We start from the raw sequence: 230686 nt of genomic DNA, 5'->3' as shown, positions 1-230686 counted from the left end.
GGAATCGACTTCGGAGTTGAATAGCAGCGTACCGTGGCTGAACATTCGCCCTTTAGAGGCGAACTGCGCGTTGCCGGAGATTTTGCGCTCACCGACCTGCAAATCATTTCTTCCGCTCAGTTCTGCTTCAACACCAAGCTTACGAAGCGCTTCTACGACAGGCTCGGTAAACTTGCGGAAGTTATGAAAGGAGCGTCCGTCGTCCGAAGTGATAAAGCTGAAATTGAGATTGCCGAGATCATGGTAGACCGCGCCGCCGCCGGATAGACGACGCACGACATGAATGCCATGCTCCTCCACATAAGAGCCGTTTACCTCTTCGGCGGTGTTTTGATTTTTGCCGATGATAATGGATGGTTTATTAATGTAGAAGAGAAGATAATCTTCTCCGTCGCTGCCTAGGTTACGAAGCGCGTACTCTTCTAGCGCAAGATTCCACGAGGGATCATTGTTGTTGCCGTTATCGATAAATCGCATCGTATGTCCTCCAAGTTAGTTCGTCGTTCCCCACGCGGCTTTGCGAATTTCAGAAGGAGTGCTGCCTGTTTGTTCCTTCACGAGCCGCGAGAGATGAAACGCAGTCTTGAATCCGCATCTTGCCGCTATTTCTCCCATGGAAAGACCGGATTGAGAGAGCAATTCGGTTGCCTTGAGCACGCGGTAGTGCCACAGATAGCGGATCGGTGTAAGGTGATGATGAACGTGAAACAGACGGACCAGGTGCTCCGGCGATACGCCGGCAGCGCCGGCCAGATCAGGAAGCGAAATCTCCTCCGTATAGTGCTGCTGGATATAGGTCAATGCTGCAATGATGCTGGGATGGAGCTCCTGCTGCTGCTTGGTTTGCGCAATTCTGGCTGTAAACAGCCGAAAGGCGGAATATCCCAGACTTATCATGAGCTCGTCCTGCTTTAAATAATCATTTTGCAAAGAAAGCAGCATATCGGTCACCGAATTGAGCGCTTCCGGAATTGGCATGCTAAAGGGCAGACTGTCCAAATAATGGAGTTCAGCATCCGTAAGAGCCGAAACGGATAAGGTAACCCAGCGATGCCAAGACTCTTGCGATTCGGCAAAAGCAAAATATTCGTGATGCTGCGGTTTCAGCAAAACGACTTGTCCGGCTTTGACAGGATGGCGAGTATCATCAATAGTCAGATCGAGTTCGCCGGTATGGAGCAGTACAAGCTGTATATCTTGCTGCACCCGAGGTCCATACGTACCTTTTGGCGGGTAGACGATGGTGCCGGCGTAGGCGGAAGTGATTTTGTCGTAAGGGAGTCCTGAGCTCATGCCAATCGTTCCTCCTTCCTTATATTATAGCGCTCGAACTGCAAAACAGGAACATCGCGCTGCTCAAAAAAAGAACAGCCCGGCGTGGCCGCCAGGCTGTCTGCATGAATCTAATAAACTCTTCTCGCACCCGCAAAACGTGGCCCCCAATAGGTGTTGTCCAGCTGCTGCACGTAGATTCCCTTTGAGGATAATGCCGAAATGAACGAACCGTTGCCCATATAGAAGCCGACATGATCGACTTCCCCTGTCGATGGACTATTATGGAAGAAAACAAGATCTCCCGGCTGCAGCATCGGCTTGCTCACCGCGAAGCCTTGGCTGAACAGGTTCGAGGAGGTAGTCCGAGTTTGCGGAACGCCGAATTTCGTGAACATATAATAGATAAAACCGGAGCAGTCAAAGCCGCTTGCCGGACTCGTGCCACCCCAGGTATAAGGAATGCCGAGGTAGGAGGACGTATCCGCGATGAGTTTTTGCTTCAGGATCGCATGACTAGCCGCTTCGAGCGTCAATGGACCGGTTATGCCGTCTGCGCGAAGTCCATATTTACTTTGAAAGGCGACGACGGCATCGCGAGTAACGGTGCCATAATAGCCGGTTGCCGTAGGATAGTTGAAATAGCCAAGCTTCTTCAAATCAGTCTGCAACGCCGTAACAACGCTGCCGGAAGCACCGATCGAATAAGTGACAGCGCTTGCATGAGTTTCTCTGACAAAAGTCGTCGCTTGCACGGCGCCTGACAGAAGCATGAAGCTAATGGCCGCCAGTATGGTTTTCTTTCTCATGATTGTCCTCCATCTCTGTTTATGTATAGACCACCACTTCAGCATACCAGCATCTCATGCGAGCGATAACCTGTGTTTTGCTGGGAAAAAAGAAAAAGCCCGGCATCGACAGCCGGGCTTTTCTCGCATTAATAGAGCGGAAACTTCTTCTGTAAATCACTGCGTGAAGTCGTCGCATCCTCGCGGATATAGTGGCATACATAAGAACGGCGCCAGCGGTCGGTGCTCCGATTGCGAGTGGAGGAATGAATAAGCAGCTCGTGGAAGAAAAGAATATCGCCTTTCTCCATGATGACCGGGACCTGCTGCTTCAGATCAATTCCTTCCGTTTCATCCGTCCACGGCTCGTGCTCATCAAGATTCTTAACGGCGCCATGCGGCAGGAGGCCAAGGCGGTGCGACTTCGGAATGACCCAGAGACAGCCATTCTCCTCGTCGACGCTTTCTTCCATTGCGATCCAAGCCGCGATCATCGTCATCGGATCGTTCTTAATGTAATAGAAATCCTGATGTGCCGCTTGTCCCGGGGAACCCGGCTCTTTGTAGAAAAACATGCTTTGCACGCAAACGGCTTCACGGCCCATTAGCTGGGCAAGCGTGCCGCGCACGATCGGCAGCTTCATCATTTGACGCGCGAATCCGTCATGCAGGTGCGGGTTGAACAAGCGGACCGAATATTTCTTGCTCTCTTCGCAAGCGGCCCACTCCGGCATCGGCTTCTCGTCGCGCAAATCATAGATATGTCCGTTAAAGGCATCGATCAGGTCGGCTGAGCAGCCGTTCTTAATCAGCAAGAAGCCCTCATCATTAAATTGATCTATTTGGGCTTGTGTAATTGGCGTCGTTAAGCGTGGGACTACTTTGTGCATCGTTCTCATCCTCTCGCATCGGTTAGCTCAAGCTTACTGCGAAGGCGAGTCGACGACAATGGCTGACATTATCACAAATATATCTGGAATTGATATTAGATGTGGTAATCGACGACGACAACACTTTCAAGCAGACCGTCCAGCGATTTCACGAACGCTTGATGAACAGGATGCGGGCCGTAAGCGCGAAGGGCATCTTGGTTCTCGAAGGTTACGCGGAGTCCTAGGGAGTACCCGTGGATATTGCCGGTTTCCTCCGTAATGTTTTGTCCGGCAGTGAGATCAACGATACCTGGAATAGCGCCTTTAAATGCGAGCAGGCTGTTTACCAGCTCTTGTTCCTTCTCGGGTGTTACGGTGGCGTTCATTTTGAAAATAACGATATGCTCAAACATGGGATTCGCTCCTTTAATAGTTGAATGTAAGCAGGTGTTTCGTTGGTGATTGTCCAATACAAAATTATAGCAGAATCGTTCGCGATAATGGAGAGCGTCAGTCGAATATGCGAGCCCAAAATAAAAGGGCACCGGCAGCCCGGCACCCTTGCTTGTTAACCCATCATCATTTTGCTGCCGGACGCTGCGGCATCTTCTTCTTCGAAGGCTTTCGCATCGGTCATCCACGGCGTTACGCCGAGCAGCATTTTGCGCATATTCGATGTTGCACCGGCTTTGAGCTCCTCGGAAGGCTCGTAACCCGGCCATGTGCGCAGGCAGGATTGGGCGTAGTTATAGATGAGTGAGCGGCGAGTCACATCTGAGAAATTGTTCAGCGCCGAGTGATACGTGTAGCCGTTGAAGATAACCGCCGTACCGGCTTTGACATTCATTCTGACATGGCCCGGCAAATCCTCCTGCTTCTCCACTTTAGGCAAATCCTCATCCTTCATGTGGATGCTGCCGGGCAAGAACGCAAGGCAGCCGCCGTCGTAAGGCACATCGGAGAGGAAGTAGAACACCTTAACCATGAATGGGGCTTGCTTATCGCCAAAGAAGATCCTCGTAGTCGTGTCACGGTGCCAGTTGGTATGCGAGATTTTGCCCGGTGGTTTGAGTAGAGCGTCGTTATCGATCATAACGAATTGATTGCCGATCATATCTCGCAAAATGTTCATCATTCGTTTATGCTCCAAAAGCCCGGCGAAGGTTTCGCCATACTCAATAATGCCGCAAATCTGCTTCACATGGTTCAGCTGGCCGGTAGCCGGGTTGACGCGATTATTGACTTCGAATTCATGAAAAGCCCGATCCATGTCTTCGTTAATGGAATCGACCTCTTGGCTGCTCAGAAAATCCTCAATCACTAGAAAACCGTCACGTTCCCACATCAATTGCTGTTCACTCGTTAATCCGTATAGGCTCATTCTTAGACCCTCCTAGTCAGTAAACGCTTTAATTAACTTTAGTTTACGACATAGAGAGACGCTATTGAAGCTAGCGAATTGCCGAATACACTCAATAAATTGCTGTTTGCAAGAAAGGGGCTGACGCAATTAGAGGCGGCGTAAGCTTCGGCGGAAATCCCGCGGCGAATCATGCTGCACTTTCAGAAAAGCATGCAGAAAGGCGTTATAGCTCGCAAATCCGCTTTGCACACTGACCTCGCCGATCGAGAGCGATGTGCTGATGAGCAAACGCTTCGCATGGTGAACCTTCTTGAGCAAGACGTATTCCTTCGGCGTGACGCCGTATTGCTTCTTAAATTGACGGATAAAATGATACAGGCTGAGATTGGCGATTTGGGCCAGCTGCGAGACTTCTTCGACCTCCAGATAGTTCGCATCCATGAATGCCCGCGCGCGCTGCAGCGGCTCCGGTTCGGAGCCGTGGTTTGTCAGCCAAGAACCTCCTAAGTCGCGCTGCTTTCGGAAAATCTCCATAAGCAGCTGATAGATATGCGCAGACAGAGGCATTTCATAAGCCGGATGCTGCTCTCTCATTAGTTCTACAATCTGTTCGAGCAGACTGTGGATTTCATTGACAGCCGGGAGATTTTGCACGATGGAGTAGGAAGGTTCGCCGAACAGCTTCGGCCAGAAATGCTCCATGTCGATGCTGTCGAACACCAAATAGTACATTTCGAACGCGTTCTTCGCTTCCGTTTTATAGGCATGAGGCAGCCGCATGTCATGCACGACGCAGTCGCCTTCAACGATCTCGATCCACTGGTTCGCATGCTTGAACGCGCCTTTGCCTTTCGTAATGAACAGAATTTCATAGGCCGGATAATAGTCGCGTGTATAGAGAAAATCCGATCGGGGCGCATCATAGCCACCGATTAAACCAAAGAACAAGTGGCTTCGCGCAAACTCGCTTGGGGTGCCGACAATTTCGAACGAATTCATAATGCCACCGTTCCTTTCAGACGAGTCTTTGATAGGCTGCTTTCATTATAGCTCGATCATGTGGAATGCTGCATGCTAAACTGGAAGGGGGTTGATAGATATGGAGAAACAGGAAGCAGCCGCACTCGCGGCATGGATCGAGCGATCCAGTGCCCGGCCGGTCGGCGCCTATGATGTAACGCGAATCAGCACGGACGGATTGCCGCTTTCGAACTTTCATCAATGGTCCAATGGCAAACCGCTGGTGAATGCGTATCATATTGCCCGTACAATCGGCGGCGCGTTATATGTATTGTTTATCGACTGGCATCGGAATGACAACTATTATGTGGTCATATATGCAGGGGACAAATCGACGACGCATGCCGAGATTCAGAAACTCGTTTATGATCGTGAAGGGAAACCGTCTTATCTGCGCTGGACGTACAGTCCGATGAAACGCGATGGCGGCAATGCGGTGCGCAAAGCGTATTTCAAGCAGCAATGGGGCGAGCTCGCCGCAACAATTCCGGTTCTGGGAACGCTGCGGGAGAACGAGTCGGATGTTTTCTGCGATGCGCTTTTCGAATTGGTGGAGAAACGACTTCGAGCGGACAGGGCACCTGAACTTTTTGACGAAATATAGAACTGTTTATGAATTTGCCTGTAATGGAATAGGAATTCAGGGCAATAAACGGTATAATACCGATTAGGGATTTATTCTTACCGGCGTTCTTATGGTCGCCAGCACCCAATAAACAGCGAATAAGGAGTATGAAGATGTCAAAAACATTGATTTTCGGACACAAAAACCCGGACACCGACACAATCTGTTCGGCAATTGCTTACGCAGACTTGAAAACAAAGCTTGGCCAAGAGGTTGAAGCGGTTCGTCTTGGCGAAGTGAACGGCGAAACGCAATACGCGCTGAATCAATTTAAAGCGGCTGCGCCACGTTTGGTAGAAACCGTTTCGAACGAAACAAGCAACGTTATTCTTGTTGACCACAATGAGCGTCAGCAAAGCGCTAGCGACATCGATAAAGTGCGCGTCCTTGAAGTTATCGACCACCACCGTATCGCTAATTTCGAGACCGCTCATCCGCTCTACTACCGCTGCGAGCCTGTAGGCTGCACGGCGACCATCCTTAATAAAATGTACAAAGAAAACGGCATCGCGATTGAAAGCAACATTGCAGGTCTGATGCTTTCGGCAATCATCTCCGATTCCTTGCTGTTCAAGTCGCCGACTTGCACGCCGGAGGACGTTGCAGCCGCTCGCGAGCTGGCAGCAATCGCAGGCGTAACGCCTGAGACTTACGGCCTTGAAATGCTTAAAGCCGGCGCTGATCTCAGCGACAAAACAATCGCGCAATTGATTTCGCTCGATGCGAAAGAATTCTCGATGGGCAGCTACAAAGTGGAGATCGCGCAAGTTAACGCGGTTGACGTTAACGATGTTCTTTCCCGCCAAGCAGAAGTTGAAGCGGCACTGAATACGATCATCGCTGACAAAGGCCTTGATCTGTTTGTATTCGTCGTCACTGACATCTTGAACAACGATTCCGTTGCGCTGGCACTTGGTAAACAAGCGGCAGCAGTTGAGCAAGCCTACAGCGTGAAGCTTGACGACAACAAAGCGGTTCTGAAGGGCGTAGTTTCCCGTAAATCGCAAATCGTTCCTGTTCTGACTGAAACACTTAGCAACCTGTAGGATATAGAGGAACTAGGACATAGAAAAGAGGCCGATGAGCAATCATCGGCCTCTTTCTTTGTTCGTATCCGGCGGCTGAGAGTCGCGAAATGGAACGCTCAGCGTCCAAACTAACCCCATATCTCCCGTCCCGGCAGCTGAGAGTCGCCAAATGGAACTCTCTGGGCCAAAACCAGTCGAAAAAGAAGCTGAGAGTACGAAAATCGAACTCTCAGCGACCAAACTAACCCCATCACTCCCGTCCCGGCAGCTGAGAGTCGCGAAATGGGACGCTCAGGGCCAAAACCAACCGATAAAGGAGCTGAGAGTACGAAAATGGAACGCTCAGCAACCAAACTAACCCCATATCTACCATCCCGGTAGCTCAGAGTCGCGAAATCGAATGCTCAGCGACCAAACTCACCCCATCTCTCCCGTCCCGGTAGCTGAGAGTCGCCAAATGGAACTCTCAGCGCCAAAACCAACCGATAAAGAAGCTGAGAGTACAGAAATCGAACGCTCAGCGACCAAACTAAACCCCATCTCTCCTGTCCCGGCAGCTGAGAGTCGCGAAATGGAACTCTCAGCGCCAAAACCAGTCGAAAAAGAAGCTGAGAGTACGAAAATCGAACTCTCAGCGACCAAACTAACCCCATCACTCCCGTCCCGGCAGCTGAGAGTCGCCAAATGGAACTCTCTGGGCCAAAACCAACCGATAGAGAAGCTGAGAATATGAAAATGGAATTCTCAGCGACCAAACTAACCTCATATCTCCCATGCCGGCAGCTGAGAGTCCCCAATTGGAACGCTCAGCATCAGACTCAACAGAAAAAAGAGGCTGATGAGCAATCATCGGCTTCTTTTTTGATATAACGAATCGTACAGGGCTTATTCTCCTCAAAATACCATGGAAAATATTCTAACGAATCGCAGCGGTCTTATTTAGCGGTTTATTTGGATTTAAGAGCCGATTTACTACAAATAAGGTCTCTACGATTCGTTAGAATCTCGCAGACCCCAAAACCGGCCCAATAAGGTCTGTACGATTCGTTAGAATTTCGGACACCTCAGATTCGGCCAATAACGCCACAATAAAAGGCAGTTCAGGATGCTTGCATCCCAGACTGCCTTTTCTTGTTTCACATTCTATTCCTTAGCACTCATCCCAATGCTGATGATCTTGTACCCTTCAACCGGCACGGTTGCAGCGCCATCAGTCCCTAAGTCGACGGCTGCGTCCGCGTCTTCGAGCACAGTGCTCTCGTAGAGTCGCCCATGTGACTGTGAGCTGACCGTCAGCTCAGCCGGTTCACCGGAGAGGTTATACCAGCGAGCAATCAGATCGCCGCGCTCTTCGTTGATCTTCACGCTGGAGAGGGCGAGGCCCGATCCCGCCGCGCTCCAATCGAGCATGTTTTGCTGTGCGGGCAGCGGCCCTTCGTGTACGCCTGTTTGGCTGGCCTGCATCGGCACCTGGAAACCATATGCTTGCTGATAAGCGACGAACCGTGAATCTCCGCCTCCGTGAGGGAGGATCATCCATTCCGCATGATTGGAGCCAAGGCACTGCGCATCCGGCGTTAGGAATACGCCCCAATCACCGAGCTCGCCGGTTGAGCGCAAGATCGTCACCGCAATCGTTCCGCTTTCGTCACGCAGCACTTCATATTCGTTGAGACCTTTATTGGCAATGGTCAAACCGCGGCCGTTCTCATGCACGTCGACAAAAGCGCTCTGATGCTGGCAGTTGCTCGGATTAACCCATTCCTCAGCAGGAATCGTAGCTCGTTCAGCAACTTCAAAGATGGAATCGGCGTAGTGTTTCGCCGCTGTAACGCCGGAGGGGAACAGGACGCGCAGACGCTGATCCTTCGCAGGATTATGGAATGCAGCGTGGACGCGAACGCCTTCCTCGGAACGGCTGAGACTAACGCGAGTCACAATGGTGATCGGCACTCGCTTCGCAGAACGCTGTGCTTTCCGGTCAAGGAAATTGACCATCGTGGCGATTTCCTGCTCCAGCCGCTCATCAGCCTGCTCCGGAATATCGAACGTATGTGTAATTTCATACGTCGCCCGGTACGCTGTGTCTTCGACAAGCTCTACCTGTGCCGCAAGTCCTCTGGTTGTAATGGCGGTGTCGCCTTCCGGCTGCTTGAAAATATATTCGTTGCCGATATCGCCGACATTCTCATAAACGCCAAGCCCTGCATAGGTCTCACCGTTTCGTTTGTCCTTAATCGTCAGGCTGCCGTCACCAGCGACCGTAACGTGGAGGTAGGCATTCTCCATCGTGTTCTCCTCAGCGACCAACGACGATGGCTGCACCAAGGCCGCCGATTGTGCCGCCGGAATCCATGCGAAGCTGGAATACCCCATCGCAGGCAGCGCTCCGGTCTCGAACGTTACCGTAATGACGCGGGCAAAATACGGTTGTCTAAACTTATCATCCGGCAGATCATAGCCGAATCTTACGCCATGGTCCACGCTTGTGAAGTCCAGCTTCTCACCTAGGTGGTTCACGAGATAGCCCGCAGCTGTTGTATGTTCTGAGACATAGTTCGAATTGTTCGCCGGGCTCTCGCCTGGCTTGAAGTAGCGGCGGCCAAGCTCCAGTTCCACGGTTACGACACCACTCTGCGCATATCCGCTCGTGCTATATACGACGAATGGCGCGCTGTCCGAGCTAATCGAAGCGAAGCTCGCTGTATCGATTTGTGCGCTCAAATGAGCCAAGCTATCCGCAATAACGGCAGCCGCAACGCCTTTGCTCTTCTCGAAACGTGTTTTCATTTCATGGTACACTTCATCCACGCTGCAGCCGCAAATGCTGTCATGCGGGTGATTTTGCATCAAGGTCTTCCATGCATAATTAAGCAGACCGTGTGGATATTGGCGGCCGTTCACATGGGCAAAAGCAGCCAAAGGCTCGGCGATCTTCTCCAGCATGGTCTGATTTTCTTGGTTGAGCTGCTTAATATAGATACGCGACGAGGCTGTATTGACGAGGGAGTACCAGCCGTCAGTACGTTGACCGCGAAGCTCGCCTCTGATAGTGCTTAACGTCTCAGGCAAAGTAGACTGCACGGCTGCAACGTAATCATCGTAATTCGAGTGAATGAATTCATAGTCCGGGTACAGCTCGCGCGCCGTCCGCAGTGCAGCGGATAAATTCGCCTGAGCGGGCTGGTGATCGCAGCCGTTCATAAGAAGCAAATGCTGCGTAGAAGCATACTTCGACGCGTTCGCGATGGCATTGTCCCAGAACTTGCGCGCCGCAGCCGGCTCCTCAGGGATCTCCATCCCGTTGTTGTACCAATTAGCGAACAAGATGCCGAGCACCCGCGAGCCATCCGGTGATTCCCAGTGCAGCTCCGAGAATGGCGATTCGAGGTCCAATGCTTCCGACACGCTATTATTGAAGCCGGTAGCTTTCACGCCGCGGCCGAATACAGCTGTTGTGATGCCGGCTTGCTGTAAAATCTGAGCAGCCTGCCCCATGTTGCCGAAAGAGTCGGGGAAGTAGCCAAGCTTAGAGACAGGGCCATACGCTTTAGCGTCACGATGTCCGATCTGCATGTTGCGAATATTGGCTTCGCTGCTGGTCAGAAACTCATCCTGCAGAATGTACCAAGGGCCGGCAGAGAGCTTACCTTCTTGGACAAGCGCAATGAGCTTCTCGCGTTTCTCAGGATATACTTGCAAATAATCCTCGAGCACGATCGTCTGACCGTCGAGGTAGAAGCTGCGAAACTCCGGATCTTGATCCATAATTTCGAGCAAGCCATCCATCGTTTGAATGAGTTTGGCATGATGTGCCTCGTAAGGCATATACCACTCACGATCCCAGTGGGTGTGCGAAATGACATGTATAATTGCTTTTGGCGTCGACATAAAGAGGGCTGACCTCATTTCAATGGAATATTAAAATATACTTTAATCATAAATCGATCCCTAATTATTGTAAATCCGTATTTATTAAAATATATATAAAAAAATCCCACGACCGCTTAAGCGTCATGGGAAGGTAGGTTTACCGGTCGATTGCCGTACGATCAGCTTCGTACCAAGCACGAGCTTGGATCGGCTGCGTTCTTGTGCCGGAGCTAAGACGAGCTTCGCCGCATCGCGGCCGATACTGTAGAAATCCTGCTCCACAGTTGTGAGCGGCACTTCCAGATGCTCGGTGAAGGAATGGTTATCGAAGCCGGTAACAGACAGCTGCTCCGGCACCGCAATTCCTCGCTGGAGCGCAGCCTTAAGCAGCCCGGTCGCGGTAAAATCATTCACGGCTACAGCGGCTGTAGGCGTTGGCGTAATGGCAAGCAGATGGTCGAGCAGCACATCGTACGGATTGCCGGCAGCCTTGTTTACCTTTAGCTCCTCCAGGTTAATTAACCATTCGGGCTGAGGCGGAATGCCTGCTTCAATGAGTGCGTTGCAATATCCTTTGTAACGGTCGCTGACGGATACCGCTTCTTTCCACGATTGGCATACGAAGGCAAGCCGTTTATGACCAAGCTGGATGAGATGCGATGCAAGGCTGTAGCCTGCTTCAATATTGTTCGACACAACGAGCGGCGCATCCAGCCCTTCGATGTTTCGATCAATGAGCGTGAACGGGATGCCTTCGATGGCAAGATGACTGAAGACATCGATGTTCTTGTAGCTGGATACCGGATAAACGATGATGCCGCTGACGCGATCCTTGGCCAGCTTCTGAATGATACTCCGCTCGACGGCGTCATCATATTTGGAATTGTGGAACGTGACGTATAGGCCTTGCTCTGCGCACTCTTCCTCTACGCCGCGGAAGATCTCATATCCGATCGTTTCGCTAAACGGCATCACGAGCGAAATGACGGGGATGGGCAGTGTTGAAGCTTGTGGTGTCGAGCCTGCCGCGTCTCCTAAGTCGGTTAGATGGCCAGCCATCGGTTGCGGCGTTCTATCCGTTACGAAGGTCCCTTTTTTCTTAATTCGCTTAATCAAACCATCGGTTTCCAGCTGCCTCATCGCATGGGTAACGGTAATGGCGCTCACGCCGAACTGCTCCGCGATTTCCGGTCCTGTCGGCAGCTTATCGCCTGCGCGCAATTCCTCCGAAACAATCCGGTCCGTATAGTAGTCGATTAAGATTTGATAGCGGGGTCTATGATCTTTCACGCTGATCCTCCAAACCGATCCGTCTCATTAATATATATTTTATTAGTATAATGCAAGTTGGAGGGCCTGTACAATAGAGGTCATATGTAGCACAAGGCATGCAAGAAGGGATTGGAAGCCCATTCCAATTTAGGGCTGATGTGTTATGCTTGCAGGGTATGGGGAAAAATGTTCCATAGAGGTAGAAGAACACAATTCTGGAGGGCAATAATGGACGGCAAACCTTACGTAATTGCAATTGCCGCTGTATCCGGTGGCGGGAAGACGACGCTGACCGAGCAGCTGCTTGAACGTTTAACGCATGCACAGGCTTTATATTTTGACGATTATGACTTTGAGGATAGTCCGCAGGACATTTGTGATTGGGTAGAACGAGGGGCCGATTATAATGAATGGAATCTGACCTCGTTAAGGAACGATATTGAGCTCTATTTGCAGGATGCTGAGCTGGAGTATCTTGTGCTCGATTATCCGTTTGCCTATTTGAACAATGACATTCGTGAATTTATTGATTTGACGGTATTTATAGATACTCCTCTAGATGTTGCGGCTGCCCGAAGAATATTGCGCGATTATGCTTATCGGTCTATGGATGATTTGCGACATGAGTTAACCAACTATTTAACCCGCGGCAGGGATGCCTACTTGGAGATGCTGCGAAGCGTCAAACCAAATTCGGACATCGTCATCGACGGTACGCAGCAAACAACAGAGATGGTGGATCACATTCTACATGCCCTGCAATAAAAGATGGCTGCGCAGAGATGCGCAGCCATTGCTATTGGAATAACACCTATTTGCTAGGCTTCGTCAACGATCAGCTTGCCGACCATATCGCGATGGCCTGAACCGCACATCACGGAGCAGTGGAATTCGAAGGTGCCAGCATTCGCGGCATCGAATTCGCCGTCGCCGTTGCCTTTGATGTTTACGTTGTAATCAGCAATTGTAAAGCCGTGACCGCCATCGTCGCTGTGAAGAGTGATTTTGACATGATCGCCTTTCTTCACATGAATCTCCTTCTGATCATACTCGAAATCTTTGGCCTCAAGTTTAATCTCTACTGTCGATCCGCTTCCTGAATCTGCGGTTGTCGTGTTCGTGGATGCCTCGTTCGTACTCGTGTTTGCAGTTGCCCCATTTGTGTTTGTGCTGGCGCTGTTGCTGTTGGTGCTGTTGTTGTTCCCGCATGCGCTGGCTAGTGCTGCAATGAGTAGTAATGACGCTGCGAGTATAGCGAATTTGGCTTTCATGTTTCTATCACTCCTTTACCATTATGGAATCATTACCCATCGTAGCATAGAAAGATTAAAGGAATATGAAAGGATTGGTATTATTTTCATGGAGTTGTAAGACAGCTTAACAAGATCTACATATCCAGATTACATCCTCTTAACCTACTCTATATAAACTTTAGTAGAAAAGATTATTAGGAGGTAGGAAAATGGTTTCGCAAAAGAAAATCGCATTGAAAAGCACACTTGCTGCAACAGCGGCAGCGGCGCTTGTTGTAACAAGCATCTTGGCTACACCGTCGACTGACAAAGCGGAGGCAGCTTCCTCGCAAACGAAAAATGTCATTCTTTTCGTCGGAGACGGAATGGGTACAGCACAGCGCGACGCAATCCGGCTGGCTACTGTCGGAGAGAAGGGCAGCCTGGCGATGGATGCTATGCCGTTCTTGGGACTTATTCATACAAGCTCTACAATACCCGTAACAGACTCAGCAGCATCTGCTACCGCGTATGCTAGCGGAGTGAAAACGTACAATGGCGCTATCGGAATGGATGCCGATAAGAAGTCGGTCAAAACGATTATGGAATATGCAAAAGATGCAGGTAAATCGACGGGTGTTGTTACAACGAGCCAAGTGACAGATGCTACCGGTGCAGCGTTCGGTGCCCATGTTGAAGACCGCGCCAAGCAAAGCGATATCGCGCTGCAATATTTGACGAAGAGCAAGCTTGACGTCATCCTCGGCGGCGGCGAAGATTTCTGGTATCCGGCAGGCGAGCCGGGTAAATTCAAGGACGAGCCGGCTGAAGATCCGTCGGAGAAGAGCAAAGGCACGCAAGGCAATCTCGTGAATAAAGCGAAGCAACTGGGCTACAGCTTTGTTTCGAACAAAACGGATATGCAGAAAGCCAAAGGCGGCAAGCTTCTCGGCTTGTTCGCCAACGAAGAAATGTTCCAACAGCGTGCAGAGGGTGAAGGGGATATCTACAACCCTGTCGTATCGCTTCCGGACATGACGAAGAAGGCAATCGATACGCTGTCTGCCAACAAAAAAGGGTTCTTCCTGATGGTTGAAGAGGAAGGCACGGATGAGTTCGCTCACCAAAACAACGCAAAAATGACGATCAAAGCCGGTCAACAGCTGGATCGTTCCGTACAAATCGCGAAGGATTTTGCTAAGAAAAATCCGGATACGCTTGTACTCGTGCTTGCTGACCATGAAACTGGCGGCTTCTCCATCGAAGAAGTGGACGATAAAGACGAGACTGGTGATGGCATTTCCAAAGAAGACGGTCCTTTCGCCATCGCTAACTCCAAGCTTAACTTTGTTGTAGACTGGACGACTTCCGGTCATACGGCAGTAGATGTTCCGGTTACGGCAACAGGCAAAAACTCGCAGCTGTTCACTGGCAGCTTTGAGAACACGGAAATTTTCAATAAATTGATGCAGGCATTGGGCTTTAAAGCTGGCAGATAAGCGGATTTTTAAGAGAAAGAAGCTGGCTGCGGGAATCGCGGCCAGCTTCTTTTGTTTGGATTGACAGGCATGTTCAGGGTGATTCAGAATGGGAGTGTATCCTATAATGAACGGTCCTGGGAGGTAGGAAGCTAGTGCCTAAAATAACGGACTTTGTTTTGACCTCAGACAAGATTGAACAATTTTATCGGGAAGGTTACTTTTATGCTCCGGGATTCCTTGCGGCTCATGCGGTGGACGCCATCAATGCCGAGCATGTTGAGTTCGCCAATCAGCAGGGGGATGTCAAGTGGAGGAGTCAAGCCATTATCGATCTGGATAAAGAGAAGGACAGGTTTCCGCATACGACTGATTTTCTGACGGACCCGGACATCGTGAGCATCTTTGAAACCATACTCGGCGACAAAGTACGGATTTGGATGGGCATGTACGCTGTGGTAGCACCGCATGGCAGCGGGCTGGAGTGGCATCAAGATAATCAATATACCCATATCCTAGGGCATATGCTGAACGGGTTTATTGCGCTTGATCCGATCACGCAGGATAATGCGGGCTTGTGGCTTGCCCCCCGTTCGCATAGGCTGGGGCGACAGCCGAACTTGAATGCGGAGGGCGGCCATAAACGGGCGGCTGACCCGGAGAACGGCATCCCATGCAAGCCGATGGCGCCGGGGGATGCGGTGTTCTTTCATCGCGAAACGCTGCATCACAGCAAGCAAAATCATACGGATAAACCGCGACGCGCTTATGCTTTCCAAGTGGCGTCTGCTAGTTGCCGGTATGCAGAAACCGGCAAGCTGCTCGAGGATCGATTGGTATTGTCCGACTATCGCCGCCGTCAATAGCGGGGGATAAATGAAGCCGTCTCAACAGGTTGCTTGGCGCAACGGTTGAGGCGGCATGTGGAGGCAGTGCTTCGCCCCGATCCTGAGCCAGATTTATTGCATGGGATTGTTCAAATGTTGCAGTTGATGCATCCATTCATTCTCCCTAACACTTGGATTGGCCAAATGCTGCTTAGAATGCAACATTTAGCCGAGAATGGCCTCCTATGTAGCACAATGGAGCTTATTTGTTGCATTACGGGCACATTTTCGGAATGCGGTGCCAATTTCATCGCTGTCAGCAGCGGTCTAGTTAAGCCGATTATCGCGGAATCACGATCGATCGGCTTGCTTTTAGCAAAGCATCCATGGATAGGAGCGCCGCGAAGTAGATCAGCAGCGCGCAGGCGATGGAACCGACGGAACTCCAGAGAAGCGGCAAGCTTTGGACGACGGTTAGATAGTCAAAAGACCAGCGACCGCAAATTCCCATCAGCAGCATACAGATGCCAACCTTTAGGTAAGGTTGAATATTCATATAGATTCCGATTGAGCCCGATATCGAGAAGAAGTTTAGCAGGGTTTGCATGACGATTCCAATTCCGATGCCGAAGGTGACGCCGACAATGCCGAATTGGCTGCCAAACACGAATATCGCGATCGCTTTGAACGCTGTGGACACGACGTAGTTCCAAAGCGTAGCATTGGCGCGACCGAGTCCGAGCAGAATCGCATGCAGAGGAGCGTCGAAGTAATGGAGGAAAAACATCGGCGCTAAGATTTTGAGCAGCAATCCCGCATCAGGTGCGCCATACACAAGCTTCGTCAGCGGAGTTGCCCACTCGAACAAGATAACGGTAGCGGGTGCGCCGATCAGCAGTCCTAAATTAAGCGCTTGATTCATCCGTTCATGCATTAGGCGATCATTTTTATTCGCAGCCGCTTCCCCAATCGCCGGTATGAGCGCGGTGGACAAGGATTGCGTAATAAAGCTTGGCATGTAGAGCAGCGGGAAGGCGTAACCGGCCAACATCCCGAACTGCTTCGTGGCTAGTACTGTGCTTATGCCGGCAAGCGCGAGGCTGGTTGCAATGAGCAAGGGCTGGAATGCACTATATATCGATTGCACTACGCCTTGCCCGGTTGTTGGCAGGCCGATTTGCAGCAGCTCTGATAGCGTTTTTCTGCCGTGCTTGAGATGGCCGGTCCACGTCTCGCCCGGCAGTTTGGCTTCGCCGCGCAGCTTATAACTAATGACGAGGAATGAGAGGCTGAATGCTTCGCTTATGACTGAGGCGGCCATTGCGCCTGCAGCCGCGTAAGCTACTCCATATGGCAGCAGCAAGTGTACCATTGCGAGCACACAAGCAATCTGCACCGAATACTCGAGCACATCTGAAGCGGCGATGACCTTCATGCGCTGAATGCCACGGAAGTATCCTTTCAGCACAGCGGACACGGCAACGATCGGCGCGATCGGCGTAATGGCGAGCATCGCATAATAGGCGCGCTGGTCGCTCAGCAGAATGGATGCGATCCAGTGGGAGCCGAGCAGGGAAAGGGTCGTCAGCGCTAAGCTTAAGAAGCCGGTTACAGCCAGTGAAACATGCAGGATACGCCTGACCTTCACTTTCTCATCTCGCGCATAGGCTTCTGCAACCAGCTTCGATATCGCAACAGGTAAGCCGAGCTCTGTGATCGTAATGACAAGAGGCACGAGAGGGTGTGCCATCATTAATAAGCCAATTCCTTCCGCTCCCAGTGCGCGAGCGACATACATGCCGCTGATAAAGCCAAGAATTCGGTTTATGAAAGCAGCGACAGATAAGGCCATCGTCCCTCTCATGAACGATTCCTTCTTTTGTGCCATGTTTCGTTCCTCCTGCTCCTCGAATACTTAAATGTATTCATCATTCGGAAAAGCATGCGAACGAGCTGGTGGCTGTACTACTTTTCGGAACAACCGCGAACGCGAAAAGAAGCTGGCCGCGGTTATCGCGGCTAGCTTCTTTTGCTTCGTTATGCTGGCTCTAGTCTGTCAGCTGGCGTTTTAGCTGCCAGCCATCGGCAGGGGCATCCATGATGTACTGCTGCAGGCGGCCATCAGGGTTCTCAATGACCACCAACAGCCCATCTGACACCGGCAGTATGTTGTGAATCTCACCGCCCGGCACAAGCTGCTGGGCAACCGGCTCTAGGATAGGAATGAGCATATTCTCCAGCCAAATTCGCTCCTGATACCAACGAGGCACGGGAATTGAAGCGGGATAACCATTTACCGGTGCATGGAGGGCAAGGGCGAATTGCTGTTGTTCAAGCGGCAGCCCCGTTCCCGCTCCGATTGCGGCAACGAATCGAAGGCATAGCTCAATCGTATGCAGCACTTCGTCAACCTGCACACTGCCATTGGCATAACGAAATTCTACCGTCCCGATATCGAACCAAGAGGCTACATTGATGCCGCAGCGGTGAGACTGCGGGCGGCCAGAGTTGTGTACGGCATGGGCGGATGGATCTACCGCGAATCGCTCGCGCATCGCTGTCGTCACTGGAGGGCAGAAGAGCAGGCGATGCTCGCTCGTTTGCAGCAAGGCCTTCAGCGTTTCCTGATAGGTCAGTGCCGCATCAAGGAGTGGGAGCACCATTTGTTCTCCCCATGCTTCGATCCCGATATGCACATGAAGTCCGCAGCTCCAATTGGCCGTAGCCCCCTGTGCTTGAAGTCGGCTTAGCATGATGCGAATCTGATCCCGCTCCTCCCACACCATTGGAGGGGGCTTCAGTTCACTGCCGGACTCGATGCCGGTTTCATCTAATTGATGCTCATCCAAAGACATTACCCAGCCGGGCAACAGCGCAAGCTCTGCAGGTTTACCGCCTATAAACTCTATTTCAACGCCGAACTTAAGTTGTTTCCAATCTACTGTTTTGGGCCACATTGCGATCTTCCTCTCGTTTGTATGATGAGTCTTACTTGCTCATACTTCCGAAAGGGAAGAGGTGGACCTCGGGCTTACCGGGGGATTTTCAGTTTAGGCATCGCGAGCTCGCCTCCTGATGGATTTGGATATCGCTACAGTATTCGCGCTGGCGGCGATCCATTCCTTCTTACCTAGAAGAGCGTACACCGGGGCTGTCCCGAATCGCGTAATTGTCCAAGCTAGTTGGCGCATTCCACATAGATTAATAGATGAGAGGAGCTTATCCATCTCGATGTCAGGCTATTATTTTCTATGGAAAAGGAGTGAATGCGATGGCGGATTGCAATCAAAATCCAGTCGGTGAATGCTCAGAGGCGGAGGGTCGTGATACAACCGCGAACGGGACGGCTTCCCACGCTGAAGGGTATCAAACAACCGCAAACGGCGATGCTTCACATTCGGAAGGAAGCGGGACGACGGCAGGAGGAGGAGCTTCCCATGCGGAAGGCTATCAGACGCAAACGGTGGCGGATACAGCCCATGCGGAAGGAACGGCAACTTTTGCGAGCGGAGTAGCCTCCCACGCGGAAGGAAGTTCATCTGTTGCCAACGGTGCAGCTTCCCATGCAGAAGGTTATCTGAGTGTATCCAATGGACTTGCTTCGCATGCGGAAGGTATTTCATCCGTATCCAACGGTTCTGCATCCTATGCCGGAGGCAGGGAAACTATTTCTAATGGAGATGCATCCCATACGGAAGGCTTTCAAACGACAGCCAACTCGGATACCTCGCATGCGGAGGGCTATCAATCCACAACCAATGGAGATGCCTCCCATGCGGAAGGCTATCAGACCTTAACGGCTGCGGCTGCCGCTCATGCAGAAGGGTCTCAGACCATAGCCGGAGGCGGTGCAGCTCACGCGGAGGGCAGCAATACGCAGGCGCTTGCTTTGAACTCGCATGCGGAAGGGGAAGGAAATACGGCAAGCGGCCGGGCTTCCCACGTGGAAGGCGGAGGCGTGGATCTACTCGGCAATCCTTCGCCTAACCAAGCTATGGGCTTTTCGTCTCATGCTGAAGGGATAGGAACGGAGGCAAGTGGAGCCGGCTCGCATGCCGAAGGCGGAACGGTAGATGTTACGATAGCTCCCGGCCCTCGTGCGACAGCTGCCTTTGCCCATGCGGAGGGACAAACCACCGTCGCCAGCGGAACGGCCGCTCATTCGGAGGGTTTCCAAACTACCGCAAGCGGACCCAGTGCGCATGCGGAAGGCGCCAATACGAATGCCGGAGGGAGTTTCTCCCATGCAGAAGGCATAGGAACAAATGCGAGCGGAGTTTATGCGCATGCTGAAGGCGCGGATTCTATAGCCAGCGGTCAGGCTTCTCATGCCGAGGGAGAGAGTAACACAGCAAGCGGAAGAGCTTCCCATGCCGAAGGCGGCGCCGTGGATTCACTCGGTAATTTCGCGCCAAATGTCGCGTCCGGTGATAGCTCGCATGCAGAAGGCGTAGGTACGATGGCGACAGGATTCGCTGCCCATGCGGAAGGTGGAACGAATGATTTTACCGTTGCGCCCGGGCCAAGGGCAATGGCCGCTTTTTCACACGCAGAGGGTCAAACGACCATGGCCAGCGGAACGGCCGCGCATGCGGAAGGTTTTCAAACGACCTCGAGCGGTCCAGGCACACATGCGGAAGGGGCAAATACCAATGCGAGCGGGCCGTTCTCTCACGCAGAAGGAATCGGTACCAGCGCGAATGGTCCTTATTCTCATGCAGAAGGAGCCGATACACTTGCAGGTGGCCAAGCTTCACACGCGGAAGGGTCCTCCACGAAAGCGTTCGCTGCGGTATCTCATGCAGAAGGTAGTAATACGATTGTTGATATGTCTCATGTTGGCGCTCACATTATGGGGCAGAATGGAACAACCAGATTTCCGTTTTCTTGGCACTTGGCTAATGGACTCGTGGTGGGGCCAACCTTGAACTCGGCCGTTATTGAAGGGCTGACCGGCAATTTGTACCTTGATGGCACAGTCAGCTCACCGAACGCGGCCGATTATGCCGAGATGTTCGAAACGGCAGACGGGCTTGGTATCGATGTTGGATATTTTGTCACGCTTGATGATCAGGACTGTGATAAAATCCGCCGAGCAACGGACTCAGACCGTTACATCCTCGGCGTTGTCAGCGCTCGTCCGGCCGTCCTAGCGGATTCCAGCGATTTGCGTTGGCACAAGCTGTTCGTTACGGACGAATGGGACCGCATCCAGTACCATGAGGTGGATGTGCCCGAAATGCTTGATAGTGCGGGCAACGTACTGAGACCTGCCGGTATCAAGACAGAGCCCATGCTGAACCCGGATTGGAACGAGGCGTTTGACTATGTGCCGCGTTCGCAGCGTCCGGAGTGGGTGGCTGTCGGCGTGGTCGGCAAGCTGCTCGTTCGGGATGATGGCACTTGTATGCCAGGGGGCTACTGCAAGCCTAATGAAGAAGGGATAGCAACTTCAGCCGCTTCGGGTTATCGCGTCATGAAGCGGACCGGGCCGAATCAGGTGCGGATATTCGTGAAGTAAGGTTAAGGAGCTGCAGCTTGTAGAAAGTCCTGCTACTTTGATTGTGGCAGGGCTTTTTGTCGTTATGAGCCATGGCGAACCCAGCGTGCGAGGCGCTGAGAGTCGGGAAATCGAACTCTCAGCAACGCAAATCGCCAAAAAGAGAGCTGAGAGTTCGGAAACTGAACTCTCAGCTCTGAGAACATAACTAAACAGGCGTTACAGCGCTCTGAGAGTAGGCAAACCCACCTAAAGTGGCACCATATCGTCCATAAATCATGCCGTAAGCGGCTATTCCGCTAACAGTTCCGCAAACCCACCAAAGGTGGCACCATACCGCCCATAAATCTCGCCTTAAGCGGCTATTCCGCTTACAGTTCCGCAAACCCACCAAAGTTGGCACTATACCGCCCAACAATTCTCGCCGAAAGCGGCTATCCCCCCTCAGCCCCCTCCTCGCGAACTCCACCAACAAAAAAAACCCGATAAGAACCGGCAGCGCAATTGCGTGCGCGCCGGTTCTCTCCGGCTCAATCACTTAAGGCAAATTCACGCCGCGCGAAGCGACGTACAGGCGATACCAGTCTTCGCGCGAGAGGCGAAGGGTGGCGGCGTCTTTGCAGGCGCGGATGCGCTGCGGGTTGATGGTGCCGATGACCGGTTGGATGCCGGATGGGTGCGTCATCAGCCATGCGAGGACGATAGACTCGCGTGTCGTGTTATGCTTCTCGGCAAGCTGGGCCACGAGCGCGGCAGTTTGCACTACGCTTTCGCTTTGGCCTTCCAAGGAGCCGCCGGAGTAGCGGCCTTGCGCAAGCGGTCCCCACGATTGCAGCTGAATGTTCTCCAGGCGGCAATGCTCCATTGTGCCTTCCGGGAACACATTGTCGCGCCAAGCTTCTTGGTTCACGCTGACGGCGGTGTCGCAGAAACCGATTTTGTGCAGGCTCATTTCGAGCTGGTTTACGATGAACGGCTCGTCGCTATAAGCTTGCAGCAGACGAATTTGGCCGTGACTCATGTTGGATACGCCGAAGTGGCGTACTTTGCCGGATGCTTTCAGTGCATGGATCGCACTAGCTACATCTTCCGGCTCTACAAGCGGATCAGGACGGTGCAGCAGCAGAATATCGAGATACTCCGTGCCCAAGCGCTCCAAGATGCCATCCACACTGTCCAAAATATAATCCGCCGAGAAATCAAAACGATGCGGATTGCTCTCATCGCCGAAGCGAATGCCGCATTTGGATTGAATGATGATCTCCTCGCGAAGCGCCTTGCGCTCCTTCAGCAGCTGCGAGAAAACGCGCTCCGCTTTGCCGGAGGTATAAATGTCGGCATGGTCGAACATGTTGATACCGATCTCAAGCGCTGCATCGAGCGCTTCGTTGCCTTCGCGGTAATGCTCGGCGGTAATCGGGCTGTTGGCGTTCCAGTCGCCTCCAAGTCTCATGCATCCGAGAACGAGCTGGCTGGCGTTTATATTACGGCGTTGTAACGGAATAAGTTTCTGCGTCATAGGTTCCTCCAGAATTTCATATGGAATGGTCGAGCTCCTGTTTCATTATGATGCAGCTACTTGCAAAATAAAAGTAGTGAAAATATTGATACGTAATGATACAAGGTATATATAGTAATCAAAAGTATAGCGGTAATCTCGATAGATCTGCACCTAACATCCATAAGAATAGCCATACGCGCGCGCGGCGCAACTTGGTATAGTACCAGTAACGCGAGAAGGAGAGACTGTTCCGATGGCCCATATGACGAACCCGCTCACGCGGATGAACGTGAGACAGCAAATTATTTTACTCTTTATTATCATGGTCAGTCCGATTCTACTGCTGCAGTGGTATGGGAACACGAGGGCGGAGCTCATTCTGAAGCGCCATGTGACCAATGCCTACGTGGAGCTCAACAAACAGAATATGGCCCTCTTGAGCCGCGATATCGATACCGTCAATAAAATCACCACGACGATCATTCAAAACCCGCTCACCCAGCAGCTCGTCCCGGCACCGGGGGAGACCGTGTTCGAACGGGTGCAGGAGTATTCGAAGCTCGATAAGCTCATCGCAGGCTACTCGATCAGCGTGAATGGCGGCGAAGCGGTCTACTACAGCCTCTATGTCTACGACCCGGAGGACTACTACTATTTTGCGCCCAAAATCCCCATGACGCAGACAGGGGTGTACTTCTTCTCCAACCGCGACAAGCCGGAATGGTTCGACGAGGCCGTGAAGAAGAAAGGCGAAGGCTATATGAAGCTGATTCGCAACAACATCGGCTTCTCCACGCAGACAACGCTGGCTTACGTGCGTTCCGTTAACAACATCTCGAACGGACACGGCGTCATCGGCGTATTGGTAGCTACGAAGATGGATAAGAAGATTGGAGAGTCGTTTCAGAGTGTAACGCTGCCCGACGGCGAGATTTATTTTACCGATTCCGCGAATCGGGTGCTGACGGCGACCACGCCGGGCATGATTGGCACGACCTTGCAGCTTCCGCCCGAAGCGGCGGGAATCAAACTCGATGAAGCGGATGGCATGAGCAACATCATCACGCCGGAATTTATCTACGTCATTAACGACAATCATCTGCTGCAGCAGAAGCTGGTGTATAAGATCCCGGTCAATTCCCTGCTCCAGCAGCAAAATGAACTCAAACGCGTCATCCAGCTCATTTCAATCGTGTACACCATCTTCGGCATCATCGTCATCCTATATTTCTGGCGCTCGCTCATGACACCGCTTCAGCGACTGGCCTATTTTGTCCGCTCCTACGAGCCGGGCAGGCGGGTGCCGGAGACACCGGGCAAAGGGCGTAAAGACGAGGTCGGCGTACTCATCTCTTCCTTATATGACATGGCGCGGCGGCTGAATGTGCTAATTCATTACAAGTACCAGATGGAAATCAAGGAGAAGGAGTCCCAGCTCCAGCTGTTATATCAACAGATCAATCCGCATCTCCTGTACAACACGCTTGAGAGCATTTATTGGAAAAGCACGCTGGAAGGCAATTCCGAATCCGCGGAAATGATCAAGGAGCTGTCCAAACTGATGAAGATCAGCTTAAGCCGCGGTCGGGAGCTCATCTCGCTCGAAGACGAGATGGAGCATGCCAAGGCGTACATCAAGCTGCAGCAGAAACGCTATGAATATACCTTTAACGTCATCTGGAACATACCGGATGAGCTGCTGCACAACCTGATTCCGAAAATCACCTTGCAGCCGCTTATTGAAAATTCCATCATTCACGGCGTCCGCAACATGGGCGAAGACGGCGAAATTATTATAACGGGCGCGCTTCTGGACCATGACAAAATCATCATCCGCGTCGAGGATAACGGCTACAAGAAGGTCGATTTCGAAGCCATTCACAGACTGCTGAACGAAGAGAAGGGCGATCCGGCCATCGGATACGGCATCCGGAATTTGGATCAGCGGATCCGGCTTCATTTTGGCAAAAGCTTCGGGATTCGTTACGAGGAGCGGGAAGAACGGGGAACGCGCGTTGTCATTATACTGCCGCGCAGCCATGACGAAAGCGGCGATGCGGCCGCGGGTCCGACGATATAAGCAAGAGCCAGGAGGGAACCTCACGAGATGTATTCCATATTGGTTGTAGACGACGAACCGTTAATTTGTAAAGGACTGAGCAGTCTGCTCATGTCATCAGGTCTGGCCATATCCCAGCTGTACGTCGCGCATAACGGCTACGAAGCGATGGATTATTTGAGGCTGGAAGACATCGATTTGCTCGTGACCGATATTCAGATGGGCGAAATGAACGGCATCGAACTGATGCATCAAGCCAAAATGATCAAGCCCTGGGTGCAGACGATCATCATCTCCGCCCATGAGACGTTCCAATATGCACAGCTGGCGATCCGGCTCGGTGCGAAGGATTACCTCATTAAACCGCTGAACAGCGACCAGTTCCTCGATTCAGTGCGCAACGTGCTGCTCAACACGAACAAAACAAGCCCATCGCAGGATGAGCTGCTGGCAGGCTTTCGCGAGCAGTTCCACATGGAGCAGCCTTCGCCCCAAAGAATGGCACTGCTGAACAAACTGCTCACCGATACGACGGAGTCCGAGGCACTCGCAACCGCAGTGCTGTTGAAGTACGAACATGCCACCGTTCTCACGGGGCCGTATTTCTCCGTGCTGCGCGTGAAGCTAAGCCGCTCCTCGGAGCTGCTGCAATATGCGGCCCTCAATATTGCGATGGAGCTGCTCGATCAAGCATGGAATCCGGTCGCCTTCTATTCGCCGGAGGATGAGGTCAGCATCATTATTCAGTGGGATGATAAGCGGTTCGAGGATAGCGGCACATCGCGGATCAACCAGCTTGACATGCTGGGCCGCAGTTTGCAGTTCAACATTACGAAGTACCTTGGCATGAGCTGCGTCATCGGCATCAGCCAAGTGCTAAGAGGTGTTCAATTCTTAAACGAGCTCGGTGAACAGGCGGAGAAGGCGATCAGGTGGAATCGCGACCAGAAGGAGCTGAGCGTCTTCTATTATGGCGACTTCAACTGGAGCCGTTATGACGCGAAGCAGGATCCGACGGTTGAGGAGCTGGATGCGCAGAACAACATTATCGTCGAGAAAGCGAAGAACTATATCGATGAACACTATGCCCAGAAGGGGCTTACGTTACATGAGGTGGCGCAGAAGAACCATGTCAGCCCGAATTACCTCAGCTATCTGTTCAAGAAGAACACCGGCCATAATTTATGGGAATATGTCATCAAGCTGCGCATGGAAGAGAGCCGGAAGCTGATCCTCACGACGGATCTTCGCAGGTACGAGATCGCGGAGCGGGTGGGCTATGAATCGCCGGAGCATTTCAGTAAAATTTTCAAAAAATATTTCGGCGTAAGCCCAACGGAGCTGAAGAAGTAATATCGCCTATAATCCCCATAGAACTGCACATGTTCAGCCATCACCCGCTTCTCTAGAATGAAAGTAGGCAAGTAGAAACGGCGTGCTTCCAAGCGAAGCAGCCGTTTCTTCAAGGCTACAACATGAAAGAGGGGACCATATGGGAACGTCCGCGCGGTTTAAAAAACATATTTGGGGTTATTTGTTCGTCGTACCGGCAGCTGTCATCTTCATTCTGTTCTTATGGATGCCGATCGTGAAAGGATTTGTGTACAGCTTCTATCAGGTCGATTTCGTCAAAGGCAATACGTTTGTCGGCTTCGATAATTTCCGGACCGTGCTGCATGATCAAGATGTATGGACAGCGGTGAAGAACACGCTGTATTATATGATGCTCTGCCTATTGATCGGCTTCTGGGTACCGATCGTGTTCTCGATTGCGATTTCAGAGCTGAAGCGGTTCCAGGGTTTCGTGCGCGTTGCGGCGTATTTGCCGAACGTCATCCCGGTCGTGGTTTTGTACGGGCTATGGCGCTGGATGTACGATCCTGTCGGTCCGATCAACGCAACCATTACGCAAGCCGGCTTTGAGCCGATTTCCTTCATGACCGATACGAAATGGTCGATGATTTCACTCGTCTTTATGGAAACGTGGCAGCAATTCGGTGCTGCGATGCTGATTTATCTTGCAGCGGTGCTGAGTATTCCGCGTGATCTGTACGAGGCGGCGGAGATTGACGGCGCCGGCGTATGGAACCGAATTCGGCATATTACGCTGCCTTTTATTCGCAACCTGGTTGTACTGCTGCTTATTTTGCAGCTTATCGCCACCTCTCAAGGCTTCCAGTCGCAGTTCGCTATGCTAGACGGCGGACCGAACAATGCCACGCTGACCTATGCGCTGCTCATCGTCAAATACGCCTTCACAAGGCTTGATTACGGTGCGGCATCCGCGCTTGGCGTGCTCATGTTCCTCGTGCTCGGCGGACTTGCCGTCCTTCAGCACCGACTTTCCAGCAGAGAGGTGAACTAAGATGAAGAGCTATGACCGCGGTATACTATCCCGTTATGATTTGCAGAAAACATCCAATAAGCTGGTTTATGGCCTCATGCTGCTCGTCATCGCAGCGATGGTCTGCTCGATGCTTTATCCGATACTAGTTACGCTGCTGAACAGCTTCAAATCCAATGTGGAGGTCAACTCGTTCCCGCCGCATTTTATTCCTCAGACCTGGCAGGCGGAGACGTACTCCAAGGGATGGAACTATATTAAGCTGCCGCTTTTCTTCCGGAATACGATGATTATTTTTGGCGGCAATATGTTTGTTACGGTTCTAGTGCTCGGCTTGGCGTCCTTTAGCTTGTCGCGGCTCAATATCCCGTACAATCGGGCGATTAACTTCTTCTTCCTGGCGGCACTGTTCATCCCGCCAACGACGTACATCATCCCAAACTTCGTCAACCTGAAGGATTTGGGCTTGCTTAATACGTTCCAAGCGTTCTGGCTCCCGGCCGGGGCGAACGCTTTCTTCCTGCTGCTGCTCAAGAACTTCTTCGACGGCATCAGCCATGAGCTGTTCGAAGCGGGCCGCATCGACGGGGCATCGGATTTCAGATTGTTCGTATCGATTGCGATTCCGCTGTCGGTGCCGATCTTCTCGACACTTGCGATCTTCGTCTTCTCCACGGCATGGAACGACTGGTTCTGGCCATCGCTCGTGATGCATACCGACCAGAAACGCCCGCTCGCTACGGCGATCTATAATTACGTCATTAACGTGCGCAGGCTGGATACGAACGTGAAATTTGCGATGCTGACCATGGTCATGCTGCCGCCGATTGCCGTGTTCCTGATTTTCCAACGGTTTATCATTCGCGGGCTGCATATGGGCGGCGTCAAAGGATAGAAAGGGTTACATCGTAATCGTAGACCTGCACATGATCGACATAGGAATACACATTCTGCTTTCTCGGCGCCTCTATTATGATGAGCGTGTAAGGTAAATAAACGTGAGAAGGGGATATAACATGCGTAAGATGCGTAAGGTTTCATTCATTCTGGCGAGCATGTTTCTAATGACAGGCGTCCTGTCGGCATGCGGAAGCTCGAACGACAACAACACCAGCGAGAACAGCGGAAAGACGAACAATGCGGCCTCATCGAATACCAGCACGAATACAGCGGCTAACACGGGCGATAACACAGCTGCGGAAGAAACACCTGCTGCTAAAGTAACGATCAGCATCTACTACCCAACACCGGATTTGGTGGAGAAGAGAGCGCTTGAAGACGACAAAATCAAACGTTTCACAGAGAAATATCCAAACGTTGAGATCGTGAAGAGCGAATGGCAGTACAACCCGAACGAAATCGGGATCAAAATGGGTGCGAACGAAGCGCCTACACTGTTCAATACTTACGCTACAGAAGGCAAATTCCTTGCCGAGCGCGGCTGGGCAGCAGATATCACAGAGCTGTTCAACAACTATGAGTTCAAAGACCAAATGAACCCGATTCTGCAAAATCAATTCATTATCGGCGACAAAGTGTACGGTATTGCGCAGCAAGGTTATGTAACCGGCACAGTCGTGAATAAGAAAATGCTGACGGACAAAGGCGTTGCTGTTCCATCCTTCGACTGGACTTGGGACGACATGCTGAATACGGCGAAGGCGGTTGCCGAGCCGAAGAAAGGGATTTCCGGTATCGCTCCAATGGGTAAAGGCAATGAAGCAGGCTGGAACTGGACCAACTTCCTGTTCGAAGCAGGCGGCGAAATTCAAACGGTTGACGGCGGCAAAGTAACGGCAGCCTTCAACTCCGAAGCAGGTCTTAAAGCGCTTGAGTTCTACCACAAGCTGGCTTGGGAAGCCAGCGCAATTCCGAAGGACTTCGCACTTGGCTGGGGCGATGCGGTAGGTGCATTCGCGCAAGGCAGAACAGCTATGGTTATCGCAGGTCCGGACGGTCCGGTTGACCAAGGCTTGAACCAAGGCGGCATGAAGCCGGAAGACATCCTCGTGTACCCGATGCCCGCAGCGGAAAAAGGCGGCAAGCACACAGGCGTACTCGGCGGCGACTTCCTTGTTATCAATCCGAATGCTTCCAAAGAAGAGCAAGAAATGGCGTTCAACTACGCAACGTTCGACTACTTCTCCGATAAAGGCTTGGAGTCCGTGGAAGAAAGCATCAAACAACGCAAAACCGACAACAAATTCTTCATCCCGCCGGTTATCCAGTACTACAACGATAACTCCGAATACGGTCAGAAGGTAAAAGCGGTTTACGATAAATACGACAACGTGTACCAATACAGCCCGGAAATCATGAGCCTGCTTGACGGTAAACCGGAAGCGCAGTTCAACACGCAAGATTACTACGCGGCAATGACCAATGTCGTGCAAGAAATCTTCTCGAAGAAAGATGTCGACATGAAAGCAGAGCTGGATGCAGCAGCGAAAAACATGCAAGAAAAGTTCTACAACACAATCAAGGTTGAATAGGTCCCGTTCTATGGCGGCCTGGAAACCGGAATCTCGAACAAGAATCTTCCTCGCAGCAGCGCTACTTACGGTAGCGCTGCTGTCCCTTATCTCCCTCCGACAAGATCTGTTTACCTCACAACCCGTAAGCTTCAAGGAAACCGGCAGCCTGCTCGTGCTTGCCAATGACAGCTACGAAATCGGTTTTCAACGGGACGCCGGCGGAATCGCCTATATCAAGGACCGAAGCACAGGCAGCAAGGTGATGCAAGGCAACCGTAAAGGAGCGCTGTGGTGGGCATTTCTGAAAGATAATTCTTCCATTAACAGTTTAGGCGCTGCAAAATTCGACTATGAGTGGAAGAGCGGACATTCGGAGCTGCTGCTGCATTATGGCGGCAAGCTTGCAGTGGATGTGACCGCGAGCTTCGATAAGAGCAATCGCATCCAGCTTCAAGCTGAGGTAAAGAACGGTACGAATGACACGCTGCAGTCGTTTCGGTTTCCTTACGAGCTGAAATTCGCGGCGGATTCCGTGGTTGACGGACTGCTTCCGATGCTGCCGGGCGTGAAGCTGAAGCCTTCTTTCTTCACGGATAACAATGCCTATGAAGGGCAATATCCCGGTGTGATGTTCGCTTCCTATACAGCGCTGCGCACAGCGGGCGGCAATGTGGCACTGTATGATTTGAACTCGAATGCCAAGCCCGTCGTGACGACAGAACTTGGGTTCAAGAATCAAGCGGACGATGCAGGCAAGAGTGCATTCGTGCATCAATATAACGTGTGGACGGAAGCGGGAGCGAGCTGGCAAAGTCCAACGGTAGTGCTTGAAATCGGCGGAGATTATACCGATTCCATCGCGAGCTATCGGGCGCTAAACGGGATTGACCAGTATCAGTCGCTAGGCAGTAAACTAGGCAATGCGAAGGCGCACACCGCTGAACTTCCGCTCTTGAAGCTGGATATTTCGGCCTTGGGCAAAGAAAAGTGGAGTACGCTGACGAGCAGCTATGTGGATCAATTGCCTTACAACGGAATGCTTCATCTTGTTGGCTTCCAGAGTGGCGGCCATGATGAGAACTATCCGGATTTCTTGCCTGCCGATCCGAAGTGGGGCGGAGAGGATGCGCTTGAAGCTTTCATTACAGATGCGAAGGCGAAAGGCAATCAGGTTGTGCCGTATACGAACTTCTCTTGGTGGGGCGTACATTCTCCTACACTAGCGGAACTGCCGGAAGGCGTGAAGCTGGAAGACATCGTGGTGGAGCAGCAAAATGGTACCCTGCTTAAGGAAGACTACGGCGAGCATAGCGGCTATGTGATGAACCTCAATCATTCCTTCGTGACGAAGCGGATAGCAGAAGAACATCAGAAGCTGATCGATGCCGGCGTGGATGGTATTTTCGAAGATCAATGGGGAATTCGCAACGCACCGTTCGCGGCAGGCGAGCAGCAGCCTGAGGATACGGATGCTTGGTCCGCTTATTTTGAAGGCGTTCAGCATTATTTTGCCTCCTCCAAGCATCGGATGTATACCGAAGACGGCATTGATGTGCTCGCCGATAACAGCATCGGATTCATGGGAACGAACTACTTGTGGGATTTGCTTGGCTACAGGAAGAATACCGCTTCTTATACCGACTATTATCCGCTTGCCAGCATGCTGCTGCGCGATAAGGTGCTGCTCTATCAGCATGATCTTGCTGCGGAGACGATGACGGACAATAAGGATATGCTTCGCTGGAATGCGGCGATGGGTTACAACTTAAGCGGCGATTTATATACCGGTACGACGAATCCATGGATCAGTCTAATCGGTGTATTCCAGAAGTACGTGCTTGCCGATTATGCCGATGCTCTTGTACAGCGCTATGATGCGGTGGACGCGACTACGACGAGGACGGATTTCGGGACTCATATTGTGACGGCGAACTGGGATACCCAGAAGCCTTATGCGATGGATGAACAGACGACGCTCACAGCAGGTGGATTCGATATTGCTTCGGTTTCCGGAGAAGTACGGGCAGGAAGCTATGCGAGATACAACGGGTACGAGCTTGATCCGGGTGAGCATTATTTGGCCGAGGTTCGCGGCGGCGAGGAAATTCGCGTCTATCAGCCTATCGGTTCCGACACGACGCTGCGGATCAAGCCGATGAAAGGCTGGAAGCATGCCCATGCCGCAGCTTATGAGGCAGAAGGCAAGAAGATCGCCGATTTGCCCGTTTCTGAATCAGGCGAGTGGCTGATGGTGGACTTCATTGCCAGCATGGGCGGCAAAATGACAGCCTATGTCTCGCTCACGCCTTCGGATGACGTAAGTCCGATAAAGGATTCGCCGTTCAAGAAGGTAAGGGTACTGGAGAATCTTGCTCAGGGGCATGAGCTTCAGACGAGTACGAACACGAATGCGGAGCTGATCGCGAAGCTGGCCGGAGACGGCGATCCATTCACGTACTGGGAGAGTGTTTCGAATAAGTTCCCGCAGTCGCTGTCCGTTGATCTAGGAGAGAAGAAACAAGTTAAGCGAATTGTACTAAAACTGCCGCCGCTTGACGCATGGGCAGCACGTGATCAGACGATTGCCGTGCAAGGCAGTGAAGACGGCGAGCGCTATGTTGAAATTAAAGCGCTAAGCACGTACACCTTCGATCCCTCGAAAGAGAATACGGTTGAAATTGCGCTGGATGCAGCGAACATCCGTTATGTGAAGCTCATCGTAGAGGGCAACACAGGCTGGCCGGCGGCTCAAATTTCCGAATTTGAAGTGTATGGACCGTGATTTCGTCAGATATCGTCACAAAAACGCATGCTTTTACAGATGCGTTTCTTCTTTTTCCTGTTATAATAAGAGATAAGACGGATGACGGGTGGCAAAGGAGAATTGCCGTGAATGAAGCGCAATTAGTGATGTTATCGAGGCAAGGCGATGAAACGGCCTTTAACAAATTGGTCGAGCTCTACAAGGATAAACTATCCCGTATGGCACATCGAATACTTCGCAGCAAGACGGATACCGAGGATGTCGTTCAGGAAACGTTTCTGAAGGTGTATTTGAACCTGAACCGCTTTGATGAGAATAAACGATTCTCGACGTGGATTTTCCATATTGGGAAGAACATTTGCTTGGATCTTCTTCGCCGCCGCAAAACCCCTCCCCTGCCGCTGGACCAGCCTGTCTTAGCCCAGTCCGATCAAGCGCTCTCGCTCCATGATGTCATTCCGCATGCCTCGCTCTCTCCGGAAGGTGAAGTGATCGAACGCGAGCTTTCGTCGAAGATGGCGGAGCTTATCGATAAGCTGCCCGATAAATATAGAAGTGTCGTCTATCAGCGTTATGTGCTGGAGATGTCGATGGAGGATATCGGCCTCGCGAACAATATACCGGTTAATACAGTGAAGTCGCGCATCCACCGCGGGAAAGATTTTATGAAGAAACGCTGGGGCAAGACGTTACTCATCTATTCTCTGCTGTTGTTTAGCTTCTTCTAAACGATAAAGCGTGTTTGAATGGAACGACTCATTCACACGCTTTTTTTTGTGCCGTTTAGCCCGTTTCGGTGTGATCTTGAGCGATTTGTATAGGTAGTATCCAGTTCTGGGATACTATGGGGTGGTTTGGGCCTGAATTACGTAATATTTACATATCGGATTGCCGTATTTATGGATAGCCAATTCTGGTACATAGCGGTATAATATCCATACAGATTGCGCGAAAATTGTCGATTTTTGATGGGGTTTGAGCAATTTAGAGAGAGACTACACATAAGACTAGGAGAGAAACAGATGAAAAAAGGGATTCTGCTTGCTGTAGTACTTATTTTAATGTCTTCATTGTTCGTCGCATGCGGTAAGAAAGAGAACAACACGGCCGATAACTCGACTAACGCGGGCAACTCGGGCAATGCAAGTGAACAAGCTCCTACTAAGAAAGTCGCACTTGTTCTTCCAGAGAAAATCGGCGTTAACGCCTTCTTCGTACAAATGGACGAGGGCTTCAAGAAAGCGGGCAAAGAGTTTAATGTTGAAGTGAAAACGATCGAATCGACGGACCCTGCCGCATTCGAGCAGAACCTTCGTTCGACCGTTGCCGAGAACTACGATATGATTATTACCGCTACTTTCCAAGCGGAAGACGCACTGAAGAAAGTGGCTGCCGAGAATCCGGATAAGCCATTCGCAATCATCGATACAGTAGTAGACCTTCCCAATGTACGCAGCGTTGTATTCCGTGAGTACGAAGCATCGTACCTCTTGGGCGCAGCTGCAGGTCTTTCCACGAAAACAAATAAAGTCGGCATGGTCGTTGCAATCGACGCGCCGCTTCTGAAGAAATATACGGAAGGCTTTGCGCAAGGCTTGAAATACACGAACCCTAATGCAGAAATGCTTGTAAACTACGTAGGCGGATTTACTGATCCGGCGAAAGCGAAAGAGCTTGCCTTGCTTCAATTCTCCAAAGGCGCTGACTTCATCGCAGGCGCATCGGCTGTAGGCGACCTTGGCGTGTTCGAAGCTGCGAAAGAGAAAGGCTTCTACACTTCCGGCCAAGACATCGACAACACTGGCGTTGACCCAGAGCACGTTGTCCTTGCTCAGCTGAAAGGGACTGACACAGTTGCATATGAAACGGTTAAATCTTTTGCAGAAGGTAACTTTGCTTACGGCGCAGTCGATTACGGCTTGAAAGAAGATGGCGTTGGTCTTACTTATGTAACAAGAGACAGCCAATCTCCTCTGAATCCGTTTATCGGACAAGCAACCGTCGATAAAGTAAAAGCAATCAAAGATGATATCGTATCCGGCAAACTGGTTGTTAAGAACCCGCTGAACCCATAATGTTACCCTGCCGGCTGTATGAACATACAGCCGGTTTCTTCCTATTTAGACGGTATGAGAGGAGAAGAACGGCCGAATGTTGCTTAGCATGGAGAATATAACGAAGGCTTACGGTCCTGTTAAAGCCAATACCGAGATCCATTTTACGCTGAACAAAGGTGAAATTCATGCGCTAGTCGGCGAGAATGGCGCTGGCAAAACCACGCTTATGCGCATTCTGTACGGCATGGAGAAGCCGACCAGCGGCTCTATTAGGATTAACGGCGTCGAGCAATCTTTCACTACACCTTCGGATGCCATTCGCAGCGGAATCGGCATGGTGCATCAGCATTTCATGCTGTTTCCCTCTTTTACGGTAGCCGAGAATATCGTTATCGGCCGAGAGCCAAGCTCAGGTATCGGCTTTAACCGCAAGGCTGCGATTGCAGAGGTAGAAGAGCTGTCACGTTTGTATGGGATGCCGGTTGACCCGCGCAAGAAAACTTCGGCTTGTTCGCTTGGCGTGCAGCAGCGCGTTGAAATCTTGAAGGTGCTTCATCAAGGTGCGGACATTATTATTCTGGATGAACCGACAGGCGTACTGACGCCGCTTGAAGTGAAGGAACTTCTTATCTCGATTAAACGTCTCGCTGCGCAAGGGAAAAGCTTCATTATCATCAGCCACAAGCTGCAAGAGATCATGGATGTTGCGGACCGGATTACGGTGCTTCGCGATGGCCGCGTGACCGGCGTGGTGGATGCCAAGCATACCAGTGTTGATCAAATCTCAAGGCTGATGGTGGGCCGCGATTTGATGGAAATGACGCGTACAGCGCCTGATCTAGGCGAGGCAGTACTTGAAGTGAAGTCGCTTATACTGAATGGCGATAAAGGGAAGCCGCTTGTGAACGATGTGAACCTATCGGTCAAAGCCGGGGAAATCGTCGGCATTGCCGGGATTTCCGGCAATGGACAATCGGAGCTGATTGGCGCGATCGCGGGTCTTGTCGATATCGGCAGCGGCCAAGTCATGCTTGCAGGCAAGGAGATTACTGGAGCTCCGGTTCGGAAGATTCGGGACCTTGGGCTTGCGCATATTCCAGAGGACCGCTATCAATGGGGAGCCGCTAAGGATGCTACCATTGTAGAGAACGGCGTAATGGGACATGCCCGCAGAGAGCAGCGTTACGGCATTCTGCGTGGACGGAGCATTCGTTCCATGGTAGAAGGCTGGATTAAACAATTTGAGATCAAGACCGGTTCGCCGGATACGAAAGCGCAGTTTCTCTCCGGTGGCAATCTGCAGAAGCTGATCGTAGCCAGAGAGCTGGCACAAGGGACACCGTTTCTTATTGCGGCTGAGCCCACGCGCGGCGTCGATGTTGGGGCGATGGAGATCATCCATGGCGAGCTGATCAAGAAACGGAATGAGAAAGGCGCTATTCTGCTCGTTTCGTCGGAGCTGACGGAGATTTTGAAGCTGTCTGATCGTATCCTGGTCATGAATGAAGGCCGGATCGTGGGCGAGCTGCGTGCAGACGAAGCGACTGAAGAACGGATTAGTTTATTGATGGCAGGAGGTAAGCAGGCTTGAAAAGTAAACTCACCCAATTTGCAGGCTCGCTCTTCCAGCCGGTTATCGCTGTCATACTTGGCTTGCTGATTGGCGCAATTGCCATCTCGCTAGTTGGTGGATCCATTATGGAAACCTACTCCGAGATGTGGAAGGGTGCATTCGGCAGCTTCTACTTTGTCACGAATACGCTGTCCCGAGCAACGCCGATTATTTTAGTCGGACTAGGCGCGACGCTTGCCTTCCGAGCGGGATTCTTTAATCTCGGCGCAGAAGGACAAATGATCCTTGGCGGGCTGAGCGCGGCATTGACCGCCCTTTACGTTCCGGGTCCCGGTTGGTACAGGCTCATACTGGCACTGGTTGCCGGTATTCTGGCAGGCGGAGTTTGGTCTGCTTTTGCCGGTTGGATGGATGCGAAATTCCGCATGAATTTGCTTATTACGACGCTGCTGCTCAACTACATTGCTTCCTTGTTTGCCGGTTATTTGGTTGCTTATCCGCTGAAGGATACGTCCGGTTCGGCGGCAATGTCGCAAACGAAGATGATCGATCAAAGCGTCTGGCTTCCTAAATTGTTTCATGGCATGAGTCTGCATGCCGGATTTATTATTGCGATTGTAGGCGCATTGCTGCTGTATCTGTACATGAAATACACGGTGAGCGGCTATGAAACACGCATGCTTGGCAACAATCCTTTGTTCGCCGCTTACGGCGGCGTGCAGCGCGGCAAGCTGATGCTGTATAGCATGATCGCAAGCGGCGGCTTCGCCGGTTTGGCCGGTGCAGTAGAAGTACTCGGCACGCAGTACCGCTATTTGGATGGCTCGCTGTCCACGCCAGGTTATGCTTGGTCAGGGATTATGGCGACATTGCTCGCGGGTTCGCATCCGCTTGGCACGGCATTCGCTTCCTTGTTGCTGGCTGCCTTGCAAACCGGCGGCATGGGCGTAGAGCGTAATACGGAGGTGCCGCTTGAGATTGCGAGTGTCATCCAGGCTACGCTGATTCTTTTCGTCTCGGCAAAATTAAGCTACGGCTTCTTAAAACGCAGGAAAGCGAGGGCCCAAGGTGGAACAATTACTTGATGCTTCACTGTTTAACTCTGCCCTACGAATGGTGACACCCATTCTGCTTGCCGCACTCGGCGGCGCGATTTGTTCGCGCGTCGGACTGTTTAATGTAGGCTTGGAAGGGCTTGTACTGTTCGGCGCTTTCTTCGCAATCGTCGGCAATTACCTCATGGGCAATGTGTGGCTGGCTGTCGCTTTTGCGGTCGTTTGCGTCATGCTGTTCTCGATGATCTTTGCTTATCTGAGCATCCAGCTTAAGGCGAACGTTATAATAGTCGGGATATCGCTTAACTTCTTGGCGCTCGGCTTAACCTCGTTTAGTCTGCGAGCGATCTTCAATGTTAAAGGCGCATACTACGATAAGAACATGCAAGGTTTGCCGGGATGGGATATCCCTTTGATCAAGGATATTCCGTGGCTTGGCGAGGTTCTCTCCGGGCATTCACCGCTCGTGTATGCCGCATTCCTGCTCGTCTTCGTCTTTCAATATTTCTTGTTCCGAACCGTGTCCGGTTTCCGGCTGCTGGCTGTCGGCGAGAATCCGGTTGCCGCGCGCAGCATCGGTATCAAGTCCAAACGCATTCAATATGGTGCTGTACTGATCTGCGGCGTATTATGCGGATTGGCCGGCGCGCAGCTGTCGCTTGGACAAGTGACGATGTTCACGGAAAATATGACCGCAGGCCGGGGGTTTATCGCCCTCGTTGCGACGATGCTCGGCCAATCGAATCCGATTGGCGTTGGCGCATCCAGCCTATTGTTCGGATTCATGGATGCGATTAGTATTCGGCTGCAGGGTCTGGCGCTGCCGACCCATTTTACAATGATGCTGCCTTATGTGGTGACGCTTGTGATGATGTTCTTCTTCAAGGATAAGAGCTATCTTGCGGAAGCGCGCAAAGCGAACGAAAGCTCCCGTTAATGGAATTGAAATTGAATTGCTCAAGCTCAAGGAGGTAATCGAGGTGAACAATAAAGCAGAACGCTTGAAGAAAGCGAAACCGATCACGCAAGTAGTTGTGGATCCTTCGCTAGCGCATCGTCTGCCGCCGGGCCAAGCTTTAACAGAACGCTTCCCGATTCTGCATGAAGGGGAAGTGCCGAATTATTCGCTGCCGGACTGGAGGCTTCGCATCTTCGGCGAAGTGGAGAAGGAAATGGAATTCTCGCTGGAGCAGCTGCAAGCGATGAAACAATCCGAGGTGCTGTGCGATATTCACTGCGTGACGCGCTGGTCGAAGTTCGATACGACATGGGATGGCATTCTGTTCAAAGACCTGCTGCCCTTGCTCGGCGTGAAACCGGAAGCGCGCTACGTCATGATCCATGCGGATAATGACTATGAGACGAACCTGCCGATCGAAGATATGCTGAATGATAATGTGCTGCTCGCCTTCTTGTTCGACGGTGAGCCGCTGACGCCTAAGCACGGTTACCCGCTCCGTCTTGTTGTTCCTCATTTGTACTTCTGGAAGAGTGCAAAGTGGATCACGGGGATTGAGTTTATGAAAGAAGATCGTCCGGGCTTCTGGGAGCGTAACGGCTTCCATAACGTGGCTGATCCCTTCCGTGAGGAACGGTTCTCCGGGGAAGATTTAGGTCTCCCGGAAGATTTGTGGAAAGATGTGGACTTCGACTAATGACACTTATGCCTATCCTACAAATACACAGTGAGGATGCGGCGGATTACGCGATTGTATGCGGCGATCCGAAGCGTGCCGAGCTGATTTCGAAGAAGCTGGACAATGCCAGAGAGCTGGCGTTCAGCCGTGAATATCGGACGTTCACCGGTGAAATCGAAGGTGTACGTATCTTGGTTACCAGCCATGGCGTCGGCTCTGCCGGAGCAGCGGTCTGCTTCGAGGAGCTGATCCGCGCAGGCGTGAAGACGCTGATCCGCGTGGGCACGGCCGGTTCGTATTCGGCTGACCATCCTGCGGGCAGCCTCATCGTCAGTACCGCTGCGGTGCGTGCAGAGGGACTGACCCGCCAGCTCGTGCCGGACGGCTTCCCGGCCGTCGGCGACAGCGATGTTGTCGGCGCTCTGTATGCCGCGGCGCAGGAGAGCGAAGGCATTGTGAAGAAAGGCATCACCGTTTCACTGGATGCGTTCTTCACCGGGGTGGAAGAGATTCCGCACCGCAAGTATAAGCAAGCGGGCGCGCTAGCCGTGGAGATGGAGATCGCCGCGCTGTATGTTGTCGCGACCCTTCGCGGTGCGCGTGCCGGCGCTATCGTCGCGCTGGACGGCTACGCCGACAGCGACCTTGCCGAAGTGTACGACCCGCACACGAAAGTGGTAGCGGACGCCGTCGAGCGTGAGATCGCCGCATCGCTGCGCGCTGTTGTGATGCTGGCGGGAGAAGCTCGATAGTAAATGGAAAGCCGTCTCAAAGGTCGCTGTGCGACTTTTGGGACGGCTTTTTGGTTGCGCGCGTGTGGAAGGGGAAGCGGTAATCGCGGGGGCGTTGACTCTAACGAACCACAGAGGTCTTATATTAGCCAAATGACTCGTTTTAAAAATCTAACGAACCCTACAGGTCTTATTTGAGCTCAAATGTCGCTATTTTGCTTCAATTCCACCTAATAAGGCCTCCACAGTTCTTTAGAATTTAAAAGGGGCTATTTCCCCCTAAATAAGGCCCCCACGGTTCGTTAGAATTTTACAGTGGCCATTTTCGCGTAAATGTGGCCTTCAAGGACCATAAGTGTGGAACCACGGCATCAGATTCCAGTTACTGCGTGCAAAGGCTGGTTAGTTGGTTAGCTAAGCTCATCAAAGGTTGGTTAGCTAAGCTCGTCAAAGGTTGGTTAGCATGGGCGCGTCAAAGGTTGGTTAGCATGAATTTTGCATTGAGTTCGTCTGAGGTCGATTAGCATGAAATCTCCTAAGGTGAGTTAGCATCAGTTCATCTATAATGTGTTCCAGCAGGGTTAGGCAGGCGAGAAATGAATGTTTGTCCGCTTCTGCTCCTCTCTGTTATATTGAGTGAGGTGGTGCATCAAGACGTGAAGCAGAAGGAGCGTTCAGCGCATATATGAATCCCATTAGGCGGTTCTCACAACTATTCTCCGCATTTAGCGATATGCCGATGGAGCGCAAGCTGCTGCTTGTTTTCCTGGTGCTGATTACTTTGCCGCTTACGTTTATTGGGGCGGTTTCCTTCCGCAATTATTCGGATTCGATTGAGCAGAACACCATCGCCTATTCCACTACGATGCTGGGCAATATGATGGACCGCGTGGATGATTATATCGACGATATGAGCCGGATTTCTTCCATTCCCGCCTATCAGGATGATATTAAGCAAAACCTGATCAAGTCAGGCAAATACCATGAACAGCGCGCGCAATATTCCTCGGATGAGAACAGCGGCGCGCCGCCGATGGATTTTGATTTGCTGCTGGCGATTCAACGCGGCATTGAAGGGAATATTTCGTTTATCAATACGATCAAGCGCGGCGCTACGTCGGTCTATATTTTCGATCAATATGGAAACGGTTACTATTCGACGAAGTCCGGCGGCATCCGCATGAACATTAAGGAAAGCTATCAGTACTGGATGGAGCGCACAGCGGATTCCAAAGGGGAAGCGCTGCTGATCAGCACGCAGAAATATACGAGTAATTTGAAAAGCACCCGCTATGCGTTTACCGTGGTCCGCAAGATCATCGACAAATCCTTGCATGATATCGGCTTAATCGCGGTGGATGCCAACATCAACGTAATCGAGGACCAAATCGTCAAATTCGATGGGGTCACGCACGGCAAATCGTTCATATTCGATGCGCTCGGCAATGTGATTTACGATAGCGATAAGAAGCTGCTGGCCACGAACATTAGCGACATGCCGATGGTGAAGATGGCGCAAGGGGATAAGGGTAGTTTCTATTTGGAGGAAAATGGTGAACGGCATCTCTATATCTTCACCACTTCCCCGCATACGGATTGGAAAGTGATTACGTCCATCCCGGCGAAGGAGCTGACGCGCAACACGGCGGTCATTCGCAATGTGACGTGGATTCTCACGTTCTTAACAATTGGCATTGCGCTGCTTATCTCGATCTTCTTCTCATTCGCATTGACGAAGCCGCTGCGGAAGATGATGAAGCTGATGAGGAAGGTGCAGGAGGGCGACTTCAGCGTGCAATTCCAAGTCAAACACCGCGATGAAATCGGACAGCTTGGCCATCAATTCAACCGCATGATTCTGCGTATTGATGATCTCATTCGGGACATCTACTTGATGGAAACGAAGAAGAAGGAAGCGGAGCTGCATGCGCTGCAAAGCCAAATCAATCCGCATTTCATGTATAACACGCTAGAGTCGATTCGGATGGCTGCTGAGCTTAATGATGATACGGATGCAGCGGATATGCTGGCGATTCTCGGGAAGCTGCTGCGTTACAGCATCAGTGATCTTCATGAAGAAGTCATTCTTGGCAGCGAGATTAACCATATCCGGTACTATGTGGACATTCTGAATTACCGTTACCCAGGCCGTTTCGAGCTGCGGGTGAATGCGCCCGACGAGCTGCTGAACTACTCGCTGATTAAGCTGGTGCTTCAGCCGATTGTTGAGAATGCGATCTATCACGGCATGGACGATAACAAACCGAAGATGGTTATTGAGGCGTCAGCGTGGAAGACGGAGCAAGCTGTCTTCGTTCAGCTCACCGACGACGGAATCGGGATGGACGAGCAGACGCTGGAGCGTTTGAACGGTACTTTAAACGGAGTGCTGACGCATGAGGGCGGTTATTCGGATTCGCATCGAACCGGAATTGGACTGCGGAATGTGAATGAACGGATCAAATTGCATTACGGCGCAAACTACGGCATTCAGGTCACGAGTAAGCCCGGCATGGGGACACAAGTGATGCTGCAGCTGCCGATCGTGGGAGGAGAAATGGAATGAAGATGCCGGTTCTAACAGCCAAGCGTATCCTATACGCGTTGGCAGCTGCTGCGCTCTGCAGTTCTATGCTGACAAGCTGCGCATCCGATCAAACCGCAGACAAAACCCCGCCGCCCTCGCCGAGCCAGAATGAGGAGAACAGCGAGGTCCAGAAGCAAATTACGGTACTGACGAATCGGATTGACCTAGTGGAGAATGGTGTCTTCCAGAAGTACGCGGACAAATTTGAAGCGAAGCATCCCGGTGCACATGTCGAGTTCGAAGGTCTGACCAACTATGCCAGCGATATTATCGTCAGACTGTCGACGCGGAGCTTGGGCGATGTGCTGCTGCTGCCGAACAACCTGCCAAATGAGGATTTGATTAATTATTTTGAGCCGCTTAATGACAGTCTCTTCGAGCATACGCGGTTTGCCGATTTCAAATCCTATCGCGGAGAGCGGTACGGAATTGCGACAGGTGCATCAACGGACGGTATTGTGTACAATAAAACGGCTTTTCGGAGAGCCGGCATTACGAAGGTGCCTGCGACATTAGAGGAGTTCTATGCGGCATGCGCCAAGCTGAAGCGTGTGGGTATCGTACCGATCTACTTAAACTATGGCGCGCAGTGGCCGATGTCGTCATGGGGTGAGAATTTAGTCAGCTACATGACCGGGAATGCCAATTACTTGAACCAGATGACGGCGTCCGATCAGCCGTTCACCAAGGATAATCCATGGGGGCAGACGATTACGATTGTCAAAACATTAATTAATAAAGGCTACGTCGAGAAGGACCTGTTTACGAACAACTGGGAGATGTCCAAAGGCGAGGTGGCCAAAGGAAATGCGGGCATGTATTTCCTGGGCAATTGGGTCATCAATCAAGTGATTGCAGCAGGCGGGAGTTCCGAAGATCTTGGTTTCTTCCCATTCCCGTATGATAATACGACGAAGCGGTATGCGCCGCTCAGCCCGGATTGGTTTCTCGGGGTCAGCAAATTCAGCGAAAATAAAGAGCTTGCCGAAGCATGGGTGAACTTCTTCGTGAAGGAGTCTGGGTATGTCGACGACTCCGGGTTCCTGCCGGTGGATACGACAAAGACGTCCCAGCTGCCGCAAGTCCAGCAGTTTCTAACCTTTGATCCAACTTTCGTCGAACGGCAGCCGCCGAGCGATGATTTCTTGAATATTTCGGCGAAGGCGCAGATGGCGTTCTGGTCCGGTGATTACATTCAGGAGTGGATCGCAGCGCCGGATTTGAAGACATCCTTCCAGAGCTACAATGTGAGATGGGCGGAAGCGCGGAAGCTTGTTCTAGGTCTAGAGGCGTCTAGTAAGGAGCAATCGACGGAGCAATCGGCGAACAATGAAGCTGCTACAGAAGATGATAAGAAGTAGTAGCAGTAACAGTAGCGGTAGCAGATGTCTTGCCTATAAATAAATTGTAATATTTTTCCTTGTTAACTATAATAGGTGTAACTTAAAGGAATGGTGGGATTAGGGCGTTGTTGATGGCATAGGTTCCAAGGCAGCAGTTATCGCTTCATAGCGAACTGAATAACCATGAACGTTAGTGGCGGCAACCTCCTGCAGAGCGAGGTTAGCTTAGCTATGCGTTCGTTCGTGGTTGTCTGAATCGAACCTATTGATCATCATCGCTCCTTGTAGATCGTTCTAGCAAGACGTTAGTTGCGTCTGGTTAGGGCTGTCTTTATTCGAGAAGCCGTGAATGAGCAATATTCATTCACGGCTTTTTGTCGTTCCTGTTCTGCACTTTACGTTGCCTAGACTAGATTTCATAACCCGGGGGGATTTGCATGAACGATTGGTCCGACGAAGTACGAAGATTCAATTTAGACGGACGCTACTGTCTAGAGCAGGCGGATTCGAAGGATTGGGGAATCTATTATTCCGTTTATTATAATATGGAATATAATGGATTTTTTAAAGATTAAGGCTTGACGATGAACAACGGTCGAAGAAAGTTCTGGATTAAGAAAGGGGATATGAAGGTTGGCGGGGTCGTGATTGCGCCTAACGTTATTTTTGGCCTATTCTTCATGCCGCCGTTCACTAATGAGACGAAGGTGATCCAATTACTCAAGCAAGCACTGCTATCCTGGTCAGATCGATCGAAACCGATAACGGCATACGAAATTTTACCGAATCAAATCGACCTCTTTGCGAAAGCAGGCTTCTGGCCAGGTGAATTCAGATGCCGCTGGATGCAGCGTCCGACCGAGATCCTGACGACGGAATGGGACGAAACGCTGGAGGTATTGTCGCCTGAATTAAACAGGGACGCGGAAGCGATAAAAGAACTCTCCTATAGAACCTACAGGGATACGATAGACGGGGTGCGAAGAAAGCAGACATCACGCCAAGATTATGATTCATGGATGGCGTATTATCCCGGGCAAACGAATGAACGATTCCTTCAGGCTTCAAGCCTTGTCTATGATCGCGCAGCATCACAATTAATCGGCATTTGCTTGATTTCAGCGCAAGATGAGTTGCCGGCTGTATATAACATCGCAGTTGCTCCGTCGCATCAAGGCAAAGGGATTGCAACGAAAATGCTTCGGCGGGCACTAAGTGTATTAAAGCAGCATCATTATCCGATTCTTCGCCTGTATGTGATGCAAGGTAACGATGCGGAGTCCGTGTATCATAAGGTTGGTTTCATAGCAGGGCCTCTAGAGGTTCAAACTTGTCATATTCCTGCTCTTCCCAAAACGACCGAATCAAAACCATAACGAAGGAGGCTATACCATGCTCAATGTATTCGACGTTGCACAAACGCTGGTCAAACATATAAGCGAGCGTTACGCAGAGGATGTTGCTCTTATTGCCTATTACGGATCGTATGCGCAAGGGACGGCAACGAGCCGATCGGACTTGGATTTCTTCTTCATCCCTACTACCAGCAAAGGGTACGATGCCAGCATTCAGTTTGTGCTGCATGATATCAGCTTTGATTTCTGGCCAATTAGCTGGGAACGCGCGGAGCGAATGGCGAAATTCGAAGAGCAGAACACAACGATCATAGCCGATTGCGAAATCTTGTATGTTCGTTCCGAGGAGGACCGAACTCGATTTCTACAGCTGCGCAAGACGATCTCCGAGCTCCCTCAGCAGACACAGACGTTCATCGAGAAAGCAGAGTCTCAGCTGCGCGAAGTCTATGTGCATCTCTACAGAATGAGCCGGCTTCATAAGGACGACATTTCGGCATGCCGCACGGAGGCTCAAGGTGTGCTAAATAAGCTGGTCTATACGCTGGCTCTGTGCAATCGAACGTATATGACCTGGGGCTGGGGGAAGAATCGCGAGCAGCTGCTGCAATTCCCGCTGCGACCGGCTCGATTGGAGGAACAGATCGAAACGTTATTGAGGGCAAACTCATGCAGCGATATTCGGGAAACCTGCGAGCAGCTTACAGCGGCTATTGTTGCCATATGGACGGAGCAGAGAGATATCCTTGTAAGCGCCCCTTCCTATCCGGATCGGGCGAAAGGCTTCTATGAAGAGGTCAAAGGGATCTTCGATAAAATCCGAACGGCATGCGAGAAGAACGATTATATGACAGCCTCCTATTGGTCAATTGGCGTGCAGGATGAAGTCGCTCGGTTTCTCTACTACTTCGAGAAGGGGATCTGGCCCGATTCATTGGCGATTGGTTTAGCCTATCAATCCTACTATAACGAAGCGGGCTTCCCCGATTTACTGACGGTTCTAGACCCTCATACCCTAGTCCCGCTTCATGATGCTGTCATGCGTTTGGATCAGCTTCTCGAGCAATATCTCCTGTCCCAAGGGGTAGCGATTAATCGGTTCAACGATCTCGGCCAGTTTGAACATTTTCTGAATGAGCGCGTGTAGGGAACTCGCCGAGCCAAACGATAAGCATGCCACAATTGGCATGCTTTATTGCTTTACAGGAATGCATCGGGAGCATAGAATATAGCTTAAAGTTGTACCGGGGCTGCGCAATCAGCGCGGCATGCAGATGATTGCCTTCAAGCCGGTCAGCGGGGCGACGCATATCAGACTGACCGCTCTGAGCAATCACGGCGGCACCGAAACGTTCCAACTGATTAGTTTGCGGCTGGTGCATGTTTGATAAACCTTCCTTGTAGACCCTGCTAGCTTATTGCGGAAAACTCTAACGAACGAACCGTATGGGGCTTATTTGCCCCAAAATAGCTGCAATAAAATTTTAACGAATCGTGGAGGTCCTATTCGGCGGATATGGGCAAATTGGAGTCGATTTTCTCATGATAAGGCCTCTACGATTCGTTAGATTCTCGGGGACGATAAATTCGGCCATATAAGGCCTCTACAGTTCGTTAGCTTTTCGTGGAAAACTCTAACGAACAGTACGGGGCTTATTTGCTCCAAAATAGCGCCTAAAATATTTTAACGAACCGTGGAGGCTCTATTCGGCGGTTTACGGGTAAATTGGAGCCGGTTTTGCCATAATAAGGCCTCTACCGTTCGTTAGATTCTCGGAGGCGAGAAATCCGGACATATAAGGCCTCTGTGGTTCGTTAGCTTTTCGCGGCACATGGGATGTGAGTTGCGGAACGCTGAAATTGGAATGCGAATATGCAGCATCGTTGAGACACGCAAGATTCGATTTGCCAAGAATAAGATCGTGGCGCAGCCGGAAACGCTGCGTCATTTTTTTTTAGATGCTGCCCCTCAACGATCCTACTCCTTCAACGGTCCTGTCCTTTCAATCATCCTGATTTTTCAAAATAAAGGCTTGCCCATCCACAATTCATAGTTGACTTATCGGATTAATGTGTTTATTATAAAACCAACAACAAATAGTAAGAAGCCTACCGGACAACCGGAGGTTTCCCGACCGATACTCCTTCTTGGAGATTGGATTGGGAAACCTCCGGTTTTTCGTTTGGAATCCAAGAAAAAAGGGGTTTTGAAAGATGACAACTACCACTAAATCGTTTCGAGCCATCACGCTGCTAACGATCTCACTTCTAAGCTTCGTCCTAATCCTATCTGCTTGCGGCAACAACAATTCCAACGGGGCTGCGGAAGGGAACAAATCCACGACGGCGTCCACCGAGACCACAACGGATGCCCCTAAAGCCTCCAAAGAAATTCGGATCGGCTATCAGAAATACGGCACGGTTAATATTCTCAAAGCGAAAGGGACGCTCGAGAAACGATTTGAGTCCGAAGGCTATAAAGTGACGTGGACGGAGTTCCCGGGCGGACCGCAATTGCTTGAAGCACTCAACGTGGGCAGCATCGACATCGGCCATACCGGAGAAGCGCCGCCGATCTTCGCGCAGGCAGCTGACACGCCGCTCGTCTATCTATCGCATGAACCTGTGAGCCCGAAGAGCGAGGGCATTATCGTACCTAAGGATTCCAAGATTGCTACGCTTGCTGACCTGAAAGGGAAGAAAATCGCCCTGAACAAAGGCTCCAATGTTCACTATCTGCTTGTCAAAGCACTTGAGAAAGCTGGCGTCGACTACAAGGATATTACGACGGTCTTCTTGAAGCCCGGCGATGCTAGGGTTGCTTTCGAGAATGGAAGCGTAGATGCATGGGTCATCTGGGATCCGTTCCTGGCTGCTGCTCAGACGGCTACCGGAGCGAAGCTTCTGACTGATGGAGAGGGTCTTGTATCGAATATCGAATTCTATCTGGCTTCGCGCAAGTTCGCAGAAGCGAATAAACCGGCGATCGATTCGTTCATCGACGAGTTGAACAAGGTTGACGAGTGGTCCAAAGCCAACCAGAAGGAAGTGGCGGCACTCCTATCGCCGCAGCTCGGCATCGACATTCCATCGCTAGAGCTCGCATCTGGCCGAAGAGATTATGGCATATCGCCGATCGACGATACCATTATCGAAGCGCAGCAGAAGATTGCCGATACATTCTTCAACCTGCAGCTGATCCCGAAAGAAATTAATGTTAAGGATGCCACACTGAAATAATCGAACATTTGAATGTAGATGAAAGGGTGATTGAAATGGAAGTATTCTGGTTTATTCCGACACATGGAGATGGGCGTTATCTGGGTTCTGCTGAAGGAGCGCGCGCCGTTGATGCAACGTATATGAGGCAAATCGCGCAGGCAGCGGATCGACTTGGCTACGGCGGTGTGCTGCTGCCGACAGGGAGCTCATGCGAGGATGCATGGGTAGTGGCTTCTTCGCTCATTTCGGCTACGGAGAAACTTAAGTTTCTCGTCGCCTTGAGACCGGGCTTGATGTCACCGACCTTATCGGCCAGAATGGCTGCTACTTTCGATCGGCTTTCAGGAGGAAGACTGCTCGTCAATGTCGTCACTGGGGGAGACCCGGTAGAGCTGGCGGCAGACGGTTTGTTCCTCGGACATGATGAACGCTACGATCTGACATCGGAGTTTCTTGAAGTGTGGCGTAGGGAGCTTGCGGGAGAAACGGTCGATTACGAAGGAACCCACCTTAAGGTGGAAGGCGGCAAAGTGCTCTACCCTCCGGTTCAAAAGCCTTATCCACCGCTCTATTTCGGCGGATCATCACCGGCTGCGCAGGAAGTGGCAGCTGACCATATCGACGTCTATCTGACGTGGGGCGAGCCCCCGCAAGAAGTAGCTGAGAAGCTGGATCGCGTTCGCAAGTTGGCAGCAGAGCGTGGCCGCGAGGTTCGTTTTGGCATTCGCCTTCATGTCATCGTCCGTGAAACGTCTGAAGAAGCTTGGAAGGAAGCCGATCGCCTCATCAGCAAGGTTGATGAAGAAGCGATTGCCGCTGCCAAGAAGGTGTTTGCCCGTTATGATTCGGAAGGGCAGCAGCGGATGACGCGCCTTCATGGCGGAGATCGGAGCCATCTTGAAATTTATCCGAACCTGTGGGCAGGTGTTGGCCTTGTCCGAGGCGGAGCAGGAACAGCGCTCGTAGGCAATCCCGCTGAAGTGGCGGCACTGATGCAGGAGTATGCAAATCTCGGTATCGATACGTTCATTCTGTCGGGTTACCCGCATCTGGAAGAAGCATACCAGTTCGCTGATCTGGTATTCCCACTGCTGCCCTTGAACCGGGCGGCAACGGTGCAAGGCCCGTCTTCGACCAGTCCGTTCGGCGAGCTTATCGCGAACTCGATCAAGCCGTCGGAACGAGCGCCGGTTAGCTAGGAGGGGAAGCAAATGAAGAGTCCAGCAGATAACAAGTGGAAAACCAGAACGCTATCCGTAGGACTTGAATGGGTCATTCCGATCCTGGTCGTGGTGCTGTGGCAGTGGCTTGGCAGCGTGGGATGGATATCCTCCCGCATCTTGCCGACACCGGTATCCGTACTTGAAGCAGGCGCCAAGCTCGTGCGAAACGGAGATTTGTTCATCTATATCGGAGACAGCACGCGGCGTGCACTGATAGGTTTTGCAATTGGCGGCGGCATCGGATTTGTCCTGGCTATTCTGAACGGCTTGCTTCCATTGTCGGAAAAGCTTACGGATTCCAGTATCCAGATGATCCGTACGATCCCGCATTTATCTCTTATTCCGCTGATCATCGCTTGGTTTGGCATTGGCGAACAAGGTAAAATTTTTCTGGTCGCACTGGGAGTGGCTTTTCCGATTTATCTGAATACGCTCCACGGCATAAGGTCGATCGATCCCGGCTTAATCGAGATGGGGCGGACCTATGGTTTAAAAGGGTACTCCTTGTTCCGTACGATTATTTTTCCGGGCGCGCTTCCGTCTATCTTAGTGGGGCTGCGATTCGCGCTCGGCATTATGTGGATTACGCTGATCGTATCCGAAACGATCTCCTCGAACAGCGGCATTGGCTATATGGCCATGAATGCCCGCGAATTTTTCCAGATGGATGTCGTCGTGCTCAGCATCGTCATCTACGCTTTGCTAGGCAAGCTGTCGGATTGGATGGCTAAGCTTATGGAGAGGAGTTGGCTGAAATGGCATTCGCACTTCCGTCCAGGAAAATAAGCGAGGAACCCGAAGCGAAGACGCCGCTGATTGTACACGAGGCGACTCGCGGACTTCAGGTGAACGTCCGTGGCGCGAGCGTTCATTTCGGCGATCTCGCCGTTCTGAGAGAATTGGGCTTGTCCATTCCATCCGGTCAATTCTTAGCGGTTGTGGGCAGAAGCGGCTGTGGCAAGAGCACGCTGCTGCGGCTGCTCGGCGGCTTGGAAGTCGCATCGCAAGGTTCGGTCACGTTCGGCGGTACAGATACAGCCTCTCCCGGACTCCGATCGGATGTGCGCGTAATGTTCCAAGACGCAAGGCTGCTGCCTTGGAAATCTGTGCTCGATAACGTTCGGATTGGCGTGCCGGGCGGCGATCGCCGCAAAGCGATGGATGCGCTTGAGCTCGTTGGACTCGCAGACCGTGCGAAGGAGTGGCCGTCTGTGCTTTCAGGCGGTCAGAAGCAGCGCGTTTCGCTGGCTAGAGCGCTCGTCGGAGATCCGAGTCTGCTGCTGCTTGATGAACCGCTTGGCGCGCTCGATGCGCTCACTCGAATCGAGATGCAGCAGCTGATCGAGCGGCTGTGGAGGGAGAGACGGTTCACGGCCGTTCTCGTAACGCATGACGTCAGCGAGGCCGTCGCTCTCGCCGATCGAGTGGTGCTGGTGGAGAACGGCACCATTGCACAGGATGTCCCCATCGCATTGGCACGACCGCGCGAGAAGGACAGTGGGTTTACCCATTATGAGAACACCATATTAAATCGCGTACTAGCGAGGCGGCCGCCGGACGGCGATCGCAACGGATTCTCGATCTAGCCCTACAACCAACTGACCAATGATGGAGTGCAAACTCCCTTGGTCAGTTTTTTTATTGTCTGGAGGGGATGGCTGTCACGGGGATGCCTAGTCCTTTTATTCCCTGCGAGCATATCATGATCTCATTACTTGCTAAATGGAGATGAAGCGATGTCAGCCCCTATCAAGAGCAGAGCTAGCAACGCCCGAATAGATGTCCTGATCCCGGCAATCGAGAAGGATTTATCGACGCTGCCCTACGTGATTGATGCTGTGCGTAAACAGGTAAAGCATCCCATTGGCCGCTTCATGATCGTAGCTCCGAACCGAGAACGAATGCGGAATCTTTGCAAACGCAAGAGATGCACGTTCGTCAACGAGAATACGGTGCTCCCGATCACGAAACGAAACATCAACTATCGCTCCAAGAAGTGGGAACGCTCTGGATGGATGTTTCAGCAATTATTGAAAATGGGCGGGGACAGATTATGCACCTCGAAGTACTTCCTGGTTATCGACGCGGACACCATCTTAATCCGGCCTCACGTGTTCCGAACCGGTAAGAAGACGCTGTTCTATACCCGCAGTTGGAGTCAGCCTGAATATTTCCGAACCTACCGCAAGCTTATGGGAAAGCGTGCTGCTTCACCGACTTCCTTCGTTGCCCACTATATGCTGTTTGAGAAAGCGAAGCTGCGGCAATTGAAACGGACGATTGCGGCGAAACACGGGATGAGCTGGTACTCGGCAATACTCCGGAAGATGGACAAAACAAAACAGTTTGCCTTCTCCGAATTCGAAACCTACGGCAACTTCCTTTATGCTCAGAACCCGGGCGGGATTGCTCGCAGGAAGGCGCTGAACAAGAGTTTATCGACGAGTATTGCGCGAATGACACCCAAACAAATGAAGAGGCTGGCTAAGAGCTATCGCTCGCTCTCTTTTCATAAACGGAAAGGCTATTCGAGGAAAGCAGCCGGGAAGCGAAGATGACTCCTTATCAGGTTATTTGGAAAGGACCTGTAAAGAGAGCTTCGGGTCTAGGGGTTGCAAGCAGAGAGTATGTTCGAGCATTGAGACGGCAAGGGGTTTCTGTCTCCGTTGGGACAGCGAGGAAGGGATCGCGCAAACGCCCCAGAGTCCTCATCTATCATCACGCCCCGAATTCTCTTAACGTGAAGAAGGAAAGAAAGAATTACAACGTGATTATCATGAATACAGTCTGGGAGACGACTCGTATCCCTGTTCAATGGCGGGCGCCTCTTAATCAAGCCGATGCGGTGTGCGTCCCTTCGCTCCAGAACAAGCGGGCTTTAATTGCTAGTGGCGTGAAGGTGCCTATATTCATTGTTCCTCATGGCGTGAATGCTCGAATATTCAATCCGAGGAATAAGAAGCTGCCCCTGCCAAACGCAAAAGGGACATTTGTATTTGTTTCCGTATTCGGCTTTCAGCATCGTAAAAATCCAGAGGCGCTGTTGAGGGCTTATTGGGAGGAGTTCTCCTCCGCAGACAAAGTACTGCTAATCATCAAAACGAACGGTTATGCACGCTATGAGAACGAGAAATGGATCCGGGGCCGTATACAAACCTACAAAAAAAGGCTGGGCATCCGCAAGAAAACAGCGCCGGTTAAGCTCATAACGAGGCATCTGAGCCCGATGAAACTGAGAGGGATTTATACGCGCGGCGATGCTTTTGTGCTTCCTACCCGAGGAGAAGGTGTCGGTTTGCCGTTCTTAGAAGCATTAGCCAGCGGCATTCCCGTAATCGCAACCGGCTGGGGCGGACATATGGACTTCTTAACCAGAGGGAACTCATTTTTCATTATGTATAAACTGCGGCATCCGACCAGCAGCATGAATCGGAAGTCATCCATAGCCCGTTCGTTTCGCAAGCTGTTTGCGGGGAAGGGGCAGAGCTGGGCGGAAGTGGATATCGGCAGTTTGAGAAGACAGATGAGAGCAGCGTACCGTCATCCTGGACTATGTAAGAAGAAAGGGCGGCGTGCGCGGCAGGATGTGCTTAAGCAATCTTGGGATCGCGCAGGCCGTACGATGAAGAGAGTGGTTGAACAGGTTATCCGGAAGAAAAGAAAATGATCGCGGCTTCTACTAATTCGAGGGGGAGGAATAGACGTGCGGATTGTTCTGCTTGGCGGCGGTTCCGGTAAAAGACTCTGGCCGTTATCGAATGAGATTCGTTCGAAAATATTTCTAAAGCTTCTGCCCTCGAAGGATGGCGGCATGGAATCGATGATTCAGCGAATTTGCCGGCAATTGGAGGAAGCGGGTTTACTTCCTCAAACCTCGATTGTCGCGCATCAGAGCCAAGCGGAAATTATGAATAATCATATCGGTGATGAAGTCCCATTCATCGCTGAGCCTCATCGGAGGGGTACCTTCACGGCAGTTGCATTAGCCGCGAGTTATTTGCATGCCAAGCAGCAGGCTGCTCCGGATGAAACGATCTGCGTAATACCGGCGGATTTATTTGCCGAGTCGGATTTCTTCCACTTGCTGAGCCGGTTTCCTGAGATCCTCAAGCAGTCGGGTTCGGAGCTGGCTCTGCTTGGAACAACTCCGAATCATCCCTCCAGCCAATTCGGCTACATTGTGCCTGTGCCGCAGCAAGAGTCAACGCAGAAGGAATACTTGGAAGTCGCCCATTTCGTGGAGAAACCGGATGAAGAGATCGCGCTGCGCCTCATCAGCAGCCATGCCATGTGGAACTGCGGCGTGTTCGCTTTTCCATTGTCATTTATGCTTTCCAGTCTGCAGAGCAGAGGCTTGCCGATCGATTACGACGAGCTGCTAGGCTGCTACGAGCAACTGCCCGAAGCGAGCTTCGATGTCGAGATCGTGGAGAAAACGCAGCCAGTCGTCGCCCTTCAATACGGGAACATGTGGAAGGACTTAGGTGATTGGAGCGTGCTGCCGGACTATTTTGGAAGCAGTGTCCTTGGTCTGGGGGAGATCTCCAGCGATTGCGAGCATACGCATTTGGTCAACGAGCTTGCCTATCCGGTTCATGTGGTGGGTGTATCGAATATTATCGTAGCCGCCAGCGCAGATGGGATTCTCGTCGCCAATAAGGACAAATCCAACCAAATTAAGAAGCTGCGGAGCAGCCGGCAGCAGCCGATGTACGGGGAGAAAAGATGGGGAACGTATCGCGTATTGGATCAGTCGAAGAAGGACGGCAGTCTGCTGGAGACGTTAACGAAGAAAGTAGAGTTGCTGCCCGGGAAACATACAAGCTATCATTCGCATCAGAAGCGGCAAGAGATCTGGACGATTATTTCCGGTCACGGAGAGTTCATCTTGGAAGGCGTAAGTTCGCCTATTCAGACCGGAGATGTTCTGCAAATCGCTGCCGGGGCCAAACATGCCATCAAAGCAGCTACGGCGCTGGAGTATATTGAAATCCAGATCGGGACGGAGCTCGTTGAGACTGATATCCTACGGCTCGCCGTGACCTGGGAGGAGATCATTCAGTATTGCAAGATGGGATGAGTGAGAGGGACTGGTTGGCATGGTGGGCGACTAACTAGGAGGGGCACTGACTTAGAAACGAGATTGCTATGACTAAGTAAGGCTGCTCCGTTGCTGTGGTTATCCTCTAACGAACCGTAGGGGCCTTATTCGGGCGAAAATAGCAGCTTTTTAGATCTAACGAACGGTGGAGGTCTTATTCCGAGGAATTGGAGCGATAATGGGGAGTTTGCCGCCAAATAAGGCCCACAGGGTTCGTTAACATTTCAAAACCGGTTACTTTAGTGAAATAAGACCTGTACGGTTCGTTAGCATTAAGTCGCCGCTGTGGCATCGCCAATGACCACTATACTCATGAAGCAAAAGGGAGCCACAAGTGGCCCCCCATTCACATTAGCTAAATATAGCCGTCTTCGCACTATAGTAGTCCCGGACGGTAGCTTCGGCCTTCTTGCCGTACATACAGTAGTCTTTATTAGCCGCTGCGTCCTCCGGCTTGTACAGTTTAGCCGGCCAATCCCACAGCATGAAGCCCAGGGCCCAGTCCCGTTTATCGCAGTGGCTGAACATAGCTTCGTAATAGCGCGCTTGAACATCCTCGCTTGCTTCGCCCGGCAATCCCCAATCGTTCGGCAGATGCTGTGAGCCTTCCCGGCTTGGACAGCCTGCTTCCATGAACATAAACGGCTTGCCGTGCTGCTTCACGACAGCTTCGATCCGGTCAAGCTGTTCCTCCCAAGTGTCGATCGGATAGTAGCCGCTGGACGAAATAACATCCACCGCATCCCACCAGCTCACTTGATTCTCTTGGTATTTGTCGCAGTTGTAGGTTATGACGCCGGAGTAGACGCGTCTTACCTCCGCAATCAATGCGCGCCACTCCGCAGCCCGCCGGTCCGTTTGCACCATTTCGCATCCGACGCAGAGCATCTCGCAGCCGGTTTCTTCCGCGATCTGCGCGTAATGGAGCATGAAGCGGGTATACGAAGCGAACCACTCCGACCACTTCGGCTCGCATGGGACATCCACATCGAAGAAGTTAATATGTGCGCGCCAAGTGCCGTTCGCGCAATTGACGACCGGCTTCAGGCAGACTTGCAGACCAAGCGATTTGGCTTTCTCGATGGCCCAGCGAACTTCCTCATCCGTCACGGTAGGCGCATCCCCATACTTAATTTCCGTTGCCTGCGGATGTGCCTGCAGCGCCGCGAAAGTGATCGCCGTCCAGTTGACGGCCAGTCCTTCTTTCATCAGCTCGATCGAGCGTTCCGCCTGCTCAGTCTTCCATGTTCCTCTAATTCCGGTCCAGCCCCAAGTCATGCCGCCATAGTAGTTCGTCGACTTCTGCACGCCGTCTCAGCCCCCATCTCATTACGCAGGATGATCGTTCCTGCTTCATTGCTCCAGTAAAACAAATGCGGGGGAGTGCAGTCAATAGCCATTTATGGGCGCAAACCATAAAGTCAATTGAAGACTACAAATCACAATTGAAACCATTTTACCCCCTTCGCGATTGGCTTATAGTTACACATGTAAGCGATATCATAATCGAAACAGGGGGAACAACAAATGAAAAAAACGATCTCGTACACGATGATTTCACTTCTTCTCGTCACCTCACTGGCTGCTTGCGGCAGCAATAATGAAAGCGCAAACACGAACGCGAATGCGGCAGCGGACACGGCAAACGCAGACACTACGAATAACGCAGCGGCTACAAACGATGCAACCACGGACAATGCGGCAGCGACGAACGAAGGCGGAGATACGAAAGCGCTGAGCGGTAAAGTCGTGTTCCTAACGAACCGTACAGATATGGTCGACAAGGAGTACAACGATTACGAGAAACGGTTCGAAGCGAAATACCCTGGCGTAGACCTGCAATTCGAAGCCATTACCGACTATGAGAAAAACGAGAAAATCCGCATCGCTTCGGGTACTTACCCGGATGTAGTGCTGCTCGGCGGATTGATTCCAAACTCCGATTACCCGAAGTATTTTGCACCGCTGGATGATATCAAGTTCTCCGGCGACATCTACTTCAAAGACTTCAAATCCTTCGAAGGCAAATCATACGGGATTTCCTCCGGTAACAGCACGGTCGGGATTGTGTACAACAAGAAAGCTTTTGAGAAAGCAGGCGTTACGGCCGTTCCGAAAACCTACGATGAATTCCTGGCAGCCTGCCAAAAGCTGAAGGATGCCGGCATCGTGCCGCTCGCATCGAACTTCAAGGATAAATGGCCGCTTGGCGCTTGGTCCGGCGATGTACCGACCATTATCGGCGGAGCTGCGGATCACCAGAACAAACGTAAAGACACGGACACGCCGTTCACAATGGATAACGTATACGGCAAATCGTGGAGCATCATCCGCGAGCTGAAAGAGAAAGGGTTCCTGGAGAAAGACGTGAACTCCACGAACTGGGAGCAGTCCAAGAAGGATGTAGCCCAAGGCAACTTTGCCATGTACCTGCTTGGCAACTGGGTTATTAACCAAGTGATCGATGCCGGCGCGCCAGCGTCTGATGTAGGTTTCTTCCCATTCCCTGCCGACAACTCCGGTCAAGCAAAAGCGCCGCTTAACCCGGATTGGTTCTATGGCGTCAATAAAGACGGCAACGTGGAAGCAGCCAAAGCGTTCGTGCAATGGATGATCGAGGAGTCCGGCTACGATGAGTTCGCAGGCTTCATTCCGACTTTGAAGGACAAACAACCGAAGCTTGCGCAGCTGGCAGAATTCAACACGTACAACCCGACTTATTTTGAAGCTGTAGCCGGTGACGACGTAGCGACGCAAATTCTGAATAAAGCGCAAATCGATCAAGATGCCGTTCTTCAAGAGTTCGTTCTCTCCAAAAACCCGCAGGCTGTACTGGATAAAGTAAACGCAGAGTGGGCGAAAGCGAAGAAACAAATCGTGAAATAATCGATAAGCTAGGGCGATTTTACCAAGGTGGAACGGCTCTCTCCGGTTCGAGGGGAGGGCCTCCCTCCACAAGGTGAAATGCAGAAAGGAATGATCGCATCATGCTAAGCAACCTATCCTTTAAGAAACAGCGCATCATTATCATTACCTCCTTCACGATCATACCGCTGCTGCTGCTGCTGACCTTCTCCTATTATCCGACGCTGGAGCTGTTTCATCTTAGCTTCACGAGCTGGGACGGACTTAGCCCGGATAAAGAATGGATCGGCTGGGACAATTACAAGGAAGTTTTCACCGACCCCGATATCTTCGGCGTGTTTAAGCACAATTTTGCCTATTTCGCTGTTGGGATCGTGCAGAATATCGCAGCCATTTACTTTGCAATCGTCTTGAACGGCAAGCTGAAGGGACGATATTTCTTCAGACTGCTGCTCTTTTTACCATATATCCTAAACGGCGTGGCGGTGGCATACCTGTTTGGTTATGTGTTTGACACGACCCAAGGCTCGCTTAATACGCTGCTTGCTGCCATTGGCCTAAGTGGTGAAACCAGCTGGCTCGGCAGTGAATCCTTCGTCAACTACACGCTGGCTTCGATCGGCTTCTGGCGGTTTATGGGCTTTAACATGGTCATCTACTTGGCGGCGCTGCAGTCCATTCCATCGGATCTGTACGAAGCGGCGCAAATCGACGGAGCTAACTCTTGGAAGCAATTTCTCTTCATTACCTTGCCTAATATTTATAAAATCATCGAGCTAAACCTGTTCCTAACCGTCACCGGAGCACTTGAGGTGTTTGACCTTCCGTTTGTGCTAACGAACGGCGGACCGGCAGGCGCGAGCGAGACCTATGTATTCAAAATCATTGCAACGGCTTTCCAATTCAATAATTATGGCTTGGCATCGGCGATGAGCGTCGTGCTTCTATTAATAGTAGTGCTTGTCCTATCGATTCAGCGTCTGCTCTTCAGCAAAGGAGGGGACTAGATATGCGCACGCAGAATCCCTTTGCATCCACTGTGAAATATTTGACGCTGCTGTTCGCGGCTTTCATGATCGTATTCCCGCCTTACGTCATTATCGTAAATGCCTTCAAGACGAAGGAAGAGTTCCAAACGAAGTCGACGATGTCCTTGCCGGATTCGTTCTTCCATTTCGGCAATTTCGTGCATGCGTTCCAGCAGGCGAATATGACGAAGGCGTTTGGCAATACACTGGTTATTGTTGCGGTTACGCTAATTCTGAACATCGTGCTCGGCTCGGCGTTCTGTTACGCGGTTGGGCGGTTCACATTCAAGTTCAAAGGTTTCCTCGTCGGTCTGTTTCTGATGGCGACGGTCATTCCTTCGATTACGACGCAGGTCGTGAACTTCAAGACGATCCAATCGATGCATCTGACGAACAACCTGATGGGGCCGATGCTGATCTATATTGGCGCTGATATTTTGCAAATCTATATCTATCTGCAGTTCATTCGCAATGTGCCCTATGAGCTGGATGAGAGCGCGATGATCGAAGGCGCTTCGTTGTTCAAAATCTATACGACGATTATTTTCCCGCTGCTGGCACCTGCGACGGCGACGATCGTGATTCTGAAGACGATCAGCATTTATAACGATATTTACACGCCATTCTTATATATGCCGACGCCTGAGCTGGTGGTTGTATCGACCTCGCTGATGCGATTCTTCGGCGTAAACAGCGGAGATTGGCAGAGCATCTCGGCGGCTATCATCATCATCATGATTCCGACCTCGCTGCTTTACTTGTTCCTGCAGAAATATATTTTTGCCGGCGTGACGAGCGGTGCGGTAAAATAAGGCTACTTTCGCTTGGGCGGTGAGGAAAAGACATGAAAATCATGATCGTGGACGACGAGCAGTTCATCCGTCTTGGCCTCGAGAAAATCATTTCGAAGAGTGATGAAACGCATGATGTGATCGGCTCCTTCAGCAACGGTCAGGAGGCGTGGAATTTCCTGCTGGGGCATGAGAGCCAAGAGCCGGATGTGCTCATTACCGATATAAAGATGCCGATGATGGACGGGCTGAAGCTGAGCGAGCTTGTGCGGGAGAAATATAAGAACATCACCATCATTATTCTGAGCGGCTTCAGCGATTTTGAATATGCGCGGTCTGCCCTGCGGTTCGGGGTTAGAGACTACTTGCTGAAGCCGGTGGATAAGAGTGCGTTGTTCGACTTGCTCGGCAAAATCCGCGTGGAGAAGAGCGCTGTCAGCGAGGCTTCGGTGGAAGACGGTGCGCAGCTGGAAAGCGACCATTATATTATTGAGCAGATGAAGGATATTCTGGACCGGGAATATGATAAGAACTTTGAGCTGGAGCGGCTGGCTGACAGTGTTGGCATGAACGCGAGCTACATTAGCAGGCTGTTCAAGCACAAGACGTCGATGACGATTACGGACTACTTGATTCAGCTCCGCATTGAGAAGGCGAAGCAGTTTCTGGCCGATCATCCGCATTTGAAGAATTACGAGATCTCGCATCTGGTCGGCTATAGCGACCCGGTTTACTTCAACAAGCTGTTTAAGAAAATGGTCGGCGTGACGCCGAAGGATTATAAAGATAAACATCGCTGGCCTTAGGGAGGCGATGCCTGATTAGAGGGGGCTAGCCGGACGATTGGGTTCGGCTAGCCTTCTTTAGTCATGGGAGCGCAAGTCGTCGCGGAATTTGGCCGGTGTGACATGCATGAGCGAGTGGAAGGTGCGCGTGAAGTAATGGACGGAGCCGAAGCCGGTGCGTTCAGCGATTTCCTTGATCGTTAGCTCCGAGTATCGTAACAGCTCGGCCGCCCTGCGAACGCGCTGCTGGCGGACGTAATTGGTGTAGGATTCATTGACACCGGAAGAGAATAGACGGGACAAATGGCGCGGCGATAGATTGATCTGGGCTGCGACCTTGTCGAGCGACAGCTCATCATCGTTTAAGTTATCGGTGATGAAGAGCTTCGCCTGCTTCAGCAGTGCCGTTGAACTTCGGCGAGGCATCGCCGGCATACTGCTCGGCTGCATCAACGGCTTGCAGAACACGCCGGGGAAGGCAAGCAGAAGCGACGCTGCTAGCTGAGGGAGCACGGAATCCGGCAAAGAGGGCGAATCTCCGGGGCGTCTCAGCAGCGACCGCCACAGCTCGGCGGCAGGCATATCGTCGGTGTTTTGGACGACGCAGGTTTCCGTATCCGCCAGCGCTTGGAAAGCATCGCGTATCGCATCAGAGCTTCCTTTCTCGTCGAGCTCGAAGGCGACGAAGAGCAGGCTGTTCTCCGGCTCCCCTTGAATGAAGTGCGTGATGCCGGGGCGGGAGCAGAACATCGTCCCCTTTTGCAGAGGGTAGGTGATGCCGTCGTCGAGATAAGAGCCATTACCCCCGAGCACATAGCAAATTTCGAAGAAGGAATGCTTATGCAGAAAATTGGAAGTATGGCGCTCGTGCACACCCCAGTAATGAACGGTAAATACCGCTTCGGCGGTTTTAAGCCGCAAAGCGTATTGATTCAGCCAAGTGTCGCTTTCTTCCCACAGATACATGACAAACAGGCACCCCCTTGCAGGTTGATATTGAATGGCGTGAAAAGACAAAAAGCTGGCTTCAACGGCTAAAGACCGAAACCCCTTGATTCTACTACAATAAGGTCATAGGAAAACGAATTCATTCTTAGGAGGATTGTAGCATGATAACAGCTCAGGATGTAGAATTTTACAAAGAAAATGGTTACTTGCTTGTGAAAGGCGTATTCAATAAAGAGGAAATCGTTCAGATGCGCAAAGCGGTAGACGGTATTATCGATCGCGCAGCAAGAGCGAATATGGACCACAATGCACAATGGCAAGGGGACTTCCTGCCGGCAGAAGAATTGAAGAAACTCGTTCTGAAAGGGTTCCATGATGTGCATTACCATGATGCTTCCTTCCTTTGCGCTTTGTCGCACCCGAACATGACGGATGTGCTGTCGCAAATTATTGGACCAAACGTGCAACTGCACCATTCCAAAATGCTGGTGAAGCCGCCGGAAAACGGCGCCGCGTTCCCAATGCACCAGGATCACCCGTACTTCCCGCATGAGCAGCACACGATGCTGGCTGCAAGCGTTCATCTCGACGATGCAGACTTGGAAAACGGCTGCTTGCACGTTATGCCAGGTTCGCACAAATGGGGCGAGCTGCCGCATATGGGCAGACACTACCTGAATGCGAAGGAATATCCGGTATCCGATGGTGTGCCATGTGTGGCAAAAGCAGGCGATGTGCTGTTCTTCAACTACTTGACCATCCACGGCTCACCGGCAAACCGCAGCGAGCGTACTCGCCGCAACGTGCTGTTCCAATATCGCAGCGCAACCGACTTCCCATCCAAACAAGAGCATATCAACTGGGGCATGGGCCTCATGGTATGCGGCGAGAACCCGAATTTCAACAAAGCAAGACCGGAATATTCGGTTATTTCCATCTAAAAATGTGGCCGGACAGGGGCGATCCTGTCCGGCTTTTTGTTTTTGTTTTAGCTCGTTTGAACCTCGAGCGTTGTAACCCCGCGAGCCGGCGAACCGCGGCAACCTCGCGAACCGAGGTAACCCCGCGCACTCCATGAACTCCGCGCACTCTGCACACCCCGCGCACTCTGCACACCCCGCGCACTCTGCGCACCCCGCGCACTCTGCGCACCCCGCGCACTCTGCGCACCCCGCGCACTCTGCGCACCCCGCGCACCCCGCGCACCCCGCGCACCCCGCGCACTCTGCGCACCCCGCGCACTCTGCACACCCCGCGCACTCTGCGCACCCCGCGCACCCTGCGCACAGGCGCGAACGCTGCCGCCTCTGTGAACCGTTCACGCCCCGCGACCTCGCGCCTCCCGGCCGCTCAGCCAGCCCAGTCAACCTGTTAATCCACGAACCCACGAACCCTACTACCCGAATTGCATAAGCGGATATGCCGCTAAATTGCGAACAACCAGCATGATTTTTAGCTCGAAAGCGGATATGCCGCTTAAAGTAGCGCATATCCGCCAAATTCGCTCCAGCCTCGCGTGTTTTTCTGAGCAACAGCGGATATGCCGCTTATTTCGATCAAACTAACCCGTTTTTAAGCTCGAAAGCGGATATGCCGCTAACAGTCCCTCAATCCCGCCGGATTCGCTCGATTCCACTTTGTACGAGAGTCGGGAAACCCAACTCTCGGCGCAAACTAAACTAAGCCGTGCATGCCTGATGCTGAGAGTTCAAAAACCGAACTCTCAGCATCAAAAACGCTGAAACAGAAAGCCGAGAGTCTCAAAATAAGACTCTCAGCGATCAAACTAATCAAATTCCGTGCCGCCGGGGGCTGAAAGTTCGAATATTGAACTCTCAGCATCAAAAACGCTGAAACAGAAAGCCGAGAGTCTCAAAATAAGACTCTCAGCCCCCAAACTAACCGAATCCTGTCCGCGCCGGAGCGCGAGAGTCGGGAAACCCGACTCTCACTCTCATCTCCCACCAAGCGTGCACTCATCGTCGCCGCCACCCGTTCACCTCTCTTCATATGGACTTCATTTATGCGTGCTATTGTGAATAGCGGAGAACAAATAGAGAGGTGGAATCCTAACCTTATGGATCGTTCCAGTTTGAAATTAATGGCCGCAGCGATGCTGCTGACGGCGATGCTGACGGGATGCGGCGCGCAAAACGACGAGCAGCAGCCGACTAATAACGGACAAGCGGCTGTTGGCGGTTTTAGAGGCGCCGGTTTGAATCAGCCGGATCGGACAGCGGACTTTTTGGCTAAAGTGGTGAAGGTGTCCGGCGATGCGATTATTGTGCAGAAGTCAACGTTAAATCCGGCGGATATGCCGCGCGGAGGCGGATTCGGTGGCGGCGGTGGCGGGCGCCCGAATCGGGACGGACAGGGCAAAGCCGGCAACGGCGCCGCTCCAGAGGGCGATGCTCCCCAAGCTGGCAACGGCACCGCCCCGCAAGGCGACGCGCCATCAGCTGATGGCGCAGCTGCAAACGCCCCACAAGGTGGCGAAGGCGGCAAGCGCCAAGGTGGCAGATTCGGCGGAGGCGCAGGCTTCATGGATCAGATGAAGTTTGAAGATGCGCAGACAACGGTGGGGGTCGACGCCGACACGGAAATCGAAACGATTAGCCGCGGTCAGGACGGAATGAGCACGAAAACGCTCCAAACCACGGATTTGAAAGAAGGCGACATCCTCACCGTATGGTTGGCCTCCGACAACAAGACGGCGCAATATATTTCGCTCCGGTTCAATCCGGAATCCCTAGGAAAGGCAGGAAACGGGCAATGAGAAAATGGTGGCTGCTCGGAATCGGTGTGCTGCTAGTTGCGGCCGCGGTTGTGGTTTATATGAGAATGGGAGACAAGAAGGAGCCGCTGGCACAAGTACAATCTACAACCCAGGTGGTAAAAGGCACGATTGAGGTGCATGTGAGCGGAACAGGCAGCTTGGCCCCGCTCGACAAACAAACGGTTAAAGCGACCGAGCAAGGTACTGTTGAGAAGGTAAACGTGAAAGAAGGCGACATCGTCAAGAAAGGCGATGTATTGCTGACGATCGAAGGCGTGGACAACTCCGACAAAATCAAATCGGAAAAGCTCAACCTCGAAAGCAAGCTGCTAGACTTGGAGGATACACAGTCCAAGCTGAAAACAGCGACGGAGGAAGGCGACATTTCCAACATTAAACTAAGCTTGAAGAAACAACAGCTCGCGATCGAGCAATCCAGAACATCGATTGCCGACTTGGAAGAAAGCGAAGAAGGGAGCACGGTTACGGCGCCAATCGATGGCACAGTTACAACGTTATCGATTGGCGCAGGGGACTCCTTGAATCCGTCCACTGAAATTCTGACAATCGCAAACTATGCCTCATTGCAAATGGTCGTTGGCATCGACGAGCTCGATATTGCCAAGGTCAAAGAAGGCCAGCGTGCAACGATTTCCGTGGAAGCATTAGCTGATCAGACCTTCACAGGAAAAGTTGTCAAAATCGCGGACGAAGGTACAGCGAGCAACGGAGTAGCATCATTCGATGTTACAGTGGCCTTAGATAAAGCGCAAAATCTCAAGAGCGGTATGTCCGCGGAAGCGAGCATCGAGATCGAGAAGAAAGAAAATACGCTCATGCTTCCGATTGATGCGGTTCAATCGTTAGGCAAACGCTACATGGTTATGCTACCAGCGGGCACGCAAACGGCAGGTGCCAATGCTGCAGGAGGACAAAACACAACAGGCGGCAGCAAAACAGATGCAACGACCGATAAAGCGGGATTCGGCGATCAGCAATCGCAAGGTCAGGGACAATCCAGAGGCCAAGGTCAAGGCGGCGGCCAATTTACTCCTCCGGCAGGCGGCGGCGGTCAATTCGCAGGTCGTGCAGGTGGCAGAAACGGAGCAAGCAGCCGCTTCGGTAATGGCATTCCGACAATGATTCAGGTCGGCATTCATAATGAAGACTTCATAGAGATTCTGTCCGGACTTAAAGAAGGGGACAAGGTTGTCGTGCCGACTGTTGTAGCTTCAAACGGTACGACCGGGGCGCCGGCAGGCTTCGCAGGAGCTGCTCCTGGCGGCTTCGGCGGATTTGGCGGAGCAGGCGGCTTCGGCGGCGGTGGCGGCGGAGGATTCCAACGTACCGGTGCAACACAACGTACCGGAGGTACTCAAGGTGGAGGCGGTGGAGGCACCGGCGGCGGAGGAACACGCTAATGGAAGCCAAACGCGAACCACTCATTCATATCGAGAACCTATCCAAATTGTACAAAATGGGCGGGGAAACCGTCCACGCGCTCAGCGATATTTCGCTGAAGGTCGATTACGGTGATTTTATCGCCATTATCGGCCCGTCGGGTTCCGGCAAATCGACGCTGATGAATGTCATCGGCTGTCTGGATGCGCCGACCGAAGGCAAGTATTGGCTGGATGGCGAGGAGGTGAGCCGACTTCGGGAGAACCGGCTCGCTGAGATCCGCAACAGCAAGATCGGATTTATTTTTCAAGGCTTCAATTTGCTCAATAAGCTGTCGGCCCTTGAAAATGTTGAGCTTCCGCTCATCTACCGAGGTGTCCCTGCCAAGCAGCGCAAGGAACAGGCCATTGAAGCACTCACCAAGGTTGGGCTGGAAGAGCGCGTTAAACATAAGCCCAGCGAGCTGTCCGGCGGACAACAGCAGCGCGTAGCCATCGCAAGAGCTTTAGCGGGTAATCCGCCCATACTGCTCGCCGATGAGCCGACCGGAGCACTCGATACGCGCACCGGGGTTGAGGTTATGGGGCTAATGCAGGAATTGAACAAGCAAGGGCATACCATTGTCCTCATCACGCATGATACGGCGATTTCGCAGCAAGCGCGGCGGGTTGTACGCATTCAAGATGGTCAAATCAGTGAAGAAGGCGGTGAGAGACGTGAACGTCAGTCAAGCCTTCAAAATGGCGGCTAAAAGCATCCTTTCCAACAAAATGAGATCGCTGCTCACGATGCTGGGCATCATTATCGGGGTAGCGGCCGTCATTGCTTTGGTCGGTGTCGGCCAAGGGACAACGAAGCAGGTCACCGATCAGGTGCAGAGCTTGGGCACGAACCTGCTCACTGTCAATATTACGGGGCGCGGCTCCAAGACGACCGTGGACTATAAGGAAGCGGAAGAAATTACGGCGAAGGACGACATCGCTTTCGCCGCTCCAATCAATCAATCGAACGCGACCGTGAAGAACGGAAGCGAGAGTACGTCAGTCAGCGTAGTAGGGACGACGGAAGACTACCTGGATGTGAAGGAATATAATGTAGCGGCAGGGCGGTTCGTAGCGCAAATCGACCTCGATTACTATCAGAAGATTGCGGTGCTCGGTTCGACGACGGCGACGGATCTGTTCGGCACATCAAACGCGGTCGGGCAAACGTTTCTGATAAACGGGGTCAGGTACAAAGTGGTGGGCGTGCTGGCTTCTAAGGGAAGCTCGCTGACCGGCTCTAACGATGAAGTGGTGGTCATTCCGATCACGACGGCGGAGCGATTGTTTAAATCCAAAGGGGTCAAAACAATCAACGTCCAAGTGGCGGATGCCGACAAAATGGATGCCGTCGTAACAGAGCTTGAGACGGCGCTCACGAAGAAGTTCCGCGGCGATACGGACAGCTTCCGCGTCTTCAACCAGCAGGATCTGCTGGATTCCTTCAGCAGCATCTCGGATACGTTGTCGCTGGCACTTGGCGGCGTTGCGGCGATTTCCCTGCTCGTTGGCGGTATCGGCATCATGAACATTATGCTCGTATCCGTTACCGAACGGACGCGGGAGATCGGAATTCGTAAAGCGATTGGCGCGAAGAAGCGGGATATTCTAACCCAGTTTCTTATTGAGGCCATCGCCTTAAGCGGACTGGGCGGCTTGCTCGGCGTGGGCATCGGCGTTGGGGCCGCGCAGCTGTTATCCAAGGCGATGAGCATGACGGTCGTCCTGTCACTGCCGATTATCGGCTTGGCATTCGGATTCTCGGTTTTCATCGGTGTTGTGTTCGGCCTGTTCCCGGCGAACAAAGCATCCAATTTGAGGCCTATCGAGGCACTTCGTTTTGAATAGCACATCAGAGGAGTACGTAAGCGAGAGGGAGGCCTTCTCGTTTGCCCTCCTCTTTTTTATATCCCGGCTGTCCTATTTATTATATTTACGATAGGGATTCAACTCCGATAAAGTAGCCTTATGGATGTCTACTACTAGAAAGAGGTGCTCGCGTTGAAATCGAAATTCACTTATACACCGCCGGCGAACGGTTATCCGGAATGGAACAATAACCCAGAGATTTTTGAATTGAACCGAATGAAGGCGCATGCGACTTTAATGCCCTTCGATTCTATAGAAGAAGCGCTCAAAGGCGACCGCAACGCATCCCGCAGCAGCTTATCGCTAAACGGGAAGTGGAAATTCGCTTTTGCCGAAACACCGTCCAATCGAATTGCCAATTTCTACGAGGATCATTACGATGCAAGCAGCTGGGACGAAATCGCCGTACCGGGCCATTGGCAGCTGCAAGGTTACGATTACCCGCAATATACGAATATCCGTTATCCGTGGGAAGTATCGGAGCCGGACCTGAAGCCTCCTTTTGCACCGACAAAATACAATCCGGTTGGTTCCTATGTGCGCAGCTTTACAGTGCCTGACGAATGGCAGGGCCAGCCTGTATTTATCAGCTTCCAAGGGGTAGAATCCGCTTTCTACGTCTGGGTGAACGGCGAGTTGGTCGGTTACAGCGAGGATACATTTACGCCTGCCGAGTTTGATCTGACTCCATATCTGCGTGCGGGCGACAATAAGCTTGCCGTGGAAGTGTATCGCTGGTGCGATGCAAGCTGGCTGGAGGATCAGGATTTCTGGCGGATGAGCGGCATTTTCCGTGACGTGTATCTGTATACGGCGCCGAAAGCGCATATCTACGACTTCTTCGTCACGACGGAGCTTGACGATGCGTACCGCGATGCCGAGCTTAAATTGAAAGCAAGCATTATGAACTACTGGGAAGCCGATCTCGGGACGGTAACGGTTGAAGCACAGCTGTACGACAGCAAGCAGCAGCCGGTTCTGGCACAGCCTATAGTTGTAACGACAACGCTTGGCAGCAGCGAGGCGGAAGTTGAAATAGAAGCCTCCGTGCAAGTAGCCAATCCGCTAAAATGGAGCGCAGAACAGCCGAACCTCTATACGCTTGTCATTAGCTTGAGGGATGCCGAGCAGAAGCAGCTGGAGACGATCAGCACGCAAACGGGCTTCCGTAAGTTCGAAATCAAGAATGGGCTCATGCTCATCAACGGACAGCGCATTGTGTTTAAAGGAACCAACCGTCATGAATTCTCCTGTCATACCGGCCGTGCGCTCGGACTGGAGGATATGATTACAGACGTAAAATTGATGAAATCTCATAATATCAACTCCGTTCGGACTTCGCATTACCCGAACCACCCGCTCTGGTATGAACTGTGCAACCAATATGGTTTGTACGTCATCGACGAGACGAATCTGGAAACGCACGGCAGCTGGGCGTACGATCAATTGGAGCTGCTGCCGCATAACGTGCCGGCTAGTAACCCGGCATGGACAGCGAATGTGCTGGATCGGGCTAACTCCATGATGCAGCGGGATAAGAACCATCCGTCCATCATCATTTGGTCGCTCGGGAACGAATCTTTTGGCGGCGATAACTTTGTCAAAATGCATGATTTCCTTCGCGAAGCAGATCCGTCGCGTCTCGTTCATTATGAAGGCGTCACGATGTGGAGAGAATCGTCTGATGCGACGGATATCGAGAGCTTCATGTACGCGAAGCCGCATAAGCTGGCCGAGTATGCTCACGATCACCGTCCGAAGAAACCTTATATCCTGTGCGAATACAGTCATGCCATGGGCAACTCCTGCGGCGGATTGCATATTTACACGGAGCTGTTCGACAAGTATCCGGTGCTGCAGGGCGGATTTATTTGGGATTGGGTAGACCAAGCGATCTGGACAACCGGAGAAGACGGTGTCTCCTATATGGCCTATGGCGGCGACTTCGGAGAACAGCCGCATGACGGCAACTTCTGCGGAAACGGGTTGATTTTCGCGGATCGTTCCATCTCGCCGAAATTGCTGGAAGTAAAGAAATGCTACCAGAATATCGGGATTACCGAAGTGGACGGCAAACAAGGTCTGTACCGGATTCACAATAAGAACTTGTTTACGAATTTGGATGCTTATTTGCTGCAATGGTCGATTGCGCTTGATGGCGTGCTGTCGGCTGAGGGCAGCTTGACTGTTTCTGTGGCGCCGGGTGAAGCTCAAGAAATTACAATCCCGCTGCCGGCTCGCGAGGAACAAGCAGGTGAAGCGGTATTGACCATCAGCTTCGTCACGACAGAGGCTGCAGAATGGGCTCCTGCCGGACATGAAGTCGCGTTCGAACAATTCGTCCTTGCTGCTTCTACACCAGCGCATGTAGGCGCTGTGCGCGTGGAGAGCGGCGCTGCTGTTGAAGTGAACGAGCTCGCTGATTTGCTGGCTGTACAAGGGGCAGGATTCTCAGCCGGCTTCGATAAAACGACCGGCAGCCTCGTGTCCTACAAGGTTGGCGGAACGGAGCTGCTGAAGAGCGCGGTTGCGCCTAATTTCTGGCGCGCGTACACCGACAATGATCGCGGCAACAAACACCACGAACGCTGCGCAACCTGGCGGAGCGCTGGCGAAGAACGCATACTGCGCGCTCTCCGGTGGGAAGCGCTTGCTGACCGGGTAATCGTGCACGCGGACTACCTGCTGCCGACAACCGTGGAATCGGCTTGCTCCATTACGTACACGGTTATGGGCAATGGTGCGATCCAAGTGCTGCAGCAGCTGGCACCGGGAGAAGGATTGCCGGAAATTCCGGAAATCGGCATGATGCTCGTCATGGATGGCTCCTTCGAGAACCTGGAGTGGTATGGCAGAGGGCCGCATGAATCGTATTGGGATCGCCAAGGCAGTGCGAAGCTTGGGTTGTACCAAGGTAAACCGGCTGAGCAATTCGTTCCGTATCTGCGTCCGCAAGAGTGCGGAAACAAGATGGGCGTACGCCATGCCACTATTGGCAATGGTTCCGGAGCGGCGCTCCATATTATGTGTGTACCGTCATTTGAACTGAACGTGCTGCCGTATACACCGTTTGAGCTTGAGGCGCATGATCATGTTTATAAGCTGCCTGCCAGCGATAAAACGGTTGTACGGATCAACTATAAGCAAATGGGTGTAGGCGGGGATGACAGCTGGGGCGCGATGCCGCATCCGCAATATTTGCTGCAGGCGAACAAGACTTATGCGTTCACCTTCACGCTGCAAGGCAAATAAGTAAAAAAACGTCCCGTGCTGCATGGTGTATGAAGTTCATACACCAAGCGCACGGGACGCTTCTGTTATTAGTTATCGACGATGACCTTCTGACCTTCGTCGATCCCTTTCTTAATTTCGACTTCGGCACTTGTCTTGAGGCCGACGTCAACGTCAACTTCTTTAATGCGATCATTCTCGATGATCTTCACGTAATTGCGTCCAAACATGCTGTTTAAACTGCCGCGCGGAATAATGAGGACATTGCTTCGTTTCTCGATAAACAGCTTAATGTCAGCGAGCTTACCGATCTCGATCTGCGGCTTCGGTGCATCAAGCGAGATGATGAGCGCTCTGGCATTGCGCCGTTTAATGGCATCGACATCGCTCTTGGGTGCAGTAGCCGGCGTTTGGATAACGGTTCCCTTGTAGGTCTTCTTATCGACCGTAACGTCCACCTCAATGCCATTCTTCACGGCGGCGATCTTGGAAGCGTCGGTTGCCTCGTAGATGAAGTTTACTTTATTCGGGTTGGAGATGATCGCCATCGTTTGCAGCGCTTCAACGGTTTCACCGGGCTTAATCTCATTCAAATACGTAATTAATCCGTCAGCCGGAGAGACAAGGAGCGACTTCTGGTACTGCTTGCGCAGGGCATCCAGTTGAAGCTGTTCTTTCTCCAGGTCGATGTGAGCGAGACGTTCCACTTCTTTATCGCCGCTCTTTACGGCATCGGAGTAACTAAGCGTACGCTGTTCGACGGTTAGCTCCTGCAGTTTAATCCGGAGCGGCAAATCACCGGTATCGAGCTCGGCAATCGGTGCGCCGGCCTTCACGGTGTCCCCGGGCTGCACGTACAGCTTCTTCAAGCGCGCACCGGATTCCAGGAACGAGACGGATTGGTTGGTATCGGAGGAAGCGGTTGCAGTCGAGGATAAGTATAATTCCATATTGCCGCGTTTGACGGCTTCTGTTTCATGAATTTCTTCTTTCTTGCTTAGAATAGGAGGCTGAAGCGACTCTTCTTCAGCAGGCAGCAAGGAGCAGCTGCTAAGCATCAGAGCGGCTAACGATCCTATGAGTGACATGCGCAGCAACGAAATGGAAGTACGATGAATACGAAACTTCGGCACGAGATAATCTCCCCTCATAATGGGCACTTAATGGAAGGACAAGCGTCACTACTATAAAAAGAATAACGGCCCTGTATAGCGATGTCAACGATTACATTTCCAAATATTAGTTGGGAATTTTGCTTAAGAATGGATAATTGTCACTCCATAGCGATTATGCTAAGGTTTGCAGGTAGACTAAGATTCAACTTATCGCATCGTGATCAGGTTGTTTTTGAGAAAGGTGGTTGGCTAGTTTGGCTACAGCTTCATCACGGACAGCTGTTTTGCAAACCGGTACGCTGTATTTTATCTTGTTTGCAATCAGTGCCGTGCATTTATTGAATGATACGATGCAGGCTGTCGTATCCGCACTGTTTCCTGTCTTTGAAAAATCACTACATCTAAGCTATGGGCAAATGGGCTGGATTGCCTTTACGCTGAATATGACTTCATCCGTCATGCAGCCTGTCGTGGGCTATTTCTCGGACAAGCGGCCGATGCCATGGATGCTGCCGATCGGAATGGGACTTAGCCTGCTCGGGATGGCCGGTCTTGCTTATGCGCCGAATTTCCTTTCCGTAATAGGGGCGGTTGTGTTTATCGGCTTGGGCTCAGCGGTATTCCACCCGGAAGGCTCGCGTGTCGTCTATTTTGCTGCTGGTGGACGCCGAGGCTTGGCGCAATCCATCTATCAAGTTGGCGGCAACGCGGGGAGCTCGCTGGCTCCGCTGATGACGATTTTTATCTTCTTGCCGCTCGGACAGCCCGGTGCGATCTGGGGAACACTGCTGGCTGCTGCGGCTATTGCCATTCTATTACGTGTCGTCCCTTGGTACAAAGGGCAGCTGGATCAGCATGGGAAGCCGGTTAAGAAATCAGCTAGAGCGGCAACTCAGAATGGTGCGGCAGGGAAGAGCCGCGGCGTAATCATTTTCGCCATGACGATATTGATTCTGCTCGTATTCTCGCGATCGTGGTATGTCAGCGGCATCTCGAACTTCTATAACTTCTTTGCCGTAGAGAAGTACGGACTATCGGTTAAAGCAGCTCAAGTGCCGATCTTCATCTTTATGGCTGCCGGTGTGCTTGGCACCTTCTTCGGCGGCGTACTGGCGGATAAGATCGGCCGCAAGCGGATGATTATATTCTCGATCGGCGGTGCTTCACCGTTCGCGCTGCTTCTGCCGCATGTGTCTATCGGATGGGTGTATCCGGTGAGCTTCGTGCTTGGCTTCATCCTGCTGTCCGGTTTCTCTGTCAGCGTCGTTTACGCGCAGGAGCTCGTTCCGAACAACGTCGGCATGGCGTCAGGGCTCATTACAGGATTCGCATTCGGGATGGGAGCGCTCGGCGCCATCATCCTGGGGCATGCCGCTGAAGCTTGGGGGCTGATTCATGTGATGAACTATTCCAGCGTACTCCCGATGATCGGCTTGCTAGCGATCCTGCTGCCGCCCGATCGGCGCGAGGCTGCGTAGGTACCCGCAAGTTCGGCAGCTTTTCGCGCTAACGAACCTACGGGCCTTAATGCAAACCGCAACATTTTGCTGAAATAAGGCCCCTACGGTTCGTTAGCGTGCTGCCTGCAATCCATACATCCGCCCCTTGAAACGAAGTACCCGAATCGTATAAGCTAGAGAAGAGCTTCCGGTAATTATAGCAGCGGCGGCAGTCTCAAACTTAGATGAGGAGCGTGCATAACGCATGGCGAAGAGTACGGCGCGTAAGCAGCGGGAGAAGAAGCTGCAGCAAGGCGGAATGGACCCGAGAATGCAAAGAGGAAGTTGGAATGGTGTGAAACCGGTGACGAAGGTGAAGCCGGACAAACGGAAATATGCGTATCCGAAGAATGACGATGATCGAGGCTTTAAGCTTGCTGCAGCAGCTTAAAGATTGGATCATCGTCATTCTTTTTTATATCGGAACTTCACCTGCTGTCAGGACTGAGCCAACCGTTTCATCTTGTTGCCATACAAACGTTTATTGAAATTAACCAAACAAAATGATATATTATCTAGGTAATTATCAAACGAATGATGGAGTTGTTTGCTATGGACATTTCAGAATCCTTTTATAACGCATCGCTCTCCGAGCTGAAGCAAGGTTATGTATACCATGGGGAATCAGATAGCTATTACTGCTTAGTTTGCGGGGAACAATTTGAAGAGGGCATCATCTATTCCATTGATAATCGCCTGATGGAGGCACATAAGGCGGTTGCCAAGCATCTCGCCAGCTCACATGGATCCATGCTTCACTATCTTCTGGAACTAGATAAGAAGGCAACCGGTCTAACCGATTTACAGAAACAACTCATCAGCGCATTCGCATCGGGCTCGTCCGATGCAGATATTGTGAAGCAGACCGGCAGCGGCAGTGCGTCGACGATCCGAAATCACCGTTTTGCGCTGAAAGAGAAAGCGAAGCAGGCAAAGCTCTTCCTCGCTATCATGGAGCTGATGGACGGCGGTCTGGCGCAAGGCGCAAAGTTTGTTCCGGTGCACCGGACGGCACCTCTTGTAGATGAGCGTTTCGCGATCACGCATGATGAGTACAAAGCGCTGTTAAACAAATATCTACCGCAAGGGCTAGCCGGGCCGCTCACGGGTCTGCCGCGTAAGGAGAAACGGAAGGTAGCGCTGCTTAGACACATTGCAACGAGCTTCAAGAAAGGCCGCAAGTATAAGGAAGTTGAGGTCAATGAGCTGCTCAAGCGGTTCATGGAGGAAGATTATGTGACGTTAAGAAGGTACTTGGTCGATTATGGTTTTCTAGACCGCGAGAGTGACGGAAGCGTATATTGGCTTAACGTGTAAGCTGGCTTATAGCATGAATGGGAATGACTGAAGGAGGAATTTACAATGATGAACAGACGTAAGGAATTACAGAATGAATATGGGATGAAACAGCGCGCGATGGGCGTGTTTCAAATTATCAATGAACGGAATGGCAAACGATATATTGCCTCATCTCCGACGCTTGATTCCGCATGGACGCGCCAGAAGTTCTCGCTCGACATGAACGGACATATGAACTCTGCGCTTCAAGAGGAGTACAGAGCGCAGGCAGGCGCGGACTTCCGATACGAAGTATTAGAGCAGCTCAATCTTGGCGAAGAAGTACGCAATGATTACAAAGATACGCTCATTCCCGGCACGGAAATCGTGGATCGCAATGCTTTAATGAACTACCGTGACTCCCTCAAGCGACTGGAGAAGAAGTGGCTTGATGAATTACAGCCGTACGAACCGAACGGTTACAACCGTCCGCCCAAATAGAACCGAATAAGGAGTTATGAACGAAATGAATACGAACCAAGCAGCAGCTGCGGGTACAACAGCCCAAACTCCGTTGCTGCGGAACCGCTTTTTTCAAACGATACTCATGTCGAATATGATGCTGCAAATTGGAATATGGGTGCGGAATTTCGCCATCCTATTATATGTGACGGATCAAACCAATAACGATCCTATTGCGGTGTCTCTGATCTCCGTTGCGGAGTTTTCGCCGATTTTCCTATTCGCCTTTATTGGAGGCACCTTCGCGGACCGCTGGCTTCCGAAACGAACGATGATTTGGTGCGATCTCATGTCGGCTGCATCCGTTGTGCTGGTGCTGATCGCACTTGTATATGAATCATGGGCGGCCGTATATTTTGCCACGTTCTTATCCGCGACGTTGTCTCAATTCTCGGCACCTTCATCCATGAAGCTGTTCAAGCAGCATGTACCGCAAGAGCAGCTGCAAAGCGCGATGGGTATTTTCCAAACGCTTATGGCGGTGTTCTTAATTGCCGGACCCTCTGTAGGAACAATCGTTTTCCAAAACTACGGCATTCATGTCTCCATAGGTGTCATGGGAGCTGCCAGTTTCTTATCGGCGCTTATCCTGTTCCGACTCCCGCAAGATAAAGCATTGATGCGTGATCCGCAAGCGAAGCCAACCTCCGTCATGACGGAAATGGTGGAAGGACTACGCTATGTGTGGAGCAGCCGCGTACTTCGGACCATGTGCATCACATTTGCTCTGGCAGGTTTGTCGGGCGGGATTGCTCAAACGCTGGGACTGTTTGTCGTAACGGAACGACTCGGCCAACCGAAGGAATTTCTGCAATATGTACTCATGCTGAGCGGGATTGGCATGTTGATCGGCGGTGCATTTATTACGGTCATTTCGAAGAAAATGTCACCGGTAAAGATGCTGGCGCTCGCCTTAGGCGTAAGCGCGGCCGGTACAGTTGGCGTTGGTTTCTCTATGAGCGTACCTTTCACACTGACACTGCAATTAATCATGGGTATGATTTTCCCAATGGTTCATATCTCGATCAATACGATTATGCTAAAATGGTCGGCGCCTGAATTTATCGGACGCGTGAGCGGCACACTAGGTCCAATGTACATGGGAGCCATGGTGCTGATGATGGCATTGGCGGGACCGCTCAAGACGCTCCTTCCGCTGACCACGATTTACAGCATGTCCGGATTATTAATGTTAGCCGGAGTACTGTCGCTGGTACCGCTCTTTAAACAGAAGTCGCCTGAACCTGCTGCAACGAGTGTATCCGCTTAAAGAAAAATTTACCAAATATCTGTTGACACCGAAAGGGTCAGCAGGTATTATTTTGTATAAATCATAGTAAGTCGATAGGAAAATAATAGTTTAATCCACCGGATTACCGGAGAGAGACCAGCCATCGAGAGATGAGTGCGTCTCTTTTTTTTATCACTTTTTCCTGTCATCGCATCCAAAACAATTCCAAGGAGGCAATAACATGAGCCAAGTAGAACAAAACGAAATCATTGGTCAATCGTTCGAGGTACGTCCGGTAGCAGGTAGAATCGGTGCGGAAATTAGAGGGGTTACACTCTCTTCCGATCTGAATGGGGAAACGGTTAGCTTCATTAGAGAAGCGCTGCTGAAGCATAAGGTTATTTTCTTCCGCGGGCAGCATCAGCTGGATGATGCGGGGCAGGAAGCTTTTGCCCAATTGCTTGGCGATCCTGTTGCTCACCCGACGGTGCCGATCAAGCAGGGAACCGATTATGTATTGGAGCTCAACTCCAACCACGGCGGACGTGCCGATTCGTGGCATACGGACGTTACTTTCGTGGACGCTTATCCGCAAGCCTCCATACTACGGGCAGTCGTTGTTCCGGAGTACGGTGGCGATACGGTCTGGGCGAATACGGCAGCAGCTTATAGCAATTTGCCTGAAGAGCTGCAGAAGCTGGTCGATGGTTTATGGGCGGTGCACTCCAATGAATATGACTATGCCGCGTATCGGAGCAGACCTATAGATGAAGAGGCGGAGACGAGATACCGCGAAGTATTCGTGTCCACTTTATATGAAACGGAGCATCCGCTTGTACGCGTACATCCGGAAACAGGGGAGCGGACGCTGGTTTTGGGACATTTTGTGAAGCGTATCCTGGGGCTGTCTTCAACTGACTCCGCTCAATTGTTCTCCTTGCTGCAAAATCATGTTACTAAACTCGAGAACACCGTTCGCTGGCGCTGGGCAGAAGGGGATGTCGTCATCTGGGATAATCGGGCGACGCAGCATTATGCGGTCAACGACTATGGCGATCAGCACCGTGTTGTGCGGCGCGTCACGGTCGATGGCGATGTGCCTGTAAGCATTGATGGTCGGAAAAGTGTTACCCGCAAGAAGGTGGGTCCGGCGGAACAAGCGGGAGAGTCTGCGTAAGACCGATAGCGATTAGCGTCCTGGAAGTATAGAGCCTGGAAGCCTCGGGTGGCGAGAAGCTGGAAACAGCTCTTGCTGCCGGGGCTTCTTTCGATTTGCAGAAAATATACTCTACTTGCCGCTCATACGTGTGTATAATGTGGTGGTACTTTATACCAATTGCGAACGAAATCATCGTTTTATATTTTCCGGATTGAATAGGGAACCATTCCGGCACTCTATCGTCTACTTGATGAGGTGAACGACTTGCAGTTTGATTACTTGAAGCATGTAACAGGCGGCTTAGACCGGCATGCGGTGCTGAATGAGCTTATGGCGGCGTACGGCAAAGACGTTTGGAATTTCGCTTTCTTCTACACACGATCCAGAGAGCTGGCCGATGATATTTCCCAAGATGTATTCGTAAAGGTGTTTCAACAGCTCTATGAATTCCGCGGGCAATCGTCGATCAAAACATGGCTGCTGGCCATTACACGCAACACGGCGCGCGACGTGCTGCGGTCGGCATGGATCAGACGTGTGACCTTCTTCGGAGGGATCGTCCGTCCACAAGAGAAAACTTCGCCATCGGCGGAGCGGGAAAGCTTCGATAAGCTGATGACCGAGGAAATATGGGCGGTTGTCTTGAAGCTGCCGCAGAAGCTGAGGGAAGTGCTGCTGATGAGCAGCCATTATGGACTTTCGATGCAAGAAATGGCGGACATGCTCCACGTATCAGTCGGTACGGTGAAGTCCAGACTCCATCGTGCTCGAGCTGCGGTTAATCGCAGTCTTACCCAAGAAGCGAAGTGGACTGGGGAGGAAGAATGGACATGAAGGAACCGTTAAACAGCTGGGAGCATAAGCTTGCAGGGAAACCTCCCGTAAAGAATGGGTTCACCTCAGAACTTGAGCATAAAGTGAGGGAGCGCATTCATATGCAAAATGAGAAAAGAAGGACACCCTATCGCGCGGTTGCAGCTATAATGAGCCTCGTACTCCTACTCGGCTGCGGCTGGTGGTTCCGCGATGATGTGAAGCAGCTGCTGAAACCGGATACGACCGAGAATATTCCGGCCGCACTTCTTGGTGATCCGCTGGGAGACCGGGAATATACGCTTAAGATCCATCAGTTTGCGCAGGATGGCAGCATCGAATATCAGATCAAGCGGCCGTTCATTATTCGTCACCCATCCGTGAAGCTGAATATGGTCGATGCTCCCAGAGATTTATATAATGATCCCGATCTGTTTCAAGCTTGGATGGATAAGGAGCAGCCGGACATGCTGCAGCTTCCTTTGAAGCTGTTTAAGGAGCTGGCGGCAGACGGAAAGCTTAAGTCATTGGATACGATTGTGAAGGAACGGAAATTTGAGCTTGGCGCCCTCTATGCGCCATTAATTGAACTGCTGCGGCAGCTTGGCGGAAGCGGGGAGTTGTATGGACTGCCGGCAGATTTTAATACCACGGCGCTCTATATTAATGAGGATGCTTTTGCCAAGCAAGGAATTCCACTGCCTGAAGGAGAGGTTTCGCCGGAGGAGGTTCTCCAGCTGGCCAAACGGTTCCAAGGTACGGGGATTAGCGGACTCGGAGCTTTCGACCGTGACAATAAATTTGCGCTGACCGAATTCTTCGGACAAGTATCAGGACTGCAGACCTTTGGTAAGAGCAGTGATGGGAAGACCGAGGCCACTGTCAATTCCGACGCATGGAAGCAGGTTTGGCAGTCGGTCGCGGCTGGATTTCAGGAAGGCTGGATCACGCAGCAGAAGCCTTTAGTTTACGGCAAGAACGGCATCACGATGAAGGATATGGGCAAGAATGATGCGTTTGCTCAAGGCAAAATAGCGATGATGATTGCACCGAGCTACTTCTATTCGAACTTGGAGAATTTCAAGTATGAGGGAGTCATGAAAGTGAATTGGTCGGCAGTTCCGCTTCGCGTGGACTCATCCGCCACTAACCAATTGTCATTTTTGGGCACGAATACCGTGTATGCGATCAATGCTGCTTCAACCCAAGAGGATGCGGTCTGGGAGCTGATTTCGTTTATTATAGGCGGCTCTTGGCGTAGCGGACTTGAGAATGCGCAGCTATTCAGCACTTTATTGGCAGATAAGTCGGTCATGGATGAGAAGGAAAGCAAGCACTGGAAAGCATTCTATGAGAATAAGGTTGATCCGGCAAAAGCAGCTGAAGGTTATAGAATGGCTTACGATAATCGAGCGAAGGGGGAGCTGGATGCTGCCTTGTATACGCTTGGCGGTGAACAGATGGAGGCCGTTGTGATAGGAACGAAGTCCGTTGCTGCAGCGCTTGATGAATTGCAAAGCACGCTCGAAGCGAGGCTGGCCGGAAAGGGTGATCAGGCACATGAGTAGTCCAATACGTCGGTCTTCATTCGTCTGCCTCATCTGCTTACTGGCGGTTAGTTTCATGCTAAGCGGCTGTATGGCGGATGAAAGGATGTCCGGTAATGAGAAAGAAGTCATTCGTATTGCGCTGCCTACCAAGAGCAGCTATTCCTTTACGATTGGGGATTTTGTCGCCGCTGCTTTCCCGAATTTCCAGGTTGAGCTCATCGAGATGGAGCCGAATTATAAACCGATAACGGCGAAGCAATACGAGAAGAAGCTGAAGGAAGAGAAACCGGACCTTGTGCTGCTTGGCTACTCAGGCCAGTATCCCGGATTGGCGGCACAGGGCTTACTGGAGGATTTATCGGTACGGCTGCAAGCGAGCGGCATGAAAGCAGAAGATTTCTATCCAGGGATGATCGATAAAATCAAGCGTGAGGGGGGCGGGAATTTATTCGCGTTAGCCGCTTCCTTCCAAGCCTCGGTTCTCTATTACAATGCTGACTTGTTTCACAAATACATGGTGGATTTGCCCCGGAACGGCATGACGATCATGGATGTGATGCAGCTGGCCAGCCAATTTGCGAGAGCAGGCAGCCGCAAGGACGGAATTGTCGGCTATCACCAGCCGTTCAGCAGTATGCCGAATAGCTTACTCCTCAGTCTGTCTAGCTCGGAAGGGCTCCAGTCTTACAGTTACAAAACGGGTAAAGTGACGATAGACACGCCTGCATGGCGGCATTTATTCGCAACCGTCGTGAATCTCTATAAGAATGGCACCTTCATGATGCAGGATGTCAAAGGGGATATGGTCGATGGTACGCTGATGTTCGATGAGGATGCCGCGAATGAAGCAGATTTGTTTAAGAAAGGCAAGTCTGCGATGACAATCGATAGCTATAACAGTATCAAAGGCATGAAGTTCGAAACGGGTATGGTTACGCCGCCGGTGAGCTCCATCGAAACGAGCAGATCCGTCCATTTAGGCGTTTATGATTATATGGCGATACCGGCAGGCGCCCGGAATGCCGATGCTGCATGGCAAATCATCGAATTTATGCTTAGTGATTATGTGGCCAAGGCCAAATCAGGTATTCAGGACCAGTACAGCATGCCAACGCGCAGGTCCTATATGAAATACGATCATGATCCCGTGCTGGCAGAGCTGTATGAGACGCTTCCGAGCATCGATCAAAGCTATTCGCTCGAAGGTTATGATCCCAAGTTTATGGGGCTGTTCCAGCAGCTTGAGGATCGAGAAGTGAAAGCAGCCGTGAATGGCGAGAAGAGCGTAGACGAATGTATTGGGGCTGTGCAGAAGGAAGGCCAGGCGCTGTTGGATGCGGCGAAGCCGAAATCATAGTTTGGAGCTCTTAGCGATACTGGTAAGTTTAGTCAAGACAAATTCAGCCTGCTCAATTAAGGGTCTCATTTACGAAATGCATATGTTCAACTCCTGAGCAAATATGGTATTATATTGGCAAAGAAACGTAACAGGCAAAGAGAGTCGGCGGCAACCGACTCCCGGCGCGATTAACCGCTTTTAAGGGCGGAAGGCTGAATCAAGATATGAGATTAGAGTAGACCGCATACCTTCGCGAGAGGGCGGTCTATTTTTTTTTGAGGTAAGATAGCAGCGCGAGAATAAACATGCCGAACGTAAACATCAGCGTGATCGCGTCTTGTATCTCCATGGCATCACCTCCCTTCCGGGAGAATAGCCGACCGCCCTTGCAAGCCATTCATCGCTTCTTTATTATAAGCGAACACATGTTCGTTCGTCTATGCTTATTTTGGTACAAGTTGGGAGTAGGATAGTCCTAGGCTAGGAGGTTAGGTAGTAGTAGCAGGGATGACATACTAACAAATAAGCCGACTGGAGAGAAGATAACGTTGCAAGGCGCGCCATCGTTCGTACTCCTTCAAAGAAGCGTTGTCAATGAGCTTCTGGTGTTCAACTTCATGGCATCGGATGACCTTCTCGGCCAGTTGCAGGAAAGCACGGGAGGTGGAGCGGACGTCGTCATCGACGCTGTTGGACTGGATTCCAAGAAGACACTATTGGAAAAAATCGACAACGCAAGCAAGATTATTTTGAAACCATAAGGATTTTCTGATTTTAATCAGGTGGACCCAAGTCCGCCGATATAAGGATTCGGATAAAATATTACATCGAGGATAAACTTTGTATAGCAGTAAAATCTAAGTCAAAGGTGTGATGGTAAATGAAAAAAACACTATCTACATTTGTAATTATTGGTTGCTTTGCTTTGATGTTTGGAATGGGTGCAGTAAGTGCGACAGGAACAACAACAAATGGAAACGGAATGTCATCAACTGGGGTTCGAGCCAATAATACCGACAATTACAATACGACATCCTTAAATAATGGAGGAAATTACAGAGCCACAGCATTATCTGATAACGATAATGATTTTGACTGGGGATGGTTAGGGCTTCTTGGATTAATTGGCTTAGCAGGAATGAGAAGCCGCAATCGTGAACGCGATGGAGCACGTTAAGCATTAAACTAGCATTCCCTAATGCAGTGAAATTGGCCGCTCTTTATTGAGCGGCTTTTTATATGCAATAAGAAAGGAATATGACTTAGGCATTAATTAGTGATTTTTTCCTGTATAGTCTTCATCTTTAACCGCTTCGACTGTCAAAGTTTGAAGTATAGGGTTTATGGAGATATTAGGTGGTAATCTGTTTATAATTGGGTGGTTAACCTTGCAGTATATATATGAGGACATGGCTAAGCATGAATTGAACACGGAGCTTGAAGTCACCTTGAGCGTCATCCGGTCCCTGCTTGGCAACAGTACCGATCTTGTCATTCGCAATTTTAAAATCATGACGAAGCTGCAGCCGCATTCGGCCGCAATCGTATACGTCGACGGGCTTGCCAACCCGAAGGACCTGCTGGAGTCGCTGCTTGCCGACAGCGGAGAGACGCAGGCGTTTCACCAGCTCTCAGACGTGACCGAACCCTTGGAACTGATCCGATTGTATATGCTCAAGATCGGCGATATCAAGTCTGCGTTCAAATTTGAAGCACTCTGTCACGGAGTTTTATCTGGCGAAACCGCGGTGCTCGTGGAAGGTTATTCAGAAGGAATCATTGCCAGTACGAATGAGTGGAGAGACAGGGGCGTGACCGAGCCTAGCTCCCAGTCGGTCGTCAGGGGTCCGCGGGAAGGGTTCTCCGAAACTCTTCGTACGAATACCGCTTTGATCCGGCGCAAAATCAAAGATCCCCGATTGTGGCTGGAGACGAGACAAGTCGGCTCCGTGACGCATACGGACGTTGCCATCATGTACATAAAAGGGATCGTGGACGACAAGATCGTGGAAGAAGTCCGCTTCCGGTTGGATCGGATAGACATTGATGCGATTCTGGAGAGCGGCTACATCGAAGAGTTGATTCAAGATGAGACATATACGCCGTTTCCGACGATCTACAATACAGAGCGTCCAGATACGGTCGCTGGCGGCCTGTTAGAGGGGCGGGTGGCCATTATCGTCGACGGAACGCCTTTCGTACTGCTCGTGCCTGCCTTATTCACGCATTTCATGCAAACGGCTGAAGATTATTATCAACGCGCGGACATCGGCACGCTGCTTCGGATGCTTCGGTACGTTTGCACGTTCATAGCATTGTTCGGACCGGCAGCATACATCGCGATCACAACCTTTCATCAAGAAATGATTCCGACTCCGCTCCTAATCAGCATCGTAGCGCAGCGGGAAGGGATCCCGTTCCCTGCGTTCGTCGAAGCCATTCTGATGGAAGTGACTTTCGAAATTCTCAGGGAAGCCGGCGTTCGCATGCCACGAACGGTAGGGCAGGCCGTATCGATCGTCGGGGCGCTCGTCATCGGCCAAGCAGCGGTGGAAGCGGGCTTGGTCGGCCCGGCGATGGTCATCGTCGTGTCCATCACGGCGATCTCGAATTTCGTCATTCCTTCTTACAATATGGGCATTTCGATCCGGATGTCTCGCTTTGTATTGATGATGCTCGCCGCTTCCTTCGGGTTGTACGGCATCCTGATAGGCGTCATTATCATGGTACTGCACCTTTGCAGCCTGCGTTCGTTCGGCGTACCCTATCTGGCGCCGTTCGCGCCGTTAATCTTGGAGGATCAGAAGGACAATATTTTCCGATTGCCACAATGGACGTTCATTACGCGTCAGCACATGATTAGTCCGAATAACCGGAAACGGCAAAAGAAGCGTCCTCCGCAAAAACCTGCGCCATAGCGGCACCTTCACAGATTCTGAAAGGCGATGATTCAAGCCATGATACCGCGCAAATTGCTGTTGTCTGTGCTTCTGCTCCTGATGTCTGCGGCGTTGACCGGATGCTGGAATCGAAAAGAGCTCAACGAGATCTCCATTGCAACGGCCTTTGGATTCGATAAGTACCGCGAAAATTACAACGTATCGGTTCAGTTAATCAACGCTACGGAAATCGCCGCTTCGAAGGGCGGGGGTGGACGGGTTCCCGTGATTACGGTGCAGTTGTCCAAAGGGCATACGATCTTTGAATCGATTCGCGCTATGACCACGACGACGCCGCGAAAGATTTATTCGTCCCACTTGCGCATTCTCGTCATCGGGGAGAAGCTAGCCAGGGACGGCATCGCGAAAGTGCTGGACGCACTCTCCCGTGACCATGAATTACGGACGGATTTTTACATCGTCGTAGCAAAGGGAGGTCCCGCGAACGACGTGCTGAAAATTTTGACGCCGCTGGAAAAAATTCCGACCGATAAACTGTTCTCCTCGCTCGAGGCTTCCGAGCGAAGCTGGGGAGTGACATCCACAGTCGACCTGCACGAGCTGATCTATGAATTAGTTGACCCAGGCAAGGATCCCGTCCTGCCCGGCGTCCGCATCATTGGCGACATTAAGCAAGGAGAATCCAAATCCAACTTGGATAACGTGAGTCCGCAAACATTACTGAAATACGAGAATCTCGCCGTGTTCCGCAAGGATAAGCTCGTGGGATGGCTGAGCGATAAACAAAGCAAAGGATATAACTACATTCGAGGAAACATCCAAAGCACGATCGTCCGGCTTCCGTGTCCGAATGGCGACGATCTGGCGATTGAATTGATTCATGCGACTCACAAGATCAAAGGGAAAATTGTGAACGGACATCCGGAAATCCAAGTGACCGTCAGGGCGGAAGGCAATATAGGAGAGGTGGAGTGCAGCATGGATTTGGGCACGAACGAGGCGATCGCGTTGCTCGAGAAGGAATTAAGCGATGAAATCAAGGCGAGCATGGCATCGTCCGTCACGCGGGCTAAAGCTTATAAAGCGGACATTTTCGGTTTCGGATCCGCGATTCATCGGGCCGATTACAGAGCATGGCACCGTCTGGAGAACCACTGGGAAGACGAGTTCGTCCATCTGCCTGTGCATCTGACGGTAGACGCGAAAATCCGCCGCACCGGTTCTGTTGTGCAGTCCTTCCTTAAGAGAATGGAGGGGGAATGAGTTGTTATGGATCATCTTGATCATCCTCACGAGCGTCGCGGTCTACGAGTACCCGCGGCTCAAACGCGCCGGACAATTCAAGGAGCTATGGCTTTTTACGTTCTTGCTGTTGTTCGGCATGCTGCTCAGCGTTGCCGAAAACCTACATATGCCCATCCCAAACCCGCTTGATTGGATCACAGCGCTGTACAAGCCGATGAGCAGGGCCATTCTGTCCACCCTTGAATAACACCGGAAAGAAGGTCTCGGTGAAATGATCGAGAAAGGCAAAATCAACCCGCGACAATTTTCGATCCTTACGCTATTGTTCTGTTTAGGCAGCACCATTCTAATTGTGCCATCCGCGCTGACTTCCGTCGCCAAGCAGGATGGATGGATCGCCGCCATTGCCGGGGTTGTCGGCGGCATGGCGGTCATTGTGCTCTACAGCATATTGGGTTCGAGATACCCTGACCAATCTTTAATGCAATATACCGAAACCATTCTAGGCAAATGGCTGGGCAAGATCGCCTGCGCGCTCTTACTAACCTATTTTTTTATCCTGTCGGCATTGGTGCTTCGGAACGTGGGCGACTTCATTACGACTATCGTCATGCCCGAGACGCCGATTCAAGTCGTGCATGCCCTGTTCCTGCTTGCCACCGTCATGGGCGTGAGCTTGGGCTTGGAGGTCATTGCGCGTTCGTCGGAAATTTTCCTGCCGTGGATTGTCTTGATGATCGTCGTGTTGATCGTGTTCCTGATTCCTCAAGTCCAATTCGACCGCATACAGCCGTTGTTTGAAACCGGAGCCAAAGGGATTATCCACGGAAGCTTGTCGGTCCTGAGCATTCCCTACTTGGAACTCGTCGTCTTCCTAATGGTCTATCCGTACGTCAATAAACCGAAGAAAACCCGCTCAGCCTTTATGAGGGGAGGACTCCTCGGCGGCTTGATCATCATCATCGTGACGACCCTATGCGTGTTCGTCCTCGGGTGGGACTTCACGGCCCGCCATACCTTTCCCAGCTATACATTGGCTAAAAAAATTCAAGTCGGGGAGTTTCTCCAGCGCATCGAGGTATTGGTGGCGATCATTTGGTTTCTTACAATCTTCTTCAAGTTGGCCGTCTGCTTCTATGCCTCGATGCTCGGCATGGCCCAACTGTTCCGATTACGAACCTACCGTCCCCTTCTCGTGCCTTGCGGCATCGTGCTCGGCGTGTTGTCGATCATCGTCTATCCGAATATTGTGTATTTCCGCGTGTTCGCTGCTGAAATCTGGCCGTTCTACGCGCTTACGTTCGGCTTGTTCATGCCAATCCTGCTACTGATTGTTTCCGTATTGAAGCCAAAGCCGTGCGCAGATGCCACTTCCGCCGAGGGTAGGAGAAAGCTCATTAAAAGGGGCTAACTTGCATTTCCTAAAAAAGCCCCCAACCATCTACAATTTGAAAGATGAAAATGTGAAAATATTGCTTGACTCACTGTGTTTGCTGTAATTAGTTTTGTCATGAAATGGTTTAAAAAATTTAGAAATAAAGGTAAGTAAAAAGCAATTGCCAGAAAAGGCAATTGCTCAAAATGTCGAGAAACCCAACGTTTTTCTAACGCTGGGTTTCTCTTTTGGTTTTTGGGCAGAGGAACACATGTAACATGCCAAGCCTCGCCTCATATAATGGATCATTACTGAGAATCAATGTGCACACAAATAATGAGCATATTGTATCGGTCGCTCATAAACAGCAAATTGATTGCGCATTCCATTATACAGATCTTTTTGTGGCTTTCCATTAAGTTCAATTATCCAAATATGATCATCTTTGTCCAATACAAAATCAACGCTAAACTCGCCCAAATGGTAGGTTTTATCTTCATCCAAAATTTCTGCGGATCTTAAACTACAGTTATAAACCGATTGAATGATAGCATCAACTTTATCAGGAGGATATAAATGATTGAGAACTTCTATAGATAAACAAGCTCTTTCACAGATGCTGGTATTATAACTGACTTTATATGCAATCCGGCTCACGACATTCGTTACTGACCATAAGCCTCTATCATTTTTTTGTACAAGCGCTCTGATATCGAAATGTTGATTGTTGAATCGTTTTATGTTGACTCCTTCTTGAATCATATAAGGAGTGGAGCCGATAAGTTCTTGAATGTGATCCTCAAATTGTTTGACGTCATTAAAAATGATATCAGGTGTGAAATAGTGGAGGCTAATGTGGATTTCCCCGGAATCCATCAACTCCACACGATATACACCTTTCCCCTTATGCCCGTAGATAGGTTTTAAGTATATGACACTATGAACATGAAGCAAATGAACTGCGTTCTCTTTGTCAAAGGGAACAGTTTCTGGCAAATAATCTACAAGCCATCTACTTAAATTCGTATAAATCTCCTGTTTATTGAATTGATTAATATGATTAAAGCACTTATCTTTTCCGATTATTGCTCCCAAACGATCAAGCAGCTCTGGATGTGTATCGTAACAGCGGTTGTATACGACTTTGGGGAACGGAAATTTACTAAGCACCCATTTTCGGTTTAAGCGGTGAAGTCCGACTATGCTTTTTTTCTCCCAATCTATGGAATTGGGGGTAAAACAGAATAATTTCAAATTGGTCCTATTATGCCGAAGATATTGATGTAGAACATTTTTTCTTTGAATACGGTTAGCAACAAGAAGACCCACAAAACCGTGATTTTTGATCATCATTTGCCTCCACAATCATTCTTAAAGAGAGTCATATTATTAGCATATGAAAGTGGAAATAGAAAGGTATGGACAACAATACATTCGAAAAGGGAATATTTCCATATATAGTTGCACTAGGTCTCACTATTCGGAATAAGATTAACTCGGGAATGAAATTACTGTGGCACAAGGCATGTTGCCCAATGGTGATCTCAAGCCCTAAAACTTAATAAAGGGGTGTAACAAACAATGGGTAGATTACCGGGTCCTCCTGGACCTGCTGGACCACAAGGACCACAAGGACCACAAGGTCCGCAAGGTCCGCAAGGTCCACAAGGTATATGTCCACCATGTCCTCCTCATATTGCTAGTTTTGCATTTCTTTGCAGCACAGAAGAACAGAACGTAGGTGAAGCTCCGACCCCAGGTGGGCAAGGAGAAGCTGTAACCTTCAACAATTCATTAATTAATGGAACTGCAATTACCTTTGCTCCCACGACTAATATAGTGATCAATGAAACTGGCATTTACAATATTAGTTGGGAAGTATTTCCAACTCCTGGAAATAGCGCTTTTGGATTGTTTTTCGACCCTGCCGGAGCAGCACCGGCTGCATTAGTTCCTTGCAGTAATTACGGTTCAGGAGCAGGAAATAATCCTTATCAAGGCCAAGTCGTTACTCAATTAACGGCTGGCGGGATTTTGACTTTAAACCGCATCGATAATATGGGGAATCTAGTACTACAAAATGCGATTGGTGGAGGTACCCCTACTGTAAGTGCATCTATAGTGATCGAAAAATTAGCATAAACGCAGGAAATCATTAAACCGACGAGACACGATAGCACAATGACAACAGGCTGCCGGCACGAACGGCGGCCTATTATGCAATTTGGAAGAAACGGCAGCCAGCATCATGTTTCCGTTTTCTCAACTCACGAGTAGATCATCCTGGTGAGTGTCGGTTTGCTATTCTCTATGATCCAGTCAGCAGCGATTATCGGCAAGTGCATTACCGGTATGTCCACAATAGTAATGTGTATGCGGTGTCAAACCATCGACCGTAGTGCAACCTTCGAAACAATGATAATGACCGCCGCCGGACAGCGGCAGGGCAGGGCCTGTCGTACCTTTAATCGTGTGCTTATGTCCGCTGTTTACGGAAGTTACCGTGCAGTAATAGTGGCAGTGCTGTACGCCGGAAGGTGCAGGTTCCGTTGTGCCGGCATACTGATGATGATGACCTACTTCCACTGAAGTGACTCCTGAGAAATCATGGACATGTATCGGACTGCCATCCCAGCTGGTCAAGTAGCGAATGATAGAGAGAGAGAGGACTCTTCAAGGCAACTGCGGGATTTCGATATCATTAGAGATTCATCAGTAAAATGAAAAAGCCCCGATAAGGGGCTTTTTCAGGTTCCTAGGGGAAAAATTAGTCTTCGTCTTCGTAATCATGGTCTTCATGATCGTGACTTTCATGTTGACCGTGATCGCCATCATGGTCAACATCCCGGTCTCCGCGAGCGAATTGCTTTTGATGCTTCTTCGCTTGCTGCTCTTTATGAGCTTTTTGCCAAGCTTCTTGCAGCGCTTTTTTCTTAGCGATTAGCGCTTTTTTCAGCTCTTTTTGCGTTAGCTGATCCTTATTTGCGATTTGTTCCTTCTGCTCATCTTGCTTCTTTTGCACGTTTTGAACTTTGGCATTGTCTTCGTCATCATCTTTTTCTTGTTCGTATTTCAAAATATCAGGTCGATTCGTCAATTTGATTTCGAATTTGATTTTCACCTTGGCCGGTTCGACAGCAAAATGCTTGAACAGCGCATCCGATACTTGCTGCTTACTCATGTTTTCTTGCAACTTGACGGCATCCAGAAGCTGTTGGATAAATAGTGCCGCTTCGCTGCCTGTCAGATGGTTTTCTTGATCCTGGCCGCGGTTTATTTCTACCTTGGACTCAACCTTCGCTTGTTCCCGTTCGAACACAATTTCAATCTTTAGTCCATTGCCGATGATTTTAATTTCCAAGTCTTTCAGCTGATCGATCTTGATCGGTCCTTTGCTCACACTCGGTTGAGTAGTCGAGGACTTAGGCGTTGCTGTAGCCTTTGGAGGGACAACGTATGTGTCGCTTGCTGCAGTCGGTTTGTCCTCTGTTGTTGCGGACGAATCATGATCCGCGTATGCGACGAATCCATAAGAAAGTATGATTGAGCATAGTGCGCCGATTAGCATATAGGCTATTTTCTTCTTCAAAAATAGTCCTCCTTCAAGTTTGCAAATTTTGTGGTTCTTGGCAGCCAGTATATGAATTCGTCATGTAAGTTTGATTTTGGTCCGTACAGGGTTTAATGAGGGCAGACATAATAAACCAATCTAAAGGAGGTAATTTTATGCAAAGTTTGAAGAAATCGATCCAAGAAGCCCAAATTAATATTAAGGACTTGATCGGAATGAAAAGGCTAATGACGCTCATAGCCATAATTTTAGAAACTTCTCGACGATCGGAATTCGCATGGACTATACCGTTTCCACTGCTGGGGTCGTGAAGGTAACAGGGGTACGACATTACATATCCTGGGGGCTGTTTCCAGTGAACGTGTCGGAAGAATCCTGCATGTATCACCTTTTCTGAAGCTCAACCTTAAGCCGGTTGGGCTTCTTTGTTGTTAGCTGCGAAATCCCACCATCCCACAAATTAGAAAGCGACAGCCGCAAAAGGTGTACCCTGTGGCGAGGAACCCAGAAGCAACAGCAAGGAAGACACCGATAATTGATAAAGGGAAAAAAGTTCTTTATTCTAGACGATGTCCATCGACGCAATAGCCGACGGTTCTGCAATGTCCACCGGATGCTCTTTTTCTTTGATCTTCATCTCTTCGCTCTTTGGCGTAACGCCTAGTCGCATGAGAAGTCGGTAAATAAACACGCCGGCTTCTTTTTTAATATAATCACGCAGATGTTTATGTCTGATTTCCGTAAAGCTATTAAAAGTAAACGAAAGGCATTGAAATACAATATATACCATCAATGGAGTGTGATACCTTATACGCATCGGGCTCGTCATCGAAAGTAAGGAAGGAGGGATATTCGCAGGTTTCCGGCCCGGATCTACAGTTCATCAACTTGGAACAAGAGCGCTTTGTCCGACACACTTGGGACCACCATTTTCATAAGGGGGAACAATGATGAAACGAAGGCTATTGGCAGTTATGATCATTGTAATCATGATGTTCACGAGCATCCCGATTCCGGCTTTTGCGGGCACCGCGGCGGGGATTGATGTGTCCGTGACTGCGGATAAATCATCCGTAAAACCGGGCGAGAAGGTAACCTATACGGTCACCGCCTCCAATAACGGCAGCAAGGGGACATACAACAATATCAGCATTGTCGCGGGGGAGAACAACTGGGACATCAAACAGATCAAAAAAGGCAATTCTCAAACCTTTACATTTAGTGCTACCTATAATGAGCCGAAAGAATACACGGTTATAAGCAAAGCGCAGGACAAAAAAGGCGGCCTGATCGCCCAGTCTGCCCCTCTGACCATTAAGGTGGCGAACGCTGTCACCGACGACACCGACGACGGATGGATCACCATAGGCGACACGGAGGTCGTCGGCGTGGAAAGATCCTGGCTCGGCGCAAAAGGTCAGGATACGACCCCCGGCAACCCGTATCTGCTGTTCCGTGGATACGATGCATACAAGGACTTCACGACGTTTGAGCAGATCAGCGCAGCGAGTCCGTCCGGCTATTGGCCCATACTTAGCCAAGAGGACAAGCTGATCCCGAACGGCAATACCGACAAAGTCTGGAGATCGGGAGCCGGAGGAGCATGGGATACGAACAGAGTCCTCGAGATCGAGCTTAAACAGCGGCATGATCTTGAGGAGATATGGTTCTTTGACGGCGGAGCGTACCGCCCCTCGGCTTATTGGAACTTTACGGATCCGGCTAACCCTGTTCCCGACGTCCCGAACGATCCTGAAGGCGTGGGCAGCAAGTGGGAGGTCATCGGCGGGTCTATCAATGTGTACGGCTATCTGGAAGATGCGCAGAGGTATGAGCTGCTGTTCTCCTACGATATGAACAACGATGACAGCTGGGTGCAGGTAGACCTCAGCGATCTCAGCCATTTCGCCAACCATACCAGCCTCTCCTACGATGAAATCAAGAGAGTTTCGAAAATCAAAATCGAGAAGGTGAGCGAGGATAAATACCACTGGTGGGAAGGCGCCGAGGTATACAGAAACTTCGATACCGACGTAAACCTTTCGAGCTTCGTCATGGTCGGCAAGCCCATCACCCGCAGCAAGGTGGCGGCGGTGCAGCGGTCTTGGCTGGGCAACGACGGCAAGGCCGAGGGCGACGGATCGCCTTACCTGCTGTTCGACGGATACGAGAACTACAAGGACTTCACGACGTTTGAGCAGATCAGCGCAGCGAGCCCGTCCGGCTACCGGCCCGTATTAAGCGACGAAGAGAAAGCGCTTCCGACTAACGACAGCGTATGGAGAACGGGCGAGGGCGGCAGCAACACGCTGGAGATCGCGCTCAATCAGAAGCATACGCTTCAGGAGATCTGGTTCTTTGACGGCGCGAAGTACGGCCGCACATCAGATGCCATAGCGGACCAGCCCAGCGAGTGGCAGGTCGCCGGCGGTTCCGTCAAGGTGTCCGCCTATGTGGATGGCCATTATGTGGAGCTGTTCACCTACGCGATGAACAACGACGACAGCTGGGTGCGAATGGACCTCGCCAGCCCCGCGAGCTTCGGCGGCGGCTACAACTACGATGAGATTAAGAACGCTTCGAAACTCAAAATCGAAAAGCTGAGCGGCGGTACGTACAAATATGTTAATTTCGCGGACGATACCATTACGGTCGACCGAGACGTCAACCTTTCCGAGTTTGTGATTCTCGGACTGCCGCTTGAACCGCTGATCGCGGATACCGGCAAAAGGGATATCGTCCCAATAGATTGGAATAAAGAGCCTCAGGCGGTGCCCGAATCCAACATTGACTTCGGTACGTTTGTCGGCACCAACAGCTTCTTTAATGACCCCGACCTCGGTGGCAACGTCGTCCCGGTCAGCGGAACGACGAGAGAATACCACACTTGGTCCTGGACGGAATATATGGCCGGAAACGACTTGGGCGCCGGCGACAACGATCCGCGCATGATCGACGATCCGGAAAAGCCGCTGGTGGCGTTCGTCAATACCTGGGGCGCTTTTGACGCTTTCTACAGAAGTATGAAGGCCGCAGGCGCGCTGGTATATCTGTGCCTGCAGAACCTGCATGTCGGAGACGCCGAAAGAACGGATCCCGCGTACGACATGCCCAATTACCAGGGCGATGGGGACAGAGAGAACCCCGATTCCTATCTGGGCCACGCCATGAGCTTATGGCAGCACGCGGCTAGATACGGAAGCGCCAAGAGCAAGGAGGAAGGCGGCACCATCGATCCGGATCTGGTACACGTCGCCCCCGGCACCTCCAAGGAAATCGGGTTGAACCTGATCGAGACTTATGAAAACGGCAACGAATTGAACCTCAAAGGCGTGAGCGGCTATGAGTTCGCGGCCATGACCAGCGCGGACTACGACGGCCACATGAACTCCATGAAGTCGTGGATACACGATACGGACATCGATGTGAAGTCCCGGAGCGGGAATTACATCTACACCGAAGAAGCGACCGGCAAGCCTTACTCCGGCGTGGGCATCAAGAACGCCGACCCCAATGCCAAGCTGTCCATAGCGGGCGTGGGCGGCCTCGACCTTAAGTTCTTGGAAGAGATGACAGAGTGGTTCCTAACGTACAGAACCGAGGACGATTACCTTGATATCAACTATTTCTTCGAGGGGAGTTCGTACTACAGGAAACACGATACCGAGAAGAACAAACCCTACACGAGAGAGGAAGCCTTGTTGGGAGAGGAACATCCCGAGGACCAGTCAAACTTCCTGTACAGGTTCGAGCAGTTTCCGGTAGACGTACTGAACGTGCACCATTACACCCCCGACTCCAAAGACGTGGCGAACGGAAGGGCGATCGGCGGCGTGGCGCCTGAAGAAGACCAGTGGACCAACCAAACCTGGAACCAGGACGTTCCCCTTGAGTACGGCATGAAGTGGGTCATGAATCTTCGCGCGCTGTATTATCCGGGCGCCGAAGTGTGGATTTCCGAGCTGGGCTGGGATAGCGCCCAAGGCACGGCGACTACCGCCAAAGCGAATCAGGATTATTACCCCGGCGTCAACGCCGAGCTCGAATTGAATCCGGCTCTTTATCCAAGCTTCACCGGAAAGGACAATCCGGCAACCCTGCAAAACGTAGTCGGCGGTTTTGAGATTCAAGGCCGCTGGATGGTCAGGGAATTCCTGCTCCTCGCGTCCTGGGGCGTGGATCGTGCCCAGCAGTTCATGCTGCGCGGTTCCGGAACGGGTACCGCCGGTAAATTCAATACCAGCGGGTATCTGGATACCCAAGACGTGCTGGGCGAGGGTCCGAACGCCAAGAAACCCGCATGGTACTATGTCGCGGCCATGCGCAACTGGCTGGGCGATATGCGCTTTGAGAAGGAAGTGGAGACCCCCACTTATACCAAAAAAGTAGAACCATGGGATACATCGGGCAACGCCTTCACCAATAACAATACCACGCCCGAAAACGCGCTGAACGTCCTTCAGTTCGGCTTCGAAGACGAGAACGCCGGGAAAGACGAGCAAGACAAGAATAACGGCAAGGGCTACGCGCTCTGGCTGGGAACCTCCAAGGGCGATGTTGACGGCAACTATGTCGATTATCAGCTTGATCTTTCCGCAATACCTCAAGCGGATATCGAGGACGTAACGCTGGTTGAGCTGGTACGCAATAGTGAGACCGGTTCCTCGACATCCATAAAGTCTCAACTATCTGACGGAAAGGTCACCATAAGAGTCACTGAAAAACCGGTATTCGTCATGGTGAACACGGGTGATAATCCGGAGCCTGCGGCGCACAATGTTACGATCGGCCAGATGGAGAACGGAAACGTCACATCTGATAAAGCTCAGGCGAGAGAGGGCGAGCTGGTCACCCTTACTGTTGCTCCGGAACCCGAATACAAAATGCAGCTTGGCTCGCTCAAGATCAACGGCAGCGCCGCCGGACTGACCAGTCTCGGCGATAACAAGTACCTGTTCGCCATGCCAGGCGAGGACGCCGCCGTGACGGTTTCGTTCGTCGAGATAGAGGCCGACGACGAATACGCCGTCCTATATGACGAGAACTTCGACGCCAGAAACAGCGTCGGCGGCGGAGCATGGGCCGGCGACAGAGCAGCGATTGTCGACCGTCTACAGGGTAATGAGGGCGACAAGGCGGTTGAAATTACGCAGGGTGCCGGCAATAACCTGTATCAATTGCCCGGGATCTCCTTTGAGTCCGGCGTCGACTATACCCTTGAATATGACTTTAGGGGCGACAGCGGCATCGACGGAACCAGTTTTTATTTTAACGACAGCCAAAGGCTATTCGACGGCGACGCCCCGGTGGACGGCTTGATGAATGTGCGTTCGGCCAGCACCTGGAGCGCGAAGACATATACCCAAAACCAGTGGCACCATTTCAAATTGCAGTTTAGGCACGACGGCGTGAAATGGTCGTTTACCCTCTACATCGACAACGTCCTTATGGCTAACGGCCCCGTCGCTAACGCTACCGCTACCGGGAGCCAGACGGTGAAGCTGAAGAACGGCTACCTTAGCGATGAAGGCGGCAAAGCGTATTATGACAACTTCTTCCTCTATCGGGGTCAGCAGGAGGTCGTGAAGACGCCGCACGGCATCACGGTACCCGGCGCGATCGCCGGAGGTTCGGTCACCGCGGATAAGGCAACGGCTACCGAAGGCGAAACGTTCGGCCTGACCATAGCCCCGGACGACGGCTATACGTTGTCCGGGCTTAAGATCAACGGCGTGGAGCAGACGATCGCCGGCGGCAGCCACGTTATCCTCATGCCCGACGAGGACGTCGTCGTAACGGCTGCGTTTGAGGAGCTTGAGGTTCCATATGCGGTCCTGTATGAAGAAAACTACGACTCGCGCAGCGCTCCCGGCGAGGTTAGCGGATGGGCCGGCACCGGCAGCGCGATTGTCGCCTCTCCGGGCGGAATGGGCGGCAAGGCGCTAGAGATTACTCAAACTGACGGCAATAGCTTGTATCAATTCCCTGTAATCGCGTTCCAGTCGGGGGTCGACTACACCTTGGAATATGACTTTATGGGCAGCGGCACGAGCACCGGAAACGCGCTCTATAACGGATGGAGCGAGAGATTTTATGACAGCGACGGCGGCAGCGATTCGAGCAAGCTGCATCTGCGCATGTGGCAGAGCTGGGTCACAAAGCCGTATACGAAAGACGCATGGCATCATTTCAAAGCAGAGTTAAAGCACAACGGCGCGAAGTGGAGCGTAAGACTCTTCCTGGATGGCGTGCTCGTAGACGCAAACGATGTAAACGGCGCGGTTTCTCTCAACCAGCAGCTGATGTTGAAGGTCGGCGGGGCCGGCGGCAAAAACTACTTTGACAACGTCGAGCTCTACCAAGGCGAAAAGTCGGGGGTCGAGCACGCGGTCACAGTACCCGGTGGGATCACCGGAGGCTCGGTCACCGCGGACAAGGCAACCGCGGCCGAAGGCGACAACGTCACGCTGACTATAGCCCCGGAGGAAGGCTACAGACTTCAAACACTCACAGCCACGCTCGACGGTTATGGCAGGGAAGTCGCGTTAACGCCTGCCGGCAGCAACAAATTCACATTTATCATGCCAGCCGGAGATGTCACCTTAACGGCTGCGTTTGAGAATGCCTACACGGTCCTGCTTGAGGAAAATTTTGACTCGAGCAGCGCTCCCGGCGAGGTTATCGGATGGGCCGGCACCGGCAGCGCGATTGTCGCCGCTCCGGGCGGAGTAGGCGGCAAGGCGCTTGAGATCACTCAGACTGACGGCAATAGTATGTATCAATTCCCCGCGATTACGCTAGAGCCGAACGTCAGCTACACCCTGGAATATGACTTTATGGGCAGCGGCGTAACCACGGGAAACGCTCTCTATCTCGGGTGGAGCGCGAGATTTTATGACAGCGACGGCCCGGCGCAGGGCAGTGATTTGAATCTGCGTCCGTGGAACACTTGGGGCAATGCGTACTATACCAAAGACGCGTGGCATCATTTCAAAGTGGAGTTTACCCACAACGGCACGAAATGGAACTTTACGCTCTATCTGGACAATGTCTCTGTGGCTACCGGTCCTTGCGATGCGAATGTTACCGGAAGTGTACAGCTGATGTTAAAGCCCGGCGCGACTGCCGCAGGCGGCAAAGGGTACTTTGACAACATCGTCTTCTACCAGGGCGGAAATCCGGCTTCGTAGTCAAACATCAGCGTGCTTGCCAAGGTTAAGATTCACCTGAAAAAATAATTCGGGCTTGCGATCATCGGGGGGGGGGGTTCTTCCGCGATACGCAAGCCCTTGTTAGGTTTCAAAGCCCGCCCCTACGAACGAAGGTCTAGCCATCCTGTACCGGTCAAAAGGTTATGAAAAGACTGCGATTCAATAAATATTACTATAAGGTTCGGCAGTTCAGTGATTTTATAATAAATACATGCGGCAAAGCCGGAGAAATGAGGCCAATCATTCGCAGTCAGGGAAGGAAGGCTGGAACGCCATGTTATTGAAACAATATGAACAATTAACTGCGGCGGATCAAGCGCTGCTTGGCGCGGAGCCCATTCGTCCGTTCCCGCCGGCTGCCGATCGGGCAGCTTGGGAGAAGCTCGCTCCCGACTTGAAGGACAAATGGACTTCGTTCGCCGCGGATAACCGGGACTTCGATTGGCCGGCGCTGCGCATGGATCGTTATATGGATTCGAAACGCACCGGCGACATTCACGGGTATCTCGACCCGCATTGGGAGCGGCGAAGCATGTTGGGAGGCTTCGTGCTCGCGGAATGTATCGAGGGCCGGGGCGACTATCTCGACCGGATCGTGAACGTCGGATCGTGCTCAAGCTAACGGCTCCGATTGCGGAAGGAAAATTCAAGCTGCGCTTCTCGCTGGAAGGCAGCGGAGCTTCGGGAGGGGTGGAAGCATGACGGAGTATAAGTTGCATCACGGCTTGGAACGGGAGTTGGGCTGGGTAGAAGAGGCTTGGAGCCGGGCGGAAGCAAAAATAGGCCGGAGCGCTCCGACGATTGGAGCCGCCTTTCCGAACGGAACGAAAAACGGACGGTACGTCAGGGGACCGGCGCACGACTGGGTCGCCGGCTTCTGGCCGGGGCTGCTGTGGCTTGCGTACCGCGAGAACGGCGATGAGGAGCTGCGACGCGTCGCAGAAGCGTGCGAGCGGCAGCTTGCGGAGACGCTGCAGACCTACGACTTGCTGCATCACGACGTCGGCTTCATGTTCAGCTTGAGCAGCGTTGCCCAGTATAAACTGGCTGAAGCGTCAGGGCGCGGGGGAGATGCGGACGCGAAGCGGCATGCGCTCATCGCGGCCAACCTCCTTGCCGGACGGTACAATCCGCAGGGCGAGTTCATCCGCGCCTGGCCGAATTGGGACGAAGAAGACCATACCGGCTGGGCGATCATCGACTGTCTGATGAATTTGCCGCTGCTGCATTGGGCCGGACGGGAGATCAAGGATCCGCGCTACAAGCACATCGCGATCCGGCACGCCGATTCCGTCCTGCGCGATTTTCTTCGTCCAGACGACTCGGTCTGCCATATTGTCCGCTACGATCCGGACACCGGAGCGCCGGTCGAGTCGCTGGCCGGGCAAGGCTATGCGGCGGATTCCGCTTGGGCGCGCGGAGCTTCTTGGGCGCTGTACGGCTTCGCGCTCAGCTATCGGTACACGGGCGAGAACCGCTATCGCGAAGCCGCGCTGCGGGTTGCTCGGTTCTTCGTCTCGCGGTTGCCGGAAGACGCCGTTCCGTACTGGGACTTCTTCCTGCCGGAAGAGGGCCGGGAGCCGATGCCGAGAGATTCGTCCGCGGCGGCGATCGCGGCGTCCGGTTTGCTGGAGTTGGCGGAGCTGCTGAATGTGGACGGAGGAGCGGGATTCGAAGACGCCAATTGGTGCCGGACATCGGCCGAGCGGATCGTCCAGTCGCTGTGCGACCGCTATGCGGAATGGGGCGACGAGCATGAAGGCCTGCTGAGACATGCAACCGGTTACTACTCGCGTGGTGTATATGTCGATGAATCACTGATCTATGGCGATTATTTCTTCGTAGAAGCGCTCGCGAAGCTGCGGGGACGCAAGGAGCTATTCTGGTAAGCGACGATACCGGTGATTGTATAACGAGGAAAGCGAGAGGATGAGAGAGATGGGACTGAGAGATCCGATACTGCGCAATCGCATGATCGAAGTGACTGCGGGAGGTTCGCAAAGCGACTATCCGGGCTTTACGTCGATGGCCATTCAGCTGGCGGTAGATAAAGCGACCAGCCGCGGCGGGGGCATTGTGCGGTTGGATCAAGGCGTTTATGACGTGTACGGACCGATTCGCCTGACGGATCGGGTCACGCTGGCCGGCGCCGGACCGGAGACGGTTCTGCGTAAGACGGACGGCTTCAAGAGCCCGTTCATCGTCGACGCCGACTACGGGGAGTTGCGCGTGGAGGTGGAGGATGCCAGCGGCTTCCGCGCCGGGATGGGGCTGCAACTATTCGACGAGTCGCAAAAATGGGGCTGGGATGAAAGCACGGCGATCATTACAGCGGTGGATGGCAAGGTGCTGCGCTTCGACCGGCATCTTGAGCGCGATTACCGCGCGGACGACGGCGGCATGGCAACGAACGCCTGCTCAATCATCGAGGCGGTGGATGTCGAGCAGGTTCGCGTGCGCGACCTTGCAATCGATGGCAACAAGGCGGCTAACGAGCCGATCGGAGGCTGCCGAGCAGGCGGGATCTATCTGAAGAAGGCGCGCGACTGCATGATCGAGCGCGTCTTCGTGCGCGACTTCAATGGCGATGGCATTAGCTGGCAGATTACCGAGCATATCTCGGTGCTGCACTGCGACGTACGCGGCTGCACAGGATCGGGGCTGCACCCCGGCGCAGGTTCGCATTCCTCGCGCGTCAAGGATAATACTTGCATCGGCAACGGCACAGCGGGGCTGTTCATCTGCTGGCGCGTCCAGTTAGGCGAGTTCGAGCGCAACGTGCTGGAACATAACGCCGTGTCGGGCATCTCCATCGGACATAAGGACTCCGATAACCGGTTCGCCGACAATGTCATTCGCGGCAATGGGAATAGCGGCGTCTATTTTCGCCCGGAGAACGCGTCCAACGGGGCGAACCGCAACAAGTGGCTCCGCAACGTGATCGAGGACAACGACGGATTCGGATTCTTCGTGAATGCCGGGTCCATCGACAATGAACTGAAGGATAATCTTATCCGCGATACGGGAGCGGGCCGGCAGACGGGGGACATCTGGCTGGCGGATGGCGCAGATCGCTTCCCGGCGCATCGAGAGTAGTTTTAAGAGACCGCGCGAAGGAGTCATTGGAACATGACAAATAGAAGAATCGAATCTACCATCTCGTATGTGGAGCGGATGCTTGAAGGCACCGATTACCGCAGCATTGCATCCTTGGAGGAAAATTGGCGCTTCCATGCGGGAGACGCTTCCGGCGCGCAAGCGGCCGGCTATGACGACTCGGCTTGGCGGATCGTGCAGCTTCCGCACGACGATTCGGCGGAATCGGATTTCGACGCCGCTTATCCGGCGAACGGGTACGTTCGCTCGGGCATCTTGTGGTACCGATTGCCGTTCGCTTCTCCGCATCGGCATGCCGGCGGGAAACGTTACCTGATGTTCGACGGAGCCGCGATGAACGCCGAGGTGTGGGTGAACGGCCGCTGCCTCGGGACGCATCCCTACGCATTTACGCCATTCTGGCATGATCTTACGCCTCATCTTCGCCCCGCCGGGGAGGAGAATGTCCTTGCGGTCAAAGTGGATGCTTCTCTGCAGCCGTTCGGCAGATCCTATCAAGGAAACGGGCTGTTCCGCCGCGTGCAGTTGATCGTCACCGCCCACTTGCACATTGACGTATGGGGCGTGGTCGCAAGAACGGAGTCCATCGACTCGGAGGGCGCCTCAATTTCAGTCGCAACGAACATCTCCGTAGGGCGTTATCCCGAGACGAAATGGAACGCTTTCGTCTGGCAAGGGAAGGGAATGGCGGACAATAACGAAATCAGCAAAAGCTGCCGACTGCGAACGACGATCCTCGATCCGGAAGGCCGCGAGGTCGCCGTAGCCGAGGCGGAGACGATCGTGCCGCAGTTCGGCAAACATCGGTTCGAGCAGCGGCTGCGCGTCCTGGAACCCGATCTTTGGAGTCCGGGCCAGCCGAACCTGTACCGGGTCCGCTCCGTGCTGTTCGTCGAGGATGAGCCGGCGGACGACGTGCTGACCCCGCTCGGCATTCGCACGTTATCGTTTAGCGCCGAGGGCTTCGAACTGAACGGAATCGAGACGATAATCAAAGGCGTCTGCTTGCACCAGGACGCAGCGATATTCGGCGGTGCGGTTCAGACGCGTACTTGGGCGAGCAGGCTGGCCATGCTGAAGGAAGCCGGGTGCAACGCGGTCCGCACATCGCATCATCCTTTCCCGACGGAATTTTATCATGCGTGCGATTTCCTCGGCATGATGGTCATGGACGAAGCGTTCGACGAATGGCGGTTAGGCTGGGACCGCGGCTATTCGGACTCGCCGTACGGCAAGAATACCTACGGGTATTCGCTCTATTTCGACCAATGGTACGAGACCGACCTTCGGGCGATGGTTCAGCGAGACCGCAACCATCCGAGCGTCATCATGTGGAGCGTGGGCAACGAGATTCCGGATCTCTACTTCGACGAGGGAATCCCCCTCTTGCGCAGAATGGTCGAGATTTGCAAGAAGGAGGACGACAGCCGGCCCGTAACCGTATGCGCGGAAGGCAATCACCTGCTGAGCTTGCGAGAAGGCATCATGGATTTGGTGGACGTGCCGGGATATAACTATGTAGCCAGCCGGGAAGGCGACGCGTACTACGAACGCATTCACGCCGAGCGTCCGGACCTTGCGCTGCTCGGTTCGGAGACTGAATTCGAGCCGGAGCACTGGAAGCGCATTATGCAGCATCGCTACGTCATCGGACAGTTCCTGTGGGTCGGCATCGATTATTTGGGAGAAGGCGCCGATGTGCTCGGCGAAGACTCCGCTTTGGGCAATACGTTCGATATTTCCGCACTCGCAGGAGGCCGCCGCGGCTGGGCGTTCGGGCTTATCGATTCGGTCGGCACGGCGCGAGGGGAGTATCACTACCGCCGTAGCATCTGGAGCGAAGAGCCGTTCGTTCGGCTTGCCGTCAAGCAGCCCGTTCCCGCTGCCAGTGAAGCGTTAGCCTACATGAATGCGCAGTTTCATTGGAACTGGAACGAAGGCGCGCGCAAGACGGTATACGTCTTCACCAACTGCGACGAGGCGGAACTGTTCCTGAACGGACGCTCGCTCGGGGTATTGGCGAAGGATACGGAAGGTTACCGCGCGATGGAGCTGGACGTCGATTATGTTCCCGGAACGCTCGTTGCAGTCGGCCTGAGCGAAGGGCAGCGCGTATGCGAGGACCAACTGGTCACCGCAGGAAGCGCGGTACGGCTGGAACTGAGCTGCGACGCTGAACGCTTGACCGCGGACGGAAGGGACTTCGCGGAGCTGCGCATCCTTGTCGTCGACAAGGATGGCCAACTTGTACCTGACGCCGCACATTCGATCTCCGTCACGGTACAAGGCAGCGGCAGCCTGCTCGGCGTTTACTCGGCGGACGCGACGAGCAGCGAGAGCTACCGTTCCGCGAGCTGCCATGCCTACCGCGGAATCGCCGCTGCTATCGTGCGGGCGGGACGGGATCCGGGAGCGATTGCCATTGTGGCATCGGCTCCGGGGCTGGCTGCCGCGAGCTGGACGTTGCCTTGCGTCAAGCCGGATTAAGCTGCCGCCATTCAATATAAAAAGATACGAACGCGATATGAAATGGGAGGATAAGGTGAAACAATTACCGGACGTTCAAGTCGCTGCGGAGCAGATGTTGTTTTGTTGGAAAACCGATCAGGACCAGGCCGTACTCGAACGGGACGGTCGCATCGTGTGGCAGGGAAGTCTGCTTCCTTCTTTTGAGTTGGCGGATGCAAACGGACTGACTTCATATACGGATGCGATTGCCTCGAATGTGTCAGCGCTTTCGGATTCTCGCTATGAGATCGCGCTTGAATTCGGCGAGTTTGGCAGAGGCTCCCTTCAGGTGATTACCGAGGCATGGGGAATCCGATTTGCCGGTCTGGAAGTGGTATGGCATCAGCCGGCCTCTATCGTAGCGCTCTATTTCGGAACTAAACGAATGACGGACATGCAGCGCAGGGCCGCGCCATCGCTGACCAAGCCTTTCTGGCCGAACTGGAAGGCGGAAGGGTACTGCTTGCCGTGCGCAGGCACGAATCCGACGCGCAGCTTTTGGCGTTTTTTCGATATGGGCGATGCCCTGCTGCCTCTTGGCAGCTTTGGCGATGCGATGGGGACGTCTTATGCGGCTGCTTACCCGAGGCCGCTGTATGCCGCGGCGATGGGAGGCGGTAACGGATGGATGTCGCTGGGACCCGGAGAGATTCCGGATGCGGCGCTATCGATGCAGTTAAAGTCCGCCACCGCTTGTATGCAGTATTTATACAGGGAGGATTTGTGGGAAGCGCCTGACCTGCTCCATCGAAGATGGGGCGAGCCGCTCAGACTTGCCTGGGGGGCGAACGGATTCGAGGCCTACGACCGGCTGTATCAGTCCTTTCCGGTCAACGGTCCTAAATCGTCCACTCATGCGAAATCGTTTGTTTGTACATGGGGCGATTTTAAGGAAGGGCAGTTTAATCTGAGGGCCATTACAGAACGGATTTCCCGATCGGCTCCCGCCGATATGATCGTACTCGACGAATACTGGGAGACTTGCGACAGCAGCGGAATTCCGGACTATAACCGGTTTCCGGAGTTTGACCGAGATATTGCGCACATGCAGGCAGCGGGCTTCGAAATTGCAGTATGGCAGTCTATCGGCTGGATTGACCAGCCTGAGGCGTTCGGTCTGACCGATAGGGATCTGCTCTGCGGAGCGGACGGGAAGCCGAGGCTCTGGCGCTGGTCGGGCGATCCGATATACGGCCAGTCCTATCATTACTGCTTGGATCCCAGCTCGGAGCGGACCAGGTCTTTTCTAACGGAACGGACCCGGTCCATCGTCAGCCGGTTGAATCCCGCAGCGCTGAAGCTGGATTTCGGCTATGGCTTGCCCGGGCCGGACGTAAGCGTGCCGCGTTCTCCGGAATTCCGGGGAGAACGGCTTTGCTCGGAACTGCTCAAGATCATTACGGGCGCGGCAAAGGAAGCAAAGCCGGATATCACGATTATTTATTATGGGCTGCATCCCTTGCTTCACGATTATTTCGACGTGATCAATATCGATGATCTGGGCGACGCCGGAGACAGCGCGGAGTACGAGGCTCTTGGGCACAATCAGCGCTGCATGTGGTCGGCACTCGCGGCGCGCCGCGGCATGTTGATCAATACGTCGACAGGCTATTATTGGGACACGTTGGAGCGGATTTTGCTCAACACGGCCGTTGTCGGCACCAACGGCTTGACGCTCGGAGCTACCGATCGTACCGGCAAGGCGATGACCGCCTCGCAGCGGCTCCGCTGGCTTGCGCTCGACAAGTGGCGCAGGCGCGGAAGCGGATGGACGCCATTATGGCTGGACGCCGATTTCGGAGATGTGAGCCGCGAGCCGGTCATCCGATCATGGGGACGGGTGGAATCGCATACGGGCCGAGACAGGGTAACCGCCCTCGCATTACGACATCCGTCAAGCGACGAGAAGGCTTTTCAGCAAGTGTCGGGTATCCGATTCACGGGAGAGTGGGCGCTTATCGCTCAAGACGATAAGGATATATTACATTGCTCCCAGCTGGCCTGTATCCCGTTTGCGTCCGGCACTCTTACCATTGAGGGAGCTTTCGAAGCCGTCGAATTCCGTCATACCGATGAGGGCGAATCGACAAAGGTTTCGACTTCCGTTCATAGCGGAAAAGTAACTTTATGCATAAGCGATAATGATCTGAATGAGATCGTCGGCGTTCTGTTAGTAAGAAAATAAATGAACATGACGAAGGGGCTGACCATGCGGCAGCCCCTTCGTCATGTTCATTAAGGAAGCTTCGAATGCTTGGAAATGGAGATATATGGAGAAAAATGGGTGTATTCCTGTCGAAAGCGCTTTATAATTAGGTGATGGGACTGACTTACGATAATACGATTGCTCGACTTCGGAGAGGAGAAACGGCTCGAAATGAAAATTTTTCGGAAACGACAGTGGAGATTGACGATTTTTCCGAAGCTGATCATTGCATTCCTGCTTGTGGTCGCTCCGATCTACGGCATCGGTCTCGGGATGAACCAGCTGGGCGAGAAGAGCGTCCGCGAGGAACTGTCGAAATCGCTCAAGTCGAAGGTCGATTTCTACCTCAACTCGCTCGAGGTCGAAAATGAGCTGATGAAAGGGCTGCTGCAGCAATACGCGATTGACAAAGATATCCAACACGCCACATTTATCAGCAATACGATGACGATCGGAGTATGGACGGAAACGGTGCAGCGCATCCAGGAAAAGCTGCAGCTGATCAAGAACTCAAGCCTCTACATCAAGAACGTAAGCGCTCACATTCTGACGCTGAAGCGAACGATATCGAGCGACGAAACGATCAGCGACACGATTAATCCCGAATATGAGGCTGTCGCTACCGTATCCAAACTCCGGGGCGTCGGCAATTATTTCTGGAAAGACCGGCTGTTCATGGCGATCGCCTATCCCGGCTCCGATCTGCCGAATATGAAGGAAACATTCGCGCTCTCGATCGAGATCAACCAGGAGATGATGAAGCAGTCGCTGCAGAACTTCTCCGACTACAAGAATGCGGGAGCGATGCTGGTCAATCCACAGAACGGCTGGATCTTGGGCAACCAAGCAGACGAAGGACTTAAGAAAGAACTTTCGGATTACTTGAAAAACCGTCCCGAGAACAGCGTCGACGAAGACTATAAGCAAATCTCGGCGGGAAACAGCTCTTATTTTGTCGCCTATAAACGCTCGCCTACGTTCGGTTACTATCTGATCGCCTACGTGCCGGCGGACGAAATGCTCGGACCGATCGACAAATACCGCATGCTGCTATGGCTGCTGTCGTTCGTCTCGCTCGTCTTTATCGTCGCTTACTCTTACTGGCTGTATCAGCTCATTCGCAAGCCTCTGCATCGGATGATCACCGGATTCCGCAAGGTGGAGGCGGGGATGATGGAGCCGATGCCGCTGCCGAAGACGCGCGATGAGTTCCTCTACTTGTTCCAACGGTTCAACATGATGACGGACAATCTGAAGGTGCTGATTCATGAAGTGTACGAGCAGAAGCTGCGCGCCCAGACATCGGAGCTGAAGCAATTGCAGTCGCAGATCAATCCGCACTTCTTGTACAACACTTATTTTATTTTATACCGCTTGGCGAAGATGAACGATAATGACAGCGTCATCCAGTTCAGCCAGCACCTCGGCGAATACTTTCAGTATATTACTCGCAACGGCTCCGATGATGTGCCGCTCGATGCGGAAATTAAACACTCTCGCACCTATGTGGAAATTCAGAATATCCGCTTCGCCAAGAGCCGCATTACCGTCGAATTCGGCGAACTGCCCGCAGGTTGCGGCGACATGCGGGTTCCGCGGCTCATCCTGCAGCCGTTCATCGAGAATGCGTACCAATACGGGCTTGAAACCAAACGCAGGGACGGCAGAATCGCCGTGACGATGATCGAGCAGGATGGCAAATTGCTCATGTCGGTCGAGGATAACGGCGAGAAGCTGACGAACGCCGACCTACAGTCGATCGAAGCGAATCTAGTGAATCAGAAGGCGGATATGGAGTACACCGGCATGCTGAACGTTCACCGCCGCTTGAAAATCCGGTTCGGCGGCGAGTACGGCGTTTCCGTCGCCCGCGGCGAAATGGGCGGCATGAAAGCGACGCTGAGGCTGCCGATGCCCCAGTCCTTGGGCAAAGCCGCGGAACCATCAGATACCAATGACGCGAGAGGAGAGTGACAGCATGTACCGTCTGTTGATCGTTGACGATGAGCCGATCATCGTCGAAGGTTTAAGCGAGCTATTCCTGCAGTCCGAGTATCCATTGGAGGTCTATCAGGCGTTCGATGGCATGGAAGCGTACGCGATCGCGAGGAAGCTGCGCATCGACATTCTGCTGACGGATATCGAGATGCCGGAGATGAACGGCATCGAGCTGCAGAAGGAGGTGCTGCGTCTCTGGCCGCGCTGCAAGTCGATTTTCCTGACCGGCTACAACGAGTTCGACTATATCCAGTCGTCGATCCGCGGGGGAGCGATCGATTACGTCCTGAAGACGGAAGGAGACGATTCGATCATCTCCTCGGTCGAGAAGGCCATTCGCGTCATTGCCGAGGAAGTGACCTACGAAGGGCTGATCGAGAGCGCTCGTTCGTCGCTTAAGCTGGCGCTGCCGGCGCTGCGCAAGGAGTATTTGACCGGTTTGCTGGAAGGGGAAGCCTCATCGTTCGCCGTCCGAAAAGAGCGATTCGCGCAGTTCGAAGTGCCGCTCGACCCCGACTTGCCGGTCGTCATGGCCGTTGTCCGGATCGACCGATGGCGCGAGGATGCGACGGGAGGCGATAAAGTGCTGTTCGCCTATTCGATCAATAACATCTTCGAAGAGTTTTTCGCGCAGGAATTCGAATTGACGCACTTCAGAGGCGATCACGAACGGCTGATCTGGCTGCTGCAGCCGAAGGCGGAGTCGGGGTATCGTCAAGCGATCGCCGGTAAACCGCAGCTGCACGCAAGCTCCGTCGCGGATTCCAATCCGGAAGCCGCCCTACACGCTTACTTGCTTGGGATGCTCGAATCCGTGCAAACCGCCTGCAGCCATTACTTGAAGCTCGCGTGCTCATTCGTCGTCTCCAGCGAGCCGTTCGAATGGGACGCGCTCGCCTCCAAATACGAGCGGCTGTCGCAGTTGTTCGGCCGCGGGCTTGGACTCGGCAGCCAGATGCTGCTGTCGGACGACCGGGCGAAGTCAAGCGGAGATGAGGAAGCGCGAAGCAAGGTCAAGCGCATCCGGCTGCTTGACCAGTACTTGATGCAGAAGGAACGGGCGAAATTCGAGCAGCTGTTCGACGGGATTTCGGAAGCCGTAGGCGAGTCGGCGACGCTGGAGGCGGGCTTGCCGCTCGAGGTTTTCTACGAGCTGGCCGCGATCTTCATCCCGCATCTGAATCGGTTCGAGGCGCTGGGCGCAGTTGACGGACAGGCTATCTCGGGCAAGCTGTTCTCGATCCGAGAGCATCGTTCGTGGAGGGAAGCTTCCGACTTTTTCCGCGAGCTGGCGGATTTGTTGTTCGAACGCATGGATGGCGGAAACGAGCAAGAGACGAGCGAAGTCGTTGAGCAGATTCATCGGTACGTGGAGAAGAACATCGATGGGGATCTGTCGCTGAACCGTCTTGCCGAGCACGTCTTCTTGACGCCTTTTTACCTCTCAAGATTGTATAAACAGAAGACGGGCCATAACATCAGCGACTACACCACGAGGACGAGAATCGATAAAGCGAAGCGGCTGCTCGGCGAGAGCACGCTTAAGATTCATGAGGTCGGCATGCGGATCGGGTATGATTCAGCGTCCTATTTTACCCGTTTATTCAAAAAAGCAACGTTGCTGACCCCTCAGGAATACCGCGATTCGCTGAAGTAGATATAAAAGGATAAGGAATGTAATCGGTTTATTATATTCGAGGCGCCATGCTGACTGCATAATAAAAGCGTACCACATTTTGATGCAGGCTATAGGGGAGGAAAGCAGCTGATGTCGACAAAAATGAAAGCAAAAGTAAAAGGCTCGGCAATACTTTCATTACTGCTTATCATGGTTACGGTTACAGCATGCAGCGACAACAACAAAAACAACACAGCTTCCAATGCCAGTAATTCGCCAAACGCAAGTGCAAACGCAAGTGCAAGCGACAATGCAAGCGACAATGCAAGCAAAAACGCAAACGCAAGCCAGGCAGCAACCACTCCGGACGGCCCGACCGGCAAATACGATCCGCCGATCGAAGTCACGACGGTACGCTCGGTCAATTCGGCCGCAGAGATGCCGCCCGGCGATTCGCTCGACTCCAACATTTGGATCAAGACATTCCAAGAAGACCTTGGCATTAATTTGAAGAACCTCTGGAAAGTAAACGATGCGCAGTATCAGAACAAGGTTGCCGTAACGATGGCATCCGGCGATATGCCGGACTTCATGGAAGTCGACGCTCAGCAGTTCCAGATCCTCGTGGAAGCCGGCACGATCGCCGATTTGACCGATGCCTATAACACGTACGCTTCCGATCTGACGAAGGGCTCGATGGAAGTAAACAACGGACTGCGGCTCAAAGCGGCGACGATGGACGGCAAACTCATGGGTATTCCGGCAGACGGCGGAGATATCACCGATACCCAACTCATTTATATTCGCAAAGACTGGCTGGAAAATCTGGGGCTTCAGCCGCCGAAGACGATGGAGGATGTCGTCAATATCGCCTTGGCGTTCACGAAGAACGATCCGGACAAGAACGGCAAGAACGATACGTACGGATTAAGCCTCGATTTAAACCTGTTCAACGGCTGGTCCGGTCTTGACGGCTTCTTCAACGGCTACCACGCGTATCCGTTTAATCCGACCAAGGGCTCGGCTACGAGTCTGAACTTTATCAAAGGCGCGGACGGCAAGGCACAGTGGGCCGACACCCAGCCGGAAGTGAAGACGGCTCTCGGCAAGCTGGCCGACCTGTTCAAGCAAGGCGCAATCTATCCGGAATTCAGCGTCATCGACGGCATGAAGTCCGCAGAGCTCGTCACATCCGGCAAAGTCGGCCTGACGTTCGGCGCCTTCTGGGTGCCGACGTGGCCGATCAACAATATGTACAAAGACGTTCCCGGCGCGGATTGGGGCATCTATCCGCTCGTATCGTCCGACGATAAGCCGGCTCTCTCGCAAAGCATGACCGGATTGCCATCGCGCTTCTTTGTCGTAAGCAAGAAGGCCGAGCATCCGGAAGCTCCTATCTTGATGTTGAACACGTATATTGAAAAGCTCTACGGACATTTCGACAAAAATTATCACACGGTTACGGTAGACGGCAAGGACTTCGGCGTCTTCGGTCTTTCGCCGGTCCGCGGAGGCATGCCGGGCAACAATCCGAAGGCGGCTGCCGCGGTTCAAGCCGCTAAGGAATCCGGCGACACGTCCGCGCTGAACGACGAGCAGAAGCAATATTACGATCAGGTGGCTAAATTCGAAGCCGGCGACAAAAGCATGTGGGCTGCGAACAAACTGTGGGCCGCTGACGGGGTATTCAACCTCTTAGGCCAGTACAGCGACAATAACCAGGTCTTCCAATCGGTGTATGTAGGCAATCCGACGACGACGATGATCGCCAAAGGTCCTTCGCTTCGCGACGAAGAAGTCAAGATGATCACCTCAATCATCATGGGCTCCAAGCCGCTCGACTACTTCGACGAGTGGGCGGCAAACTGGCTGAAATCCGGCGGTCAGGAGATTCTCGACGAAGTCAACGCAAGCGGTCAGATTCGATAAGACGTATGAGAGGGGGTAGGGGCTAACCGCTAGCCGCTATCCTTTCTTTGTATCATGGCAGGAGGGGAATCGATTGAGCCGCAGAAATTGGGGATTGGAATGGCCGCTGCATCTGATGCTGGTTCCGGGTCTGATTATTGCGCTGATATTCAGCTATGGCCCGATGGTCGGCCTCGTCATCGCATTCGAGAATTTTATTCCGGTTAAAGGGATCTTTCGCTCCCAATGGGTCGGACTCGAACATTTCAAGTATATCTACCATTTGTCCGAAACTAGGGAAGTTCTATGGAATACGGTATTCATCGCATTCATGAAAATCGTCGGCGGCTTGGTCGCGCCGCTCTTCACCGCGCTTCTACTGAATGAGATCAGGATCAAGTACTTCAAGCGCACCGTCCAAACGATCGTCTACATGCCGCACTTCCTGTCTTGGGTCATTATGGCCGGCATCTTGCTGGATGTGCTCTCTCCGACATCCGGGATCGTGAATCAGTTCCTCTCGTGGCTGGGGTTCGATAAAGTGTTCTTCCTCGGTAACGATAAATGGTTCCCTTACGTGCTGGCGGGAACCGATGTATTGAAGGAATTCGGTTTCGGAACGATTGTCTACCTGGCTGCCATTACCGCAGTAAATCCGTCGCTGTACGAAGCCGCCGTCCTGGATGGGGCTAACCGCTTCCAACAAACGCTTTACGTAACGATTCCCGCGATCATACCGATCACGATTTTGCTTACAACGCTCGCGCTCGGCAACGTTCTGAACGCCGGCTTCGACCAAGTCTTCAACCTGTACAGCCCATCCGTCTATTCAACCGGCGACATTCTCGACACTTACGTTTACCGGATCGGACTGGCCAGTGCCCAATATGGAGTGGCGACCGCCATCGGACTGTTCAAGTCGGTAATCTCGCTCATCCTCATTTCGTTGTCTTATCTCGCGGCCTACCGTTTCGCAAATTATCGTATCTTCTGATAAGTCGCAAGGAGGATTGTTATGATTCAACCCTACTCATGGAGTCGCAAGCTGTTCGTAGGTTTCAACTATACTTTGCTTGCGGTCTTGTCTCTTATATGTCTTCTGCCTTTGGTTAACGTCTTCTCCGTTTCCTTAAGCTCCGCCGCCGCGATCGAAGCGGGCAAAGTTACCTTATGGCCGGTCGATTTCACTATGAAGGCGTACGAGTTTGTTGCGAAGAAGCATGAGTTCTTGATCTCGATGGGCATATCGGCAAAGCGCGTGGCGCTTGGCGTCTCCATTAACATGCTGTTAACGATGCTTACGGCCTATCCGCTGTCCAAGGAAGCGGCGAATTTGAAGTTCCGGACAGGATATGCCTGGTTCTTCGTCTTCACGATGCTGTTCTCCGGCGGATTAATTCCGTCTTATATGGTTGTCCGTAATTTGCATATGCTGGACAGTATCTGGGCGCTTGTGCTCCCTGGGGCGCTTCCGGTATTCAATGTCATTCTGATGCTCAACTTCTTCAGAGGCTTGCCGAAGGAGCTGTCGGAGTCGGCGTTCATGGACGGCGCCGGACATTGGCAGACGCTCTGGCGCATTATCGTGCCGCTCTCGCTGCCGTCGATTGCAACGGTAACGCTGTTCGCGATCGTCATGCACTGGAATGAATGGTTCAATGGGCTCATCTATATGAACGATCCGATCCACTATCCGCTTGCCAGCTACTTACAGACCATTGTCGTCCGGATGGATATGTCTTCCATATCCGACCCTTCTATGATTCTATTGTTATCGCAGTTGAACGATCGCTCGGTGCGCGCGGCCCAAATTTTCCTCGGCATGGTGCCCGTGCTGTGCGTCTATCCGTTCCTTCAGCGGTACTTCATGAGCGGCATGACGCTTGGAAGCGTCAAGGAGTAAGGTGTTGCAAGGTAAGCCGTCCTTTTCTTCGGAGTAGGGCGGTTTTCTTTGATGCTTATTCGAGATGGGGAGGAGATCGAACGATGTTAAATGAACGTTACGGCTCGTCGCGACTTGAGGAGCTTGGCTTCGGCGACGGCCCTTACGCGCCGTTCCCGAAGGCGGAAGACCGCAAAGCCTGGGGATCGATTTCATATGAGAAAAGAGAGAGTTGGCTGCGGCATGCGGACCGATATGCGGATTATGGGTGGCCGGCACTTAAGGTGTCGGACTATCGCGCCTATTGGACGAGCGGCGACTTGTCGCGCCTCAGTCTCGCCTATTTCGAACGGAGAAGCGTGCTCGGCATTCTGGTCATCGCCGAATGCATGGAAGGCGAAGGCCAATACGTTGATCAAATTTTAAACGGGATTTTCGCCATCTGCGAGGAGACGACCTGGGTGCCCCCGGGCCATCGCAGCCACTGGAAGGAATTCGATAAGCAAGAGAGCATCCCTAGCAATACGGAATACGGAGTCGAGCTGTCATCTGTGGAAACGGCGCGGCTTCTCCTATGGACCCGCTATTTGCTGGGAAATAAGTTCGAAGCGATCAGTCCGCGAATTAACGAGCGTATCGTTCGGGAGACGAAACAGCGGGTGCTGACGCCTTACCTTGAGCACGACGATTACTGGTGGCAAGGCTTCACTCCCGGCGAGCGGATCAACAACTGGAATCCGTGGTGCAACGGCCCGGTGCTGGCGGGATTCCTGCTCATCGAGGAAGATCCGGAGGTCAGAAGCGCGGGAATCGCCAAGGTGATGAGAAGCCTCGACGCGTTCATCGCGACTTATCCGGCAGACGGCTGCTGCGACGAAGGACCGTCTTATTGGAGCGCGGCGGCGGGCGGCCTTTATGAATGCCTGGAGATGCTGTCGCTGGCGTCACAAGGACGTTTCGACATTTTCGGGGAGCAGATCGTGAAGGATATTGGCGCTTATATGCCCAAAGTGCACATTCATGGCGATTATTACGCGGCTTTCGCCGATTGCGATGCAAAGGCGAGCCCGGCAGGCGGGGGCATATATCGCTACGGTGTTAGCGCGGGGGATGAGTCGCTCGTCCGTCTCGGCGCCAGCTTGCCGCCAAGCGGCGATCCGAGCACGCGAATTTGGTTTAACCTATACGGCTATGCGCGGGATTTGTTCGTCGAGAAGGAGAGGCTTGCGCAAGAATGGAAGGCGCCTTATATACGGGACGTCTGGTTCGGCGTTACCCAAGTGATGACCGCAAGGGAGCAGGAAGGTACCGAGCAAGGCTTATACGTCGCGGCCAAAGGCGGCAACAACGAGGAGGCGCATAACCATAACGACGTCGGCAGCTTCCTCGTGTTCGCCGACGGCTATCCGCTGCTCGTAGATCTAGGCACCGAGGAATACAAGGCGCAGACGTTCAGCGCGCTGCGCTATGAACTATGGTATTTGCAATCGCAGTATCATAACCTGCCGACGGTGCGCGGGGTGCTTCAGCGAAGCGGCGGGCGGTACAAGGCCCGCTATGCGGAATATTCGCAGCAAGGCGGCCGCTCCGAGCTTCGAATGGACATCGCGGGCGCGTATCCGGAAGAAGCAGGCATTGCGGCTTGGGAGCGTACGGTTCGGCTGGATCGGGACGGCGCCCCCTCTGTGACAGTAGGTGACGTATTTACCATGAAGGACGGCGCTCCGGCGGAAATGTTCCACTCGTTGGTTACACCTTGCGAGCCTATAATCGGGGGCGAGAGCAGCGGCGAGATTCTGCTGGCTTACGCGCCCGGCAAGCAGGCGGTCATCCGCTACGACGCCGAGCATCTTCGCGCGCGTATCGAGAAGATCGATTGGATGGAAAGCCGTTTGAGAAGAAACTGGGGCGACCGCATGTATCGCATCGTGCTGGAGGAACGGCAGCCGGTCGCTGCCGGAGAAAGAACGATCGCCGTTACGCTCGATCGCGGCTGATCCGACCGTTCCCGGGATTCAGGATGGAAAATTACGGACACGGAAGATTGGTGCATTACAAATTATCTATCTGGAACCACATGTGAGTGTAACAACTCTATGTGGTTTTTCTCTTGCCAGACCGGCGATCTCATAAGCTATTAGCTGCTGATCCGTGCCGAAGCGGACACGCTCGAAGCGATGAAAGCTTTCGTCGCCGGTGGAGGAAAAAGCATCGTCGTTGGAGAATCTTCGTTAAGTGCGGATGAGAACGCCAAGGCGGACGGGCGGCATTGCAAAGCCTTTCTCGAGAAGCCTTACATACTGAGCGTAGATATGAAGCGATAGATAATACGCTAGGCAAGCTCGAATAAGAACCGCGGAACAGAGCCGCAATATACGCTGCTCTGTTCCTTTTTGACGTATGATAGGGATAGGAGGCGGCGCTGAAATGAAGATCAACCATAAACTAATGCTCGCGTATCTGGCAACGATTCTTCTCCCGATTCTGCTATTAACCAACTACTATTTCAACCGCACGTCCGATCTCGTCATCCAGCAAATCTCCGATTCCTATCAGAAAGTCATCTCGCAAGCAAACAGCGGCATCTATTATAATTTCCGATTCTACGAGAGTATCATCGACAACTTATCCGTCTCTCCGGCCATTCAGTTCGCGATGACGAACCAAAGCGCCAACCGGGAGAAAGGCATCTATGCGATGAACCAGCAAATTAAGGAAGCGGTCCGCTCCATTACAATCTATCAGTCGCGGCAGATGGAGCGTTGAGAAGCCATAGGCAAGAGAAGAATTGTTCAACAGCCAAAGTTCGGCAGACGATATTCCCTTCTAACTCCTTGTTTTCAAATTGCCCGTGTTCCGAATCGTGACTTTAACGCGAATGTCCATCTTAAGGCGAGGCAAAAATTCGCTTCGCCAGGACTCAAGCTGCTTACGGGACAAATCGGCCCGGAAATGCTGTCCGAGTCCGAAAATATCGGCATCGACCTGCTGCGTCTTCTTGAATAATTGAGCGAAACGTTCCGTCACGAGCTTCTGCAATTCGGATTTAATAAGCTCGGACGATGGATCGTTTCGGGTATCCAGAAGAATGACTTTCAGATAAACCGTGCTCGTCATGCGCGGCTGATTTTGAACAAACGAATGGCGGATTCGAATGCGGCTGCTGACGATCTGGACCGTCGCCCTTCCCATCACTTCGATTTTTCCTTGGGTGTTCACCCCATTAAACAAATTGTAGAGCAGGGTCTCCTCGACGGTCAGCCTTCCGGCCATTTTGCCGTTCTTCAGAATCGCCGAGCCTTTGCTTTGAAAGATCGTCGAATCGCCGGATGCAATGACAGGAAGGACGACATCGTGGGTCAAAGAATGGATGCTTCTAAAAATCTTCCAGGTTTGTGCGTAGGCAATATCGGGGCTCCATCCGGCATTCTTCTGGAAATAGTCGTAGATTGACGTACCGTTGCTCTTCGAGTTGGTCTCGAGATGGTTAAAGAAATCGTCGAGTGGTTCGTTGCATACAACGAAAACGGTCTTGGGCACGATATGCCTCGAACGGATAATGCTGGCGATGCCGTCCTTCATGCCGTGCGCCGCGAACGCTTTGTCGACGACGATGACCTTAAGATGGAGCAAATCGACTTGAGTCTCCATGTTCATGCTGATACGGTCAATGACTTGGTTAATGGAATCGCCTTGATCGGTGATGATTTGAATCTGTTCTTTGTTTTGTTCACTAACTCGGGGAATTTCAAGGTAAATCTTATATTTACCTTGATCGTATGAGATGCCCATGGCGATTGGTAAGGAACGGTGATTGATATCCTTGTTGTCCCAGCAGCCGCCTGCAATTAAAAGCAGGCATCCCAACACGATCCGCTCCAAGATCCTTTTCACGGCAGTTTACGCTCCATTCGCTTGACATGGTGGCGGCCCGTCAAGAAGACAATAATCGGCGTGGCTACCGATACATATCCCCAGAGTGCAGCATTCCATATAAAATACCGCTCGATAACCTTCCAGTCGGGGATGCACAGGCATAATGCTAGGACCAGGGCGACGATAACGGGCAGCAAGATGCCCATCCTGATTTCTATGATGGCGGTCCTTATGATATAGACCATTTGCCAGAGAATAAGGGCAGCCAAGAGCATGACGAAGGACAGCAGGCTGAGGATCAGAAACATCGTGATGCGGTCGAACATCAACCAGTCGATTTCGATCGTATCGATCGTAAAGATGAACGGAAACTCAAGTTGTAACGCCGATTCTTCCCCCATTGTCAGAATCGGCACATAGACGGACAACAGGTATAAGGGCAGCAGAATCAGGCTGGCGAGATAAATGGCTTTGGGCTTCAATAAAGCAAAAGAAGGCACAAAGCCCAGAAACAAAAAGCAGCCCGCGAAGGAAAAGAGGCTCTTGTAGTAGGAAGAGCGGCCGAGAAAGGCAAAGACATCCGAATCGCGTGGCCAAAGCGGTAATGCATAATGTGGATCAATATTCTGGAAAGCGGCGGCGAGCACGAAGAAGATGGGCAGCCCGAATAGGATGCTTAGTAACAAGCCTGTTCTCAGAAGCCCATTCAATCCGCCTTGTAGGACCATGTATGCCGGTATGACTAACATCAAGGACATCAGGATCCATAACGGCGTATTAGACAAGAAAACGATCGAGATGACCTCAGCATAGGAGCGGACCATGAGGATGATGATTAACGATAGGCTAAGTAAAAGTGGGAGCAGCGTCACCAAGGCCAAGAGCTTGTTCTTCTTCATCAAGAAAGTCACGATGTTCTCATTACCGAAATAGCTAATTCCTTTCAAATAGACGAATAGAACGGCAATATGCAGCAAGTAGCCGATCAGGATTGGCAGCCAATGAGTTGACCGGGTGCTGGCAATGACGTTGGATGGATAATTGAAGAACATCAACCCCATATGCGTGATGATGTACACGACGGGAACTTGCCAGTGTTTGCTCATTTCATTCCCCTTCCGGTTTTTGCAATTGCAGGTATGGAATGCCGAGCGTTTTTTTTCCGGCAAGGTATGCACAGATCACCACGAGTCCCGACATAAGGCCCATGACTCCGAAGACGGCCGATAAGAATAAGAGGAGGTACTTGGACAGTCGTAGGGAATGCGAATTTTGGAATCCGACGACTGTAGCACTCGCTATCGTGACAGCGGCTAATACGATGATGAGCAGGTTGCTTACTAGCTTCGCGGACACGGCGGCTTGTCCCAAGATGATGCCGCCTACCATCGTGACGGTTGGGCCAGTGCTGGAGGGAAGACGGATGATCGCTTCAAGCAGAAGTTCCAGGACGAGCAGCAGCAGCAACGTCTCGACAATCGCCGGATACGGCACGTCTAGCCGGCTCTTCGCAATGGAATGCGCTAGCTCGAATCGCAGTACGTCGGGATTGACGGAAACCAGCGCCACATATAGGCCGGGGAAGATGAGCGTAATCAGAATTCCGGCCAAGCGTAAGATCCTTAGCAAGACCATATATACATACGGGTAGTTCCTATCATCCTCTGTCATGAAGGCATCCGAGGCTAGTCCGGGCAACACGATAGCGAACGGGAAGCGATCGAGGAAGATGACCGCTTTGCCATTCTTCAAGGCGCTTGCCGCGTTCTGCGGCAATTCGGTCAAATTATAATGGGTGACGAGAGTGAAAACGTTCATTCCGAGTGCCTTCGAAAGCTCCTGCAAATTGGAAACGTCCTGGTTAAGATGCGAGTTAAGAGCGTTCTTAATGTTCGCGAGCAATACAGGACTGATGCTTCCGCTCAAATAAGTCAAAACCACCCGATGCATGACGGTCGTCCCGAATGTAAACGAAGCGGTTTGAAGATCGCTCGTGTTCAATTGCTTGCGCAATAGACCGATATTAGTTTGAATATCCTCGTTGAACGCACTGCTCGAACCGCTCACGCTGTTCTCGGAAAAGGGCGATTCGATGCCACGGCTCAGTGTCTGCGGTACCGGGAAAATGCTGACGCAAGTTCCGGAGGCTTCGTGAACCGCGACCAACATACCACTTTGAACCTCGGCGATGACTTCATCGATCTGCGTCTCCGATAATGCGTGCCCCAGTCCTACGAGCTTTACTTGCACGGAATGCTCGGTGATATCGTCAGCAATAAGCTGCAGCCGGAGCATGGAGATCGTGTGAGGAAAATCGATGAGGGATCTTAGTCCGAGAATAACAATAGGGTCAGTACCGACGAGGAGCCGACGCGAGATATAGTCATGGTCGCGGGAAAATTCGAGCTGCAGCTTGTTCACGATGGTCATATCGGATTCCCCGTTTCAGATTGCTGGTATCTTCTTATGCTTATTTCCATTAGATAATATCCCAAATTTTACCTAAACTATTCGACACCGCCGTGCTTTGAATTTTTTATAAGTAAAATAAAATGAAATCATTTAAGCCATAAATGATCCTATGAAGGCCCATTCCGTATTGGAATGGGCCCTCTTTTGTATAATAGGCTCACTAATTAAGTTATTATGACTAATAATAAATGATTAATGTTGACTATTGCATTATATATGAGTCATATATATAATTGTGACATACAATAGAAAAAAGGTGGCTGGGCAGGTGAAAATTGGTTTGAGCGGTACCGGACGCATTGGCCGGTTGTGTTTACGCAAAGCTTTAGCACGCAATGGGGGCATTTGGGGAATTGGACTTATCAATACGTTGGCCACTATTGAAACGTTAGCTCATTTGCTTCAGTACGATTCCGTTCATGGTAAATGGGACGCTGAAATCCAGGTTGAAGATCAATTCTTGATTATTAATGGTTATCGAATCCCCGTTGTCTCTCACTCGGAACCGGACCTCATTCCTTGGCAGCAATATGGTGTGGATTTCGTCATTGATGCAACCGGAAAGTTTACGGATCGTCATGCGATGGAGAGGCATTTATCGGCAGGGGCTAAGAGGGTGCTTATTACATCGCCCGGCAAAGATATAGATTTCACCATCGTGATGGGCGTCAATGATGATAACTACGATCCGATCCATCATCGACTCCTTTCCGCAGCCTCCTGTACGACCAATTGTCTGGCTCCTGTCCTTCATATTTTAGACAAAGCCTTCGGCGTGAAGAGTGGATGGATGACAACGGTGCATGCATTCACAAGCGATCAGAACCCTCTCGACAACGGACACAAGGATTTGCGGCGCGCGCGCGCTTGCACCAACTCGATTATTCCAACATCAACGGGAATCAGCAAAGCATTGACGGATGTTCTTCCTGCTCTCGCTCCTCATATGAAAGGAATTTCTGTACGGGTTCCGACTCAAGATGTTTCATTGCTCGATCTTCAGGTTCGACTAAGTAGATCGGTTACGGAAGAGGAAGTGAAAGAAGCGATTAGAATCGCGATAGCGGGGGGACTGGGTGCTTATGTCGATTATAACGAACTGCCGCTCGTATCTGCCGACTACATCGGTAATGAGAAGTCGGCCATTATTGACGGACTCAGCATGATGACGCAGGAGGACCAGGTGAAATTATTGGCCTGGTACGACAACGAATGGGCCTATGCAAGCCGTGTGATCGATGTGGTCTGTATGGTCGCGGGGAAAGAAAGCAACTATGACGAGGAGGGGGAAGCATGGATAACCAGCGTAATATAACGCCTAAGAACGAGCTGGGGATTATTTTATGCAAAATTTGCAACGAGGTAATAGCTACGCTGCCGACCAACGGCTATAGAAAATTCTATTCGGTTTGTGGCAAGGAGCCATGCACCTTAAATAAACAAGGAGAGCAGCCACTAATGCCGACATCGAAAATGGTGTATGGATTCTCAGAAGGAAATGCGAAAATGAAAGCTTTGCTCGGCGGAAAAGGCGCGAATCTGGCGGAGATGACACGTTCCGGCTTACCGGTTCCACAGGGCTTTACGATTACCACCGAAGCCAGCCATGCTTTCTTTCAATCGGGAAACCGAATGACGGACGATCTCCTAGCGCAAATTCAATCTGCACTTACTGGACTTGAAGCCGATACCGGTCAAAAATTTGGCGATCCCGTCCATGCACTACTCGTTTCGGTTCGATCAGGCTCCGTTACCTCGATGCCGGGTATGATGGATACCATTCTGAATTTGGGATTGAACGACGAAACCGTGCAAGGCTTGGCTGTTTTAACCGGAAATGAACGATTTGCCTACGACTGCTACCGGCGATTAATCCAAATGTTTGGCAGCGTCGTGCTCGGAATGGAGTCCTATCACTTTGAGAGTCTCCTCCATCGATGGAAGAGAAATGCCGGTGTCGAGCTGGATCAAGATGTGACGCCGGAAGGTTGGCGCAGTCTAGCAGATGAATACAAGTCGTGCATAAAGAGGAAGACAGGCCGAGAGTTCCCCCAGCAAGTACACGAGCAATTGAAATTGGCCGTGGAAGCTGTTTTCAAATCGTGGAACAACAACAGGGCGCAAATATATCGCAAAATCAACCAGATCCCCGACGATCAAGGGACGGCCGTCAATGTGCAGAGCATGGTTTTCGGCAATAAAGGCGATGACTGCGGAACCGGTGTAGTGTTCACGCGCAATCCTTCGACCGGGGACAACGAGCTGTTCGGCGAATACCTCGTCAATGCACAGGGAGAAGACGTGGTTGCCGGCGTCAGAACGCCTTATCCCATCGAAACATTGAAGGTCGCGATGCCGGAAATCTATGAACAGCTGGCTCAGGTTTGTATGCAATTGGAACAGCACTACAAGGACATGCAGGATATTGAATTCACCGTTGAGAACGGGAAACTGTATGTGCTGCAAACGAGAAATGGCAAGCGGAATGCTCAGGCGGCAATGAAGCTGGCAGTTGATTTTGTGAAGGAAGGCTTAATTAGCCGCGAGGAGGCGCTGCAAAGAATCGAAGTTTCTCACCTCGATCAGCTGCTTCACAGGGGAATCGATGAAAGCAAGGTGCTAGATAAATTGGCGACAGGATTGCCGGCTTCGCCCGGTGCCGCGATCGGCGTCGTGGCATTCGATGCGGATACAGCAGCCGAATGGAGCCGCTCTGGTCAGCAAGTGATCTTGATTCGACCGGAGACAACGCCGGAAGACATTCATGGGGTATTGGCGTCGGAAGGCGTCCTCACCAGCCGCGGAGGGATGACCAGTCATGCCGCGGTTGTAGCACGAGGGATGGGCAAGCCGTGCGTATGCGGTTGCGAAGGCGTGCGAATTGACTTGGAGGCACGGCGAATGTTTGCTGGCGATCGCATTGTCGAAGAGGGAGAATGGATCACCTTAGATGGTGCAAGCGGCAGAGTAATCTTAGGCGCTATTCCGCTTCGAGAAGCAGCTGCGACGTCAGAGCTGCTTCAAATTCTCGAGTGGGCGGATGAAATCCGCAAATTACGCGTCTATGCCAATGCCGATAATCCGGAAGATGCCCAGACGGCTCGCGGCTTTGGCGCTGAGGGCATCGGCTTGTGCCGGACGGAGCATATGTTCTTTGCTCCTTCTCGTCTGACGGCCATGCAAAGGATGATATTGGCGGATACAACGGATGAACGTAAAGCAGCTCTGGCTATGCTGCTGCCGATGCAGCAATCCGATTTCGAGGGTATCTTTCAAGCCATGGACGGACTTTCCGTCACGATACGGCTTCTTGATCCGCCGCTGCACGAGTTTCTTCCCAAAGTGAGCGAGCTGCAGCGCAAGCTGGATGACTCCGTTTCATTAGAAGAACAGACATTGTTGGCGCAAATGATCCGTAAAGTGCATTCGCTTCATGAATCCAATCCGATGCTTGGCCAAAGGGGATGTCGATTAGGCATTATTTATCCGGAAATCTATGACATGCAAATCGAAGCTATATTCAATGCGGCATTTGCCTGCATGGACAGAGGGGTGTCTGTCATTCCTGAAATCATGATTCCGCTTGTAGGTCACGCTTCCGAATTAGAACGATTGCGCAAACGGGTAGATCAGGTTGCGGAACGGGTCATGCAAGCTGGAGCTTGCAACTACAAGGTAGGTACGATGATCGAAGTGCCTCGTGCCGCTCTGACCGCCCGCCAGATCGCCGCTCACGCAGACTTTTTCTCGTTCGGCACCAACGATTTGACGCAGATGACCTTCGGCTACAGCCGCGATGACGCGGAAGGGAAATTTCTGACGCATTATTTGGATCAGAAGGTCCTGCAGCATAACCCGTTCCAGTCGCTGGATACAGAAGGAGTCGGCCAATTGATTGAAATGGCGGTTACTGCGGGACGTTCCTTGAAACCTATGCTCAAAACGGGTATATGCGGTGAACATGGCGGCGAAAAAGCGTCGATCGCATTTTGTCATGAAATCGGACTGGATTACGTCAGTTGTTCGCCATTCCGGATTCCGATGGCCAGAATAGCGGCGGCCCAAGCAGAGATCGAGCAAAAGGAGCGGACGGAACGATTATCAGCGGTGTGATCTGCGTACCAGATCGGTTACAATAGGGAGAATAGAATGTTTACGCGGGAGGGAACTACCATCGAATTGTCACCTCGTCAATTGGAAATTATGGAGTTGATTCAGAAACGAGCTCCGATTACCGGAGAGCAAATCGCCGAATATCTCGGAGTTACCCGTCCCTCCATTAGATCCGATCTGGTGCTGCTCAGTATGCTGGGGGTTATCGACGCCAAGCCTAAAGTCGGTTATTTTATAGGAAGTACGTTATTAAAGACGGAGTCAGGGATGTCCGACATCACGCATCGGCCGGTCAAAGAAGTAATGGGTATTCCAATCGTTCTTCGTGGAAACGCAACCGTGAATGATGCCGTTGTAACGCTGTTTCTCGAGAATGTCGGCAGTCTCACTATCGTTGATAGCTCCGGTGCGCTGGAGGGAATTGTGTCGCGCAAAGATCTATTGAAGGTGACAGTGGGCAATCCACAAGCATCGAATGTTCTGCTCGGTATGGTTATGACCCGCTATCCGAACATCGTCACGGTGTCGCCGGAGGATTCTGTCCGCGAAGCCATGCGCAAAATGATCATGCACGAAGTGGACGGCCTGCCTGTCGTATTGCCGATCCAATCTTCTGAAGGACCGCCCAAAGTTGAGGTGGTTGGTAGAATTACGAAGACGACCGTGATGAAATTGCTATACGACGTCATTGCGGACCAAACTTAAGGGGCGGATTCAAATTGAATCAACTAGGCAATAAGATCTTCGTCGTCTCGGATTCTATCGGGGATACTGCGGACGGTGTTGTACGCGCGATGCTCAGCCAATTTGATGCCGAGAATGTAACCATCAAACGCTTTGCCCATATTAAATCAGAAGATGAGATTCACCCTATCATGGAAGAGGCTGCACGAATCGGCAGCTTCGTCGTATATACACTCGTTCTTCCCGAATTGAGAGAGATGATCCGGCTTGAGTCGCTGCGCCTGAAGGTATTTGCCGTGGACATCATGGGACCGGTTATGGAGGCGTTTGTCCATACGTTTCATTCGGCACCCAAAGAGAAACCCGGACTTCTTCATCAATTGGATAAAGCGTATTTCAAGAGAGTGGAAGCGATCGAGTACACCGTGAAATGCGATGACGGTCAGGCTTCGACAATCTGGGAGCAGGCAGATATTATACTGCTTGGCGTATCTAGAACGTCTAAGACGCCGCTGAGTATTTTCCTCGCACATAAAGGCTACAAAGTGGCGAACTACCCGATCGTACCGGAATTGAAGCCTCCGGATTTGCTGTTTGAATTGAAGAATTGTAAATTCATCGGGTTAACCATGAAACCGGAGAGTCTGGTAAAGATTCGCGAGGAACGGCTGAAAGCATTGGGGCTGCCTGAAGGTGCAGCGTACACTTCGCTTAAACGAGTGAACGATGAACTGGAATATGCGGAAGCTACATTCCGTAGATTGGGGTGCACCGTTCTGGACGTGACGGAGCGGGCAATTGAAGAGACAGCCGGGAAGATTGCGGATGAGATTTTGGCATTTTAATACAAATAAACTTAGGCGCTGTTGCGAATGCAACGGCGCTTTTTTATTGGGCATAGTCCCAATTCGATAGTTCTTGAGACTTGAACAAACAGGCATCAATCGCATCCACCACATTTTAATTGCTTCGTCTTCCGCCCGGAGACATAAATTCAGTGGAATAGGTTGGGGGAATTCGTTTGTCTTTCTAACCTAATTTGTTCGTTTTATAGGGAGTTCCACTAATGGAGCCGTTACGGTGAGGCATAATTGGGGGGATTTTTATTCGACATAACGCGGCACTTTTCTACAAGACGTCTACTGTATACTAACGGTGAAGTCTATTTCATATAACTAGGGGGTAATAGAATTGCCCAAAACAGGATGGAAATTGCTTTCCGGTATCTCCGCCAGTGCCATTGTGGCGAGCACTTTATTTAACGTCGGTACTCCTGCGGATAAACAGGTAGCGAATGCAGCAATTCAGGAATGGACAACGACTGATTTAGGAGTGGCCAATGACGAAAGACTGATTGAGATGCTAAAAAAGCAAGGGAAAATCGGAAAGGATGCAAGTCCTGCGGAAGCCGAGAAAGCGTTGACGGCTTTTTTGAAAGCGAAAAATCATGCAGCGAAACCAAAAGGATTCGACTCCGATGTTCTGGAAGTGCTGAAAGACAAATCGAATTCAAACGCTAATGGATTGGTGAACGGCAAGGGTAATAAATTAGGGCAAGCCAACAAATCGACGGTCGACTCCGTTGAACCAGAAGTCTATAACGGCGGTGTCCGTACGGATAAAGTACTCGTTCTAGCGATCGATTTCCCGAATTACCCGAAAAGTTCCATTACGAAAGAAGAAACGGATATGTTTTATGAAGATTACACGCACGAACATTTCCAAACGATGATTTTCGGACCAAATGGCTATACAGGGCCAAATGGTGAACATATGATTTCCATGAAGCAATATTATGAAGCCCAATCGGGCGGAAGCTATACCGTAGAAGGAACGGTAGCGGGCTGGTACACAGCCGACAATCCGGCTGCCTACTACGGAGCGAACAATCCAATGCCAAACGGCGACGACGTTAACGCCAGAGGCCTGGTGATGGAAGCGTTGAAAAAAGCCGCTAAAGATCCTTCCATCAACTTAGCCGATTACGATGCATGGGATCGTGACGATTACAACGGAAACGGCATCTACGATGAGCCGGACGGCATCATTGACCACTTAATGGTCATTCACTCCGGAGTAGGTGAAGAAGCGGGAGGCGGAAGCTTAAGCTTGGATGCGATTTGGTCACACCGCTCGAAACTTGCTGCGGGTCCAGTCGGGGTTCCCGGCGGAAAATCCAACAGCAATCGCTTTGGAGGATTGTTAGGTGCTTGGGATTACACGATTGAACCGGAAGACGGAGCTGCCGGCGTTTTCGCTCATGAATTCGGTCACGATTTAGGCCTTCCGGATGAATATGACACGCAATACACCGGTGCTGGCGAGCCAGTCGCGTATTGGTCCATCATGTCTGCAGGAAGCTGGGCAGGAGCCGTTCCAGGTACGGAACCATCCGGATTTAGCCCGTATGATAAAGAAATATTACAGAATTTACATGGTGGAAACTGGCTTAGCGGAACCACTATTCACGCGAATGATGTAACGAGCGCGGGAACCACGGTTCTATTGGATGAAGCCTCCACTAAAGGAACCAACCCTGACGCGGTACGCGTGAACTTACCGGATAAAGAAAATCACGTGAACGTTCCAACAAGCGGAACCTATGAATATTACAGTGGTTCAGGAAATGATATGGAACATTCGATGACGGCGACGGTTAACCTGGCAAACGCAGCGCATCCGGCTTTAACGTTCCAAGCTTGGTACGACATTGAAGAAGACTGGGATTATGCATCTGTTCAAGTGAAAGAAGAAGGGTCTAACGTTTGGACTTCTGTTCCGGGGAACATTACGAAAGACAGTAACCCGAACAACCAAAATCCAGGTCATGGAATTACGGGTACGTCAAACGGATGGATACCGGCTGTATTTGATTTAAGTGCTTATGCAGGAAAACAAGTGAGCATTAAGTTTAACTATTGGACAGACCCTTATGTCGCTCAACGCGGATTCTACGTGGACGATATCCAACTCACATCTGACGGCCAAACGATTCTATCGGATAATGCCGAAGGAAATGCAGCGTTTACGTTCCAAGGATTCGCCAAAGACAAAGGAACTTACTTCTCTACAAATTACTATCTGTTAGAATGGAGATCCCATAACGGGGTGGATGCCGCTTTGGGACACATCCGTCGCGGCGCAAGCCTTATGAGTTATGACCCGGGTCTAGTGGTTTGGTATGTAGATGAAACCTTTGACAATAACTGGACGGGTGCCCACCCCGGTGACGGTTTCCTAGGTGTTGTCGATGCGGATCAGCGTGCAATGAACTGGAGCGATAAAGCAGTTGCTTCTTCTCGCTACCAAGTCCATGACGCTGCATTTGGATTAAATAAAACAAATGCCATGTTCTTAGATTACAAAAACCTTCTAGGCATTACGATGAAAGACAATTTTACTGCTCGCAACCCATTGTTTGATGACCATGCGGACTTCTCAAACCCCGGTCTGATCGATGCGGGACGCAACATTCCAACGTACGGATTAAAGTTCCGTGTGGTGGGTGAAAGTGCGGATGGCACAGTCGGTAAAGTCTTGATTTTTAAATAATGTAGAAACAGCAATAAAGAAGGGTGCCGATCCCGTTAGGATAGGCACCCTTCTTGTCATTTGCGCTCTATTTATTTCTAGTAAACGTTTGACCTGCCATCTCAAGCGTATCGCCGTTTACGGTGAACTCGACCGTACTTACGGACCTGTCCGCGACGATACGGATATGGGACGAGTCAAGGATCAAGTAGTTGCCTACCGGTTGGCCCGCACGATAGAAGACGCCGTCCGCGGTTAGTTCCATCACGGTTCCTTTGCGTGATTCGGTCCAGGAGCCGACTAGCTTAGAAACGATTTCCGCACTTGCGGATGCTGCAGGGGAGAGGACCAAATCATATCCTCTTGCTGTCAGATGTTCGGCGATTTCCTTGTAGCTGGCGTGATCCGCAGTGCCTGCTCCGAACGGATTCTCCTTTGCGCCTCGCAGGATATATACGTATTCGCCTTTGGTTCCCATTACCGAGTCTTTTCCATCGTGGTTATCCGCCGCATTCCATTTTGCTTGATCAACAACCTCTACGGTAGCGATAACCCGTGCTTCAGGGGATGCTGCATCCTGCGGCAAGTAAAGCAAGTCGATCGCGCTTAGAACATTCGCCGACAATGCTCCGGACTTGATTCCGTCCGCGATCGATTCCGCCGGCCAAACGGTCGGGCGGAGCTTGCCTCCAAACGAGGATGGAATTTGCAAAGAGTAGCCGTATTTGTCCAAAATCAATTGCTCATCCATACGGTATTCGAGAAACTTGCTGTTGTGGGTGAAATATGCCGTCTGTGACGATCCTTCCCAATATACGTCGTAACCGAGCTGTCCGGCTACGCTGCGAACGGGCAAATACGTGCGGTTGTTATAAACAAGCGGCGTCAATGCCGAGCCGTCCTCGTCTTTTAATTCGACTTGGCTGCCGCCGACATTGATGTTTACGGACGGATTTAAGAATGCCTTTACTTGGGTCAATTGCCCGGATGCGTATACGCCGGCAGCGAGCCCTAACGTCATGGTTGCGGTTAATCCTGCAGCGATAATGGTTTTTTTCTTCATGATAATGACCTCCGTAAGCTTATTGTGATCTGCACGTAGCTATGACGGGTAACCTCACGAAAAAGTTTGGAACATTTCCCCGATACGGTTTTATTTTACGTATTCTTGATTGATCAGAACGTCAGTTAATAGCTCACTTGGAATGACGAACTCTACGATGCCCATCGATCCGGGGGCGACAGCGTACTTATCGAAGGAAATGACCAGTTTGTTGTCCGCGTTAATATAAAAGTTTTGATCTTTGTCGATGGATCTGAAATTCAAGTCCGACTCTTGCTGGCCATTTCCGGTAACCCAAAAAAACGAGTTTTTGTCTTGTTTCATTCTCGCCAGCATTTGTTCCTGAATGTTGTTGCTGATGAGAGCGATATACCGCTCGTCTTTAAAGAGACTCGGCAGCGTGATGAGCACATGGTTCACTTTGTCTACCGTATCGTATTGGAACGTGGTGGAAGAAGAACCTACGGTATTGGCGACATAGCGTCCAACGGACAACAGGCGATCCGTATCGGTTTTGACAACATAACCGCTTTCCACGCCAGCTTCACCACCGCCACTTTGTTTCAAATCATCCATTTCCGCCATGAATTCATCGTACAGCCGTTTGCTCTCGGCAGCATATTTGTTGTTTAACTGTTGTTCTAACTTCGCGTCACCAAGATCGGCAATGACCGGCACTTGAATATGGGCTTTATAAGTGGGTTCTTCTACCTTGTATTCTCGGATGGTAAGCACTTTAGCAAGGGGGCCGATGACCGGCCATTTCGAAGATGCGTGTGCAAACGATGGACTCGTGTTTAAAGCCGAAATAAACAGTGTCGCAATTGCAGCCGCAGCTGCGATCCATCGAATACGTATCGTCTTCTTACGGACATGCTTGCGAATCACATCATCTACAAGAACGTCCAGACCCTCGGGGATAGGAATTTCGCGATATTGTCGCTTCAGTTCGTTCAACTTGTTATCCATTTCCATCCACCTTACTAAAGTTTTCATCGTTCATGAACAAGCGCAGTTTTTTTAGCGCTTCGTACAATCGCGTCTTGATCGTATTGACGTTTTCGTTTAAGACACCGGCGATTTCTTCTATTTTCATGTCTTCGAAATAACGGAGCACGACTACGCTTCGATAAAGGGGAGGGAGCAAACTCAACGCATTTTCCAAATCGAAATCCCGATAGGTATCTTGTGTACTTAATCCGTAGGTTTCGAGCTTCTCCTCGTCGAGCGTGACAGCGTTTTTCTTTTTCCTCAAGAAGTCCAGCGCGGCGTTGATAACAATCCGGTAAAACCAACTTTTCGCCAGGGACGCATCTTTGAGCGACTTAGAGGCGGCTAACGCTTTCTGGATGGCATCTTGAATAATGTCCAGCGCATCATCGGGATTTCTGACGTATGTATAGGCCAATCGATAGGCATTGTCTTTGTGTTGTAAGATGCATTGCAGCACTTCCTTCGAAGAAGGGGAAGCAACCATGACGAATAAACTCTCCTTTGTGCTAAGGGACGTAAGTCTATGACGTTTCAGGCCTGCAAAAAGTTTGCTGCAGAATTATTTACCACTTAAAAAAATAAGGAGCAGTATGCCGAGGCAACTGCTCCTTATTTAGTCAGCTATTATGAAGCGGTATGGCGATCTCGATATTGGCCGGGCGTAATGCCTTCTAACTTGCGGAAGGAACGGATAAAGTTCTGCGGATTGTTGTACCGCAGCTTGGTAGCTATGTCTTTCACGGGTATATCGCTCTCTCTCAGCCACTTTTTGGCCATGCTGAACCGGTAGGTTGCTAAATACTCGCTAAAGGAGCTGTTCGTTTCCTTGCGGAAAACGCTGCTTAAATAATTGGAATTGTAATTAAGCTTCGCAGCGCATTCCTCCAGCGATAGATCGGTGTCGTAATGATGATGAATCAGATCGATGATCTTCTCCGAAATGTTGGAGTATTGAGCGTCCTGCCGGTCTCTGAAAATACGCACCATGGGGAAGATGATGCGCGTCCAGAACCAATCTTCGATTTCCGGCACTGTATTCAATTCGAATAACTCCTCAAATAACGAACTCCGGCCGGAGCCAATCTGATTCATGCTAATTCCGGACTCCTGCTTCACGACCAGCAAACTATTCAAGAGGCGCACCAACGGGAAATGATACTCCTGCGGCGACATCTTCACGGAGAAGACGGGAGACAGGAACGCTTGAAGGATTTCCTTCGCTTTTTCTTTCTCGGCTAACTTGATGGCATCGATGAGGTCGTTCTCCAATTGGTTCGGGTAGCTCCTGATAAAGTAATGCTTTCCCGCATTTACGTGCTCATATTGGATAACGATGCCTGCACCCAGCTTTAGCCGGTATTTCAGTGCATCCAAGCCTTCTTGATAGGCGGCAGGAAGGAGTCCGATGTCATGGAATGGAAGACTGATGCCGATGCTGACCGTCAGATGTAGGAAACTTTGAATCTGCTGCTGCAATTGCTCGGTCAATATAAATAGGGCGGTTTTAAAGTCCTCGATTTCTGCAGCCGCGCTGCCGAACAGCGTGACAACGGTGTGATCAATCGTTAACGAAACAAGCCGATTCTCGGGCGGTATGAGTTCTTCGATCATATTCTGGACGGCAAAGAGCAGCAGCTCGATGTCTTGTTTGCCGTATCTGGTTTCGTCCAGCGAATCGATTTGGAGAGTAACGACAGCCATCGAATGCCATTCTTCAAGCTGTGCACTGAATCCGAATCGCTCCAATTGCTCCGTGAGATCGCCTCGCTTCACATTCCCCTGGAAAGCTTTAGCCAAGAAGAACGTGCGTACCTGCTTGAGATGCTGGTGAAGCTCGCTCTCGAGCTTTGTTTTGGATTGAGCCAATTGCCGAATTTGTTCGCCTATCGCCTGGAATTCGTTCGTCCGATTCTGACGGATATCGAGTTTGCGCACGTCTATTTGCTTAAGAAGCCTTTCGATAGGCGAATACATGCGCCGCGATCCTAGCCATGCAAGCAGCATCGTAATGAGTAACATAATCACGCAAACCGCAACGGTGTACAAACCGATCTTCTTGGATTCTTTCGTCAGGCTCGCGATGGAAGTGATAGACATGTAGATCCAGCCGTTAGTCGGCGATTTGTAATACGTAACGGAAAACGATTGATGATTCATATCCGATAAGAACTGACCGATCTGCTCGTTAAGCTTGCTTTCTTGATCGAATCCGATGGCCGACAAGGGCTTTCCGATTAAATCGCGGTCAGGGTGAACAAGGATGCGGTACTGATCGTCGATAATCAACGTCATATCCGACTGATCCGGAGCATGCTCAAGCAGCGACTGCAAACTGCAGGTTGGAATGTTTGCCATGATAAGTCCATAAGGATTAGGCTCGGTTACAGGCAGCTTCTTAATCAGGCTAACGCTGTACGTGCACATCGCGCTACCGGCACTTTCCTCGCTGTAAAAGAAGTGGGACGGATTCATGACCCAAGCCGTATCGGATTTGGCTTCAATCAGCCCATCGAGCTGATCATGGAAGGCATATTGATCGAATCGATATAAGCCGGAATTTTTAATCATCCAATTATGGCGCTTGTTAATGAGGACGACATCCTCTAGTTTGGTATCGAAAGACTGCATGTGCAATAGCTCATCCCGCAGATTGCCATAAAGATTGAAATCGCTTACAGTTAAGGAGCTGTTCATTGCGTTTTTAAGCACGGCAGAGTTTATGACCTGGTTAAGCGTATGGTTGACAGTCGTAAGAATTTGCTCTACATTGGCATTGATTTGCTCAAGCAGCTGAATTTTTCCTTTGTTGACATCCTTTTGTATTTCATTGGACGAAGTTACATACGAGAAGATACCGATGAACAAAACAGGCAACGTGCTGAGCAAAAAACAGAAAAAGGTTAATTTGGTCAGAAAACTGAATGAGCGCATCAAGAGCCATCACCTTATCAATGTTATACCACCATTGTAGGCTACTCCTCAGTACTTGGACAATAATCATTGAAGCCTATAGTAATCATTATTGCAGATTCGGGGGGAATTGATTTGTTGCGTTGTCATTTATCCGGCCTTACCAGCAGAACCATCAAAACGATTATTCTTCTGATTACAGCGCTTACGCTTGCTTCATGCTCCAATCCATTACATTCGGATTCGATCGAAGCAGCCGATTCCAGACCTGTCATTACCATTATGGTGCCCCTTCATTTTCCGCAGGGACCAGAGGCGTCTCTTGTTCAGAAAATAGAAGATATGACCGGAACGAAGCTCGTTATCGATTGGGTTCGCGACGAGATTTATTCCGATAAGATGAATGCTGCCCTAACGATGAATTCGCTGAAGAAAGCGACGTTCGTCAAGTATACCGATTATTACCTGTTAAAAAGCGCGATTCGTTCCGGCATGTTTTGGGAAATCGGCCCATATTTAGATGCGTTTCCGAACTTAAGGCGGCTGAATGGCGATATTCTTGATCAGACCGCTGTTGACGGTAAAATATTCGGTTTGTACACGGAGCGCCCATCCTCGCGGCAAGGCGTCATTATTCGGGAGGATTGGCTCGAAAATGTGAAGCTTGCCCCGCCTCGAACGCTCGACCAGCTCTATGACGTATTGAAGCAGTTTACCTATGGGGATCCCGACCGCAACGGCAAGAACGATACGATCGGATTAACCGACCGAAACGATCTCGTTTTCGGTGCATTCAAGACGCTCAGCTCTTATTTCGGAACACCGAACAATTGGGTTGCAGCCGATCACCGTATGGTGCCCGAATTCGAGACGGCGCCTTATATGGACACGATGAACTTCATGAAGAAGCTGTACGACGAGAAGCTCATAAATCAGGACTTTGCCGTTACGAGCAAAGATATTCAGCGGAATTTGCTTATACATGGAACGGCCGGCGTCTATATCGGGAGCATGACGGATGTACAGCGGCTGTCCAATGAAGCGAAGCAGTTCAACAAAGACGCAAGGTTTACGGTCATCAACCGGATCGAAGGCCCGCAAGGGTACAAGGTGTGGTCCATCCCGAATTTCAACGGGCTGTTCCTTTTCTCGAAGAGCGCGATCAAATCGGAGGATGAACTCAAGCAGGTGCTCGCATTCTTCGACCGATCCATGGAAGCCGACGTTGCGAATCTTATGAAATTCGGCGTTGAAGGCAGGCATTATAAGCTGCAGGGCAAGAAGGTCCAGCTGCCTTCCGCGAGCGAGCAGCTGCGTATCGATGAAGTCGGGCCGATGTATGTGCTCATGACCGCCGATTTGAGCAATCCGAACCTTCTGCAAGTCACACAGGAAGACCCGCTGCTGGCGCTTGCCGAGAAGCTCAGCAGCGATAATGAGAAGTTTATCGTCAAGGATCCGACCGTGAATTTGGAATCCGCGACGTTCGATGAGCGGAGCGAGGAGCTGAACCGAATCATCACGGATGCGACGTATCACTATATTTTAGGGCAAATCGATCAAACGGGATTTGATCAGGAAGTCGACAGATGGAAGCGAAGCGGCGGCAACGCAATGATGGAGGAGTTCACGAAGTCTTATTTTGAATAGAAGAGATAGAAATCCGCCCCGTGATTGTGAGGCGGATTTTTTGTTGTCATGGAAAGACGCGATAATCATTTCTTCAGAAGACGGCTCAAAGCATCGAAATGTGGTGACGTGATTGTATTCGTAATGAACCGACCGCATGTATGTTTGACGTGCAGCTCCTAATAACAAATCGATGCGGAGGTCAAGCAAGATGAAGAGAAGGGCATTTGTTCAGATTGGCACGGTTTTGGTACTCAGCACGATGCTATCGGCATGCGGTGGTAATAACGGTGGGAACGCCGTGATTGATTCGAATAGCGGCACCGATACGAAAGTAAATGAAGCAGCAGGCACCAACGAACCTGCGACAAGCGAAACAACGGAGCCTGAGAGCGAGGAGCCTACGGAGATTACGATCATGCTTCCGCTAAACGTTGCGCAAACGCCGCCTGACACCATTAAGAACGAAATCGAGAAGCTCACGAACACGAAGCTGACCTATCAATTTTTTCCGGCGGACACTTACGAAGATAAGTTGAACGCAACCATGGCTACCGGTGCGCTTCCTCAAGTTACTTATTTGAAAAATCAAGCTACGTTTATGCAGATGAAAGGGGCGATTCGCGACGGTCAGTTTTGGGAGATCGGACCCTTGCTTAGCGAATTCCCGAATTTGAGCAAGCTGAAGCCCTTGATTCTGAACAATACGAAGGTCGACGGCAAGCTGTTCTCGCTTTATATCGGCAGACCGCTTGCCCGCCAAGGCCTTATTTACCGCAAGGATTGGGCGGATAAGCTTCAATTGAAAACGCCCGAGACCGTCGACGACGTCATTGCGATGGCTAAAGCGTTCACCGAGAAAGACCCGGACGGAGACGGGAAACCGAACACGATCGGACTTGCGGATCGGAACGATCTGATCTACGGCGCTTTCAAGACGGTCGCCTCTTGGTTCGCTACGCCGAATAATTGGGGCGAGAAGGACGGGAAGCTGCAGCCTGAATTCATGTTTCCGCAATATGCGGCGGCCATGGATTTCATGAAAACCATCCGCGATGCCGGTGCCATGAACAAGGACTTCGCGGCAACCAGCAAGACGGACCAGGTCAGCCTATTTACGAGCGGCAAAGCAGGGATGTACATCGGCGCGATGTCGGACGTTGATACGCTGAACAAAGATTTAATCAAGAACGCTCCATCGGCTGCCATCGACACGCTGGCACTGATCAAAGGGCCAAACGGCGAGCTCGCCACATGGGCAATTCCGGGATATAACAACGTGGTCCTGTTCCCGAAATCCGCTATTAAAGACGAGGAAGAATTGAAGAAAGTGCTGGCCTTCTACGACAAATTGATGACGCCTGAAGTCGCCAACATACTGTTCTGGGGAATCGAAGGCAAGCACTATACCGTCGAAGACGGCAAGGCGAAGGTGACGGAGGATTCGGATCTGATCGAGCGGGAAGTGAAGGGCTTCAAGGACAGTCTCATCGGCGAGTCGGAAACAAACGGCACATACGAGGGCTTTTACGCGCTCCCGGGCAGAATCCATGCGGAACAATTCACGAAGGAAAACGAGAAAATCGCCATCTTGGATCCGGCTGCAGCGCTTGACTCCCAAACCTATACCGAGCAAGGCGTGGAGCTCCAGACCCTGATTACGGATGCGACTTACCAGTATATTTACGGAAAAATCGATAAAGGCGGCTTCGACAAAGCGATCGGGGAATGGAAGAAACGCGGCGGAGACCAAATTATCGAGGAATATAACGCAGTCTATCAAAAATAAGCCGGGATCAGCCGGAAAAGTAGTCAGCTAGCTGAAGAGGCTGTCGGATCGCTAATGACAGCCTCTTCGATCCATGCAGGTGGAAGGGAGAAGAACGATGCGGGAATTGACCGTTCGTCCGGTGCCAATGCGGACGCCAAATGCCGGGAGCGAGCTCGGAAGGCGGCTGCGTCGCAATATATGGCTGTATGTCATGATAGTGCCGGGTTTGTTCTATTTCTTGATTTTCAAGTATGCGCCGATGTTCGGTCTTATTATTGCGTTTCAGAACTTTAAACCGTTTAAAGGGATCGCGGGAAGCGAATGGGTCGGATTCGAGCATTTCAACCGTTTATTCACCGAACCAGACTTTCTGAACATTTTGACCAACACGCTTATTTTGTTCGGACTCAATCTCTTGTTCTACTTTCCGGTCCCGATCCTGCTGGCTTTAATGCTCAATGAAGTACGGAGCAGCGGCTTTAAGAGGCTGTTTCAATCGCTCATCTATCTGCCGCACTTTATGTCATGGGTCATTATTGTATCCATCAGCTATGTCATGCTGACAATGGATGGCGGCATCGTGAATGCGATCTTTGGCGCGCTCGGGTTAGAGAAGGTGAATTTCCTGCTAAGCTCCGAATGGTTTCGTCCGACTTACATGATTCAGGTGATCTGGCGCGAGGCGGGCTGGGGAACGATCATTTATTTGGCTGCCATAGCGGCGATCGACCCGCAGCAGTACGAAGCCGCAAGAATGGACGGTGCCGGCCGGTTGCGCCAAATCTGGCATATTACGCTCCCGGCTGTCCGCAGCGTCATCATTGTCTTATTCATCCTGAAGGTGGGGGATGTGCTGGAGCTTGGATTTGAACATGTGTATTTGCTGCTCAATTCCATGAATCGCGAAGTGGCGGAAATTATTGATACCTATGTATATACGGCAGGATTGAAGCAAGGGAAATTCAGTTACAGCACAGCGGTCGGACTGTTTAAATCGATCGTCGGGCTGATCATGGTCATCGGCGCGAACAAGCTTTCCAAGCGCTTCGGTGAAGATGGCATCTACTAAGAACAACCGGGAGGAATCCGCATGATCCAGGATCGAACGTTCGGAAGCCGGCTGTTCGGCAGCGTCAATTTCATCCTGCTTATGATAATATCGCTCGCTACCGTTCTTCCGTTCCTCCATGTCGTGGCGGGCTCGTTAACGACTAGTGCGGAGATGGCGGCTAAAAAATTCATTATTTTCCCAAGCGACATTAGCTTCGAAGCCTATCGCTTCGTCTTCTCGACGGGCACGATTTTCCGTTCGATCACGGTTTCCATGTTGGTCACGCTGTTCGGCACTGCTTTTAGCATGTTCATTACTTCCTTAATGGCGTATGGTTTGTCTCGCAAGGATTTGGACGGCCGCAGGGCAATCATGTTCCTGGTCGTCTTCACCATGCTGTTTCAAGGCGGACTGATCCCGACATTTCTTGTTGTAAAGGAGCTGCATTTAATCGATACGTACGCTGCTCTCGTCCTGCCGCTGACCGTCAGCGCGTTTAATATGATCATTCTCCGCAATTTCTTCCAGAACATCCCGGAGGGATTAGAAGAATCGGCCAAAATGGACGGCTGCAGCGATTTCGGCATTTTGTTCAGGATCGTGCTTCCGCTGTCGATGCCGGCTATCGCGACCATCTCGCTTTTCTATGCGGTGACCTACTGGAATACCTACCTCAATGCGATTCTGTATTTGAATGACAGCAGCATGTGGCCAATCCAAGTTCTGCTTCGCCAGATTGTCGTATTGGCGAGCGGTCTGGATTTCAGCTCGAGTCTTGACGGTGCCGTTCCTCCCCCGGACCAAGCTGTCAAAATGGCCGTTATCGTTGTGGCTACGCTGCCGATTCTGGCCGTATATCCGTTCCTGCAGAAGCACTTTGCCAAAGGTGCGCTTCTCGGTTCTATGAAGGGCTGAGTGCAGAGAGGGATCACACTACAAGCAAATGGAGGAGCTGCGATGAAAATAGAGATAAGCTTAAGAACGCCGATCGAATGGGCGCGCTACGCCTGCGATTCGATTATGGGCATCTATAGGCCAGAGGAGCTGCCACCCGCACGCCGATGGCACTATCATCAAGGGGTGTTTTTATGCGGGATGGAGATGCTCGCGGAACGAGTGAACGAGCCGATATACGAGGCGTATATCCAAGGCTACGTTGACGGATTAGTAGACGATTACGGGAATTTATATGCTGCGCGTGATGAATTGGATGCCATTCAGGCTGGCTTGCTGCTGTTTCGGCTGCAGGAACGGACAGGCAAGCCTAAGTATCGGCTGGCGGCTGACCGGTTAAGAGGCTTGTTTGACACATTCAACAAGACGAGGGAGGGCGGCTTCTGGCATAAGGATAAATATCCTTATCAGATGTGGCTCGACGGATTGTATATGGGCGGCGTATTTGCGTTGAAGTACGCCGGCACGTACCGAGATGACAGGCTGAAAGAGACGGCGCTGCTGCAGGAACGGCTCATGCGCAAGGCGATGAAGGACGAACGCACCGGGCTTCTCTACCATGCTTGGGATGAAAGCCGAGAGATGCCGTGGGCGGATAAGCAGACGGGCTGTTCGCCTGAATTTTGGGGAAGATCGCTCGGCTGGTATGGACTGGCCTTGACCGAATTGATCTCGAACCTGGCTAAAGATGAGGAAGCATACGCACAATTGAAGGAAGTTCAGCGAGATTTCCTTCATTCATTGATTGGTTATCAGGATAAGTCGAGCGGCTTGTGGTATCAGGTGGTGGATAAAGGCCATAACGAAGATAATTGGCTTGAAACCTCTTGTACGAGCTTATTCGTGTACGCCATTGCAAAGGCCATTAAGCAAGGCGTCATCGGCGACGAATACTTGGATGCAGCGATGAGCGGGTATCGTGGGCTAATCGGCCGCATGGAGCAGGACGAACAAGGCAGGATTGTCATGCCCGATATCTGCATCGGGACATCTGCCGGCGATTACGAGAACTATGTGACTCGCCCTACAAGCAGAAATGACCTGCACGGAGTCGGCGCTTTCGTTATGGCATGTACTGCGATGAGCGATTTATTGGACAGCAACCGATGAAGGAGCGGATGTAGATCATGTCGATCTTCGATATTACCCGGTTTGGCGCGATCGGTGACGGAATCTATGACAATAGCGAAGCCATTTCCGCAGCGGTTGAAGCTTGCTCGGATCTAGGAGGAACGGTTTATATACCCGCGGGCCGATATTTGACCGGAAGAATCGTGCTGAAGAGCCAGATAACGTTGGAACTTGCGGCAGGCGCCTTGCTGTTATTCCGGTCGGAGTTCGAGCGCTATCCACCCGTCCCGACGAGGTGGTCGGGATATGAGTGCTTCGCGTTTTCGCCGTTGCTATACGGAAGAGGCTTGAAGCAGATCACGATTAAGGGACAGGGAGTCATCGACGGTCAGGGGGGTTCATGGTGGCAGGCAAATCGCGTACTGCGGCAGGGCGGCCAAATCGCGAGCGACGTCACGCAGAAGCTGGCGGTACTTAATGAGTCGCTGCTCCGTTCGTACACAAGTAATATCGTCGAGTGGGAGTCCCAGTTTCTCCGTCCGCCTCTGCTGCAATTCATAGATTGCGAGGATGTCCGTATTGAAGGGGTCACGCTGCAGAACTCTCCATTTTGGAACGTGCATTTGGTCTATTGCCGCAACGTGTCGGTGCATGGGGTTACAATCCGCAATCCGCATGACGCTCCGAACGGCGACGGCTTGGATATCGATTCTTGTTCCTATGTACGGATTTCAGATTGTCATTTCGACGTCGGGGATGACTGTCTATGCATTAAATCGGGTATTGATGAAGACGGGAGAAGAGTCGCCAGGCCTTCGGAAAATATTACGGTGGCCAATTGCACGATGAAACGAGGTCATGGCGGCATCGTGATGGGCAGCGAAATGGCAGGCGGCATTCGTAACGTGGTCATAACCGGCTGTATATTTATCGGAACGGACCGCGGAATCCGAATGAAGACGAACCGCGCCAGAGGCGGATATATCCGTAATATATTGGTCAGCAACCTCTATATGGAGGATGTACTGTGTCCACTAACGATCAATGCCTTCTACCGCCACGGTGTCGACAAGTCCGACGTGTTGATCGGCAGTGCCGAGGCCAGGCCAGTAACGGAAGCCACGCCTGTCATCGAACATATCCGGATAAGCGGCTTAACGGCCAAGCGCTGCCGTGCTTCGGCCGGTTTCCTGTATGGCCTGCCGGAGATGCCGATTCGAGACGTGCAGCTCAATCAGGTACATATTGAAATGACTGCGGATCAAGGTGAAGTCGGGGATGAGCCCGATATGGTATTCAATGCATTCGTCGCGGCAGGCGAAGGGATGCTGTGCAAGCATGTCAAGGAGCTGGAATTGAATGGCGTGCGGATCGAAACAAGACAGGGTCCAGCGCTGCGGATCGAGGACAGCCGCGATATTGAAGTGAAGGATTTTAAGATGAAGCAGGTACACCCGGACACGCCCGATATCGTGGTTGTACGTTCGACTAATGTAACCCGAACGCCGGAAATCTGCCACTAACAACGCATAAAAGGAACTGCAAGGTCCTGATGGGATGTTACAGTTCCTAAGGTTTATTAGCCTAGGTCCAAGGAGATGATGGTATCAAAGGAACGTAAGGATAGGTGTGATTCAACATGGAAGTTCTGTTATATTTGGTGCTGATTATATTGTCAACGAAAGTTGCTGGCGATTTGTCGGTTCGTATTGGACAACCTGCCGTGCTTGGCAAGCTGATTGCGGGTATTATTTTGGGACCCGCTATTCTCGGATGGATCCATCCGGATGCATTTATATCGCATTTTTCGGAAATCGGCGTACTGTTACTCATGTTTATCGCGGGATTAGAAACGGATTTGGACAAATTGCGGGAAAATTGGAAGGCGTCGTTCGCTGTGGCGGTTGGCGGGATCATACTTCCTTTTATCGGTGGATATGCCTTATCTATTGCTCTCGGACTTTCGAATACGCAGTCGCTATTCATTGGATTACTGCTCTGTGCTACCTCGGTTAGCATATCAGTCCAAACGTTAAAAGAGATGAATCGATTAGACTCCAGAGAGGGCACTACTATTCTGGGAGCTGCCGTTGTGGATGATGTCATTGTAGTCGTTCTGCTTGCTGTCATGATGAGTGTTCTTGGCCCGGCAGGGGATGTATCCATCGCCGTTCTCATCCTTAAGAAGGTATTATTTTTAATCGCGATCATCGTTGCAGGATGGTTTCTCGTTCCCTTTGTCATGAAAATCATCGCACCTCTTCACATTAGCGAAGCTGTCATGAGCGCGGCTCTCATTATTTGCTTTGCATTTTCTTATTTTGCAGAAACGATGGGCGTTGCGGGGATTATTGGCGCATTCGCAGGTGGAATCGCCGTTTCGCAAACCGCATACAAGCACGATGTCGAAACCAAAGTCGAGCCGATCGCCTATACACTCTTTGTCCCCGTATTTTTTGTCAGCATCGGACTAAACATTACCTTTACAGGCTTGGGTAACCACATTTGGTTTATCCTGCTCATGACGGTTATCGCGGTTGCGACGAAAATGCTGGGCGGGGGGCTTGGAGCGAGACTAACCGGCTTTGATCAAACTTCATCGCTAGCCATCGGTTCCGGTATGGTCTCTAGAGGAGAAGTGGCTTTAATTATAGGGGTGGCTGGTTTAGAATCAGGGCTATTGTTAGAGAAGTATTTTACTTCGATCGTTATGGTGATCATCTTGACCACGTTGATAACGCCGCCAATGTTGAAGCTGTTCTTTTCGAAAATCAACGATCGACTTACCTAACAAGTCCTGGAATATGATTACCGAGAAAGGTGGGATGCCATGTCTTACGACTGGATTTGGAAAGCCATACTCATTATCGTCATGGGCTCGCTTCTTCTTCGATTTACAGGTCGAACGTCAATCGGGAAATTAACGGTTGTCGACGTGCTGCTAATGCTGATTCTTGGTCCGTTATTTATTCGACCAGTTGAGAACGAGAATATATGGAGGACCTTGGGCACTGCGGTCATTCTCATCTTGACTGTACGAATGATTAGAGCTTTGATCACACGGTATACTCCTTTTCGCACTTTATGGCTCGGCAAATCAATACCAATTATAGTGGGTGGGAATTTGGATCTAGGCGCAATGGAATCACTGAGACTTACTAACGAAGGGCTTGATGCGCAGCTGCGTGCCTCTGGGGTCTACGATCGCGAGGATGTTGAATATGCCACGATGGAGGCCGGAGGTCAGCTGACCGTGAAGCTAAAGCCGCATAAAGCTCCGGCGACGAAGCAGGATATTGAACAACTAAAGCAGCTCATTGAGTCTCGGCTGTTGCAATGAGACAGGATTCAAAAAGCCGAAGCCCTAAATAAGGGCTTCGGCTTTTTCTGTTTCGCGGAGAACCTGGTTTACAGATTCATGTTCTACGCTTTCTTATTCTTGTATAGGAGTGTTTGCTATTGATCAGTTTCTTCAAATTAGACCGGAAAAACACATCGCGCAGTTCTCTCGGCCTCAGCGGAATTAAAGGACTAAAATACGGCACGGTTATGCTCTTCAACATTACAATATGGATGAACGTTACAGTGGTAATCACAATGACACCTCGTAACCCGGTTAGATAGGCAGTAAATAAATAAATCCAATTTAATGTGAGAATGGTTGAGGATAACCCGCGACTTGTAAAGAAGATGCCGATGACATACGAGAAAGCCAGAATAGACAAGCAAAATGGGCTGAAAAGCTTTATTTTCAACAGATTCTCGCCTATAAATACGGTAGATATGAAGGCAAAGAACACAATCAGATTCGTATTTACCTTAAACATGCCGTCGACCAGAATTTTGAATATAACATATAGGATGATCACTCCGGCAAATGTCGGCAATAACAGATCATCGGGATAAAGCAGCTTGTGTACCTTTTTAGAGAGCAAATCACTGCGTTCTAATAATAGATACAACGCTGACGCATGAGTTCCTACTAAGCACGAGATCAACTTAATGATTCTGTTTAGATACCTCCCGTAATTACCGTAGTATTCCTCCGGCGATTGAAAGAAACTGACAAATAATGTGGGACATAAAATCGCATGCGGCGTGTTATCGACAAACACAACGACTTTTCCTTCTAAAATGGAACTGGCAGCGATGTCCGGTGCTTCGGTGACCGACGTCAAAGGGAATATGGTCCAACTATTCTTCGCGAGCACTTCCTCCACAATGGCAGACTGCAAGATATACTTCACGTCCAATTCGTCTATCCGCTTTCTTACTTCATGAAGAATACCGGTATCTACACTATTTCTCATATACACGATCGAGATCGATGTTGGCGTTAAGGTGCCTTTTTGCATCGTTTCAACCGTCAAATTAGGTGTTTTGAGAAGGCCGCGCAGGATGCTTATATTTGAATTTGCCTTCTCCGTAAAGCCAACCATTAATCCTAAAGGATTGCGTTCCGTTAAGGCTTCGCCAACGGGACGTTCTTTCCACAATGTCACATCTACGCTAAGCATCGTGCCGGTTTGTTGATAAAGAATAACAGCTTTGCCTTGTACGATCGCTTGTGCGGCTTGTTCCGGGCTGCTGATCTCCATTAAATCAGCTGTATTAAGTTGTGCATCAATATGGTGTACAAGCGGTGTAATTACATGTTTCTCCAGTCTGTCCGCATAAACCAGTCCATCTATATAGAAAACGGTTACCTGTACTTCACCGCTTTCTTCAATATTACGGATTCGAAAATCGGAACTATGGCCCAATGCTTCAGTGATTGCCGTCATATTGCTGTGCACCAAAATACCCCACTTCAAGCAGAATCGGTTAGATTTCCATATTTTGAGCATAGTTATCCCGTTATATGCAAGAAGCCTCCAATCCTCTGGCATCTTGACATGACGGCCGGGCAACGGTTGCGGCAGCCCGCTATAAGGGGCTGCCGTTTTTCATGCCGACGACATGCGGGATTATGGATCGGCATGTCCGGCCAAGGCCGGCAATGAAGCCGAAGGCCGGGCCATGGGTATGGCTGGCCAGCGGTCCGGTAAAATAGAGTCCGGGTATGCTGCTTTCAAAGTGCTCGCTTAAAAGGGGGAAGCCATCGAAAGGCTTAGGTTCCCGGAGAATGTCTCTGGAAAGCTCGGGTGCCAGGAAAGGCACGCTATCCAAATGAATACGGTAGCCGGTTGCGCTGATCACATGGTCTACCACGCGGGTCTCGCCATTCGAGAGCGCGAGCTGTACTTTGCCGTCTTCCCGGGCATCCGCGCGGACGATGTCAACGCCGCCAGTCGCTTTCACTTTGCCTTCCACGTAAGGCTTCAGGAATAAGGCAACACTGCCGCGCCTCGGCGTATTCCAGCGCTCCTGCTTCTCTTCGGGAGGCTGGCGGTAAAACCGCTCGGCCGATTCGATCAGACGAAGTCCGGAAGCGGCATTGTCCTCCCCGGAGAAGCGAACCTCTTCTCCGCGAAACAGCAGCTCCGCGTCGGAGCCGGCCAAATGAAGCAGCGCCGCCGCTTCCCAGGCGCTCTGGCCGCTTCCGACGACGGCAACCGAGAGGCCGCGGAAACGATCGAATGAGGTTTGGCCGAATGTATGCGTCAGCAGCGACGGAGGCAGCGAACGCAGCACTTTCGGGATATAGCTGAAATGCTGCAGCCCGGTGGCGACGACGATGCGAGCGGCTGATAGGTGAGAGCCCGTTCGGGTGACGATGTCAAAAGCATGCGAAGAACGCTTGATTTCGGCTGCCAGGTCAGACGTAAATGAAATGCCGGCCTGACGGGCGAACCAGAAGGCGTAATCGACGAATGCGGGGCGCGGAAACGGCGAAATAAGAGGCGTGCCGGTTTCTTCGCAGAATCGCTCAATCGTCCATCTGTCATCGCTGTCCGAGAGGCTGATGTAAAGCGGATTGGTGCGGATGAACATCGTCTGCGGCATCTGCTCCTTCCAGAAATGCATCGGCTGTCCGAGCAGCGCATAGGAGAGCCCGGCGGCCTTGGCATGCGCAGCCAGCGATATACCGTAAGGGCCTGCTCCGATAATGGCGAGATCGACCATGGGAAACCCCTCCTTGAGATTAATAAAATACGTTGTGAGAGCGGCGCTGCGTGTTGACAGCATAGAGGTTTGATGCTAAATTCAATATTACCAGTAGGAATAGTAGGGTTATGTAATCCACCGGAAAACCGGAGAATGCGCTATGTGCATCTCCGGTTTTTTTTATTTCAAGAGGAGGGAATAAGTTGAACGACATTATTAAGCATTTGCAGGCTCATCGCTCGATTCGCAAATTTAAGCCGGATCCGGTGACGGAGGAGCAGTTGGCCTCGATTCTGGCTTCCGCGCAAGCGGCATCCACGTCATCCAATATCCAAGCGTACAGCGTTGTCGGCGTGCGCAATAAGGAGACGAAACGGCAATTCGCCGAGCTTGCGGGCGGCCAGAAGCATATCGAGGAGGCGCCGCTGTTCCTTGTATGGTGCGCGGACTTGAACCGGCTGCAAACAGCGGTCCGACTGCACGAAGACGATGAAGACAAAGAGCTGGCGCAGAACGTGGAAACGTTTCTGCTGGCGACGATCGACGCCACGCTTGCGGCGCAAAACGCGACGATTGCGGCGGAATCGGTCGGACTGGGCATGGTCTACATCGGCGGCATTCGCAATGACCCGAAACGGGCGGCGGAGCTGTTGAAGCTTCCTCATCTCGTTTATCCCGTATTCGGCATGTGCCTTGGCGTGCCTGACCAGGAGCCCGACATTCGTCCTAGGCTTCCGGTGGCCGCGATTTACCACGATGAAATTTACGACGACGAAGCGTTCGCAACCAGCATTAAAGACTATGACGAGACAACGAAGTCTTATTATGCCTCCCGTGCCGGCGGCAGCAAGGATACGTATTGGTCCAAAGAGATGGCATCGCGCTTCCGCAAAGACCGGCTGCGCCATCACTTGCAAGGTTTTATAGAAGGTCAAGGCTACCGCTTCAAGTAAGCGAAGCTTTTGCCGCTAAGACAAGGACAGCGCCCATACGCAATGGGCGCTGTTTGTCGTCAGCTTGCGGTTTCGCTCAGATCCGCCTGAAGCCGCTCGGCGAGTTTGCGGTGGAATACAGGAAGCAGCTTCGTCCCGGATATCGTCGCTTCTTCAAGATTCGGATAGCCCGAGAAGATGAAGGAAGTGATGCCGATATCCACGTATTCGAGCAGCCTGTCGGCGACTTGTTCGGGCGTGCCGACAAATGCCATGGCGCCGCCCCCGCGAATGGCGGACAAGCCGGCCCAGAAGTTAGGCCCAATGACATAATCGTTGGCCTTAGCGAGTGCGCGGACGTGGTTCTGACGCTGCTGGCCTTCCGATTGCGAGCCGCCAAACTGAATTTCGTTCGCGTCGAGAGTCGCGTTGTCGACCTTGCTGATGATCAGCTTCGCCGCTGCCCATGCCTCCTCCTCGGTATCACGGATGACGACCTGTGCCCGTAGGCCGTACCGGATCGTACGGTTGATGCCTTCGCGCTCAATCAGTTGCTCGCGATGGTGCTCTACTTCCGCTATCTGTTCTCTAATCCAATCGAGAGGTTCTGCCCACATGAGATAGACGTCTGCGATTTCGGCAGCTGTTTTCTTCGCTGCCGGCGAGCTTCCGCCGAAATAGAAGGGCGGATGCGGACGCTGCACCGGCGGGGGATAGCTCTTGCCGCCCTCAATGGAGAAGTGTTTGCCATTGAAATCGAACGTCGGCGCGGCACCTTCCGGATTACCTGCCGCAAGGCTGCCGCCGGCAAGGAACTGGCGTCCCTCCGCGCCGTGCGAGCGAACCCACAGCTCGCGAACGATCTTGACATATTCCAGCGTACGTTCATAACGCGCTTCCTTGTCGTCTGCCAGCGGGTCGCCCATTGCCCTCATGTCCTCCGGCGAACTGCCGGTTACAATGTTGATGAGCGCACGGCCGCCGGTCACCTCATCAAGCGTTGCGCCGATGCGTGCAGCTAACGCCGGCGCGATTAATCCGGGGCGCATCGCAACTAGCGGTTTGAAGACGCGCGTATGGGCGGCGAGCGTCGCGCCCATAATCCAGGCGTCGCTGCAGGTGCCGCCGGTCGGGATCAGGGCGAACGTGTAGCCGGCGTTTTCTACCGCCTGAGCGACGCGAATCATATAAGGCGTATCGACGACGCGTTCTGATTTGACGCCAATGTAAGGGCCGTCGCCCCTTGTCGGCATATACCAGCCGAATTCAACTTCAGGTACATGGTTGACTGCCATCCGCTGAAACCTCCGTTCTTATTTAAGTTTGAATAGGTTACTTCGCCGCCTTGCTCAGCGCCGCCCAAATCTGCTTATGCGCGTTATCCGGACGGGCAAGGCCGAGATTTTCGCGAAGCGTGGCGCCTTCGTATGCGGTGCGGAACAACCCGCGGTTCTGCAGCTCCGGCACTACCTTGTCAACGAACGTTTCGAAGCCGGAAGGGAAGAGGGGAGGCAGGATGTTGAAGCCGTCGGCCCCGCCTTCCGCTAGCCATTTCTCGATAAAATCGGCGACCTGGATGACCGAACCGGTGAACGAAACATGGCCATGCCCGGCATAACTGCGGCTCAGGAACTGCCTTATGGTCATATTGTCGCGGCGCGCGGCGTCAATGACAACTTCGTGGCGGCTCGTAATCCCGTTGTTCGAGAAGCCATATGGCTTCGATTTATCGACCGGAACCGGCGCGTCAAGCGGATATTCGGACAGGTCGACCGTAAAATAATTAGACAACCGCTTCAGTGATTTGGCGGAGTCGACCAAGTTGAACAGCTCATCTTCAAGGTCGCGGGCCTCGGCTTCCGTATCCGCTACGATTGGGCTGAGCCCCGGCATAATGAGCAGCTGGTCCGGCGTTCTCCCGTACTTGGCCAGCCGGGATTTTACGTCCGTATAGAACTCCTGCGCGGCTCCAAGCGTCTGTTGGGCCGTGAAAATGACTTCTCCCGTACGGGCGGCCAGCTCCTTGCCGCTTTCGGACGATCCGGCCTGGACAAGAACAGGATAGCCCTGCGGCGGACGGGGAATGTTCAGAGGGCCTTTGACGTTGAAATATTTGCCTTTGAAATTAATATCATGCACCTTATCTTGGTGAAGCGTCACATCGCTTGCCCGGTCGTAGACGAGCGCGTCCTCTTCCCAGCTGTCCCACAGCTGCTTCGTCACTTCGACAAATTCCGTGCCGATATCGTAGCGCGTCTCCGGTTCGGGATGGCCGGGCTTGCCGAAATTATCGGCATCCGACTGCGAATGTCCGGTAACGATATTCCATGCCGCGCGGCCCTTGCTGATATGGTCAAGCGAAGCGAATTTGCGGGCGACATGATAGGGATCGTTATAGGTCGTGCTGACAGTGGCGATAAATCCGACATGCTTGGTCAGCGCCGCAAGCGCCGATAACAGCGTAAACGGCTCCAGTCTTCTGCCTAGGCCGGAGTAGTTGTCCGCCGTGAATAAGGAATCGAATAGTCCGCGCTCGGCAATTTTCGCCAGACCGGCATAATAATCCAAACCCAGATCTGCATTAGGATCGCTGGATGGATGCTTCCAAGCTCCGGCATGATGGCCGGCTCCACGAATAAATACGTTGAAATGCGCTTGCTTCTTTGACTTTTCCTTGTTTGCTCCCATACCTCTCACCTCTGTTAGTAGGGCCCATCGCATAGAAACGGACAAAAAAAACCGGACCCACGCTGAATAGCCATGGATCCGGTTGACCGGTCTCTAACGCTGGGTAATCCCATCGTTTTACTCGAAATATTATAGGATCATGTGCCAATCGTCAATGTCTATTTTTCAAAAAAAGTTCAGCCGATGAGGTTGACAATATCTAGGAGGCGTTGTTATAGTAAGACCCAAGTTGAACCAAAACATACAAATTTCATCGGATTTATTGGTTATAGCGATTTGGACCAAATAATCGACCGTACACTCGGAGATGTCTGATCAGGTTTCTTTATGAAACCGACCGGATATCTCCTTTTTTCATTTGGATACGGGCAAGAGGATAGGGGGATATCAATGGCGGGCTTGCAGATCAATCATCTTTACAAACGCTACGGTAAAGATAAACATCCGGTCGTAAAGGACTTCCACATGACGATCCGGGATAAGGAATTTATCGTATTCGTCGGTCCGTCCGGCTGCGGCAAGTCAACGACGCTGCGCATGATTGCCGGCCTGGAAGACATTTCGGAGGGCGAGATCATCATCGACGGTCAGGTGGTCAACCATCTGCCGCCGAAGGATCGCGACATCTCGATGGTGTTCCAGAATTACGCGCTGTATCCAAACTTAAGCGTATTTGAAAATATCGCGTTCGGCCTTCGGATGCGAAAGCTGCCCAAACACGAAATCGATCTCGCGGTGAAGAAGGCTTCCCGCATTCTGGAGATCGAGCCGTATCTGAACCGCAAACCGCGGCAGCTGTCAGGGGGACAGCGCCAGCGCGTCGCCCTCGGCCGGGCGATTGTCCGCAACCCCAAGTTATTTCTTATGGATGAGCCTCTATCCAATCTGGATGCCAAGCTGCGGGTTTCCATGAGGATGGAAATCATTAAGCTCCATAAGGAGCTGGGCAGTACGTTCATCTACGTGACCCATGACCAGGTGGAGGCAATGACGATGGCCGACCGGGTCGTCGTCATGCGAGATGGCATCATCCACCAGATCGACACGCCCGAGCACATTTATTCGTATCCGGCCAATACGTTCGTCGCCGGATTCATCGGATCGCCCCAAATCAATTTCATTCGGGGCAAAATCGAAGAGAATGCGCTTGGCGTGCTCGAATTCCATACCTCGCGGTTCAAGCTCCCGATTCACGGCGACAACGCGGCCGCGCTCCGGAAGCATAAGCAAATCGACAAGCAAGTCATTCTCGGCATTAGGCCAGAAAACATCAGCCTTGAAGCGCTGTTCTCGGAGGCCGTTATCACGGGCTCCTATCAATTCGCCGAGCTGATGGGCGCTGACCGCTATCTCTACCTTGATATCGGCCAAGACAATTTGCTCATCGCGCGCGTCAGTCCGTCGGTACATTTCGAATCGAACGAAACGGTTAGATTAGGGCTCGATACGTTGAAGATGCTGTTCTTTCACCAGGAAACCGGCGAGCGGTTTTCGTCCTAAACCACGCCGGAAGGAGAGAGCGTTTTGAAAATACGTTTATGGAGAAAGGCAAGTGGTGCCGTGCTGGCGGCCGGCTTGCTGGTATTCTCCGTGCAGGCTGCGCTGCAGCATTACAGCAGTCCGAACGGCCAGCATACGGCTGCGGCGGCGGCTAATGCGGACGATGTCTTGAATACGCCGCCGCCTGCCGGCCCCGGAGAGGGAGAGCTCGCTTATGCCCAGGCTTTGAGCTTGTGGAACAGCAAAGGAATCCAAAGCGCAAAGACCGCTGTCGCGGTTGACGCGGGGAGTCCGCAGGCGGTTTCGAATGCCGGAAAACTCTCGACCGGCGAATACGGCGGCAAGGCCGGGGTACTGCGCTGGGATTCTCCGGACAAAGAATGGGCCGAGTTCAAGGCGGTCGTCCCGGAGGCGGGGCTGTACGAGATCCGACTTTCCTACAAGCCGATTACCGGTGACGGCAGAACCGCTCCGATTCTGTGGGAAGTGAATATCGACGGCAAACGGCCATTCGCGGAAGCGTCATCCGTTGCGCTATACCGCACCTGGCAGGATGTCCGGCCCATCTTGAAGAACGGAGACGGCGATCAAATCCGTCCGAGATCGAAGGACATTTCCGATTGGAGCACCAAGCCGCTGGTCGATTCGGCAGGCGCTTTCGCCGGACCGCTGCAATGGTATTTTCCGAAGGGAACCCATACGATCCGGTTCTCGGGCTACGAGCCGATTGCGCTGGAACGCATCGAGCTGGCGCCAAGCGAAACGCCGCGCAGTTATGCGGAAATTTCCGCCGGCTATCCAGGGGGCGACGCTAAAGGCGCGGGGCCGATTACGATTCAAGCCGAGGATTTTGACTATAAGAACGATACGGCCATCAAGCTATTCTCGGACCGCAATCCGCGCACCGTCCCCAGAGCCAAAGGCCGGATCACATACAATACGGTCGGCGGGGCAAGGTGGGTCGACCAGAACCAGGAAATCACGTGGGATTTCGAGGTGGCCGAGGGCGGACGGTACAAATTCGCGTTCCGCACGCTGCAGAACGTCGTTTCGCAGAAAACGTCGTTTCGGACCGTTCGCATCGACGGCAAAGTTCCGTTCCGGGAGCTCCAAGCCTTCGCCTTTCCCTATTCACCGAGCTGGCAGGGACAGGTGCTCGAAAACGCTGCAGGCAGCCCCTATGAAGTCTTCCTTGATAAAGGGAAGCATACGATTTCGCTGGCCGTCACTCATGCCCCCGTCGAACCGATCATTGCCGAAGTCAAATCGGTGACGCAAGAGCTCGATGCGGTCGATTGGGAATTGCGGGCATTGACGGGAGCGGTCGTGGACCGCAATCGGACCTGGATCATGGAACGGGATTATCCGGAAATGCCGGATAAGCTTCAGCAAATCGCGGATCGGTTGGAGCTGCTGTCGCAAACGAGCGTTCGAATCAACGGAAACAAAGATTCCGTAAGCCAGGGGATGGCTACCGCGGCCAAGGATATCCGTTCGCTGCTTAAGAAGCCGGAGGAGATTCCGTATAACGTCGAGGAAATCGCGTCGATCCGGGAGAAGCTGAACCTGTTCATCGAGACGCTGCTGAAGCAGACGCTCCAGCTCGACGAAATCTACGTAGCCCCGATGGGGGCCGACTTTCCCGGCATGAAGGCGTCTCTGTGGAGCAGGCTGTGGGGCGGCATTCAAAATTTCAGCTACTCATTCGACAGCAGGGACAGCATTACGAAGCTCGACGAGAAGAAGCTGAATATCTGGGTCCAGCGCGGGCGCGACTACGTCGATCAGCTGCAGCAGCTTGCCGACGAATCGTTCACGCCGGAGACCGGAATCGAAGTGAAGGTTAATTTGCTCGCGAATCCGGAGCTGCTGCTTATGTCCAATGCCGCCGACGTGCAGCCCGATCTGGCGCTCGGATTAACCCAAGATTTGCCGGTCGATCTCGCCATTCGGGGAAGTCTTGCGAACCTGTCCGAATTCCCGGGGTTCGACAAGCTTTACGAGCAGTTCAGTCCCGGTTCCTGGCTTCCTCTTAACTATAACGGCGGGCATTACGGCACGCCGGAAACGCAATCGTTCCAAGTGTTGTTCTACCGGGAGGATATTCTAAAGAAGCTGGGCATCCCGGTTCCGCAGACCTGGGAGGACGTCTACGATATTCTGCCGACGCTGCAGCAGAATTATATGAACTTTTATATCAATCCAACGCAATTCTCGCAATATTTCTACCAGAACGGCATCGATTTCTACGAACCGGACGGATTGAAGACCGCATTGGACAATCCGGACGCGTTCAAGGCCTTCAAGCAATGGACGGATCTGTTCAACACGTATGCGATAGAGAAGGAAGTGCCGAGCTTCTATCAGCATTTCCGCGACGGCACGATGCCGATCGGCATATCGGATTACAACATGTACGTGCAGCTGGCCGCGGCCGCGCCTGAGCTGAACGACCGCTGGAAAATAGCCGAAATACCCGGCGTTCAACAACCGGACGGCACGATCTCCCGCTGGGCCGGGGGCGGGCAGCGCACCGACGTTATTTTCAAGCGGTCAACGAAGAAGGAGCAGTCATGGAAGTTTCTGCAGTGGTGGTTGTCCGCCGACGTTCAGCAGCAATACGGAGCCGACCTTGAAGCCATTAACGGCGTCGCGTTCCGCTGGAATACGTCAAACGTTCAGGCGTTCAGCCGCCTGCCTTGGAAACGGGAGGACGCCGAAGTGATCCTCGAGCAATGGCGATGGTACAAGGATATTCCGAACGTCCCCGGAGGCTACTACCTGGAGCGGGAAGCGAACAACGCCTGGAACCGGTCGGTTATCGGCAAGATGAACTACCGGGCTTCGCTGGAGCAAGCCGTACGCGACATTAACCGGGAGCTCCGCAGGAAGCAGGAGGAATTCGGCTTCATCGATGCCGACGGCAAACGGCTTAAGCCGTTCAAGCTGCCGAATGTCGACAAACCATGGGAAGGGATCGACCGCTATGTTAAGTAGATTATTATCCTATCGGACGGCGTACCGGGTAACGGCAAGCCGTGAGAGGGAGACGAACGTCATCCTGAGCAAGCTATGGTCCTACCGGACGTCGTATCTGTTCATCGCCCCATTCATGCTGATATTCGGCACCTTTATCGTCGTGCCGGTTGTCATTGCGATCGGATTGAGCTTTACCTATTACAACGCGGTCGAGCCGCCTCGTTTTATTGGATGGAGCAATTTTCAATATCTAATCTCGCAGGATCTGCTGTTTTTGAAATACGCGCTTCCGAATACGTTCAAATTCGCGATCATCGTGGGACCGGGCGGTTATATCGCGGGCTTTATCGTGGCTTGGCTCATCTCGCTCTTGGGCAAAAGCGTCCGAAAGTGGATCGCCTTGGCAGTCTACACGCCCTCGCTCACGATCGGCGTCGCGATGACGGTTATTTGGCTGCCGCTGCTTTCCGGGGACCGGATCGGCTACCTTAACAGCTTTCTGCTCGGGCAGGGTTTGATCGACGTGCCGAAGCTTTGGGTGACGGACCCCGCGCTGCTCATGAATTCGATGATCGCGGTGTCGTTATGGTCGAGCATGGGCGTCGGTTTTCTGGCGATGCTGGCCGGCATTTTGAACATCGACCCCATTCTGTACGAGGCGGGGCGGATCGACGGCATCCGAAGCAGGCTGCAGGAAATCTGGTATATCACGATTCCTTCGATGAAACCCCAGATGCTGTTCGGCGCCGTCATGGCGATCGTCACGACCTTTAAGACGGGAGCGATCGGCGTGGAATTATCGGGCAAAAACCCGACGCCGGAATACGCCGGGCATCTAATCGTCAACCATATTCAGGATTTCGGCTTTATCCGTTTCGAGATGGGCTATGCGGCGGCGATTTCGGTCTTTCTCCTGCTGCTGATGTACGCATCGAATAAGCTCGCTTGGGGTTTGTTCGGAAGCAAGGAGGAGTAATCATGCTGAAATCATTCTCCATATCGAGAATCGCTCTTCATCTGGCCATGGCCGCCTTCGCGGCGTTCATGTTGATTCCAATCATTTATATCTTCAACCATGCGTTCAAACCGTATCACGAGCTGTTCGTCTATCCGCCGAATTTCTTCGTCAAGGAGCCGACGGTTCAGAACTTCATCGAGCTGATGTGGGTCACGTCGAATTCGATCATTCCGTTATCCCGCTACTTGTTCAACAGTTTTCTAATTACGGCCGTGACCATCGTGGCGGTGACGGTCGTCAGCTCCTTATGCGCCTATGCGCTCGCCAAACACGAATTTCCAGGCAAAAGATTGGTGTTTTCGTCCATCGTGCTCATGCTCATGTTCGCGCCTGAGGTCGTCCAAATTCCGCGCTACTTGGTGGTCAGCCAGCTGGGACTGATGAATACGTATCTCGGGCACGTGCTGCCGATGGTGGCGCTGCCGGTCGCCGTCTTCCTGCTCAAACAGTTTATGGACCAGATTCCGTCGGCCCTTCTGGAAGCCGCGCGAATCGACGGGTCGACGGAGTTCGGCTTGTTCCTTAAAATCGTCATCCCGGTCTGCATGCCGGCCGTCGCTACGGTCGCCATCCTGTCGTTTCAGAATTCATGGAGCAACCTGGAGACCTCGGCGTTCTATATGCAGGACGACGATATGAAGACGTTCCCGTTCTTCCTGTCCACGCTGACGAACAATCTGGCGAACAATGTCGCCCGGCAGGGAGCGGCGGCAGTCGCGGCATTAATTATTCTGGTGCCGAACTTGGTGTTTTTCGTCATCCTGCAGCGGAAGGTCATCGATACGATGGCGCATTCGGGAATCAAATGAGGAGGGAGGGCGCATCATTGAGCAGGCGATGGCGGTTTCGTATAACAACGACAACGATGATCATGCTTGTCGCATTTCTGGCGGTGCCGCTGTTCCCGTCCGTGACAAGCGCATATTCCCCGTACCAAACGTTCTATAAGGACGGGTACGGGCAGCTCGTGCAAATTCAAAACGCCTACCAGCCGGAGGGGATGCTTGGTCCGGATATCGGCGGAGATAAGGCGGATTCCCGGAAAGCGACCGTCCAAACGGCGGCGGCGGGCGAAGCGCCGATCGGCACGCTCAATCAGCCGCAGGATCTGTTCGTTGACGGCAGGGATCATATCTATATCGCCGATACGGGAAACAACCGGATCGTGCATCTGGATGAACAGGGACGATTGGTCCGTTTCATCGAGGTCAAAGAAAGTCCACTCAGCAGCCCGAACGGTCTGTTCGTGGATCAGAAGGGCGATATTTACGTGGCGGATACCGGTAATCAGCGGGTCGTCAGGCTGGATGAGACAGGAAAGCTGCTGCGCGAGTACAAACGGCCGGATTCGCCTTACTTGCCGGATTCATTCAAGTACGAGCCGACGAAGCTGGTCGTCGACAAACGCGGCTTCCTCTATATTACGACGCTAGGCGCGTTCCAGGGTTTGCTGCAGCTCGATCCGGAAGGCCGTTATCAGAGCTTCTTCGGCTCCAACAAAGTGAAGTTCTCGCTGTTCGATTCGTTTAAACGGGCTTTCTACACGCGGGAAATGTACCGGAGGGAGCTAAGCAAGCTGCCTGGAGCTATCGTGAACGCGGCGATCGATCCAAACGGTTTCATCTATACGGTGACCAAGGAAATCGACAACGAGCAAGTGAAGAAATTCAATATCGCCGGATTGGATCAGCTGGAAGGGGGCGGCGAATTTACGCCTGCTTCAGGCACGAAGTCGTTCGGCGAGAATGCCTGGTGGGCGCCCCGGAAAGCCCAGCCGCAGCTGCAGGATATCAGCGTCGATGCGGACGGGAACTTTACGGTCATTGATTCGCTCTATAACGCCGTCAGCCAGTACGACGCCGACGGAAACCTGCTCTTCTTCTGGGGCAGCGACAATATCGAGGGAACGACGAAGCTCGGGCTCGTCAAGACGCCGGCATCGATCGCGACGACTTCGACAGGGGATTTACTGGTGCTGGACAGCGTCAACAGTCTCATTCAGCGGCTGCGGCTGACCGAGTACGGCTCTCTCGTCCATCAAGCGAACAGGCTTACCCAGGACGGGCGATACGAGGAAAGCGAGCCGCTGTGGGCGGAGGTTTACCGTCAGAATGCCTACTATACCCCCGCGTTGATCGGGCTCGCGAAGGCGGCATATAAGAAGGAGCAATTCGTGCTGGCGGAAGACCTGTTCCTGAAAGCAGGCGTGAACAAAGGCTACTCGGACTCCTTTTGGCAGAACCGCCTCTTCTGGTTCCAGGAGCATTTCGGGTTTCTGATGAATGTCGTTGCGGCGGCGGGGATTCTCGGCTTCGCAGCCGTAAGGCTGTCGCGAAAATATGGCTGGGCCGCGACGAGCTCCGGGATGCTTCGCCCGCAGAGCAGGTTGTATGCGCAGCTTCGGCATGTGCGGACTCTTGTCAGGCATCCGATTGAAGGGTACCATGCGATCCGATACCAGAACGGCGCAGGGCTTGTGAGTAGCTTGATCATGCTTGCGCTCTCAATCATCGCTGCCGGCGTCATCAGTTCGCAAACGAGCTTCATCTTTAATCCGGATATTTACCTAGGCGTTAAGCTGGGGCCGATCTTGGTGCAGTTTGCCGCGATTTGGGTCGGGTGGGTGGTAGCGAATTACTTGGTCAGCTCCCTGATGCGCGGGGAAGGGCGGCTGCGAGATGTGTTCTATGGGAGTTCCTATGCGTTATTTCCGATTATTTCGATCGGTATACCCCTAACAATAATCTCTCATGGATTCACGCTAAGCGAGGCATCGATCTTCGGGTTTCTCGAGCTGGCGATGTATGCGTGGACCTTCTTGCAATTTTTCTGGATGGTGCAAGGAATTCACAACTATAGCGTCGGGGAAGCCATCCTGAACATCGTGTTCACCTTGCTGGCGCTGGCCATCATCGCGACGCTGATCTTTATCTTCTTCAGTTTGAGCGGGGAATTGATCAACTTTATTTATTCCATCTATCAGGAGGTGATCATCCGATGACCGGCAGCAGGCTAAGGCTTTTCTTTCTTATAACGGGCATCGCGATCGTTGCCATCCTGGCAGTGCTTGCTCTTCAATTCCACACGCGGGAAGGCGCCGCTTCTGAAGGAAAGGCAGCAGCAGCCGAGAGCGGCAATACCGCTGCAGCAGTCTCCTTTAAGCCCAAGGCGGGCACCTCCCCATTTAAATCGGAGCTTCCGGCTGATGACAGGTTCCAGCAGATTGCCGAGAACGTCAGCCTGACGCTGTCGGCCGACAAGGTAACAGGGCACTTCCGGGTCGTGAGCAAGCAAACCGGCAAGGTTTGGTACTCTTATCCCGATCCTGCCCAGTGGCCGAACGAGACGATCGGCGGAGCATGGAAGAACAATTTGCTCTCGCCCGTCATCGTGGAATACATGGATTTGTCCAACTACAAATCGGCGTCCAGAACGGTCGGTTTAGTCGACGAAGGCGGTTACGTTGAGGATTTCAGGACGACGGAGAGCGGCTTTGCCGTCACGTTTGTACTGTCTAAAAGCACGATTAAAATTCCGGTCGAGGTGACGCTGAAGGAGGATAGCGTCGAGGCAACCATCCTCGATGAGCAAATCGTGGAAGCCGGTAAGTTCAGCCTCCTGAACGCTAAGCTTTACCCGTTGTTCGGAGGGGCATTTTCCCAAGGACAGGACGGCTATATTTTCGTGCCGGACGGCTCCGGCGCGCTGATCAAGTTCAAGACCGGCCGCGTCCTCCCGCAGCTCACGTTCAATCAACCGGTTTACGGATACGACGGTTCCTTCTATTTCGATCAGCCGGACCGCCAGCGGCTGTCGATCCCGGTATTCGGCCTGAAGTCCGGCGAACAAGCATTCGCGGCCGTCATAACCGAAGGCGCCGAATATGCCAACGTGTTCGCGGCTCCTTCCGGCTCGATTGGTCTGTCGAACTGGGTGACGGCAGAATGGCAGTACCGCAAGCGATTCTTCCAAAGCGTCAGCAAGAGCACGGACGCGGGCTTCTTCACGTACAGCGAGCAGCGGTTCGACGCGCCTCGGCGGACCGTCCGCTATTACTTGCTGCCGCCGGAGCAAAGCGATTACGTGGGCATGGCGGCCAAATATCGCGATTTCTTGACGGCGGGCGGCACGCTTCATCCGGTGGAGCCGAAGAAGGATATCCCGCTGTATGTGGACATCGTCGGAGGCGACATCGAGCAGGGGCTGCTCTTCGATTCCTATTTGACCGCCACGACGACGGATGAAGCGAAGGAGCTGGTTGCAAGCATTTATGACCGGGGAATTCATGATTTGGTCGTGCAATATAACGGCTGGCAGCAGGACGGCTACAGCACGCATGGCGGTTACTTTCCCGTGGAGTCTAAGCTCGGCGGGAACAAAGGCATGAAAGCTTTTATCGATTATGCCCATACGCTGGACATCCCCGTTTATTTAACGGCCAATTATACGATCAACAATAACGGGGACGACGGCTTCTGGTATAGAAGGGATGGACAGCGCGACCTCTCGGGCAACACGTTGTCCGCAAGAGAAGATACCTGGCTCGTGAGTCCGCGGTTTTACAGCAAGGTCATCGCCTCGGACCTAAGCGAGTACAAGAAGCTGGGCGCAGACGGAATCGTGTTCGACGGCAGCGGCATCGGGTATCAGCTGAATACCGATTTCAACAGCCGCTATGCGGCAAGCCGCGCAGGCGGGATTGGCATTCAGCGCGATATTTTCAAGCAGGCGCAGGAAACGCTCGGTTCCGTCACGGCCGTTAATGCCAACGCCTACGTATGGGAGGGGCTGAACCACATTCCCCGGCTTGCGGATAGTTACTCCTTCGACGTGTTTGTCGATGAGGTGGTTCCTTTTACGCAGATCGTACTCCACGGTGCTGTAACCTACACGTCCGAGTGGGGGAACGTGAGACAGGAATCGCGGACGGAGTTTCTGCGCAGCATCGAATACGGGGCATATCCGACGTACGTCTTCGCTGCGGCTCCGTCCGACAAGCTGCGGCATGCTTATTCGATCTGGTATTACAGCTTGAATTACCGGGATTGGCTGGACAGTCTGTCGGAGGAATACGCGAAGGCGAACGAAGCGCTGCGCGATGTGCAGGATAAACGAATCATCGGTCATCGTTCCATTTCGGAGGACGTGAAGGAAACGACTTATGAAGGCGGGCAGCGCGTGATTGTCAATTATGGTACGAGCGCGTACGCGCAAGGCAACCTTCATGTGCCCGCGCAGGATTTCACCGTAATCAAGGGAGGGGCGGACCAATGATGATTCGAAAAGCCAGACTGCACGCATCGACGATCCGTAAAATCGAAGGCTCGATTTTCATCGCCCCCTGGATATTCGGGTTTCTTGCATTCGTCGCGTTTCCGCTCGGTTACTCCTTGTACATGAGCTTCCACCAGGTTCGGATTACCGTCGACTCGGTCGTCTACACCTTTCTCGGCTTCCAGAATTACAAAGAAATTCTGGTTTCGAACGGGAGCCTGCTTTACGAGGATCTCATCCCGTTCCTGCGCGAGTCGATCATGATGATTCCGATCATTCTCGTCTTCTCGCTGCTGATCGCGATTCTGCTCAACTTGAAATTTCCGGGCCGCACGCTGTTTCGCGTTATTTTCTTTCTTCCCGTTATATTCTCATCCGGACAAATCGTCCAAGAATTTATCAATCAAGGGGAGGGCTCGCTGAGTGTCCTGCAGTCCCTGCATATCGAAGAGTACCTGAGAGAATACGTTCCCGCGTCATGGGCGGATCCGATCCAGACTGTCATGAGCTCATTCGTGCTGGTGCTTTGGTACTCGGGCGTCCAGATCCTGATCTTCCTTGCGGGGCGCCAGACGCTGCCGCCGTCGATGTACGAGGCTTCCCGGATTGACGGCTCCGGGCCATGGAACACGTTCTGGAAAATCACGCTGCCGGGACTCGTTCCCTACATCTTCCTGAATTTGATGTATACGGTCGTCGATTTGTTCACTTTCCCGTCCAACCCGATCATCAGCAAGGTGAATACGGCCAACTATGGCAGCTCCAGCGCGCTGGCCTGGATTTATTTCGCCATTATCTTGTTGTTCGTCGGCTTGACGCTGCTGCTCTACAGCAGGGTGGATAAGGCGCTCTCGGGCAGCACGCGTCAATAAAAAGGAGGCGATTCGCCAATGGCCAAAATCATGATCGAACGAGCAAGGCGCGCGCCATCCGCGGCAATTGACCGGATCGCGGCATTCGTGCGGTTCCGGCTGATTGGAGGCGAGATCGATAAAGGCCTTCTATTCAAGACCGTCATGTACGTCATCTTGATCAACGTTGCCTTCATCTATATCAAGCCGATTCTGTACATGGTCACGACCATGGTGAAGGATGCCCGGAACATTCTCGACCCGACGGTCATCTGGGTGCCGAAGAGCATCTTCCTTGGGCATATCCGGGAAGCGATGCGATTGCTTGACTATACGAAAAGCCTGGCGATCAGCGTATCGCTGGCAGGCGCGGTTTCGGTGCTTCAGGTCTTCTCCTGCGCGGTGGCCGGCTATGCTTTTGCCCGGCTGGACTTTCCGTTCAAGCGCTTCTGGATGGCGATGCTGCTGTTCACGTTCATCATGCCGCCGCAAGTGGTCATTCTGCCGACGATCATGATGTTCAAGAGCTTCGGCTGGCTGGATACCGTGCTGCCCATGGTCATCCCCGCCATTTTCGGGCATGGCTTGAAGGGAGCGCTGTTCGTCATTATTTATCGTTCCTTCTATTCCACGCTGCCGAAGGAGCTGGACGAAGCGGCAAGGATGGACGGGGCCAGCGCGTTCAGGCTGTTCTTCCGCGTCATGTTCCCGCTGTCTAAATCCGCGATTGTCGTTGTCGTCTTGTTCTCCTTCGTCTGGAATTGGAATGATTTCTATTTGCCGTCGATCTTCATGTTCACGGCCGAGAACGTACCGCTATCCATTACGCTGGCGAGAATGGCCGCGGAGATGGCGCGGGCTGCGGGAGCGGGTGAGATGTCGGTATACGAGGAGTCGATCAAAATGGCGGCTTCGTTCCTGATTGTTTTTCCGCTGCTCATCGTCTACTTCTTCGCGCAGCGCTGGTTTATCGAAGGCGTGGAACGAACGGGTCTGGTCGAATAAGTGGCTCAGGATTGGGATGGACCAAGTTTGTAAGGAGGTGATCGGCATGTGTCATCAACAACGCTGTTATAGAAGACCCATTAGGTCGGCAATGTCAGTGCGATGAAAGGCTAATCTAGCAACTACTAAACGTATAGGCGGTGTCATGAGATGAAGAAAAAGCTTACGATGGTCAATTTACTGCTGGCGGCTACCCTGTTGGCCGCATGCAGCAGCGGTGGAGGCAAGAACGATGCTACGTCTGCCGGAGCGAATGAGCCGGCCGGTAACGCAGCCTCGGCCGAGGGCAGCACAGAGGGCGGAAACCAGAAAGACGAATCCGCGGATTATAAGAAGCTTGGCGACGAACCGCTGACGCTCACGTTCTACAACACCAGCGGCACGTTCCCCGACGTCGAATTCAATACGCTGATCGCCGAACCGATCAAGAAGAAATACCCGAACGTGACGATCGAGCGGATCACGCCGGCTGCGGAAACGACCAACGAGGAAGTATTATCGACGTATACCCCGGACATCATCTATTCGTCTTCCTCCTCCCATCAACAAATTATTCGCACAGGCGCGTATGAAGATCTTCGGGATCTCATCAAGCGACATCATTTTGATACCTCGCGCATTAAGCCGATCCTGTGGAACTATATCACGGAAATTACGGCCGGCAAAGGGGATCAGATCTACGCGATTCCGTTTAACGCCAATCAGCACGTCTTGTACTACAACAAGGATATCTTCGATAAATTCGGCGTTCCTTATCCGACCGAAAAGCAGCTGACGTGGGATGAAGTGCTGGAGCTAGGCAAGAAGCTGACGCGTACGGAAGGCGGAAAGCGGTATGTCGGCCTGTCCGTCGATAACCTGACCGGTCTGGCGAAGAGTCTCGGTCTGCCGTATTTGAATAAGGAAACGGGCCAGGCGGCGCTCGATACGCCGGAATGGCGCCGGGTTTTCGAACTGCAGAAGAAAATCTTCGAGATCCCCGGCTACGTCGGGGCCGATAAAACATGGAATTACGGGCGCGACCAGTTTATGAAGGACCAGAACGTAGCGATCCGCGTCACTTGGCTCGCCAACATGGTAGGACCGCTTGAAGAACTGCGGCAGCAAGGGGTCGAGTTCAACTGGGATATCGCGCCTGCGCCGAACTTTGCGGACCAGCTCGGCAAGACGAGGGAAGCCCAAATTCACTCGCTGTCGGTAAACAGCAAGAGCGAACATAAGGACGAGGCGTTCCAAGTCATTGAGGAGATTTTGTCGGATGAAGGGCAGCGGATCCTCGCGCGCAACGGCCGAGTACCTGCCATTATCAATGATGACCTGAACAAGGAGTACGGACTTGATATTCCGGTGCTGCAGGGCAAATCGGTACAGAACGTGTTTATCGGCGAACCGCTGCAAGAGCACTACGTTCACCCTTACGAGCTGGATATCGGCAAGCGCCTGACCGAGGCGGCCGAAGATTTGGCGATCGGCGGCCTGGATGTCAACTCCACGATCCGCAAAACCGAGGAAGCCATCAATAAGGATGTCGAGACGCTCAAGACGACGGTCGGCACGCCATAAGAGACGACGGGAGTCCGGGGCCGATAAAGCCCCGGCTTTTGTAATGCTGTTCCAAAGAACGATACGGGAAGTGAATGCTTGTTGAAAAAGCCGAAACTATTAAGCGATTATATGAAGTCCAAATGGGTTCTCTATGTCATTGCCGTCTGCGCCATCGGTACGGCTAACGTGATTTTGGCGCGATTGCCGCGCACGATCGGCAGCTTTACGGATGAGCTCCACAAGGGCACGCTGGCCCAGGCCGATATTGCGCCATACAGCCTGCTGGTTGTGGCGATCGCGCTCGGATACGGCGTTCTTGGCGGAAGCGGACAGTTTCTGATCATGTATCTGGGGCGGTTGTTCGAGCGGTTGACCAGGGGCAAGCTGTTCATTCAGTTCACGAGGCTCAGCTTGAACAATTATTCGAAGTACGGGGTTGGAAAGCTGTTGAACTATATGATCAACGACGTAACCGCGGTCAGGGAATCGATATCGATGGGGATCAATCATATTACGAACTCCTCGATTCTGCTCATTTCCGTTATCGCATCCATGATGCTCAGCTCGATTCCGGCCTATGCGATTCTGGCCAGCTTGATCCCGCTGCTCTTTATCCCGTGGTTCGTCGCCTGGCTGGGCCCGATTATCCGCAAGCGCTCCGTTCAAGTGCAGGAATCGCTCGGTAAAATGACGGAAACCGCAGCCGAGCAATTCAGCGGAATTCGGGTCACGAAGAAATTCGCGGCGGAAGCCATCATGACGGACCGCTTCGACGCGACGGTCGCCCAAATCCGCGACAACCAGCTTCGACTGGTGCGCGTTTCATCGCTCTTGCAGGCAGTCATTCCGTTTCTCGGCGCCTTGTCGATGATCGCCTCGATCGCCCTCGCCGGATATTTGACGGCCAACCGGACGATCTCGCTCGGCGATTTTGTTACCTTGGTGCTGTATATCGGCATGTTGATCAATCCGCTTCAGCGGGTCGGCGACGTCATCAATGCGATGCAGCGCGCACGGGCTTCCCTTGAACGATTGAACGATCTTCTCGGCGTCGAACCGGACGTTCCCGATACCGGGGCATTTAAGCTGGGGGACCCGCAGCATGCGGCCATCGACATCCGCAAGCTGACGTTCGTGTATCCGGACGGATCCTCGCCGGTCTTGTCGGAGATCGACCTTACGGTACTGCCGGGCGCAACGGTAGGCATCATCGGCAAGACGGGAAGCGGCAAAACAACGTTAATGAAGCTGCTTCTCCGCATCTACGATCCGCCGGCCGGCACGATTTTCGCGGATGGTCTGGATATTCGGAGCGTGACCTTGGAGAGCCTCAGAAGCAGCATTGGCTACGTCCCGCAGGACGGTTTCCTGTTCAGCACATCGATTCGCGAAAATATTGGCTTCAGTAATCGCGGTGCGGCGCTGGATGAGATTGAGAAGGCGGCATTGCAGGCTCATATCCATCAAGAGGTTCATGAGTTTCCCGATGGGTTTGAGACGAGGCTCGGCGAACGGGGATTATCGTTGTCCGGCGGCCAAAGACAGCGGGCGAGCCTTGCTCGCGGCTTGTTCACGCAGGCGCCGATCATGATCTTGGACGACAGCGTAAGCGCGATCGATTCGCTGACCGAGAAAGCGATCATCGACTCGCTGCGCGCCGAGCGGCAGGGTAAGACGACAATCATCGTTTCCCATCGGATCAGCGCGCTCAAGCATGCGGACCTGATTATTGTCATGGACGAAGGACGGATCGTCGAGCGGGGGACGCATGAGCAGCTCGTCGCGGCGGATGGCCTCTATGCAAGTCTTTACGCCATTCAGGAGGAGGGGGATGCGGATGTCGAAAGCCATCGTTAACAATTGGCAGCAGGATCAGCGTACGGGCATCCAGCAGGATACCGATGCCGCGCTCGATTACGGCTCGGCCGTCAAAGCGCTGTATGCGTACGCCAAGCCGCACCGCTGGTCATTTGTCGTGCTCTTGCTCTTTATTCTGTTGTCGATCTCGGCCGATCTGCTGCAGCCTTATCTGATCAAGATTGCCATCGATGACGTGCTGACCGCGGACCATGCGAATTACCGGTCGCTGCTGCTTCTATGCGGCATCTACTTCCTGCTGGCGGTTGCCGGCTTCGTGTTTACCTACCTGCAGAACAATCTGCTGCAGCGGATCGGGCAGAGCGTCGTGGCCGGCATCCGCAGCGGGCTGTTCAAGCACTTGGTGAAGCTGTCCGTATCCTACTTCGACCGCGTATCGACGGGCAGCCTCATTGCGCACGTATCAAGCGATACGGAAGGGCTGAACCGGTTCTTCAATCAAGTGTTGGCCAGCCTGCTGCGGGACGGCTTGACCCTGATCTTTATCGTCGTGCTGATGTTCAGGCTGGATGTTCGGTTGACGCTGTTTAGCTTGCTAATCATTCCCGTGATCACGCTGATCGCGTACAGCTTTCGCGCCTATATGCGGGCGACGTACCAGCTCGTTCGGACCGCCTTGTCGCGGATGATCGCTTTCGCCGCGGAGAACTTGTCCGGGATGAATCTCATTCAGGTCTTTCATCAGGAGAAGGAGCAGCAGCGCCAGTTTACGGAACGCAACGACGCCTTCTACCGCACTAATTTGCGCGAAATTCGAACGATGGTGGTGTTCAACCGGATTTTCGACATCCTCGGCAACTTGTCCGTGGCGTTCGTCGTGTGGCTTGGGGGACGCGCGGTGTTGGGCGGCCAGATCGAGTTCGGCGTGCTCTTCGCGTTCATCACGTATATCCGGCAGTTTTTCCAGCCGATCAATTCCATTACGCAGCAGTGGAATACGGTCCAATCGACCATCGTGTCGGTGAATCGGATTTGGAGCGTGTTCAAGGCGGCGCCCGATGTCCGCGATCCGGAGGAAGCCACGAAGGTCAAGAGGGCGGCGATTGCGGGCAAAGTGGAATTCGATGGCGTTACATTCGGCTATAAGGAAGGCAGGCAGGTGCTGCATAAAGTGGATCTGAACATCCAACCGGGCGAAATGCTGGGCATCGTAGGCGCAACCGGAGCAGGCAAAAGTTCCTTGATCAGCTTATTGTGCCGTTTCTACGACGTGAAGGAAGGCAGCATCCGAATCGACGGCTTCGATATCCGCAAGCTGAAGCAGAAGAAGCTGCAGCGGATTGTCGGGCTTGTGCAGCAAGAGCCGTTTCTCTACTCGGGAAGCGTGCTCGACAATATCCGGCTGTTCGACGAATCGATCCCGAGGGAGACGGTGATCCGCGCGTGCGAGCGAGTCGGCGTCGACCAGCTGGTGCAGCGGATGAAGGACGGTTACGAAACCCGGCTGTCCGAGAACGGAACCGGGCTCTCATCCGGGGAGAAGCAGCTGATTTCGTTTGCCCGCATCATTGTCTTTCAGCCGAACATCTTGATTCTTGACGAGGCAACCGCCAACCTGGACTCGCACACGGAGCAGCTGCTTCAGGCCGCGCTTCGGGTCGTGTCGGAGGGCAGGACTACGCTGGTCATAGCGCACCGGCTGTCCACGATCCGCCGATCCGACCGGATCATCGTTCTGGATCAAGGCCAAATCGTGGAGGAAGGCAATCATGAGCGGTTGTTGGAACAGAACGGCTATTATTCCAGGCTGTATTTGAACGCGCGAGGTGTATTGGTATGAAGAGCGTTTATCGGATAGGCGTGATGGAGGGGGATGGAATCGGGCCGGAAATCGTGACGGCTGCGCTGAAGGTCATTGCGGCGGCGGAGTGGAAAAGCGGGGTTGCGGTATTGGAAATGGTGCCGCTGCCGATGGGGCTGCAGGCGATTCGGGAGTATGGCGATCCTTTGCCGCAACTGACGAAGGAGGCGTTGCTTGACTGCTGCGGCTGGATCATGGGGCCGCATGATTCCGTTTCGTATCCGGCAGAGCATCGTTCTGAGCGGAATCCAAGCGGCGAGCTGCGTCACGCCTTTGACCTGTTCGCCAATATCCGTCCGAACCGGACGCTGCCTGGCATCGCCAGCGTGGCAAAGAGCGCAGATCTTGTCATTTACCGCGAGAATACCGAAGGCTTCTATGCCGACCGGAATATGGCCTCAGGAACGGGGGAGTGGCAGGTGACGCCGGATGTGGTTATCACGTCCGGTGTGTTTACGCGGCGGGCGGCCGAACGAATTGCCCACGCAGCCTTCCGGGCTGCAAGGCTTCGCAGGAAGAGGGTTTCGATCATTCATAAGGCGAACGTAATCAAGCTTGGTTACGGCTTGTTTCTCGGTGTTTGCCGGGAAGTCGCCCTGCAGTATCCGGACGTGGAGGTGGACGATTACCATATCGATGCCGCCTGCGCCCGTCTGGTCCGTCGCGCCGCCGATTTCGACGTCATTCTGACGACGAACATGTTCGGCGACATCTTATCCGACCTTGCGGCAGAGCTAGTCGGCAGTCTTGGCATTGCGGGAGCTTTGAATGCGGGGGAACACTACGCGATGGCTCAAGCGGCGCATGGCTCTGCTCCGGATATTGCCGGACGGGATATCGCCAATCCGATCGGGATGATCATATCCTCGGCAATGCTGCTGGATTGGCTGGCCTCACGCCATGATGATGACCAGCTGGGTAGGGTCGCGGAAAGAGTTGTGCGCGGCGTTGAAGCGGCGGTACAGGCAGGCGTCAGTACGGCCGATTTAAACGGAACAGCTTCCACAAGGGGATTCGCGGAAGCTGTCATCACGTTCATTCGAGAGCAGGAGTACTAGAGGATTTCGACCGGGAACAGCTCGGTGGACAAGTAACGTTCGCCGGTATCGGGAAGCAGCACGACAATGGTTTTACCGGCATTCTCCTGTCGGTTCGCGATCTGACTTGCCGCGAAGACGGCAGCGCCGGACGAGATGCCGACGACCAGCCCTTCGCTCCTGGCCAGCGAACGCGCGGTTTCGAGCGCATCTTCATTCGTGACGGTCACAATTTCGTCCGCGATGTGCCTGTGGAAATTGTCCGGTACGAAACCCGGCCCGATCCCTTGGATTTTATGGGTGCCTTTCTCCCCGCCGGAGAGAACGGGAGAGCCGGCGGGTTCAACCGCAATAATTTGGACCGACGGTTTGCGTTGTTTAAGAACGTCGCCGACGCCGGATATCGTGCCGCCGGTACCCACGCCGCCAACGAATATATCGACCGTGCCGTCCGTATCCCGCCAAATTTCTTCGGCCGTCGTTGTACGGTGAATGGCGGGATTGGCCGGATTGCGGAACTGCTGCGGAATAAACGAGTTTGGTATGGCTGCCGCGAGTTCCTCTGCTCTCTTGATCGCGCCGGCCATGCCCGCGGCACCAGGTGTTAATACAAGCTCGGCCCCAAGGGCAAGCAGCATTTTTCTTCGCTCGATGCTGAACGTCTCGGGAAGCGTAATGATCAATTTGTACCCGAGCGCTGCCGCGGCGAACGCAAGCGCGATTCCGGTGTTGCCGCTTGTCGGTTCAATGATGACGGAGTCTTTATTGATGACGCCGCGTTCTTCCGCATCCTTGATCATCGCGTACCCGATCCGGTCCTTGACGCTTCCGGCGGGATTGAAATATTCCAGCTTGGCGATCAGAACGGCGCCGAGTTTGCGGCCGGCATTGAAATTTCGCAGCTCCAGCAGGGGCGTGTTGCCGATCAGTTGGGTGAGGTTGGTGGCGATCTTGGTCATTTGCGGACACTCCTTTTATATCGGATTAGGAAGGAAGCGAAGCTGCGGCGCCGGAGCGGATCCGATTCGCCGGACGTGATAGGCCGTAGTGCTCTCGCAGTGTTGAACCCTCGTATGCGGTCCGGAAGATGCCGCGGTTTTGCAGCTCGGGCACGACCTTGTCGACGAAGATGTCGAGTCCGTGCGGGTAAATGGGGGGCATCAAGTTAAAGCCGTCAGCCGCATCCTGTTCGATCCATTGCTGAATGACGTCCGCAATCTCGATTGGCGTACCGGTGTATAGGAGGTGGCCGCGCGCGCCGGCCAGCCGGTTCACGACCTGGCGGAGCGTTAGGCTGGCGTCGCTGTGAAGCATATCCAGGATGAGTTGATGCCGACTCTTGCTGCCGTTGACGGAATCGATCCCTTTCGGGTCGACCAGCTGAGGGACCGGCTCGTCAAGCGGAAGTCCGGTCAAGTCGATGCCGAATCGTTCGGATAGCCGGGCTACCGCTTCATGGATATCGTGAAAAGCGTTCAGTTCATCCTCGAGCTCCTGTGCCTCGGCTTTCGTATCGCCAATGATCGGGCTAAAGCCCGGCAGGATGATCAGCTCGCTATTCGATCTTCCGTACTTTGCCAGCCGACCTTTGACATCGGCGTAGAACGCCTTTCCTTCGCCAAGCGTAGGCTGCGCCGTAAAGATCACCTCCGCGGTGCGCGCGGCCAATTCGCGTCCTGCCTCGGAGGACCCGGCCTGCACGAGCACTGGATAGCCTTGGGGCGGCCTTGGAATGTTGAGCGGTCCCTTAACCTGATAGACGCTGCCCGAGTAATTGATTTCATGCAGCTTCTGCTCGTCGAACTGGATACCGGTTTCCTTATCGAAGACGAGCGCGTCTTCTTCCCAGCTGTCCCAGAGCTGTTTCGTCACCTCGACGAATTCTTCGGCCCATTTGTACCTTTCCGAATGCTCCAGATGAGACTCTTTGCCGAAGTTGTAGGCCGTCGCATCCGTATGGCCTGTCACGATGTTCCATCCCGAACGCCCGCCGCTGATATGGTCGAGAGAAGCGAACTTGCGCGCAACGTGGTACGGCTCATTGTACGTCGTGCCTACCGTGCCGATTAATCCAAGGCGTTCAGTGACGACGGAGAGGGCGGAGAGGAGGGTGAAGGGTTCCAGCCGCCTTCCGGTTCCGACATAGCCGTCCGCCATAAAGACCGAATCAAGCAACCCGCGTTCCGCGGTCTGCGCCAGACTTTTGTAATAAGCGAAGTCGAAGGTGAGCTCCGGCGTCGTTTTGGGGTGGCGCCAGGCGGCGGCATGATGTCCGGCCTGCCGAAGAAAAACGTTCAGATGCACTTGTTTGTTGGATTTGCCCATCGTTATCCTCCTTATAACTGCATGATTTTTGTTTCGGAAAAACAAAAGGAGACACAAAGGTAACCTTGTGTCTCCAGGGGGCTGGTCAACTATATACACTAATCCTAGCGGAATAATCAGCTATATCGTATCACCAACATGGAAGCGCGTCAACGCTGCGAAAAAATGTTCTTCCACAAGTTGACATGCGTGGAAGTCGGTGCTATATTTTTAAGCACAGTATATTCATAGGATTACTCGTAATTAATCGACCGGACAACCGGAGAGACGCCAGACTATGCGACTCTCCGGTTTTTTCTCGTAAACCGACGGTACGGTTAATGCAGCTGCAATGATTGGATACTTATCCAAAATCTAATTTTAAGGAGTGTGTAGGTATGAGCATTGCATTGAAGAAGTTCGGGAGAACGGGTTTAAAAGTATCGGAGGTTGCGCTCGGTACGATGGCTTTCGGGCGTTGGATCGACGAGTCGAAGTCGGCGGAGGTGCTGGACACGGCGCTGGATGCCGGAATCAACTTTATCGATACGGCCGATGTCTACGGTAAGGGCACTGATCTGAGCAACCCGCAGGAGAGCGGTCAATCCGAAGCGATTCTCGGCAATTTGCTAGGCTCCCGACGGAACCGGATTATTCTGGCTACCAAGGTACATGGCCGCGTCGGCAGCGAGCCCAACGACCAAGGGCAGAGCAGGTATCATATCATTCGTGCGGTTGAAAACAGCTTGCGCCGCCTGAAAACCGATTATATCGATCTGTATCAAGTACATCGCTTCGACCGCGAAACGCCGCTCGAGGAGACGCTGCGGGCGCTTGATGACCTGGTCCGTCAAGGCAAGGTTCGTTACATCGGTGCTTCCAACTATGCCGCTTGGCAGTTGGCGAAAGCACATGGCATCTCGGGACAGCTGGGTTTGCACCGCTATGAGAGCATTCAGCCGGAGTACAGCCTTATTGCACGGGGAATCGAGCAGGAATTGCTGCCGTTCGCAGCCTCCGAACAAGTAGGGGTAGTCGTGTACAGCCCGCTGGGCCGCGGTTTGTTGACCGGCAAGTACGAGTTCAATCAAGCGCCGCCGGCCGGATCGCGCGGGGCTGCGGGCGAGGCGAGAATTAAGCCGCTGCTCGAAAACGAACGAAACTTCCATATCGTTGAAGCCTTGAAGCCGATTGCGGCTAGGAAAGGGTGGACGCTGGCTCAGCTTGCGCTGACTTGGGTCGTCAGCCAGCCGCATGTCACGTCCGCCATTCTCGGGGCATCCAATCCGCAAAATATCACCGAATCGGTCGCAAAGGTAGCGGAGAAGCTGACTTCCGATGAGCTTGCGGAAATCGACGCCATCACGCAGGGAGATTTCAACGTTTATAATGCGCTCCGTGAAACGGCTGCAGCCAAAGCTTAACAGCAAAATTGATCATAAGGAGGGATTGCGATGGCTAAACTGGTAGCGGACGAGATCTGGCTAAACCGGATTCTGGAGCAGGTAAACGGATTGGAATACGGGTCGGTTCAAATCACTGTGCATAACGGAACGATCGTCCAGATCGAACGGACTGACCGTCAACGGTTCGAGAACAGTTCCTCCGGCAGTAAGAAGCAAGCTTCTTCTCACCGGGCGGGATAAAATAGCAATCAATTAATAGGTCAACCGGAATATACCGGTTGGCCTATTAATTTTCTTTACGCCCCTCGATAATTTTAACGAACCGTACGGGTCTTATTTGATCAAAAAGCAGCGATTTGAAATTCTAACGAACCCTACAGGCGCTATTCGGCTAAAAGCACGTGCATTTCTGCCTATTTCTACTGAATAAGGTCTCTGTGGTTCGTTAGAATAATTGAGGAGCCGTATTCTCTCAAATAAGGCCTCTACGGTTCGTTAGAGGTTGGTCACATCCTCGTATATTTATGACCAGCCTGTCTGCAAAATCTCCCTGATCGCATTCCCTTCAGCGTGGATTAGTTGAGATAAGGGGGTTGCAGTAGCGGGGTATGCCCTAAACGTTAAAGGCTATTAAAGGATAGAGATCTAAGATCTCTATCCTTTTTTTATTTGCGCGTTTGTTTACTTAATTGGACTATATTGATATTTTTGTTTCCTTAATCAGCGTATTTTACAAAATATCCATATTCAATTTTCATAATGAACCATCTCTGTAATCCACTCCATTAGTGGGTTCTACGTCGCTATAGGGATTGCATAACCAGTTGTTTCCTTTCATTCCGCAACAATTACTTCATGTCTCGCGAACATCGCTTTAACAGACCGCAAGTAACATAAAGGTTGCTTTAATCCGTTGAGGACAAGATGTCGAGAGACATTAGGATCAATAAAGCGCGGTAATACGATAAGACAAACCAGGAAGGGAAGTTTATTCAACATCATGTGGAAGAAATGGCTTAACACGGGAATTGCTGCAACACTGCTATTCGGTATCCTGCCATACGGCAAATCGTTTGCCGCATTGGAAGGAAACGCCGGTACATCGACCGAAGCGCCGCCTTTTACGTACGAGAACGGGACGACCGGCAAGGACGTAAATGCCGGTGATAAGTATTACTACGTCCAGAACGACGAAGCTATCGCGGTCATCTCCAACAAAGTCGGGAATAACAATGCACAAGGCTCTTTCAAGAAAGGCTGGCCCGTCGATTTTGTTTCCAAGGATCCGAAAGCCAACATGAAAGAAACGCTCGACTGGGCGGAGCTCGTTCTCAGTCCGACGATGAACAACAAGTATGCCCAAACGGGCTTGCAGCTGGATTTAAGCAATATCTCGGTTGACGGCGACTCTATCGTAGCGTCGGGACAGTGGGATAGTAATGCGAAAATCAAAAGTGCAGTGAAATACGAAATGCTCCCGAACGCACCGGTAATGAAAATGACGCTGACGCTGAACAACACGGACACGAAGGATTTCGCGGGTTATTTCCTTTATTCGCTTGATCCCGACGTGCCGGGTGCACAGGTTTCCTATGCGCCGGGGATTGGCTGGTATCCGGGCCTGCGGACCTCCGGTTGGAGCGAAAACTATATTTATGACGGTACAGATACCTCCTCGGGCGAGCCGGCCCATGCTATCGCATGGCTGGACAACCAGCCGACAGGGATTCACGGCAACGATATCTATTTCGGTGCCTGGTTTGACGCCAGTGTGAAAGCGGGTGAGAGCAAGCAGATCACGTGGTATCACATGACGGAAATTCCATCCGAGCGCGGCAACGCATACGATAATTTCTCCACGTACGCTAAAGAGCTATCCGTGCTTGATCCCGCCGTGCCCGACTACAGCAAGGTCAGCGGCACGATGACGGACACGACGACGGGCAACGCCATTAAAGGCGTGACGCTTGTCGCTAAGAACATCAACGCACAAGTGGCTGGTACCGTGACAACGGATTCCGCGGGTAAGTATGAATTATATCTACCGGCTAATACGTATACGCTGACGGCCTCAAGACCGGGCTACGAAGCGAAGTCCAGCTCTGTAGAAATCACGTCCGATTCAACGATACAATATCCGATGGACTATGCGATGAAGCCAATATCCGTCAGCGCGGGAACCGGTGTTCACCTTCTCGGGCCGATGTCTGAAGGTTCGATGGATGACATCGTCCTGCAGAACTCGAAGGTTGCCATGGCGATTGCGAAGACGACCGTCGACTCGCAGTTGAAAAACTCGGTCGGCCGTCCATTGGATTTTACTGTGCAGGGCATGGAGGATGATCTGGACTGGATAAACCTGCCGTACCTGCGGAAGGGCGCCATGCCAACTACTAACCCGTGGGACGTCGAGACGGTCACGTCGACGAGCGTGGACGTGGGCAGCGTCACGCCGGATGAAGCGTCCGTCAAGGTGAAGGGCACGTACTCCGAGGTGCCGGGCATTGAGGTGGAAACGACCTATTCCGTCAAAGCGGGCAAACAATGGATCGATGCCGAGACCGTGTTCAAGAACACGACCGGTACGGACCTGACGGCTTTTGCCGGTGATGCGCTCGATCATGATGGACCGGGCACGATCTCGTATGTGCCGGGCGTTGGTCAATTGCCTACGCTGGACACCTATACGCCGTCCTCTCCTTGGTTTGCTCAATACGGCACGTCCGGACAGGAATACGGTATTATTTATGACAGCAGCTTCAGTGGCTTCACAGTCTTCGGTAACAACACCTACGTCATAAGCGAGAAGCAAATCACGGTTCCGGCCGGCGGTGAGTTCCGCATGCTGCGCCATCTCGTAGCGGTAGGCACGGAAGGGCTCGTGGACAAGAGCACAGCGATGAACAACGTCTACGACGATCTGATCAGCGAGCAAACGGGCATTCGCATGGACCTTGCGACAGATAAGAACAATTTGGAGACGGGCGATACGTTCACAGCGACGCTGACGGTGACAAACGAATCGGAGCAGCCGGTGTCCGGCCTTGCCGGTAACCTGAAGCTGCCGGCGAACCTAACGACTACGGACGTGCTGGCGCAGCCGATACCGGACATCCCGGCGCATGGCGCTCAGTCCATAGCGTGGAACCTGAGCGCAAGCAGCGGTGGGCACGGCAACCTGGAGGTCGACATCGACAAGGACGGCGCGGCGTATACCGTCAAGACCGAGCAGGTCTTCGTGAATGGTCCCGGCTGGTATGCCGGTGACAACCACACGCACAGCCGATACAGCGACGGCAGCGGTTCAATCAATGACAACGCAACGGTCGCACGCAACAAAGGATTGGACTTCCTGACGGCAACGGATCATAACTCCATTAAGCAGAAGGACGATGTTCTGAAGGAAAACCGTCCCGACTTCGTTGAGCTGCTCGGCGAAGAAGTGACAACAGGCACCGGGCACTCGCTCGCGTACGATATCTCGAGCCTCATTAACTGGGCGCAGCCTGCGCAAAGCTATATCGACGAGACGCGCGCCAACAACGACGGCCAAGGGATGCATTTCATCGCGCATCCATACTATCCCGGTTTGGAATGGGAAGACTGGAGCGTCAAAAATTACAACGGCATCGAGGTCTGGAACGGCTTCTATCCGCCGAAGCATACGGTTAACGCCCAGGCGTTCGCCAAGTGGGATGAATTGAACAAGCAAGGCAGGCATATCATCGGGCTCGCCAACTCCGATGCCCATAACCCGGGCAAGGTCGGCGATCCGCATATCAAAGCGTACATGGACAAGCTGTCCAAAGAAGACGTCTACAAAGCGATTCGTTCCGGCATGCTGTATGGAACGAACGGAGACATCGACCTTGCCATCACCGTTAACGGCAAACCGATCGGTTCCGACGTCACGGTTGACCCTGCCGGAGGCGAGGCGGCGGTTACGCTTAGCGGATCCGCACCGGGCGGGTTGACTGGCGCACGTCTGATCAAGAACGGAACGGTAGTGCAAGAGTTCAAGTCACTGACCGGTACGAGCTGGACACAAACGGTGCAGGATAACGCTGTGCCCGGTGACTTCTACCGGATGGAACTCGAAGGCACCGGCGGCAAATTCGCGTTCTCGAATCCGATCTGGGTGACGGATGGCGTGAACGTACCGCAAAGCATGAGCTTTGAGCAGCCGAATCCGAAGCTGCTTGAGAGCCAAACGGCGGTTCTCGGCGTAACCGGCACATACATTGATAAAACGACTCGCGCGTTAACCGCTACGGGCAAGCTGGTATTCGCCAGCAACGACCCGGAAATCGTCGCGGTCGACAATAACGGCAACCTGACAGGCGTGAAGCCGGGACAAGCGGTCGTGACCGTTTCCTTCGGCAACCTGGAAATCCATACGACGGTCACCGTCGAGGCGAATCAAGCGCCGGTTGGCCAAGCAGGCTCGTATACGACGACAGTTGGTCATCCTGTAGATGGCGTGCTTGCCGCTACTGACGCGAACGGCGACCAGTTGGCGTACCAGATCGCGACCCAAGGCACACAAGGCGTTGCAACTGTTACGAACCCGGCGACAGGGGCATTCACGTATGTAACTAACGAAGGCGCGCAGCCGGGAACAGACAGCTTCACGTTCACTGCAAGCGATGGCAAACTGACGTCGGCTGAGACGACAGTAACGATTACAATCAACGAAGAATCGCCGACGAACACCGCGCCAGTGGCGGCGGACGGCAGCTTCGAGACGGATCAGGACGTCGCGCTGACGGACAAGTCTTTGTCCGCTGCCGATCCTGACGCAGGTGACACCTTGACCTACACAATTGTCACGAATGGGGAAAAAGGCTTAGCAACCATCGTCGATCCGGCAACGGGCAGTTTCACGTATTCGCCGCAAGCCGGGGTATCGGGAACTGACCACTTCACGTTTAAGGTTAACGACGGCCACATCGATTCCAACACAGCCACGGTGACCGTCACGATCAAGCCGGGTAATCATTTGCCGGTAGCGGAGGATGTCGCGGTCAATACGACGACAGGTGTCGCCATCGACGTGACGCTCAAGGGCACGGACGCGGACAGCGATCCGTTGACGTTCGCGATCGTTGATAACGGAACGAAAGGCAATGCCGTCATCGCAGATCCAACGGTGGCCAAAGCGGTCTATACGCCGTCGGCGGATGTTCAGACGGAGACAACGGATACGTTCACGTATCAAGTCAGTGACGGCAAGGGCATGTCCACGAAGGCGACCGTCACGGTTTCCATCAAGCCGCCGGGGCCGGGACACCCAAGCGATCCGCCTCCATCACAACCATCAACTCCGCAGACGCCGAGCGAGCCGGAGAAACCGGCCGATCCGCCTGTGAAACCGCCAGTGACGGACGATCCGGCACCTTCGAAGCCTGTTGACCAAATCTTCGGCGACGTAAAGGAAAGCTGGGCGAAGGGCTTCATTCAGCAAGCCGTCGATGGCGGGCTCATTAACGGATTCCCGGACGGCTCGTTTAAGCCAAACCAAGCGATTACGCGGGTTGAATTCCTGGCCGTCCTCGTCAGGGCGATGGGCTATGGAGATGCCGGCGCGGCACTGCCGTTCAAGGATTTGGCGAACGCGCCGGATTGGATGACAGACACCGTTGGCAAGGCGATCAAGGCTGGCGTCGTGACCGGCTACAACGACAATACGTTCCGTCCGAACCAGCCGTTAAGCCGGGCTGAGATGATTACCCTGCTCGCGAGAGCTATGGGACTGGTTGCCGACGGCACGCCGTCGACGTTCTCCGATGCAGCTTCCATCCCAACCTGGGCGCGTAGCCTGGCGGAGCAGTTGAAACAGCAAGGTATCATCGAAGGGCGCGGAGAAGGTAATTTCGTGCCGGATGCAATCTCGACGCGAGCTGAGGCCGTCAAGGTGATCATGTCCGCCCTGCAAGTGATCAAATAAAAACATTCTTCGGTTCGGGAATACGGGCAACGTCCGTATTCCCGGCTGTTTATTAGCCTGAAGGAGTTCATTATAGTGGGAAATTTTCTGCAATACCTTACTATGGGCATCGAACATATTTTATCGGGGTACGATCACCTGCTATTCCTCTGCGGGCTCATTATCGCGAGAATGTCGAAGCTCGATATCTTGAAAGTGTTGACCGCCTTCACGGTGGGGCACTGCGTGACGCTCGCATTATCCGCGCTGGAGATCGTTAGCCTGCCGCCGACTATCATCGAGCCCCTCATCGCGCTGTCGATTGTGTACATCACCGTTGAAAACCTGTTTCTCAAAAAACTAAACCACCGCTGGATCGTAACGCTTTTCTTCGGATTGGTTCACGGGTTCGGCTTTGCGGATATTTTGCGCGGAACGCTGTCAGACGACTTCGTAGTGCCGCTCTTCTCGTTCAATCTCGGCGTCGAGGCTGGTCAAATTATCGTTTTGGCTGCCGTGCTGCCGCTAATTTGGGCATTCAAGCAGACGAAGCTGGACGAGCGCATTCTTGTGTTTGGGGGGTCCGCGGTGGTGGCATGCTTCGGATTGTTCTGGTTTATCGAGCGCATGTCGCAGCAACTTCTTTAACTGGCGGGGAGAGTATATGAACATTAAGAGGATTATCGCAGGCTTACTGCTTGGGGCGGGCTTGCTTGCCGCGTGGCCAATTGCAGCATCGGCGCATTTCGAGCCGGTCGGTTATTCGGACGTTGTTGTCGTAGGCGATACAGTTGAATACGCGTTGTACATGGATCCCTATCAGCTGATGGAATTCGTCGATTTGGATCTCAATACGGACGGTTACGTGGATGAAGCGGAAGTCAAAACCCAGGCGGAAGCCTTGCGGGCATTCATGGGCTCGGGACTGCAGCTGTCGAGCGGCGGTACCACAGAGAAACCTGTCATCGGTGAGATTCGAATGACGGAGAAGGGCAAGCTTCCGATGGTGCGGCTTGATATGCAGTTCAAATTCGAGGCGCCGGTCGAGGATCTTGATATCGAGTATGCTTTCTTTCAAAAGGAAGGTTTTGTCCATCACCTTAACATGGCTCATATTCAGTTAGCAGATGAAGCGAAGGACGTCGTTTTTACGAAGGCCGCTTCATCGTTTATCTGGGAAAGCGGCGGAGCCACTACACATCGTTGGTCGGCTGTGCCGACGCAAACGATAATCAAATTGGGTGGACTGATCGGCCTATCGCTGCTCTTGGCGCTTTGCGCAGCGCTGTGGAATCGTCGGAGGACACTGAAGAAAGCGTAAAGGTGTAAAAAAGGCATGAGTCCGGTACTATACGGTGCTTATGCCTTTTTGTTTTGCCTTCATTCTACTGTTGATTGTAATACGTAATAGGGGTTCCAATTCAGTAATAATAACGTTAATGGCGTCACAGTTTTTTGTATCGTGGTCCAAAACCGTCATCTATAATACAAACTATCAAGCGAGTGGAGGAGGTTGTGCGAAAACAGCGGATAGAGCAATCCCATGCAACTTTGTTTTCCATGGATTGAAAGCGGTTGCAACCGGATTAATGATGGGGAGAGGGTAATTAACATGTTCAAGATCAAGAAGGGTAAAAAGTCTGCTTTTGTTATTTCAATGGTCATCATAGCTATGATGGTTATGGGGATTCCGGCGCAAGCAGATCCGGCTGTATCCGGTCAGGTTTACAAATTAGTAAACCCGAATAGCGGCAAGGTACTGGGCATCCGGGCTTCGACTTCTCGACTACCTTCCATACGTACACGCTGATTTGGAATGAAGGCAACATTCAGAAGTGGGTCGATAATACATTGGTGAAGGGAACGAACTTTACTTGGTATGGTCCGGATCCGGAAGTGCTGATTAACTTGGCTGTAGGTGGATCCCCGAACTCGGCGCCATCGGCAGGCGCAACACCGTTCCCATCGAAATTTACGCTCGATTATTTCCGTGTTTATGTAAAATAACATTTTCCCAAAGCCGTTGCTTTGCTGCCTTGAGCAGCGGGGCAGCGGCTTTTATTGTTTCCTGCGCATCGTTTACGAAAGTAGCGATAAAAACAGTAATCATGTCATGGCAATTCGTATATTGCGGCTATTCCCTTCCTTTATGATTAGAAAATCCGAGGGAGTGACTCTAGGGCGAGCTCTCTTGCAAAGGAGAGGAGGATAGCCCGAGGTTACGTCTACTGTACGGGAAATAGGATCAAAAGGAGAGAACATGGCATGATAGGGTTAAAAAAGGCAATTGCGTTATTTTGTATATTTACTATGGCAGTGTCCCTAATAAGTATAAGTCCAAAGGCAACCAGTGCAGCGTCGCTCGATTCTTACTATGTGGATTCGATAAACGGAAACGATAGTAATAGCGGAAGGAGTCCAGGCGAGGCGTGGAAAACGCTCAATAAGGTGAACGCCACGGATTTCGTGCCGGGAGATCGGATTTTGTTCAAAGCGGGAGGCATTTGGAACGGCCAGCTTACGATCGATGATTCCGGTTACGGCGAGAACCGCATTACATACGACAAATACGGCGAAGGTCCGAAGCCTATCATTGCAGGCGGAGGCGTTCCGAAAGCCATCTTCTTGAACAACGTTGAATATATCACGGTCAAAAACCTGGAAATTACGAACGATGCGCCCGAAAACGATCATCGCTACGGCATTTTCGTGTCTAATGATACAGGTAGGACATTAAGAAGCTTGCACTTCGAGAGCTTGGATATTCATAACGTGAAAGGCCATTATGAGGGCAGCTTGCGTTTCTGGTCCGCCGCCATCGGATTCAACGCTTATAAGAGCAATTCCTCTTACGACGACTTTCTTATCGCGGATAACCGGATCTACGACAATGAGAGCCATGGCATTCAGAGCGATGGGGACGAAGCCGTAAAAGACGTTACTTTTTTTACGAACGTCGTGATTCGAAACAATTATTTCGAGAGAAACGGAAACGGAGACATCGTCGTCGGTCTTTGCGACTCTCCTTTGATTGAATACAATACGTCCTACGATCAAGGCGGCGGTTTTGAAGGCTTTGGCTACACCGTTGCCATGTGGGAATGGTTAAGCAAGAATGCGGTCTTCCAAAATAATGAGGTCGCCTACACGAATCATGACCCGCTGCAAGATAATGACGACGGGGATTCGCAGGCTTTCGACGCCGACATCGCGACGGTTGACAGAGTTACTTTCCAATACAACTACAGCCATGACAACGCGGGCGGTTTCCTGCTGGTAATGGGCAATGCCCAGGAGAAATATAAAGGCGCGACCGTGAGATACAACGTGAGTTTCAACGACCATAAAATCAACGTCAACGAGAATACGACCCTATCGATCAATCACCCGGGTTCGGAGGGGTCTTACGTTTACAATAACGTGTTTTACAACAACATCGCAGATGAAGGCCTCCATATCAAGTCGCTCGCGACCGAAACGGGTAAAATTTATTACCAGAACAATATTTTTTATGCGAATGCGGCTTCTACCTATCCTTCCCATTCAGATTCCAATAACGTGTTTGACTATAACGGCTACTATGGAACCGGAAATGTCGCGCCGGCAGAAGACGCGCATGCCGTTACAACGGATCCGAAATTCGCGGGACCTATACCGACGGTTCCTACGGACGGCATGGGAGGTGCCGATGTATTCAAGTTGAGCTCGGACTCCCCGTATATTAACGCAGGAACAGTCATTGCGGATAATGGCGGCAGAGATTTCTGGGGACATGCGCTTTACAATAACGCACCCGATATCGGAGCGCATGAGTATGGAAGCCCTAAAGCAGCAACGGTGCCTCCAACTCCAAAACCGTTAGAGATTCCGGATGCGGTAGATCCGGTTATTCACGCCGGCAGATGGTCCGTGAAAGCCGTTTCTACGGACACGGCTTCCAATCAAGAAATGACGCAGACGATTGCAGGCGTCGAACCGAATAAAGATTACGAGGCTAAAGTTTGGGTGAAAGGCACGGGAGGCTATACGTTAGCGGTCGGAGACGGAAATACCGTTTTCAATCACACCTCTATTGAAGCTTCCGACGAGTGGACTCTAATCCAGTTGCCCGTGAATAGCGGAAATGCCACTTCGCTGGTTTTTGCGCTAACCGAGACGGGCGGAACATCTGGGACGGCCTACTTCGACGATGCTTATATGGGAGCCGCAAACGGCGGGAATTTGCTCGATAACGGCAGCTTTGAATATGGAGCTCGGCCTTGGACATCAGGCAATGTATTCTCGTTGTATCATACAATTACACCGACAAATCCTGAGGATCCGACACCGGAACCGGAGCCTGAGCTGCCGACATCGGCGGAACAAGTGAATGATGATTTCGACAGCAACGATTTGAACGCAAGATGGAAGTGGATTTCAGAAGATCCGTTAAAATGGAGTCTGTCCTCGAATCCGGGAAAAATGAATATCACGAGCAGCGGCGGAGATGTCGATTCTACTAAAAACGTATTGCTCCAATGGGCGCCTAAAGGCGATTTTACGATCGAAACCAAAGTATCCGCAATCCCGACGGCGGATTGGGAACAGACAGGTTTATTGGTCTACATGGATGGAGCTAACCACATCAAGCTTAACCGGGTACATGACGGCGAACTGAAATTCCAGTTCGGGTATAAGCAAGACGGCGTATGGAACAGCAGTACGTACACGAATATAAACGATGCGGAGGATGAGAATCCCGACTATTACCTGAAGCTGGAGAAAAGCGGCGCTACCTATACAGGGTACTACTCGCAAGACGGTACTGATTATACCGAAATAGGCAGCTATACCGTTTATTTCCCCGGCGATAAACGGATCGGGCTGTATAACTGCAATGGAACGAACGTCATTGCCGATTTCGATTATTTCCGTATGACAAGCTTGGATACCGATGCGGTCGAACCGACAGAGCCGCCGACAACGACACCGCCGGTACCTAACGAAGCGCACAGCGGCGATTACGCGATCAAAGTCGACAATAGCTCGGCCGACAGTGCTTGGAAGTCTATGGGCTACAGCGATATCGCGGTTACGCCGAATACCGATGTGGAATTCAAGGCATGGGTGAAAGGAAGCGGGAACGTAAAAGTTGTCGTCGCCAATGCGGATTGGTCTACGTTCAGCGAAACGGACTTAACCGCAACTGACGAATGGAACGAAGTGGGTACCGGCGTGTTCAATACGGGGACGAATAACGTAATGCATGTCATGCTCAAAACAACGGATGTCTCCACTACGATGTTTATCGACGATGTGTTCTTTGGCACACTCGGCGGGGAAAACGGCATCTCGAATGCTGACTTTGAAGACGGCTCGGATCCTTGGTGGAACGTAAATGCTCCTTTCTCTTTGGTGCAGAAAACGGAAGAACCAACGCCGCCTCCGACCGTATCCGTGCACAGTGGAACCAAGGCGATCAAAGTCGACAATAACTCGGCCGACAGTGCTTGGAAGTCTATGGGCTACAGCGATATCGCGGTTACGCCAAATACCGATGTGGAATTCAAGGCATGGGTGAAAGGAAGCGGAACCGTAAAAGCCGTCATCGCCAATGCGGATTGGTCTACGTTCAGCGAAACGGACTTAACCGCAAGCGGCGAATGGAACGAAGTTGGTACCGGCGTGTTCAATACGGGGACGAATAACGTTCTGCATGTCATGCTCAAAACGACGGATGCCTCCAGTACGATGTTTATTGACGATGTGTTCTTAGGAACATCCGGCGGGGAAAACGGCATCTCGAATGCTGACTTCGAAGACGGCTCGGGCCCTTGGTGGGGCGTGAACGCTCCATTCACCCTTGTTGAATTTATCGATCCGAATGTAAATTTGCTTCCTGAATTCTATCAGATGAGGGATAAAACGATTAGTGAAGGCAACCCTCTTGTGTTTACGATTCATGCAACAGATAAGAATGGAGATCCATTGACCTACAGTGCGGACAATCTGCCTGCAGGCGCAGCATTCAACGCTTTATCCCGTATATTCAGCTGGACGCCTACGGATTCGCAAGCAGGCCAATACAATGTTACGTTTCACGTCAACGATGGAACCAGCACGGTTTCTGAAGTTGTCCAAATCAATGTAATCGATGCATTACAAACACCAACAGCGCCGACAGCAGCGCCAATAGCGCCGAACCCGCAAACCGGAACCGTGAAAATAGAAGCGATCCCTGACGTTAACGGAAAAGCGGTTATCGACGTGAAGACGAATGAACTCGATGCAGCCATACTTCATGCGAAAGACTCTATAGTAGAAATTATGATACTGGGAACGGAATCAGCCAAAGAGGTAACCGTTAATCTTGCCGGCAGTTCGATTAAAACCGCCCGCGACAATAACATCGAGCGGTTCAATCTTAAGACTGGACTTGCCGAGATCTCGATTCCAACGGATCTATTGAAAAATGGAAACGAGACTACCGGAAATGTTCAACTTTCCGTAAAGAACGTCGATTCCTCGACGCTATCGGATGAAGTGAAAGCGGCCATTGGAAGCCATCCGATTTACGACTTCAACCTCAGCGTTGACGGGAAGAAAATCAGCCAGTTCGGGGATGAAACCGTGACGGTTAAGTTGAACTACAAGTTGAAACCCGAAGAAGACCCGGATCAAATCATCATTTATTACATGAATGATGATGGCAAACTGGAAATCGTGAAAAACGGCAAATACGATCATGCAACCGGTCAAATCACATTCAGCACTGCGCATTTCAGCAAATATGCGGTTGCCTATAAAGGAGTAAGCTTTAACGATATTGCGAACGTATCGTGGGCACAAGACAGCATAGAAGCATTGGCAGCAAGAGGCATTGTCAAAGGAGTAGGGGGAGACAGCTTCAAGCCCGATAGCCGGTTGACAAGAGCAGCGTTTATTACGATGCTGATGAACGCCTTTGATTTAGTGAACAGTGATGCCAAGACTTCGCTGAGCGATGTGAAGAGCGGCTCATGGTATTACAGTGCAGTCGCATCGGCACAACAGCTCGGTATCGTTAAAGGCAAATCGGACGGCACGTTTGGCATCCAAGACCAGATTTCGAGGCAGGACATGGCGGTTATGATCTATAACACCGGGTTATTGGTGAAGGCTTACTTAAATGGAAACGGAGAAGTTGCTTCATTTAAAGATCAATCCGAAATTGCGGCTTACGCAGTCAATGCTGTAGTGGCCATTCATCAAGCCGGTATCATCGACGGTGTAGGGAATGGAAAGTTTACGCCTCAAGGTGGGGCAACAAGAGCGCAAGCGGCCGTTATCATTTGGAAATTGCGTACTGCCGCTAAGTAACATCGCGACAGTATCCACAAAGTATTTCATTCAAGAGATGACCCTTTACCCAAAGGGTCATCTCTTGATCTCATGAAAGGAAGTATGAGGTATGGATAAGAAAAGGAATGAAAAGCGATTTCGTTTCACATTGAAACATTTGGGGTTATGGATCGCAGCAATTACGGCTATTTGTACGGTTCTTATCCTAGTAGGCACTAGCAATGATACAAATGGGGACTCTAGTGTTGTAGCAACGGTAGACGACGAACCTATAACTGTACAAGAGTTAATGCCAAAGCTCATCAAGCATCGCTCGGAAGTATTCGACTATTTCAAGAAGGCGCACAATGTCGAACCTGGAAAAGGATTCTGGACGAGCAGTTTTGATGGTGAAATACCTGCGGATTATCTAAAAAAGCTTGCCTTGGATGAGGCAATACAAATTAAAGTTCAACAAATCCAGGGAAAAGAAAAGGAACTGGTTCAAGATATCAGCTATTCTCAATTTCTAATCGATCTTAAGAATGAAAATGCCAGACGGAAAACGGCTATCGCAAACAAGAAAGTCATCTACGGTCCCGAACAGTATACCGAAGATGTTTATTTCTCGATCTTGTTCACGGATATGATTCAAAAGTTAAAGAAAAAACTAGATGAACAGCTAGTCGTTTCCGAGGAAGAGATCAAGCAATATTACGATACCGCCATAAAGGAAAACAAGTACAAGAAAATAGAGAAGGTAAAGGTAGAGAAAGCTTCTTTTGCTTTTACAGCTAAAGACGATAAGAGCAAGAACGCCGCAAAGGAAATGGCCGAAGAAGTACGGGGGAAAATCGTTAAAGGAGATCATATGAAAGACTTAGCCGATAAGTATAGCGCAAATTCGGTTATTAAAGTCGATTTCGGCGAACAGCTATTTGATTCTACTACAAGCCGTGAAGATTATATGCCCGCAACCCATGAATTTACCGAGAATGCCGTCGGCTTATCCGTAGGGCAAGTGAGTAAGGTTTTCGAGTACAATAAAGCTTACTATGTGGTGAAATGCATCGAAAAGACTGAGGAAGGATTCAATGAACGGGAAGAAGTTAACGAATCCATTACGCAGCTATTGAAAGAACGAAAGTACGCCTCTTATGTCGACGATTTAGTAAAGAAAGCAACGGTACATATAGATCAGGAAGTCTATAGAAAGCTTGAAATGTTTTAGGCGGCAGAACCAAGTATCGACATTTTCTTAGGAATCGGGTTACAATTTTCATTGCCATATGCAGCACGGCTTATTTGAACGGATTGAGGTCGATTGATAGACGCAGAGAGAGGTTAGCTGATGAACCAGAAGAAAACATTGCGTTTCAAATTCATCCTCGGTTTTTTTATCGTAACGACCCCTTTGATCTTCTTCTTGTTCTATAATAACTTTTACGCCATGAATGTCGTCCGGGCCGAGGTATCTCAGTCCTATTACAATTTCCTCGAAACGCAGGTCTCCTCTCTCGATCAAACGTTGGAGGAAACGAACAATTATATTCTACGTCTGGGAAGCAGTGATTTCTCTTACACCAATTTGATACCGCTTACTTTATACCCGAAGGAAAACGGCGATTATTTTATGGCTAAGCAGTGGTTATTGCGCAAGTTCGATGACGATCTCAGCGTCTATAAAGGAATCGAAACCTTCTTCGTCTATTCGAAAAAAAATAACGATATGATCAGCGTAAAAAAGAGCTATGAAGATTCAGAGAAATTCGACGGCGTCCTGTATTCCTTCTTCGATGAACACAAGGACGGCATGGATACCCAGAACTGGACAGTCACCGAATGGAAGAACAAATATTACTTGGTTCGCGTCATTCCGATTAGCCCGAATGAAATTAATCGGGAGCTTTATGTGGGTGCTTTAATCGATATTGATAAATTAATTCAACCGCTCAGACAATCCAATTTCGGCAACAGCGGGAAAGAACTGCTGCTGATGTCGAACGCAGGCACCTCTCTTATTGAAACGACCCTATCTACCGATAACGTGAATGAAATCGTAAAGAAGCTGGAACACAACGAGATGAAGTACGTTTCCTTTACGAAGTCATCGAGCGGAAGCAAGTATATGCTTGTCGGCCTTCCTTTTCAATATGCACCGATTAGTCTCGCCGTCTTTATTCCGGAGAAGGTCGTGCTGCAGAAACTGTTATATTTTCAACGCTTGCTCTTCTTGCTTCCCATTGGCTTAATTATCATTCTTGTATTCTACTTGTTATTTGTAAAGAACGTACTGCTGCGGCCCATGAACATTCTGATTAAAGGGATGCAGAGCATCGGCCGGGGGAATTTGGATGTGAGGCTCGGCGACCATTCAACCAAGGAGTTTTCATTCCTGGTAGAGACGTTTAACAAAATGGCTTCTCAAATTCAGAGCTTGAAAATTAACGTTTACGAGGAAATGCTGCGAGCGCAGAAGGCAGAATTCAATCATTTGCAAGCGCAGATTAACCCGCATTTCTATTTGAACTCTTTAAATATCATATTTAGCCTCTCGGTGCTGGAGGAGAATCTGCTGGTTCAGAAGATGACGGAGCATTTAGGCGATTATTTCCGCTTCATTACCCGTTCCCATCGGGAGACGATCACGCTGGCTGAAGAGATTGGGCATATCGAGAATTATTTGGAGATCCAGAAGCTTAGATTCCCGGAGAAATTAACGTTTCAGGTTAAGGTCCCTGACATGTATAAAACGTACAGTATATCTCCCTTAATCATCCAACCCTTCGTTGAGAATGCGATTATACACGGCATGGATAAAGGCAAATCGGTCTTTCAAATTGCAATCTCGGTAAGGCAATCCGAAGCGTCCATTGATTGCTACGAAGTGTGTATCAGCGACAGCGGTAAAGGGTTTGCGCCTGATAAATTGCAGCTGTTCCAAGCCGGCCAATACGCAGAAGGCCAAGGCTCAGGCGATAAGCATCTGGGGATTTGGAATGTGCATCATCGCTTGCGGATGAAGTATGGCGAGGCATTCAACATTTTGTTCGAGAATGGAGCCCAGAAAGGGGCAGTCGTACGCTTAATCATTCCAAAACAGTCACCATACGAAGAGCAGGGGGATCTCTAACATGTATAAGTTACTTATCGTAGATGATGAAGTCTATGCGATTAAAGCTTTGTTAAAAGGGATCGATTGGAACGGTTTAGGTTATAGCGAGGTTTATAGCGCATGCGATGCTGATGAAGCGATGGAAATTATCCGAACCGTGGGCATCGATGTTCTGCTGTGCGATATTGAAATGCCCGACAGCAATGGACTCGATCTGGTCGGGTGGGTCAGAGAGCATAACACGTCGATCGTGCCTGTTTTTTTGACAGGCCATGCCGACTTCTCTTACGCCCAACAGGCTATTCGCCTGGGCAGCTATGAATATTTACTGAAGCCTGTTAACTATGATCAATTAAGAACCGTAATGGTAAAGGTGCAGGAGCGGGTAGAGGATTTGAGGAAGGTCGAGCAATTCGATGAACAATTTCAAACCTATGAGAAGCTTTGGGAGAAGCAGAAGCCCTTATTGACCGAACGGTTCTGGCAAGATATATTAGCCCAGCGCCTCATACCGACCGCGGATAATTTAAAGCAGCAGCTTCCTGCTTATCATTTCACGTTTGATCCCCATACATTGATTTTGCCCATTCTGCTCAGCGTAGAGATGTGGAGCAAGGAATTCAATCTGCGCGATGAGGAAATCATGGAGTACGCACTGCGTAATGCGGCAGCTGAGATGTTTCTCCAATCACGTGCGGGAGACGTCATCCAAGACCGTAACGGCCTTCATTTCATACTCATTTACTTGACGGGGGATGCAGAGGCAGAGAAGGAGGATTGGCATGCCAAATGCCAGGCATACATCGACGTCTGTTCGCAACTATTCTATTGCAGCTTATCCTGTTATATCGGCCAGCCGGTTGGAATAGGTGCTCTATCCGATAGCTGCCAGGCGTTACTGGAGCTGGAGGCTCGTAATATTGTAAATACGAAGGTTGTCCAATCCCAATCGGAACGTATAGGCAGTATGGCAGCAAATCCGATTAAAGCACCTGTCCATATCGAATGTGCGGACTGGGTGGTGCTATTCGAGTTAGGGAAGAAAGATGAACTTATGAAGCGACTGGAGGCAGTCCTTGCCGAACTCCGGGAAGATCAATCCAGCGCAGCTGAAACGATCGATGCGCTCTACCACTCGATCTTACATATGGTGTATCAAGTGTCGCACAAGCATGGACGATCCGTGAAAGAGATGATGGGTACAGGAAAATGGTTTGGAGATGCTTCGGCAACCCGTTCCGTTGCTCACTTTAAACAGTGGGCTGCGCGCGTTATTACTGCAGGAATCGATTATATGCAGTTGATGCGGATGGACAGCTCCGCCATCATCGAGAAAATAAGGCTGTATGTGCAAGCGAATTTGAAGGATGTCATGAGGGAAGGGATTGCCTCTCATGTGCATTTAAATTCGGCTTATTTATCAAGGCTGTTTAAGAAAGAAACAGGACAAACCTTGATGGAATACATCATTACGGTCCGGATGAACCAAGCCAAGATTATGCTCATTGAAACGGATTTGAAAATAAGTGAAATATGCGAATCTATGGGATACGAAAACTTCTCCCATTTCAGCAAGATTTTCAAGAAGCAGGTCGGCGTGCATCCCCAAGAATTTCGCAAGCGATATCAACTACTAGATAAATAACAGTTAGATAGACCCTCGATGAGCTATTCCTTGTTCATCCGAGGGTTTTTTATTGCTGTCATAATAACGGCAATGATGTCATTCCACTTCGTAGATAGCCTATACATGAAACTCTATAATAAAGATAACAGAAGGGGATAACGCGAAAGAAGGTGCTGGATATGGGTAATAAACCCATTAATAATCATTACAAAACATCCTTTATTAAAAAAGTACATCAAAATCGATATTTATTACTCATGTTATTTCCAGGAATACTTTACTTAATCATCAATAATTACATTCCGATGTTTGGATCGGTTGTCGCTTTCAAAAGCATCAATTATGCATTAGGTTACTGGAAAAGCCCTTGGGTCGGATTCGAGAATTTCAAATTTCTGTTTAACTCGAGCGATGCCTGGGTCATTACGCGAAACACGATCTTGTACAATCTTGTGTTTATCGTCCTTACATTGGTCAGCGCCGTTACATTTGCCATTCTGCTGAATGAGCTGCGAAATCGGTTCTTCTCCAATTTGTATCAGAGCATTATGTTCCTCCCTTACTTTCTATCCGCGGTTGTCGTAGGGTATCTTGGCTACTCGATGCTGAGCCAGGAATTTGGTTTCATTAATACGATCATCTTGGCTCCACTCGGTATCGAGCCGATTTCGTGGTATAGCGAGCCGAAGTACTGGCCGTTCATCTTACCGATCGTCTACATCTGGAAGAACGTAGGCTACTCCATCGTGATTTACTTAGCAGCTATTATCAGTATCGACAAAGAGTACTATGAGGCGGCTATAACCGATGGCGCAACCAAGTGGCAGTTGATCAGGAATATTACGCTGCCTTCCATCAAGCCGATGATGATTATTCTAACTTTGCTGGCGGTCGGTCATATTTTAAATGCGGATTTCGGTTTATTCTATCAGCTGCCGCTTGATGCGGGGGCCTTGTACTCCACGACCAATGTCATTGATACGTATGTGTATCGGGCTTTGATCCGTCTGGGGGATACAGGAATGTCGTCGGCAGCGGGGCTGTATCAGTCCGTAGTCGGATTCATCCTAGTCGTCGGCGTGAATTTCCTAGTACGTAAAATAGACAAAGAGAATGCACTCTTTTAGAACAGGAGGAGGAGAAGGTTGGAAACCACAACTTCAGTGAACTATTCTTTGCAAGAGGAGCCATCGGCAATCAAAAGGAACCAGCGAGACATACTGGCTGTCTCACCAAAGTCCAACGTCATTCTGAATGTCATTTTTATTCTGTACGGTTGTCTGTGTCTCCTTCCTATATTGTTAGTCGTAGGCGTTTCCTTCTCGGATGAGAAATCGATTGCGCTCCATGGCTACAAATTAATTCCGGAGAAATTCAGCTTGTCCGCCTACAAGTATTTGTGGTTCGATATTCACAGCATTATAGCGGCTTACGGGATTTCAATCGTTGTTACGGTTGCAGGTACGATTGCCGGCATCATCATGACTGCCTTGTTTGCTTATCCGCTATCGAGGAAAGATTTTCATTTTCGCGGCTTCTTCTCCTTCTTTATCTTCTTCACGATGATATTCAGCGGCGGTCTGGTTCCATGGTACTTGGTATACACGAATGTCCTTCATCTGAAGGATACGATCTTCGCCTTGATCATCCCTGGTCTATTAATGAACGCCTTCTATGTCATTATTATGAGAACGTTCTTTCAGACCACCATACATCCCTCCATTATTGAATCTGCAACGATGGAAGGAGCGGGCGAAGGCAGAATTCTGGTTCAGATTGTCGTCCCGTTATCGCTTCCGGTCTTTGCGACAATAGGATTATTTTACTCGCTGGGCTATTGGAATGGCTGGTATAACAGTCTGATCTTCATCAATAATGACAACATCATCAATCTTCAGTACATGATGTATAAAGTGTTAATGAACCTGCAATTTTTACTGGCAAACGCCCAAGCGGGCTCAGGTCCAAGTTCTACGGAAATTGCTAACTTACCGAGTGAATCTGTTCGTATGGCCATGTGTATTGTCGGCACGGGTCCAATGGTGTTCGCCTACCCCTTCTTCCAAAAGTACTTTGTAAAAGGATTGACCGTAGGAGCTGTCAAAGGCTAAAACTAGCAATGCTAGTTAGCATAGATAAATATACTCAGGAGGGTTTGTATGAAAAAAATGAAAAAAGCAGCTCCGCTCGTTGTAGCCACTATTGTTTCAGCTTCTCTATTGTTGTCAGGCTGCGGAAAAAATAACGAACAGAATGCAAGCAACGAGCAGCCGGCAAACGATACAAAGCAAGAAACGACGACCAATGAAACTTCGACGACCAATGAAACCCCGGCGGCGCCGGAACTGGCGCCATACAAGCTGAAGATGGTTGTGCCAGGCGGAGCGGTGCCGAAAGATTTGGCATTGGTCAATGAGGAAATCAGCAAGTATCTCAAAGATAAAATCAATGCAACGTTTGAGCTGGATGTCATTGACTGGGGCAGCTGGCAGGACAAAGTAAACTTGAAATTCGCCTCAAGCGAGCAGTTTGACTTGCTTCAGACGATGAACTGGGATAACTTCGGCACGAAGATTCAACAAGGCAATATTATCGATTTGACTGATCTTATTGATAAAGATGCCCCCGATCTGAAAACAGTGATCAACCCTGCGCTGCTCGAAGGTTCGAAAGTGAATGGCCGCTCTTATGGGATACCTATCAACAAAGAGCTTGCCAGCCAAGCAGGTGTCATGCTCCGCAAGGATTTGGTAGATAAATATAAAATCGATATTACGCAAATTAAAAAGGTCGAAGACTTGGAACCGATCTATCAAATGATCAAAGAGAAAGAGTCCGGTGTTGTTCCGCTCTATTTGAATAAAGATACAAGCGTGGATTGGATTTACAATCCGATGAATTTCGAAGATTTAGGAGACAGCAGCCCCGGATCGGTAGTACGCGGAGCAAACGATTATAAAGTCGTGTCCAGCATCGAAACGCCTCAAGTGAAAGCAGAATTGGATCTGGCGCGAAAATGGTTTTTGGCCGGCTATGTGAACAAGGATGCGGCAACGGCAGCAGATATCTCGGGAGCGCTCAAAGCGGGTAAAGCCTTCTCCTACGTACAGCAGCTGAAGCCGGGTAAAGATGCGGAAGATAGTTTGGCTAACGGCGTTCAATTTGTGCAGGTGGAGTTAACAAAACCAATTGTTAGAACAGCTGATACAACGGGTTCGATGACATCGATCTCCAGAACCTCGAAAGACCCGGATCGTGCGATGATGTTCCTGAATCTCCTCTATACCGACAAATACTTAGTTAACCTGCTCGCATTCGGTATTGAAGGTAAGCATTTCGTGAAGAAAAGCGATAACGTGATCGACTTCCCGGAAGGCGTAGATGCTGCAACATCAGGTTATGTACTAAATGGAGCTTGGATGTTCGGCAATCAGTTTAACGATTATCTGTGGGCGAATGAGAACCCGAACAAGTGGGACAACTTCTTGAAGTTCAATGAATCTGCGGAGAAATCGAGCGTGCTTGGTTTCGTGTTTAACCCGGAACCGGTGAAGAATGAAATTGCGGCGTTCAACAATGCGAAGAAGGAATTTGAGCCTGCTTTATTTACGGGAACGGTGGATCCTAACGAATTCCTGCCGAAGTACATCAATAAATTGAAATCCATTGGCGTAGATAAAATTATTGCAGAGAAACAGAAGCAACTGGATGAATGGGTAAAAACGGCGAAATAATTCACATACCATCACAAAGGCTGACGCTCTACGGAGCGTTAGCCTTATTTATACCAAGGAGGGATACGATGCATAATCGTGTGCTTAACTTCGAGCAAATCGAGCATTTCAAGGAACGGGGCTGGGTGAAGGTCGAGCAGGCCTTTCCACGGGAAACCGCGCACGCCTGTCAGCAATTTCTATGGGAAAAGCTCCGAGAGAGAGGGATCTTGCAAGAAGATCCATCGTCTTGGACACAACCGATGATATACATTCAGGAAGCCTACCGGAGTCCGGAATTTGATCAATGCAACACGCTGCGGATGGCCAATGCGATTGAAGAGTTGATCGGCGAAGAGAGATGGACGGATAAAGGCGTATACGGAGTCGACGAGATTCATTCCACGTGGGGCTGGTGGCCGGTTAACTTTGCGCTGGGAGCAGAGAAAGAATGGACGGTTCCAACGGAAGGCTGGCATTGGGACGGCATTCATTTCCGTCATTATGTCGATAGTCCGGAGCAGGGACTGCTGTGTCTATGCCTTTTCTCCGACATTGCGCCTCGTGGCGGCGGTACGCTGGTGCTTGAAGGCTCACATAAGCTGGTTGCTCGCTTCTTGGCTCAGCATCCGGAAGGACTTGAATCGCAGGCTGCCATAGATGCGCTAAATCTACAGCATCCCTATTTAGCCCAATTGACCGGAATAACGAGCGGGAAATATGCTTCTACTGCGGAAGCCCGCATTCATGCCTTTATGAACACGCTGCATAGGGATTCAGAGGGCATTCAACTGCGCGTGGTTGAAACGACCGGCTCTCCGGGCGATGTCATCCTCTGTCATCCGTTTCTGTATCATACGGCATCGCCGAACCATAACGGCATCCCACGTTTCATGTGCAACCGCACCACCCCGTTAAAAGAGCGCATGAATTTGAACCGAGAGAATCCTCGGGATTACTCTCCGTTAGAGATGAGCATTCGGCAGGCATTGGGCGATAGGGAGACTACATAGTGACCAATAACCGTAACGATATAATAAGCTGCGATGAATCCTTTATTCGAATTTATGGCAAGAGCAGACTGGTGATCTCCGGGGAATTGTCTTATTTCAAAACGGATCCGATCGAATGGGAGGATCGTATTCGCAAATTAAAGGCCAATCTCTTGAATTGTATAAGCACCTACGTACCTTGGGGGTTGCATGAGAGAGAGAAGGAGCAGTTCGACTTCTCCGGTCGGTGGAATATCGCCGAATTCGTTGCATGCACGCAGCAGAACCAGCTTCTTGGCATCTTAAAGCCAAGCGGATATGTCTGCGACGAAATTTCGGGCGGGGGATTCCCGGGCTGGATTTGGTCGGAAGACGTGAGAACGAGAACCGGCGACCCTGCTTTTCTTCACTATTTGAATCGCTGGCTGGATACGATTACTCCCTTGTTGAAAGGGACTCAAATTACGGAGGGCGGTAATGTAATCCTTTGGCAAGTGGAGAATGAGTTCGGCTACGGGAATAAGCCGTATTTGCTTCAATTGGCCGATAAGGTGCAAGAGCTCGGCATTAAGGTGCCTATCGTGCTGAATAACGGCGATTATTATGCTGAAGAGGGGCTGCTGGGGGCATTTGATTACTATCCTACGCCTGCTCCGGATCAAGTAAGGGAGGTCTCTGCTTACTTTCAGAACTATCGGAAAACCCATCCGAATAAACCGATCTTCAGCCAGGAATTTGAAGCAGGCTGGTTAAACACTGCTCAAAGTTCGGACATCACCACAATGGGACATTTACCGCGCGTATGGCTGGAAAGCTTGACGAAGCTTGCGTTTATTAACGGCTGTGCAGGGTTGAACTACTTTATGTTTGCCGGTGGAACCGATCCGGGGATGCAGCCGGCTAAGTTTTTCCCCAATCGTTATTATAATGAAGCAGCAATCGAAGAGTGGGGCGAGCTCGGAGAATTGTACTATCGCTACAAGACAACGCATGCTCAGCTGCTCTCATTCGAGTCCTTGTTGGTCGAAGAGCCGGAAATCAAGACGGGCACAGAAGCGGGTATAGCAGGCGTTCCATCCGAAGTCCTTGTTATCCTTCGTGGAAACCAGCTGCTTGCATTCAGCAATGCGTCCGATGAAATACAAGCCTTTACCTGGGAATCATCTTTGCTGGACGTATTTCCAACCAGAACCGTGCTGCAGCCGATGGAAACACGGATATATCCCGTGCAATTCGCTTTGCATGATCGCTTGAAATGGATTCATGCTTCTGCTGAATTCCTCTATAGGGATTCGAACGTTTGTATTGTATTTGGCGAGATCGGACAGGGAAATGAATTGAAGCTGATGTGGAACAGCGAACTGCTGCCGCATGTGTCCGATTCCGGAGCGGTGAAGACAGCGTGGCGCGGGCAGGAATTAACAATCACGTTCACACATCAAACGGAGGACCAATGGATAAGCTTGGATGCCTATCGCATTATGGTGATTTCACGGGATCGGGCTATGCATACGTGGTTTGGGCCAGAAGTCGGCGGCAAACGGGACCTGCTGATTTCGGATCTATACTATGCGGAATGGTCAGATTCAACCGATCAAATTCGAGTGGAAGCTGAACCCGGCGCGAGCCATGAATTGACCTTCATTCGCCGGGCAGATGCATCGATGAAGCAAACCACCTATACCGCTCCTTATCATACAGCTCCTAATCTTCAGGGTACGGAAATCATGAAGTGGGAGATTTGCCGAAATTGGGAGAAGCCATTTATCTCCTCGCAGGTTGGAGCAAAGAAAACCAATCTAGGGGTCCCTTTTGAGAAAAATGGACATATCGATTGCGGCTATGCAGTGTACACAAGTGAATGGATCAGCGACGGCGGGGAGCATCAATTGCTGATACCTGAGATTAATGATTACTTTGATCTATTTATCAATGATGAATGGGTAGCTTCGGGACAACGGACCATGAAGCTCCGGTTAAACAATCTATTAACTGGCAATAACAGGCTTACTCTTCGCTGTTACTCTACGGGGCATGACAAAGATATGGCGCTGGATCCGGCTTTAAGCGGCATGATGCTGCCTTTGTATGTGGATGCCCTTCATTCCGAAGAGCTGGTGAGCTGGGAACGGAAGATGTTGTTCACCAAGGAAGAGAAAGACGATTTATTCGAAGAACGGGATCAGCTACTCTCCTTTCACGATGATGGCTACGCGCAAGAAATCGGCATCCAAATCGCAGCTCTTGGTAAGGAGACGGAGAATTGGTCCACTTTCGAATTTGGTTCGGAAGGCAATCTGATCAAAGATGCCAATGTGGATTTTACGGGCTCCGGTGAAATCTTAAACCGAACACAGTTTTATGCGGATGCGAAGTATGCCGAAACGAGGGTTCTGCTTGAAGTTAGGGATGCTGACTTAATTTACGCCCTTTATGTGAATGGCAAGCATCTCGCAGCGATTTGGCAAGGCTGGAGCAACTGGGGATTCGAGAATAGCCCTAAATATTGGGATATTACACCTTGGTTACGATTCGGAGAACAAAACCAAGTGCTGTTGCGCTGTTTGATGGGTCCAAGAGGCGGAGGCGTTCTTCAGCCCGCGAGTATTTCCTTCTACAAAGCCGCTATCGAGGGAGTTGCGAGCTTTACTCCGTTAGCACCAGGGATTCAAGCTGCAATCCATGGAGAGCTGGGTACCTACGAGGAAGTAAGCCTGAATAATTCAGACAAGCAACAGGAAGGATCCTTGAAGATAGCAAGGAGTCAATTTGCCTATATAGAAAATAATGACTTGGTTAGCCCTATGTATGTAGAGTTGAATGGCATGGATGACTTTACTTTGATTTATGTGAATGGCGAGTTAATCGGAAAGTATTACCCCGGCGGCGATCAAAGGCGATTCTATCTCTGGCGCTCGTGGCTTAAGGATGGAATCAACGATCTGGCACTTGTGGGCAAGCTTTCTGTTTCAAAGCAAACAAGCATAAAGATCGGTCGTTATCATGTGAAGGCAAAAGATCGTATTCAAACCTCCATCAGTTAAACTGATGGAGGTTTTTTACGGATGTATGAATTATTTGACGTAAACACGGAAGTAATCTAAGGAGAACACGGCAGGGAATGAGGAGGCTACGGGATTGTTGTTCGTATTTCCACCCATAGCAAGGTCGATGAGAACCTGCGGAGCCGGTCCGTCCCATCTAAAGAGAGTTCCTTTTACCAGCGTGCCATCCACCCATTTCTGGAGGTTGCCTTCCTTCCAAATCAAGGTGTACAGATGATAGTCATTTGAAAAATCCGTTCCGGGATGCCATACCCATTGATTGGTCATGATGCTGTAATAGTCCGAGAATACACCGTCTCCATGATCGAATCCCGTCCAGTCATACGTATTCTGAGTAGGTGTATCAAAGAATTCGAAGATATCAATCTCCGAAGCGGTTGATCCGGCGCCGCCTGGGGAATACAGCCAGAATGCCGGCCAAGCTCCGACCTTTTTCGGTATTTTCGCCCTTAGCTGAAAGATATACGTTTTCCCATCGTAGGGATAAAAGGTTTCTTTCGTCGTGATTTGACCGCTGCTTATGCCTCCGTCATACACGCCGCCTAAGTTTGGTGTAGCGGTTAATTCCAGCGTTGTAGCCGTTAAATGGTGATTGGTGGCATTAATAGGTTGATATCGCTGCCATTCATTGTTAATGACCGTTGTCCCTGCAACGCCATATGCATTAAATGAAGAGGAAAGAGATGTAAGACTGTTCACGTTTCGCGAAGTACCAAACGAATAGTCTCTCAATAAGGTGTAACCGGTAAGATCCGGTCCGGTCGGAGGCGGAGTCGCAGTGGTTGTTGTAACCACGTTCGGCACGCTTGTTCCTTCTTTGGTGGAGAAAATAACCTCGTTTCCGGAGATACCTTTTAAGATGATCGAATACGTTCCATTGCCGTTAATAAGCGGCGCAACATTGAACGAATAGACGGTTCCCGCCACAAAGGTCATATTCTTGGAATCTAGCAAGGAACCAAGAGCAGGTTGGTTATTCCAGGCCAGGGTTGACTGGTCCCAAGTGTTATTGCCTGTCCCCGCATATGCGCCAATGTTCGCAACTCCGCCTGTAATGCACTTCACATTGAGAACGGCAGTCGTTATCGTACCTGAATTAGTGACATTGAATTTCAAGTACGATCTTTTGTCTTGACCGAAATTAACAGCCATCGTGTTTGCCGTAGGACCGATTAAACTGGTTCCCCACATGGTCGCATCATCAGATGCATTACTGGTTACAGTTGCCGCATGAGCTGCTTTGTTGTCAAACATCAAGAATGTAGAGAGTATCATAAACAGGGTCAATATCGATAGTAATGATTTCTTTTTCTTCATAATTGGCACCTCCATTTATTTTGTTTCATTAATGACAACGCTTACAATAGTGCGAGCGTTTTCCCTTCTGTGAGATCATTTCCTCCTTCCCCAGGCGGTGTAAATCTCCAGACTGTACGTGTTGGAAAAGAAAGCCTGCTAATTTGTAATTAGCAACCATACTATATTATATACCAGTGCTCTGGGCCTCAACTACGAACTGGCGTTACCTGAATGACGTAATTATGACGATCTATCTAGTTGGACGAACATCTATGATTACGCCGAAGGATTGTAGTATCATAAATTGAGGTGATCAATCAGGAATGGTAATCAAATCGATTCAGACCAATTATCATAGCTACCTGAGCGAGATAAAGGGCGGTATTGATCCGATCATTAGAACAATGCGGAATCAGAATGGGGAGAGCTGGCGCGGCAAAGCTTGGAAGGGGCCGGTCAAAACAGTTAGCGGCTATTTCAAGCAGGCTAAGCTGGTTAAAGGGATCTCCTGGACCACGCTGCCCATAATCGGACCTATCGCAGCCGGCGTTGCAGCTGGGAACTACGCGCAGTGGCCGCTCTGGATTGGCATAATGGCAGCCATAGCGCTAATTTGCGTCATCTACTATTTGCTCGTACAAGCCTATATCCATAAGATGGCCACGATCGGGCAGCCTGAGTTTCATGTGGAAGCCTTCAAGTCCAAACGTCCTCGTGAGTACGAACAGGTTTGGGCTCCTTTTGTGAAGAAGGATGACTTTACCTTTGATGGATTGTATACGCTCGTTAACGCCGTATTCAGCCAGAATGATCAAGACCCCTCCAGCGTCGCTTATGTCGTAGCCTACTCGCAAAGTCAGCATGATTTCATGCAAAACAGCATTGCTGAGCTGAAGTCCACGATCACCGAACAGGAAGCGGCGATCGCTACACTGAAGGATGAATTGATCGCGTCGGATAGTGCGGTTTACACGTTAACGAAGGTTCTTAAGGCAATAACGGAGAATCAATATCGCTACGTCAATGACGCGCTGGCATTTACCGATTTGGATTTCGTATCCGGCTTTTCGTTGTACCGGCAGGAAGGAAATACCCTCAAGCTCATCATGGACAAAGGGACTACGGGGAAGAAAAGAGACCTTGATCTGGATAGCGACGATGACTTTGCAGCTGTAGCCGCGGCTAAAGATCAGATGGGACAAGCCTACTCCAACAATCCGTATCCGGGAAGGCATGTCGTCTCGTTTCGCATGGACATGCTGGAAGGGGAAAGGTGGGTGTGGTGTTTTCACTTTGATGATGACGATGAGCGTGCCTTGTCTCTGATTTTAGATAATGATATCATAGAGTCAAGACAGATTCGTAGAGTGATCCACGCGTTTTGTCTCACGATTCAGAAGCGAATGATCGCTCAGAAGGAGGCTGACCTGGATGCCGGAGCAAACTAATGTTACTGAGCTTGCGGGAACGATTCGAGTGGTAAAGGATGTCTCTCAGCAAACGATTATCCAGAAGCGCCGGGAACAGCGTGAGCAGCTGCTGAAGCGGATCGGTCAGCTGACTTCCACGACAGAGCAAACCATTGAACGTTTATATCAATTAACGCGATAATATGAAGGCCGCTTGGTAGATACCAAGCGGCCTTTTCTGTTTAATAGATGGCTTCCAAGGCAATACTGACTACTATTCTCTCAAGAAGGGTGAATAGTAATGAGTAGAAAGAAGATTGTTCCGTTTTGTCCGAAGCCCGTTCCTGTCAAAGACCGAACCCAAGAAGAGATATTAGCCGATCGCCGAGCTAAGAGAGAAGCCATACTGGAGAAAGTAAAACGAAAAATGAAGTAAGACGGCTCTCATCTAATCGCCATTCCGGTGATCATAGGAAGTCCCGGTGATCCAGCAATGGGTCATCGGGACTTTGTTATTTCATTTCGATTTTCTGGATCCGTAAAGAAGCGCTATCAATAATCTGGAAATTAAGTTGGTTCCCTTCCATACACAACATAGACGATGCATACACCTATCGGTATAATGAGAAGTAATGTATGAATGCGGTTACATTGGGTGATTCCCTATGAACGCGAGCAAACTTCCTTATAAAGGAATGATGGTACTTTGACCCGTACATGGCTGCGAAAGATGATATGGTCTTACCTCCCGATATTCTTCATCATGTTCTCCTTTCTCTTCTTCGTATTCTTCCAGACGCTCGTCGAGCAAAGCAACCGTAATACCAAAGAGTCCAGCAAGGTGTTCGCAGGGCAGCTGCTCCAAACCGTCGATGTCAGTTTGAAAACGCTTGACACGATGATGATCCGCGAGCTGGTATCCAGCAAGCTGCTGAACGATTTCTTCCTGGAAAGCGGCAGCGAAAACGTATTCCTGAACTATCAGGTTGTTAATCGGATGCTGCAATTACAGCATGAAATGTCGATTATCGACTCCTATTATTTGGTCCGTTATAAGGACGGTATAGTCTTCAGCGGGATGACAACCAAGCTGAACGATTTCGAAGACGTCGCTTTTATTCGCAGTCAGCGGTATAGCAAGGAGAGTAATTCCTCCTCGTGGAGCTCGATCCGGCCCTACCGTGAGCTGGTCGCGCAGAAGCCCAAAAATGTCATCAGTCTCGTGCACAAGGTGTCCGTCGGACCCGGCGCCGACGGGCTCGTTGTTGTGAATGTCAGCGCGGCATCCCTTCGGAACATCATTAAGGAGATGTACGATCCGCAGCAAGCGTTCGTCCAATTGTACGATCGCGAGGGCGAGCCGTTGTTCAAGCAGGAGGAGTCGCTCGAAACCGGGAAGGTACTGGCGAGCCTGACATCCCCGTATTCCGGTTGGACGGTAGATAGCGGCATCGTGAATGGGAAAATCGTGTCCGTGATGTCGAGCCTCTCAAGCATTTGGCTCGTGCTGGGATTGATTATTTTCCTAGCCGGCGGCGTATCGATCGTGTACATCACACGCAAAAATTATAAGCCGATCGAAGAGCTCGTTTTCCGTATCCAAGATCAATTCGGATCAGGAAAGCCAACGCTGGGAAGGCTCGCGGTGGATGAGTTTACGTTCATCGAGACGGCGATCAACAACTTTGCCGAGCAGACCAAGCTGTTTCGCAAAGAAGCCGAAGCATCGGCCGCCCGGAAGCAGAAAGCGACCTTCAGGGAGCTGCTGCAGTTTGAGCAGGGCGCACAGGCGGAAGCCGGCGACCTGTCGGCGCTGCCGCAGCATGATAAACAGCGGGTATTCGTCATTGAAATTGATCATCCGGAGCAAGTGTTCCATCAGTATAAAAGCCGCGACCAATCCCTGTTCAAATTCGTCATCAGCAGTGCGGCCCATGAACTGTACACCCAGCACAATATCCCGATCTGGCTGGAGTGGACAACCCCGCTGCAACTGACAGGCATGCTGTTCATACCGGACACCTCTAATGAAAAGGCAGAATCGATCTGCGAGCACATAACCGCATGGATCCATGAGCATCTGTCCTTCTCGGTAACCATCGGGCTTGGAGAGGAGGCAGTCGATGGGGCGGGAGCTTCCAATAAACAAGCACTCGAGGCACTGACGTTTAAGGCTGCCCTTGGTCACAACCGGGTCATCTATTACAGCGAAACGCAGCAAGGTGCAACCGTGAAAGAGACTAACAAGCACCTGCAGGCGATTCACCGGTTAATCCAGCAATTTCGCCTTCATGAAGAGAACTGGAGGGAGAGTTTCGACGCCATGTTCAGCGGCATGCGAAACTGCTGTCTGCCCAAGAGCGAGATCGACGAACTATGCCGCTATTTTGTCGCACATATGGATCTGCAGCTCTCTCAGGCTTCGAAGGATTATTATGAGGTTTGGATGTCCGAGGCTGCGGTATCCTTACGGCAAATCATAGACGAGTTTGACACGCTTGACGAGCTGCAAAACCTGTTCTGCGCGACGCTGCAGTCCTTCGCCGACAAGATGGGGCGAATGTACAGCGGTCGTCTGCATCACCAGCTTCTGCAGAACATTCGAGGTTACATCGGACAACACTACGCCAATCCGGATTTATCGCTGGAGTATCTCGGAGATAAATTCGGCATCAGTGCCAAATATATCAGCCAGCTCTTTAAAGAAGAGTTCGGCGAGAACTTCCTCGATTACTTATCCCAGCTGCGAATTGCCGAAGCGAAGAAGCGGCTGCTCGAGGATCGGGATTCCATCCAAGAAGTCGGGGAGCATGTCGGTTACTTGAATGCAGCAACGTTCAGGCGAGTTTTCCGTAAAGTGGAAGGGATATCTCCGGTCGATTTTCGTAAGCGCCACGCGATGTAAATCATAGAGGCTGTCCTGAGCAGAAGCATTGCTCGTGGGCGGCCTCTAATTTTGTTCATATGCGGAAATCGGAAAGTTGAGCGCTCGCGGAAAGTTAAGCGATAGAGGACGAAAAGCCAGCAATAGCGCGGCTTTGGAAAAATGAACATCAGGTGGATTAGTGGTTGTTGCGGGCTGTGCCTTGCCTCCTATATCGTAAAAAGCAATCAAGGCCAACACTTCAATAGGGGATGTGATGGGACAACATGCCTTCATCGACAGGGGTCATCGAAAGGAAGAAATCGGAAGTTCGTGTCAGCGGCACCTCGCTCCTGCTGAGGGATCGGGGCAAACGCGTGAAGCGGCATTGGCAGCTCTATCTGCTTGTTCTGCTCCCGCTTGCCTATTTGTTTATTTTCAAATATATCCCCATGTACGGCGCTCAAATCGCCTTTCGGGATTTCAGCCCGGTACGAGGCTTTCTCGGAAGCGAATGGGTCGGCTTAACGAATTTCAACACCTTCTTCAAATCGCCGAATTTCTGGCTGCTGATCAAGAACACGCTAGTGATCAGTCTTTACTCGCTGCTCGTCGGGTTTCCCGCACCGATTATTCTGGCCCTTGCGCTGAATGAGGTGCGAAGCATGCGGTTCAAACGAATCGTGCAAATGGTGACGTTCGCGCCTTATTTCATCTCGACGATCGTCATGGTTTCCATGATCATTCTGTTTCTGTCGCCCAGACTCGGTTTTATCGATCATTTTCTAAGCGTTTTTGGCATGGAAGCCAGGAATTTCATGGGTATCCCAAGCTACTTCAGCAGCATCTTCGTTTGGTCGAATGTGTGGCAGGGCATCGGATACGGCGCGGTAATTTATCTGGCGGCTTTAGCCGGCATTAACACCGATTTGTATGAAGCGGCCCGAGTGGACGGCGCGTCGCGTATCCAGAAAGTATGGCATATCGATATCCCCGGCATCATGCCTGCGGCGATCATTTTGCTCATTTTGAATGTCGGGCAGATCATGAACGTGGGCTTTGAAAAAATCTATCTCATGCAAAACCCGCTCAATACGAGCACCTCGGAGGTTATCTCGACTTACGTGTATAAAATCGGTTTGCTTGGCGCGAATTTCAGTTTCTCCGCCGCCGTCGATTTATTCAATTCGGTCATCAATCTCATTCTGCTGCTAAGCGTCAACTATTTCGCCAGACGCGTATCAGACAGCAGCTTATGGTAGGAGGCGTTCACCGGTGGCGCGTACAAACGCAATTCGAGAATCGTTCGGAGACAAGGTGTTTCTGACGCTGGTTTACGCCTTCTTGGCGATCATCCTGTTGGCCGTGCTATATCCGCTCTTGTATATCGTAAGCTCGTCCTTCAGCTCGCCACAGGCCGTTATCAGCGGGAGAGTATGGTTGTTTCCGGTAGACTTCAGCTTAGCCGGATACAAGGCGATCTTCTCCAACCCGATGATTATGACGGGGTACGGCAACTCGCTTTTCTACACGGCATTCGGGGTTTTAATCAATGTAACCTTAACCGTCATGCTGGCGTATCCGCTCTCCAAATCGACGTTCTACGGCAGGCAGGCCATCATGGTTATCTTAGTCATTACGATGATGTTCAGCGGCGGTCTGATTCCGTATTACTTGACGGTGAAGAACGTCGGTATTCTGGATACAAGATGGGCCATGCTCCTTCCCGGCGCAATGGCGGTCTGGCAGGTCATCATTGCCCGAACCTTCTTCCAGTCCAGCATTCCCAAGGAGCTTGGCGAAGCCGCAGAGCTCGACGGGTGTACGGACTTAGGTTTCTTATTGCGGGTCGTCCTGCCGCTCTCGAAGCCGATCTTGGCCGTGCTTGTGCTCATGTATGCGGTCGGTCATTGGAATGCCTACTTCGAGGCCCTTATTTTCCTGAAGTCGCAGGAGCTGTTTCCGCTTCAAATCGTGCTGCGCAATATTCTAATCCTCAATTCCATCGACTCCAGTATGATGGTGGACGCCAACAAAATGTCCGCGATGCAGGGGCTGCGGGATTTGTTGAAATTCTCGCTTATCGTCGTCGCTACGGTACCGGTGCTCGCGATTTATCCGTTTGTACAGAAGTATTTTGTACAAGGCATTCTGATCGGCTCCCTGAAAGGATAGCAGGGCTTATTCCATCCCGGAGGTGATGCCGGCAGTTAGCTGTAAGGATGCATGTGCGGGAAGAGAGAAGCATGATAAGATTGAAATAATCGAGGAGGCGTCTGTCTTGAAGATGAAGAGAAGCTCGAAAATGCTAGCTTTACTAGTCATGATCGCGTCAATCATCACGGCATGCAGCAGCAACGGCAGCAACGGCAATAACGGCAACGGCAGCGAGGGAGCGGATAACGGATCGGGCAACAAGGTGGATACCGGAAAAACGGTTACGCTGAATACGTTCATCAGCGTTTCGCCTAAGATCGAGGATATCAATACGAATGCGGTAACGAAGTATATCGAGCAGAAGCTCAATATCAAGTTCAAGTTCGATGCAACGCCAAGCGCAAACGCGAAGGACAAGAAGAAGCTGATTCTGGCGAGCGGCGATTATCCGGCCGTGTTCCTCTCCGGCGACTTCACGCAAGCGGAGCAGATCGATTACGGAAAGCAGGGGATCCTTAGACCGCTTAATGACCTGATCGACAAATACGGCGATGAAATCAAACGTGCGTTTACGGAGGATAAGGATCTGAAGGACGCGATTACTGCTCCGGACGGCAATATCTATTCGCTGCCGCACATTAACGACTGCTTCCACTGCTGGTATTCGCAGAAGCTGTGGATTAACAAGACGTGGCTGGATAAGCTGGGATTGAAAATGCCGACGACGACGGATGAATATTTCGAGGTGCTGAAAGCATTCAAAACCAAAGATCCAAACGGCAATGGCAAAGCGGACGAAGTCCCGCTGTCCGGCGCATTCAACACCTGGCATGCCATTCCGTCCAATTTCTTAATGAATGCTTTTATTTACGATAATGATGAAGATTTCTTCTACTTGAAGGATGGTAAAGTGCAGCTGGCGGCCAATCAGCCGGAGTGGCGCGATGGCTTGACTTACATCAACAAGCTCTTCAGCGAAGGTTTGATCGACAAAGAAGCATTCACGCAGAATATCGACCAAATGGCGCAAGTAGGCAACAAGGAAGGCGACAATGTCATCGGCAGCGTAACGGCCGGTCACATCGGCATGGCCTTCAGTTTGGCAGAAGGACAGAACCGCCATAAGGAATATGTAACGGTACCGCCGCTTACGGGTCCTGGCGGAGTCGCTTTCGCCGGCTATTATAAGGCATACGGCAATGGGCAGTTTGCAATCACGAATAAGGCTTCGGAGGAAGAGGCAATCGCGGCAATCAAAATGGCGGATTACATGTATTCCGAAGAACATGCCATTATGAACGAGTACGGCCTTGAAGGGAACTTCTGGGAGAAAGCGCCGGATGGCGAGAAGGATGTGCACGGAAATCCGGCCAAGTACAGCTTGAAGCCGAAATATTGGGATATTACGACGACGTCCAACGATACATGGGATCAGATGGGCATCACGAGACGGACACGTGAAATCCGCGAATCTTGGACGGCGCCGGCTGATATGTTCTCCCAACAGGGCTATGAGTTCCGTCTCTTTACCGAAACGGCGAATAATTACGAGAACAAACAGCCGGAAGAGACATTCCCGCTCACTATCTTCATGGATGAGAACGATGCGAAGGAAACGATTATGCTGCGCACCCAAATAAACGAGTACATCCGCTCCAATATGGCGCAGTTTGTGACGGGCTCGAAGCCGCTGACTGATTCCGAATGGGACAGCTACATAAAGGGCTTCGAGGGGTTGAATCTGGCTCACTATCTAGATATCTATCAAAAGGCCTATGATAGCAAGAAGTGATAAGCGGTAGTATAAAGGCCATCCAGCTGGGGGGAGTAAGGCATCTCCCGGCTGGATGGTTTCTTTCTGTCTGTTTCCTGTAAAGCGCTTTGCGTTGTACATCTTGTACAGATCGCAGCGGTATGTTATTTTTATATAAAACTAAGAAAACCGTTTAAGTTTTCTCAGTTTTACAAACGCTTTCATTATCAAGTCCGGAGAAGTAAAGGAAGTGTACGCTATGGAATTAAAGTCGCGGGTCATGAAAGCGGCGATCGAGGCATTCGACGAGAAGGGGATTCGTTTTACAATGGACGACCTTTCTGCCAAGCTGGGCATCTCCAAAAGGACGCTGTATGAGCAAATTGGCAATAAAGAAGATGTGATTCGTCTGTTTATCCAAGAAGCTTTTGCAAGTATCAAGGAACAGGAGCAGCGCATTTTATCGGATACCTCGCTGGATGTGATCGAGAAGCTGAAGCGTGTTATTCCAATCATGCCTGCATTCTCAGATGTGCTCGATTACCGGCGTGCCTACGAAATCGAAAAGACGTATCCGGAGCTGTTCGCGGAGATCGAAGGCCATTTGCAGGCGGACTGGGAGCAAACGATGGCATTAATCGACGAAGGGATTAAGCTGAAGCGGATTAAGCCGATTCATCCCATGATATTGAAGGAAATGATCGTAGGGACTATGGATCGCATGCTGAAGGATCGGTTCTTGCTGGATATGAATCTGACTTACGACGAAGCGTTGAAAGAGATGATCGAAATTCTGTTTAACGGAATTTTGATTGCGGAGCAAGGGGACGCTCGCGGATGAGAACGCACATCCACCTGAACTTTGACTGGAAATTTGCGCAGGATTTTCAAGAAGCCTATATCGATCCGTCATTTGATGACCATTCGTTCGAAACTGTGATGCTTCCCCATACGAATAGGCTGCTTCCCTATAATAATTTTGATGAGGAATTGTCCCAATTCGTTAGCTGCTACCGCAAGCGGATATGGGCCGATGAGACGCAGAAAGGGAAGCTTGCGCGATTAAAGTTCGAAGGTGTTATGTGTTACGCCAAGGTGTATTTGAACGGTCACTATGTGTGTGAGCATAAAGGCGGCTACACGCCGTTTCAATGTGATCTCACCCCTTATTTACTTTACAATGCGGACAACGTGCTGGTTGTCATGGTGGATTCGACGGAACGCGAGGATATCCCGCCATTCGGGTATGTGATCGACTATTTGACCTATGGGGGCATCTACCGCGAGGTTCAACTGGAGTGGGTGCAGCGCCTATATGTAGACAATGTGTTCGTGCGGACGCGCAATGTGCTCACCGATAAGAAATGGCTGGATATTGACGTTTATTTGGCCAATAGGTCTTGCGCAGAGGATGTCATCCAGCTCGAATTTCAATTGATGAAGGACGAACGGACGGAACATGCTTGGAGCCGATCAATCATGCTCTCCTCGGAGCCGCAGCAGAAGTTCAACATTAGGAAGCAATTAGACGATGTTCGCGTTCAGCTATGGGATTGCCATGAACCTCACCTTTACGAACTGCTTATTCATGTAAGGCAGAATGAGATCGTCGTGGATCACTATAACGTTCGTTTCGGGTTTCGCGAAGCGGAGTTTCGGAAGGATGGCTTCAGGCTAAACGGTCACCGTATGAAGCTGTACGGGCTCAACCGCCATCAATCGTTTCCGTATGTCGGTTATGCGATGCCCAGAAGCGCGCAGGCTGCGGATGCAGATATGCTGAAAAACGAATTAGGCGTTAACATTGTCCGCTTGTCCCACTATCCGCAATCCAGGCACTTTCTTGATCGGTGCGATGAAATTGGTCTGCTCGTCTTCGATGAGCTTCCGGGCTGGCAGCATATCGGGAACGAAGAATGGCAGCGATCCGCAATAAGTCAAATCGAAGAAATGATTAAGACGGACCGCAACCGGCCAAGCATTATCATCTGGGGCGTAAGAATTAATGAATCTTCGGATCATCATACTTTCTATATGGAAACGAACCGGGTTGCGCGAGCGCTCGACGATACCCGGCAAACGGGAGGCGTGAGGAACTTCGAGGGAAGCGAGCTGCTGGAGGATGTGTACACGTATAACGATTTCATTCATCGCGGTACGAATGCTGCACTGAACAAGCCCCGAAAGGTAGTTAAGAAGGATGTGCCTTACTTGGTTACGGAGCATAACGGGCACATGTTTCCGACGAAGAAATTCGATCACGAGTCGAAAAGGGTGGAGCACGCGCTTCGACATCTCCGCGTACTCGACGCTATGTACGGCGATCCGGGTATTGCCGGCGCAATCGGCTGGTGCATGTCCGATTATAATACGCACAAGGATTTCGGCAGCGGGGATAAGATTTGCTATCACGGCGTGCTGGATATGTTCAGGATTCCGAAGGCGGCGGCCTACGTCTACAGCTCGCAGCAGGATGACAAGCCGATACTCTCAGTCACCGCTTCGATGAATATAGGCGAGCGGGAAGCAGCAGAGCTCGATGCCGTATATGTATTCACGAACTGCGATTATATCAAGCTGTATAAGAACGGAGAATTTATCGGCACCTATTATCCTAGCAAGGACGCTTATCCGAATGTGCCGCATCCACCGATCGTCATTACGGATTTCATCGGTCACCTCATCGAGAGGAACGAGCCGTTCTCAACGCGAGATGCCAGGGTCATCAAAGAGGTTCTTCTTGCAATCGTAAAATACGGCAATAAATCGCTGCCATGGAAATATAAACTCCAAATGGGCAGGCTCATGTTCAAGTATAAAATGTCGTACGACAAAGCGGTCAGCCTCTATACGACTTATATCGCCAACTGGGGGATGAAGTCCCTGACATTCTCGTTTGAAGGCTATCGAAATAACGAGCTTGTCATGAAGGTGCAAAAGGGACCGGTAAGCTCGAAAGACATTACGATGACAGCGGACAAGTGGATGCTGACAGAAGCGGAAACCTACGATGTCTGTCGCGTCACCGTGAAGCATGTGGACGAGTTCGGCCATGATCTTCCTTTCTCCAATGAGGTTGTCTCGATCGAAATGGATGGCCCGGGAGCGATCATCGGACCCCGGCAGCTGGCTTTAACGGGCGGATCTACGGCATTCTGGGTCAAATCCATCGGAGAAACCGGAGTCGTCAACCTAACCTTGCATTCGAATCGCCATAAACCAAAACGACTGGCGCTGCAAGTGGTGAAGATGAACGTTGTAACCGGGGGGAGGAGGTAGCGGATGGGAGCGGATATGCCGGGCAATCTTGATAAGCTAACCTTGAAAGAGAAGGTTTCGTACGGGATGGGCAGCTTAGGAAATAACATTATTTATGGCCTAATGAGCACCTACTTGGTTGTGTTTTATACGGACTATTTCGGGATATCCGTTGCGGCGATCGGCACGCTGTTCTTCATAGCCCGCATGTGGGATGCGATAAGCGACCCGATCATCGGCCATCTGGTGGACAACACGCAAACAAGGTGGGGACGATTTCGTCCATACCTGTTGTTCGGTCCCTTCGCTATGGGTGCCATCGTAATCTTATGCTTCTGGTCGCCGCAGCTGGCTCCGGAAGGTAAATTAGTTTGGGCTTACGCCACGTACATGATGTGGGGCATTTCCTTTGCTGCGATGGATATTCCGTACTGGTCCATGAGTGCCTCGCTGACGCAAAATCCGCAGGAACGAAGCAGTGTAGTCATGGTGCCGCGGACGCTTGCGGTCATCGGCATAATCGGCGTGAATGTGATTACGCTGCCTTTAGTGGATGCCTTTGGCGGGGGCGATGACCTGCAGGGCTGGCGGATGGTGGCTGCCGTCTTCGCCGCCGCAAGTATTGCGCTCACGCTCATAACCTTCTTCAATGTCAAAGAAAAGACGCAGCCCGGCCACAGGGGAAGAGTTACTTTAAAGCATGTAGGGGCATTGTTCAAAGCCAATAAGCCCTTACGGCTGCTCATTATTTCCATGCTGATCGGCGAAACGGTATTCGCGGTCAAATCGGTGCTCACCGTCTATTATCTCACTTACAATTACAAGGCCGAGTCGATGGTGCCTCTCTTTATGGGGTTGTATGCGATTGTTTCTGTTGCTGGCGCGATTTGTTCGCCTTGGCTTGCCCGCAGATTCGGGAAAAAGAAAGTCGCCATGTATGCCACCGCGATAACGAGCGCAGCTTCGATCGGCTTGTACTTCTCCGGTTATCATTCGATGGAATGGCTTCTGGTCTGGAATGTCATCGGCGGCTTTGCCGATGGTGCCGCAGATATCGTTCGGATGTCCATGCTCACCGATACGGTTGAGTTTGGCGAGTGGAAGACAGGCGTCAGGCAAGAGGGCATGGTCTTTTCCACGAATATTTTCAAAACGAAGGTTGCTTCCGCGATCGGCGGCTCAATCGGCGCATTTACGTTATCGATGATTGGCTATGTCCCCAATGTCGCTCAACGGGTATCGACCTTGAACGGCATTCATATCGCATTTACGGTTATTCCCGGGGCTATAGCGCTGCTCGCGCTTGTCCCATTGAGCCGGTACGATTTAACGGAAAATAAGTATCTGCGTGTATTATCCGAACTGAGTGGAAGACGAGCATGAGAGTCGACGTGGATCGGGGGATGAGAGCGGTGGGGGAAGATAAAACAAGCTTGGGATTTAAATGGCTGTACGGTCTGAATGCATATGGCAATGGACTGCTCGGCGGCTTCGTCTCCTCGTACATTATGATTTTCTTCAGTGATGTTGCACTCGTTCCGGTTGCCTTTGTGGGCACGCTTTTTTTTGCCGGCAAACTATTGAATATGTGCTTCGCACCGGTCATGGGCGTCATAATCGACCGTACAGAGACCCGCTGGGGCAAAATAAAACCCTATCTGCTATTTGGCACGATAGGCATTCCGCCGGTTGCCATCTTCATGTTTACGGATAGCGGCTATTCGGGAACGAGCCTGCTTGTGTACGTTTCAATCGTTTATGTGCTTTGGGGGCTGCTGAATACCGTGTTTGGCACAGCGATGGGCTCTGTTTTCCCTACGCTTACGCGCAATGTGGAAGAAAGGCAGAAGCTCTCCGTTATTCCCGCGATTGGCAGCGTGCTCGGAGATTTTACGACCGTGGGGGCTGTTCTGCCGCTGATTGCGGTTATTGCGGCTACTCAAGCTGAAGGCTACTTCCGGCTTGGACTTCTATTCGCCGCTTTATTCTTCATTAGCAATTTGTTCTTCATCAAAATGTTCAAGGAACGCAGCAAAGTAGAAGCGGTCGATCGCGTGAAGTTCGTAGATATTCTAAGAGCGGTATCGCGCAACGGTCAATTGCTCGTCATGCTCCTCACCTGTTTCTTCTTGAATGTAGGGACCTTTATTACGACAGGCACCGCGCTGTATTTCTTTAAGTACAACATGGGGAATGAAGGCATGTTTGCCACCTTCGGCATTACCGTTGGGTTATCGCAGGTAGCGATGATGATCGTATTTCCGAAATTAATGAAAAGGCTTTCAAAAAAAGCGGCTTTCCAATTGGCTGCGGCGATGTTAATTGCGGGATACACCCTCTTATTTCTAGCCAAAGATGTCGTCAGCACGCATTTCTATATCGTTTATATTGGCGGTATCCTGCTCTATTTGGCGCTTGGCCTCACAACAGCGATCGTACCGATATTTTACGCGGACATTATCGATTACGGGGAATGGAAGACGGGGGAGCGCAACAATTCGACGATCGTCTCCATTTCATCGCTGATCGGCAGCTTCAGTGACGCGACTAAGGAGCTTATTGTAGGCACGACACTGGCCGTAATCGGCTTTGTGCCCAATGTGGTGCAGTCGAAGCATACGCTCGATGGCATTGTTTTCTTGATGACCTGCATCCCGCTGATCGTCATTACGGTCTCACTAGTCATATTTACGATTTTCTACAAGCTTAATGACAGCTTTTATAATCGGATCTTGGTGGATTTGGAGCAGAAGAAATAGCTGCGTATCCTATAAACATTCTAACGAGAGATAAGGTGAGCGTATGGGGAAGCATCGTATTGAAATCAAACAGGCAGACAAGAAACAAAGGATGGAAGGCTTTGGCGCTTCCGGAGCATGGTGGGCGCAGCATACGGGCAGCTGGCAGGAGTCGGAGCTATCCAGATTACTGGAATTGCTTTATGATCCGAGCAAGGGCATCGGCCTGACAATCTATCGTCATAATATCGGAGCCGGCGACGGCGAGGAAATTGAGGATGTCTGGCGGCGTGCGGAAGGGTATGAAATTTCTGAGGGACAGTATGACTGGAGCAGAGATGCGCAAGCTGTAGCGGTGATGAAGCTGGCCGTTGAGAAGGGAGCCAAGCAAATTGTAGCGTTTGCTAACAGCCCGACGCCTAGAATGACGATAAGCGGGATGACCTCCGGCCATCAAGAAGGGAAGTCGAATTTCCGGGAAGGCATGGAAGCGCAGTTTGCTCGGTTCCTCGTTGACGTTGTGAAGCATCTGGTCGAAGACGAAGGTTTGCCTGTGGAATGGATTTCCCCGATTAATGAACCCATGTGGCTATGGAATGCGGAGAATGGACAAGAGGGCTGTCATTACACGCCTGAGGAATGTTTGCGTGTATACCGTGCTTTAGCCGACAAAATCCAAGAGCATAAGCTGCCTGTCCGTATATCCGCGATCGAAGCGGGAGAGTGGAGCAGCGCAAGGATGTACTATTACAAGCTGGCTGAGGACAAGGCGCTTATGAGCCAAATCGGCAATATTGCCGTGCATTCCTATGTTCCGCAGGTTTCCAACCCCGTGTATAAAGAAGAGTTTGCCGAGCTTATTCGCCGAGAGCAGCCGAACCTTAGCGTTTGGATGTCGGAGTGGACGGAAATGGAGGGCGGGGCGGACTATGGCATGGAATCAGCCTTGAATCTAGCCAATCTAGTCCATGAAGATCTAACCATTGGCGGCGTGACTTCGTGGCAATATTGGATCGCCGTGTCCAAATACGACTTCCGCGATGGATTGGTTTACGTGGATGAAGCAGAAGGCCGGATTCGGGATACGAAACGATTGTGGGCACTCGGAAATTATAGTAAATTCATCCGGCCGGGCGATGTAAGAAACGAGGCGCATACCGATCATTCGGAGCTTAAAGTTACCGCGTTTACCGATAACGGCGGAGAGCATGTAACGCTTGTTGTCGTCAACAACAGTAAGGAGAATCTCACTTCCGGGATTGATATCGGCACAGATGCGAGTGGAACGACGGCCGACATTTACGAAACATCGGCGGATTGCAGCCTGGAACGCGTTTATGCCGGGTTACTGCCAGACGAGTGGTCATTTAAAGCCGAAAGCGTGACTACGGTCGTGGTGAGGACGAGCGAAGAATAAGTTGAAACGCAAGAAGTACGGTTGACGCTAAAGGAGACGCAGGGAGAGGAGTTCTTTCTCTGCGTCTCCTTTTTTTCACGATGAGGGCAGGAGAAGGGACGTTCAGGAACGAAGGTTACGGTTGGTTGCATGAATAAGCCAAGCTCTCTAAATCTTATCGAGGTGACTACTGATGGAGAAGATACTGCATATTGAGGAATTTGGGGTTAAATCCGATCTCGGCATGGATGCCGTGCCGGCCTTTCGGCGAGCCTTAGAGAAGGCGAGAGCATACGATGGTCCCGTAACGATAGCGGTCGCGAAAGGCCGATATGATTTCTATCCCGAGCATGCGGCGAAGGTTCCTTATTATATTACCAACACGGCGAGCGAAGCCGAGAATCCGGATGTAACCAAGACAATCGGTCTGTGGTTCAAAGAGCTGAATAAGATTACGCTCGACGGCAACGGTTCGCTCTTTGTTTTTCATGGGAAAATGACGCCGCTTGTCATCGACAGCTGCGAACACATTCATATTCGGAATCTCTCCTGCGATTTCGAGCGAGCGACCATGTCGGAGATGGAAGTCGAGGCAGTAGGCCCGCGGCATCTGGATGTTCGCGTTAAGCGCGACTCCTGGTATGAGCTCGAACACGAGAAGCTGTTCTGGGTCGGGGAAGGCTGGCGGTACCAAGACGGGCCGGCAGCGCAATATGATCCGGCGAACAACACAATCAGGCGAATTCCGCATCCCGTCATGGAGGCGGTGAAGGTGGAAGAGCTGGAACCGAAGCGCTTGCGTTTGCATTATGCGAAGGAGGTGCCGGAGACGAAAGTGGGGAACGTCTTCCAGCTTCGCGATGGCATTCGCGATCAAGTCGGCGCTTTCGTGGTTCATAGCCGGGATGTGGCTTGGTCCAAGGTCGGCATGCATTACATGCATGGTTTGGGCATCGTATGCCAGTTCAGCGAAAATGTTTCATTCGACGGGATGAGCATGAAACCCCGAGCCGACTCCGGCCGGACTTGTGCAGGTTTTGCGGACTTGATTCATGTATCGGGATGCCGCGGGCTCATTCAAATCGAGAACAGTGATTTTGAAGGGGCGCATGACGATGCGATTAACGTGCATGGAACCCATTTGCGAATTGTGGATCGTCCAGCCGAGAATCAAGTTGTCGTCCGGTTCATGCATGGGCAAAGCTACGGATTCGAGCCGTTCTTTGCCGGTGATGAGGTGGATTTCATTCGATCGCGTTCGTTAATCGCGTATTCCAGCCACACCCTTGCAGCGGTCGGGCGGATTGATGCCAGAGACTGGCTGCTCACCTTAGAACAACCGATGCCTGATTCAATCGAGGAGCACGATGTTGTGGAGAACGCCACATGGACACCGCAGGTCAGCATTCGCAACAATCGTTTCGCTCGCATTCCGACAAGAGGGATACTGATCACGACAAGGCGGAAGGCCGTCATTGCGAATAACCGCTTTGAGCGAACGGGCATGAGCGGCATCCTTATCGCTGACGACGCCGAAAGCTGGTTCGAGTCCGGCATGGTTCGAGACGTTACGATCCGATCGAATCGGTTCATCGCTTGCGGCGATGGGGAGCACCCTGTCATTCATGTTGCGCCCGAGAATCAAGAGATTCGGGACGAACAGCCGGTACATCGGCAAATCCGCATCGAAGATAATGTATTCGAAATGCCAGCCGGCGATATTTTGCATGCCAAGAGTACTTCGGGCTTACAGGTGCTGAATAATGAGATTGCCGTGCCTGCACCCGGGGGGATAGAGACGGCCGAAGAAGCTGTTCGGCTGCTGGCCTGCAATGATGTGACAATCAGTGGCAATCGGATCCGGATTTGCTCCGGTGGATGTCAATAATTAATACTTAATGAACAAACGCGGCAATGTTATACTGAAAATAAATATAGCAAATAGCCCTCTTTAATGAAGAAGAGTCCAAGGCGATAAAGGAGTAAGAGTTATGTTTCATACAGAAGAATATAACGGTTCGCGCGAAAATAATTATGAAATGTTAATCCGCCAATTACATGCATTGCTGGACGGAGAACAGGATCAGATTGCGAACTTATCCAATAGTGCTTCGTTGCTCAATCAATTTCTGGACACGATAAATTGGGTAGGATTTTATCTATATAAGGATAACGAGCTTGTGCTAGGTCCCTTCCAAGGGTTGCCTGCCTGCGTGCGAATCCCGTTATCTCGCGGAGTATGCGGGAAAGCGGCCAGTGACAAGGCAACGGTCCGAGTAGCCAATGTCCATGAGTTTCCCGGGCATATCGCATGCGATGCGGCTTCCCAATCGGAGATTGTCATTCCAATCATGAAGAACGGTGAGTTGTTAGGCGTTCTCGATATCGATAGTCCGATCATTGAGCGTTTTGACGAGCTGGATCAGCAGTACTTAGAGGAGTTTGTTGAAGCGTTGGTTTCCCATCTGTAAGAGGTTCGATTGAAGTCCGCGGTCAAGTCCGCGGGCTTTTTTTATTGTGCGGGATTTAGCAGCTTTTTGTAACAATTTGAAGTGGACTATATTCTTCCTCTTGCAATTAGGGGAATATGAGACTAAAATCGGTTTATGCGATGAAGCAACAATGTTTGGAGGAGCGCGGCGAGATGATGATGACCAATATGGACCTCTGCAACTGTACGAAGCTAAGACGCGCAGCTCGTCATATTACGCGGTTCTATGATACTTGCTTATCAGAGGCCGGGTCAGGGCTGCGAGCTACGCAATACGGTATCTTAGGTTATCTAAAGAACCGTGGGGCGCAGACGATGAATGAACTCGCTGAGCTGATGACGATGGATCGGGCTACGATTGGACATAATTTACGCCCGCTGGAACGTGACGGTTTGGTTCGTATAGAGGTAAGCGAACGCGATCGGCGTGCCAGAATCGTGACCATTACGGAAGAAGGCCAGAACCGTATGGAAATCGGACGAGTGGGATGGGAACGAGCTCAGGCCGAATTCGAAGAGAAATTTGGCGCTGAACATTCAAAGTTAATGAGAAATATGATGGATGATGTCGTTGGTGTCAGCTTGCATGCATGACGGATGGTTGTCGGATTATCGACGGTAATGTAGGATCTGTCATTATCGTCGATTCCATGTATGTTTACTTGGGGAGTATCGCTTGGCCAATCCATTGCGTTAAATAGGGGCATATGAGACTAGAATTCATTAAATGACTCTGAGTTCCTTGCAATAATCAGGCCATACTGAGCAAACTAATTATGTTTATTAAAGGAGAGAGGAAAGGTTTTATGATAAAAATGCTTTGGGTTGTTCTGATTATGTCCTGCGGGGCCACGTTTATTTCGTCCTTATTCCCTTTGTATGGAGAGCACTATAAGCTCAGCAGTCTGGAAATCACGATATTGTTTGCCGTTTATGCCGCTGTCTTACTGCCGACCTTACTTGTCGTAGGAGCGAGAGGGAATGCTTGGGGACTGAAACGAGTCCTCCGGTACAGTATTTGGATATCAATCGCGTCAACATTGCTATTTAGTATTAGTTCTGACAGTTGGATGCTGTATGCTGCAAGGATTTTGGAAGGCGTCGCATATGGTGCTTTTACGGGTGCGGCCAGTGCATTTCTAATCAAACAAACCGCTAAAGAAAAGGTGGGCACAGCACTCAAGTTATCTGGGGCAGTGGTGAACATTGGTTTTGGATTAGGCCCGGCGACTTCGGGTTTAATCGTACAATACTTGCATATTCAGCCGCTTCGTTTACCGTTTTGGATTTTGCTCGTTATGTTGTTCAGCTCCTTGATTGCGCTGGAATTGTTGCCCAAACACGAGGACCTGGAAGCGAAGAAGCAAGCTAAAGCAAAGATTTCACTCGGTGTACCTGACAATATTCGCGCTCACTTCTGGTCTTTTATCGGAATTCCGATCTTTACCGTGTTTACTTTAGGCGGCGTTGTGCTTTCCCTTATCCCATCCTTCGTTAAGCATGTTATTCACACGAACAATCTGTCTATTTCAGGATTGTTAATCTTAGCGCTTCTAGGTGGCGGAGCGCTGATGCAGTTCTTCCCTTGGCCGCGCAATCCCGTTACACGGATGCGGCTCGCGATCTTATCCCTTGCCATTGGCTCGTGGATGATCGTTTTCTCCGGCCAGGCGGAAAGTTTGTTTTTACTCTGGGCCGGCATTCTCATTCAAGGAATTGGTGCTGGATGGACATTTCAGGTTGCTTTACGGTTTGCGGGACAATTGCCGAAGCCGGAAGAACGTCCGCGAGTTATTTCAGCCTTTTATCTATGCGCGTATTTCGGATTTATTGTCCCGCCGGTTGCTGTCGGCATACTGACTCAATTTTTTAATCTGAACGTATCGCTGGTTATCTTTAATCTGTTTGCTGCACTAATCGTGATTTATGTCTTGATGTATTCCGTAACGTTTAATCGTTATTTCACTAAACTCACAGCACAATAAATTGGAGCAGTCAAAGGCACGTCCGCTGTAATAACCGCGGCGCATCTGTCCCATAATAATGGCTTGAATGGCGTGCGGCTGGATGGCTGCAAAGACTTCAATACAATAGCCATCTACAGATGCGCTTATGCGGAGGAATCGTAATGTTCAGAAGACATGCTAAAGGGTTTGGATTGTTGGCTATGGCATTGATGATGGCGCTGTTTCTTTCAGCATTCACAGGCAATGATCATCGGAGCGAAGCGGCTTCGAGATCAATCGCAGCAACGGTTCCGGATATACAGCTTGCCATGGTTTCGACTATGGAACATCCCGCTGAACCCGAAATGGACAGAAAGAAATTCTCCGATCAGGAGCTTATTAAGAAGTTTCCCGGATTCAAGAACGGATACAAAAAGGTAAATGGCGTCACGCTTCATTATGTTGAAGGCGGTAAGGGGAAACCGCTATTCCTTCTTCCCGGCTGGCCGCAGAACTGGTACGCGTATCACAAAATTATGCCGGAGCTCGCGAAGAAGTATCATGTGTATGTGGTCGAATATCGCGGAATGGGAAGTTCCGACAAGCCGCAAACCGGCTATGACAAGAAGACCATGTCTTCCGATATTTATGCTTTGGTTAAAGAGCTGGGTTATGACAAGGTTCACATGGCAGGACACGATATTGGGGCACAGGTTGCTTATGCCTACGCAGCGCAGTACCCAGAGGCTGCGTCAAAATTAGTCATGATGGATGTGCCGCATCCATTCGAAGGATTTCTGAACCTGCCACTCCTGGCACCGCCTGGAGTATATGACATGAGCAATACTGAACGTCCTATTTACCCGTGGTGGTTTGCGCTCAATTCCGTGCCGGAATTGCCGGAGCAGCTGCTGCAAGGAAAGCAAATGAGCATTTTTCAAGATTGGGTCTTTCATTACTTGGCTTATGGCAAACCTCCGATGACGCAAGAGACGAAAGATATTTATTATGCGGCATATTCAAGTCCTGACGCCATACGAGCAAGTAATGGTTGGTACAGAACGTTTAGACAAGATATCGATGATTTGAAAACCTATAAGAAGCTGTCCGTCCCTGTACTTGGTATTGGTGGTTGGGATTCCACTGCCCATACACTGGAAGCATTTCTGAAACAATATGCAACTGATATGAGAATGGTCAAAATCAATAAAGCGGGACACTGGATCGCAGAGCAGAGCCCGCAAGAAACCGTGAAGCTGCTAACTGAGTTTTTCGGTACTTAAGGGAGGAGAGGAATTCAAATGGATTGGAAAGAAATTACGACGCTTGAAGAGTGGAACAACATGCTTGCGAGGTCATCCGAGCGAGGACAGGTTATTCTGAAACACAGCACGACATGCCCGGTTAGCGCCAACGCGCTTCAGGAATATGAGAATTACTTGAAGGGCAGCCCGAATCAAGATGCGGATTACATGCTAGTCAAAGTGATCGAATCCCGTCCTGTTTCCAATCAGATTGCCGAAGATTTGAATGTGAAACACGAATCACCGCAGCTGATTGTCATTAAGGATAAGGCCAAGTACTGGTCTGCCACCCACTGGGCGGTTACCAAAGCTCATCTTACAGCGGTGCTGGACTAACCTGTTGCGATAGATAGTCGGAACAACCTTTCCTCATAATCGGGGTAAGGTTGTTTTTTTGTCTGTATAGTGCAAATGGAAATTCTATTTCTTCAACGACAGTTTGACCTAAAGGAGTTATCATTTAAGAAAGCGCTATCATTCACTTAAATGAGGAGGCCGACATCGTGTCTGCTAAGAAAAGAGATTATAGCCTGACAGGTCCGGAAAACCTACGAGCACAAGAAAGAGGGTTGGCATCGGCTGATTGGTATCGAAGTCCGATTTCTCGTCAGCGTCTAAAAGAACTTATGAAGCGTAAGGATGGCCCCGCTATTCGCGATACGTTCATCATGTTTGCGTGGTTTATAGGTACAGGGATTCTAGCCTATTATTCCTGGGGGACCTGGTGGGCAATACCCGTCTTATCATGCGCTGCCAGCCCTGCATGAAGAGCTGAAGTTCGATTACCCGGCTCCGAGCCCGAGTTTATGGGCAGCTCTCAAAGAGGTGATTGCAGCCTTGATGAAGCAGAAGCAGAATCCTCATTATGTAGTGGATCGACCGCTGCCGGCTACCGCTAATCCGTATTATTATGGCGAGCATGATAGAGCGCAAAGACTAAGCTAGAAGAAAGAAACCGTCCGGGTTCCCGAACGGTTTCTTCATTTCTTAACGCGTATTATTTATTCGCTTTAGCCGCGTAAACGTTGATGTGGTCGATATGGGCTACTTTACCTTTTACTACCTTGCTTGGGCCGACGAATTTCAATTCATATGCGGCAGCAGGGTGGTAGACGTAAATTTTGTCCGTGCCGGAGTAGCGGACTTCTTTAGGCATACCGAGCGTTTTGATAACGGCCGCGAACGTCAGTGACTTAACGCCAACGGTTTGATCAATGGACTGCCCGAAATTACGCAAATCGTAAATGACGCCGGATTTGTTAATACCGAAACCGTAAGCGCCTTGTCCCATGCCGAAATTGTACAATTCGTAATGGTTGCCCTTCAAGTCGCCGCCAACTTCCGGTTCGCCCCATTTGTAGTGGACAGCGGAGATTGGCGTTTTGCCTGCGATTGCGTTCAGTCCGGGAATTTTGCCTTCTTTTGCAAGACTGTAGATGGTCTTGATATACGTGCTGCCTTGCTGTGCTTTAATGCTGCTGGTATCCACTTTCGCCGCCGCTGCATGTACATCCGAGTGGGAGATGGCTGCCATAGAGCCTACTGCGATCAATCCGGCTAGAGCTAATTTGCTTCCTATTTTCAACGATGAGTTCGTTTTTGTATTCTTCAACATGATGTATACACCTCTTCTTTTTATTGGAGATTAGGACGACGACAACAAGTTAACAACTTGGCTTACAACTACATAATAACGAGCCCAGCATCGTAATGAATGACAGAACGGTAACGAAAAAGTAACAACAAAGTTACGATTCGTTGTTTCGGTTCATCTCGACTTTTATGGGGGAAACTGAACATACGGAAGGGAGTAGGTATTAAATGACTAAAACGTATGACAAAACAACAACAGGACTTCTTCTGGTGGATCCGTACAATGATTTCTTGGCACCGGAAGGGAAGATCTATCCGCGAACGCAAGAAGTAAGCGAAGCGGTAAACTTACTCGACCATCTCAGAGAAATTGTTGCGGCCGTTCGAAAGGCGGGCATTCGGGTTTTTTTCGTTCCTCATCACCGAGCGGAACCCGATGATTACGAAACATGGAATCATCCGACTCCCTATCAGCTCCGGGCTAAAGAAAGACAGTCTTTTGCAAAAGGCTCATGGGGCGGGGAATTTCATGCGGATTTTCAACCTCAGCATGGCGATATCATGATCAAAGAGCATTGGGGCAGCAGCGGATTTGCCAACACGGATCTCGATCATCAACTCAAAATGCATGGTTTACAAAAAGTAATCCTTATCGGTATGATAGCAAATACGTGCATCGAAGCGACCGGACGTTTCGCCATGGAGCTTGGCTACCATGTGACCCTTGTGAAAGATGCCACATCAGCTTTCACTAAAGAAGCGATGCATGCGGCGCATGAAATCAATGGCCCAACGTTCGCGCATGCCATTCTAACAACAGATGAACTCCTTGCTGTATTGTAAGAAGCTTGCACGGAAAGCTTAAGAGTAGGAAGGTACCAACATGAATGACAAAATCGTAATGCCGGTCTGGACGTTCGGTCTGTTCATCGTTGTGATGAATACGACGATGTTTAACGTGTCCATTCCGAGTATCATTCAAGATATTGGCGTTTCGGCGGTGCTTGGATCGTGGATTGTTTCAAGCTATTCGATCGGATATGCCTTATCAACGGTAATTTACAGCAGACTCTCCGACGTGCTGCCAATTCGAAGATTGGTGGCCGTCGGACTCTCGATTCTAGGCCTTTCTTCTATTATCGGGATTCTGGCGACGAACTTCGAAACGCTCCTGCTCGCACGTATCGCGCAGTCGGCCGGTTCCGGTGCGATGGCGGGACTTGGCCTCGTTCTCGCCAGCCGGTATATCCCTTATGAGAGACGCGGCAGAACGATATCGATGATATCGGCGGGCTCAGCAATGGCATTCGGACTTGGTCCGATTGTTGGCGGGCTGATCAGCGAGTACATCGGCTGGAACGGATTATTCGGCGTCACTTGTATCGTTCTTATCCTGCTTCCGATCCTGCTGCGCCTGCTTCCCAAAGAAGAGCCAAAGCCGTTTCGCTTCGACTTAATCGGAGCTGTCTTAACCGTCGTCAATGCTGCGGCACTGCTGATTGCCGTTACGCAGCGCTCATTCATTTGGTTCATTGCCGCCTTGTTGTCGATCATCGCTCACGCCTGGCATCTCAAACAAGGGAAAGAAACGTTCATCAATCCGCAGCTCTTATCGAAGCCGGCATACTTGAAGCTGCTTGTTGTCGGTTTCAGCATCTTGGTTATGAACCTCGGCAACTTGTTTCTGATGCCGCTGGCCCTTGCGAATCTATTCGACAAATCACCGCTGGTTATAGGCTTCACGATTGCTCCGGGAGCGGTGTTATCCGCCTTTCTGACGCGCTTTATCGGACGATGGATTGATCAATACGGCAATGTACGGTTCCTGATCCTGGGGCACGGCCTGCTGGCATCCGTGATGATCCTGTTTAAGGAAGAGCTCGGCGCATCGCCGCTGATCATCCTGATCGGGTACCTGTTCTTCTCACCTGCGGCATCCGCTACATTGGCATCGTTAAACAATGAAACGTCTCGCATTTTACCGCCCGAGCTGATCGGCTCGGGTATGGGACTTATGCAGCTCATCCAGTTTTTAGGCGGCTCGTTGTCAGTTGCGGTTTGCGGTATGCTGCTTGAATTTCACAAGAAATATTCACTCCTGCACGCTTATGAATATGTGTACGGCGTTCTAATTGCCGTTAGCATTTGCTCGTTATGCATGCTGCTCTGGTACTCGCTATCCGGTAAGCGAAAGGCATTGCCTGCTTAGAAGAAGCGGCGGACAAAGGTTACTACAACCTTGTCCGCCGTTTTTGTTATGTAGGGGTAGGATTCTGATGTAACCGGAACAGCAGGGAGAGCTGCTTAGCGAGATAAAGCGGCGTATAGGGCATATCATTGCGAAGCCAGCACACGATTGTGCCGATGAATGCGGAGGAGCCATACCAAATGGCAATGTCATTTGGAACGTTCAGCGTCGGTACGGACGAGGATGCTCGGTTCTCCGCACGCTTACTGATGATTTCAACCATCAGATTCATAAGGCGGTCGGTGAAAATGGATATTCGTTCGGAAGCAAGCAGCACCGTGTAAAATTTCGAATTTGCCGCGATATGTTCAAGAATCCGAAGCAATATGGTCCAATCCACCTCAACCTGAGGTTTCTCCGGCACTTCTTTTAAGATCAAATGAATTTCATGAATCATGTCATCGGCCATCTTATCCATCAGATCGGGAATATCCCGGTAATGAAGATAGAAGGTGACACGACTGATCGTGGAGCGTTCGGCAATCCGATTGACGGTTATTTTCTCAAGCTCATGTTCTTGAAGCAGGTCGATGAATGCATCCCGGATCAATTGGCGCGTTCGAAGTACGCGCGGATCCGTTCGTGTTGATTTTACCGGCAAGAGTTCAACTCCTTTTTCGACCATCTTGTTCACGACAATTAGGACCTCTTCGTAAAAGATGTTTCGTTTAGGCGACACAATCGGCGTATTCGTAAACTAATTAACATTTCTCGAAAAGCTGTTGCTTGTGATCGTGTAGTGCGGTGCTTATAATCTTACATTAGGTACATTATACAACAGTGTGTAAATTAGTTCAGAAAAGAATTTTGAAGGGGGTTGAGCAATCTATGAGTCATTCTTCAGGCCTTGAGATTAGTTCCATAAAGAAAGGTCCGCTATTGTTTGTTATGATTCTCGGGGCGTTCATCGCGGTCTTGAATCAGACCATCATGAGCGTTGCACTGCCGGAGCTGATGATCGATTTTGACATTGCGGCATCTACCGCGCAATGGCTGACTACCGGTTATATGTTAGTGAACGGCGTTCTGATTCCGATCACAGCTTATCTCATGCAGCGGTTTACGACGCGTGAGCTGTTCCAGACGGCAATGATTATTTTTCTCGGGGGTACGATCGTTTCGGCAGTAGCGCCTAACTTCGATGTTTTGCTTGCAGGCCGTTTGATCCAGGCTGCCGGTGCCGGAATTATTATGCCGCTTCTTATGACCGTAATCCTGACGGTTTTCCCTCCTGACAAACGGGGAGCAGCAATGGGGATGGTCGGTTTCGCTATTATTTTCGCTCCTGCAATCGGGCCGACATTAGCCGGTTATGTGATGGAGCATTTCTCATGGCGCACGATGTTTTATGGCATGATTCCACTCGCAGTAATCGTAGTCGCAGTCGCTTTTGTTTTCTTGAAAAATGTAGCTGAACGACAGTTTCCTAAAATCGATCTATGGAGCGTGCTTCTCTCCACGGTCGGATTTGGTGCCGTACTTTACGGCTTCAGCAGCGCAGGAAGTAAAGGGTGGTCAAGCACGGAAGTTATTCTTTCGATCGTTGTTGGCGTGATCGCGTTGATTCTGTTCACATGGAAACAGCTGGTCTCCAAGGAACCGCTTCTTGAACTTCGGACGTTCAAATATAGTATGTTCTCACTGACGACCATTATTAATATTGCGGTTACGATGGTGATGTATGCGGATATGATGCTGCTACCATTGTATTTGCAAAATGCACGTGGTTACACAGCGCTGGAGTCCGGTTTGCTAATGCTGCCAGGTGCGCTTCTGATGGGAGTTATGATGCCGATCACAGGCAGACTGTTCGACAAATTTGGTGCGAAGTGGCTGTCCATTGTCGGGATGGCGATTACGATCGCAACCACAATTGGCTTCGTGAATCTGACGGATTCAACCAGCTATGCGTATCTGGTTCTGATGTCCACAGGAAGACGTTTCGGTATGGCGATGTTCCTCATGCCGATTACTACAGCCGGTTTGAACCAATTGCCTGCCAGACTCAATGCGCATGGTACTGCCATCTCCAATACGATTAAGCAAGTAGCTGGCGCAATCGGTACATCCTTGCTGGTTACCGTTATGACGACCAGAACGAAGACTCATTTGCAGGATATGATGGCTGCCGGCGGAGATGCTACACAGGAGCATATGATCATGGAGTCGTCCATTCAAGGAATTAACGATGCGTATCTAGTCATTATTGGCATTGGCGTTATTGGACTTTTGCTATCTTTCTTCATTAAACGTACAGGTCAGGCTGTCGAAGAGAAGGCAGCAGCAGGAATTCATTTAGAACCTAAACCAGTTACTGTATCTAATCGATAACAAAGGAGCAAATCATCCATGAAACTACAAAATCAAGTAGCCGTTGTCACTGGAGCAGCATCCGGAATGGGGAAAGCAATCGCCGAATTGTACGCAAAGGAAGGCGCGAAGGTGATTGTCGCCGACCTTAACCTTGAAGGCGCGGAGCAAGTTGCTCAAGAGATCGTTAGTAACTTCTACCGGCGGCTATAATGGCGGACACGCAGGAGCGATCTATACGGCTTCTAAGCACGCGGTTGTCGGCTTGACCAAGAATACAGGCTTTATGTATGCGAAACAAGGGATTCGTTGCAATGCGATCGCGCCGGGAGCGGTTATTACGAACATCGCATCTTCGATGAAGAACATCAATGAGTTCGGCCTCAGCCGTTCTCAGGCAGTGCAAGGATTGATTCCGCGTGCGGGTTCGGCTGAAGAAATTGCTAAGGTTGCTTTGTTCTTGGCTTCCGATGATTCGAGTTTCTTGAACGGAACGGTTGTTACAGCAGATGCCGGATGGACTTCCGCATTCTAAGCGATCTTCTCCAACTATAGAGTAACGCTTATGAAAAGAAGTAGTTTCCTCAAAAAAAGGAGGAGGCTGCTTCTTTTTTGCCTTATAATAAGGACAACCGTATGAGATGAAGTCACTAGCGGCAGAATCAGTTTATAAATCGGCGGGTGATTGTGATGAACAGGACCATTATTCTAGCTGCGAAGCTCTATGAACATAATTCCGAGACGCGTTTGATGTTTTATTGCTGCATTCCCGGAGTCAAAGAGGGCTATATGGCGCTCAACGTGGGGGAAGGCAGGGCGGATTATGGATTTTGGAGCGGGCTTCATAAAGTCATTGGCTTGCTGCATCGCACATACCGGAGCTATGGGATTCAGCTTGCCGTTTCAAAGTCGGCTCTTTCCTTGCACGGTTTAGCAAATAAGGAACAGGTCTCCGGCATGCTGGATGAGTTTGTTTCGTATGCTCCAACTAGCTGCGATCCCTATACCGACCGGCTTGATCTGCTCCATGGCATTAGCATTGTCGATCAGATAAAGCCAGGCGTGCTCAAGGGCTATCCGGTAGCAGCGATCGCTGCAGCACAGTTGAATCCTCCGGTTGTAGTGAAGGAGAAAGCCAAGAAATATGATTACTACACGGAGCTTACGATGCCCGAAGAAGGTGTTGTGCTGGACTTTGAGACCACTTCGCCTATCGTGGAGTATGCCAAAATCATTGAAATCAGCGCTTTGAAATTTAAGAACGGTCAAGTCATTGATCGATTCCAAACACTGGTGAATCCCAAGCTGAAGCTTCCCAAACAAATAAGGGAGCTTACGGGCATTACCGATGAAGATGTTGCCGATATGCCAACTTCCTTTCAAGCCGTGAAACAATTGAACAAATTTCTCGCGGGTACTCCGGTGCTCGTCGGTCATAATGTGCAGTATGATTATCGCGTGTTGAAGGCGATCTGTGATAGAGCTAATATTCGAGTATGGAAAGGCAAGCTGTTATGCACGATTAAGCAGGCAAGGCAGTTAAAGCTTCCCGTTGAGAGCTATGATTTATCAACCCTTTGCGAACGTTTCGGCATTCAAAACGAACGGCCGCATCGCGCATGGGCGGATACGAAAGCAACGTTCGAGCTTATGAAGTGCATCTATCAATCCCACCTTGTTTAATGAAGAAACCTCGATGCCGTGAATAGGGCATTGAGGTTTTTTGTTTGTGATGAAGGTAAGAAAAATTTATCAAAGTATATTTAATATTGGGTTTTGGCGTGGTAAAGTATTTATAGTCGGAGTATTAAGTTTAATTAGTATACTTAAATAACCGACAGATGGAAGGAGGTCATTAATACACGGCAGTGATTTCTGATTCTATTTTGGAAGCGTTTACTCCGCGGATGCGAGGCGACTATTCGAAATGGGAAGAGGGAGATTGGATGGCTCTATCGATAAGGCTGACTTTCGGATCGAAATTGCTGAAGGCAATGCTGTTCGCAATTGTTGTACTCTGCTGTTTCTTTGTATGGAACGCGAAGGCTAGTGCAGCGGACTATTATGTGGATTGCTCTGCCGGATCCAATGGAACGGGCACGCAGGTATCCCCTTACAACAGCTTTAACTCGATTAACAGCATCGGTACGATGAGCGCCGGTGACCGTATTCTGCTCAAGAGCGGCGTCACTTGCAACCAGCAAATGACGGTTACCGGGCAAGGCACCTCGACAAACTACATTACGATCGATTCCTACGGCGGCACCGCTAAAGCGAAAATCATCCGCAATGGCAGCCAAAGCGATCGCGGCATTAAACTGACGAACCCAAGCTATTGGAAAATCAACAATTTAGAGGTAGGCAGCGCCGGAACGGGCATTTTAGTTACCTTTTCGACAGCGGGGCATAATGATCTGTCCTTCACGAACTTATACTTTCATGACATCTACGGCATTCATCAAGGATCAGGCAGCGGCAATGATTCTACGGGGGATGCCATCTGGAACTCGGCAGGGATTGAGTTCACCTCCAAAACCTTCAACGCTTCTAACCCCGCCAGCACCTACATTGTAGATAACGTCACATTCGATACGATTGAAGGCACACGCAACTTGGATACGATATCGATCGACTGGTACAACTCCGGCTATATGAATGCTACCGGCCACAAGGCAGCGGAGCATGTGCTGATGAACAATCTCAACATGCATGGCGACAATGCGGGCGGAGGCACCGGTTGCGATGATGGCATGCGGCTGACATCCGTTCGGTATTTAACCATGATTAACTCGAAGCTCGATGGTGAAGGCGGCTGTCACTCGGATACGGGAACGGCTGCGATCTATATTGCTTTTGTAAGCGACTCGTACATTCTGAACAGCATGTTCACGAACGTGCCGAACACATCCTCACCGGACGAAGTGGCCTTCGACTATGAGTGCTGCACAGACAATCTGCAAATCAACAATAACTATATTGCGGGCAACGCAGGTGCCGGTATCTCTTATTTGGCGATCCATCCGGGCCTCGGTTTGGAGACGAACAGCGTGGCAGGCGGCAATGTTTTCATTAACAATGGCAGCGGCTCCTTCCGCCGTGCAGGCAACTCGGATACACCAAGCGGAACGATCCGCGACAATCTGTATTCGGAGCCAAACAATTTCTTGTATCAGGACGGTGCGAATTACAGCGGATTTACGCTCACCAACAATCTTCAAATTACAAACAGCAGCAATATCTATCATGCAGCCAAGCAATTTAGCGCTACGCAAGGGAGCAGTAACTGGTCGTATAAAGCCTATAACGGCTCGACGTGGAGCAACCTCGGCTACTATGATACAGCGGGTAACATTTGGCAGGCTTCCTCTGTATCGAATGTGCCGCAGGTTTCTCAATTTGAAATGCATCCCGACACCGGAGTCGGCAAAATCGTTGCCCGCGCATGGACGGCGCCAACAAGCGGAACGGTCAGTATTCGCGGCCGCGTGCTGAAATCCGTCATCGCCGGCGGGGACGGCGTTGTTGCCCGCATCACGAAGAACGGCACACGGATCTGGCCGGCTGGAGGCGACCAAAGCATCGCGTACAATGACCGCTTCGGTTATGAGAGCAACCTCGATGGCGTTACGGTCGCTGCGGGAGATGAGATTCGATTCGAAATTACGAGCGGTTCAGCGGGCAGCAACCAGTACGACAATGTAAGCTGGTCACCGGCAGTCGCTTACACGGCTTCGAGCATCGCGGCGCAGTGGGATTTTGCAACGGCGGGCAGCACGGACGGCTGGGGCAACACGAATCAAATCAGCAGCAGCGTATCGAGCGGGATTTGGACGATCACTTCAAGTGGCGGAGATCCCTATTCCGTTGGCCCGAATAACCTCGGCATTGCGTCTTCTTATCGTTATCTCAAGATCCGCTTGAAGAACAATACGGCCGATACCGGCGCGAAGTTCTTCTTCATTACGAACGCTGATTCGACCTGGAATGAAGCCAAGTCCAAGACATTCACGACAGCTGCGAATATGGGCAGCTACACCGAGTACACGATCGACATGGGCACCGTGGCCGGCTGGAGCGGGACGATTAAATCCCTGCGCTTCGACCCTTTCTCGACAACGGGCACTATGAACGTCGATTATATTTGGCTGACGAATACGCCGTAGAAGTTGGCGGCGGAGAGTGGATGGTTAGCAGACAAAGTGGCTGGGCAGGAGGAGTAGATCCTGCTCGGTCACTTTTTTGTTGTTTGTGGTGTATGGATGGCAGATTGGTGTGGCGTATAGCGAAGCAGCAATCCGCCGCCGCAGTGGCTCAATTGACAAGTAGCTTGTCTAGGGATCTACATGGGGCGAAACTCGGATAAAGAGAGGTATCAGTTACCGTTGATGAGCTAGAAAGGTTAGTTGGGAGCGCAAGAGGGGTACCTCTTACCGCTCTAGCCGTGTCATCTCATGCCGCGCCACCTCAGGACCCCATCATGAAGCACAACCACTAACTTTTTCTTGGTTTTTTGATAAAGTATACTATATAATCAAGCTAGAGATTTATAAGTATAATTTACTGTCCGCGCATTGGGTAGGAACCGGCAGAAGGGGTGTATTGGGATGAGAGAGACAATGCCGCTTTACAAGTTTATTGTGGAAGACATTAAAGAAAAGATCGGCAGCGGCCAACTGAAGGACGGAGATGCGATACCGACGCAGATCGAGCTGGCCAAATTATACGAGACGAGTGAAATTACATCACGTCGCGCGCTCAGCGAACTCGTCAATGAAGGGCTCGTTGTCCGCATTCGAGGCAAAGGGACATTCATTCAGCTGCGAGACCCGCAGCAAGCCGAAGCTTCGGAGGGCGGCAAAATTGCGCTCGAGCAAATTGTGCTGATCCATCCGTCCGCCTCGCCGCATCTGTTTAACCATCCGTTTTATGCCAATTTTATTAGCGGCATTCATGCAGCTTGCGAGGAACATGACATCCGGTTCCAACTGCTCGACGTAAGCGAAAGCGATGGAATCGAGTCGAACCCGCTGGTCGGAGCTATCGTGCTGCCTGGCGCTCCGGGCGCGCAAAATATACTGATTTCCCAACTGAAAGCGTGGAAAGAAGCCGACCTGCGCATGGTGCTGGCTCACTTTTACTTCCCGCAGCTTCAAATTCCGTATGTCATCGTCGATAATCTGACGGGCGGCTACCTGGCCACCGAGCATCTGATTTCGCTTGGTCACAAGCGCATCGGCATCATCGTAACGGGCCATTCGCTAATGGACATCAACCAAGAATTCTCGCTGCGCCTGCAAGGCTACAAGCTCGCGCTCTCTCAGCACGGAATCGCCTTCGATGAGTCGTTGGTATCGGTGATGGAGGCCAACGAAGAGCTGGAGGAGATGGGCTACGAGGGTGCCAAGCAGCTGCTGGCACTTGAGAACAAGCCGACAGCGATCTTCGCAACGAGCGATTACAAGGCTTTCGGCGCCATTCGCGCTGGCAAAGAGCTCGGGCTGCGCATTCCCGATGAGCTGAGCATTGTCGGCTATGACGACGTCATCCAAAGCCGCTACACCTCGCCTGCGCTCACAACGGTCAATCAGAATACGGAGCGGATGGGCAAGCGCGCCGTTGAATTACTGCTGAAGCCATGGAGTGAAAAGGCGATTGAAGAGTCTTTTGTGAAAGAGGAAATTGTGCCGAAGCTGCTGGTTCGCAGCAGTACCACGCATTACTCTGCAACTCAATAAAAGTATACCTATATTCAAATTAAAACTATTATTGAAACCAAATAACATACATTGTATACTTAATTCGAAAGCGGCGCTGGGCTGGCACCCCTAACGGGAGCCCAGCGCT

General features: G+C 51.4%; 171 protein-coding genes and 2 pseudogenes (1 of these 173 running past the window's edge). 136 read left to right on the top strand and 37 right to left on the bottom strand.

The annotated features are described in order from the left end of the window. The 7 genes from lplA to AC6ESO_RS08400 all read right to left on the bottom strand — a co-directional run. Positions 1-477, bottom strand: partial view of a lipoate--protein ligase gene (gene lplA / locus AC6ESO_RS08430; RefSeq protein ID WP_497090990.1) — the start only. Its footprint begins 516 nt before the window's first position; the window shows 477 of its 993 coding nt (coding positions 1-477); its start codon is at positions 475-477; its stop codon lies beyond the left edge, outside the window. 15 nt (positions 478-492) lie between these two features. Continuing rightward, complete coding sequence (locus AC6ESO_RS08425; protein WP_497090989.1) at positions 493-1293, bottom strand: helix-turn-helix domain-containing protein; 801 nt, start codon at positions 1291-1293, stop codon at positions 493-495. 110 nt (positions 1294-1403) lie between these two features. Beyond that, a complete protein-coding gene (locus AC6ESO_RS08420) occupies positions 1404-2081 on the bottom strand; it encodes a C40 family peptidase (RefSeq protein WP_497090988.1) in 678 nt (225 codons plus the stop codon). 128 nt (positions 2082-2209) lie between these two features. After that, positions 2210-2950: a phytanoyl-CoA dioxygenase family protein gene (locus tag AC6ESO_RS08415; RefSeq protein WP_497090987.1), complete on the bottom strand. Its 741-nt coding sequence runs from the start codon at positions 2948-2950 to the stop codon at positions 2210-2212. Positions 2951-3045: 95 nt separating this feature from the next. Further along, positions 3046-3345 carry a Dabb family protein gene (locus AC6ESO_RS08410; protein WP_475836350.1) on the bottom strand — a complete coding sequence of 100 codons (300 nt, stop codon included), beginning with the start codon at positions 3343-3345 and terminating at the stop codon, positions 3046-3048. A 155-nt stretch (positions 3346-3500) separates the two neighbouring features. Next, complete coding sequence (locus AC6ESO_RS08405; protein WP_494818013.1) at positions 3501-4313, bottom strand: phytanoyl-CoA dioxygenase family protein; 813 nt, start codon at positions 4311-4313, stop codon at positions 3501-3503. Between the two features lie 129 nt (positions 4314-4442). Continuing rightward, the gene (locus AC6ESO_RS08400; protein WP_497090986.1) at positions 4443-5294 is read right to left on the bottom strand and encodes a helix-turn-helix domain-containing protein; all 852 of its coding nucleotides are present in this window, start codon (positions 5292-5294) and stop codon (positions 4443-4445) included. A 100-nt stretch (positions 5295-5394) separates the two neighbouring features. On the opposite strand from AC6ESO_RS08400, the gene AC6ESO_RS08395 reads away from it, so the two are divergent. Further along, positions 5395-5919, top strand: coding sequence for a hypothetical protein (locus AC6ESO_RS08395; protein ID WP_497090985.1), 525 nt, complete (start codon positions 5395-5397; stop codon positions 5917-5919). A 134-nt stretch (positions 5920-6053) separates the two neighbouring features. After that, positions 6054-6986: a manganese-dependent inorganic pyrophosphatase gene (locus tag AC6ESO_RS08390; RefSeq protein ID WP_494818016.1), complete on the top strand. Its 933-nt coding sequence runs from the start codon at positions 6054-6056 to the stop codon at positions 6984-6986. A 1125-nt stretch (positions 6987-8111) separates the two neighbouring features. On the opposite strand, the gene AC6ESO_RS08385 is transcribed toward AC6ESO_RS08390, so the two are convergent. Then, positions 8112-10859, bottom strand: coding sequence for an alpha-mannosidase (locus AC6ESO_RS08385; protein WP_497090984.1), 2748 nt, complete (start codon positions 10857-10859; stop codon positions 8112-8114). Between the two features lie 123 nt (positions 10860-10982). Then, positions 10983-12131, bottom strand: coding sequence for a LacI family DNA-binding transcriptional regulator (locus tag AC6ESO_RS08380; protein ID WP_497090983.1), 1149 nt, complete (start codon positions 12129-12131; stop codon positions 10983-10985). A gap of 210 nt (positions 12132-12341) precedes the next feature. Between AC6ESO_RS08380 and AC6ESO_RS08375 the strand changes: the two genes are divergently transcribed. Then, the gene (locus AC6ESO_RS08375) at positions 12342-12878 is read left to right on the top strand and encodes a nucleoside/nucleotide kinase family protein (RefSeq protein WP_497090982.1); all 537 of its coding nucleotides are present in this window, start codon (positions 12342-12344) and stop codon (positions 12876-12878) included. 53 nt (positions 12879-12931) lie between these two features. Here the strand turns inward: AC6ESO_RS08375 and AC6ESO_RS08370 are convergent, their stop codons facing one another. After that, entirely contained in the window at positions 12932-13384 is a 453-nt protein-coding gene (locus tag AC6ESO_RS08370; protein WP_497090981.1) for a cupredoxin domain-containing protein, read from the bottom strand. A gap of 191 nt (positions 13385-13575) precedes the next feature. Here AC6ESO_RS08370 and AC6ESO_RS08365 point away from each other — a divergent pair, with 191 nt between their 5' ends. Both AC6ESO_RS08365 and AC6ESO_RS08360 read left to right on the top strand, forming a co-directional pair. After that, the gene (locus AC6ESO_RS08365) at positions 13576-14844 is read left to right on the top strand and encodes an alkaline phosphatase (protein ID WP_497090980.1); all 1269 of its coding nucleotides are present in this window, start codon (positions 13576-13578) and stop codon (positions 14842-14844) included. Between the two features lie 134 nt (positions 14845-14978). Further along, positions 14979-15689 carry a phytanoyl-CoA dioxygenase family protein gene (locus tag AC6ESO_RS08360; protein ID WP_497090979.1) on the top strand — a complete coding sequence of 237 codons (711 nt, stop codon included), beginning with the start codon at positions 14979-14981 and terminating at the stop codon, positions 15687-15689. 301 nt (positions 15690-15990) lie between these two features. Here the strand turns inward: AC6ESO_RS08360 and spoVB are convergent, their stop codons facing one another. Together spoVB and AC6ESO_RS08350 are read right to left on the bottom strand one after the other, a co-directional pair. After that, a complete protein-coding gene (spoVB, locus tag AC6ESO_RS08355; RefSeq protein ID WP_497090978.1) occupies positions 15991-17538 on the bottom strand; it encodes a stage V sporulation protein B in 1548 nt (515 codons plus the stop codon). 160 nt (positions 17539-17698) lie between these two features. After that, positions 17699-18607 carry an amidoligase family protein gene (locus tag AC6ESO_RS08350; protein ID WP_497090977.1) on the bottom strand — a complete coding sequence of 303 codons (909 nt, stop codon included), beginning with the start codon at positions 18605-18607 and terminating at the stop codon, positions 17699-17701. A 314-nt stretch (positions 18608-18921) separates the two neighbouring features. Here AC6ESO_RS08350 and AC6ESO_RS08345 point away from each other — a divergent pair, with 314 nt between their 5' ends. Then, positions 18922-21171 (top strand): peptidase G2 autoproteolytic cleavage domain-containing protein, encoded by a 2250-nt coding sequence (locus tag AC6ESO_RS08345; RefSeq protein WP_497090976.1) that lies wholly within the window; start codon positions 18922-18924, stop codon positions 21169-21171. Positions 21172-21688: 517 nt separating this feature from the next. Here the strand turns inward: AC6ESO_RS08345 and AC6ESO_RS08340 are convergent. Continuing rightward, positions 21689-22669: an aldo/keto reductase gene (locus tag AC6ESO_RS08340; protein ID WP_497090975.1), complete on the bottom strand. Its 981-nt coding sequence runs from the start codon at positions 22667-22669 to the stop codon at positions 21689-21691. Positions 22670-22904: 235 nt separating this feature from the next. On the opposite strand from AC6ESO_RS08340, the gene AC6ESO_RS08335 reads away from it, so the two are divergent. The 25 genes from AC6ESO_RS08335 (at position 22905) to AC6ESO_RS08215 (ending at position 54155) form a co-directional block, all read left to right on the top strand. Then, positions 22905-24731: a sensor histidine kinase gene (locus AC6ESO_RS08335; RefSeq protein ID WP_497090974.1), complete on the top strand. Its 1827-nt coding sequence runs from the start codon at positions 22905-22907 to the stop codon at positions 24729-24731. Positions 24732-24758: 27 nt separating this feature from the next. Then, positions 24759-26063, top strand: a complete 1305-nt coding sequence (locus AC6ESO_RS08330) for a response regulator (protein WP_497090973.1) — start codon at positions 24759-24761, stop codon at positions 26061-26063. Between the two features lie 139 nt (positions 26064-26202). Continuing rightward, positions 26203-27075 (top strand): ABC transporter permease subunit, encoded by an 873-nt coding sequence (locus AC6ESO_RS08325; RefSeq protein WP_494818028.1) that lies wholly within the window; start codon positions 26203-26205, stop codon positions 27073-27075. Between the two features lies 1 nt (position 27076). Next, positions 27077-27949, top strand: coding sequence for a carbohydrate ABC transporter permease (locus tag AC6ESO_RS08320; RefSeq protein WP_497090972.1), 873 nt, complete (start codon positions 27077-27079; stop codon positions 27947-27949). A gap of 130 nt (positions 27950-28079) precedes the next feature. Further along, positions 28080-29546, top strand: coding sequence for an ABC transporter substrate-binding protein (locus tag AC6ESO_RS08315; protein WP_497091076.1), 1467 nt, complete (start codon positions 28080-28082; stop codon positions 29544-29546). A gap of 10 nt (positions 29547-29556) precedes the next feature. Continuing rightward, entirely contained in the window at positions 29557-32310 is a 2754-nt protein-coding gene (locus tag AC6ESO_RS08310) for a discoidin domain-containing protein (RefSeq protein WP_497090971.1), read from the top strand. A 107-nt stretch (positions 32311-32417) separates the two neighbouring features. Beyond that, on the top strand, positions 32418-33020 hold the full coding sequence (locus tag AC6ESO_RS08305) for a sigma-70 family RNA polymerase sigma factor (protein WP_494818031.1): 603 nt from the start codon (positions 32418-32420) through the stop codon (positions 33018-33020). Between the two features lie 294 nt (positions 33021-33314). Then, positions 33315-34367, top strand: coding sequence for a BMP family lipoprotein (locus AC6ESO_RS08300; protein WP_497090970.1), 1053 nt, complete (start codon positions 33315-33317; stop codon positions 34365-34367). A 76-nt stretch (positions 34368-34443) separates the two neighbouring features. Then, positions 34444-35940, top strand: coding sequence for an ABC transporter ATP-binding protein (locus AC6ESO_RS08295; protein ID WP_497090969.1), 1497 nt, complete (start codon positions 34444-34446; stop codon positions 35938-35940). Next, complete coding sequence (locus tag AC6ESO_RS08290; protein ID WP_497090968.1) at positions 35937-37007, top strand: ABC transporter permease; 1071 nt, start codon at positions 35937-35939, stop codon at positions 37005-37007. Before AC6ESO_RS08295 ends, AC6ESO_RS08290 begins: the two co-directional genes overlap by 4 nt. Beyond that, the gene (locus AC6ESO_RS08285; RefSeq protein ID WP_494818035.1) at positions 36991-37914 is read left to right on the top strand and encodes an ABC transporter permease subunit; all 924 of its coding nucleotides are present in this window, start codon (positions 36991-36993) and stop codon (positions 37912-37914) included. Before AC6ESO_RS08290 ends, AC6ESO_RS08285 begins: the two co-directional genes overlap by 17 nt. A 43-nt stretch (positions 37915-37957) precedes the next feature. Continuing rightward, entirely contained in the window at positions 37958-38632 is a 675-nt protein-coding gene (locus AC6ESO_RS08280) for a molybdopterin-dependent oxidoreductase (protein ID WP_494818036.1), read from the top strand. After that, the gene (locus tag AC6ESO_RS08275; protein WP_497090967.1) at positions 38632-39366 is read left to right on the top strand and encodes a nucleoside phosphorylase; all 735 of its coding nucleotides are present in this window, start codon (positions 38632-38634) and stop codon (positions 39364-39366) included. The genes AC6ESO_RS08280 and AC6ESO_RS08275 overlap by 1 nt, the downstream gene beginning before the upstream one ends. Positions 39367-40030: 664 nt before the next feature. Further along, complete coding sequence (locus AC6ESO_RS08270; protein WP_497090966.1) at positions 40031-41911, top strand: cache domain-containing sensor histidine kinase; 1881 nt, start codon at positions 40031-40033, stop codon at positions 41909-41911. Next, positions 41908-43293: an ABC transporter substrate-binding protein gene (locus AC6ESO_RS08265; protein ID WP_497090965.1), complete on the top strand. Its 1386-nt coding sequence runs from the start codon at positions 41908-41910 to the stop codon at positions 43291-43293. Before AC6ESO_RS08270 ends, AC6ESO_RS08265 begins: the two co-directional genes overlap by 4 nt. Before the next feature lie 419 nt (positions 43294-43712). Then, positions 43713-43850, top strand: a complete 138-nt coding sequence (locus tag AC6ESO_RS08260; RefSeq protein ID WP_497090964.1) for a hypothetical protein — start codon at positions 43713-43715, stop codon at positions 43848-43850. Between the two features lie 9 nt (positions 43851-43859). Further along, positions 43860-44651 (top strand): GNAT family N-acetyltransferase, encoded by a 792-nt coding sequence (locus AC6ESO_RS08255; protein ID WP_497090963.1) that lies wholly within the window; start codon positions 43860-43862, stop codon positions 44649-44651. Between the two features lie 16 nt (positions 44652-44667). After that, on the top strand, positions 44668-45777 hold the full coding sequence (locus AC6ESO_RS08250; RefSeq protein WP_497090962.1) for a kanamycin nucleotidyltransferase C-terminal domain-containing protein: 1110 nt from the start codon (positions 44668-44670) through the stop codon (positions 45775-45777). Between the two features lie 1067 nt (positions 45778-46844). Continuing rightward, complete coding sequence (locus AC6ESO_RS08245; protein WP_497090961.1) at positions 46845-47870, top strand: sulfonate ABC transporter substrate-binding protein; 1026 nt, start codon at positions 46845-46847, stop codon at positions 47868-47870. Positions 47871-47905: 35 nt separating this feature from the next. Beyond that, entirely contained in the window at positions 47906-49051 is a 1146-nt protein-coding gene (gene ssuD, locus AC6ESO_RS08240; RefSeq protein ID WP_494818048.1) for an FMNH2-dependent alkanesulfonate monooxygenase, read from the top strand. Positions 49052-49063: 12 nt separating this feature from the next. After that, positions 49064-49861 (top strand): ABC transporter permease subunit, encoded by a 798-nt coding sequence (locus AC6ESO_RS08235; protein ID WP_497090960.1) that lies wholly within the window; start codon positions 49064-49066, stop codon positions 49859-49861. Further along, positions 49831-50661 carry an ATP-binding cassette domain-containing protein gene (locus tag AC6ESO_RS08230; protein ID WP_497090959.1) on the top strand — a complete coding sequence of 277 codons (831 nt, stop codon included), beginning with the start codon at positions 49831-49833 and terminating at the stop codon, positions 50659-50661. Before AC6ESO_RS08235 ends, AC6ESO_RS08230 begins: the two co-directional genes overlap by 31 nt. A gap of 150 nt (positions 50662-50811) precedes the next feature. Continuing rightward, positions 50812-51633, top strand: coding sequence for a DUF6492 family protein (locus AC6ESO_RS08225; RefSeq protein WP_497090958.1), 822 nt, complete (start codon positions 50812-50814; stop codon positions 51631-51633). A 218-nt stretch (positions 51634-51851) separates the two neighbouring features. Beyond that, a complete protein-coding gene (locus tag AC6ESO_RS08220; RefSeq protein WP_497090957.1) occupies positions 51852-52742 on the top strand; it encodes a glycosyltransferase family 4 protein in 891 nt (296 codons plus the stop codon). A gap of 36 nt (positions 52743-52778) precedes the next feature. Beyond that, positions 52779-54155, top strand: a complete 1377-nt coding sequence (locus tag AC6ESO_RS08215; RefSeq protein WP_497090956.1) for a sugar phosphate nucleotidyltransferase — start codon at positions 52779-52781, stop codon at positions 54153-54155. Positions 54156-54527: 372 nt separating this feature from the next. On the opposite strand, the gene AC6ESO_RS08210 is transcribed toward AC6ESO_RS08215, so the two are convergent. Further along, a complete protein-coding gene (locus AC6ESO_RS08210; protein ID WP_497091075.1) occupies positions 54528-55454 on the bottom strand; it encodes a glycoside hydrolase family 113 in 927 nt (308 codons plus the stop codon). Between the two features lie 249 nt (positions 55455-55703). On the opposite strand from AC6ESO_RS08210, the gene AC6ESO_RS08205 reads away from it, so the two are divergent. The 4 genes from AC6ESO_RS08205 to AC6ESO_RS08190 all read left to right on the top strand — a co-directional run bounded on the left by AC6ESO_RS08205 (position 55704) and on the right by AC6ESO_RS08190 (position 59666). Further along, positions 55704-57062 (top strand): ABC transporter substrate-binding protein, encoded by a 1359-nt coding sequence (locus AC6ESO_RS08205; protein ID WP_497090955.1) that lies wholly within the window; start codon positions 55704-55706, stop codon positions 57060-57062. A gap of 101 nt (positions 57063-57163) precedes the next feature. Next, positions 57164-58048, top strand: a complete 885-nt coding sequence (locus AC6ESO_RS08200; RefSeq protein ID WP_494818055.1) for an ABC transporter permease subunit — start codon at positions 57164-57166, stop codon at positions 58046-58048. Positions 58049-58050: 2 nt separating this feature from the next. Further along, positions 58051-58881 (top strand): carbohydrate ABC transporter permease, encoded by an 831-nt coding sequence (locus AC6ESO_RS08195; RefSeq protein ID WP_497090954.1) that lies wholly within the window; start codon positions 58051-58053, stop codon positions 58879-58881. 32 nt (positions 58882-58913) lie between these two features. Beyond that, positions 58914-59666 carry a response regulator transcription factor gene (locus tag AC6ESO_RS08190; RefSeq protein WP_497090953.1) on the top strand — a complete coding sequence of 251 codons (753 nt, stop codon included), beginning with the start codon at positions 58914-58916 and terminating at the stop codon, positions 59664-59666. A gap of 57 nt (positions 59667-59723) precedes the next feature. Here AC6ESO_RS08190 and AC6ESO_RS08185 read toward each other — a convergent pair whose 3' ends face one another. Next, entirely contained in the window at positions 59724-60611 is an 888-nt protein-coding gene (locus AC6ESO_RS08185) for a helix-turn-helix transcriptional regulator (protein ID WP_497090952.1), read from the bottom strand. Positions 60612-60754: 143 nt separating this feature from the next. Here AC6ESO_RS08185 and AC6ESO_RS08180 point away from each other — a divergent pair, with 143 nt between their 5' ends. The 6 genes from AC6ESO_RS08180 to lacZ all read left to right on the top strand — a co-directional run bounded on the left by AC6ESO_RS08180 (position 60755) and on the right by lacZ (position 69932). Beyond that, entirely contained in the window at positions 60755-61534 is a 780-nt protein-coding gene (locus AC6ESO_RS08180; protein WP_497090951.1) for a phytanoyl-CoA dioxygenase family protein, read from the top strand. Positions 61535-62670: 1136 nt separating this feature from the next. After that, on the top strand, positions 62671-63369 hold the full coding sequence (locus AC6ESO_RS08175; RefSeq protein WP_497090950.1) for a hypothetical protein: 699 nt from the start codon (positions 62671-62673) through the stop codon (positions 63367-63369). Beyond that, positions 63366-64790 (top strand): efflux RND transporter periplasmic adaptor subunit, encoded by a 1425-nt coding sequence (locus AC6ESO_RS08170; RefSeq protein WP_497090949.1) that lies wholly within the window; start codon positions 63366-63368, stop codon positions 64788-64790. The genes AC6ESO_RS08175 and AC6ESO_RS08170 overlap by 4 nt, the downstream gene beginning before the upstream one ends. Further along, complete coding sequence (locus AC6ESO_RS08165) at positions 64790-65521, top strand: ABC transporter ATP-binding protein (RefSeq protein ID WP_497090948.1); 732 nt, start codon at positions 64790-64792, stop codon at positions 65519-65521. The genes AC6ESO_RS08170 and AC6ESO_RS08165 overlap by 1 nt, the downstream gene beginning before the upstream one ends. Continuing rightward, on the top strand, positions 65487-66659 hold the full coding sequence (locus tag AC6ESO_RS08160; protein ID WP_497090947.1) for an ABC transporter permease: 1173 nt from the start codon (positions 65487-65489) through the stop codon (positions 66657-66659). The genes AC6ESO_RS08165 and AC6ESO_RS08160 overlap by 35 nt, the downstream gene beginning before the upstream one ends. 153 nt (positions 66660-66812) lie before the next feature. Then, positions 66813-69932, top strand: a complete 3120-nt coding sequence (gene lacZ / locus AC6ESO_RS08155; protein WP_497090946.1) for a beta-galactosidase, LacZ type — start codon at positions 66813-66815, stop codon at positions 69930-69932. 68 nt (positions 69933-70000) lie between these two features. On the opposite strand, the gene AC6ESO_RS08150 is transcribed toward lacZ, so the two are convergent. After that, positions 70001-71044, bottom strand: coding sequence for an efflux RND transporter periplasmic adaptor subunit (locus tag AC6ESO_RS08150; protein WP_497090945.1), 1044 nt, complete (start codon positions 71042-71044; stop codon positions 70001-70003). Between the two features lie 236 nt (positions 71045-71280). On the opposite strand from AC6ESO_RS08150, the gene AC6ESO_RS08145 reads away from it, so the two are divergent. The 9 genes from AC6ESO_RS08145 (at position 71281) to AC6ESO_RS08105 (ending at position 80435) form a co-directional block, all read left to right on the top strand. Further along, positions 71281-72504, top strand: coding sequence for an MFS transporter (locus AC6ESO_RS08145; RefSeq protein ID WP_497090944.1), 1224 nt, complete (start codon positions 71281-71283; stop codon positions 72502-72504). Between the two features lie 226 nt (positions 72505-72730). Continuing rightward, a complete protein-coding gene (brfA, locus tag AC6ESO_RS08140; RefSeq protein WP_497090943.1) occupies positions 72731-72916 on the top strand; it encodes a ribosome rescue factor BrfA in 186 nt (61 codons plus the stop codon). Positions 72917-73077: 161 nt separating this feature from the next. Beyond that, positions 73078-73842: a DUF2087 domain-containing protein gene (locus tag AC6ESO_RS08135; protein ID WP_497090942.1), complete on the top strand. Its 765-nt coding sequence runs from the start codon at positions 73078-73080 to the stop codon at positions 73840-73842. 45 nt (positions 73843-73887) lie between these two features. Next, complete coding sequence (locus AC6ESO_RS08130; RefSeq protein ID WP_494818068.1) at positions 73888-74304, top strand: GIY-YIG nuclease family protein; 417 nt, start codon at positions 73888-73890, stop codon at positions 74302-74304. Between the two features lie 25 nt (positions 74305-74329). Further along, on the top strand, positions 74330-75595 hold the full coding sequence (locus AC6ESO_RS08125; RefSeq protein ID WP_497090941.1) for an MFS transporter: 1266 nt from the start codon (positions 74330-74332) through the stop codon (positions 75593-75595). Positions 75596-75797: 202 nt separating this feature from the next. Further along, positions 75798-76733, top strand: a complete 936-nt coding sequence (locus tag AC6ESO_RS08120) for a TauD/TfdA dioxygenase family protein (RefSeq protein WP_497090940.1) — start codon at positions 75798-75800, stop codon at positions 76731-76733. Positions 76734-76970: 237 nt separating this feature from the next. Then, entirely contained in the window at positions 76971-77549 is a 579-nt protein-coding gene (locus tag AC6ESO_RS08115; RefSeq protein ID WP_497090939.1) for an RNA polymerase sigma factor, read from the top strand. Beyond that, complete coding sequence (locus AC6ESO_RS08110; RefSeq protein ID WP_497090938.1) at positions 77546-79096, top strand: ABC transporter substrate-binding protein; 1551 nt, start codon at positions 77546-77548, stop codon at positions 79094-79096. Before AC6ESO_RS08115 ends, AC6ESO_RS08110 begins: the two co-directional genes overlap by 4 nt. Continuing rightward, positions 79089-80435, top strand: coding sequence for an ABC transporter substrate-binding protein (locus AC6ESO_RS08105; RefSeq protein ID WP_497090937.1), 1347 nt, complete (start codon positions 79089-79091; stop codon positions 80433-80435). The genes AC6ESO_RS08110 and AC6ESO_RS08105 overlap by 8 nt, the downstream gene beginning before the upstream one ends. 247 nt (positions 80436-80682) lie before the next feature. Here the strand turns inward: AC6ESO_RS08105 and AC6ESO_RS08100 are convergent, their stop codons facing one another. Continuing rightward, the gene (locus AC6ESO_RS08100; RefSeq protein WP_495461898.1) at positions 80683-80766 is read right to left on the bottom strand and encodes a putative holin-like toxin; all 84 of its coding nucleotides are present in this window, start codon (positions 80764-80766) and stop codon (positions 80683-80685) included. 199 nt (positions 80767-80965) lie between these two features. Here AC6ESO_RS08100 and AC6ESO_RS08095 point away from each other — a divergent pair, with 199 nt between their 5' ends. The 6 genes from AC6ESO_RS08095 to AC6ESO_RS08070 all read left to right on the top strand — a co-directional run bounded on the left by AC6ESO_RS08095 (position 80966) and on the right by AC6ESO_RS08070 (position 85973). Then, positions 80966-81178, top strand: coding sequence for a hypothetical protein (locus AC6ESO_RS08095; protein WP_497090936.1), 213 nt, complete (start codon positions 80966-80968; stop codon positions 81176-81178). A 119-nt stretch (positions 81179-81297) separates the two neighbouring features. Further along, positions 81298-81594: a WGxxGxxG family protein gene (locus AC6ESO_RS08090; RefSeq protein ID WP_497090935.1), complete on the top strand. Its 297-nt coding sequence runs from the start codon at positions 81298-81300 to the stop codon at positions 81592-81594. 232 nt (positions 81595-81826) lie between these two features. Next, complete coding sequence (locus AC6ESO_RS08085) at positions 81827-83335, top strand: spore germination protein (RefSeq protein ID WP_497091074.1); 1509 nt, start codon at positions 81827-81829, stop codon at positions 83333-83335. A gap of 39 nt (positions 83336-83374) precedes the next feature. After that, a complete protein-coding gene (locus AC6ESO_RS08080) occupies positions 83375-84580 on the top strand; it encodes a Ger(x)C family spore germination protein (RefSeq protein ID WP_497090934.1) in 1206 nt (401 codons plus the stop codon). Between the two features lies 1 nt (position 84581). After that, a complete protein-coding gene (locus AC6ESO_RS08075) occupies positions 84582-84809 on the top strand; it encodes a hypothetical protein (protein WP_494818085.1) in 228 nt (75 codons plus the stop codon). Between the two features lie 24 nt (positions 84810-84833). After that, positions 84834-85973, top strand: a complete 1140-nt coding sequence (locus tag AC6ESO_RS08070) for a GerAB/ArcD/ProY family transporter (protein WP_497090933.1) — start codon at positions 84834-84836, stop codon at positions 85971-85973. A 282-nt stretch (positions 85974-86255) separates the two neighbouring features. On the opposite strand, the gene AC6ESO_RS08065 is transcribed toward AC6ESO_RS08070, so the two are convergent. Continuing rightward, on the bottom strand, positions 86256-87290 hold the full coding sequence (locus tag AC6ESO_RS08065) for a YheC/YheD family endospore coat-associated protein (protein ID WP_497090932.1): 1035 nt from the start codon (positions 87288-87290) through the stop codon (positions 86256-86258). Between the two features lie 228 nt (positions 87291-87518). Between AC6ESO_RS08065 and AC6ESO_RS08060 the strand changes: the two genes are divergently transcribed. Further along, positions 87519-88079, top strand: coding sequence for a collagen-like protein (locus AC6ESO_RS08060; RefSeq protein ID WP_497090931.1), 561 nt, complete (start codon positions 87519-87521; stop codon positions 88077-88079). Positions 88080-88256: 177 nt separating this feature from the next. On the opposite strand, the pseudogene AC6ESO_RS08055 reads toward AC6ESO_RS08060, so the two are convergent. The 3 genes and pseudogenes from AC6ESO_RS08055 to AC6ESO_RS08045 form a co-directional block, all read right to left on the bottom strand. Then, positions 88257-88583: pseudogene (locus tag AC6ESO_RS08055) on the bottom strand (YmaF family protein); the annotation flags it as partial. A gap of 121 nt (positions 88584-88704) precedes the next feature. Then, a complete protein-coding gene (locus AC6ESO_RS08050) occupies positions 88705-89526 on the bottom strand; it encodes a YusW family protein (RefSeq protein ID WP_497090930.1) in 822 nt (273 codons plus the stop codon). Between the two features lie 544 nt (positions 89527-90070). After that, complete coding sequence (locus tag AC6ESO_RS08045; RefSeq protein WP_497090929.1) at positions 90071-90301, bottom strand: hypothetical protein; 231 nt, start codon at positions 90299-90301, stop codon at positions 90071-90073. A 154-nt stretch (positions 90302-90455) separates the two neighbouring features. Between AC6ESO_RS08045 and AC6ESO_RS08040 the strand changes: the two genes are divergently transcribed. The 13 genes from AC6ESO_RS08040 (at position 90456) to AC6ESO_RS07980 (ending at position 114722) form a co-directional block, all read left to right on the top strand. Next, a complete protein-coding gene (locus tag AC6ESO_RS08040) occupies positions 90456-96698 on the top strand; it encodes an InlB B-repeat-containing protein (RefSeq protein WP_497090928.1) in 6243 nt (2080 codons plus the stop codon). A gap of 295 nt (positions 96699-96993) precedes the next feature. After that, positions 96994-97341, top strand: coding sequence for a hypothetical protein (locus tag AC6ESO_RS08035; protein ID WP_497090927.1), 348 nt, complete (start codon positions 96994-96996; stop codon positions 97339-97341). A 76-nt stretch (positions 97342-97417) separates the two neighbouring features. Further along, positions 97418-98608 carry a glycoside hydrolase family 88 protein gene (locus tag AC6ESO_RS08030; protein WP_497090926.1) on the top strand — a complete coding sequence of 397 codons (1191 nt, stop codon included), beginning with the start codon at positions 97418-97420 and terminating at the stop codon, positions 98606-98608. A gap of 49 nt (positions 98609-98657) precedes the next feature. Beyond that, complete coding sequence (locus AC6ESO_RS08025; RefSeq protein WP_497090925.1) at positions 98658-99815, top strand: right-handed parallel beta-helix repeat-containing protein; 1158 nt, start codon at positions 98658-98660, stop codon at positions 99813-99815. Positions 99816-99848: 33 nt separating this feature from the next. Then, positions 99849-102323 carry a glycoside hydrolase family 2 TIM barrel-domain containing protein gene (locus AC6ESO_RS08020; RefSeq protein ID WP_497090924.1) on the top strand — a complete coding sequence of 825 codons (2475 nt, stop codon included), beginning with the start codon at positions 99849-99851 and terminating at the stop codon, positions 102321-102323. Positions 102324-102378: 55 nt separating this feature from the next. After that, positions 102379-104529, top strand: coding sequence for an alpha-galactosidase (locus AC6ESO_RS08015; RefSeq protein WP_497090923.1), 2151 nt, complete (start codon positions 102379-102381; stop codon positions 104527-104529). Between the two features lie 192 nt (positions 104530-104721). Further along, on the top strand, positions 104722-106524 hold the full coding sequence (locus AC6ESO_RS08010) for a sensor histidine kinase (protein ID WP_497090922.1): 1803 nt from the start codon (positions 104722-104724) through the stop codon (positions 106522-106524). A gap of 4 nt (positions 106525-106528) precedes the next feature. Beyond that, the gene (locus tag AC6ESO_RS08005; protein ID WP_497090921.1) at positions 106529-108205 is read left to right on the top strand and encodes a response regulator; all 1677 of its coding nucleotides are present in this window, start codon (positions 106529-106531) and stop codon (positions 108203-108205) included. Between the two features lie 111 nt (positions 108206-108316). Beyond that, a complete protein-coding gene (locus tag AC6ESO_RS08000; protein ID WP_497090920.1) occupies positions 108317-110095 on the top strand; it encodes a type 2 periplasmic-binding domain-containing protein in 1779 nt (592 codons plus the stop codon). A 73-nt stretch (positions 110096-110168) separates the two neighbouring features. Further along, positions 110169-111068 carry an ABC transporter permease gene (locus AC6ESO_RS07995; protein ID WP_497090919.1) on the top strand — a complete coding sequence of 300 codons (900 nt, stop codon included), beginning with the start codon at positions 110169-110171 and terminating at the stop codon, positions 111066-111068. Positions 111069-111089: 21 nt separating this feature from the next. Beyond that, positions 111090-111977 (top strand): carbohydrate ABC transporter permease, encoded by an 888-nt coding sequence (locus AC6ESO_RS07990; protein ID WP_497090918.1) that lies wholly within the window; start codon positions 111090-111092, stop codon positions 111975-111977. Positions 111978-112060: 83 nt separating this feature from the next. Next, positions 112061-113953, top strand: coding sequence for a heparinase II/III domain-containing protein (locus tag AC6ESO_RS07985; RefSeq protein ID WP_497090917.1), 1893 nt, complete (start codon positions 112061-112063; stop codon positions 113951-113953). Positions 113954-114383: 430 nt separating this feature from the next. Beyond that, positions 114384-114722, top strand: coding sequence for a hypothetical protein (locus AC6ESO_RS07980; protein WP_497090916.1), 339 nt, complete (start codon positions 114384-114386; stop codon positions 114720-114722). Positions 114723-114782: 60 nt separating this feature from the next. On the opposite strand, the gene AC6ESO_RS07975 is transcribed toward AC6ESO_RS07980, so the two are convergent. Genes AC6ESO_RS07975 through AC6ESO_RS07965 form a run of 3 tightly spaced genes read right to left on the bottom strand, consistent with a single transcriptional unit; the run spans position 114783 to position 118262 of the window. Continuing rightward, entirely contained in the window at positions 114783-115850 is a 1068-nt protein-coding gene (locus tag AC6ESO_RS07975; protein WP_497090915.1) for a Ger(x)C family spore germination protein, read from the bottom strand. After that, positions 115847-116938 carry a GerAB/ArcD/ProY family transporter gene (locus AC6ESO_RS07970; RefSeq protein ID WP_497090914.1) on the bottom strand — a complete coding sequence of 364 codons (1092 nt, stop codon included), beginning with the start codon at positions 116936-116938 and terminating at the stop codon, positions 115847-115849. Before AC6ESO_RS07970 ends, AC6ESO_RS07975 begins: the two co-directional genes overlap by 4 nt. Before the next feature lies 1 nt (position 116939). After that, positions 116940-118262 carry a spore germination protein gene (locus tag AC6ESO_RS07965; RefSeq protein ID WP_497090913.1) on the bottom strand — a complete coding sequence of 441 codons (1323 nt, stop codon included), beginning with the start codon at positions 118260-118262 and terminating at the stop codon, positions 116940-116942. Positions 118263-118572: 310 nt separating this feature from the next. Here AC6ESO_RS07965 and gap point away from each other — a divergent pair, with 310 nt between their 5' ends. From gap to AC6ESO_RS07940, 5 genes are all read left to right on the top strand, one after another. Beyond that, complete coding sequence (gene gap, locus AC6ESO_RS07960; protein ID WP_497090912.1) at positions 118573-119619, top strand: type I glyceraldehyde-3-phosphate dehydrogenase; 1047 nt, start codon at positions 118573-118575, stop codon at positions 119617-119619. A 143-nt stretch (positions 119620-119762) separates the two neighbouring features. Further along, complete coding sequence (gene ppdK, locus AC6ESO_RS07955; protein ID WP_497090911.1) at positions 119763-122417, top strand: pyruvate, phosphate dikinase; 2655 nt, start codon at positions 119763-119765, stop codon at positions 122415-122417. A gap of 36 nt (positions 122418-122453) precedes the next feature. Then, a complete protein-coding gene (locus tag AC6ESO_RS07950; RefSeq protein ID WP_497090910.1) occupies positions 122454-123122 on the top strand; it encodes a helix-turn-helix transcriptional regulator in 669 nt (222 codons plus the stop codon). A 14-nt stretch (positions 123123-123136) separates the two neighbouring features. Continuing rightward, on the top strand, positions 123137-123946 hold the full coding sequence (locus tag AC6ESO_RS07945; RefSeq protein ID WP_497090909.1) for a pyruvate, water dikinase regulatory protein: 810 nt from the start codon (positions 123137-123139) through the stop codon (positions 123944-123946). 346 nt (positions 123947-124292) lie between these two features. Beyond that, positions 124293-126653 (top strand): immune inhibitor A domain-containing protein, encoded by a 2361-nt coding sequence (locus tag AC6ESO_RS07940; RefSeq protein WP_497090908.1) that lies wholly within the window; start codon positions 124293-124295, stop codon positions 126651-126653. A gap of 67 nt (positions 126654-126720) precedes the next feature. On the opposite strand, the gene AC6ESO_RS07935 is transcribed toward AC6ESO_RS07940, so the two are convergent. The 4 genes from AC6ESO_RS07935 to AC6ESO_RS07920 all read right to left on the bottom strand — a co-directional run bounded on the left by AC6ESO_RS07935 (position 126721) and on the right by AC6ESO_RS07920 (position 131619). Beyond that, positions 126721-127695 (bottom strand): stalk domain-containing protein, encoded by a 975-nt coding sequence (locus tag AC6ESO_RS07935; protein WP_497090907.1) that lies wholly within the window; start codon positions 127693-127695, stop codon positions 126721-126723. A 90-nt stretch (positions 127696-127785) separates the two neighbouring features. Beyond that, entirely contained in the window at positions 127786-128664 is an 879-nt protein-coding gene (gene rsiV, locus AC6ESO_RS07930; RefSeq protein WP_497090906.1) for an anti-sigma-V factor RsiV, read from the bottom strand. Then, positions 128657-129172, bottom strand: coding sequence for an RNA polymerase sigma factor SigV (gene sigV / locus AC6ESO_RS07925; protein ID WP_497090905.1), 516 nt, complete (start codon positions 129170-129172; stop codon positions 128657-128659). Before sigV ends, rsiV begins: the two co-directional genes overlap by 8 nt. Before the next feature lie 140 nt (positions 129173-129312). After that, entirely contained in the window at positions 129313-131619 is a 2307-nt protein-coding gene (locus tag AC6ESO_RS07920) for a helix-turn-helix domain-containing protein (RefSeq protein ID WP_497090904.1), read from the bottom strand. A gap of 117 nt (positions 131620-131736) precedes the next feature. On the opposite strand from AC6ESO_RS07920, the gene AC6ESO_RS07915 reads away from it, so the two are divergent. The 8 genes from AC6ESO_RS07915 (at position 131737) to AC6ESO_RS07880 (ending at position 141414) form a co-directional block, all read left to right on the top strand. Next, the gene (locus AC6ESO_RS07915) at positions 131737-133248 is read left to right on the top strand and encodes an extracellular solute-binding protein (RefSeq protein WP_497090903.1); all 1512 of its coding nucleotides are present in this window, start codon (positions 131737-131739) and stop codon (positions 133246-133248) included. Positions 133249-133438: 190 nt separating this feature from the next. Next, positions 133439-135016: an extracellular solute-binding protein gene (locus tag AC6ESO_RS07910; RefSeq protein WP_497090902.1), complete on the top strand. Its 1578-nt coding sequence runs from the start codon at positions 133439-133441 to the stop codon at positions 135014-135016. Positions 135017-135113: 97 nt separating this feature from the next. After that, the gene (locus AC6ESO_RS07905) at positions 135114-136067 is read left to right on the top strand and encodes an ABC transporter permease (RefSeq protein ID WP_497090901.1); all 954 of its coding nucleotides are present in this window, start codon (positions 135114-135116) and stop codon (positions 136065-136067) included. A gap of 21 nt (positions 136068-136088) precedes the next feature. Further along, positions 136089-136964, top strand: coding sequence for a carbohydrate ABC transporter permease (locus AC6ESO_RS07900; protein WP_497090900.1), 876 nt, complete (start codon positions 136089-136091; stop codon positions 136962-136964). 42 nt (positions 136965-137006) lie between these two features. Further along, on the top strand, positions 137007-138113 hold the full coding sequence (locus AC6ESO_RS07895; protein WP_497090899.1) for a glycoside hydrolase family 88/105 protein: 1107 nt from the start codon (positions 137007-137009) through the stop codon (positions 138111-138113). A 17-nt stretch (positions 138114-138130) separates the two neighbouring features. Further along, positions 138131-139597, top strand: a complete 1467-nt coding sequence (locus AC6ESO_RS07890) for a glycoside hydrolase family 28 protein (protein WP_497090898.1) — start codon at positions 138131-138133, stop codon at positions 139595-139597. A gap of 116 nt (positions 139598-139713) precedes the next feature. Next, complete coding sequence (locus tag AC6ESO_RS07885) at positions 139714-140865, top strand: cation:proton antiporter (protein ID WP_497090897.1); 1152 nt, start codon at positions 139714-139716, stop codon at positions 140863-140865. Positions 140866-140904: 39 nt separating this feature from the next. After that, the gene (locus AC6ESO_RS07880; protein WP_497090896.1) at positions 140905-141414 is read left to right on the top strand and encodes a DUF421 domain-containing protein; all 510 of its coding nucleotides are present in this window, start codon (positions 140905-140907) and stop codon (positions 141412-141414) included. A gap of 76 nt (positions 141415-141490) precedes the next feature. Here the strand turns inward: AC6ESO_RS07880 and AC6ESO_RS07875 are convergent, their stop codons facing one another. Together AC6ESO_RS07875 and AC6ESO_RS07870 are read right to left on the bottom strand one after the other, a co-directional pair. Then, positions 141491-142858 carry a spore germination protein gene (locus AC6ESO_RS07875; RefSeq protein ID WP_497090895.1) on the bottom strand — a complete coding sequence of 456 codons (1368 nt, stop codon included), beginning with the start codon at positions 142856-142858 and terminating at the stop codon, positions 141491-141493. 142 nt (positions 142859-143000) lie between these two features. Continuing rightward, positions 143001-144140 (bottom strand): NAD(P)-binding domain-containing protein, encoded by a 1140-nt coding sequence (locus AC6ESO_RS07870; RefSeq protein ID WP_497090894.1) that lies wholly within the window; start codon positions 144138-144140, stop codon positions 143001-143003. Positions 144141-144325: 185 nt separating this feature from the next. Between AC6ESO_RS07870 and nfsA the strand changes: the two genes are divergently transcribed. After that, positions 144326-145075 (top strand): oxygen-insensitive NADPH nitroreductase, encoded by a 750-nt coding sequence (nfsA, locus tag AC6ESO_RS07865; RefSeq protein WP_497090893.1) that lies wholly within the window; start codon positions 144326-144328, stop codon positions 145073-145075. A 59-nt stretch (positions 145076-145134) separates the two neighbouring features. Here the strand turns inward: nfsA and AC6ESO_RS07860 are convergent, their stop codons facing one another. Further along, on the bottom strand, positions 145135-146349 hold the full coding sequence (locus AC6ESO_RS07860; RefSeq protein ID WP_497090892.1) for an LLM class flavin-dependent oxidoreductase: 1215 nt from the start codon (positions 146347-146349) through the stop codon (positions 145135-145137). A 37-nt stretch (positions 146350-146386) separates the two neighbouring features. Beyond that, positions 146387-147742 (bottom strand): LLM class flavin-dependent oxidoreductase, encoded by a 1356-nt coding sequence (locus AC6ESO_RS07855; RefSeq protein ID WP_497090891.1) that lies wholly within the window; start codon positions 147740-147742, stop codon positions 146387-146389. Between the two features lie 390 nt (positions 147743-148132). On the opposite strand from AC6ESO_RS07855, the gene AC6ESO_RS07850 reads away from it, so the two are divergent. The 12 genes from AC6ESO_RS07850 to AC6ESO_RS07795 all read left to right on the top strand — a co-directional run bounded on the left by AC6ESO_RS07850 (position 148133) and on the right by AC6ESO_RS07795 (position 166651). Beyond that, a complete protein-coding gene (locus AC6ESO_RS07850) occupies positions 148133-149242 on the top strand; it encodes a sn-glycerol-3-phosphate ABC transporter ATP-binding protein UgpC (protein WP_494818109.1) in 1110 nt (369 codons plus the stop codon). A 24-nt stretch (positions 149243-149266) separates the two neighbouring features. Continuing rightward, a complete protein-coding gene (locus tag AC6ESO_RS07845; RefSeq protein ID WP_497090890.1) occupies positions 149267-152239 on the top strand; it encodes an extracellular solute-binding protein in 2973 nt (990 codons plus the stop codon). Between the two features lie 115 nt (positions 152240-152354). Next, on the top strand, positions 152355-153197 hold the full coding sequence (locus tag AC6ESO_RS07840) for a carbohydrate ABC transporter permease (protein ID WP_497091073.1): 843 nt from the start codon (positions 152355-152357) through the stop codon (positions 153195-153197). A gap of 2 nt (positions 153198-153199) precedes the next feature. Beyond that, a complete protein-coding gene (locus AC6ESO_RS07835; protein ID WP_497090889.1) occupies positions 153200-154048 on the top strand; it encodes a carbohydrate ABC transporter permease in 849 nt (282 codons plus the stop codon). A 17-nt stretch (positions 154049-154065) separates the two neighbouring features. Then, on the top strand, positions 154066-156240 hold the full coding sequence (locus AC6ESO_RS07830; protein ID WP_497090888.1) for a YIP1 family protein: 2175 nt from the start codon (positions 154066-154068) through the stop codon (positions 156238-156240). Next, positions 156237-158513 carry a DUF5696 domain-containing protein gene (locus AC6ESO_RS07825; RefSeq protein WP_497090887.1) on the top strand — a complete coding sequence of 759 codons (2277 nt, stop codon included), beginning with the start codon at positions 156237-156239 and terminating at the stop codon, positions 158511-158513. The genes AC6ESO_RS07830 and AC6ESO_RS07825 overlap by 4 nt, the downstream gene beginning before the upstream one ends. Further along, positions 158513-159385, top strand: coding sequence for a carbohydrate ABC transporter permease (locus tag AC6ESO_RS07820; protein WP_497091072.1), 873 nt, complete (start codon positions 158513-158515; stop codon positions 159383-159385). The genes AC6ESO_RS07825 and AC6ESO_RS07820 overlap by 1 nt, the downstream gene beginning before the upstream one ends. Before the next feature lie 18 nt (positions 159386-159403). Next, a complete protein-coding gene (locus AC6ESO_RS07815) occupies positions 159404-160369 on the top strand; it encodes a carbohydrate ABC transporter permease (RefSeq protein WP_497090886.1) in 966 nt (321 codons plus the stop codon). A 150-nt stretch (positions 160370-160519) separates the two neighbouring features. Continuing rightward, entirely contained in the window at positions 160520-161932 is a 1413-nt protein-coding gene (locus tag AC6ESO_RS07810; RefSeq protein ID WP_497090885.1) for an ABC transporter substrate-binding protein, read from the top strand. A gap of 81 nt (positions 161933-162013) precedes the next feature. After that, a complete protein-coding gene (locus AC6ESO_RS07805; RefSeq protein WP_497090884.1) occupies positions 162014-163771 on the top strand; it encodes an ABC transporter ATP-binding protein in 1758 nt (585 codons plus the stop codon). Further along, entirely contained in the window at positions 163752-165572 is a 1821-nt protein-coding gene (locus AC6ESO_RS07800) for an ABC transporter ATP-binding protein (protein WP_497090883.1), read from the top strand. Before AC6ESO_RS07805 ends, AC6ESO_RS07800 begins: the two co-directional genes overlap by 20 nt. Further along, positions 165569-166651, top strand: coding sequence for an isocitrate/isopropylmalate dehydrogenase family protein (locus AC6ESO_RS07795; RefSeq protein ID WP_497090882.1), 1083 nt, complete (start codon positions 165569-165571; stop codon positions 166649-166651). Before AC6ESO_RS07800 ends, AC6ESO_RS07795 begins: the two co-directional genes overlap by 4 nt. Here the strand turns inward: AC6ESO_RS07795 and cysK are convergent. Beyond that, positions 166648-167589 (bottom strand): cysteine synthase A, encoded by a 942-nt coding sequence (cysK, locus tag AC6ESO_RS07790; protein WP_497090881.1) that lies wholly within the window; start codon positions 167587-167589, stop codon positions 166648-166650. The two genes, AC6ESO_RS07795 and cysK, sit on opposite strands and share 4 nt — an antisense overlap. Before the next feature lie 25 nt (positions 167590-167614). After that, positions 167615-168955 carry an LLM class flavin-dependent oxidoreductase gene (locus AC6ESO_RS07785; RefSeq protein ID WP_497090880.1) on the bottom strand — a complete coding sequence of 447 codons (1341 nt, stop codon included), beginning with the start codon at positions 168953-168955 and terminating at the stop codon, positions 167615-167617. Positions 168956-169332: 377 nt separating this feature from the next. Between AC6ESO_RS07785 and AC6ESO_RS07780 the strand changes: the two genes are divergently transcribed. The 16 genes from AC6ESO_RS07780 to AC6ESO_RS07705 all read left to right on the top strand — a co-directional run bounded on the left by AC6ESO_RS07780 (position 169333) and on the right by AC6ESO_RS07705 (position 196056). Next, positions 169333-170358, top strand: a complete 1026-nt coding sequence (locus tag AC6ESO_RS07780) for an aldo/keto reductase (RefSeq protein WP_497090879.1) — start codon at positions 169333-169335, stop codon at positions 170356-170358. Positions 170359-170388: 30 nt separating this feature from the next. Then, positions 170389-170580 carry a YezD family protein gene (locus tag AC6ESO_RS07775; RefSeq protein WP_497090878.1) on the top strand — a complete coding sequence of 64 codons (192 nt, stop codon included), beginning with the start codon at positions 170389-170391 and terminating at the stop codon, positions 170578-170580. A gap of 760 nt (positions 170581-171340) precedes the next feature. Then, on the top strand, positions 171341-176287 hold the full coding sequence (locus AC6ESO_RS07770) for a CehA/McbA family metallohydrolase (RefSeq protein WP_497090877.1): 4947 nt from the start codon (positions 171341-171343) through the stop codon (positions 176285-176287). 75 nt (positions 176288-176362) lie between these two features. Continuing rightward, positions 176363-176914 (top strand): HupE/UreJ family protein, encoded by a 552-nt coding sequence (locus tag AC6ESO_RS07765; RefSeq protein WP_497090876.1) that lies wholly within the window; start codon positions 176363-176365, stop codon positions 176912-176914. Positions 176915-176930: 16 nt separating this feature from the next. Continuing rightward, the gene (locus AC6ESO_RS07760; protein ID WP_497090875.1) at positions 176931-177587 is read left to right on the top strand and encodes a hypothetical protein; all 657 of its coding nucleotides are present in this window, start codon (positions 176931-176933) and stop codon (positions 177585-177587) included. A 291-nt stretch (positions 177588-177878) separates the two neighbouring features. Next, positions 177879-178076: a hypothetical protein gene (locus AC6ESO_RS07755; protein ID WP_497090874.1), complete on the top strand. Its 198-nt coding sequence runs from the start codon at positions 177879-177881 to the stop codon at positions 178074-178076. A 41-nt stretch (positions 178077-178117) separates the two neighbouring features. Then, a complete protein-coding gene (locus AC6ESO_RS07750; RefSeq protein WP_497090873.1) occupies positions 178118-178273 on the top strand; it encodes a hypothetical protein in 156 nt (51 codons plus the stop codon). A 258-nt stretch (positions 178274-178531) separates the two neighbouring features. Continuing rightward, positions 178532-183604 (top strand): S-layer homology domain-containing protein, encoded by a 5073-nt coding sequence (locus AC6ESO_RS07745; protein WP_497090872.1) that lies wholly within the window; start codon positions 178532-178534, stop codon positions 183602-183604. Between the two features lie 91 nt (positions 183605-183695). Then, positions 183696-184796, top strand: coding sequence for a peptidylprolyl isomerase (locus AC6ESO_RS07740; protein ID WP_497090871.1), 1101 nt, complete (start codon positions 183696-183698; stop codon positions 184794-184796). A 120-nt stretch (positions 184797-184916) separates the two neighbouring features. Further along, positions 184917-186698: a sensor histidine kinase gene (locus AC6ESO_RS07735; protein WP_497090870.1), complete on the top strand. Its 1782-nt coding sequence runs from the start codon at positions 184917-184919 to the stop codon at positions 186696-186698. 1 nt (position 186699) lies between these two features. Further along, complete coding sequence (locus tag AC6ESO_RS07730) at positions 186700-188325, top strand: response regulator transcription factor (protein WP_497090869.1); 1626 nt, start codon at positions 186700-186702, stop codon at positions 188323-188325. Between the two features lie 161 nt (positions 188326-188486). Then, the gene (locus AC6ESO_RS07725; protein WP_497090868.1) at positions 188487-189434 is read left to right on the top strand and encodes an ABC transporter permease; all 948 of its coding nucleotides are present in this window, start codon (positions 188487-188489) and stop codon (positions 189432-189434) included. A gap of 18 nt (positions 189435-189452) precedes the next feature. Next, a complete protein-coding gene (locus tag AC6ESO_RS07720; RefSeq protein ID WP_497090867.1) occupies positions 189453-190418 on the top strand; it encodes a carbohydrate ABC transporter permease in 966 nt (321 codons plus the stop codon). A gap of 48 nt (positions 190419-190466) precedes the next feature. Then, entirely contained in the window at positions 190467-192041 is a 1575-nt protein-coding gene (locus tag AC6ESO_RS07715) for an ABC transporter substrate-binding protein (RefSeq protein WP_497090866.1), read from the top strand. A gap of 68 nt (positions 192042-192109) precedes the next feature. Then, on the top strand, positions 192110-193033 hold the full coding sequence (locus AC6ESO_RS07710) for a phytanoyl-CoA dioxygenase family protein (protein ID WP_497090865.1): 924 nt from the start codon (positions 192110-192112) through the stop codon (positions 193031-193033). After that, positions 193033-196056, top strand: coding sequence for a beta-galactosidase (locus tag AC6ESO_RS07705; RefSeq protein ID WP_497090864.1), 3024 nt, complete (start codon positions 193033-193035; stop codon positions 196054-196056). Before AC6ESO_RS07710 ends, AC6ESO_RS07705 begins: the two co-directional genes overlap by 1 nt. A 30-nt stretch (positions 196057-196086) precedes the next feature. Here AC6ESO_RS07705 and AC6ESO_RS07700 read toward each other — a convergent pair whose 3' ends face one another. Further along, a complete protein-coding gene (locus AC6ESO_RS07700; RefSeq protein WP_497090863.1) occupies positions 196087-197394 on the bottom strand; it encodes a CBM96 family carbohydrate-binding protein in 1308 nt (435 codons plus the stop codon). 305 nt (positions 197395-197699) lie between these two features. Here AC6ESO_RS07700 and AC6ESO_RS07695 point away from each other — a divergent pair, with 305 nt between their 5' ends. From AC6ESO_RS07695 to ytxJ, 17 genes are all read left to right on the top strand, one after another. After that, positions 197700-198824 (top strand): hypothetical protein, encoded by a 1125-nt coding sequence (locus AC6ESO_RS07695; protein WP_497090862.1) that lies wholly within the window; start codon positions 197700-197702, stop codon positions 198822-198824. Continuing rightward, positions 198808-198987, top strand: a complete 180-nt coding sequence (locus AC6ESO_RS07690) for a hypothetical protein (protein ID WP_497090861.1) — start codon at positions 198808-198810, stop codon at positions 198985-198987. Before AC6ESO_RS07695 ends, AC6ESO_RS07690 begins: the two co-directional genes overlap by 17 nt. A gap of 504 nt (positions 198988-199491) precedes the next feature. Further along, positions 199492-201690 carry a helix-turn-helix domain-containing protein gene (locus tag AC6ESO_RS07685; protein WP_497090860.1) on the top strand — a complete coding sequence of 733 codons (2199 nt, stop codon included), beginning with the start codon at positions 199492-199494 and terminating at the stop codon, positions 201688-201690. Between the two features lie 245 nt (positions 201691-201935). After that, positions 201936-202910 (top strand): ABC transporter permease, encoded by a 975-nt coding sequence (locus AC6ESO_RS07680; protein WP_497090859.1) that lies wholly within the window; start codon positions 201936-201938, stop codon positions 202908-202910. Positions 202911-202923: 13 nt separating this feature from the next. Further along, entirely contained in the window at positions 202924-203823 is a 900-nt protein-coding gene (locus AC6ESO_RS07675; protein ID WP_497090858.1) for a carbohydrate ABC transporter permease, read from the top strand. 106 nt (positions 203824-203929) lie between these two features. Further along, complete coding sequence (locus AC6ESO_RS07670) at positions 203930-205597, top strand: type 2 periplasmic-binding domain-containing protein (RefSeq protein WP_497090857.1); 1668 nt, start codon at positions 203930-203932, stop codon at positions 205595-205597. Between the two features lie 220 nt (positions 205598-205817). Then, positions 205818-206399, top strand: a complete 582-nt coding sequence (locus AC6ESO_RS07665; protein WP_497090856.1) for a TetR/AcrR family transcriptional regulator — start codon at positions 205818-205820, stop codon at positions 206397-206399. Continuing rightward, positions 206396-208837 (top strand): glycoside hydrolase family 2 protein, encoded by a 2442-nt coding sequence (locus tag AC6ESO_RS07660; protein ID WP_497090855.1) that lies wholly within the window; start codon positions 206396-206398, stop codon positions 208835-208837. The genes AC6ESO_RS07665 and AC6ESO_RS07660 overlap by 4 nt, the downstream gene beginning before the upstream one ends. Before the next feature lie 3 nt (positions 208838-208840). Beyond that, the gene (locus tag AC6ESO_RS07655) at positions 208841-210199 is read left to right on the top strand and encodes a glycoside-pentoside-hexuronide (GPH):cation symporter (protein WP_497090854.1); all 1359 of its coding nucleotides are present in this window, start codon (positions 208841-208843) and stop codon (positions 210197-210199) included. Continuing rightward, a complete protein-coding gene (locus tag AC6ESO_RS07650) occupies positions 210196-211575 on the top strand; it encodes a glycoside-pentoside-hexuronide (GPH):cation symporter (RefSeq protein ID WP_497090853.1) in 1380 nt (459 codons plus the stop codon). The genes AC6ESO_RS07655 and AC6ESO_RS07650 overlap by 4 nt, the downstream gene beginning before the upstream one ends. Positions 211576-211618: 43 nt before the next feature. Next, positions 211619-212971, top strand: a complete 1353-nt coding sequence (locus AC6ESO_RS07645) for a glycoside hydrolase family 30 protein (protein ID WP_497090852.1) — start codon at positions 211619-211621, stop codon at positions 212969-212971. A 172-nt stretch (positions 212972-213143) separates the two neighbouring features. Further along, on the top strand, positions 213144-214838 hold the full coding sequence (locus AC6ESO_RS07640) for a right-handed parallel beta-helix repeat-containing protein (RefSeq protein WP_497090851.1): 1695 nt from the start codon (positions 213144-213146) through the stop codon (positions 214836-214838). 103 nt (positions 214839-214941) lie between these two features. Beyond that, positions 214942-215421 (top strand): GAF domain-containing protein, encoded by a 480-nt coding sequence (locus AC6ESO_RS07635; protein ID WP_497090850.1) that lies wholly within the window; start codon positions 214942-214944, stop codon positions 215419-215421. Between the two features lie 173 nt (positions 215422-215594). Further along, positions 215595-216035, top strand: coding sequence for a MarR family winged helix-turn-helix transcriptional regulator (locus AC6ESO_RS07630; RefSeq protein ID WP_497090849.1), 441 nt, complete (start codon positions 215595-215597; stop codon positions 216033-216035). Between the two features lie 212 nt (positions 216036-216247). Next, complete coding sequence (locus AC6ESO_RS07625; RefSeq protein ID WP_497090848.1) at positions 216248-217426, top strand: MFS transporter; 1179 nt, start codon at positions 216248-216250, stop codon at positions 217424-217426. A 143-nt stretch (positions 217427-217569) separates the two neighbouring features. Next, positions 217570-218670 carry an alpha/beta fold hydrolase gene (locus AC6ESO_RS07620; RefSeq protein ID WP_497090847.1) on the top strand — a complete coding sequence of 367 codons (1101 nt, stop codon included), beginning with the start codon at positions 217570-217572 and terminating at the stop codon, positions 218668-218670. Between the two features lie 18 nt (positions 218671-218688). Beyond that, entirely contained in the window at positions 218689-219027 is a 339-nt protein-coding gene (ytxJ, locus tag AC6ESO_RS07615; RefSeq protein WP_497090846.1) for a bacillithiol system redox-active protein YtxJ, read from the top strand. Positions 219028-219688: 661 nt separating this feature from the next. Here ytxJ and AC6ESO_RS07610 read toward each other — a convergent pair. Next, positions 219689-220306, bottom strand: coding sequence for a YjgB family protein (locus AC6ESO_RS07610; protein ID WP_497090845.1), 618 nt, complete (start codon positions 220304-220306; stop codon positions 219689-219691). Between the two features lie 206 nt (positions 220307-220512). Here AC6ESO_RS07610 and AC6ESO_RS07605 point away from each other — a divergent pair, with 206 nt between their 5' ends. Both AC6ESO_RS07605 and AC6ESO_RS07600 read left to right on the top strand, forming a co-directional pair. Beyond that, positions 220513-221127: a cysteine hydrolase family protein gene (locus tag AC6ESO_RS07605; RefSeq protein WP_497090844.1), complete on the top strand. Its 615-nt coding sequence runs from the start codon at positions 220513-220515 to the stop codon at positions 221125-221127. 40 nt (positions 221128-221167) lie between these two features. Next, the gene (locus AC6ESO_RS07600; RefSeq protein ID WP_497090843.1) at positions 221168-222493 is read left to right on the top strand and encodes an MFS transporter; all 1326 of its coding nucleotides are present in this window, start codon (positions 221168-221170) and stop codon (positions 222491-222493) included. Positions 222494-222539: 46 nt separating this feature from the next. Here AC6ESO_RS07600 and AC6ESO_RS07595 read toward each other — a convergent pair whose 3' ends face one another. Beyond that, complete coding sequence (locus AC6ESO_RS07595; protein WP_497090842.1) at positions 222540-223133, bottom strand: TetR/AcrR family transcriptional regulator; 594 nt, start codon at positions 223131-223133, stop codon at positions 222540-222542. Between the two features lie 227 nt (positions 223134-223360). On the opposite strand from AC6ESO_RS07595, the gene AC6ESO_RS07590 reads away from it, so the two are divergent. The 5 genes and pseudogenes from AC6ESO_RS07590 to AC6ESO_RS07570 all read left to right on the top strand — a co-directional run bounded on the left by AC6ESO_RS07590 (position 223361) and on the right by AC6ESO_RS07570 (position 230577). Further along, positions 223361-224863: a DHA2 family efflux MFS transporter permease subunit gene (locus AC6ESO_RS07590; RefSeq protein WP_497090841.1), complete on the top strand. Its 1503-nt coding sequence runs from the start codon at positions 223361-223363 to the stop codon at positions 224861-224863. 18 nt (positions 224864-224881) lie between these two features. Beyond that, positions 224882-225377: pseudogene (locus AC6ESO_RS07585) on the top strand (SDR family oxidoreductase). 155 nt (positions 225378-225532) lie between these two features. Continuing rightward, positions 225533-226525: a 3'-5' exonuclease gene (locus AC6ESO_RS07580; RefSeq protein WP_497090840.1), complete on the top strand. Its 993-nt coding sequence runs from the start codon at positions 225533-225535 to the stop codon at positions 226523-226525. Positions 226526-226788: 263 nt separating this feature from the next. Continuing rightward, the gene (locus AC6ESO_RS07575; RefSeq protein ID WP_494818161.1) at positions 226789-229005 is read left to right on the top strand and encodes a hypothetical protein; all 2217 of its coding nucleotides are present in this window, start codon (positions 226789-226791) and stop codon (positions 229003-229005) included. A 441-nt stretch (positions 229006-229446) separates the two neighbouring features. Continuing rightward, positions 229447-230577, top strand: a complete 1131-nt coding sequence (locus AC6ESO_RS07570) for a GntR family transcriptional regulator (RefSeq protein ID WP_497090839.1) — start codon at positions 229447-229449, stop codon at positions 230575-230577. Positions 230578-230686 lie beyond the last annotated feature (109 nt).

The organism is Paenibacillus rhizoryzae, from assembly GCF_059686995.1.
Note: the sequence above shows the minus strand (reverse complement) of the source record. Positions and strands in the feature narration are given on the sequence as shown.

What these genes read in the sequence shown, in the direction of transcription:
- AC6ESO_RS08425 (WP_497090989.1), bottom strand. Translation starts at nt 1,293, where the DNA reads ATGAGCTCAGGACTCCCTTACGACAAAATCACTTCCGCCTACGCCGGC.
- AC6ESO_RS08420 (WP_497090988.1), bottom strand. Translation starts at nt 2,081, where the DNA reads ATGAGAAAGAAAACCATACTGGCGGCCATTAGCTTCATGCTTCTGTCA.
- AC6ESO_RS08415 (WP_497090987.1), bottom strand. Translation starts at nt 2,950, where the DNA reads ATGCACAAAGTAGTCCCACGCTTAACGACGCCAATTACACAAGCCCAA.
- AC6ESO_RS08410 (WP_475836350.1), bottom strand. Translation starts at nt 3,345, where the DNA reads ATGTTTGAGCATATCGTTATTTTCAAAATGAACGCCACCGTAACACCC.
- AC6ESO_RS08405 (WP_494818013.1), bottom strand. Translation starts at nt 4,313, where the DNA reads ATGAGCCTATACGGATTAACGAGTGAACAGCAATTGATGTGGGAACGT.
- AC6ESO_RS08400 (WP_497090986.1), bottom strand. Translation starts at nt 5,294, where the DNA reads ATGAATTCGTTCGAAATTGTCGGCACCCCAAGCGAGTTTGCGCGAAGC.
- AC6ESO_RS08395 (WP_497090985.1), top strand. Translation starts at nt 5,395, where the DNA reads ATGGAGAAACAGGAAGCAGCCGCACTCGCGGCATGGATCGAGCGATCC.
- AC6ESO_RS08390 (WP_494818016.1), top strand. Translation starts at nt 6,054, where the DNA reads ATGTCAAAAACATTGATTTTCGGACACAAAAACCCGGACACCGACACA.
- AC6ESO_RS08385 (WP_497090984.1), bottom strand. Translation starts at nt 10,859, where the DNA reads ATGTCGACGCCAAAAGCAATTATACATGTCATTTCGCACACCCACTGG.
- AC6ESO_RS08375 (WP_497090982.1), top strand. Translation starts at nt 12,342, where the DNA reads ATGGACGGCAAACCTTACGTAATTGCAATTGCCGCTGTATCCGGTGGC.
- AC6ESO_RS08370 (WP_497090981.1), bottom strand. Translation starts at nt 13,384, where the DNA reads ATGAAAGCCAAATTCGCTATACTCGCAGCGTCATTACTACTCATTGCA.
- AC6ESO_RS08365 (WP_497090980.1), top strand. Translation starts at nt 13,576, where the DNA reads ATGGTTTCGCAAAAGAAAATCGCATTGAAAAGCACACTTGCTGCAACA.
- spoVB (WP_497090978.1), bottom strand. Translation starts at nt 17,538, where the DNA reads ATGGCACAAAAGAAGGAATCGTTCATGAGAGGGACGATGGCCTTATCT.
- AC6ESO_RS08350 (WP_497090977.1), bottom strand. Translation starts at nt 18,607, where the DNA reads ATGTGGCCCAAAACAGTAGATTGGAAACAACTTAAGTTCGGCGTTGAA.
- AC6ESO_RS08345 (WP_497090976.1), top strand. Translation starts at nt 18,922, where the DNA reads ATGGCGGATTGCAATCAAAATCCAGTCGGTGAATGCTCAGAGGCGGAG.
- AC6ESO_RS08340 (WP_497090975.1), bottom strand. Translation starts at nt 22,669, where the DNA reads ATGACGCAGAAACTTATTCCGTTACAACGCCGTAATATAAACGCCAGC.
- AC6ESO_RS08335 (WP_497090974.1), top strand. Translation starts at nt 22,905, where the DNA reads ATGGCCCATATGACGAACCCGCTCACGCGGATGAACGTGAGACAGCAA.
- AC6ESO_RS08330 (WP_497090973.1), top strand. Translation starts at nt 24,759, where the DNA reads ATGTATTCCATATTGGTTGTAGACGACGAACCGTTAATTTGTAAAGGA.
- AC6ESO_RS08325 (WP_494818028.1), top strand. Translation starts at nt 26,203, where the DNA reads ATGGGAACGTCCGCGCGGTTTAAAAAACATATTTGGGGTTATTTGTTC.
- AC6ESO_RS08320 (WP_497090972.1), top strand. Translation starts at nt 27,077, where the DNA reads ATGAAGAGCTATGACCGCGGTATACTATCCCGTTATGATTTGCAGAAA.
- AC6ESO_RS08315 (WP_497091076.1), top strand. Translation starts at nt 28,080, where the DNA reads ATGCGTAAGGTTTCATTCATTCTGGCGAGCATGTTTCTAATGACAGGC.
- AC6ESO_RS08310 (WP_497090971.1), top strand. Translation starts at nt 29,557, where the DNA reads ATGGCGGCCTGGAAACCGGAATCTCGAACAAGAATCTTCCTCGCAGCA.
- AC6ESO_RS08300 (WP_497090970.1), top strand. Translation starts at nt 33,315, where the DNA reads ATGAAAAAAGGGATTCTGCTTGCTGTAGTACTTATTTTAATGTCTTCA.
- AC6ESO_RS08295 (WP_497090969.1), top strand. Translation starts at nt 34,444, where the DNA reads ATGTTGCTTAGCATGGAGAATATAACGAAGGCTTACGGTCCTGTTAAA.
- AC6ESO_RS08275 (WP_497090967.1), top strand. Translation starts at nt 38,632, where the DNA reads ATGACACTTATGCCTATCCTACAAATACACAGTGAGGATGCGGCGGAT.
- AC6ESO_RS08270 (WP_497090966.1), top strand. Translation starts at nt 40,031, where the DNA reads ATGAATCCCATTAGGCGGTTCTCACAACTATTCTCCGCATTTAGCGAT.
- AC6ESO_RS08265 (WP_497090965.1), top strand. Translation starts at nt 41,908, where the DNA reads ATGAAGATGCCGGTTCTAACAGCCAAGCGTATCCTATACGCGTTGGCA.
- AC6ESO_RS08260 (WP_497090964.1), top strand. Translation starts at nt 43,713, where the DNA reads ATGAACGATTGGTCCGACGAAGTACGAAGATTCAATTTAGACGGACGC.
- AC6ESO_RS08255 (WP_497090963.1), top strand. Translation starts at nt 43,860, where the DNA reads ATGAACAACGGTCGAAGAAAGTTCTGGATTAAGAAAGGGGATATGAAG.
- AC6ESO_RS08250 (WP_497090962.1), top strand. Translation starts at nt 44,668, where the DNA reads ATGCTCAATGTATTCGACGTTGCACAAACGCTGGTCAAACATATAAGC.
- AC6ESO_RS08245 (WP_497090961.1), top strand. Translation starts at nt 46,845, where the DNA reads ATGACAACTACCACTAAATCGTTTCGAGCCATCACGCTGCTAACGATC.
- ssuD (WP_494818048.1), top strand. Translation starts at nt 47,906, where the DNA reads ATGGAAGTATTCTGGTTTATTCCGACACATGGAGATGGGCGTTATCTG.
- AC6ESO_RS08235 (WP_497090960.1), top strand. Translation starts at nt 49,064, where the DNA reads ATGAAGAGTCCAGCAGATAACAAGTGGAAAACCAGAACGCTATCCGTA.
- AC6ESO_RS08230 (WP_497090959.1), top strand. Translation starts at nt 49,831, where the DNA reads ATGGCATTCGCACTTCCGTCCAGGAAAATAAGCGAGGAACCCGAAGCG.
- AC6ESO_RS08225 (WP_497090958.1), top strand. Translation starts at nt 50,812, where the DNA reads ATGTCAGCCCCTATCAAGAGCAGAGCTAGCAACGCCCGAATAGATGTC.
- AC6ESO_RS08220 (WP_497090957.1), top strand. Translation starts at nt 51,852, where the DNA reads ATGAATACAGTCTGGGAGACGACTCGTATCCCTGTTCAATGGCGGGCG.
- AC6ESO_RS08210 (WP_497091075.1), bottom strand. Translation starts at nt 55,454, where the DNA reads ATGACTTGGGGCTGGACCGGAATTAGAGGAACATGGAAGACTGAGCAG.
- AC6ESO_RS08205 (WP_497090955.1), top strand. Translation starts at nt 55,704, where the DNA reads ATGAAAAAAACGATCTCGTACACGATGATTTCACTTCTTCTCGTCACC.
- AC6ESO_RS08200 (WP_494818055.1), top strand. Translation starts at nt 57,164, where the DNA reads ATGCTAAGCAACCTATCCTTTAAGAAACAGCGCATCATTATCATTACC.
- AC6ESO_RS08195 (WP_497090954.1), top strand. Translation starts at nt 58,051, where the DNA reads ATGCGCACGCAGAATCCCTTTGCATCCACTGTGAAATATTTGACGCTG.
- AC6ESO_RS08190 (WP_497090953.1), top strand. Translation starts at nt 58,914, where the DNA reads ATGAAAATCATGATCGTGGACGACGAGCAGTTCATCCGTCTTGGCCTC.
- AC6ESO_RS08185 (WP_497090952.1), bottom strand. Translation starts at nt 60,611, where the DNA reads ATGTATCTGTGGGAAGAAAGCGACACTTGGCTGAATCAATACGCTTTG.
- AC6ESO_RS08180 (WP_497090951.1), top strand. Translation starts at nt 60,755, where the DNA reads ATGATAACAGCTCAGGATGTAGAATTTTACAAAGAAAATGGTTACTTG.
- AC6ESO_RS08175 (WP_497090950.1), top strand. Translation starts at nt 62,671, where the DNA reads ATGGATCGTTCCAGTTTGAAATTAATGGCCGCAGCGATGCTGCTGACG.
- AC6ESO_RS08170 (WP_497090949.1), top strand. Translation starts at nt 63,366, where the DNA reads ATGAGAAAATGGTGGCTGCTCGGAATCGGTGTGCTGCTAGTTGCGGCC.
- AC6ESO_RS08165 (WP_497090948.1), top strand. Translation starts at nt 64,790, where the DNA reads ATGGAAGCCAAACGCGAACCACTCATTCATATCGAGAACCTATCCAAA.
- brfA (WP_497090943.1), top strand. Translation starts at nt 72,731, where the DNA reads ATGGCGAAGAGTACGGCGCGTAAGCAGCGGGAGAAGAAGCTGCAGCAA.
- AC6ESO_RS08135 (WP_497090942.1), top strand. Translation starts at nt 73,078, where the DNA reads ATGGACATTTCAGAATCCTTTTATAACGCATCGCTCTCCGAGCTGAAG.
- AC6ESO_RS08130 (WP_494818068.1), top strand. Translation starts at nt 73,888, where the DNA reads ATGATGAACAGACGTAAGGAATTACAGAATGAATATGGGATGAAACAG.
- AC6ESO_RS08125 (WP_497090941.1), top strand. Translation starts at nt 74,330, where the DNA reads ATGAATACGAACCAAGCAGCAGCTGCGGGTACAACAGCCCAAACTCCG.
- AC6ESO_RS08120 (WP_497090940.1), top strand. Translation starts at nt 75,798, where the DNA reads ATGAGCCAAGTAGAACAAAACGAAATCATTGGTCAATCGTTCGAGGTA.
- AC6ESO_RS08110 (WP_497090938.1), top strand. Translation starts at nt 77,546, where the DNA reads ATGAAGGAACCGTTAAACAGCTGGGAGCATAAGCTTGCAGGGAAACCT.
- AC6ESO_RS08105 (WP_497090937.1), top strand. Translation starts at nt 79,089, where the DNA reads ATGAGTAGTCCAATACGTCGGTCTTCATTCGTCTGCCTCATCTGCTTA.
- AC6ESO_RS08100 (WP_495461898.1), bottom strand. Translation starts at nt 80,766, where the DNA reads ATGGAGATACAAGACGCGATCACGCTGATGTTTACGTTCGGCATGTTT.
- AC6ESO_RS08090 (WP_497090935.1), top strand. Translation starts at nt 81,298, where the DNA reads ATGAAAAAAACACTATCTACATTTGTAATTATTGGTTGCTTTGCTTTG.
- AC6ESO_RS08085 (WP_497091074.1), top strand. Translation starts at nt 81,827, where the DNA reads ATGGCTAAGCATGAATTGAACACGGAGCTTGAAGTCACCTTGAGCGTC.
- AC6ESO_RS08080 (WP_497090934.1), top strand. Translation starts at nt 83,375, where the DNA reads ATGATACCGCGCAAATTGCTGTTGTCTGTGCTTCTGCTCCTGATGTCT.
- AC6ESO_RS08070 (WP_497090933.1), top strand. Translation starts at nt 84,834, where the DNA reads ATGATCGAGAAAGGCAAAATCAACCCGCGACAATTTTCGATCCTTACG.
- AC6ESO_RS08065 (WP_497090932.1), bottom strand. Translation starts at nt 87,290, where the DNA reads ATGATGATCAAAAATCACGGTTTTGTGGGTCTTCTTGTTGCTAACCGT.
- AC6ESO_RS08060 (WP_497090931.1), top strand. Translation starts at nt 87,519, where the DNA reads ATGGGTAGATTACCGGGTCCTCCTGGACCTGCTGGACCACAAGGACCA.
- AC6ESO_RS08040 (WP_497090928.1), top strand. Translation starts at nt 90,456, where the DNA reads ATGATGAAACGAAGGCTATTGGCAGTTATGATCATTGTAATCATGATG.
- AC6ESO_RS08035 (WP_497090927.1), top strand. Translation starts at nt 96,994, where the DNA reads ATGTTATTGAAACAATATGAACAATTAACTGCGGCGGATCAAGCGCTG.
- AC6ESO_RS08030 (WP_497090926.1), top strand. Translation starts at nt 97,418, where the DNA reads ATGACGGAGTATAAGTTGCATCACGGCTTGGAACGGGAGTTGGGCTGG.
- AC6ESO_RS08025 (WP_497090925.1), top strand. Translation starts at nt 98,658, where the DNA reads ATGGGACTGAGAGATCCGATACTGCGCAATCGCATGATCGAAGTGACT.
- AC6ESO_RS08020 (WP_497090924.1), top strand. Translation starts at nt 99,849, where the DNA reads ATGACAAATAGAAGAATCGAATCTACCATCTCGTATGTGGAGCGGATG.
- AC6ESO_RS08010 (WP_497090922.1), top strand. Translation starts at nt 104,722, where the DNA reads ATGAAAATTTTTCGGAAACGACAGTGGAGATTGACGATTTTTCCGAAG.
- AC6ESO_RS08005 (WP_497090921.1), top strand. Translation starts at nt 106,529, where the DNA reads ATGTACCGTCTGTTGATCGTTGACGATGAGCCGATCATCGTCGAAGGT.
- AC6ESO_RS08000 (WP_497090920.1), top strand. Translation starts at nt 108,317, where the DNA reads ATGTCGACAAAAATGAAAGCAAAAGTAAAAGGCTCGGCAATACTTTCA.
- AC6ESO_RS07990 (WP_497090918.1), top strand. Translation starts at nt 111,090, where the DNA reads ATGATTCAACCCTACTCATGGAGTCGCAAGCTGTTCGTAGGTTTCAAC.
- AC6ESO_RS07985 (WP_497090917.1), top strand. Translation starts at nt 112,061, where the DNA reads ATGTTAAATGAACGTTACGGCTCGTCGCGACTTGAGGAGCTTGGCTTC.
- AC6ESO_RS07980 (WP_497090916.1), top strand. Translation starts at nt 114,384, where the DNA reads ATGAAGATCAACCATAAACTAATGCTCGCGTATCTGGCAACGATTCTT.
- AC6ESO_RS07970 (WP_497090914.1), bottom strand. Translation starts at nt 116,938, where the DNA reads ATGAGCAAACACTGGCAAGTTCCCGTCGTGTACATCATCACGCATATG.
- AC6ESO_RS07965 (WP_497090913.1), bottom strand. Translation starts at nt 118,262, where the DNA reads ATGACCATCGTGAACAAGCTGCAGCTCGAATTTTCCCGCGACCATGAC.
- ppdK (WP_497090911.1), top strand. Translation starts at nt 119,763, where the DNA reads ATGCCGACATCGAAAATGGTGTATGGATTCTCAGAAGGAAATGCGAAA.
- AC6ESO_RS07950 (WP_497090910.1), top strand. Translation starts at nt 122,454, where the DNA reads ATGTTTACGCGGGAGGGAACTACCATCGAATTGTCACCTCGTCAATTG.
- AC6ESO_RS07935 (WP_497090907.1), bottom strand. Translation starts at nt 127,695, where the DNA reads ATGAAGAAAAAAACCATTATCGCTGCAGGATTAACCGCAACCATGACG.
- rsiV (WP_497090906.1), bottom strand. Translation starts at nt 128,664, where the DNA reads ATGGATAACAAGTTGAACGAACTGAAGCGACAATATCGCGAAATTCCT.
- sigV (WP_497090905.1), bottom strand. Translation starts at nt 129,172, where the DNA reads ATGGTTGCTTCCCCTTCTTCGAAGGAAGTGCTGCAATGCATCTTACAA.
- AC6ESO_RS07920 (WP_497090904.1), bottom strand. Translation starts at nt 131,619, where the DNA reads ATGCGCTCATTCAGTTTTCTGACCAAATTAACCTTTTTCTGTTTTTTG.
- AC6ESO_RS07910 (WP_497090902.1), top strand. Translation starts at nt 133,439, where the DNA reads ATGAAGAGAAGGGCATTTGTTCAGATTGGCACGGTTTTGGTACTCAGC.
- AC6ESO_RS07905 (WP_497090901.1), top strand. Translation starts at nt 135,114, where the DNA reads ATGCGGGAATTGACCGTTCGTCCGGTGCCAATGCGGACGCCAAATGCC.
- AC6ESO_RS07900 (WP_497090900.1), top strand. Translation starts at nt 136,089, where the DNA reads ATGATCCAGGATCGAACGTTCGGAAGCCGGCTGTTCGGCAGCGTCAAT.
- AC6ESO_RS07895 (WP_497090899.1), top strand. Translation starts at nt 137,007, where the DNA reads ATGAAAATAGAGATAAGCTTAAGAACGCCGATCGAATGGGCGCGCTAC.
- AC6ESO_RS07890 (WP_497090898.1), top strand. Translation starts at nt 138,131, where the DNA reads ATGTCGATCTTCGATATTACCCGGTTTGGCGCGATCGGTGACGGAATC.
- AC6ESO_RS07885 (WP_497090897.1), top strand. Translation starts at nt 139,714, where the DNA reads ATGGAAGTTCTGTTATATTTGGTGCTGATTATATTGTCAACGAAAGTT.
- AC6ESO_RS07880 (WP_497090896.1), top strand. Translation starts at nt 140,905, where the DNA reads ATGTCTTACGACTGGATTTGGAAAGCCATACTCATTATCGTCATGGGC.
- AC6ESO_RS07875 (WP_497090895.1), bottom strand. Translation starts at nt 142,858, where the DNA reads ATGACGGCAATCACTGAAGCATTGGGCCATAGTTCCGATTTTCGAATC.
- AC6ESO_RS07870 (WP_497090894.1), bottom strand. Translation starts at nt 144,140, where the DNA reads ATGGTCGATCTCGCCATTATCGGAGCAGGCCCTTACGGTATATCGCTG.
- AC6ESO_RS07860 (WP_497090892.1), bottom strand. Translation starts at nt 146,349, where the DNA reads ATGGCAGTCAACCATGTACCTGAAGTTGAATTCGGCTGGTATATGCCG.
- AC6ESO_RS07855 (WP_497090891.1), bottom strand. Translation starts at nt 147,742, where the DNA reads ATGGGAGCAAACAAGGAAAAGTCAAAGAAGCAAGCGCATTTCAACGTA.
- AC6ESO_RS07850 (WP_494818109.1), top strand. Translation starts at nt 148,133, where the DNA reads ATGGCGGGCTTGCAGATCAATCATCTTTACAAACGCTACGGTAAAGAT.
- AC6ESO_RS07840 (WP_497091073.1), top strand. Translation starts at nt 152,355, where the DNA reads ATGCTGATATTCGGCACCTTTATCGTCGTGCCGGTTGTCATTGCGATC.
- AC6ESO_RS07835 (WP_497090889.1), top strand. Translation starts at nt 153,200, where the DNA reads ATGCTGAAATCATTCTCCATATCGAGAATCGCTCTTCATCTGGCCATG.
- AC6ESO_RS07825 (WP_497090887.1), top strand. Translation starts at nt 156,237, where the DNA reads ATGACCGGCAGCAGGCTAAGGCTTTTCTTTCTTATAACGGGCATCGCG.
- AC6ESO_RS07820 (WP_497091072.1), top strand. Translation starts at nt 158,513, where the DNA reads ATGATTCGAAAAGCCAGACTGCACGCATCGACGATCCGTAAAATCGAA.
- AC6ESO_RS07815 (WP_497090886.1), top strand. Translation starts at nt 159,404, where the DNA reads ATGGCCAAAATCATGATCGAACGAGCAAGGCGCGCGCCATCCGCGGCA.
- AC6ESO_RS07810 (WP_497090885.1), top strand. Translation starts at nt 160,520, where the DNA reads ATGAAGAAAAAGCTTACGATGGTCAATTTACTGCTGGCGGCTACCCTG.
- AC6ESO_RS07800 (WP_497090883.1), top strand. Translation starts at nt 163,752, where the DNA reads ATGTCGAAAGCCATCGTTAACAATTGGCAGCAGGATCAGCGTACGGGC.
- AC6ESO_RS07795 (WP_497090882.1), top strand. Translation starts at nt 165,569, where the DNA reads ATGAAGAGCGTTTATCGGATAGGCGTGATGGAGGGGGATGGAATCGGG.
- cysK (WP_497090881.1), bottom strand. Translation starts at nt 167,589, where the DNA reads ATGACCAAGATCGCCACCAACCTCACCCAACTGATCGGCAACACGCCC.
- AC6ESO_RS07785 (WP_497090880.1), bottom strand. Translation starts at nt 168,955, where the DNA reads ATGGGCAAATCCAACAAACAAGTGCATCTGAACGTTTTTCTTCGGCAG.
- AC6ESO_RS07780 (WP_497090879.1), top strand. Translation starts at nt 169,333, where the DNA reads ATGAGCATTGCATTGAAGAAGTTCGGGAGAACGGGTTTAAAAGTATCG.
- AC6ESO_RS07775 (WP_497090878.1), top strand. Translation starts at nt 170,389, where the DNA reads ATGGCTAAACTGGTAGCGGACGAGATCTGGCTAAACCGGATTCTGGAG.
- AC6ESO_RS07770 (WP_497090877.1), top strand. Translation starts at nt 171,341, where the DNA reads ATGTGGAAGAAATGGCTTAACACGGGAATTGCTGCAACACTGCTATTC.
- AC6ESO_RS07760 (WP_497090875.1), top strand. Translation starts at nt 176,931, where the DNA reads ATGAACATTAAGAGGATTATCGCAGGCTTACTGCTTGGGGCGGGCTTG.
- AC6ESO_RS07755 (WP_497090874.1), top strand. Translation starts at nt 177,879, where the DNA reads ATGTTCAAGATCAAGAAGGGTAAAAAGTCTGCTTTTGTTATTTCAATG.
- AC6ESO_RS07745 (WP_497090872.1), top strand. Translation starts at nt 178,532, where the DNA reads ATGATAGGGTTAAAAAAGGCAATTGCGTTATTTTGTATATTTACTATG.
- AC6ESO_RS07740 (WP_497090871.1), top strand. Translation starts at nt 183,696, where the DNA reads ATGGATAAGAAAAGGAATGAAAAGCGATTTCGTTTCACATTGAAACAT.
- AC6ESO_RS07735 (WP_497090870.1), top strand. Translation starts at nt 184,917, where the DNA reads ATGAACCAGAAGAAAACATTGCGTTTCAAATTCATCCTCGGTTTTTTT.
- AC6ESO_RS07730 (WP_497090869.1), top strand. Translation starts at nt 186,700, where the DNA reads ATGTATAAGTTACTTATCGTAGATGATGAAGTCTATGCGATTAAAGCT.
- AC6ESO_RS07725 (WP_497090868.1), top strand. Translation starts at nt 188,487, where the DNA reads ATGGGTAATAAACCCATTAATAATCATTACAAAACATCCTTTATTAAA.
- AC6ESO_RS07715 (WP_497090866.1), top strand. Translation starts at nt 190,467, where the DNA reads ATGAAAAAAATGAAAAAAGCAGCTCCGCTCGTTGTAGCCACTATTGTT.
- AC6ESO_RS07710 (WP_497090865.1), top strand. Translation starts at nt 192,110, where the DNA reads ATGCATAATCGTGTGCTTAACTTCGAGCAAATCGAGCATTTCAAGGAA.
- AC6ESO_RS07700 (WP_497090863.1), bottom strand. Translation starts at nt 197,394, where the DNA reads ATGAAGAAAAAGAAATCATTACTATCGATATTGACCCTGTTTATGATA.
- AC6ESO_RS07695 (WP_497090862.1), top strand. Translation starts at nt 197,700, where the DNA reads ATGGTAATCAAATCGATTCAGACCAATTATCATAGCTACCTGAGCGAG.
- AC6ESO_RS07690 (WP_497090861.1), top strand. Translation starts at nt 198,808, where the DNA reads ATGCCGGAGCAAACTAATGTTACTGAGCTTGCGGGAACGATTCGAGTG.
- AC6ESO_RS07680 (WP_497090859.1), top strand. Translation starts at nt 201,936, where the DNA reads ATGCCTTCATCGACAGGGGTCATCGAAAGGAAGAAATCGGAAGTTCGT.
- AC6ESO_RS07665 (WP_497090856.1), top strand. Translation starts at nt 205,818, where the DNA reads ATGGAATTAAAGTCGCGGGTCATGAAAGCGGCGATCGAGGCATTCGAC.
- AC6ESO_RS07660 (WP_497090855.1), top strand. Translation starts at nt 206,396, where the DNA reads ATGAGAACGCACATCCACCTGAACTTTGACTGGAAATTTGCGCAGGAT.
- AC6ESO_RS07655 (WP_497090854.1), top strand. Translation starts at nt 208,841, where the DNA reads ATGGGAGCGGATATGCCGGGCAATCTTGATAAGCTAACCTTGAAAGAG.
- AC6ESO_RS07650 (WP_497090853.1), top strand. Translation starts at nt 210,196, where the DNA reads ATGAGAGTCGACGTGGATCGGGGGATGAGAGCGGTGGGGGAAGATAAA.
- AC6ESO_RS07645 (WP_497090852.1), top strand. Translation starts at nt 211,619, where the DNA reads ATGGGGAAGCATCGTATTGAAATCAAACAGGCAGACAAGAAACAAAGG.
- AC6ESO_RS07640 (WP_497090851.1), top strand. Translation starts at nt 213,144, where the DNA reads ATGGAGAAGATACTGCATATTGAGGAATTTGGGGTTAAATCCGATCTC.
- AC6ESO_RS07635 (WP_497090850.1), top strand. Translation starts at nt 214,942, where the DNA reads ATGTTTCATACAGAAGAATATAACGGTTCGCGCGAAAATAATTATGAA.
- AC6ESO_RS07630 (WP_497090849.1), top strand. Translation starts at nt 215,595, where the DNA reads ATGATGATGACCAATATGGACCTCTGCAACTGTACGAAGCTAAGACGC.
- AC6ESO_RS07625 (WP_497090848.1), top strand. Translation starts at nt 216,248, where the DNA reads ATGATAAAAATGCTTTGGGTTGTTCTGATTATGTCCTGCGGGGCCACG.
- AC6ESO_RS07620 (WP_497090847.1), top strand. Translation starts at nt 217,570, where the DNA reads ATGTTCAGAAGACATGCTAAAGGGTTTGGATTGTTGGCTATGGCATTG.
- ytxJ (WP_497090846.1), top strand. Translation starts at nt 218,689, where the DNA reads ATGGATTGGAAAGAAATTACGACGCTTGAAGAGTGGAACAACATGCTT.
- AC6ESO_RS07610 (WP_497090845.1), bottom strand. Translation starts at nt 220,306, where the DNA reads ATGTTGAAGAATACAAAAACGAACTCATCGTTGAAAATAGGAAGCAAA.
- AC6ESO_RS07605 (WP_497090844.1), top strand. Translation starts at nt 220,513, where the DNA reads ATGACTAAAACGTATGACAAAACAACAACAGGACTTCTTCTGGTGGAT.
- AC6ESO_RS07600 (WP_497090843.1), top strand. Translation starts at nt 221,168, where the DNA reads ATGAATGACAAAATCGTAATGCCGGTCTGGACGTTCGGTCTGTTCATC.
- AC6ESO_RS07590 (WP_497090841.1), top strand. Translation starts at nt 223,361, where the DNA reads ATGAGTCATTCTTCAGGCCTTGAGATTAGTTCCATAAAGAAAGGTCCG.
- AC6ESO_RS07580 (WP_497090840.1), top strand. Translation starts at nt 225,533, where the DNA reads ATGAACAGGACCATTATTCTAGCTGCGAAGCTCTATGAACATAATTCC.
- AC6ESO_RS07575 (WP_494818161.1), top strand. Translation starts at nt 226,789, where the DNA reads ATGGCTCTATCGATAAGGCTGACTTTCGGATCGAAATTGCTGAAGGCA.
- AC6ESO_RS07570 (WP_497090839.1), top strand. Translation starts at nt 229,447, where the DNA reads ATGAGAGAGACAATGCCGCTTTACAAGTTTATTGTGGAAGACATTAAA.